The organism is Microbacterium sp. NPDC060117, from assembly GCF_042729315.1.
Lineage (GTDB): Bacteria > Actinomycetota > Actinomycetes > Actinomycetales > Microbacteriaceae > Microbacterium.
In genome coordinates, this window is the sequence record NZ_JBHWXR010000001.1 from 398,536 (window position 1) to 625,339 (window position 226,804).

Consider the following 226,804-nt stretch of genomic DNA (forward strand, 5'->3'; position numbering starts at 1 on the left):
TAGGCCAGCTGCGCGAGCCCGATCACGACCACGCCGAGCGCGTCGGCGCGCAGCGACTCGAACAGCGCCACGGTCTGGCCGCCGCGGATCAGAGCCGCCATCGCGACGGCGAGTCCGGCGGCGCCGACCACGCCGGTCACGGCGGCCGCCGCGCCGCGCACCACGTCGCCGGGCACGTGCGTCCATTCGGGCCAGCGGTCCAGAGCGTCCTGCACCCGGTCGACGGCGCCTCCGTCGCCCTCGCTCCATGCCGTCACGACGGCTCCGGCGAGAGCGCCGCACAGGAACACCAGCGGCGGGAACAGGATCGCGAGCCACAGCGGCGCCTTCAGCACCCCGAGGCCACCCGTCACCGCCGCGAACGCCGAGATCACGGCGAAGACCGCCGTGCCGCTCGTCACGCCGGTGATCCACGACCCGGCGAGCGCGGCCCTGCGGCCAGAGCGCGCCGCGAAGATCGCAGTGAAGCCGAGGAAGAGCAGCGGAGGCAGGGAGAGGGCGAAGGACGCCGCCGACGGATCCAGCCCGACCGACCGCACCAGCGCATCGGGCAGGGCGACGGCGAGGGGCACACCGTGGCCGAACTGCCAGAGCGTCGCGGCACTCGGCCAGAGCGCTCCCCAGTCGGCGTTCGGCCCGAATGCGATCGCCCAGATCACCGTGAGCGGCGCGAGCAGCACGACGAGGCCGATGGCCGCGGCGACGATCGCATCGACCGCCGCCAGGAGCACGATGAGGAGGCGTTGCATGACGCTTTCGAGCCTACGTGCTCCACCTCCGCCGCCCCGACGGGCGCGCGGACGGTGGCGCCGAGCGCATCCGGGGAACCGGCCGCGGGCGCCGGGACCGTCGGCCCGACACACGGAGGACATCCGCGACGCGATACGGTCTTGCGCGGAGGTCCCCCATGACAACAGTCCCCCCGCCCGTCTCCGAACCCACCGCGGCCGAGCCGAAGAACGCCGTCGATCGCTTCTTCGAGATCACCAAGCGCGGATCCACCCTCGGCACCGAGGTCCGCGGCGGCATCGTCACGTTCGTGACGATGGCCTACATCGTGATCCTCAATCCGATCATCCTGTCCACGCCGGATGTCGCCGGCCACACTCTGCCCGGCGCAGCCGTCGCCGCCGCCACGGCGCTGACCGCCGGCGTCATGACGATCCTGTTCGGACTGATCGCGCGACTGCCGTTCGCGTTCGCAGCCGGGCTCGGCATCAACGCCTTCCTCGCGTTCACGGTGGTCAAATCGATCACCTGGCCCGAGGCCATGGCGCTCGTCATGATCAACGGCCTCATCATCGTGGTCCTCGCCGCGACCGGCCTGCGCAAGCTCATCTTCGACGCCGTGCCCGTGCAGCTCAAGCTCGCCATCACGGTCGGCATCGGCCTGTTCATCGCCTTCATCGGGTTCGTGAACGCCGGATTCGTGACCTCGACGAAGCAGGCCTCTCCCCCCGTCGACCTCGGCGTCGGCGGATCCGTCGCCTCGATCCCGACCCTGCTGTTCGTACTCACCCTGCTGATCGGAGGGGTGCTCATCGCCCTGCGCGTCAAGGGAGCCATCCTCATCGCGCTCGTGGGCGGCACCGTGCTCGCCGCGATCCTGAACCTCATCTGGCCCTTCGGCCAGGACTTCGGCTTCACCGGCAGCATCGTGAGCATCCCCGACCTGAGCCTGATCGGCCGGGTCGACTTCGGCTTCGATCTCGCGAAGGTCGGCGGCGTCACCCTGGTGATGTTCGTCTTCACGCTGCTGTTCTCGAACTTCTTCGACGCCATGGGCACCATGACGGGGCTCGCCAAGGAGGCCGACCTCGCCGATCAGAAGGGCGACTTCCCGCGGATCAAGTCGGCTCTGGTGGTCGAGGGCGTCGGTGCGATCGTCGGCGGCGGCACGTCCTCCTCGTCCGCGACCGTGTTCGTCGAGTCCGGCGCGGGTATCGGCGAGGGCGCCCGCACGGGTTTCGCGACCACCATCACCGGCGTGCTGTTCCTGCTCGCGATGTTCTTCACGCCGTTGACCGCCCTGGTTCCGAGCGCCGTCGCCGCAGCGGCGCTCGTGCTCGTCGGCGCGATGATGCTGTCGCAGATCAAGAACATCGACCTCGGCGACTTCCGCGTGCTGCTGCCGGTGTTCCTGACGGTCACGGTCATGCCGATGACCTACTCGATCGCCAACGGCATCGGCGCCGGCTTCGTCAGCTGGATCGTCGTGAACGCCCTCACCGGCCGCGCCAAGACGATCCATCCGCTGCTCTGGGTGGTGGGCGTCGGGTTCGTGCTGTTCTTCGCACGCGGCCCGATCGAGGCGCTGCTCGGCGCCTGACCACCGCGGACCACGCGTCCGTCGAGGCCCTCTCGCCGCGTCCGATCCCCTGCAGGAGACGACGGGCGGCGGAGGGCCTCGACACGTCGGCGGAGGCGCGTCAGAGCGCGAGCGGAACGCCCGACTCCGGCACGCGCAACCGATCCGCCACTCCCGCGTACCCGAACTCGCGCACGAGCCGCTCGCGGGTCTCGGAGAAGTGGTGCCAGCCCTCGGCGTGCACGGGGACGATCACGGCGTCGCCCAGCTCGCGCGCGGCCTCGACCGCGGTGCGCGCATTGAGCGTGAGGTCGGCGTCGCCGAAGCGACCGACGTTGGCCGCCCCCGCGAACAGCACGGCGACGTCGATCCGGCCGATCCTCGCCACGATGTCCGCGACGACCTCGACCGAGGCGTTGTCGCCCGAGACGTAGACCACGGGCGCGCCCGGCGCGCTCAGCACGAAGCCGGTCACGGTGCCGGACAGCTCCTCGGCGCCCTCGGGACCGTGCAGCGCGGGCACCGCGGTCACCTCGACCTCGCCGAGGCGATGCGTCTGCCAGGCGGAGAGCCCCGTCACGCCCTCGACGCGTCCGGCCGCCTCCGGTGTGGACAGCACGGCACCGGCACGGGGCAGGAAGGCCCGCCCCTCCTCGTCGAGGTTGTCGGGGTGCTGATCATGCGAGAGCAGCACCGCGTCGATCGCGCCCACCTGGTCGGCGCCGAGCGCAGGCCCGCTCAGCTTGTGCAGAGGGATGCCTCCCGCGTAGGTGCGCGGCGCATCGAAGGTCGGATCAGTCAGCAGGCGCACGCCCGCGTACTCGATGATCGCGGTCGGTCCGCCGATGAGGGTCAGGGTCACGGAGTTCTCGGTCATGGATCCATCGTGGCGGCGTCCGCGCCGTCGCGGGAGTGGCCCTGATGACTCCTTTCGATAAGATCGGGCCATGCGCACCGCCGCCGTCCTCGCCTTCCCCGGGATCAGTCCCTTCCACCTGTCCGTGCCGCTCATGGTCTTCGGCGGCGTAGGCGTGCGCTCCGTCGAGGCCGCCTACCGCACGGTGACCGTCGCGGAGGCGCCCGGACCGGTGCGCACCGCGGCAGGGTTGGACCTCGTCGTGACGGAGGGGCTCGAGGTGCTCGCATCCGCAGACCTCGTCGTGATCCCGAGCTGGGACCCGGAGATCACGCCCAGTGCCGTGCTGCTCGATGCCGTCCGCACGGCGCACGCCCGCGGCGCGCGGATCCTGGGCCTGTGCCTCGGGGCGTTCGTCGTGGCCGCGAGCGGCATCGCCGACGGGCGAGAGGTCTCCACGCACTGGTCGGCGGGGCCGGAGCTGGCCGCGCGCCACCCCGAGCTCACCGTGCGCTGCGAGGCGCTGTGGACCGACCTCGGCGACGTCGTCACCTCCGCCGGTGTGGCGGCGGCTCTGGACTGCTGCCTGCACATGGTCCGCACGGAGCTGGGCAGCGCCGTGGCCGCCGATCTCGCGCGCTCCCTCGTGATGGCCCCGCACCGTGAGGGGTCGCAGGCGCAGTTCCTGTCCCGCCCCCTCGCCGCCGCCCCCGAGGGCGACGAGATCGACCGCGCCATCACCTGGGCTCTGGGACGCATCGCCGAGCCGCCGCCGATCGATGCCTGGGCCGGCGCGGTGCACCTCTCCCGGCGCACGTTCACCCGGCGCTTCCGCGACCGCACCGGCACCAGCCCCGGCGACTGGCTACTGCTGCGCCGTCTGGACGAGGCACGGAGGCTGCTCGAGACGTCCGGCCTGCCGATCGAGACGGTCGCCACACGAACGGGCTTCGGCGGCGCGGTGACCCTGCGCCATCACTTCCGGGCGCGCTTCGGCACGACCCCGGGCGCCCACCGCCGCGCCTTCGCGGATCCGGCCTGATCCCACGCCTTAGCAGGTCCGGCGCCTCCGCGGTTGACCGAGATCAGGGGACCTGACCGAGATCAGGCGGATCCGGCCCGAAACCTCCTGATCTCGGTAAGGTCTCCTGATCTCGGCACGGTGGCACCCTCAGATCCGCTTTCGCCCGCGCCGCGGTCGGTACGACGAAGGGCCCCCGGCGCGGAACCGGGAGCCCTCCGTGCAACCTCGCTTACAGCGCGGCGTAGACCTCGCGCAGCAGGGCGGCGGTCTCGGACGGCGTCTTGCCGACCTTGACACCGGCGGCCTCGAGGGCCTCCTTCTTCGCCTGCGCGGTGCCCGCGGAGCCGGAGACGATGGCGCCGGCGTGGCCCATCGTCTTGCCCTCGGGCGCGGTGAAGCCGGCGACGTAGCCGACGACCGGCTTCGTGACGTTGGCCTTGATGAAGTCGGCCGCGCGCTCCTCGGCGTCGCCGCCGATCTCGCCGATCATCACGATCGCCTTGGTCTCCGGGTCGGCCTCGAAGGCGGCGAGCGCATCGATATGCGTGGTGCCGATGATCGGGTCGCCGCCGATGCCGATCGCGGTGGAGAAGCCCAGGTCGCGCAGTTCGAACATCATCTGGTAGGTCAGCGTGCCCGACTTCGAAACGAGGCCGATCGGGCCCTTGCCGGTGATGTTCGCCGGGGTGATGCCGGCGAGCGCCTCGCCCGGGGTGATGATGCCGGGGCAGTTCGGGCCGATGATGCGGGTCTTGTTGCCCTTCTCGGTCGCGTACGCCCACGCCTCGGCGGAGTCGCCGACCGGCACGCCCTCGGTGATGACCACGAGCAGCGGGATCTCGCTGTCGATGGCCTCGACCATCGCGTCCTTGGTGAAAGCCGGGGGCACGAAGGCGACCGACACGTTGGCGCCCGTCTTCTCGATGGCCTCGGCGACGGAGGCGAACACCGGCAGCTCGACGGCGTTGCCGTCCTTGTCGGTGTGCGAGACCGTGGTGCCGGCCTTGCGCGCGTTCACGCCGCCGACGACGTTCGTACCCGCCTTGAGCATGAGGGCGGTGTGCTTGGTGCCCTCGCCGCCGGTGATGCCCTGGACGATGACCTTGGAGTCCTTGTTGAGGTAGATCGACATGTTCCTTGTCCTTGTCTCGTCAGAGGATCAGGCGTTCGCCAGCTCGGCGGCCTTGTCGGCGCCCTCGTCCATGGTGGCGGCGAGCGTGACGAGCGGGTGGTTGGCGGCGGCGAGGATCGCGCGGCCCTCGTCGACCTGGTTGCCGTCGAGGCGCACGACGAGCGGCTTGGTGGCCGCGTCGCCGAGGATCTCGAGCGCCTTGACGATGCCCTCCGCCACGGCCACGCAGCTGGTGATGCCGCCGAACACGTTGACGAACACGCTCTTGACCTGCTCGTCGTTGAGGATGACGTCCAGACCGCTGGCCATGACCTGCGCGTTCGCGCCGCCGCCGATGTCGAGGAAGTTCGCGGGCTTCACGCCGCCGTGGTTCTCGCCGGCGTAGGCGACGACGTCGAGGGTCGACATGACCAGACCCGCGCCGTTGCCGATGATGCCGACCTGGCCGTCGAGCTTGACGTAGTTCAGGCCCGACTCCTTGGCCTTGGCCTCGAGCGGGTTCTCGGTCGCCTTGTCGGCGAGCTCCTCGTGCTCGGGGTGGCGTACCTCGCTGGCGTTGTCATCGAGCGTGACCTTGCCGTCGAGGGCGATGATGTCGCCCTCCTCGGTCTGCACGAGGGGGTTGACCTCGACCAGCGTCGCGTCCTCGCCCTTGTAGACCTCGAACAGCTTCACGAAGACATCGGCGACCTTCTCGGCGAGACCGGGCTCGAAGCCTCCGGCCTGGGCGATCTCGAGGGCCTTGTCGAGGGTGATGCCCTCGAGCGGGTTGACCTCGACACGGGCGAGGGCCTCGGGCTTCTCGACCGCGAGCTGCTCGATCTCCATGCCGCCCTCGACCGAGGCGAGGCTCAGGTAGGAGCGGTTGGAGCGGTCCAGCAGCACGGAGAAGTAGAACTCGCGGGCGATGCGAGCCCCGGCGGCGACCATGACGCGCTTGACGATGTGGCCCTTGATGTCCAGACCCAGGATCGCCTTGGCGGCCTCGTACGCCTCGTCGGGGTTCTTGGCGACCTTGACGCCGCCGGCCTTGCCGCGGCCGCCGGTCTTGACCTGCGCCTTGACGACGACCACACCACCGAGCTTCTCCGCCGCTGCCTTCACCTCCTCGGGGGTGTCCGCGACGATGCCGGCGAGGACCGGCACTCCGTACTTCTCGAAAAGGTCTCGTGCCTGGTACTCGTAGAGGTCCACGTGCAGTCCTTCGCTGGTTGCGACGAATGGGACGCGACAGGAATTCTGTCGGGTGTCGATGTGAGTCGACCCGATAGGCCAGCCTACTACCGCGGAATCGCGCTTCCTGACCGCGTGCCCCGCCGCCCGTCCGGCCCCCGAGACGTCCGACGACTCAGCACCCCCGCCGCAGGATCCGGACAACTAGGCTCTCCTTCTATGACAGAGCACGCCGACGTGTCCCCCGCTCGCACCGCCGTGGTGCGCGCTGCGCTCGAGCTGTTCTCCGCCCAGGGCTTCGATTCGACCTCGGTCGAGCAGATCGCCAAGGCCGCAGGCATCTCCCGCTCCACGTTCTTCCGGCAGTTCGGAGGCAAGGACGACGTCGTCTTCGCGGATCACGAGGAGCTTCTCGACGGCCTGCGCCGGTACCTCGAGCGCCCGCACGCCAACCCGTGGACGGCCGTGTGCGACGCATCCCTGATGGTGTTCCGCGCCTTCGCCGCCGACCCCGAGGTGGCGCGGCTGCGCTACCAGGTGGTGCGCGACGTGCCGACACTGCGCGACCGCGAGATCGTGACCGTGTTCCGCTACGAGCGCCTGTTCGACGAGTACCTGCGCCGCTCCATGCCGGATCTGGATCCGCTCGACGCGGTCGGGTTCGCCGCGCTCGTCACGGCGGTGCACAACCACGTGCTGCGCCGGCTCCTGCGCGGATCCCGCACGTCGGCCGCCGCCCTGCGCCGCGCCCTCGATGACGTGCTGCGCCGCTACGGGGTGCACCCCGACGCCGCAGCGGATCCGGGCGAGGACGCCGTGGTCGTCGCCGTGTTCCCGCGCTCGATGCCGATGGCGGAGATCACCCGCCGCCTGCGCGACGAACTGGACTGAGTCCGCCGCCTGCCCGCCTGCCGCCCCGCGCAGCAGGGACCGTCGGCGTGCTCGAAAGCAGCCGATTGGCGGTACGCTGTCTCATGAAACTTGAGACTCAGTCTCACTCCCTGGATGGAGACCCCCATGAGCAACGATGCCCTCTTCCCCGGCGAAGCCGTCACCTCCTACGACGTAACGGGACGCTGCGGGACCGACTACTACGAGGTCTTCTCCGACATCCCCGCCGCCGACCGCGCGCACTGGGAGCGGGCGCAGGCCTACGTCGACGAGGTCGGCCCGCAGATGCGGGATGCGTGGGACCGCGCTGAGTACCCGCTCGCCGTCGCGCACCGCATGGGCGAGATGGACCTCGTCGTGGACGGGATCGTGCACCCCGCCCTCACCCGGATGAGCCCTCTCGCTGCCGGACTGGTGAACATGGAGATCTCCCGCGGCGACGGCTCCCTCGGCACCGTCCTCGCCGTACAGGGCGGACTCGCGCTGCGCACGCTCGCCCTGTTCGGCAGCCCCGCGCAGCAGGAGCGCTGGCTCGTCCCGCTCGCCGACGGATCCGTGCTCGGGTCCTTCGCGCTCACCGAGCCCGATCACGGATCCGATTCCGTCTCGCTCGAGACCGTCGCGCGGCGCGACGGCGAGGAGTGGGTGCTGCGCGGCGCGAAGAAGTGGATCGGCAACGGCGCCTCCGGCGGCATCACCTTCGTCTGGGCGCGTGTCGACGACGAGGGCGCGGCCGAGCACGGATCGGTGCGCTGCTTCCTCGTGGAGCAGGAGCGCCCCGGATACCTGGGCTCGGTCATCACGGGCAAGGTGTCGCTGCGCGGCATCCATCAGGCGCACATCCGCCTGGATGACGTGCGGGTGCCGCTCGACGCGGTGCTGCCGGGCACGCGCAGCTTCAAGGACGCCTCGACCGTGCTGTACGCCACGCGTTCCGGCGTCGCCTGGTCGGCTCTCGGCCACGCGACCGCCTGCTACGAGGCGGCCCTCGCATATGCGAAGACCCGCGTGCAGTTCGGCAAGCCGCTCGCGAAGTTCCAGATGGTCCAGGAGCGGCTCACGCACATGCTCGAGGAGCTCACCGCGATGCAGCTGTACTGCCGCCGCATGGCGGACATGGACGAGGCCGGCACGCTGCGCCCGACCCAGGCGTCACTGGCGAAGTTCCACAACACCCGCGCAGCGCGGCGGGTCGCGTCGACAGCGCGCGACCTGCTCGGCGGCAACGGGATCCTGCTCGAGAACGGCGTCATGCAGCACATGGCCGACATCGAGGCGATCCACACCTACGAGGGCACCGAGAGCGTGCAGGCCCTGCTGATCGGCCGCGACATCACCGGGATGAGCGCGTTCGCCTGAGACCTTCTCGCGGTCGGGGCCGCTCCGCGATCGGTCTCCCGGACGCCCAGTCCCCCGCGCGGCTCCGCCGCGCTCCCGCCAGACCCGATGCCTGTGCACCCGGGAGACCGATCACTGCGCTTCCGTTCGCTCACGCCCTGAGGCTCGCTTGCGCGTGGAGGGCTCAGTCGCAGCCGCAGCCGCCCGACGGGGTCTTCACCATGAAGCACACCTCGCAGATGCCGTAGTCGCGGTCCGCGACCGGGGTCGCCTTCGGGGCGCGCGGCTCGGGCTTCGGTTTCGCGGCAGCGTGGGTGCCCGCGGAGCGCGCCGGGCGCGAGACGCCGGCGGGTGCGCCGAGCAGCTCGCTGGGGTGGGTGACGTAGAAGTACGGCGCCCTGCCCTCGCTCGGAGCGAGCGGAAGCACACGCCCGGCCACGACGACCTGCTCGCCCTCGGCGAAGCCGTTGGTGTAGGTGCGCCCGATGTGCAGGGCCGCACCCTCGCCGAGGCGGATCGCCTCGATGTAACGGCCGCGATCGATGAGGCTGCTGATGCCGACCGCTTCCACGATCGCACGGATGAAGTCGTAGTTCGCGGAGTCCATGCGGTGCGCGCGCAGGGCGTCCGCGAGGGACTTGTAGGGACGGGAGGTGCCAGTAGGGGTGGGACCCTGGACTTCATTCATATTGCTCCAAGCATCCCACGTTCTGCTGGGCTCCCGCCGCATGCGTGAAAGACTGACGGCATGCCCCGCGCCACCGTCATCGGAAGCGGGCCGAACGGGCTCGCCGCGGCCGTCTCGCTCGCGCGAGCCGGCTACGCCGTCGAGGTGCTGGAGGCCGGTGCGACGATCGGCGGCGGCGTGCGCAGCGCCGAGGTCACCCTGCCCGGTTTCGTGCACGACGTGTGCTCGGCGGTGCACCCCGCCGCCTACTCCTCCCCGTTCCTGCGCGCCTTCGGCCGCGAGCGGATCGACTGGATCATTCCCGAAGCGGCATATGCGCATCCCCTCGACGGCGGAAGGGCGGGGATCGCCTGGCACGACCTGGAGCGCACCGCCGACGGGCTCGGCCCCGATGCCCGCGCCTGGCGCGCGCTGCTGCGGCCGCTGAGCGCGCACATCGAGGGAGTGCTGGACTTCACCGGCGGCTCGCTGCTGCGGATTCCCCGCGACCCCGTGACCGCGGTGCGCTACGGACTGCGGGCGCTCGAGCAGGGCTCGGCGATGGCGACGCGCACCTTCCGCACCGCGGAGGCGGCGGGACTCGTCGCGGGCGTGGTCGCGCACGCCAACACCGCGCTGCCCGCCGTGAGCGGCGCCGCCGCAGGTCTGCTGCTCATGGCCCAGGCGCACGCCGGCGGCTGGGCGTATCCGCGCGGCGGCGCCCAGCGGATCGCCGACGTGCTCGCCGAGGATCTGCGCACGCACGGCGGCACGATTCGCACCGCCACACGCGTGGTCGATCTCTCGGCACTGGACTGGGGGGATCCCCGCCGTGGCGACCTGCTGCTCCTGAACTCCTCCCCGCGTCTGGCGCTGACACTGCGCGACGTCCCCCCGCCCTATGCGAGGGCGGTCCGCGCCTACCGCTACGGGGCGGCGGCGGCGAAGGTGGACTTCGCCCTGGACGGGCCCGTACCGTGGACGAACCCGGAGGTCGCCCTCGCCCCGACCGTGCACGTCGGCGGCACGCGCGCCCAGGTGTGGGCCAGCGAGAACGCCGTCGCCCAGGGCCGGGTGTCCGAGCATCCGTACACGCTCGTCGCGCAGCCCTCCGTGCTGGACGGCACCCGGGCGCCCGCCGGAAAGCAGGTGCTCTGGGCCTACATCCACGCCCCCGCGAACTCCGACGTCGATGCGACCGAGCTCGTGACGCGGCAGATCGAGCGATACGCCCCCGGGTTCCGCGACCGCATCCTGGCCAGTCACGCCGTGACGCCGCACGAGCGTGCGCATCTCAACCCGGCCGAGATCGGCGGCGACATCTTCGGCGGCGCGTTCACGATGCGCCAGGCGGTGGTGCGGCCCGTGCTCTCGCCCGCGCCGTGGCGCACCCCGATGCCCGGCGTCTACCTCGCCTCGGCTGCGACGCCGCCGGGCCCCGGGGTGAACTTCATGGCCGGCTGGCACGCCGCACGGACCGCGCTGGCCGACGCCGGAGAGCGTGTCGACCTCGGAGGCCTGTTCGGATCCTGATGCGGACGGCAGGATGGGATCCATGCGCTACGAGATCCCCGCCCCGATGCTCGCGAAGGCCGCCGCCGCTGTGCCCGATGCGGCGAAGTTCGCCGGCGGTCTGCTGTACGAGCCGAAGTGGGACGGCTTCCGCGGGCTGGTGTCGTGGGACGGCGAGACCGTCGAGATCGGATCCCGCGGGGCGAAGCCGCTGACCCGGTACTTCCCCGAGCTCGTCGAGGCCGTCCCGCGGCTGCTCCCGGGCCCGTGCCTGCTCGACGGCGAGATCGTGGTCGCCACGGGGCCTGCGGGATCGCAGCGCCTGGACTGGGAATCGCTGAGCCAGCGCATCCACCCCGCCGCCTCGCGGGTCCAGAGACTGTCGGTGGAGACCCCTGCCATGTTCATCGCATTCGACCTGCTCGCGGAGGGGGACGACGACCTGCAGGGCCTGCCCTTCGGCGAGCGGCGCGCGCGGCTCGAACGGCTGTTCGCCGACGTCCCGCATCCCCTGCACCTCACCCGCACGACCACGCATCAGGACACCGCGCGGCGTTGGCTCGCCGAGTTCGAGGGGGCCGGCCTCGACGGCATCGTCGCCAAGCCGCTGGATCAGCCGTACGCACCCAACAAGCGCACCCTGATCAAGGTCAAGCACGCCCGCACCGCGGACGTCGTCGCGCTCGGCTACCGGATCCACAAGAGCGGATCCGGAGTCGGATCCCTGCTGGTGGGTCTGTACGGCGACGACGGCGTGCTGCGCCAGGTCGGCGGGGTCGCCGCATGGAGCGACGCCATGCGTCAGCAGCTCGTCGAGGACCTCGCTCCGTTCGTGGAGCGCGACGAGTCGGGCGCCGCGATGACGGGCGACGGCGAGCGCTCGCGATTCAGCGCGTCGAAGGACACCTCGTTCGTGCGACTGCGCCCCGAACGGGCGCTCGAGGTGCGCTACGACCAGCTCGAGGGCTGGCGCTTCCGGCACACCGTGCAGTTCGAGCGCTGGCGCGATGACCGGGATCCCCGCTCCTGCACCTACGAGCAGCTGGAGACGGTGGACGGCTACGACCTCGCCGACGTCATCGACTGAGGCCTCGGGTCACTCACCGACGCGCTCCCCGTTCTCGTCCCAGTTCGCGGCGACCTTCTTCGAGGGCTGCACCCGCGGGGGCTCGCCCGGCATCTTGGGGAACTCCGGCGGGAACGGCATCTCGCCGAGCCCGTTGTCCACGTCGCGCTCCCACCAGCTCAGCAGCGTGTCGATGCGTCCGGGGGTGTCCTGCATGTGCGCCCACGGATCGCCGAGGTCGGCGAGACGCTGCGGAACGGTGCGGACGGTGAACCGGGTCGGATCCACCTCATCCAGCTCGTCCCACTCCAGCGGGGTCGAGACCGTCGCGGCGGGCAGCGCGCGAGGGCTGTACGCGCCGGCCATCGTGCGGTCACGGTTGGCCTGGTTGAAGTCGACGAAGATCCGCTCCCCGCGCTCCTCCTTCCACCACGCCGTCGTGACGCGATCGGGCATCCGCCGCTCCAGCTCTCGGCCGGCGGCGATCACCGCGTGCCGCACGGTGAGGAACTCCCATTCGGGCACGATCGGGCAGAACACGTGCAGTCCGCGGTTGCCGCTGGTCTTGATGAACGCCTCCAGCCCCGCCTCGCGCAGCACCGCGCGCAGCTCGCGCGCTGCCGGCACGGCCTCGGCGATGCCGGTGCCCGGCTGCGGGTCGAGGTCGATGCGCAGCTCCACCGGGTTGTCGGTGTCCGCCGCGAGCGAGGCCCACGGATGGAAGACGACCGTGTTCATCTGCACGGCCCAGACGATCGCCGCGGTCTCGGTGAGCACGATCTGCGGATGCTTGCGGCCGCTGTTGTACGTGCACATCACGCTCTGCACGAAGTCGGGAGTGCCCTTGGGCGGGTTCTTCGAGAAGAAACTCTCGCCGTCGATGCCGTCGCGATAGCGCTCCAGCGAGACGGGCCTGTCCCCCGTCGAGGTGAGGAACGGCGTCGACACCGTCTGCACGTACTCGGCGAGTTCCGCCTTGGTGATCGGGCCGCCGTCCGCAGCAGGCCACACCGCACGGTTCGGACTCGAGATGTCCAGCGAACGGTCGCCGTCGGGCCCGGGGACGGTCAGCGTGATGCGCTCGGATGCCATGACTCGACCCTAGGGCGCGCCGCCGACGCCGCGCCAGCGCCTCGGCAGGCGGCGCGACGCCGCTCACGCCTGCGTCCACGGGCCGAGCCGCGCTCAGCGCAGCACGCGACCGGCTTCGGCGCGGATCTCCGCGGCGATCGCGTCCAGCAGCTCGGAGCGCAGGCTCCACTGCTGCCAGAACAGCGGCGAAGCCAGCTCCTCGTCGTCGAGGCGCACCAGACGCCCGTCGGCGAGGCCGGGCTCGGCATGCGGGACCGGCAGCAGCGCCCACCCCAGTCCCAGTTCCACGGCGACCGAGAAGTCCGCCGACGCCGGCACATGATGCCGCGGCACCGGCCACGGGTCCACCCCGCGCTCTCGCAGCCAGTCCTGCTGCAGCACGTCGCGCCGGTCGAAGTCGACGAACGGCGCGCGGGCGAGCGACCCGGCGGTCACCCCGTCGGCGAACCACCGCCGCGCGAACCCCGGAGACGCCGCGGCGACGTAGTGCAGCGCGCCGAGCGCCTCGACCCGGCAGCCTCCGACCGGCTCCGACTCGCTCGTCACCGCCGCCATCACGGTCCCCGACTCCAGAAGCCTCGCGGTGAAGTTCTGGTCGTCGCGGTGCAGGTCGAATTCCACGTCGTACTGCTCGGAGAGCCGGGCCAGGGGCGCCAGGAACCAGGTCGCCATCGAGTCGGCGTTCACCGCGAGCGGGATCCTGATCCGTGCCCCCTCGCCCTCTCCGGCCAGTCCGAATCCCGCGACCGCATCACGCTCCAGAAGGGCGATCTGGCGGCCGAAGCGCGCGACGGCCTCCCCCGCCTCCGTCGCCCTGACCGGCTTGCTGCGCACGAGCAGGATCCGGCCGAGCTGCTGCTCGAGGGTCTTGATCCGCTGGCTCACCGCCGATGGCGTCAGCAGCAGCCGGCGCGCGGCCGCCTCGAAGCTGCCCTCGTCGAGCGCCGCCGCCACCGTCCGCGCGGATTCCGGATCCACCTGCACATCAGAGATCCTAATCTTGGTTAAGGAATCTTCGCTGGTGCTGAATCACGACGCGACCGTATCCTCGATCCGTGCTCATCCTGCTGTCCGGACTCGGTCTCATGTTCTCGCTCATCATCGCGGTGGGCGCGCAGAACGTCTATGTGCTGCGTCAGGGGTTGCGCCGCGAGCACGTGCTCCCCGTGGTGCTCATCTGCGCCGCCTCCGATGCGGCGCTCGTGCTGGCGGGCACAGCGGGGCTCGGCTATCTGGTGAAGACGCTGCCCTGGCTCGTCATCGTGGCGCGCTGGGCCGGCGCGATCTCGCTCGTCGTGTACGGCGTGCTGGCGGCCCGGCGAGCGTGGAAGGCCGGCGGCGAGGCGCTGCTCGCCGACCCCGCCGCGGCGGACGGCCTCGCGTCCCCCGCGTCCTCGGGCGACGGATCGGGCAGCACCGCGACGCTGACCCGCACCGCGCCGCTCGCCCCCGTGATCCTGGCGACGCTCGCGTTCACCTGGCTGAACCCGAACGTCTACCTCGACACGGTGCTGCTCATCGGCGGCGTCGCGGCGACGCACGGTGAAGGGCGGTGGCTGTTCGCCGCCGGAGCGATCATCGCCAGCGTCGCATGGTTCTTCGCCCTGGGATTCGGCGCGCGCCACCTCGGCCGCTGGCTGCGCACGCCACGCGCCTGGCGGATCCTGGACACCGCCATCGCCGCCGTGCTGGTCGTGATGGGCGTCGCCCTGGTGCTGCCCGTGTTCCTCGGCTGACGCCCCCGGACTCCAGGACCGCCCCGTCGCGCTGGGTCGCCGTGCGCAGCCGCACCCTCACGACGAGAACAGCGCGACGATCGCCTCGAGACGCTCCGCCTCCAGCCCGGGGTCCAGCCGATCCGAGGCCGCCAGTCGCGCGACCCCGTGGAGCATGCTCCACAGCAGCTCCGCCCGCACGACCGCGGCCTGCTCATCGAGCGCGGCCGTGGACACGACCTGCAGAAACGGGCCGAATGCGGCGCGCAACGGCTCGGGCGTCCGCTCCGAGGCGAACACGATGCGCGTGCGCGCTTCGAACATCGCCTCGTACAGCGCAGGGTGGGCGCGAGCGAACCCGAGGTAGGCGCGGACGAGGTGCGCGAGCGGATCCCCGGCGGCCGGATCCGAGAGCTCCCCCGCCATCGCCCTGAACCCCTCGATCATCACCTGCTCGACGATCTCGTCGCGCCCGCCGGGGAAGGAGCGGTACAGGATCGGCTGGCTGAAGCCGATCTCCGCGGCCAGTCGGCGCACGGTGACCGCCGGCCACCCTTCCGCCTCGGCCACGCGACGCGCCGCCGCGACGATCGCGCGGGACCGGTCGCCGGAGTCGGGGCGTGAAGGCGTTGACGGGTTCATGAGGACGATGTTAGCATCGCTAACTGTTAGCGACGCTAACCTGGAAGAGGAGAAGCCATGTCCATCGCCATCATCGCCACCGCCATCGGCGCGATCACCGCCATCGCAGTCATCTTCGGCACCGACGTGGTCACCGCCGTGGTGCTGCGTTCCGTCTATGCCGAGGTCGACGAGCGCACGCTCGTGCAGGTGGTCGGCCGCGGCCACTACTACGGCGATCGCCGCCTGCCGATCGTCGGCATCGCAGGCGTCGTGCTCACCGCGGCCACGGCCGCGCTCTCGGCCTTCTGGGGAAGCGCGATCGCCGCGGCTCTCGCCGCGGCCGCACTCGCCGCCCTGCTGATCTGGCTGATCCTGTTCGGCCGCATCTCCAAGCCGATCAACACGGCTTTCACCGCCGCGGCGCTGTCGGGCCAGGTGCCCCGCGAGGCACGGTCGCTGCAGGACCGGTGGGAATCGATCCTCCCGCTGCGCGCGACGCTGCAGGGACTCGCACTGGTGCTGCTGTGCGTCGCACTGGTGATGCACTGAGCGGTGACCACGATCGATGAGGATCCCACTTCCGCTTCCGCATCCGTCGAGCTCGGCGGCGCGGAAACGCGGAAGACCCCCGCCCTAGGGGCGAGGGTCTTCCGGTGAGCGTCAGGCTCAGATGGCGTTGACGTCCAGCGGGATACCGGGGCCGAACGTGGTCGACACCGCACCCTTCTGGATGTAGCGGCCCTTCGAGCTGGACGGCTTGAGGCGCACGATCTCCTCGAGCGCAGCCTTCATGTTCTCGTCGAGCTGCTCGGCCGAGAACGAGGCCTTGCCGACGACGAAGTGCACGTTGGCGTGCTTGTCGACGCGGAACTCGATCTTTCCGCCCTTGATCTCCTCGACGGCCTTGGCCGGGTTCGGGGTCACGGTGCCGGTCTTCGGGTTCGGCATCAGGCCACGCGGACCCAGCACCTTGCCGAGACGGCCGACCTGGCCCATGAGCTCCGGGGTGGAGACGGCCGCGTCGAACGCGGTCCAGCCGCCGGCGACCTTCTCGATGAGCTCGGCGCCGCCGACCTCGTCCGCACCCGCGGCGATCGCGGCCTCAGCGGCCGGACCCGTCGCGAACACGATGACGCGGGCGGTCTTGCCGGTGCCATGCGGGAGGATGACGGTGCCGCGCACCATCTGGTCGGCCTTGCGCGGGTCGACGGAGAGCTTCAGCGCGACCTCGACGGTGGAGTCGAACTTCGCAGAGCCGGTCTCCTTCGCGAGGACCACGGCCTCGGTCGGGGTGTAGAAGCGGTCTGCCTCGATCTTCGCGGCAGCAGCGTTGTAAGCCTTGGACTTGGTAGCCATTGTTATCTCCCTCAGCCCTCGACCGTGATGCCCATGGAACGGGCGGTTCCGGCGATGATCTTGGACGCGGCGTCGATGTCGTTCGCGTTCAGGTCGGCCTGCTTCTGCTCGGCGATCTGACGGACCTGCTCGGCGGTGATCTTCGCGACCTTGACGGTGTGCGGAGTGGCGGAGCCCTTCTGCACACCCGCAGCCTTCTTGATCAGCTCGGCGGCCGGCGGGGTCTTCAGGATGAACGTGAAGCTGCGGTCCTCGTAGACGGTGATCTCCACGGGGATGACGTTGCCGCGCTGCGACTCGGTCGCGGCGTTGTACGCCTTGCAGAACTCCATGATGTTGACGCCATGCTGACCGAGCGCGGGGCCGATCGGCGGCGCCGGGTTGGCTGCACCGGCGTTGATCTGAAGCTTGATCAGGCCGGTCACCTTCTTCTTCGGTGCCATAGTGATTCCTTTCTCGAGCGGATGCCCGGGGCATCCCTCTCCCGCGGATCCGGCATCTCCGGAACGCGGTGGCGTTCGTGCGCACGACGAACGGGCGCACAAACCATAGGAGTCTACCCGATCCACGACTCCGACGCACATCGGTGATCGTTCCGGACGCGCGAGAACGGCCGCCCCGAAGGACGGCCGTTCTCGGTGCGCTTCCGGGGAAGCGTCAGATCATCTTGGTGACCTGGTCGAACGACAGCTCGACCGGGGTCTCGCGCTCGAAGAGCGACACGAGCACGGTGAGCTTGCCGCTCTCCGGCTTGATCTCGGAGATCGAACCGGGAAGACCCGCGAACGAGCCCTCCTTGATCGTGATGGTCTCGCCGATCTCGAAGTCGACCTCGGCCGCGAGCGGACGGGCCACGGCGGTGCCGCCCTTGGCCGCGACGGCCTTGGCGGTGGGGATGTCCTTGACCTCGACGAGCGACTTCAGCATGTTGAAGGCCTCTTCGAAGCGAAGCGGGGTCGGGTTGTGCGCGTTGCCGACGAACCCGGTGACGCCGGGCGTGTGCCGCACGACGGACCAGGTGTCCTCGTTCAGCTCCATGCGCACGAGCACGTAGCCGGGGATCCGGACGCGCGTGACCATCTTGCGCTGACCGTTCTTGATCTCGACGACGTCCTCCATCGGGACCTCGATCTGGTAGATGTCGTCCTCGACCTCGAGCGTCGACTTGCGCTGCTCGATGTTGGCCTTCACCTTGCGCTCGAAGCCGGCGTAGGAGTGGATGACGTACCACTTGCCGGGCAGCATGCGCAGGTCCATGCGGAAGGCCTCGTACGGGTCCTCCTCGGCGTCGGCATCGTCGAGGTCGCTCGGCGCGCTCGCGGCGTCCGCAGCGTCGAGGTCGGACTCGACCGCGTCGACGACACCGGCGGCCGCATCGATCTCGGCGACCTCCTCGGGATCGAGGACTGGAGCGTCCTCCTCGCCGTTCACGTCGGGGCCGTCATAGGGCGTGACCTCGTCGGCGGCGGCGGCCTTGCGGTCGGCGGCCTCCTCGGCCACGGAGTCGTTGAGGACCTCAGCGGCGGCTTCGGACTCAGCCGCCTGGTCCAGGTTGAGAGCGTCGTTCACGATCGCGTCTGCCTCCGGGTCTTCTTCGAATTCGATGTCTTCGTCGTCCGCGTCCGCGTCGTCGTCGCCCTCGATGTGCAGGGCGACCCGCTCGGCGGCCTCGACGGCGCGCTCCTCGGAGGCGAGGACATCGCCCTCCTGAGCCTCGTCGTCTTCGCTGGACTGCTCGGCGGCGGTCGCCCAGTCGACGTCGTCGCCAGAGTATCGTTCGGACACTTGCTCTTCTCTCCTTCAGGTTCGGCCCGGGGTCAGTTGCCACCGGGCCGCGGGATCACGCGGTTTTCCCGGGAACCCCGAAGACTTGCGTCGTCAGCCACGAGAAGGCCATGTCGAGCCCGTACACGAGGGCCATCATCACGATCACGAAGCCCAGCACGACCAGGGTGTACTTGACGAGCTCCTTGCGCGTGGGCGTGACCACCTTGCGAAGCTCGGCGATCACCTGACGGAAGAACAGCGCGATGCGACCGAAGAAGCCGAGCTTCTTGTCGCGGCTCGCGCCGCCGTTCGCTGTGGGAACCACAGCGCCCGATGCGTCCTGAACCATCCTGGAGTACCTTTCGTGTGCCGGCTGCGCGCCGACGCGCAGGGCGGACAGGAATCGAACCTGCAACCTGCGGTTTTGGAGACCGCTGCTCTGCCAATTGAGCTACCGCCCTAGAGATCCGGAGATCTCTGTCCGCACCTTCTCCACGTTCCGGGAGACCCGGGCATGGCGAAAGAATGCAGACAACAACTGCTCGTCCAGTGTACGGCATCCGCACCGGCCCTCCGAACCGGGGCCGCATCCCGGGCGCGGCACGCGCGCCCGGGATCCACCGCGCCGCTGCCGCGCAGCGGGCCCGAGCCGCGGTTGTTAGGCTCGGCGTGCGGCCGAGGAGACCTCGGGGATCCTGCGGTCGCGGAGGGAGAGTCGATGGCGGCGGAGGATCCAGCGCCCGCGGAGGCGCAGCAGTTCCAGGTGGACCTGCGCGGCGTCGTCGACCTGCTCAGCCGCCACATCTACTCCGGGCCCCGCGTCTACCTGCGCGAGCTGCTGCAGAACGCCCGCGACGCCCTCGCCGCTCGGCGTGAGGTCGACGGGCTCGGCGGCACCATCCGCATCCGCCCGCTCCCCGCCGAGGGCGGCGAGTTCGTGCTGAGCGACGACGGCGTGGGCCTGACGGCGGACGAGGTCGCCGAACTGCTCGCGACGGTCGGACGCAGTTCCAAGCGCGACATCTTCGACCTGCCCCGCAGCGACTACCTGGGCCAGTTCGGCATCGGGCTGCTCAGCTGCTTCATGGTGGCGGACGAGATCGTGATCCGCTCCCGCAGCGCCCGCGGCGGCCGTGCCGTCGAGTGGATCGGATCCGCCGACGGCACCTTCCGTGTGCGCGAGCTCGACGACGATCTGCCCATCGGCACGAGTGTTCACCTCGTGCCGCGCTTCGACGCCGGCGATCTGCTGCGCGCGGCGGCGGTGCGGGAGCTCGCCACGACCTTCGCCGAGTTCCTGCCCACGACCGTGCTGCTGGAGCTGCCCGGCGGCGACGTGCGGATCACGCATGAGCCGCCGTTCCTGGACCCGGGGCAGGACCCGGCCGCGACGGTCGGTTACGGCCGCGAGCTCATCGGATCCGCCCCGCTCGACGTCATCGAGCTCACCGAGCCCGCCACGGGCACGCGCGGAGTCGCCTACGTGCTGCCCTTCGCTCCCCCGCCCGGCGCACGGCAGGCGACGCGGATGTACCTGGGCCGGATGCTGCTGTCAGAGCGCGCGGACGACGTGCTCCCGGAGTGGGCGTTCTTCGTGCGCGCCGTGATCGACTCCACCGGCCTGAACCCGACCGCCAGCCGCGAATCGCTGGTCGACGACGAGGCGCTCGCACTTGTTCGACAGCAGCTCGGCGCGGCGCTGCGGCGCTGGGTCCTCGAGCTCGGGCTGCGTGAACCGCACCGGCTCGCGCAGTTCGTCGCGGTGCACGAGGTGGGGCTCAAGTCGCTCATCCGGCACGATGACGAGCTCGCCCGGTTCATCACGCGGTGGCTCACCGTGGAGACCACGCACGGCACGATGAGCGTCGGCGACCTCGTCGCACGCGACGAGCGCATCCGCTATGCCGAGACCGTGGACGAGTTCCGCCAGGTCGCCGGCATCAACCGCGCCGAGCAGATCCTGGTGAACGGCGGCTATCTGTACGACGCGGATCTGATCCGTCGCCTGCCCGAGCTGTATCCCGCGGTGACCGTCGAGCGCGTCGACGTCGTCGGCGAGCTGGACCGGCTGGACTCGCCTCCGCTCGACGACAGGGCCACGGCGGTCGCGCTCGAGGACCGTGCGGCCTCCGTGCTGGCCGACGTCGGCTGTGCGGTCGTGGTGCGCACGATCGACCAGCCGGAGCTGCCGTCCCTGTACGTCGCCGACCCCGCCGTGCTGCGGCGGATCGACCGCACCAGGACCAAGGGCATCTCGGGCGCCCTCTGGGGCGGCGTGCTGGACCGCATCGACGGTGCCGTGGGCGAGGAGCGGGACGACGACCTCGCGGCCCGGCTGTGCCTGAACTGGGGCAACCGCGTGGTGCGCGCCCTGAGCACGGTCGCCGATGATGCTGTGTTCGGGCGCACCGTGCAGCTGCTGTACATCCAGGCGCTCCTCGCCGGGCACCGTCCGCTCGGCGACGCCGATCGCACGCTGATGACCGGCGCCCTCTCGGACCTCGTCGCGCTCTCGGCCGGATTGACCGGTCTGGAGCCGCCCCCGCCGGCCGACGAACCGGATCCCCACTTCCCGTCCTGACGACGGGCCGCACTCCCCCGCGTGACGGCGGGGCCCAGTTCTCCCGCGCAGACCGCGGGCCGCACATCCGGAGGACGACATGGCAGAACTGAAGAAGCAGCTGGACCGTCTTTTCGAGGAGATCGACCGCACCCCCTGGGGACCGCAGGAACGCGCTCTCGTCGCCGAAGCCGTCGCACTCGCGCAGGAGATCGGCGACGAGCAGCTGGAGTACCACGCCCGCATGCGGCAGACGGCCTCGGCGAACATGGGCGGACTCACCGACCTGATGCTGAGCTCGTTCGCCTGGTGCCTCGCGCACCACGACGCGGATCCGGCCCGGTTCCCCGCCGACATCGACAACGGCGCGGCCGATCTGATGTGGCAGTTCAAGTGGATGGCGTCGTCGCTGCGCAGCTCTCCCGCGTTCGCGCCGGAGCAGGTCGCCGCGGTCCTGGACGACATGGAGGCGCACTATCGCGCGGCGGGCCTCGGTATGAGCGGCGTGCTGATGGCGCGGTTCGAGGACGCGCACGCCGCGGGACGGATGGACGAGGCAGAGCGGCTGCGCGTGCAGCTGGAGGCCACGCCGCGCGACTCGCACAGTCACTGCGACGCCTGCGGCCGGAGCCAGGTCGCCGGCTTCTTCGCCGACACGGACCGCGACGAGGATGCGATCCGCCTCGTCGAGGAGATGCTCGAGGGCGGCTTCTCGTGCGGCGAGGAGCCCGAGCACGCCCTGTCGGTGTCGCTGCTGCCGTACCTGCGCCTCGGCCGCGGGGAGCAGGCCCGTGCGGCGCATCTGCGCAGCTACCGGCTCGCGAAGGACAACCCGGATCTGCTCACCGCGATCGCGAACAGCATCCGCTTCTGCGGCGTGAGCGGCAACGAGGCCCGCGCACTCACCCTCATCGAACGGCACCTCCCCTGGCTCGCCCACGATGCTCTCAACGCCCAGGGTCACTTCCGCATGCTCACCGCGCTCGGCACGGCGCTCGACGCGGTCACGGCGGCGGGTCACGGCGCCACCCCGATCCGCGGGGCGGACTCCCCCGACCTGGAGCCCTTCTTCGGTGCACCCGGTGGCACGGACGGCGGGGCCTGGTCCGCCGCGGGGCTCGCGACCGCAGCCTGGGCCGCAGCCGAGCGGATCGGCATGCGGTTCGACGAGCGCGACGGCACCGACAACCACGCCCAGCGGCTGCGCCTCGCCCGACGGACCGCGGCGGAGCGCTACGACGTGCCGATCCGCAGCGACGTTTTCGCCGCGCCCCCGGTCGACGCCGTCCCGACCGACGACGAGGGCTGGTACCGTCGCGTGCTCGACCTCGCCGGCTACGGTGCGGCCGCGGACACGCTGGACGCACTGGCGCACGTGATCGACCGGGTGGATCCCGAGCGTCGCGCGGTGCTCACCGGTCAGCGGCTCGCGGCACTGGTGAACCTCGACCGCATCGACGAGGCGACGGCGCTGCTGCCGGACCGGCTCCGATCCCTGCGCGCCGCGGGGCTCGACGCGCAGGCCGGCGTCGAGGAGCGGTTCGGCCTGGCCTTGTTCGGCACGGCGACCGATGCGGACAACGCCGCCCTCGCCGACCTGTTCGCGGCCTCCGCGGATCCCGCCGGACCGCATGCGCTGCCGCCGGCCACTCGCGGAGACATCGCGCTGACGCTGGCGTTCGACCTCGGCGACGACCCGGCGGCGGCCCTCGCGCTCGCAGAGCAGGCGGCCGCGCTGTTCGCCGAGGCGGGCGACGCACGCCTCGGGCACGGCGCGGAGATCGCGGCGGCCATGGCACTGCTGCGTGCCGACCGCGGCGACGAGGCGCTCGCCCGGATCGACGCCCTGCTGGCCGATGCGGCGATCACCCGCGGCGTGCGCGCGCGGATGCTCGAGACGCGGGCGAGGGTGCAGGGCGGACGCGGCGCGTTCGCCGAGGGCGCGGCCGACGCCGACGAGGCCGGCCGGATCCTGGCGGAGCTCGGCAGCCTGACGCCCCTCGCCGGGGCGCAGATGCTCGCCGGCGCGCTGTGGGAGGACGCGGAGGAGCCGGAGCAGGCGCTTGCGCGCTACCGCGTCGGCGCCCGTCTGCTGGAGCAGCGCGGCGGCGATGTCGCCGGGGCGAAGTACCGGGTGGCGCGCAGCATGCTGAACTCCGGAGCCGTGGAGGAGGCCGCGGAGCTCTTCGGCGAGGTGCTGCAGCTCGAGGAGGCCGACGAGGTGCCTGCCGGCAGCCGGGCGATGACCGCCCTCATGCTGGCGCGCGCCCTCCGCGCGGCCGGCGAGGGCGGGCAGGCGTACGGCGCCTTCGGCTATGCGGCGGAGCTGTTCGGCGAAGCCGAGAACCCCGCCGACCAGGCGCTCGCCCTGATGAACCGCGCGCAGATCCTCGCTCAGTACGACGAGCGGGAGCAGGCCGTCGAGACTCTCGAGGAGGCCGCGGCGATCGTCCGCACGGCCGACGATGCCCCTGCCGCCGTGGTCGAGGTGCTGCACAACCTCGGCCAGTCGTACGGTGCGCAGCAGGATCCTCGCGCCTTCGCGCTGTTCGACGAGGTCGAGGCCGTCGCGCGGGCGAACGACGCGGACTGGGTCATCGCCGACGTCACGGACTCCCGGGCGCGGGCCCTGCTGTCCGCGGAGCGCGTGGACGAGGGCGTGGCCGCGGCGCTCACAGCCTCGGATGCGTTCGCCGCCGTCGGCGACGCGCAGTCCGCGGGCGGATCCGCGCTGCTCGCCGCCCGGGCGCTCACCGGCGGAGGACGCGCAGCGGACGCCGTCGCGGCCTATCGCGCCGTGCTCGACCAGGCCGCGGAGATCCCCCCACTGCGCCAGATCGCCGCGCTCGAACTCGGCGACGTGCTGCAGGGCCTCGGACGCGATGGCGAGGCCGCCGAGGTGCGCCGGCTCGCCGAGGAGTGAGAAGGACCCGGATCCGGTCCCGGCGGCAGCCGCGGAGCGGATCCGGATCCGCTCAGAACAGCTGGCGCCAGTTGGCCTTGGCCAGGTCGAGCAGCTCGTCGCCGCGCCCGGAGAGCACGGTGCGGATCGCGTACAGCGCGAACCCCTTGACCTGCTCGGCGTTCACGGCCGGGGGCATGGACAGCTCCTGCCGTTCGGTCACGACATCGAGCAGCGCCGGGCCGTCGTGCGCGAGCACCTCGGCCAGCGCCCCCGGAAGGTCCTCGCTGCGCTCCACGCGACGTCCGAAGATGCCCATCGCCTCCGCGACGGCGGCGAAGTCGGGGTTGCTCAGGTCGGTGCCGTAGTTCACGAAGCCGGCGGCCTTCATCTCCAGCTCGACGAAATTGAGCGAGGAGTTGTTCACCACGATCGTCTTCACCGGCAGCCGGTTCTGCGTGAGCGAGATGAGCTCGCCGAGCATCATCGTGAGCCCGCCGTCACCCGCGAGCGCGACGACCTGGCGGTCGGGCTCGGTCGCCTGCGCGCCGATGCCGTGCAGCAGGGCGTTCGCCATGGAACCGTGGTTGAAGGAGCCGATGAGCCGTCGCCTGCCGTTCATGTGCAGATAGCGCGCGGCCCAGACCGTGGGCGACCCCACGTCGGCAGTGAACACCGCGTCGTCCGCGGCGGCCTCGTCGAGCAGGCGGGCCAGGTACTGCGGGTGGATCGGCGCCGTGCCGCGCGAGGGCACCGCCAGTTCATCGAGCTTGGCCCTGGTCCTGCGGTAATGGGCGGTGGCGTCATCGAGGTGCGCGCGCCGGCGATCCGCCTTGAGGCGGGGCAGCAGCGCTGCGGCGGTCGCGCCGACGTCGCCTACGAGGCCCAGATCCAGAGGGTGGCGCCGCCCGAGATTCTCGCCGCGGATGTCGACCTGGATCGTCGTCGCATTCGCCGGGTAGAACTGCGGGTACGGGAAGTCGGATCCGAGGATCAGCAGGGCGTCGGCGCCGTCCATGGCCCGGTATCCGGACGCGAACCCGAGAAGACCGGTCATCCCCACGTCGAAGGGGTTGTCGTACTCCACGAACTCCTTGCCTCGGAGGGCGTGCACGACGGGCGCGGCGAGCCGGTCCGCGAGCGCCACGATCTCGTCGTGCGCCCCCTCCGCACCGGCGCCGGCGAGGATGGTCACCTTCGACGCGGCGTTCAGCAGGGTCGCCGCGCGCTCCAGCTCCTCGCCGCTCGGCACCACGACGGGCCGGCTGCGCTCGATCACCGTGACGCGGTCGTCCTCGGCCTGCGCGAGCGCGATGTCGCCCGGGATGACGAGCACCGCCACCCCGCGCTTCTCGATCGCCTGACGCATCGCGATCTGCAGGAGGCGCGGCATCTGGACCGGATCCGACACATACTCGACGTAGACGCTGCACTCGCGGAACAGCTCCTGCGGGTGCGTCTCCTGGAAGTACTGGGTGCCGATCTCGCTCGTCGGGATGTGCGCGGCGATCGCGAGCACCGGAACCCGCGAACGGTTCGCGTCGTAGAGGCCGTTGATCAGGTGCAGGTTGCCCGGCCCGCACGATCCGGCCGCGACCGCCAGCTCTCCCGTGAGCGCGGCCTCCGCGGCCGCGGCGAAGGCGGCGGTCTCCTCGTGGCGCACGTGCACCCAGCGGATCCCGCCGTCCTTGCGCAGCGCGTCGGTGAAGCCGTTCAAGGAGTCCCCCGGGATCCCGTACACGCGCTTCACCCCGTTCGCGCGGAGGGTGCTGACGATGTTCTCGGCGACGGTGGTCATGACGGCCTCTCGTGAAAGCGAACAGGACATCTCGAGGCTACGCCCGCCTGCCGCCACCGGGGCCGCTCGCTACTCCGTGATGTAGACGGCGTGCCGGATCCATTCCGGACGGGACAGCGCCTCGACCGCGGCACGTCCGACCGTGTCGAACCGCGTGCTGTAATGCCAGCGCACGGTGCGGTCGACGCCCACCCGGTAGCCGGCAGCGCCCGTGCCGGGGATGAGCCGGGAGGGACGCAGGCTCGTCCAGTCCGTGCCGCTGGCCGCGAGCGCCGCGTCCATGGCCCGGGTGTCGGCGTTGTTCGCTGCCAGCACGCGTTCGAGGATGGGCTTCGCCACGAAACGGGACAGTGGATCGTCGTGCGCCACGTGCGCCCCGGATGCGGAGACCGCGACCACGCGCGACACGTCCGCGGCGTCCATCGCGGCGAGGAGCGCCGTCATGCCCTCCTGCAACAGCACGACATCGCCGTCCGCGCGCACGTGCCCGATCGTGGAGATCACCGCATCGGCGCCGCGCAGGGCGGCGGTGAGCCCGGCGACGTCTCGGGCATCCGCGGTCGCGACGACCGTCCCCTCCGGCGCGGATTCGGGTCTGCGCACGACCGAGACGACCTCGAACCCTGCGGCGAGGGCGTGCGCGACCGCAGCCCTGCCCGATCGACCCGACGCTCCGACGATGGCGACACGCATGAGCTGCTCCTTGACCCGGGGTGAGTGATTACTCACTCACTATACTCGGATCATGTCCCCCGCCACGCCTCAGGCCTCATCCCGCGAGCGGATCCTCGACGCCGCGCTCCTCGTGATGCGCGAACGCGGGCTCGCGAACACCACGACGAAGCTCATCGCCGGGCAGGCGGGCCTGTCCGAGGCGATGCTGTACAAGCACTTCGCCGACAAGCAGCAGCTGTTCCTCAGCGTGCTGCGGGAGCGCACGCCGCGCGCACGCCTCGAAGCGGACTCCGGAGGCGAGAGCCTTGCCGCGGGGCTCGCCACGCTCGTCGCGGACCTCATGGCCTTCTTCACCCGCACGTTCCCGATCGCAGCCTCGATCTTCGGCTCGCCGACGCTGCTGACCGAGCACCGCGATGGGGTCGCTTCGCACGGCGGCGGTCCCGCGACCGTGATCGACGGCGTCCGCGCCCGCCTGGCCGCGGAGCAGGACGCCGGCCGGATCCACGCGGACGCCGATACGGAGTCGGCCGCGCGACTGCTGGTCGGCGCCGCGTTCCATCAGGGCTTCCTCGCGGCGTTCGAAGGCCTCGACGCCGTGCCCGACGCGGAGCACGTGGCCGCCGGGATCGTGGGCATGATGCTTCCGGGGCTGGCCCCCGCACCGAGCTGAACCTGCACCGAACCCGCCGCCGTCCTTGACGCGGTCGGGGGCTGCGAGCACTCTGAGGGCATGCGCTCCACGGTCCGCCTCCCTGGAAACCCCTGGCCGCACGACATGTCGATCCGTGTCGAGGACGAACCGCATGCGCTGCTCGAGCTGCTGTGGGTGCGCGACGTCCACGGGTTGCGGCCGCCCGGTGATGTGCCGCCACCGCTGACGGATCCGCCCACGGCACGCCGTTCCCCGGCGGACGCCACCGCATTGTCGAACGCGTGGTCTGAGCTGTGGCACGACGCCGTTGCCCACCTCGCGGAACTGGACCCCGTGCCGCTGATCGCAAGGATCGAACCGACCGCGCCGGGCTCGGACGAGCGGCGCGTGCTGCTCGAGCAGCTGAGGGGCCCGACGTGGCGCGACCGGTTCGGCGCAGAGGCTTTCGACGCCTCCTTCTCGGACTGGACCTCGCGCCGCGTGCGGGAGCATATCGCCGGACACCGCGCACCGTTGCATGAACACCCGGAGCGACGCGCTCTGGATGCCCTGATTCCGGCGTGGAGGGCCGGGCTCGTCCGGGTGATCGAGATCCCCTGCCGCGGCGAGTTCACGCGCATCGCCGGGCCCTCCGCGCTGCTCGTGACAGCCGAGACCCGGTCGGATCCGGAACGCTACGCCGAGGCGCTGACCGTGTTCGCCGCCCACAGGCGGGGCCGATCCTGACGATCACATCGCCGCGGCATCGATAGCGAGACCGAGACTCCGTCTCGAGACCGACGATCGTTTCGTCGGTCTCGAGACACAGGTTCGGTCTCGCGGTCAGCGGGATGCATAGCGGGCCGGGCATGACGAAGGGGCGGGCGCCGCAGGATGTGCGACGCCCGCCCCTTCTCTCCCGCTGAGTGCGGCGGGACGCTATCCGAGTTGCCGGGCTCAGGCCACGCGGACGAGCTTCTTGTTCACGAACTCGTCGGCCGCGAGCAGCCCCAGCTCGCGCGAGGTGCCGCTGCGCTTCACGCCGCCGAACGGCAGCTCCGGGCTGTCCGCCAGCACGACGTTGACGTAGACCATGCCGGCGTCGATGCCGTTCGCGACGCGCTCGGCCTGGGCGTCGTCGGTGGTGAACACGTAGGAGCCGAGACCGAACGAGGTGTCGTTCGCCAGGGCGACCGCCGCGTCCTCGTCCGCGACGCGGTAGACGACCGCGGCGGGGCCGAACAGCTCCTGGCGGTACACGTCCATCTCGGGCGTGACGTCGGCGAGCAGGGTCGGCGTGTAGAACGCGCCCTCGCGGGTGCCGCCGGTGAGCAGCGTCGCGCCCTGCGCGACGGCGGTGTCGACCTGGTTCTGCAGGTTGATCGCCGCCGCCTCCGACACGAGCGGGCCGAGCACGGTGTCCTCCTGCGTCGGGTCGCCCGGCGTGACCGCCGACAGCGCGGCGACGGCCTTCTCCACGAACGCGTCGTAGAGGCCGTCGACGACGATGAAGCGCTTGGCACCGTTGCAGGCCTGGCCGTTGTTGTCCAGACGCGCGTCGACGGCGGCCTGCACGGTCGCGTCGAGGTCGTCGGTCGACAGCAGGATGAACGGGTCGGATCCGCCGAGCTCGAGCGCGACCTTTTTCAGGTTGCGGCCGGCGTTCTCCGCGACGGCCGCACCGGCGCGCTCGGATCCGGTCACGGACACGCCCTGCACGCGCGGGTCGGCGACGATGGTGGCCGCCTGCTCGATCGACGCGTAGACGTTGACGTAGCCGCCGTCGGGGAGCCCGGCCTCCTCGTAGATCTTCTCGAGCAGGGCCGACGACTCCGGGCACTGCTCGGAGTGCTTCAACACGATCGTGTTGCCGACCGCGAGGTTCGGACCGGCGAACCGCGCGACCTGATAGGCCGGGAAGTTCCACGGCATGATGCCGAAGAGCACGCCGAGCGGGGCCTTGCGGATGACCGCCGTGCCGTCGCCCAGGATGTCCAGGGGCTGGTCGGCGTTGATCTTCTCGGCGTTGTCCGCGTAGAACTCGATGATGTCGGCGGCGAAGTCGACCTCGCCGACGGCGGCGGCGAGGGGCTTGCCCATCTCGCGCGTGATGATGGCGGCGAGCTCGTCGCGGTGGGCGCGGTGGCCCTCGGCGATGCGGCGGATCACGGCCGCGCGGTCGGCGACGGAGGTGCGCCCCCAGACCGCCGCGGCGCTGTGCGCACGCGCGACCGCGTCCTCGATCTGCGCGTCGGTGAAGGTCTCGTAGGTGGCGACGGTCTCTCCCGTTGCCGGGTTGACGACGGCGTAATCGGTCATGTCGATCCTTTCGGTGTCACATCATTGTGGAAGATTTCGGCGGGCTCGGGATCCGCTGCGGCGGCCCCGAGCCCGCCTCTGCCGGTGTTCAGTCGACGGGGATCAGCGTGTACTTGGTGGAGAGGTACTCGTGGATGCCCTCAAAGCCGCCCTCGCGGCCGACGCCGGACTGCTTGACGCCACCGAAGGGGGCGGCCGCGTTGGAGACGACGCCCACGTTCAGACCCATCATGCCCGTCTCGAGCGCGTCGATCATCCGGTGCCCGCGAGCCAGGTCCTGCGTGAACACGTAGGAGACCAGGCCGTACTCGGTGTCGTTCGCGAGGCGCACGGCCTCGGCCTCGTCGGCGAAGGTCGCGATCGCGAGCACCGGGCCGAAGATCTCCTCGCGGAGGATCTCGCTGCCGGCCTGCACGTTCGCGAGGACGGTGGGCTCGTAGAAGGATCCGACGCCCTCCAGCGCCTTGCCGCCCGAGAGCAGCGTCGCGCCGCGCTCGACGGCGTCGCCGACGAGCTCGATGGCCTTGGCGACCGCGTCGTGGTCGATCAGGGGGCCGATCGAGACGCCGTCCTCGGTGCCGCGGCCGATCTTCATCGCGTTCACGCGCTCGGTGATGCGGCGGGCGAACTCGTCCGCGACGTCCTGGTGCACGATGAACCGGTTCGCGGCGGTGCACGCCTGACCGATGTTGCGGAACTTCGCCGCGAGGGCGCCCTCGACGGCCTTGTCCAGATCCGCGTCCTCGAAGACGACGAACGGGGCGTTGCCGCCGAGCTCCATCGACACGCGCAGCACGCCCTCCGCCGCCTGGGCGATGAGCTTGCGGCCGACCTCGGTGGATCCGGTGAACGACAGCTTGCGCAGACGCGGGTCGGCGATGATCGGCGCCGACAGCGCGGACGAGCGCGAGGTCTGCACAACGTTCACGACGCCGGCGGGCAGGCCGGCCTCCTCGAGCAGCTTCACGAAGTACATCGTGGTGAGCGGGGTCAGTGCCGGCGGCTTGATGACCACGGTGCAGCCGGCGGCGAGCGCGGGCGCGATCTTGCGGGTGGCCATCGCGAACGGGAAGTTCCACGGCGTGACGAAGAACGACGGACCCACGGGGCGCTGGGAGACGACCATGCGGCCGGTGCCCTCGGGGTTCAGGCCGTATCGGCCGGAGATGCGCACCGCCTCCTCGCTGAACCAGCGCAGGAACTCGCCGCCATAGACGACCTCGCCACGGGCCTCGGCCAGCGGCTTGCCCATCTCGACGGTCATGAGCAGCGCCAGGTCCTCCTTGTGCGCCTGCACGAGGTCGAACGCGCGGCGCAGGATGTCGCTGCGCGTGCGCGGCGGGGTCGCGGCCCAGGAGTCCTGGGCGGCGACGGCGGCGTCCAGCGCCCGCATGCCGTCGGCGGGCGAGGCGTCGGCGATCGTGCGCACGACGTCGTTGGTGGCGGGGTCGTGCACGTCGAAGGTCTTATCGCCCTCGGCGGCGACCCACTCGCCTGCGATGTAGAGCCCGGTGGGCACGCTTTCCAGCAGGGTCTTCTCCAGATCGGTCATGCGATCCTCCTTCTCAGATGCTTCGATTCTCATGCAATCGTGTGGTGGGGGTCCGGTCAGGACCCAGAGTCTGCGCTGTCGTCCAGGCGTGTGCGCGGTACGACGATCATCGGCACGGGGATGACGTCGAGCATCTTCGCCGCGGTGGAGCCGAGGAACAGCCTCCTCGGCTGCGCGAGCCGACTGGATCCGACCAGGATCAGCTCCCCCGGCAGCCAGGCCAGCCGCGCCACGGCCTCCTCGACCGTGTCGCCCGGTGCACGCTCGAGCTCGGCGCGCACGCCCGTCGGCAGCTCCATCTCCGCACGGGCGAGCACATCGTCGCCGTGCGCCGTGCTCACCAGGCGGATGGTCTGCGGGTCGAACCCGCGCGGGACGTCGAAGGCGACCAGCGAGATGAGTCGCAGCGTCGCTCCGGTCTCACCGGAAAGAGCGACGGCGGCGTCCAGCAGCGCGTCCGCGCCCGGGCGGTTGCCGATGGCGGCGGTGATCCGCGAGATCGGCGCCTGCACGTCGACGCTGTGGGCGAAGCCGGCGGGAGCCAGCGCCACCGGGATCGGCGAGGAGTGCAGCAGTGCCTGCGCGACGCTGCCCATCCGGTGCAGACCGATGGTGGCGCCGTTCGCCGCGCCGACGACGATCAGAGCCGCCTCGAGCTGTTCGCCTGCGAGCACGAGCGCCTCTGCGAAGGAATCGTGCACGCGCACGTGCGCGGTGTGCGCGACCTCCGCGGGGATCATCTCCTCCGCGTCGGCGAGCCACTGGCTCGCCTGCCCGTGAGCCGGGCTGTCGCGCTCCGGCTCTGCGCCGGCCGGGTCGCCGTGACCGGGCAGGACGACGAGCACATGCAGGTGCCGACGCGTGGCGCGGGCGAGTCGCACGCCCAGCGCCAGCGCGTCGGAACCGGTCTCCGTCGCCGTGTAGCCGACGACGATGGAGGTGGTCATCAGACCTCGGCCGCCTCGGCCACGGCCAGCTCGGCCGCGTCGATGCCGGCCGCGTCCGCGTCGCCGCGGTCCGCGTCGAGGATCTGGGACGCGGCGAGGCGCCCCATGCGGATCGCGCCGTCGACGTGCTGGTATCCGGCGCCGGCGAGGTCGGAGCAGGCGAAGTGGATGGGGCCGACCGGCGTGCGCAGGTCCTTGCCGTAGCGGTGCAGGCCGCCCATGTCGAAGCTCGCCGCGTACGCGCCGCGGGTCCACTCCTCAGTGCCCCAGTCGCTCTCGTAGTACACGACCGTGTTCTTCGCCTCGGGGCCGTAGTAGTGCGCGAGGGAGTCCAGGATCCGCTCCTTGCGCTCCTCGGCACTCAGCTCGAACACGTCGTCGGCGTTCTGGTCGCTGACGAAGCCGACCAGCGTGCCGCGCTCGTCGCCGTGGTTGGTGTTGTCGTACGCCTCGTGCACGAGCTGGTACGGGCTGAACGCCGTGGCGGACAGGCCCTGCTCGCGCCAGAACGGGCGGTCGTACACGGCGTGCACCTTGATCACGAAGCCCATCGACAGGTGCTGGTGCATCTGGTGCTGGCGACGCGGGAGCGACGGCACGAAGGAGATCCGGTCGTAGAGCACCGGGGCGTGCGCGAGGATCGCGTAGCGGGCCCGCACCGTGAGGGAGTCGGTGGTCGCGGTGACGCCGTTCTCGCCCCACTCGAGGGTGCGCACGGGCTGATTCAGCAGCACGTCGTCGCCGAGGCGCTCGGCGAGCAGCTGAGGCACCTGCTGCAGTCCGCCCACCACGCGCTTGTCGAGGATGAAGTCGGCGTCGACGAGGTTCGAGTACGAGCCGGCGGACGCCGCCATCAGCAGCGACTGCAGCAGCGAGAACGCGTGCGTCGGCTTGGTGAGCATCGCGGATCCGGTCGCGAACGCGAGGTTGCGCACGGCCTCGTCGTCATCGCTCTGCTCGCGCAGCCACGCGTCCCAGGTGATCGAGTCCCACTCGGCAGCCTTCGGGTGCGCGTAGGGGCGGTCCGGGTCGATCTCGGCGACCATGGCGTCGAGGCGCTCGGTGATCTCGGCGATGACCTTCTCGGTCTCCGGGGCGACCGGGAACATCTCGCCCGTGAAACGGTGCAGCGTGCCGTCGGGACCGACGTAGACGCTGTCGCCCTCGCGGTAGCGGCTGAAGGTCTCAAGTCCCAGCTCGTCGATGGTCTCGATCAGCGCGTCCTGGTCGGGCGAGACCCACTGGCCGCCGATCTCGAGCATGGCGCCCTCGATGACGTCCGTCCAGAGCCGGCCGCCGACCCGGTCGCGGGCCTCCAGCACCACGACCGACAAACCCGCCTTGCGCAGTTCGTTCGCGGCGGTGGTGCCAGCGGCGCCCGCTCCCACGATGAGCACGTCACGGGTGATATCGGCCAATTTCGACTCCTTCATCGGTTCCGCACCGTCTGGTGCGCTATGCAGGTTCCCCTGCGGTTGTCGTACAGAAAAGTTGCCGGGCGCGATCCAGCATCCCCCGATCCCGATCGCGCCCGGACGTCTATCAGGCCCCTGCGGGGTAGGCTGCGAGTGCGGCGGCGATGACGTCGAGACCCTCGTTCAGGAGGTCGTCGCCGATCGTCAGCGGCGGGAGGAAGCGGATCACGTTGCCGAACGTGCCGCAGGTGAGGACGATGACGCCCTGAGCGATCGCGGCCTTGGCGACCGCGCCGGTGAGCGCGGCGTCCGGGGCGCCGGTGGCGGGGTCGACGAACTCGGCGGCGATCATCGCGCCGTGTCCGCGGATGTCACCCAGGCGCGGGTCGGCGGCCTGGATGGCGGCGAGGCGGTCCTTCAGCAGCGTGCCGATCTCGGCGGCGCGCTCCAGCAGGCCCTCGGTCTCGTAGGCGTCGATCGCGGCGAGCGCGGCGGCGCAGGCCACCGGGTTGCCGCCGTAGGTGCCGCCGAGGCCGCCGGAGTGCGAGGCGTCCATGATCTCGGCGCGGCCGGTGACGGCGGCCAGCGGCATGCCGCCGGCGATGCCCTTGGCCGTGGTGATGAGGTCGGGCTCGATGCCGAAGATCTCGCTGGCGAACATCGCGCCGGTGCGGCCGAAGCCGGTCTGCACCTCGTCGGCGATGAAGACGACGCCGTTCGCGCGGCACCACTCGACGATCGCGGGCAGGTAGCCGTCGGCGGGGACGATGAAGCCGCCCTCGCCCTGGATCGGCTCGATGATGACCGCGGCGAGGTTGTCGGCACCGATCTGCTTCTCGAGCTGCAGGATCGTGCGTGCCGCCGCCTCGGCGCCGGACAGGCCGTCGCGGAACGGGTAGGACGCCTGTGCGCGGTAGACCTCAGGGGCGAACGGGCCGAAGCCGCTCTTGTAGGGCATGGCCTTGGCCGTGAGCGCCATGGTCAGGTTGGTGCGGCCGTGGTAGCCGTGGTCGAAGGCGACGACGGCCTGACGACCGGTGTGCTTGCGGGCGATCTTGATCGCGTTCTCGACAGCCTCGGCGCCCGAGTTGAACAGCGCGGTCTTCTTGGCGAAGGCGCCCGGGGTGAGCCGGTTGAGGGCCTCGGCCACCTCCACGTAGGACTCGTACGGGGAGATCATGAAGCAGGTGTGGGTGAACTGCGCGGCCTGCGCGGCGATGGCTGCGGCGACCTTCGGGTGCGCGCTGCCGACCGTGGTCACGGCGATGCCGGAGCCCAGGTCGATGAGCGAGTTGCCGTCGGCGTCGACGACGACACCGCCGCCTGCGGCGACCGCGGCGACGGGCACGGTGTGGCCCACGCCGGCGGGCACGGCCGAAGCCTTGCGGGCGAGGATCTCGGCCGAGCGCGGGCCGGGGAGCTCCGTGACGAGGCGGCGCTCCTGGGGAAGGGAGGGTCCGCCGAGGGGAAGGGTGTCAGCCTGCGCGTCGATGGTGGTCATGGCGTCGAGACTACGGAGGCGACCGCTCGAGAGCATTCGCCGTGGCGTACAATCTGGATCACGATTTCGCCGATTCGGCCACACTTCGATCGACTCCCGAAGGAGCATCGCCCATGGACCAGCAGCCCACGCTGCGCACCCTGCTCGGCCGCCGCGACCTGCATCTGCGCCTGGTCGGATCCGAGACAGCACTGCCCGCCGGATCCCTCGACCGTCCCCTCCGCTGGGTGCACAACTCCGATTTGACCGACCCCACGCCCTTCCTCGCCGAAGACCTCGCCCTGCTCACCACGGGCACCCAGTTCGCCGACGACGACCCCGCCGGCACGCACGCCTACGTGCAGCGACTCGTCGATCGCGGCGTGGTGGCGCTGGGGTTCGGCACCGAGGTGCACCGCAGCGGCATACCGGCCGACCTGTCCGCCGCCTGCGCCGAGACGGGGCTGCCGCTGATCGAGGTGCCCTACGGCACGCCGTTCATCGCCGTCGCGAGGGCGCACTCCGAGGCGATCGCCGCACAGGCCTACGCCCGGCGCACCTGGGCGTTGGAGACCCAGCGCGCACTGTCGGTCGCGGCCCTCCGTCCGCACGGGCTGGAGTCGACGCTCACCGAGCTGTCGCGACGGCTCGGGTGCCGAGTGGGCATGTACGACGCGGCGGGGCAGCTCGTGCATGAGCATCCCGCGGGGGGCGCCTCCCCGGTCGTCGCCGACGCCGCGGCCGACCTCCTCGCCCGCGGCGGATCCGCGAACCGCGTGGTGCAGGACGGCGAGACCTCGCACACCCTGCTCACCGTCGGGCGCGCGGGACACCTGCGCGGGGTCGTCGCGATCGCGAGCGACACCCTGGATCCCGAGACGCGCACCGTGGTGACCTCGGTCATCGCGATGGCCGGGCTGTCGCTCGAACAGAGCGAGCAGCTCGCGCGCAGTCGCCGACGGCTGCACCGGCAGCTGCTCTCCTCCCTCCTCGCGGACGATCCGACCCTGGCCCGACGCGTGCTCGGCGCCCTGCCGCCGGCGCCCGTCGTGGTCGCCGTCGCCGCGGGGCAGCGTCAGGGCACGGTCATCGAGTGGTGGGAACGGCAGCGTGGCGACGCCGCCCCGTCCGCGTTCCTCGCCGAGTCCGACGACGGGCTCGTGATGTGCCTGAGCATCGCCGATGCGGGGGTGCTGGACGAGGTCGCCGCCCGCACGGAGGTGCGCATCGGCGTCTCGGCGCCCGAGGAGTACAGCGGATTCTCCCGCGCGCACGCACAGGCGCTCACCGCGCTGCGCCGGGGATCCGAGGGCGTGACCCACTATGCGGACAGTGCGGAGTCGAGCGTGCTCGCCGCGTTCGCGACGGACGAGGCGCGGCTGATCGCGGAGTCCCTGCTGGCTCCGCTCCGCCAGCACGACGCGCAGGAGGGGGCGGAGCTGGAGCGATCGCTGCGGGTGTGGCTCGAGCACGACACCCGGCTGGAGCCCGCCGCGGCCGCCCTGGGGGTGCACCGCCACACGCTGCGCACCCGGATCTCCCAGGCGGCGTCGATCCTCGGCGCGGACCTCGGATCCTTCCCTGCCCGCGCCGAACTCTGGGCCGCCCTGCGCACGGCCGGCGACTGACGCGAGCCGGATCCGCGCACGGCCGGATCCGCGCGGCCGGAACAGACGCGGCGGCGGCCTGCGCATCGCGACGGCGGCAGGCGTCCGCGGCGCGCCGCTCAGCGCGTGCGTGCCGCGATCATCTCGGCCGCGGTCCCATGGAACATCGGCCCGTGCCCGACCACGATCGTGCGCTCGGGCAGGGCGCTGAGGCGTTCGAGGCTCTCCGGCGTCTGCTCGGGCGCGTCACTGAACGGGCCGAGCTGCACGTCGGTGGATCCGTTCAGCACATGCCGGGTGGTGAGGGCGTCGCCGACGAAGATCGCGTCGACCGCGGGAATGCGAATGGCGACGGATCCGGGCGAGTGCCCCGGCAGGCCGATGATCTCGGGCGCCCCCGGCAGGTCCAGCACGTCGCCGTCCCGCATCGTGCGCACGGCGCCGAGGTGCTTCGTGCGCAGGCCGCCGCGGCGCAGCGCGGCGGCGAAGAACTGCAGGGCCGGTCCCAGCTTCATGGCACCGCCGGAAGCGCCGGGCGCCTTCTCCCCCTGCGCGCGACCCGCGTCGGCCTCGTGCACGTAGGTGGGCACGTCGTACTCCGTGCGGAGCCATTCCGCGATGCCGATGTGGTCGCTGTCGCCGTGGGTGAGCACGACGCCGCGGATGTCCTCGGGGCGGCGGCCCGCCGCGGCGAGCGCCTGCTGCAGGATCCGCCGGTCGCCCGGCAGGCCCGCGTCGATCAGCGTGATGCCCTCGTCTGTGACGACGGCATGCATGGCGACGATGTCGTCGCCGATCCGGATGAGCTCTGCGTTCATGATGGCTACGCTATATAGCTATCATGGCTACTGTCAATAGCCTTATGATCGAGAGGCGCCCCCGCCCGTGCGGGTCGGCGCAGAGGAGGACCCGATGCCCGCACCGCAGCGCGTCACCCGTGCGGCACTCACCGCCGCCGCGCGGGCCGTCGCCGAGGACGAGGGCGTCGACGCCGTGACGATCAGCGCGGTCGCCGCCGCCGTCGGGGTGCGCCCGCCCAGCCTGTACAAGCACGTCGCGCACCGGCACGATCTGCTGCGGCTGATCGCCGACGACGCCGCCCGCGAGCTCGACGAGGACGTCGCGGCCCTGACCGGATCCACGACCGATCCCGCGGCGTCGCTCGCCGCGATCGCCCGCGCCTTCCGCGCGTTCAGCATCCGCTCCCCCCGCGCCGCCTCCCTGCTGTTCGCGGGCGCCGCGCTCAGCGCCGAGCCGCAGTCCGACGGCATGATCGCACTCACCGGGACGCTGCTCGACGCGGTGCGCGCCGCGACGCCGGGCGACCCGCTCCCCGCGGCGCGCACGCTGACGGCGTGGGCGCACGGCTTCTGCACCATGGAACAGGCCGGGGCGTTCCAGCTCGGCGGCGACGTGGACGAGGCCTTCGAGTTCGGCCTGACCACGCTCGTGCACGCCCTCACCGCGCGCCGCTGAAGGCTGCCCCGCGACGGGGCCCGGCTCCGTCCGCGACCTCGGCCCGGCCTCCACCCAGTGACCTCTGCCCCACCCGCACGCACCGGCGTAGGGTGGCGGCATGGGACGCGTCGAGGAGCTGGAACAGACTGCGGCCGCCGCCTCGGAGTCCGTCGGCGGGACCGCCGCCGAGGCGCTCACGGCGCTCGACTGGCTCACCGCGGCGGTCGACGCGGACCGCACCGCCGGGCTCTTCGGCCGTTGGGGCCTGGCGACCGCGATCGACGCACGGACGGGCGAGGAACTCCTTGCGCAGTCGCTGTTCGACGCACTGCACGACCGGGCGGGACTGTCGGCGACCTGGCCGATCGGCAACGCCGGACTGCTGCAGACCTACGGGTCGTTGCTCGCCCCCGTGAGCGCCGAAGGCCGGAACCGGGAGCACTGGCTCGGCGACGGTCTGGCGACCGGGCTGGGTCTCGACCATGGGCACTTCACCCCGTGGGAGGGATCCGGCACTCTGCTCGCCCGAGCCACGGAGGCCGCGTCCGTGCTGATCGCCTCGGGCGGGGAATTCTCCTGGTACTCGCTCGCCGAGGGTAGGGCCACCCGCGCCGTGCTGAGCCACGAGCACGACGGATCCCGCGGGCTCGCCTACGCGGTGGCGCCGGCGCCGGGCACCTCCCCGCTCCTGGTCGCCCTGCTCCCCGTGGCGCAGGCCGAGCCGCTCCGCCGAGACCTCGACGATGCCGCGTCGCGTCTGCGCTGGAACGCCGCCTGACCCACCGGGGGCATCGTTCGATGAGATCGATCGAGGAGCGAGTCGCGGACGTCATGACCTCCACGCATCGGTGCCTTGCCTTGGCTAGTGATATCCAATCGGCACGGGACAAAGTCGACCTTCCCGCCTATGAGGCCATCCTCTACAACCTAATGGCCATTGGCGAGGCAGCGCGGCACATAGCGAGCGAGAAGGGGGGCGATTTTCCGATGATTCCTTGGTCCTCAGCAATCTCCCTCCGCAACGTCATCGCGCACGAGTACTTCCGAATCCGCCCGGAAAAGATCCTCAGGACGGTGCGCCAAGAGTTGGAACCCTTCGCGCACAAGGTCGCAGTCGCAGCGTGGATCGGGGCAACAGAGGGCACCCACGATCTCCGCGCATGGAATCGGGCCCTCTCCGTCACGCAGAGCTGGTACTGGGTTGAGACAGACCGATATCTCGCGTGGATCGACGAACACCTCGGTACACGATCGTGCGATCGCGAATCCGACCGGCTCTTGTCGGTGCTCTCTGACGATCTCGAAACGCTGACCAAGACGCCATGGGAAAAGATCTATGACGCTCCGGATTCTTGGCAGGATGAAGATAGCGACTATCACTACTTCAACCAGGCACCGATCTCGCTCGGATGGACCATCCGCTACGAGAAACTCTGGGATCAGTTCCTCCTCATCCGCCATAATCGTTCATCTCGCTGACCCGACTCGGCGGATTGCTGTCAAGACTTCTCTAACTGGGCCCCTGAACGCATCACGATCGGCTCCAGTTCGATGAGCGCACCACTCGGCCCGCCAGTCCCGTCGCAGAACATGCCGCTTCGGACTCAGGAGAGTTACATCTCAGCGACGGGAGCCACCTCGGCTCAAGCCGTACCGGCGAGGCCGTCCGGCCGGCTCGGCCTCGCCGCCCGCAAGCCTCAGGACGGGGCGTGCGCCTCCAGGAACTCGTACACGTCTGTCGTGTCGACGCCGGGGAACGCGCCCGTGGGCAGGGTCGCCAGCAAGGTGCGCGGGGTGCGCACATTCGGCCAGGACTGCTCGCGCCAGCGCGCCTCGAGATCGGCGGGCGCGCGCCGACAGCACACCTCGACCGAATGCTTCGAGACGCCGCGGTTGGGCGTCTCGCGCCCGATGAACCACTTCGTGTCATCGAAGCGCACGCCCACGCTCACCGAGTGCAGGCCCTCGCTCGACGGCTCCACGCGGGCGGTGCACCAGTACGTGCCGTTGCCGGTGTCGGTGTACTGGTAGTACGGGTTGAACCGGTCCTCCTCCTCGAACACGACCCGGCTGGTCCACCGCCGGCAGCACATCTGCCCCTCGATGGATCCGAGCCGGTCGGTCGGGAAGTTCACGTCGTCGTTCTCATAGGCCTTCGTGATGGTGCCCGACTCGTGCACCTTGAGGAAGTGCACCGGGATGTCCAGGTGCCGGGTGGCGAGGTTCGTGAACCGGTGCGCGGCGGTCTCGTACGACACCGAGTAGGCGTCGCGGAGATCCTCGATCGAGATCGCCCGGCGCTCCTTCGCGTCCTTCAGCACCGGCACCAGGTGCTCCTCCGGCATCAGCAGCGCGCCTGTGAGGTAGTTCGTCTCCACGCGCTGACGCAGGAACTCGGCGTAGCTGCGCGGCTCGGAGTGGCCGAGGATCCGGCTGGAGAGCGCCTGCAGCACCGCGGTGCGGGCATCGCCCTTCCCCGGCACGCGACTGGACAGGTAGAGCCGCCCATGCGCGAGGTCGGCCACGCTGCGCGTCGACTGCGGGAGATCGGGCGCGTAGTGCAGCGTGAACCCCAGGTGCGCGGCGATGTCGCTGGCGCTGCGCTGCGTCAGCGGCCCGCCCGGGTGGCGCACGGCGGCGAGGATCTCCGCGGCCTTCTTCTCCAGGTCGGCGAAGTGGTTGTCCTGACGGCGCATGAGGTGGCGCAGCTCGACGTTCGCGCGGCGGGCCTCCTCCGGCGTGGCCGCACGCTCGTCACGGAGCTTGTCGATCTCGCCGTGCAGGGCCAGCAGCGCCCGCAGCGCCTCGTCCGGCACGGTCTTCGAGATCCGGAACGGTGCGATCCCGAGGGCCTGGAACGTCTGCCCCTTCATGGCGCGCTCGACCGCGATCTCCATGGCGGCGCGCTCGTCGAGGGGCTGCTCGGCGAGGATCTGGTCGATCGTCGTGTCCAGCACCCGGGCGATCAGCTGCAGCTGGGTGAGCTTGGGCTCGCGCTTGCCGGTCTCGATCATGGACACCTGGCTCGGCGCCCTGTCGATCGCGGTCGCGAGCTGCTCGAGGGTCAGCCCGGCCGCCGTGCGGAGCTGACGGATGCGGCGCCCGATCGTGAGAGCGTCGACCTCTTCTGCCGTGTCTGCGGTGACCATGGCGCCGATTCTGTCACGAAAACAGAAATCTGACCAAACTTCTCCTCCGTTTTGGCCGGGTCGGATCCAGATCTTCACTCAGAGTGGTCTCAAGCCACCCCGGCACAGAAGCCGGACCGGATCCACTCACGGAGGAGACAGATCATGACCATTCCCACCGCGTCGCCGACCGCCCCGATCCGGACCGTCGGGGCGGCCGTCTCCGGCACCGAGGGCCCCGCGATCCGCATCACCGGGCCCCTGCACGAGCGCTTCGGCGAGATCCTCACCCCTGCGGCCGTGGCCTTCCTCACCGAGCTGCACCACCGCTTCGGCGGGCGCCGGCACGACCGTCTCGCCGACCGCATGCGCCGTCGCTTCGAGATCGGCAACGGTCACGACCCGCGCTTCCGCGACGACACCCGGCACATCCGCGAGGACGTCGACTGGCGCGTCGCCGGTGCCGGCCCCGGCCTCGAGGACCGCCGCGTCGAGATCACCGGCCCGACCGATCCGAAGATGACCATCAACGCGCTGAACTCCGGCGCGAAGGTGTGGCTGGCCGACCAGGAGGACGCCACGAGTCCCACCTGGCGCAACGTGATCGGCGGTCAGCTGTCGCTGCGCGACGCGATCCGCGGACGCCTGACCCACACCAGCGAGGACGGCAAGGAGTACCGCGTCACGGCGGAGCAGACCCCCACGATCGTGATGCGCCCGCGCGGCTGGCACCTCGTGGAGAAGCACCTCGAGTTCACCGATCGCACCGGACGCCGCATGGATGCCTCGGGCTCCCTGGTGGACTTCGGCCTCTACTTCTTCCACAACGCGCAGGCGCTCATCGAGGCCGGCCGCGGGCCCTACTTCTACATCGCCAAGCTCGAGTCGAGCGAGGAGGCGAAGCTGTGGAACGACGTGTTCACGTTCAGCGAGGAGTACTTCGGGATCCCGCGCGGCACGATCCGCGCGACCGTGCTGATCGAGACGCTGCCCGCCGCCTTCGAGATGGAGGAGATCCTGTTCGAGCTGCGCGAGCACTGCGCGGGCCTGAACGCCGGACGCTGGGACTACATCTTCTCGATCATCAAGAACTACCGCGGTCGGGGCGCCCGGTTCGTCCTGCCGGACCGCAGCGAGGTCACGATGACGGTGCCGTTCATGCGCGCCTACACCGAGCTGCTCGTGCAGACCTGCCACAAGCGGGGCGCCTTCGCGATCGGCGGCATGAGCGCCTTCATCCCCAACCGGCGCGACCCCGAGGTGACCGCCCGGGCCATCGAGAAGGTCGCTGCGGACAAGAAGCGCGAGGCCGGCGATGGTTTCGACGGCACGTGGGTGGCGCACCCCGACCTGATCCCCACCGCGCAGGCGGAGTTCGACGCCGTGCTCGGCGAGCGTCCCAACCAGCTCGACCGGCAGCGCGACGACGTGCAGGTGCGTGCGGAGCAGCTGCTCGACGTGCACATCGGCCGTCCGATCACGGCCTCCGGCGTGCGCGACAACGTCTCCGTGGCGATCCGCTACATCGAGGCGTGGCTGCGCGGCCTGGGCGCCGTCGCGATCGACAACCTCATGGAGGACGCGGCCACGGCCGAGATCAGCCGCTCGCAGGTGTGGCAGTGGATCCACCAGGGCCAGTCCACCCAGGACGGGACCCTCATCACGGCCGAGTACGTCGAGGGTCTGATCGCCGCGGTGCTCGCCGAGACGCCACGGCAGGAGAACGACCGGTTCGAGGACGCCGCCGCGGTGTTCCGCGAGGTGGCGCTGCAGCCCGAGTTCCCGGCGTTCCTGACGCTGCCCGCCTACTCCCGCTTCCTCGTCGAGACCGCCTGACCGCTCGACGCCCGACCCATCGCCCACGAACGAAGGACATCACCATGACTCGCTACCAGGACGACATCGACGCCATCCAGGCCCTGAAGGCGGCGGCCGGCTCCGGATGGAGCGCCATCGACCCCGAGTCCGCTGCCCGCATGCGCGCGCAGAACCGCTTCCGCACCGGACTCGAGATCGCGCAGTACACGGCCGACATCATGCGCCGCGACATGGCGGAGTACGACGCCGACTCGTCGCTGTACACCCAGTCGCTCGGCGTCTGGCACGGCTTCATCGGACAGCAGAAGCTCATCTCCATCAAGAAGCACCTGAAGTCCACGAACAAGCGCTACCTCTACCTCTCCGGCTGGATGGTCGCGGCGCTGCGCTCCAAGTTCGGCCCCCTCCCCGACCAGTCGATGCACGAGAAGACGGCGGTTCCGGCGCTGATCGAGGAGCTGTACACCTTCCTGCGTCAGGCGGACGCCCGCGAGCTCGACCTGCTCTTCACGCAGCTCGACGCGGCGCGCGCGGCCGGCGACGAGACCGCGGCGGAGTTCATCCAGTCGCAGATCGACGGCTACGAGACCCACGTCGTCCCGATCATCGCCGACATCGACGCCGGCTTCGGCAACCCCGAGGCGACGTACCTCCTCGCCAAGAAGATGATCGAGGCCGGCGCGTGCGCCATCCAGATCGAGAACCAGGTCTCGGACGAGAAGCAGTGCGGCCACCAGGACGGCAAGGTCACCGTGCCGCACGAGGATTTCATCGCCAAGCTCAACGCGGTCCGCTACGCCTTCCTCGAACTGGGCATCGACAACGGGATCATCGTCGCCCGCACCGACTCCCTGGGCGCGGGACTCACCCAGAAGCTCGCGGTCTCGCAGGAGCCGGGCGACCTCGGCGACCAGTACAACGCGTTCCTCGACGTCGAGGAGATTTCCGAGGCCGAGCTCGGCAACGGCGACGTCGTTATCAAGCGCGACGGCCGGCTGCTGCGCCCCCGCCGGCTCGCGAGCAACCTCTACCAGTTTCGTCCCGGCACCGGGGAGGAGCGGGTCGTGCTGGACTGCATCACGTCCCTGCGCAACGGCGCGGATCTGCTCTGGATCGAGACGGAGAAGCCGCACGTCGAGCAGATCGCCGGCATGGTCGACGCGATCCGAGCGGAGATCCCGAACGCGAAGCTCGTCTACAACAACAGCCCGTCGTTCAACTGGACGCTGAACTTCCGTCAGCAGGTGTACGACCTCCTGGCCGAGCAGGGCGAGGACGTCTCCGGCTACGACCGCGGCGCGCTCATGAGCGTCGAATACGACGACACCGAGCTGGCGCGTCTCGCCGACGAGAAGATCCGCACGTTCCAGCGCGACGGATCCGCCCGAGCCGGCATCTTCCACCACCTCATCACGCTGCCGACCTACCACACGGCCGCGCTGTCGACCGATGACCTCGCGAAGGGCTACTTCGGCGACGAGGGGATGCTCGCCTACGTCAAGGGCGTGCAGCGCCGCGAGATCCGCGGTGGCATCGCCACCGTCAAGCACCAGAACATGGCGGGCTCCGACCTCGGCGACAACCACAAGGAGTACTTCGCCGGCGACGCCGCCCTCAAGGCCGGTGGTCAGCACAACACGATGAACCAGTTCAGCTGACACTCCCCGCGAGGGGTCGTTGAGCGCGCAGCGACGAAACGGCAGCGAGACGAAACGCAGTGACCTGACAGCCTCGTCGGTCACCGCGTTTCGTCTCGGTCGTCGCTGACGCTCCGTCCTCGCTCAACGGCCCCGGAGAAACATGGAAGGATCCACCGCATGACCTCCACCGCCGACCTCTACGACGAGCACGGCGACGCCCTGCAGTCCCTCGCCCTGCAGCTGCGCGACTTCGGCGGACGCACCGCGTTCGAAGGCCCGATCCGCACGGTGCGCTGCTTCCAGGACAACCAGCTCGTGAAGGACCTCCTCGCCACCCCGGGCGACGGCGCCGTGCTCGTGATCGACGGATCCGGCTCCCTCGGCACCGCGCTCATGGGCGACATGATCGCCGCGAGCGCGGTCGCGAACGGCTGGGCGGGCGTGCTGATCCACGGCGCGATCCGCGACAGCGCTGCGATCGGCCGCCTCCCCCTGGGCGTCAAGGCGCTCGGCACCAACCCGCGCAAGAGCGGCAAGGCGGGCACAGGGCAGGTCGACGTGATGCTGCGGTTCGGCGACGTGGAGTTCTGCCCCGGCGCCCGGCTCTACGCCGACGAGGACGGCGTGCTCGTCGAGCGCTGACCCGTCCCGCGCGGGTCGGCGCCGCCGGCGCGGAAGTCGGGGCGGATGCCTCATGCGCCGCCGTCCCCGCCGCGCGAAGGTGGATCCATGTCCACCACCAGCACACCGCAGGCCGCCTCCGCCGAAGCGACCGAGCACCCTCGCCTCCCCGACGGCGCCGACGAGCGGTTCACCGGATTCGGCGTGCTCGGCCTGGCGTTCCGCGACGGTGACCGTCTCGCGCTGCGGGTGATGACCCGGACGAGCATCGGTCCCGGCTACCGCGCGATCTGGCACCGCACTCCGGAGGGCGCCTGGCACATGTTCGTCACCACGGATCCGGTGTACAGCTGCCCGCGCTACTTCAGCACCGCCGCGACGTTCGAGCGCGTGCCGGAGATCGATCTGAGCTGGACCGATCCGGCCCGACTGCGCGTGCGGATCCCCGGCGTGCTGGACTGGGACCTCCGGCTGCGGGCGACGCCGGCGACCCGGACGATGTCGGCGCTCGGCTCCTCCCTTCCTGCGGCCGCACGCCGCAGCGATCCGCTGCTCCGTGCGATGGGGCCGTTGGCACGGCCGATCCTGCGCACCGGACGGATGCGCATGGCCGGCGCCGCCCCCAACCGGCAGCGCTTCCAGGTCGTCCCCACGCAGCTCTGGCGAGTCGCGGCGAGCACGGCGTCGATCCACGGCAGGGATCTCGGCCCGATCGGGGCGCTGGATCGGCAAAGCAGGCTCGGCGACTTCTGGATGCCGCAGCACGGGCTGTTCTACATCGGGGACGCGCGGTTCAGCGCCTTCGATCCGGCGGAGCACGCCGCTGTCGTCGTACCCGCGGACGGCCGGCCCGAGGATGCGCGGCCCCGCTGATGTCTCTGGCCCTGCAGGAGCGCGTCGCCGACAATGGATCCGTGGGCGCGACAGCCGGTGCTCCGACCCGGGGCGAGATGATCGCGGCGGTCTCCGTCGCGATCGACCTGGGCCTGGGTCAGCCGGCGGAGCACATGATGCGCGCGGCGCTCCTCGCCGATCGCCTGGCCGCCCGACTGGGCCTGGACGATGCGCAGCGCGGTACCGCCTATCAGGCGACGCTGCTGATGTGGATCGGCTGCACGGCCGACTCGCAGGAGTATGCGCGCTGGTTCGGCGACGACATCGAGGTGCGCAGCGCCTCCTATCTCGTGGACTGGTCGGGGCTGCCGTTCCTGCGCTTCCTCGTCGAACACGTCGCGCAGGGGCGCCCCCTCCGTCAGCGTGCCGCAACCCTCGCCGCACTGATGATCGACGCGCGCGGCAGCCTCGGCACCCTGCTGCACTCGCACTGCCTCTCCGCCGCGCTGCTCGCCGAGCGACTGGGACTCCCCCGTGCGGTGCAGGACGCGGTGTCCGCCGCCTTCGAGCGATACGACGGCCGGGGACTCCCGCGTGCGCTGGCCGGCGAAACGATCCCGCTCGCGATGCGGATCGCCCAGCTCGCCGACACGGTCGAGGTGCATGACCGCCTCGGCGGTGCGGAGGCGGCGGTCCGCATGGCCCGCGAGCGCCGCGGCGGACAGTTCGATCCCGCGATCGTCGATGCGTTCGTCACCGACGCCGAAGGGCTGCTCGACATCCCGCACGGATCCGCCGCCTGGGCAGCCGCCCTGGACCGTGCGCCCGATCGGGACGACGTGCTTCTCGGCGATGAGCTCGATACGGCCGTCGCCGCGATCGGCGACTTCGCCGACCTGAAGTGCCCGTTCCTGCTGGGGCACTCGCGCGGGGTGGCCGAGATCGTGGCCGCGGCGGCTCGCGAGGTCGGCGTGCCCGTCGACGAGGTCACCGCCCTTCGGCGCGCCGCGCATCTGCACGACGTCGGCCGGCTGGGCGTGTCGAACCTGATCTGGTCCAAGCCGGACGCGCTCGACGACGGCGACTGGGAGCGGGTGCGCATGCATCCCTACCTCGGCGGCCGCGTGCTCGCGCGTATCCCCGGCCTCACCGCAGAGGCGGCCCTGGTGCGCGCGCATCACGAGCACCTGGATGGCAGCGGCTATCCGGCAGGCGCGCCCGGCACGAGCCTGACCCGGTCCGACCGCCTGCTCGCCGCGGCCGTCGCGTTCCGGGCGGCCACCGAGCCGCGTCCGTACCGCGCCGCGCTCGAGCCGGACGAGGCGATCGCGCGCCTGCACCGGCGCGTGGCCGCCGGGCACCTCGACGGGGAGGCGGTCGCCGCGGTCGCGTCCGCGGCGACCGGCGCCCGCCGCACGCGCACGCCGCGCACCGCCCTCCCCGCCGGACTCACCCCGCGCGAAGCCGAGATCCTCACGCTCGTCGCCCAGGGCCGGAGCAACCGCGAGATCGCCGCGGCTCTGACGCTCAGCGAGAAGACAGTGCGCAACCACGTCGAGCACACTTACGCGAAGATCGGCGTCACGAACCGGGTCGGGGCGAGCCTGTTCGCGATCGACCACGGCTTCGTCGGCCGCTCGGCGTGAGCGATCGCGGATCGGAGATGTCATGACGCGAGTGCTCAGCACGGCCTACGCGGTCGTCGCCTATCTGGCCTTCCTGGTCGTGATCGTCTGGGCGGTCGCGTTCCTCGCCGACGTCGGCCCCGCCACCACCGTCGATCGCGGGCCCGCCACGGCCTGGCTGGTCGCGGCTGCCGTCGACCTGCTGCTGGTGGCCGTGTTCGCGCTGCACCACTCGGTGTTCGCCCGCGCGTCGACCAAGCGGCGGTTCGCCCGGGCGCTCCCTGCGCGGGTCGAGCGTGCGACGTACGTGCTCGCGGCCAGCGCGCTGCTGGCGCTCGTGCTGTGGCAGTGGCGCCCGATCCCCGCGGTGATCTGGCACGTGGACGCCGAGCCCTGGCGCACGGCACTGTGGGCGGTCTGCGCACTCGGCTGGCTCATCGCGATCGGAGCCACGTTCATGATCGACCACCTGGGCTTCGTCGGGCTCCGTCAGGCCGTGTCCGGGCGTCCGCCCGCATCCGCCTTCCAGGCCCGCGGGCTCTACGCGCTCGTGCGGCATCCCCTCATGCTCGGCCTGCTCCTGGCGTTCTGGGTCACGCCGATCATGACCTGGGGGCATGCGCTGTTCGCGGCGGCGTTCAGCGGCTACATCGCGATCGGGATCCGGTTCGAGGAGCGCGCCCTGCGTGCGGAGCTGGGCGAGCCCTACGCGCGCTATGCCCGGCGCACGCCCGCGCTCGTGCCGGGGCTGCGTCCGGCCGCATGGCGGGGCAGCGCCTCAGGGATCACGCCGGAATGACCGCAGCGCCGGTGTGGTGCTCGAAGATGATCTGGGTCTGGGTCTGCCCCAGCGCGGGAACGGATCCGAGGTGCGTGCGCAGGAAGTCGCGGAGCCCCGGAACGCTCTCGCAGGCGACGTGGATGACGAGGTCGTGCACGCCGCCGATCAGATAGACCCGCTGTACGCCGGGGATCGTGCGCAGTCGTGCCGTGATGGCGGGCACCTGGTCGCGGGCGTCCTCCTTGACGGCCACCATGATGAGCGCCTCGACGCCCGCCCCGACCGCGACCGGGTCGAGTTCGGCGTGGTAGCCGCGGATCACGCCGGCCTCCTCGAGCGCGCGCACGCGGCCGTGGCAGGTCGAGCGCGGAAGGCCGACGCGTGCGGCGAGCTCCTTGTTCGACAGTCGCCCATCGCGGGTCAGCTCGTCCAGAATGCGACGATCCGTCGGCGAGAGTCGGATTCCGTCCGTCATACGTCCTCCTCGTCAGGCACTGTTCCGATGATCCATCGCAAAAGTACGGGCATCTCGGATATCTGACGGAATCCTAGGCGATTCACCGGATCCTCGTCATCATGGATGCTGACCCCGCATCCCGGCCGCGCGCCGGGTCCACGACCGTGAAGGATTCCCGATGACGGACGCCGTAGCCCCGTTCACCCGCGAGCAGTGCGAGGAAGCCGACCGGAACGACCCGCTGGCCGCCCTCCGCGAGCGCTTCGCCCTCCCCGAGGGCATCGTCTACCTCGACGGCAACTCGCTCGGCGCGCTTCCCCGCGACGCCGTCGCGCGCGCCGCCGACGTCGTCAGCCGCGAGTGGGGCGCCGACCTCATCGGCAGCTGGAACAAGAACCACTGGTTCGCCCTGCCCCTCCGGATCGGGGCGAAGATCGGCCGGCTCATCGGCGGCGGGGCCGGCGAGTGCGTCGCAACCGACACCACCTCGATCAACGTCTTCAAGGCGGTCTCGGCCGCGATCCGGCTCCAGCAGCAGGACGCCCCGGAGCGCCGGGTCATCGTGTCGGAGCGGGAGAACTTCCCGACCGACCTCTACATCGTCGAAGGCCTGATGGCCCTGCTCGACCGCGGATACTCGCTACGGCTGATCGACGCCCCCGAGGACCTCGAGGCGGCGCTCGACGACGACGTCGCCGTGGTGCTGCTCACCCAGGTCAACTACCGCACCGGCTACCTCTGGGACATGGCGGAGGCGACGGGGCGGATCCACGCCGCGGGCGCCCTGGCGGTCTGGGACCTCTGCCACTCGGTGGGCGCGGTGCCCGTGGCCGTCGCCGATGCCGGCGCGGACTTCGCAGTCGGCTGCACCTACAAGTACCTCAACGGCGGGCCCGGTTCGCCCGCGTTCTTCTGGGTCGCCGAACGGCACCTCGACCGGGTCGAGACGCCGCTCACCGGCTGGTGGGGGCACGACCGCCCGTTCGCGATGACCGACTCCTACGCCCCGGCGCAGGGCGGCCGGCGCTTCCTCGTTGGCACCCAGCCGATCCTGTCGATGGCGACCATGGAGGTCGGTCTCGACATGCACCTCGAAGTCGACCAGGAGGCGCTGCGCCGCAAGTCGCTCGCACTGACGTCACTGTTCATCCGGCTCGTCGAGACGCGGCTCGCGCACCATCCACTCACGTTGATCACGCCCCGCGACGACGCGCAGCGTGGCAGCCACGTGTCGTTCCGGCACCCCGAGGGCTACGCGGTGATGAAGGCGCTCATCGCGAACGGCGTGATCGGCGACTACCGCGAGCCCGAGGTGCTGCGGTTCGGAATCACCCCGATGTACCTCGGCCACGCCGACGTCTGGGACGCCGTGGAGATCCTCCGTCGCGTGCTCGACGAGGAGCTGTGGCGCGCCCCCGAGTTCCAGGAGCGCGACGCCGTCACATGACCCGCGGCACGGCCCTGCGTCGACCGTGCGACCACTGCCCCGGATCGACCGGGGACGCGCCTCCCTCGGTGCGCCCCCACCTACGCTGGGGGAATGACCGCTCCGATCGGCGCCCGCGCCCTCCTCGAGGATCTCGTGGACGAGTTCCTCCGCGACTACCCGCGCGGAGCGCGGCTGCTCGCGGTCGCCAGCCCCTCCGCGGAGCGCTCGGCCGCCTTCGCGGAAGGCCTCGCCGGCGTGCTGCACGCCCGGGGTCTCGAGGCGGCGGTCGTCGCGCAGGACGACCGGGACGTGCTCGCCCTGCGGTCCGACATCGTGGCGCCGTTCCGGGCCGCCGGGGCGGATGCGGTCGAGATCGTGTCCGGCACGAACGGTCTGCTCGCCGAGCGCGCCCGCGGGCTGTGGCACTTCTCGGTCTGGCTCATCGACGGCGACGAGGTCCCGCACACGGCGGCGACCGCGCTGGTCGATGTGACGGATCCGGCAGCGCCGACGCGGCGCCTGGCCGACTACTGCGCCGTCCCGCCGTCGTTCCTGACCTGAGCGGACCGAGTCCGCTCCCTCGGACGCTGACGAGCGCCGGAATCGGGATCCGGACCTGTTCGCCCTGACGGAGAACGACCCCGACCCTTTGTACGTCATGGCCATTTCTCCCCGCAGGCGCGCGAGTACGCTGGTGGCGTGACCGAACGCGCGCCTCTCTCCCGCAAACTCTCCGCCATCGCCGAGTCCGCCACGCTGAAGGTGGATGCCAAGGCCAAGGCCCTCAAGGCCGAGGGCAAGCCCGTCGTCTCGTACGCCGCGGGCGAGCCGGACTTCGCCACGCCGCAGTTCATCGTGGATGCGGCGGCAGAAGCACTCGCCAACCCCGCGAACTACCGCTACACCCCTGCCGCCGGCCTGCCCGAGCTGCGCGAGGCGATCGCCGCGAAGACGCTGCGCGACTCGGGCCTCGAAGTCTCGCCGAGCCAGGTCATCGTCACGAACGGCGGCAAGCAGTCCGTCTACCAGGCGTTCCAGGCCGTCGTGAACCCGGGCGATGAGGTGCTGCTGCCGGCGCCGTACTGGACGACCTACCCCGAGGCGATCCGCCTCGCCGACGGCGTGCCGGTCGAGGTCTTCGCCGGCGCGGACCAGGAGTACAAGGTCACCGTCGACCAGCTCGAGGCCGCGCGCACCGACCGCACGACCGTGCTGGTGTTCGTGTCGCCGTCCAACCCGACCGGATCCGTATACTCCCCCGAGGAGACCGCGGCGATCGCCGCCTGGGCGCTCGAGCACGGGATCTGGATCATCTCCGACGAGATCTACCAGAACCTCACCTACGAGGGCGTCAAGGCGACCTCCGTCGTCGAGGCGCTGCCCGAGGTCGCCGGTCAGACCATCCTGGTCAACGGCGTCGCGAAGACGTACGCCATGACCGGCTGGCGCGTGGGCTGGATGGTGGGTCCTGCCGACGCCATCAAGATCGCCGGAAACCTGCAGTCGCACCTCACCAGCAACGTGAACAACGTCGCGCAGCGTGCCGCGATCGCCGCCCTCAACGGCCCGCAGACCGAGGCCGAGCAGTTCCGCGAGGCGTTCGACCGCCGCCGCAAGCTGATCGTCTCGGAGCTGTCCAGGATCGACGGCCTCGTCGTGCCGAACCCGACCGGCGCCTTCTACGTGTACCCCGACGTGCAGGGCCTGCTCGGCCGCACCTGGGGCGGAGTGACTCCGACGACCTCGCTCGAGCTGGCCGACCTCATCCTCGACCAGGCCGAGGTCGCCGTTGTCCCCGGCGAGGCGTTCGGCCCCTCCGGCTACATCCGGATGTCGTACGCGCTCGGCGACGACCAGCTGCTCGAGGGCGTGCAGCGCCTGCAGCGGCTGTTCGCGTCCTGACCCGCGACGGACGTCCGCGGCGCCCGCGGTCAGCCCGATTCGCCTCCTCGCACCGTCCTCGCCCCCTCTGAGCAGCCGCCTCAGCGGGGGCGAAGACGTTCAGAAGGGGCGAAGACGCACGCGGGGCGCTCAGTCCTCGTAGCCGATGAGCCAGCGCACGCCGAAGCGATCCACGAGCGTGCCGTCGTGCGCACCCCATGGCCGCTCCTGCAACGGATCGATCACTCGACCGCCGTCGCCGAGCCGCGCGAACCAGCGCGTGAGCGTCTCGGGATCCGCCGTGCCGAGCAGGGAGAAGTACATCCCGTTCATGTGCACCGCGTCCTCGTCCGGCGCGGCGTCGGCGGCGGCGAGCTCGACCGGGCCACGGACCAGCATGCCGTGCGCGATGGCATCCCCCGGGCCGTCCGCACGCCCGAACTCGGCGTAGGTGTGCATCACCGCTTCACCGCCGAAGATCGCCTGGTAGAAGGGCAGCGCGTCGACGGCGGTGCCGGGGAACAGGATGTAGGGCACGAGTCCGGTCATCCTGCGAGCGTACGCCCCGGCGTCGACCTCAGCCGAGGAGCAGGACAGCACCGAGGAGCACAGGGACGCATCCGATCGTCGTGAGGAACACCGTGTCACGGGACGTCGCCTCGCCGACGCCGTAGCGCTGGGAGTAGTTGAACACGTTCTGCGCGGTCGGCAACGCCGCGAGCACGACCACGATCAGCACCGCGTGCGCCGACAGGCCGAACACGAACTGCGCCAGCAGCCAGGCGAGCGCCGGCATGACCAGCAGCTTCAGGGTGCTCGCCAGCAGCACGTCCCTGCGGTGTCCGGCGGCACCGAGCACGCGCTGCCCGTGCAGCGAGATGCCGTAACTGATCAGCAGCACCGGAACGCAGGCGTTCGCGAGCAGGGTGATGGGCTCGATGACGATCGGGGGCAGCTCGATCCCGAGCACGGAGACCAGCGTGCCGAGCGCGGATCCCAGGATGATGGGGTTCGTCGCGGTGCGCACCACCGTGCGCCACACCGACGTGCGACCGGCGGTGACGGTGTCGAGGATGGTCAGCGAGATCGGCGTGAACACCAGGAGCTGCATGAGGATCACCGGCGCCGGGTAGGCGGCGCTGCCGAGCAGGTAGAGGGACAGCGGGATCCCGATGTTGTTCGAGTTCACCTGCCCCGACGAGAGCGCACCGATCACGGTCTCGCCCACCGTGCGCTTCCAGACGACCCGTGCGATGAGCGCGTAGACCCCGATCACCACGGCGGCGGCGATCGCGGACACCGGCAGCAGGGCGGAGAAGAGCACGTGTGCATCGGCCTTGGCCAGCACGGAGAACAGCAGGAACGGCGACAGCACGAAGAACGTGAGCCGGCTCAGCACCTCGCGCGCATGCGCGCCGAGCAGGTCGATGCGACCGATCACGTACCCGACGAAGATCGCGAGGCCGACGACGGCGAAGCCGGTGAGGGTCGCGAGCACCCGTCGCGCCTAGAGTTCGACGTCGATGAGCACCGGCTCGGGCTGCAGCAGCAGACCGAACTCCGAATGCACGCGGTTCTGGATGAACCGGGCGAGCTCGGCGATCTCCCCCGCCGTCGCCCCGCCGCGGTTCGTGAGTGCGAGTGCGTGCTTGGTGGAGACCCCGGCGCGCGAACGCGGCAGCTTGAACCCCTTGCGGATGCCGGCGTGCTCGATGAGCCAGGCCGCGCTCACCTTCACGTCGCTCGGAGGCGCCTCGGGCTTGGGTGCCAGGCCGTAGTACGAGTCCAGCGGGATCACCGTGACCGTGTCGAGGTCGGGCGTCACCGGCCAGCGCGGGCACTCGGGCGGCAGCGTGCGTGCCGCAGCCTCGGAGACGATCGCGTTCTGGAAGAAGGATCCGGCGCCGTGCGTGTCCGGATCCGCCGGGTCGAAGAGCATGCCCTTGGCCGCGCGCGTGGAGAGGATCCGCTGCCGCAGCCAGGCCAGGGGCACCGGCTCGTCGGTCGTGAGCTGCAGTGCGCGGCGCAGCTGCTCACCGCGCACAACGCGCCCGGCGTCGCCCGTGACGGCGAGGTCGAGCGTGACGGAGAGGATCACGGCGCGGCGCTCGGCGACGGATCCGTAGTGGTGCTTCAGCACCGACGTGCGGAAGCCGAGGCCGAGTTCGGACGCCGGGGTGACGACGACCTCGCCGGAGTGCTCGTCGAGCAGCTCCACCTCGACCAGCGTCTCCTGGATCTCCTGGCCGTACGCGCCGATGTTCTGCACGGGGGCCGCGCCCACGGTGCCGGGGATCCCCGACATCGCCTCGATGCCCGCGTAGCCGCGCTCGACGGCGTAGGCGACCAGCGCGTCCCAGTCGTGCCCGGCCTGCGCCCGCAGGCGGATCCGGCCGGGGTGCGGGGACGGGAGCTCCTCGATGCCGCTCGTGCGGATCCGGATCACGGTGCCATCGAAGGGCGCGTCTCCCGCGAAGAGGTTCGACCCGCCGCCGAGCACGAACCATGCGTCACCGCTCGCCCAGACGTCGCGCAGGACCGCGACGAGCTCGTCCTCGGTGGCGGCATCGATCATCCGCGCCGGTGCCGCGCCGGTCTGCAGGGTGGTCAGCTCGGCGAGGCGCATCGGGTCGATCAGCGTCATCTTCAGAAGCCCGCCATGTCAGAGCGAGTCCGCCGCGACGCGCAGCTGTGCCTTGACGAGCACCGTGGTGTCGGCGAACTTGACCACGAGGTCGATCCGCACCGCGGTCTCGTCGATCGCGCCGACCTTGGCCGTGATCGCGACGTCGGCGCCGTGCTGCGGGTCGACCACGACCGGGCGGGCGAAGCGCACGCCGTAGTCCAGGACCCGCGCCGTGCCAGGGAGCGCGGCGACCGCGACGGACGAGGCGACGCCCATGGTGAGCATGCCGTGGGCGAGCACGCCGGGCAGGCCGACCTCGGCGGCGACGTCGTCGCGATAGTGGATCGGGTTGAAGTCTCCGGATGCGCCGGCGTAGCGCACGAGCGACTCGCGCGTGAGGTGCACGGTGCGCTCGGCGATGATGTCTCCGACGTTCACGCGGCGGCCTCCTCGTTCTCCGCAGGGGCGTCGCTCACGAGCAGCACCGACGTGGCGGTGACGACGTGCTCGCCCGCGGCGTCGCGGATCTCGGCGTCGCTGGTGATCATCGCGGCGGGACCCATCGCACGGATCCCGGTGACCGTCAGCTGCGCCGTGAGCTCGTCGCCGGCCACGATGGGGCGCGTGTAGGCGAAGCGCTGCTCGGCGTGGATCGTGCGGGACAGCACGATCCCGGAGTCCTCCAGCCCCAGCAGCTGCTGCAGCGTGAGGTCCTGGATGACCATCGCGAAAGTGGGCGGAGCGACGACGTCGGCGAACCCGAGCGCCTGAGCCGCCTCGACGTCGGTGTGCTGCGGGGCGTCGGCGAACACGGCACGCGCGAACTCGCGCACCTTCTCACGACCGACGAGGTACGGGGCCGTCGGCGGGAACTCCCGGCCGACCAGTTCAGGATTCACGGGCACCTCTCGATCCTACCGAGCGGGGCCGATCACTCGCCGAGCGGGGCTCTCAGGCGCTGCGGGGCGTGCGGCCGCGGATCGCCTTCATCGCCATCTGCACCGCGATGAAGGCCAGGTACACCGCGAAGAGGACGTTGCCCACGAACGGATCGATGAGCGTGGCGAGCCAGGCGCCGAGCGCCGTGGTCGTGCACGCCGAGAGGCCGACGAGGGCCGCGGCGAGCAGGTCCACATTGTGATTGCGCAGGTTGCCGATCGTGCCCGAGATGGCCGTCGGGATCATCATGAGCAGCGAGGTGCCCTTGGCGACGAGGTCACTGGTGCCGAACGCCAGCATGAGCGCCGGCACGACGACGATTCCTCCGCCGACCCCGATCAGCCCGGCGAGGATGCCGGTGAACAGGCCAAGGACGAGCAGCAGCGGGCCGGTCACCCAGGTCAGCTCGAGCACCGCGCCCCGCGACGGGATGACCAGGAACAGGCTGACGATCACGACGACCAGGAAGCCGACGAAGCACCAGCGCAGCGCGGTCTGCGAGATCCGCGGCAGCAGGCGGGTGCCGATCTGCGCGCCGACGACGGATCCGACGGCGAGGATCAGCGCCGGTATCCATGCCACCGAATCATGGACGGCGTACGAGACGACGCCCACGAGGGCGGTGGGCACGATCGCGGCGAGCGACGTGCCCGCGCCCAGCCGCTGGTCGAAGGCGAGCAGCAGCACGAGCAGCGGGACGATCACCGTGCCGCCGCCGACCCCGAAGAGGCCGGAGAGGAGGCCCGCGGCGAGCCCGATCCCGATGAAGGACGCGTAGGCACGAGGCCCTCGCATCCGCTCGACGGCGCCCTCGACCACACCCGCTCCTGTCCGCCGTTCCCGGCGGAGCAGCACGTCCAGCGTAGTCCGGCCGGCCGCGGCCCCCTCGAATCAGCCGTCACGATCTGCACAGGGTGCGACGATCAGCTCACGGATCCACGTCAACACATGTGCTGATCGTGACAGGGTGTGCGGATCGTCGCACGCCTGTGGCGACCGCAGAGGCTCAGTGCCCTTCGAAGAGCGGGGGCCGCTTCTCCTGGAACGCGGCGAAGCCCTCGCGGTAGTCGTCCGTGTCGCAGAGCGCCGCCTGAGCCGCGTTCTCCTGGCGCATGGACTGCCAGAGCCCCAGACGCTCGTCACGGAGAGCGGCGACAAGACGCTTGCTCGCCACGAACGCGGCCGTCGCGCCCTGCGCGGCACGGGCGGCCGCGGCGCGCGTCGCCTCGAGCACGTCGTCGGCGGGCAGCGCCTGCGAGAACAGCCCCGCGACGACCGCCTCGGATCCGCTCATCAGACGACCGGTGTAGATCAGGTCGAGGGTGCGGTGCGCGCCGAGCCGCTCCACGAACAGCGCGTGACCGCCGGAGTCGAGGGTCGCACCGAGGGCGGCGAACGGGGATCCGATCTTCGCCGTGTCGGCCACGTAGACGACATCCGTCGCGATGAGCAGGCCCAGGCCCACCCCGAGGCACGCGCCCTGCGCGGCCGCGAAGGTGGGTGCGGGGAACGTGGACATGCGCTGCAGCACGGGCGTGACGATGCCGTCGAGGTAGCCCATCACCTCGTCGTCGCGCGGATCGACGCCGGAGATGTCGCGCCCCGCGCAGAACGCCCTGCCCTCGCCGGCCAGCACGAGGGCGCGCACCCCGGCGCGCTCCGCCTCCGCGTACGCGTCGCCGAGATCGCGCACCGCCTGCTCGTCGAGCGCGTTGAGCTTGGCGGGATTGTTCAGCGTGATGTGCGCGACGGCGCCGTCGATCGCGAGGTCGATCATGGTTCCTCCTTGGTCCCTGAGCTTGTCGAAGTGGCTGGGCCGGACGGCGACGCTCAGACGTCGTAGTCGACGACGACGCGGTCCGTCGTGGGGTGGGACTGGCAGGTGAGCACGTAGCCGCGGTCGAGCTCGTCCTGCTCGAGCGCGTAGTTCTCCGTCATCGTGACGGATCCGTCGACGAGGCGTGCCCGGCACGTACCGCACACGCCGCCCGCGCACGCGAACGGCACGTCGGGACGCACGCGCAGCGCGGCGTTCAGGATCGACTCGTTCGCCGACTCCGGGGTGTCCACGGAGCCGGACTGGCCGTCGAGGGTGAACTCGATCGTGCGCACGGGCTCGTCCTCGCGGACCTCGATCGGGCGGCCGGCCTCGGGACGCTCCTGCCCCGGCTCCCCCGTCGTGAACAGCTCGTAGCGCACGTGCGCGGACTCGACACCGATGTCGGCGAGGGTGTCGCGGCAGAGCTGCACGAGATCGAACGGTCCGCACAGGAACCACTCGTCGACCGTCGCCGGCAGCACCAGCGCGTCGAGGATGCCGCGCAGGCGCTCCTCATCGATGCGCCCCGACAGCAGGGGCGCCGAGCGCTGCTCACGGGTGAGCACGTGGTGCACCGCGAAGCGGGCCGGGTAGCGGTCCTTGAGGTCGGCGAGGTCGTCCAGGAACATCACGTCGGTCGCCCGCCGGTTCGTGTAGACGAGGGTGAAGCGGCTGCTCTCGGACCGGGCCAGCACGGTCGCGGCGAGCGCCATGAGCGGCGTGATGCCCGATCCCGCGGCGATGCCGACGACGTGCGCCTCGTCGAGCGCGGCGAGCGCGGAGGTGAAGGTGCCCTGCGGGCTCATCACGTCGATCCGGTCGCCCACGTGCAGTTCGCTCTGGGCCCACGTGGAGAAGCGGCCCCCGCGATCGCGCTTGATCGCGACGCTGACGGATCCGGGTGCCGGCGGACGGCAGAGGGAGTAGGAGCGCCGCACCTCGTGACCGTCGAGCTCGGCGCGCAGCGCGACGTGCTGCCCGGCGAGATAGTCGAACTCCCCCGCGAGCTCGTCCGGCACCCCGAACGTGACCTCGATCGCCTCATCGGTGAGCGGGCGCACCTCCTGCACGGCCAGCGTGTGGAAGCGGGTGCGCCTGCGGGGCGATGCCGACGCTCCTCCGACCACGCTGTTGAGAAGCGCTCCGGCGACCCGCTCGGTGGCCGCCTCTTCGACGGCGGGCGATGGGGTGCCCAGATGCCACAGCCTCTGGCTGCCGACGGGATGCGTCATCAGATCACCTTGAAGTGGTCGAAGGGCTCGAGGCACGCGCGGCACTCGTAGAGCGCCTTGCACGACGTCGACCCGAAGCGGGAGATCTCACGGGTGTCCAGGGACCCGCAGCGCGGGCAGCGCACGCCGAGGGCGATGCGCACCGGCCCCTGGGCCTGCCGGAGCGCGGCATGGCCGTTGGGAGGCGCGATGCCGTACTCGGTCAGCTTCCGCTTGCCCTCGTCGCTCATCCAGTCCGTCGTCCAGGCGGGCGCGAGCACGAGGCGCACCTCGACGCGGTCGAAACCCGCGCGGACGAGGGCGAGTTCGACGTCGTCGCGGATCGCGTCCATCGCGGGGCAGCCGCTGTACGTGGGGGTGATGTCCACGCGGATCCGGTCGCCGTTGACGGCGACGTCGCGCAGCACCCCGAGGTCCTCGATCGTCAGCACCGGCACCTCCGGATCCTTCACCGCGGCGGCGGCCTCCCAGGCACGGAGCCGCGTGTCGTCCCGGTCGCCCGCGACCGGTCCCTGAGCCCGTCGAAGGGCGCTCAACGTCCCCGAGGGGACCGCTCCGGTCACCATGTCGCCCCCGGGTGCCGACGGGCGAGCACCTGCATCTCGGACAGCAGGTGCCCGAGCGGGGTGGCGTGGGAGCCGTGGCGGCCGCCGGCGGCCGAGTCGAACCCCGCGGGGATCTCCAGCTCGGCTTCGGCGAAGACGGCGTCGATCACGGCTTCGAACCCGGACCGCAGCGATGAGGGGCGCACTGCGGCGTCGCCGAGGCGGTCGATCAGTTCATCGTCGCGGAAGAGCTCGGCGGCGTAGGGCCAGACGTCCGCGACGGCGCGGATGATCCTGGCCCGCGATTCCTCGGTGCCGCCGGCCAGGCGCAGCACCCACTGCACGGCGTGGTCACGGTGGTAGTCGACCTCCTTGACGGCCTTCTCGGCGATCGCGGCGAACGTCGGGTCGGTGCTGCCCCGCAGCGCCGAGTACAGCTCGAGCATGTACGTGCTGATGAGGAGCTGCCGCGCGATCGTCTGCGCGAAGTCGCCGTTCGGCTGCTCGACGAGCCAGCAGCTGCGGAACTCCGCCTCGTCGCGGAAGTACGCGAGGTCGTCCTCGCTGCGCCCGTCCCAGGATCCGGCGTAGCGCAGGAAGGATCTGGCGTGGCCGAGCAGGTCGAGCGCGATGTTGCCGAGCGCGACGTCCTCCTCCAGCTCGGGAGCGTAGGTGATCCACGCGCCGAGCTGCTGCGAGAGGATCAGCGCGTCGTCGCCGAGCCACAGCGCATACTCCGCGATGTCTGCGGACGCGGCGCGCTCACCGGATCCGGCGAGCTCCTCGGCGAGCGCGAGCGCGTCCACCGAGACGTCGCCGTGCGGGTCGATCGCACCGTCCAGGTCGTGCGCGCTCACAGGTGCGGCACCCCCTCGGAGGCCGTGTAGTACACGGCGTGACGGTAGTTCTTGCCGGCGGGGCTCTCGAAGAACGCGCCCTTGTCGTCGGGGTCGCTCGTCGTGATCGCGTCGGCCGGGACGACCCACACCGACGTGCCCTCGTTACGACGGGTGTACAGGTCGCGGGCGTTGCGCAGAGCCATGTCGGCATCGGGCGCGTGCAGCGACCCGACATGCACATGGCTGAGCCCGCGGTTCGCGCGCACGAAGACCTCGAACATGGGCCAGGTCTCCTCAGGGGATGCGCCGGGGGTCGTCATGCGGCCACCTCCTGCCGCAGGGCCTGCTTGCGGGCGTACTCCGCGGCGGCCTCCCGCACCCACGCGCCCTCTTCGTGCGCGTCCCGGCGGCGCTGCAGCCGCTCGGCGTTGCACGGGCCGTTGCCGCGCACCACCTCGAAGAACTCATCCCAGTCGATCTCGCCCATCGCGTACCGGCCCGTCTCCTCGTCGTAGCGGAGCTCGGGATCCGGCAGCGTCACGCCGAGGATCTCGGCCTGCGGCACCAGCATGCCGACGAAACGCTGGCGCAGGTCGTCGTTCGAGAAGCGCTTGATCTTCCACTGCATGGACTGCGCCGAGTTCGGCGACTGGTCGTCGGGCGGGCCGAACATCGCGAGGGCCGGCCAGTACCAGCGGTTCACGGCGTCCTGCGCCATGGCGCGCTGCTCCTCGGAGCCCTGCATGAGGGTGAGCAGGATCTCGAAGCCCTGACGCTGGTGGAAGGACTCCTCCTTGCAGATCCGCACCATCGCGCGCCCGTAGGGACCGTACGACGCGCGGCACAGCGGCACCTGGTTGCAGATCGCGGCGCCGTCGACGAGCCAGCCGATGGCGCCCATGTCCGCCCAGGTCGGGGTCGGGTAGTTGAAGATCGAGGAGTACTTCGCCTTGCCGTCGATGAGCTGCTGCATCATCTGGTCACGCGTGATGCCGAGCGTCTGCGCGGCGGAGTAGAGGTAGAGCCCGTGCCCTGCCTCGTCCTGCACCTTGGCCATCAGGATCGCCTTGCGCTTGAGGCTCGGAGCGCGGGTGATCCAGTTTCCCTCCGGCTGCATCCCGATGATCTCGGAGTGCCCGTGCTGGGAGATCTGCCGGATGAGCGTCTTGCGATACGCATCCGGCATCCAGTCGCGCGGCTCGATGCGCTGCTCGTTCTCGACGAGCTCGTCGAAGAGGGCCTGCGCGTCGAGGTCCAGAGCCTCGGCCACCGGTGGAACAGTCATCGTCGACTCCCTGTGCTGGTTCAACAGCGTGTGAATTACCTACCGTTCGTACAGTAATTATGGCACACTCGTAACGTTCGCAGAAGAACGGCTCTTCGCGAACCGGATCCACGCCCGTCCGTTCGAAGGAGAACCGATGACAGAGCCCGTCGCCGCACTTCGCCCGATGATGCGCCGCGATCGCGCGTCGACCGCTCTCGGCATGCGCGTGGAGGTGGACGAGCCGGGCCGCGCCGTCGTCTCGATGACCGTGCGCGACGACATGCTGAACGGGTTCGACATCACGCACGGCGGGCTGGTGTTCGCGCTGGCCGACACGACTTTCGCGATCGTCTGCAACGAGGACGAGCAGGTGACCGTCGCCGCGGGCGCGGACATCACGTTCCTGAAGTCCACTCGTGAGGGGCAGGTGCTCACCGCGACCGGCGTGCGCCGTGCGCGCAACGGCCGTACCGGCCTGTACGACATCACCGTGACCGACGAGACCGGCGATGTCGTCGCCGAGTTCCGCGGCCGCTCGATCACCACGAACCGTCCTTTCCCGAAGGAGAACGCATGACCGAGATCGCGACGGATCGGACCTCGAACGCCGACGCCGTAATGCTGGATCCGGATCAGCTGCGCGCGCTGCAGCTCGAGCGCCTGCGGTGGTCCGTGCGCCACGCGTACGAGAACGTGCCGTTCTACCGGCTGGCATTCCAGAGGGCCGGGGTACACCCGGATGACGTCCGCAGCCTGGCCGACATCGCGCGCCTCCCGTTCACCACCAAGGACGACCTGCGCGAGTACTACCCGTTCGGGATGTTCGCCGTGCCGATGGCCGATGTGCGCCGCATCCATGCATCCTCCGGCACCACCGGCCGCCCGACCGTGGTCGGCTACACCCAGGCCGACCTGGACAACTGGGCCGACCTCATCGCCCGGTCGCTGAGCGCCGCCGGAGTGCAGCCCGGGTGGAAGGTGCACAATGCGTACGGCTACGGCCTGTTCACCGGCGGCCTGGGCGCGCACGCCGGCATCGAGCGTCTCGGTGCGACCGTGATCCCGATGTCGGGCGGGCAGACCGCCAAGCAGGTGCAGCTCATCCGCGACTTCGAGCCCGATGCGATCATGTGCACCCCGACCTACCTGCTCACGATCGCGGATGCGATGGAGGAGGTGGGGATCGATCCGCGCTCCACCTCGCTCAAGGTGGGAATCCTCGGTGCCGAGCCGTGGACCAACGAGATGCGCCACCAGATCGAGCAGCGCCTGAACATCGACGCGGTCGACATCTACGGTCTCAGCGAGGTCATGGGTCCCGGCGTCGCGATGGAGGCGGCCGCAACCAAGGACGGCCCGCACATCTGGGAGGACCACTTCCTGCCGGAGATCATCGATCCCTCCACCGGCGAGCCCGTGCCCGACGGCGAACCGGGCGAGCTCGTGTTCACGTCGCTCACGAAGCAGGCGTTCCCGGTGATCCGCTACCGCACCAGGGATCTGACCCGGCTGCTGCCCGGATCCGCCTATCCCGCGATGCGGCGGATGGAGAAGATCACCGGCCGCGACGACGACATGATCATCCTGCGCGGAGTGAACCTCTTCCCGACGCAGATCGAGGAGATCGCGCTCGGCATCGAGACCCTCACGCCGCACTTCATCCTGGAGCTCACCCGCCAGGGCCACCTCGATGCGCTGAAGGTGCGGATCGAGCGGCACCCGGACGTCGATCTCGCGACCTGCCTGGCCGCGGCCGAGGTGCTGAAGCTGCGCATCAAGACGTCGATCGGCACGTCGGTGGACGTGCAGGTCGAGGAGCCCGGATCCCTCCCCCGCAGCGAGGGCAAGTACAAGCGCCTCTACGACCTGCGCTGAGCCGGCGGCCCCTGGCCTGGGGACGAAGAACGCCGCTCCGGGGGATCCAGGAGCGGCGTTCTCCATCTCCGTCGAGGAGCGGCTGGATCAGGCGGGCGCGAGCGCCTTCTCCACGAGCGTCAGCACGTCGTAGGTCGCCACGATCTCGTCGCGCTGGTTGTGGATCACCGCGTCCCAGCGCACCTCGCCGTACTCGTCGGTCTCGCGCGGGGTGATCTGCTTCGCGGTGAGGGTGACCCGGATCGCATCGCCCGGCTTCACCGGGGTCACGAAGCGCAGGTTCTCCAGCCCGTAGTTGGCGAGCACGGGCCCCGGCTCGGGCGAGACGAACAACCCGGCCGCCCACGACACCAGGAGGTAGCCGTGCGCGACCCTGCCACCGAAGAACGGGTTCGCCTCGGCGGCCTCCTCGTCCATGTGCGCGTAGAAGGTGTCGCCGGTCGAGTACGCGAACGCCTCGATATCCTCGAGCGACAGCTCGCGCAGGCCCGATTCGACCTGATCCCCGAGGTGCAGCTCCGCCAGCGACTTGCGGAACGGGTGCACCGCGCGGTCGGTGCCGGCCCCGGTGTGCCAGACGCCCGTGATCGCGGTGAGGATCTCCGGCGTGCCCTGGATCGCGGTGCGCTGCATGAAGTGCATGACCGCACGCATCCCGCCGAGCTCTTCGCCGCCGCCGGCGCGCCCGGGGCCGCCGTGCACGAGGTGCGGCACCGGAGAGCCGTGGCCGGTCGAGGTGCGCGCGTCGTCGCGGTTCAGGAACAGCACGCGGCCGTTGTACGCCGCGATGCGCGTGAGCAGCTCGGTCGCGACCGCCGGGTCCTTCGTCGCGACGCTCGTCACCAGCGATCCCCCACCGCGCCCGACGAGCTCGGCTGCCTCGGCGACGGTCGAGTACCCCAGCACGCTCGAGACCGGGCCGAACGCCTCGATCTCGTGCACGGCGGGCTCCGTCGTGTCCGCGAAGCCGACGAGCATCGGCGCGACGAACGCGCCGTCCGGAGCAGGGCCGGTCGTGCCGTCGGCGCGGACGACGTCCGGCGCGTCGACGGATCCGAGGAGCAGCTCGCCGCCGGCCTCGCGCAGCGCGGCGACCTGGCGCAGCACCTCGTCGCGCTGCGAGGTCGAGACGAGCGGCCCCATCGTGACGGACTCGGCGTGCGGATCGCCGATCACGACGCGCTCGGCGATCTTCGCCTGCAGGGCGGCGACGAGCGGCTCCACGAGCGGCGCCGGCACGATCGCACGGCGGATCGCGGTGCACTTCTGCCCCGCCTTCGTGGTGAGCTCGATCATGAGCTGCTTCACGTAGGCGTCGAACTCCGGCGTGTCCGGAGTGGCGTCGGGGCCCAGCACCGAGGCGTTGATCGAGTCGGTCTCGCTCGTGAAGCGCACCCCATCGGCCGTCTGGGCACGCAGCCCCGCGGCGGTCGTGGCGCTGCCGGTGAACGCGACGAGATCGCCGAGGTGGAGCAGGTCGAAGATCCCCGGGAGGGATCCGCTGACCAGCTGCAGGGATCCGTCCGGCAGCAGTCCCGAATCGACGAGGATCCGCACCCACGCCTCCGCGACATAGCCCGTGGGAGTCGCAGGCTTCACGATCGAGGGCACGCCCGCGAGGAACGCCGGGGCGAACTTCTCCAGCGCACCCCACATCGGGAAGTTGAACGCGTTGATCTGCACGGCGACGCCGGGCAGGCGCGTGTAGACGTGGCGGCCGAGGAAGGATCCGTCCTTGGAGAGCGGCTCGACCGGGCCGTCCAGGAGGACAGTCGCGTTCGGCAGCTCGCGGCGGCCCTTCGACGAGTACGTGAACAGCACGCCGATGCCGCCGTCCACGTCCGCGTAGGAGTCGCGGACCGTGGATCCGCTGCGCTTGGAGAGCTCGTACAGCTCCTCCTTGTGCTCCGTGAGCACCACGGCCATCTGCTTGAGCAGCATCGCGCGCTGGTGGAAGGTGAGCGCGCCGAGGTTCCGCTGCCCCACCGTGCGCGCGTAGTCCACGGCACCGGCGAGATCGATGCCCGCGGAGTCGACCCGTACGATCTCGGCGCCGGTGGACGCGTCGCGGACGATCGTTCCTCTGTCCGAGTCGGACGTCCACCAGGCTCCCTGCAGATAGCTGGGCAGCAGCTCGGTCATGTCATTCGCTCCATTCGTAGAACCCGCGGCCGGTCTTGCGGCCCAGGTGTCCGTCGGCGACCAGGTCGCGCAGCAGCTGCGGCGGCGCGAACCGCGCGCCGAGCTCGGCCTCCAGCTCCTCGGCGATCCCGAGGCGCACATCGAGCCCGACGATGTCGGTGGTGCGCAGCGGCCCGGTGGGATGCCGGTAGCCGAGCTCCATCGCCGCGTCGATGTCGGCGGCGGTCGCCACGCCCTCCTCGAGCATCCGGATCGCCTCCAGCGCGAGGGCCACGCCGAGTCGGCTCGACGCGAAGCCGGGCGCATCCGCGACGACGACCGCGGTCTTGTCGAGCGCCGCGACCCAGCCGCGGGCCTCGTCGACGAGCTCCTGATCGGTGCTGCCGCCGACGACCACCTCGACGAGCGCCGAGGCGGGCACGGGGTTGAAGAAGTGCAGGCCCAGGAAGCGCTCGGGGTGCGCGAGCTCCGCGCCGAGATCGTCGATCGAGATCGAGGACGTGTTGGAGGCGATCGCGGTGCGCGGCTCGACCACCGCCTCGATCCGGCGCAGGCTCTCGACCTTGAGCAGCCGGTCCTCCGGCACCGCCTCGATGACGAGTCCCGCATCGGCGAACGCAGCAGCATCGGTGCTCGTCTCGAGCGCGCTCTCGAGCGCGGCGATCGTGCGGTCGGTGCTGCCGCGCTCGACGGAGCGCCGCAGGCTGGTGCGGACCCGCTCCCCCGCTGCGGCCGCCGCAGCCTCGTCCCGCTCGACCACGACGACCTGGGATCCGGCGAGCAGGAACGCGTGCGCGATACCGGCGCCCATCCGTCCGCCGCCCAGCACGCCGACCCGTTCGGGTGCTGCCGCCAGCTCGTGCGCGGGGAGTTCCTGACCGCTCATCGGCGGTTCCTCCGTTCCAGGAAGGCGGTCATCCGCCGATGCTTCTCGGGGCTCTCGAACAGCTCGGCCTGCAGCTCCAGCTCGATCTCCGGATGCCGGTCGGGCGGGGCGAGGAGCGCCGTCTTGGTGTGCCGCGTGGCGAGCGGATCGTTCGCAGCGATGCGGTCGGCGACCGCATGCGCCGCCACGAGCAGATCCTCCGACTCGTGCAGCGACGACAGCAGGCCCCAGGCGAGCGCTTCTTCCGCCGTGAGCTGACGCCCGGTGAACAGCAGTTCGGCGGCGCGTGCCTCGCCGACGATCTGCGGCAATCGCCAGGTCGCCCCGGCTGCGGCGATGATGCCGAGCCCGGTCTCCGGATTGCCGATGCGGGTGGACGGGGTGCCGAGGCGGATGTCCGCGGCGTATGCGAGCTCCGCGCCGCCGCCCAGCGCATAGCCGTCGACCGCGGCGATCACGGGCATCGGCAGCCGGCGGATGCGCTGGAATGCCGTCGTGTTGATGCCGGCTCGCGCGTCCTGCGCCCGGCGGTCGCGCAGCTGGGCGATATCGGCCCCGGAGGCGAAGACCCCACCGGATCCGATGAGGATCAGGATCCGCGGCTCCTGCTCGAGCTCGGCGCACAGGGCGTGCAGTTCGTCGATCATGGCCTGATCGATCGCGTTGCGGGTCTCGGGCCGGTCCAGGGTCGCCGTGACGCGGCTCTCGGAGCGCTCGATGCGCAGGCGCCGACCCGTCGGTGCGTCGGTCATCACACGCGCTCCACGATCATCGCCGTGCCCTGACCGACGCCGACGCACATCGTCGCCAGGCCGTACCGGGCACCCTCGCGTTCCATCCGGCCGAGCAGGGTGATCAGGATCCGGCTGCCGCTGGATCCCAGCGGGTGGCCGAGTGCGATGGCGCCGCCGTCCGCGTTCACGATCTCGGGGTCGAGCCCGAGCCGGCGCATCGAGGCGAGCGACTGCGTGGCGAACGCCTCGTTGAGCTCGACCGCACCGAGGTCCGCCGCGGTGAGCCCCGCCTTCGCCAGCGCCTTCTCGGTCGCGGGGACCGGCCCCAGCCCCATGATCTCCGGGGCGAGCGCGGCCGACGCCGAGGCCACGATGCGCGCCCTCGGCGTGAGACCGTGCCGATCCACCGCGGCGGATCCGGCGACGACGATCGCGGAGGCGCCGTCGTTGAGCGAGGAGGCGTTGCCCGCGGTCACCACGCTGCCGCCGGCGACCACGGGCCGCAGCCCCGCGAGCACCTCGAGCGTGGTGTCCCGGCGCGGGCCCTCGTCGGTGTCGACGAGTCCGCCGCGCGGCGTGGGCACCGCCACGATCTCGGGGGCGAGGCGGCCGGCGTCGATCGCGGCGATCGCGCGCTGGTGGCTGCGCAAGGCGAAGGCGTCCGCATCCTCCCGGGTGATGCCGTCGAGGCGCGCGACCTCCTCCGCGGTCTCGGGCATGGAGAACGTGGCCTTGTCGCGTGCGGCCAGGCGCGGGTTCGTGAATCGCCAGCCGATCGAGGTGTCGAAGGCCTCGCCGGGCTTCGCCCATGCTCGCTCCGGCTTGGACTGCACCCAGGGGGCGCGCGTCATCGACTCCACGCCGCCGGCGATCATCACGTCTGCGTCGCCCGCGCGGATCGCCTGCGCGGCCAGCGCGACGGCCGTCATCCCGGAGGCGCAGAGCCGGTTCACCGTGAAGGCCGGCAGCGCGTCGGGCAGGCCGGCGAGCAGCACCGCCATGCGCGCGACGTTGCGGTTGTCCTCCCCCGCCTGGTTCGCGGATCCGAGGATCACCTCGTCGAAGGCGTCGTCAGGAACGCCGGCGCGCTGCGCGGCCTCGCGGATCACGAGCGCGGCCAGGTCGTCGGGGCGAACACCGGCGAGAACGCCGCCATAGCGTCCGACCGGCGTGCGCGCACCGCCGATGAGGTAGGCCTCCGACATGCTCGTCCTCCCGGGGTCGTCGTCGACAGGGTGCGTCGGTCGGGATCCGAACTGTTTCCCGACCGATCGTTCAGTAAAAGGATGGCAGACGGATCCCGGGCGGGCAAGTCCGCCGGCGAGGCCGATGAGGGAGAATGATGCGAATGAGCACCGGATCCGCGCACGCCGCCGAGGAATCGGGCGTCGCCGACGCGTCCGACGGCGCCCTCGCCGAGCACGCCGCCCCCCGCGCGCGTCGCGGACGCCCCGGCTACGACCGCGCACAGGTGCTCGAGATCGCCGTGCGCCTCTTCAACGAGCAGGGGTACGACGCCACGAGCGTGTCGTCACTGGCGACCGCGCTCGGGCTCAGCAAGGCCGCGCTGTACCACCACTTCACCTCGAAGGAGCAGATCCTCGAGATCGCCCTCGACGACGCGCTCGGGGGGCTGGAGTCGGTACTCGACGGAGCCCTGGCCGACGAGGGCACGGCCGCGACGCGGCTGGTGACGGTGATCGCGGGCGCTGTGCGCGTGCTCACCAGCAGGCTGCCGCAGGTGACGCTTCTGCTGCGCGTGCACGGCAACAGCGAGATCGAGCGGGCCGCTCTCGAGCGCCGCCGCATCTTCGATCAGCGCGTCGCGCACCTCGTCGGACAGGCGCAGCAGGAGGGGGCGCTGCGTCGCGACATCCGCCCCTCGGTGACGACCCGGCTCATGTTCGGGATGATCAACTCGATCATCGAGTGGTACCGCCCCGCGCACACGCCGCTCACCCCCGAAGAACTCGTCGACGACGTCACCCGCGTGATCTTCGACGGCCTCCGCGCGCGCTGACGGCGACCCGCACACCGGCCCCGGACAGCAGAACGCCCCGCGCTCGACCGAGCACGGGGCGTTCCGGAAGGGCGCGTGTCAGGCAGCGGCCTTCTTGTCGTTGCTGCTGAGCACGCGGAACAGGACCGCGGCGATCGCGGCGCCGACCAGCGGCGCCACGATGTACAGCCACAGGTTGCTCCAGGCGAACTGGCCGCTGATGGAGAGGCCGAGCGCGACGGCCGGGTTGAAGCCGCCGCCCGAGATGCCGCCGACCGAGACGGCGCCGACGAAGACCGTGCCACCGATGGCCAGGCCGTAGAAGGAGTTGTTGTCGTTGTCCTTCGAGGTGGCGACGTTCAGCACGACCCAGACCAGGGCGAGGGTGAACAGCGCCTCGACCAGGAAGGCCGGGCCGACCTGGATCTCGGTCGCCTTGTCGGCGTGCGGCCAGACCGCGAAGCTCGCCAGAGCAGCGAGCGCGCCGCCGACGAACTGGGCGACGATGTACGCGACGAAGTCCGCGACGCCGATGGCGCCGCGGATGAGAGCGCCGAACGACACGGCGGGGTTGAGGTGGGCGCCGGAGATGTGACCCGCGGCGTAGACGAGAACAGTCAGCGCGAGGCCGATCGCCAGCGGCGTCAGCGGGCTCTTGCTGTTGACCGCGCCGATGATGCTGAACACGAAGAGGAACGTCGAGATCGCCTCAGCGAGCGCCTTTCCAGCAGTACCAGTCATTTCGAATGCCTTTTCTGTCAGGTCGAGGGTGAGGGCGGAATCTCCCGCACGCCGGCCGGCGCACCCCGGATTGCCGAGCCAGAATACCGGGTTCCTGTCAATCGGCTGGGAACCGACGCAACAATCGGTCGGATCCAGGAGGAAAACTCTTGACCCTCGAGCCGGATCATCCTATTCTTTCATTATTCGATAGATCAATTCCACTATTCGGAATACAGAGCGAGAGAAGAGGCGATGATGCCCCAGACCCCCGACACGCAGAACCACCGCCCCGAGCGCCAGGGCGACGTCGCACGACGCGCGGCGATCTACCCGCTCATCGACGTCGACCCCGACTTCCACATCCCGGCCCGCCGCGAGGGCGCACTCACCAAGATGCTCGTCGCGCTGCGGATCCTGCCGCAGGCCTCCTGACGCGGAAACGGTGCGCGACCGCGGGCCTCCGCGATCGCGCACCGTTCGACACCATCAGCCTCGCGCGTCCAGCACCTCGCGCAGACGGGCGGCGATCCCCGCCGGGTCGCTGGGGTACCCCGGCTGCTCGGTGAAACCACCGTGGTTGCTCGGGAAGGCGGTCGCCTCGATCCCGAGTGCCGCCGCGACCGACCGCGCCGCGCGGGCGGGCATCGTCTCGCCGGACTCGACGCCGAAGGCGATCACGAGGCGCTCACCGAGATCCTGCAGCGCGGCGATCTCCGGGAGGTAGGCGAGCGTCGCCGGCATATTGCGGAAGAGCGGATCCGTCCGGCTGCCGTCGTCCTCCGTCGGCAGTCCGAACATCGAAGGGTCGGGCGCAGGGCCGTCGAGGTAGCCATCGGGTACAGCGCCGTCGAGCATCACGAACTGGATGAACTTCGCCAGCGCCGGACCGCTCCCCTCCGCTGCGAAGGTGCGCTTCATGTCGGCCGTCACCGCGAGCACCGCGTCGCGGTCGGGCAGGAAGTCGGCCACGGGAGGCTCGTGCACGACGGCGACGCGGACATCGTCGGGGTTCAGGGCGAGCAGGGCGAGCAGGTTCACGCCGCCTCCACTGCTGCCGAACGCGTCGACCGGGCCGACGCGCAGCGCGTCGATCACGCGATGCAGGTCGGCGGCGTGCCGCTGCACCGTGATGTCCGAGGTGCCGACCGGGTTGCGCCCGGCGCCGCGCGGGTCGTAGGTGATCACGGGGCGGTCGTCGAAGTGCGAGGCGAGGATCTGGAATCCGGTCGCGTCCATCGGCGCGCCGAACAGGAACAGCGCCGGCCGTTCGACGGTCGCCGTGGCGAGATCGCCATGGATGTCGTACGTGATCGCGTCATCGCCCTCGCCGACCGTCCGGGTGACGACGGTCCGTGCTGCACTGCTGTCCGACATGCTGTCTCCTCCAGACTAAATACAACTGATTGGTTGTAGATTACGGTGCGGCGAGGAGATCCGCAAGAGCACATCGCCGCGCACGTATCGCCGGTCCCCTCGCCGCGGCGGCTCTCACGATCTAACGTGGATCCATGGCAGGCAGAGCCGAGACCTTCCTCGAGATCGACGGCGCCGAGGTGCGCGTGTCCCACCCCGACAAGATCGTCTTCCCGCGGGCGGGACTGACCAAGCTCGACCTCGTCGAGTACTACCTCGCGGTGGCGGACGGCGCGCTGCGCGGAGCCGGCGGGCGCCCCATGGTGCTGAAGCGGTTCGTGAAGGGCATCGACGCCGAGCCGTTCTTCCAGAAGCGGGTCCCCGAGCATCCCGGCTACATCGGCACGGCGGTGCTGCGCTACGCGTCCGGCAACTCCGCCGAGGAGGCGGTCCTCACCGATGCCGCGGGGCTCGCCTGGATCGTCAACCTCGGGTGCCTCGATCTCAACCCGCACGCCGTGCGCGCCGCCGACCTCGAGCACCCCGACGAACTGCGGGTGGATCTGGATCCGATGCCCGGCGTCGAATGGTCGCAGATCGTCGACACGGCCTTCGTCGTGCGCGAGGTGCTCGATGACTGCGGCCTGGTCGGCTGGCCGAAGACCAGCGGATCCCGCGGCATGCACATCCTGGTCCGGATCCGACCCGAATGGGATTTCGCCGCCGTGCGCCTCGCCGCCGAGGCGCTGGCACGCGAGGTGGAGGCCAGGGCGCCCGGGCTCGCGACCGCGCGCTGGTGGAAGGAGGAACGCGGCGAGAGCGTGTTCGTCGACTTCAACCAGAACGCGAAGGACCGCACCGTCGCCTCCGCGTACTCGATCCGACCGCTGCCGGACGCCCGCGTGTCGACACCGCTCGCCTGGGACGAGGTGCGCCTGCGCCGCCCCGACGAGTTCACGGTGCCGACCGTGCGCACCCGCTTCGCCGAGATCGGCGACCCGCATCGGGGCATCGACGACGCAGCGGGGTCGCTGTCGGCGCTGCTCGCCCTGGCCGAACAGCTGGGCCCGGCCGAGAAGCCACCGCGCGGATCCGACGGATCCGGCCGCCGCGCCTCGACGATGCCGCTCATCGAGATCGCGCGGACGAAGACGAAGCCGGAGGCGCTCGCGGCGCTCGAACAGTGGAGTGGGACGCATCCATCCGTCGCGGCGCTGCTGCATCCGGCCGACGTCCTCGTCGACGGGATGCGCGGGTCGAGCTCGCTCTGGTACCGCGTGCGCGTCAACCTGCAGCACGTGCCCGAGGACCAGCGCCCGGCACAGGGACCGCTGCTCGCCGACTACGACCCCTGGGCCGGGAAGAGCTGGCCGGGCTGACGGGCGCGGCCGTCTTCGCCGTTCCGGGGCCCTGACCGCACCCTCCGCGCCCTTCAGCGTGCTGGACAGCGTCGCACGAACCGGCGTAGAACGGTGCGCAGAGGAAGGGGCGGAGATGCCCGACGATGCGGCCGCGAAGCTGTTCCGGGGCGGGGTCCCCGACGCCTACGAGCAGCTCATGGTGCCCCTGATGTTCCAGCCCTATGCCGACGACATGGTCGCCCGGGCGGTGGCGCGCGCTCCGGCCGCAGTGCTCGAGCTCGCCGCGGGAACCGGCGCCGTGACGCGGGGCCTCGCGACCGCGCTACCGGCGGAAAGCACGCTGGTCGCCACCGATCTCAACGCCGGCATGCTCGCCGTCGCCGAGGCCCGCGGCGCGCCTCGCCCCGCGGGCGCCCCCGCGGTGGCCTGGCAGCCCGCCGACGCCCAGGCACTGCCCTTCGACGATGAGGCCTTCGACCTCGTCGTTTGCCAGTTCGGCATCATGTTCTTCCCGGATCGGCCGAATGCGCACTCTCAGGTGCGACGGGTGCTGCGCCCCGGCGGCACATACCTGTTCTCCGCCTGGGACTCGATCGACTCCAACGCCGTCGCCCTCGCGGTCGACGAGGCCTACCGCCGGGTGCTCCCTGACGCGCCGCCGAATGTGATCACCCGCGTCGCGCACGGCTACCACGTCCCTGAGACCATCCGCCGGGATGCCGAGGCGGGCGGTCTCATCGTCGATGCGGTGGAGGCGGTCGAGTTGATCGGGGCGGCGGAGTCGGCGGCAGCAGCGGCCGCCGCGATCCCGCGGGGCACGCCGATGCGGGCGGACCTCGAGCCGCTGGGCGACGAGGTGCGCGACCGCATCGAGGCGATGACGACCGAGCTTCTCGAGCGGCGATTCGGCACGGGCCCGATCCGCACGCCGATCCGCGCGTTCGTGGTCACCGCGCATCGCTGATCGTGCGCGATCCTTGCGGTCCAGCCCACGAGGTGCGATCCTTCAATTAATTCCTCACTTGATGAATTAGTGGAAGGATCGCCGGTGGACCGCGACGAAACCCAGCCGGGCGAAACTCTCATCCTCGATCTCGCGCAGCTCTCGGCCGCCGACCTCGTTGCGGTGGGCGGCAAGGCTGCCAATCTCGGTGAACTCGTCCGCGCAGGCTTCGACGTGCCCTCGGGGTTCTGCATCACCACCGAGGCGTATCGCCGCGCGGTGCACGGCACTGTCGTGGAGGACGGGACGATGACCGACGCCTCGGCCGCACGCGCCGCCGTCATGGCGGCACCGTTCCCGGCGGAAGTGGAGAGCGCCGTCCGCGCGGCGTACTCGCGGCTGGGCACCGGGCCTGTCGCGGTGCGCTCGTCCGCCACCGCCGAAGACCTCCCCGGCGCGAGCTTCGCCGGCCAGCAGGACACCTACCTCGGCGTCACGGGCATCCACGACACGCTCAGCGCCGTACAGCGCTGCTGGGCATCGCTGTGGACCGACCGCGCCGTGGCGTACCGCAAGGCGCACGACATCGATGGCGCGGGCGTCGCCCTCGCTGTCGTGGTGCAGACGATGGTCGACGCCGAGTCCGCCGGGGTGCTGTTCACCGCGGACCCCGTGACGGGCCGGCGGCGCCAGGCGGTGCTCGATGCGGCGCGCGGGCTCGGCGAGTCGGTCGTCTCGGGATCCGTGGATCCGGATCACTTCGTGATCGACACCGCGACCGGCCGTATCCTCGACCGCCGGCGCGGCAGCGGCGATGTCGTGAGCGTGACAGACGCGCAGGTCTTGGCGCTCGCGTCCCTCGGCGATCGCGTCGAGCGCGCGTTCGACGCCCCGCAGGACATCGAGTGGGCCATGGACGGCGACGGCAAGTTGTGGCTCACCCAGTCGCGGCCGATCACGACCCTGTTTCCGGTTCCGGTGCGCGATGCGCCCAAGGCGCCGGATGAGATCCGCGCGTTCTTCTGCATCAGCCTCGCCCAAGGACTGCACCGGCCGATCACGCCGATGGGGATCGCGGCGTTCCGCGTGATCGGTGCCGGCTTCCTGGACCTCATCGGCCGCCGTCCGGCACGGATCGCCGACGGCCCCGGAGGTCTCGCCGTGGGCGGAGATCGTCTGTTCGTCGACGCGACCCCGATCGTCCGCTCCGCGGCGGGACGCGCGATCTTCCCGCGGGCCCTCGACGTCATGGAGGCGCGGTCTGCGGTCGTGCTGCGCGGCCTGTTCGAGGACCCGCGATTCGCCGTCGTCCCCGGATCACGCCGGCGCTTCCTGCGCGCCTTCCTCCATGCCGCCGCCCGCATCCACGCTCCGTTCGTGGTCGCACAGGCGCTCGCCGAACCGCGCGCGGCGCAGCGTCGCGTGCGCCGTCTCGAGGCCGAGGTGCGCGCGTTCGACGCCCCATCGGGCACGATTGTGGACCGTACCGACGGCGTCGTCGACCTCATCTTCCGGGCGATGCCCTACGCACCGCGCAGTCTTCCCGGCGCCGCCGCGGGCTTCGCGATGCTGGGCCTCGCACAGCGCCTGCTGGGCCCGGCGATCCTGCCCGGCGACATTCAGGCGGTGCTGCGCAGTGCACCGGACAACGTGACGACGCAGATGGATCTCGACCTGTGGGAACTCGCCGTGCACGCGCGTGCCGACGCCGACTCGGCCGTCGCCCTGCAGACCCGTTCCGCGCGAGAACTCGCCGACGACTTCCGCGACGGCGTGCTGCCGCCCGTGCTGCAGCACGCGATGACCGCCTTCCTCGATCGTTACGGTCATCGCGCGGTCGCCGAGATCGATCTGGGGATGCCGCGTTGGGCTGACGATCCCGCGCACCTGTTCGGCGTGCTGTCCGGCTATCTCCGCCTCGGTCCGGACGCGGACACCCCGGCCCAGCACTTCGCCGAGGGCGCGGCCGAGGCCACAGCCATGATCGACACGCTGTACCGTCGTGCGCGCCAGCACCGGCGGATTCGCGCCCGCGTCGCGCGTGGCTGCCTGCGGCGGGCACGGGCACTCGTGGGGATGCGGGAAGCACCGAAGTATCTGGTGATCCTGGCGCTGCGGGCAGCGCGCGAGACGATGCTCGGGATCGGGCGCGAGCTCGCGGCGACGGGTGCGCTCGCGGACGCTCAGGACGTGTTCTTCCTCGATTTCGAGGAGACGAAGCGCGTCGCCGCAGGCGACGATCTGCGCACCGTGATCTACGAGCGTCGCGCCAGGTACGACACCGAACTGGAGCGCAGGCACGTGCCGCGCGTGCTGCTGTCGGATGGAACGGAGCCCGAAGCGGTCGGCACCGCCGCAACGGTCGCGGAGGGCGCACTGCGCGGCACACCCGCATCGGCAGGAACGGTCACGGGGATTGCCCGCGTCATCGTGGATCCGGTCGGCGCCGAGCTGCAGCCGGGAGAGATCCTCATCGCGCCGTCGACCGACCCCGGGTGGACACCGCTGTTCCTCACGGCCGGCGGCCTGGTCATGGAGATGGGCGGTGCGAACAGCCACGGCGCGGTCGTCGCGCGTGAGTACGGCATCCCCGCGGTCGTCGGCGTCGCCCGCGCGACCGAACTGATCTCGACCGGGGATGAGGTGACCGTCGACGGCGCGGCCGGCGTGGTCTCCCGTTAGCGCGATCGGCCATCCAGGCGCAGCCGGGCCGTGACGCTGGATACGAGAAAACCCCCGGAAATCCGGGGGTCTCATTCTGTAGCAGGAGCGGGGCTTGAACCCGCGACCTCACGATTGGAGGTCGAGTGATCCATGTCACCCGATACATCTCGACTTACCGCGTCTGACCTGGTGTTCCTTGTCACTTTGCACCTTCAATACTACGCCCAACCTCGCGTCAACCGGGCTGATCTCGACGGGATACTCGGTGAGTATGTGTGGAGTATCGGACGCCAGTGCCGAAAGGTCACCACGAATCCAGTGCTGGGGCGACGGCGGACAAGACTTCCTCGACGAGGAGTCCACTCCTCTCGCCTGCGGTAGTTGGGAGACACTTTCGCGCGCTCCATAACTGGCGGCGGAACAGGCCCCCGACCGTCCACGGAAGACGCCGAACTTCTAGCGACCGACGGCTACCCGCACACCGCCCCACAGCGCACGGACTCACAGGAACAACGCCCGAGAAGCCCCAATCAGGCAGCTACCGCGCCGATCCTTCCGAACCTTCCGACGCATGTCCGGAATCGCGAGCGTCGTTCAACGGAAATGGTGAAGGGACCACACCGTCGTACGGCGACTGCATGGTGCATCCGACCGTTCTCCATCAAAAGGATCTTGACCTTGGCGGATAGACCCGTGGTCTCTGGGATCGTGTCGGTCAGAAGACGAAGGAGATCCGATGGTTCGCGGCGTGTCACTCGACGGCGTGACTAGTAATAGGTCAATTCACGCTACTAGCGTACGAGGGTATGCTAGAAGCGCACGCTGCCTTGTCTTGCTTGCTTGCTTGCTTGCTTGACGGACTCGAACGGATGGCCTTGATGTCTGAACTGTCGCGCTTCCATGTTCGCCCCGCGGACGTACCCGGCTTCTCGCCAGCGAATCACCTCGGGACCGTCAATCGGCGCCTGATCGGAGCCGAGAATGTCGGCGCACAGCGCATGGAGGTACTCCTCGGCTCGCTGGAGCCTGACGGCAAGGCCCTGCCGCACGCCCATCCAGGTATGGAGCAGGCCTGTTATCTACTGAGTGGCACAGCCACCGTCGAGGTCGGTGACGATCGCTTCGACATGGTCGCCGGAGAGGCATGCTTCTTTCCCGCCGATGTGCCCCACGTGTTCACAGTGACGGGCACCGAGGCTGCATCGCTTCTGGTCATCTACAGCCCGCCCTATGGCGAAGACCCCCGCAAGACGATCCGCTTCGAACCCGGATCCCTGTGACAACGAACGACCACGTTGCCGGACCCGCTCGACAGCGCGACCCCATCGCCGCCCTCACGCGGCTACTCGATGTGCTGGCAGCGGACCCGTCAGGCGGGATGGGAGTCCGCGGGTTGGCGCAGCGACTTGGTGTCCCGCCGTCATCGATTCAGCGCACCCTGGATGCGGCAGAAGGCAGCGGCCTTGTCGCCAGGTCTCCTTCCGGCGCATGGCAACTCGGCTGGGAGTTCTTCCGATTGGGCGCACTCGCTCAGTCACGGCGACCGTATGCCGAGGCCCGCCCATTCCTCGAGCGCCTTCAGAAGGAAACTGGCGAGACGGCAGTCCTCACGGTGTTCGATCCCGCCCGCGGCGAGCGGATGTTCCTCGACAGCGTCGCCAGCGACTTCAGCATCCGCTTCGTCCCCCAGCTGCTGACTTGGCTCCCCGCACATGCCGGGGCGTCGTCGCACGCGATCCTCGCTTTCCGTCCGCGTGTCGACGCAGACCGCATGATCGCCCGTGGCTTGCCCCCGCTCACGCCGCGCACACCCAGCAACGCCAGCCGTCTCGACCGTACGCTCGAGGCCGTCCGACAGCGCGGCTACGCAATCAGCGACGACGAAGTGAACCTTGGGGCCGTGGGTATCGCCGCACCACTTCGCATCGGCGAAGACGTCTCTAGCAGCATCGGCATCATCCTCCCGCGTCAGAGATTCGAAGCTGCCGACGAGGGGCGCCTCAGTCGCCTGGTCATGCGCGCGGCGGACGCTCTGGCCGAGACGATCACGGGAGCATCTCTCGCCGCTCCATGATCGCCCGCGCCTGGCGAAGAATCGGCTCGTCAATCATGCGTCCATCAAGACGGAAGACACCCGCCGAGAACTCCTCGGCTGCGAGCACCGATTGGGCCCACGCAATCTCCTTCAGACTCGGCGAGTAGGCCGCTCTGATCACGGCCACGTGAGTCGGGTGGATACAGGCCGTCGCAGCGAACCCACTCGCAGCGGCGTCTTCGGCCTCTGATTCCAGTCCGTCAAGATCGCTGATGTCGAGATGCACCGCGTCGATCGCAGTCCGACCGGCTGCTCGCGCCGCGATCAGCACCTGCGCCCGAGCGAACCGAGCAACCTCGCGATAGTCGCCGTTCGCCCGACGGCTGGAGCGCCCGCCCAGGCCGGCCACGAGGTCCTCCGCACCCCACATGAGCGCGGTTACCGCGGGATGCTCGGCGATCGTCCAGGCGTTCCGCACGCCCCTCGGCGTCTCGCACAGTGCGACGACCCGGCAACCGAGGGCATGAAGCGTGTCGCATTCAGAAGGCGACTCAGTCTTCGCAAGCATCACCGTCCGATACGGCGTTCGCCTTAGAACGGCGACGTCTCGTTCATGATCCTCCGAGTCAACTGGATTCACGCGCACGATCACACGACGTGGATCAAGGTGTGAAGCCGCGACGGCTGCGCGAGCCTCCGCTTTTTCCTCAGGTGCGACGGCGTCCTCGAGGTCGAGGATGACCGAGTCAGCGGCTCTCAGAGCCTTCTCGAAGCGATCTGGCCTGTTCGCTGGACAGAACAGGAGTGCGGGACCGATCAACGAGACTCCTCCGGGTGTCGAAGAACAAGCGTGGAGCGGCTCGCGGTCGCCACCACGGCGCCCTCCTGGTTTCGCATCGTATGGCCGAGTACGACGATCCCCTGCTCGGGACGCGAGCGCGACAATCGCTTGTCTGCGACGACTGACTCTGCGTACAGAGTGTCACCGACTCGAACCGGCGCAGGAAACGCAACGTCCGTGAGCCCAAGGTTGGCGACGATCGTTCCTTGTGTCAGCTGGGCAACGGACAGCCCCACCAAGGTCGAGAGCGTGAACATGCTGTTCACGAGTCGTCCCCCGAACTCGCTCCTGCGCGACCACGCTTCGTCGAGATGCAGGGACTGCGTGTTCATCGTGAGCGTCGTGAAAAGGACATTGTCCGCGTCGGTGACGGTTCGCCCCGGCGCGTGAACATAGGTGGCTCCGACGATGAACTCTTCGAAAAAGAGCCCCCGCTGGATGACCCGCAGCTCAGAAGTCATGGCACGAGGTCCGCTCGGTGCTCTGCGAAGAAGTCGCGCGTTGAGCGCCCGAGGGGCTCGGCGAACTCGACGTCCGGCACAGGTGTGTCGTCGAAGAGGAACGGCGGCCGCGAGATGCGCAGTACGCCTTCCGTCGGGTGTTCCCGTGGGGCGAACAGCGCGACGGCACGGAGGTGCTCGTCATCGAAGAGATCGGGGATCGGATTGAGCCGCGCATGCGGAACGTCGATGTCCGTGAGGGCAGTCATCCACTGAGCAGTCGTTCGCCGGGTCATTTCTTGAGCCAAGAACGAATACACCTCGTCAACGTGCCGAGTGCGCCCATCGATGTGCGCGAAGCGCTCGTCCTCGATGAGGTCCGGCCGTCCGATCTCCATCAGAAAGGAGTGCCAGTGGCGGTCGGTGTAGACCATCACGCTGAGGTAGCCGTCTGCAGTCGGATACGGCCGACGATCGCGGGAAGCAGTCCGCGGGTACAGGGCGGGGCCGCGCGGCGGATCGAAGGTCGCACCGCCGAGCTGTTCGACCGTGGTGAATGCCGCAAGCGTCTCCAGCATCGGAATCTTGACGGCCCGAGCCCTCCGCCCTCTGCCTCTGCCTGCGAGCTCGGCGCAGACCGCCAGTGCCGCATACAGGCCTGCTGTCTTGTCCGCTATCGCCGTACGCACGTATTCGGGGCGGTCGCCGTTTCCCTGCACCCAGGCGAGTCCGGACGCCGCTTGAATTGTGTCGTCGTACGCAGGGTGGTCCTCGAAAGGCCCAGGCCCGTACCCGACGATCTCACACAAGATCGCCTGCGAGCCTGCCTCTACGAGCGATCCGGCCGTCAGCCCGAGACGTCGCGCTGCTTTACCCCGCATGTTGTGAACGATCACGTCGTAGCTCGCGAACGATCGCCGAAGCACTTCGCGATCGCCCGAGTCACGCAGATCGAGCCGCACGGAGCGCTTGCCTGCGTTGAATGCGAGGAAGAGAGGGGACATCCCGGGGCTGACGCCGCCCGGCACGTTCCGCAGGACATCGCCTGTAGGCGGCTCGATCTTGTCGATGGACGCGCCCAGTTGAGCGAGAAGCAAGGTGCAGAATGGCCCGGACATCGTGCTGGTGATGTCGAGTACGCGGAGGCCCTCGAGCGGTCCCCGCTCAGGCGCTGCTGGGGTATGCATATTCCCAGCCTGGTCGGTCACACTGATAACCGGAAATGCCAATCTCTTGTGAATTGATAACCATTCAGCATCACTAACTGCGGAGTCGTCGGGAGTTCTCTCACTGGCGAAGCGTGAGGGTGATGGAGAGCCCATCGGTGCCGCCGATGCAGACGGACGGGTGAGCGATGCGCCTGCGTACGGCGGTGAGCAGAGGATCGCCGAACCCCAGATTTCGGTCGTAGTACGGGTACGCGCCACTTGCCACTAGCACCGCTGGACGATGCCCCGCAAGGAACCGATGCGCGATCGGCCCGAGATCCAGCTCGACAACCACGCCGTTCGAGCTGCTCAGTTGAGGATCGGTCACTCGGCAGATGGCGTCGCACACGTTGGCGGCAACGCCATCTGCCGTGACATCGAGAAGACGCACGAAAAAGTCCGTGCTCGGCGCGTCGGAGCGCACCGTCGAGCGCACCCTGACTCGTCCGACGGCGTCGAGATCCTCGGCGAGGGGATCGGCGGTGAACACCACGGTGTCCGACCGGTCGAGGAGGGTCCGGTTGTCCTGCGGGCCCCCGACCTCCAGACCACCGAACGCCGTCAGGCCGACAGCGGGAGTCGGATCGTCAGGATCGTAGGCCCACCCGATGAACGTTGAGCCCTCAACTGGCTCGACGCTCAGCAGACGGTTCGGAGTGGCGTGGAACACCTGTTGAGGCGGGTTCGCCGGCCACCGATCAAACTCCACCCAGCCTCTCGCACCGGTGTCGTACAAGGAAGCCTCCGCAGGGGCAGTCCCCATACCCTTCGCGTGCAGATCGAACCAGGTCAGCGTTTCGTCGAGGTAGCGAGTCATCTCGATCGGGTTGTGGGTCCACGGCCCGAACACGAGTCGTCGTGGCGCGCCCATCCGCCCGAGGCGTTCAAAATCCTGGAAGAGCGGGATCCGCTGATAGTCGTACCAGCCGTCGAAGAGCAGCACGGGGATGCCTGCGTCCTCAGCGGTCGAGGAGTAGTCGAGCGGCGCCCAATGCGACGAATCGGCGCCATGCATCAGCCGTTCTCGAAAGAATGGCAACGGTCCGCCTGCCGCTGCTTCACCCGCATCGCCCAAAGGCAGGACGTCGAACGCGTCTGCTGGTGGATGTGGTTCAGAGCTATTCGCTTCATTCTGCAGGGACCACGACAGTGCCAGGTCGAGCGTGAGCGCACCGCCCGGGTACCAAGCCGAGACCCGGTCCGTGCTGTATTCAGCGATGCTCATCGCCCGCAGTGCAGGCGGGCGGGTAGATGCGGTCGCCCAAGCGGTAAAGCCAAGGTAACTGAACCCCGCCAGCAGCAGGGTGCCATCGCACCACGATTGCGAGGTTGCCCAGTCCGCGGTGGAGCGGCCGTCTCCCGCCTCAGAGAAGTACGACGTGGCCGATCGCGTGTCCTGGACCAGGACCGCGTAGCCGCGAGACGAGAGGTAGGCAGCAGCACCGTCCAGCTCCGAGCGCCCGTACGGCGTTCGGATCACGATCACTGGTCGAGGATTCACCTCCTGGGGGCGAGTCAACGTTCCATGGAGCACTGCCCCGTCTGCCGCTGTGACAGCCACATACTCACGCCCGACCCGGTCGGGGCCAAGGGCGCCAATATCGACCCGGATGAGCTCCAGCTCAGCGTCGGTGAGTTCCTGAAGCAATCGCAGACCTTTCGTGTCGAGTGATCCGCCGCGTCCCGCGGAGACCCATGCTCCACCTTGCCCGCAAGCACTGATCAACGGAAATGCCTCATCCTTGTAGATTGATACGCTGGCGGAATGAATATCCCGATCGAACATCTTCGGGTGGTCGTGACGGTCGCACGGTGTGCATCCTTCAGCGACGCGGCCAGAGACCTTCGCATTACTCAGCCAGCCGTGTCACGCACGATTCAGACCGTCGAAGCAACAGTCGGTACAGCCCTGTTCCACCGCACTACTCGCCGCGTAGAACTCACCGCGGACGGGGCGGAGTTCGTAGCAGTCGCCGTGGAGATCCTTGAGGGGTACGCGGCTGGCTTGAAACGATTCACGGCATTTCAGAGCGCCGATCAAGGATCGCTTCGCGTCGCCGCCCTCCCCGTGTTGGCAGGAGGCTGGTTGACGCCGGTCCTCGCCGGATTCCTCACGGCGCACCCTGCCGTGCAGCTTCATCTCTCCACGGGTTCGGCGACCCGAATCCTCGACAGTGTTCGGGCTGGTGACGCAGACGTCGCCGTCACCGAGTGGCCGACCGACATCACGGGGCTCTCAGCAACGCCGCTCGCGAAAGATCCGCTTCGCGCGGCGATCCGCTCGGACCACCCATTGGCCGGACGCGACCGAGTGACGTGGCACGACATTGCCGAGCATCCGTTCATTCAGCTGGCAGAAGGCACGAGCGTCCGGCGCCTGACGGATGACGGATTCCGCCGCGCCGGCGCGACCCCGCGCACCTCGATTACCGCCGATGCAACGATCGCCGTGATCGCGATGGTGTCTGCGGGCCTTGGCGTCACTGCCTTCCCGGAATCGAGCAAGCCCCTCCTGCACCCGTCCCAACATGTCAACTTCGTACCGCTAGACGGCCCCGAAATCTCTCGCCAATTGGCCGTGGTCACCGCGCAGTCACCAAAACCATCAGCCGTTGCGCGGAGCTTCGTTGCTGAGATTACGCACGCAAGCGCCTCGAACCGCCCCTGAAAAGGTCAGAACCGCTTGCCGCGAGCTCCCTCACCACCCCGGCGAATTGATGGCGCAGGAACCGTCCGGTCACGCACCCTCAGATTCGGCCCCGTCACCGGAGAGGATCTGGTGCGACACCCGTCGCCGATTGAGGCGGGGAGCCGCCCGCCTCACCCTGACAGCGACTCGTGGTCCGCCAACATCCGTCGATGCGCGCTCACAAGATGCTGCCGCAGCCGCTCGGAGGCCAACGTCGCGTCTCCAGCCTCGAACGCATCAGCGATCGCCCGTTGCGTAGACCTTGTCCACGAGGGGATCCTCGTCGATCGTTCACGAGAACTCATCGAGCACGTTCCTCCAGCGAAAGCGACGTGCCTCCCGGATCGGCTCCCCGGGCTTCGCTCATGTTGTGACAGGTTCCAGCCCGGATCGACGGAACGCCTCGAAGACCCTGGGCGAGAACAGGTACGCCCGGAAAGCGTCGAACTGCGCTGCGTTCCCACCGACACTCAGCCCCACTGCAAGTTCCAGATACTGCTGAGCCCCGTCGGGCAGGGGCCCGACCGTCTCGATACCGGTCACAGACGCGAGCTCGCTTAGCTGCTGGATCGCGATATCCGCGCGTCCGTCGAGAAGCGCTTCCGCCACGAAACCCCTCTCCGGGATGACGGCGCGCGCGTTGACCTCATCGGCGATGCCGAGTTTCTTGAGCAGACCCGCAAAGTAGATCCCGCTAGCTCCTTTGCGAGAGTAGGCAACCGCCCGGGCGCGGGTGAGCGCGTTGGTCAGCCCCCGGGTATCGCCAATGTTCGGATGTGATGCCCCGGCGGGAACGGCCACTCCGATGCCAGAGCGGACGAGCGCCGCCACCGATTGGGAGACCAGCAGATCGTCTTTTCCGAGCGCCTCGAGCGTGCTTCGAATGCCGATGACGGCGTCGGCACCCTCACCTGAGCGCAGCTTCGATTCGAGTACGGCGGTCGGCTCAAACGTCGCAATAACCTCGACGTTGTGTTCCGTCTCGAAGACAGGGATCACTTCTTCAAGCGCCCGCTGAACAGCGAGCGCGCTGAACAGATGCATCGTGCGTCGTGGCGCTGTCATGGCCTGCTTCCCCTCTGGCTTGTTGTCTCCGCTGAGCGCAAGGCACCGCGCGATCCGAACGGCACTACTTCGTATTGATGCGCGCCCAGCAGCAGGAAGACCTTCGCCGTTTCTTCGATCTCGTCGATCACGTCCAGCGCGGTCCCGACGTCCTCCGCTGCAGCGATCGGACCGTGGTTGCGGAGCAGCATTGCCCGATGAACTCCCGCGAGTCGCTCCGCCTCGTGCGCGAGGCCGACATCGCCAGGAGCGAAGAACGGTACCAACGGCAACTCCCCCACTCGCATCAGAAAGTACGCGGTGAGCGGCGGTATTGCGGAGATGGAACCCGACTCCGCAATGCAGGACACCGCAGCAGCGTGTGTCGAATGCGTGTGCACCACCGCGTTCGACTCCGGGCGTGCGCGAAGAATTGCAGCGTGCAGCGCTGCTTCCTTGGAGGGGCGCGGTCCGTCGACGTGCCTGCCGTCCAGATCGATCACGGACAGAGCATCAACGGTGACCTCCCCCAACCGCGTGCCCGTGGGTGTGACCAAGATCATGTCCGCCCACCGAACGGACACGTTGCCTGTGCTGCCGTGGCTCAGGCCCCGGTCCTGAATTCTGTGCGCGCAGGAGACCAGTTCCTTGCGGATCCGAAGCTCGCCGGGCTTCATACCGGTCCCCCCGTTTCATCGTTCGCCCCTTGGGCAGCGGCGATCATGAACCCGGCGTCACCGAAGTTGCCCGACTTCAAGAGCAGCGCGAGTTGCGGAGCGCCATCAACGTGGATCCACGGCACTCCCGTGGCGGCCTCCGGCCCAACGAGACCACCTCGCACGTCAAGCGCTTGAACAACTGCGCCAGACGTCTCCCCTCCGGCGACGATAAGCCGAGTGACCCCCCGTTGCCGGAGCCCGCGGGCGACGAGGCCCATCGCGTCTTCGAACAGAGTCGCCGAGGCGTCAACGCCTATGGAAGCTTGCACCCGCCGCAGCGCTTCCGGTTCCAGCGAGGAGTATATGAGCGGAGTGGATCCTTCCGGCTTCTGCTCGAACCAGTCGAGTGCGTCATCTGCCAGTCGACGAGCGTCACGTCCGTCCATCGCGTCCAGTCGATATCCCGGGTGCCCCTCGGTGAGATATGCCTCGATCTGTTCGAGCGTGCGGCGCGAGCAGCTGCCTGCGAGGATCGCTGTGGTGCCCGAACCGACCGGACTGAGGCCTCCTCGGGCAGGGCCCTCTACGGACGTCGATCGGGCAGCAGCGCGTACCTGCGCTAAGGCTCCACCGAGCCCCGCGGCTCCGGCCACGAGAGGCATGCCACCGATGGACTCCGCGACCGTCACGAGATGGGCCTGCTGCAGCCCGTCGGCGATCAGATAGCGAGCACCCGCCCCTTCCGCCTCCGCAACTGCGCAGCGGACGGCCTCGCCCCCTGCCTCCAGGCGCTCGTAGGGCAGCAGGCTGACGGCACGCGAGGTCTGGGCAGCGAGAAGCCGACATAGGGATGAGTCCGTCATCGGCGTCAGAGGGTGCCGGCTCATGGAAGATTCACCCAGCGGCGTGTCACCGATGAAGAGATGCCCTTGATAGACAGTCCGACCATGCTCTGGCGAGCTAGGGGTCGTGACGACCAGCCGCGCGTGAAACGCATCAGACAAGGTGTCCAAGACCGGACCGATGTTTCCCGCGGGAGTGGAATCGAAGGTCGAACAATACTTGAAGTACAGCTGGTCCGCGCCGCGCGTCTGCAGCCACTCACCCGCGGCGAGTGCTTCGCGCTGTGCGAGCTCAGCGGGCACGGTACGGGTCTTTAGACCGATCACGATCGCGTCGCACGCGATCGTGTGGCCGGCGTCAGGCTCCGGGACCCCGAAGTACAGAAGCGTCCGCAGGCCCGCACGTCGGAAAGCGACCGCGACATCTGTCGCGCCCGTGAAGTCGTCGGCGATCGCGCCGAGAAGCTGTTCGGTCATTGTTCCTCGATCAGCTGCCGGAGACGCGTGGCTGCCGTCTGCGGTCCTGAGATGACGGGGATTCCGAGCACACGTGAGAGGTCATCACGTGCCGGCGCCAAGGAGTACTGCGCGAGGAGCACGGCGTCGACCCCGGATTCCGCCTCGTGCACTGCTTCGATGAGCGCCTCACCGACGGCCTGCACATCGCCCTCCCGGGCCCTTTGCCCTGCCGCGGCGCTCACGGCACCAATGAGCAGTTGATCTGGCCCCAGCACCGCGGAGAGCCTCGACATGGAGTCGTCGAGCGCGCTTTTCAGCGACGACAGCACCAAGACACGTGCATACTGTCCGTCTTTGATGATGCGGAACGCCGCGCTATCGGGTGCGAGAACCGGAACTGGTGCGGACACGCGCTGCGCGATCGGACCATATTGCGAGCAGGTGAGGAGGACTCCCGAAGCGCCACCGTCCACCGCATGGTGGATCAGGCGCGTCATGCGTTGCATCAACGGCGGGGTCACGCCTCCTGCTTCCTCCGCATCAGACAACAGCCGGTCGTCCAGCAGATTCCAGACTTCCGCTGAGGGGTAGGCCACCCGCAGGCCGTCCACTGCCGGTGCGATAGCCGCCGAGGTTGCGCTGATCAGCGCAATGAGGGGTGGTTCCGATCGATTCGCGGTGGTCATGGCGTCAGCTCCTTCATCCAGGCGAGCCCAGGCGTCGTTCCGAGCGACGGCGCGTACTCGCACCCGATCCATCCGTCATAGGTCGAATCGGCGATGGCTTGGAACACGAATCGCCAGTTCAGCTCGCCTGTGCCGGGCTCATGGCGGGTCGGCGCATCGGCGATCTGAAGGTGAGCGACGAGTGGAAGCAGTTCTCGGAAGCGCCGCGTGACGTCTCCCTCCGAAATCTGAACATGGTAGAGATCCAGGAGCAGCCCCGCGCCGGTGGCGGCAGCGATGGCAGCTGCCTGCGCATGTGACTCAAGGACGAATCCCGGCGAGTCTCGGCGATTCTGCATCTCAATGACGATGCCCACCCCGCTTCCTTCAGCCTGGTCAACGGCCCATGCGACGCTTGCGATGTATTGCGCGATGGCTTGATCCCGTGATAGGTCCGATGGAACCGACCCTCCGACGACGTGAAGGAAGGTGCTCCCCAGAGCTGCGGCGTACTCGAGGCCTTGTGAGAAGCTCTCTCTGAACTCCCGCACGTGCTCCGGCAGACAGGCGAACCCGCGCTGGCCCACGCTGCCCGGCGCACCCATCGGCGTATTGATGAGGATGAGCTCCAGCCCCGCGTCTCGCAGCCGCCGGGAGACACCGGACGGCGTCAGCGAGTACGGCGCGGGGCACTCCACTGCTGCGAACCCCGCGGAGGAGGCGGCGTCGAAGCGCCGCTCAAACGGCAGCTCGGTGAACAGCCATTTCAGGTTCGCGTCGAAGCGCAAGGGCTTCGCATCCCGATCCAGCTCGCTCATGCGCTCTGCGGAAACAGCGCCGCTGAGGCGCTTGCTTCGTCAAGAAGGTTGACCTGCCCGGCGGGCCGGACGCCGTCGAAGAAGCCGATGATCTGCTCGGCCGCGGAGGACGCGGAACGGGATCGTGACTCAGTGGTGGCGCCGGCGATATGCGCGGTGATGGAGAGACCGTCGATGCCGCTCAGCTCGCTGCCTGCAGGGAGAGGCTCCTCTTCGAGGACATCGAGCGCCGCCCCTGAGAGCTGTCCCGAGCGCAACGCCGCGGCAAGCGCGACCTCATCGACGATTCCTCCTCGAGCTGTGTTGATGAGATACGCCGTCGACTTCATCAGCGAGAGCGCATACTCATCGATCAGGCCGCGGCTCTCCGCGGTCAACATGACATGCAGTGTGACGAAGTCCGATTCCCGCAGCAGCCGCTCCAGCGGCAGATACCGAACCCCGGTCCGCGTCGCGAACTCATGATCCTCGAATGGATCGGCAGCGACGACGACCATTCCCAAGGCGAGCGCCAGTTCCGCGACCGTCTTGCCGATCGAGCCGAGCCCCACGATTCCCAGCACTGATCCGGCAACTTCTCTGCCGCTGCGCCGCTCCCATCGCCCGGCGCGCACCTCGGCCACATTCTGCGCGATACGTCGTGCACCGTTGAATACCTGGCCGACGACAAGCTCGGCTACGGATCGGCGGTTGGCTCCAGGTGTCGTGCAGACGACAACTCCCTGCGCGGTCGCTGCGTCAACATCAACGCTGTCGTAGCCCACACCGGTACGGACGATGATTCGCAGCCGCGGCGCCAAGGCAAGCGCGTCGGCCGTCACGGGCTCGGTACCTGCGATGAGCGCATTGATCTGACCAACGTCGTCCGCGGCTTCCAACGCCGGCGCATACGACACGCTGAAGCCTGCCCGCTCCAACTCATGCTCAGTTTCGCATCCTGGCACCAGCCATGGCGTCGTGATAAGCGCCCTTCGTGTAGTCATCCTTTTCCTGTCTCTCGGCAGCTCAGCTGCTGTGTGTCGCTGCGGAGCGCGCAGCGCGCGATGTGATCATGCGAAGCGCACCGAATGATCGAGGCCCGGGCCTTCGGCCGCTTCGAAGAAGGTGAACTGCGCGTGTTGCGGCGCTATCCGATGGACTTGGCCCTCGTCCGCGACGAGAAGCACGTCATGTCCCGGCGCCAAGGCCGCGCCCGCTTGGTTCATCACCGAGCGCAACTTCTGCACGGTGCGCCGGCTCTCTGCCTCGTCGAGAGTCGAGTCGACGTCCCCTGTCGCGAGTTCATGGAGGTTCTTTACCGCGTCCCCCGCCAGGAGCAGAGGTGTCGCGGCGTCCTCGACGAGAAAAGCAAGATGTCCTGGGGTATGTCCAGGAGCCTTGAGCGCACGGATGCCCGGAAGGACCAGATCGTCGCCCTCGATCGTGCGGACCCTTCCTGTCCCGTCTGCCCAGCGGCGATGCAGCTCCTGCACGTGCACGTCGGAAAGAAAGTGCGCACCGACAGGCTGACGACTCGCCCATTCAAGTTCCGTGCTTCCCAGCCAGACTGTTGCCTGATCGAAGCTGGTGAAGTTCGAGACGTGGTCCCAGTGCGCATGAGTCAGCAGAACGTCCGTGATGTCTGCCGACATCAGCCCTCGTGCAGCCAGGGCATCGCGAAGAACGGACGCGTATGCGGGGCCGCCCGCATCGACGAGCACCTTGCGCTCGCCATCGTCGATCAGCCACACCGCACTCCATCCGAAGGCGCCGTGGCTGTCGGACTTCGCGGGGAAACCGGCCACCAGCGCGTCATAGGTATACAAGGGCCGCACCCTTCATCGAACCCGAGGGACCCAGGAGCCGCCCTCGTAGTTCGCACCTGCGTACTGCCCGCCCTGGTGGTAGTACTCGACGTCGGCGGTGCTGACCAGGCCCGCGTGATCCTCTGCGGAGTCTTGAGGCATGTACCCGAGTGCGGCCTCTCCCGCAGAGTTGTTCCAGTAGCCGGATGCGTTGGCTGACGCACCGTAAAGAGTGAGGTACCCGATTTCCGTGGCGAGAACAGCGCGTTCGAACAGCTGCGCGGCGTCTCGATGGCTGAGCCAGATTCTCAGCTGTCGCCGGTCTTCCGGCGCAGGCCGGCAGCTGCCGATCCTGAGGTTGATGATCTCAAGCCCCCACTTGTCGTGGTAAAGACGGCCCAGAGCCTCACCGAAGACCTTGCTGACTCCGTAATAGCTGTCCGGGCGCACCGGTTGGTCCGCGTCGATCCGCTCTGTCACCGGATAGAAGCCTGTGACGTGATTGGAACTGGCGAAAACCACTCGCCGAACCCCACCGAGTCGCGCGGCCTCCAGCACGTTGTAGGTGCCCTCGATGTTCGATGACAGGATCTCCGCGAAGGACGACTCATCAGCGATGCCACCGAGATGAATGATCACATCGACGTCATCGACGGCCCTCTGCAGCGCTGACAGATCCCTCAGATCCCCTGTCACCACAGTCTCACCGGGGAAAAGACGCGTCGGCGCCGTGCGGACGAACAGCACGACCTCGTCGAATTTCGCGCTGAGCGCTTCCCTGATCACAACAGCCATCCGGCCATTCGCGCCGGTGTACAAGATCTTCATCGAGACTCCTGTCGTTCTGAGTTGATTCGTTGTCTAGCAACCAAAGTCCGGTGGAGGGTGGTCGGCACTCGACAGGGCGCTTCTGCCTAGGACTTGACTATGTGGAATCGCGAGCCCAACCTCGCGAATGAAGGTCACCGCCGCCGACAGGATCACTCCGGTCAGGATGTGCACATTCCGGGTTCGCCGCGGTGCGGCTCAACATCGATACGGATTCGCGCAATCTCCTCTAAATACGTCATCCGACCGGCTCGCGCTGGCGCGAGATGAGCGTGAGCACCTGCGCGCGGAGAGAGGCGAACTGCGGAAGCGACTTCGTCGTGATCTGATCGCGCTCAGCGCCGAACGGTACGGCGATCGTCTGCGTGACTCGGCTTGGCGAGCCTGAGAGGACTACGACCTCGTCACCGAGGTAGACCGCCTCGTCAATGTCGTGCGTAACGAGAACGATCGTGACTCCGAACTCCTGCCGGATTCGCAGCACGAGATCTTCCAGGTCGGCGCGTGTCTGAGCATCGACTGACGCGAAAGGCTCGTCCATCAGCACGATGGAGGTCTCGCAAACGAGTGCGCGAGCGATGGCGACTCTTTGCTGCATTCCGCCTGAAAGCTGCCAGGGGTATTGATTGTGGGTTGCAGGAGCGAGCCCTACTGCCTCCAACATCGCGTCGGCACGCTTGCGGCGCTCCGGCTTCGCAACCCCTCGTGATCGCAGGGGCAACTCGACGTTGCTCCGCACCGACATCCACGGCATGAGCGAGCGGCTGTAGTCCTGGAAGACGACCGCGAGCTCTGCTGGTGGTGCGACCACGGGACGGCCTCCCAGAGAGATCTCACCCGATGTCGGTTCGGTCAGTCCCGCGAGGCATCGCAGCAAAGTCGTCTTGCCCGCGCCGGACGGACCGACCAGGCACACGAACTTGCCTGCCTCTACGCTCAGGTCAACCCGGTCAAGAACTAGTCGGCGACCGTCCTTGCCGACGACATACTCTTTGCGCAGGGCGCGCACGCTCATGAGCGGAGCAGATACTTCAGCGCGCTCGATGGGGCTGGTCGTCTCCACGATCATCCTTTCTTTCCTGAATTCATCTGTCGGTGCCAAGCGAGCAGAATCCGCTCACAGGCGCTGAACGCGAGATTGAGTGAGAAGCCCAGCATCCCGAGCAACACGATGGTTGACCACATGCCTGCCATGTCATAGGAGCGCTGCTGTGCCATCAGCGTGTAGCCCACGCCCTCGGTCGCTCCCTGCAGCTCGCTGGCAATGATCATTACGAGCGCGACCGTCACCGCGATGTTGATTCCCACCATGATCTGCGGGGACGCACCGGGAAGAATGATGCGGAACAGACGGTCCCCAGCCTTGAGGCGATAGCTCGTCATGACGTCGCGGGTCGTCGTGTCCAAGGACCGCACCCCATCGATCGTGTTCAGCAGAATGGGCCAGACCGTCGCGGCGGTGATCATCGCGATCTGAGTCAATGGCCCGATTCCGAGGATCAGGAGAACGATCGGGACCAGCGCAATCGCGGGTGTTGCGCGGATGAACTCCAATACCGGGCTGACGACGTCGAAGCCCCAGCGCCACACACCGAGGACTATTCCGCCGCCAACGCCGACCGCGATCCCTCCTGCGAGCCCGACGGCGAGGTGGGACATGCTGGCGCCCAGCTGAGCGAGCCCCGCTGGCGCCAGCCAGAACGTCGCCAGCGACTTCAGGATCTCCGAGAGCGGCGGAAAGTAGAGCGAGGTGCTCGTTCGGCTGACCAGCCACCAGACCGCGACGATCGCTACCGGAGCGATCGTCGAGATGGCTGTGAAGCCCCATCTCCTGCGGTTCATGAGTTGCCTCCTTTCCGATGTGCGGGGTGCCACGAGAGGATCTGCCGCTCAAGACGTCTGGTGCCAAGATTCGCGATGGTCCCGACGCACGCGATCACGACGACGAACGCATACATCTCAGGGATCTTCAGGTTCTGCTGCGCCAGCGCGACCTCATTCCCGAGCCCGGGCACTCCCGCGATCACCTCAGCGCTGACAGCAAGCAGCAGACCGACGGTCAACGAGATCCGGAGCCCGGTCGCGACAAAGGGTGCCGCCGTCGGCAGAATGATCCGAGTGAATCGGTCGCTCCGGCGAATGCGATAGCTCCGGGAGACGTCCCGCAGCGCCGCGTCGATCTGATGGAATCCGTACATGCTCTGCAGCAGGATCGGCCAGAGCGCACCGATGAAGACCAGGAGGATCGCCATCCGCGCCGTGACGCCGAGCAGCAGCAGCGCAAGCGGCATGATTGCGATCGCTGGGACCGTGCGCATGAACTCGATCGGCACCCGGAAGGCCGCATAGACGACTTCGTTCCCGCCGAGAGCCAACCCCAGGGGAATTCCGATGAGCGCCGCGAGCGCGACTCCGGTGAGCCAGTTGATCAATGTGAGACCGAGCCCGGTCCAGATCTGGCCATTGACGACGATGTTGCCGAGGGCAGCAATGACCGACGACGGGGCAGCAACCGCCAGCGGACTGAGGATCCTGACGGTGACCGCGAACTGCAGCGCCGCAAGAATCAGCAGGATGACAAGTATCCGGGCTGCGAGCAGGCCGCTCGCAGCCCGGAAGAAACGTACTCTCATCAGCCCGAGTACACCGCGGTGGACAGGTCGAGTTCCTTGTTTAGCGCACCGTACTTGATCATGCCCTGCTCGATCTCCTTGATCTTGGAGACATCGACGGCGTTCGGAACGTAGATCGGAAGCACCATCGACTTCGCCTCCTGATCGGACAGGTTTCCGAGCTTCGCCAGCGCGGCACGCGTCTGATCAGTGTTCGACGTGACCTTCTTGCTGGCCGTTCCGAGGTCTTTGATGAACGCATCGATGACGTCCTTGTGCCCCGCCACGTACTCTTTCGTGGCGATGTAGACATTGACGGGGGCACTTGCCGCGTTCGCCACGGCCGGCGCGAACAGCGATTTGAGGCCACTCTGCTTCGCCCTGGTCACAGCCGGCTCCTGAGTCACGGCCGCAGCGACGGTACCGTTCTGCACAGCGGGGATCAGATTCGCGGGCGGCAGCTCGACGAACTTCACCGACTTGGAGTCCCCGCCCATCTGGTCGATCCCCGCCTGCGCACCGATCTGCGCGCCACCGCCGAGCTTGGTCACGGCAATCGTCTGACCGCTCAGCGCCTTGACATCGGCCGGGCCCCCGTCCGCCTTGACGAGCAGCCCCGTAAGGTCGTCATCGGCGTTGGTGCCGCTGGTCATCGACGTTGCGACGATCTGAATCGGCACCCCCTTCGAGATGGCGATCAGTGCGCTCGCCGGATCCGTCGTTGCCAACTGAGCCTGGCCATTGAGGAGCAGTGCGGTCACGCCTCCGGGCGCAGAGACCTTCTGGATGATCTTGATCCTGTCGGAGGAGAAGGTTTCCTTCCCGAGGGGAAGCACCGCCATCTCGTTGCCGACGCCGACGGTGATCTCGACCGGACCTGATGCGGGGGTTGACGTCGTGGTGGTGTTGCTGCCTGCCGTGGAGCAGCCGCTCAACGCGACTGCTGCGATGGCCGCTGCCGCAAGTGCGGCGATCGATCGCCTGTTCATCGTGACTCTCCTTTGTGTCACACCGTGACGGGTGCTGGTTCGGGTCTGCGCGACCGGCCACGTAGGCCTCGTCGCGTTTGGCTAGAGCGTATATTCATAAAGAGACTTGGTCAACTGCTGACCCGTAGAATATCCTTGGCGAGTAGGTTGAACGGAAGATGCCGCAGCCTCTTATCGACGGGAGTCCACATGAGCCTTGGAAGCGCTTGGTCCGAAAGCGAACGTCTGAATGTGGCTGACCGCGTGGTCCGCGATCTGGAAGCGAACATCCTGTCGGGAGGACTTCCCCGCGGCTCCCGCCTCCCCACGGAGCGTGAGCTGGCCGCACACTACGGCGTGAGCGCTCCGACGATCCGCGAAGCAATCCGGGCACTGAGCGCCATGAAGCTCGTCGAGGTGAAGCACGGCTCCGGGACGACCGTGATCGTAGACGCCAACACGTTGATGGCGGCCGCAATGGGGTCGGTGGTGGAGCTCGAGGGTGTCGATCTTCCGAGCATCCTTCGCCTCTCCGAGACGCTCAACCTGCAGGCTGTCGAGCGGGCCATCGAGGTCGCCAGCGACGAAGAGGTCGCCGCTTTGCGCGAGGTCGCTGCGTCGTTCGACGAATCGATGCCCCCTGACACCTTCCTCGCAACGCTGCGTGCGTTCCTCGACGGACTGTTCGATCTTTCGCATGACCGCCTGCTGCAGGCCGTTGCCGCATACGTTGTGTCTACCCATCTCTCGCTCGCACAGCAGGCAAGAAGCACCCAGCTGTCGAGCTGGGCCCGTGATGTCGCCACGCTTCGGGAGCTGCGACTCAACATCGTCGACGGCATCGCCGCACGCGATCGGCACGCCGCGATCGACGCCGTCCGCGCGATGACGCAGCGAACCCTCGCGATCGACGCCGCCTCGGTCGCGCCGGCCATCAGCGGAGGCTGAGTAGCTGGCGTGACTCAGCTGGCCACGGCGCTCACAAGACATCGGAGAGAGCGAGCGTTCGTGCCGCGTAGTCCGAGATGAACGCATCGCCGTAGCCGAAGACGGCACTCCTGGAATGATCGTGGAGAGGCTCGACCAGATGACGGGGCAGTCCGGTTGCGCCTGCCCTCGCTCCCGCCCACGACCCTGCCGTGGCACCGATCGAGTCCGTGTCCAGCCCCGCCTGCACTGCAAGCCCAACGGTGGCGGCGAAGTCATCGCGTCCCCAGAGGATCGCGGCAGCGAGCGCCGCGGCGTTGTTGATCGTGTGAACCCAACTCATCCCCCGGCAGCGCTCGCCGATGCGATCCATCGCGACTTCCCAGCCCACGCCTTGTCCATGATCGTCGACGACCGCGCGGATCTGGGTCGCGAGCCGCGATGCCGCAGGCACCGCGGTCAGCGACTGAACAATTGACTCCTTCGGGCTCCCTGCAGTGAATGCGCTTGCGACCAGCGCTGCTACCCACATCGATCCATAGATTCCGTTGCCGCGATGGCTCAACGAAGCGTCCTCGTAGGCGAGCAGCGCGGCACGTCTCGGATCGCCTGCGGCAACGTATCCGAAGATGTCCGCACGGATGAGCGCGCCGATCCATTCGCGGTAGGGGTTGTGGAACTCCCCCACATGATCGAGTGGCACCTCGCGTATCAGGTTCTGATAGGTCGCGCGCTCCGCAGTGAAGAGCTGATAGGCGGGGAAACGGCGAAGCCACTCCTCAGCCACATTGCGCTTCGTATAGTTGGCTCCGTACGTCTCCAGAATGTGCAGACCAAGGATCGTGTAGTCGATGTCGTCATCTCTGACCTGGCCATCGATGTTCTCGCGCAAGGCATCTGGGTACCGGAAGTGTGGCGCCCGATGGCCCAGCACGTCCAGATCACCGGCTCCCGAGACGTAGCCTCGCAACGGGTACTCGCCTATCTGCTGCAGATACGTGCGGATAGTCTCGCGAGTGGGTCCAATCTCTACGGGCTTGCCCATCATGTTCCCGATCACGCGGCCGAGCCAAGCTCCTCGGACACGATCGGCCAGGTTTGCTACATCAACCGGCAACGGCGGATCCTCCAACTCAGCGGCGATGGATGCGAGGTCGGACCTCTCGAAATAGGGCCACGACACCGGCTCGGGAAGTGCGATGAGATCCCTGTAGAGGCAACGAAGCTCGGCATCATCGTCTTGCGTAAGCCCCGCAAGACGCTCGCGGAACACCGCGACTTCACGTCCGGTCTCTGCCGCTTGCTCAAGCTCGTTGCGGGCAAGGCCCCATGGCTCTTGGGTCATGCCCGCCGAGAGCTGCTCCTCCGAGATGTACTCGACCATCAGGCGCCGCCCGCTTCAGTCCTGCCCGGAGCCGTCGTGCTCCGGGAGTGGAAGCGCATCGATCATGCACCCGATCGTCAGCACGGGTTCCGTGCCGCGGTTGCTCCATCCATGGTTCGTGCCCTGGATGATGACCGAATCCGTCGCCTTCAGCAGGATCTCTTCCTCATCGAGGATCAGATACACCTCACCGCGCAGCACGGTGATGAAGTCGAGGGTGTCGGTACGGTGCATCGAAGGATTGCGCTTCTTCTCCTGCTCCGTGGCCTCCTGCTGATGCCCAACGAGCTTGTTCACGCGCGCGAAGTGTTCGCGCATGGTCTCCTCGTCCTGGTCCGGCCACAGTTCCAGCGAGCGGACCAGCATCCCGCCCGGGAATGGCGCGCGAGCCGCGCCTCCGTCGAGAGACCGATCGCCTCGGATGCTGTTGTCGACGGGAATCTCGCGCGTCTTCCACAGAGTCCCGCGCCACATGATGCCGGGGTCCTCCTGCTGATTGGTCACGCCCTCCATGAGTACCGAGGACTTGCCGTTCTCATCGCGCCCGATCACGTAACGCTTCAGATCTGCCACTGTTCTTTCCCTTCGTCAGACCCGCGCTCAGCGCGGGAAACCGCTCTTCTTCGCTGTCGGACGGCTCTTTCCTGGCGCGGCGGCAACCGCGCGGTTCACTGAGCCGACGATGTCTTCGCACATCAATCGGAACGACATGACGTCGATGCCGACGCACAGGATGGCGATCTCGTCCTGCATCGCACGCTGATAGTTCTCGACAGTCGTGTTGAACATGTCTCCGCCAATGACTGCGATGCCATGTGCGCGAGCAGCCGCGTGGACTTTCTCCTGCGCTTCACGAATGCGCGGGTTGAGCGGAGAGTATGGCCCCTCTCCCATCGCGAAGGACAACTCGCCCATTGCGAACACGGTCGCGCCGACCTGTTTGATGGCAAAGATCTCATCGACGTTCGCGAGCGCCTCGGCCGTCTCGATCATGGGGATGATGAGCAAGTTCTCATCGCTCTCGCGCATGTAGTCGTTGAACTCGGTGAGCGAGTATCCGGGGACCCTCAGCCCCGGGCAGAGACCGCGCGTCCCGTTCGGCGGATAGGTCAGCGCGCGTACCAATTCGCGAACGTCGGCCGCCGATCGGACCATCGGAGCGATGATGGCGTGCGCCCCCGCCTCGAGAGCACGGCGGGCGGCGGTGTGGTCGCCGGGCTCGGGAATTCGCACAAGTGGGAGCAGACCAGCGACTTCGCAAGCGCGCATCGTGTCTTCAAGTGAGCGGGGGTCGATGGGGCTGTGTTCGGTATCGAGCCAGACGTAGTCGAATCCTGCCGCACCCATGACTTCGACCAGGCCGGCGTTCGCGGTGAACGACTGCATCCCGATCGGGACGACGCCATCGCGGACCATCTCCAACAGCGTGGGACGGCGGTTCATGCTTTCTCCGTTTCCGGGCGGCTGTCCACCCCAGGGTCTGCGACCATGCCGGCCGCTGCAATGGCGTGAACCGCACAGTCCTCGTCATCGTCCGGCACTGCGCCGCTCACGCCGACGGAGCCGACGACAGCGCCCGAAGCGTCCCTGATGAGGACTCCGCCTGGTACTGGGATGAGTCCGCCATCCGCGACCTCTGCAACAGCAGTGATGAACGCGGGATGCTTCTCCGCACGCGCCTCAAGAGATCTGCTGCCGACGCCCATACCCAGTGCGCCGTGCGCCTTACCTCGGGCAATTCGCTCCCGATAGAGGCTCGATCCGTCCTCTCGGCCGAAGGCACACAGGTGACCTCCGGCATCCAGAACAGCGATCGTCATCGGCGGAAGGTCCAACGTTCGGGAACGCAACAATGCCTCATCAACGATCTTGCGCGCCGCCGCATAGCCGAAGCCTGCATGCGATGCTGCCCCGGCGAGGCTGTACAGACGAAGCGGTGTGCCATCCGGATCCGAAAGCCGAACCACCCGACCGATACGCCCACGCGAGATCGGCTCATGGTCGACACCGACGCGCTCGAGATGAGCAATCCAGCACTCCAGCGAAGAATCGTCCTCCACAGCAAAAGTGAGTGGATCATATCCGCGCACCGAGCTGTCGTCGCCTTGCGCCAGATGGAGCTTGACCGTGGAAGCGAGACCGGGCACCCGCAGCACGAGGGCGACCCGCAACCCTGAGGCGTCTCGATGATCGAGCTGCGGATCGTGGTGAGCTCCGAATGCTCGCGAGTACCACTCAGCGCTGCGCTCAAGGTCTGACACGGGGAGTGTCACGTGGTGCAGACCACGCAGTTCCGGCTCCAGCATCTGGCCTCTCCAAACCTCAGTATCGAACACTCGCAATCATAGTCACCAAGTCACCAAGTCACAAGTGATCCCAGCGCATACCTCTCACCGTGCCTCGCGCCCGTGTTTCGCATCGACAAGACGTCGCCCGTGGAGCCGCCTGCGACCGCTCCACGGCCGACTCTCTAGGCCTCGCGCTGCTTTGGTGACCGCTCCGCAGTAAGCGCGGGATTTCGTTCGATCACTGAGCTGAGCGCGACGTCAATGCGCTCGAGAAGCTCAGCCGGGATCTCCACGCCGGAGCCTTTGACGTTCTCAAGAACCTGCTCCGGGCGAGAGGCTCCGATGATCGCGGACGCCACGTTCTGGTTCTGCAGCACCCAGGCAACAGCAAGCTGAGGCAGCGACAAGTCGAGCTCCCTCGCAATGGGCAACAAGTCCTGGACGCGGCCGAGAACGTCAGCGGTGAGCCAGCGGGATACCGCCTGCGCCCCTCCACCTGCGTCGTCGGTCGCGCGGCTTCCGACAGGCAACGGCGCCCCCGGCAAGTACTTGCCACTGAGTGCACCCTGTGCGACGGGCGACCAAACGATCTGGGAGACTCCGAGTTCTCTCGAGGTGGGCACCACCTCGGCCTCGATGATTCGCCACAGTGCGGAGTACTCGGGCTGATTCGAGATCAACTGGATGTTGAGCTCCTTTGCCAACGCGACACCGTCACGCAACTGCTGAGGCGTCCACTCACTCACTCCGATGTAGAGGGCCTTTCCCTGCCGGACGACGTCGGCAAAAGCCTGCATCGTCTCCTCGAGCGGCGTGTGAAAGTCGAATCGATGCGCCTGATACAGGTCGACATAGTCTGTCTGAAGTCGAGTCAGCGACCCGTCGATCGACTCGAGGATGTGCTTGCGAGAGAGCCCGACGTCATTGTGTCCTTTCGGACCTGTGGGGCCGAAAACCTTTGTGAAGATCTCCACCGATTGACGGCGCTCGCCCTTCAGCGCAGCTCCGAGAACGCTCTCGGCCGCGGTGTTGGCATACACGTCCGCAGTGTCGAACGTAGTAATGCCCACATCAAGCGCAGCCCGGACACATGCGGTCGCCACGTCACTCTCGATCTGCGAGCCATGGGTGAGCCAGTTCCCGTAGGTGATCTCGGAGATCTTGAATCCGGAATTGCCTAGATATCTGAACTGCATGGTTTTCCTTCCAGTTGAATCGTGAAACCGACGACGCACGACGCACGACGCACCGACGTACTACTCGATGGCGGCAATGATCCCGAGGCCCACACTCAGCCGCGCTCGCTGCGTCTCGGCGCGCTGGCGTGCGGCCCCCAGAAGCGCCGTCGCCGTGTCCCCCGCCGACCGCACCGAATCGACGCCCAAAGACTCGATCCAGACGTCAGGCAGAGGCTCCTCGAGGGCACCGCACATCGCGCCGGCCATGCATGCGATCGTGTCGGCGTCGCGTCCGAAGTTGGCGCCGTACTCAACCGCCGTTCGTGCATCACCATCGGCCAAGATCGCCAACGCGAAAGCGGCCGGCACCGTCTCAAGCGCATCGCACATGATCGGTCGCTGGAATTGTCGGTTGAAGCCATCTCGAAAGGACACGTAGTCCTCAGACGCGTCGGCCAGGTCAACTGCTCGGAGCAGCGTCGAACGGAAAAGCTCTCCGCTCGCGGTCCGGAGTGTGGCCACTGCGACGTCGAGCGAACTTCGAATGGAGGCGCCCGGCAGAAACGCGGCCGATACGGCCGCCGCCACCGCAGCCGCGGCGTCCGTGCAGTGATCGGCCTCGCCCACATGAATCAAGCGGGCGAGTTCATAGGCCTCTACGGCCGCCTCGTGCGGCCGTCCCGCCAACAACAGCCCGATCGGCCAAATACACATCGCCGAACTGCTGGACGGCATGTTGCCGATCGCCGCCTCGGCTGGACGGTAGCCTGCACCCAGCTTCTGTGCCGTCTGCAGCAAAGAGACGAAGAACGAGTCCCTCTTCTCCCGAATATCCTGTCGATGGCGAACAATGTCGACCGCCCAGCTATCCGCATCCGGCCAACCCTGCGTGCGGATGATCGTCTCCGACAACACAGACGCCATCAGGCTGTCATCCGTTCCATCACCCTCGAAGGTCGACACCCACCCGAAGCGAGCCTCGATCTCTTCGACGGAGAGCCCTTCGGTCGGGGTGCCCATTGCATCCCCGGCGCGTGCCGCGATGACGACGTTCGCGAACCGCTGTTGCGCAATGGTGTTGTTGGTCATGAGCTTCCTCGTCCTGGTGCGTTGACTTCGAGATGTCCGGAGGGCGAGCACCTCGTTCCAAAAGCGCCGCACACGGCGTTCATGAATCCGTGCTCGAGGCTCACGAGTCACCTCTGGTGTTGGATTGCCAGGCACCCGTTCGGCTTCCCCTCGATCGGCGCCTCCGCGACATGGGGTCCCTGATCTGTGTGGTGCCTCGTCGGTGGGACGAAGAGAACGCCTGATCCCACCGACGAGGCACCCGGGTAGCTACTTCGTGGTCTTCACGTCGAGGAACGTGAACCCGTACCCCGCCAGGGTGACCGAATAGCTCGAGCCATCGATCTTGGCGCCCTTGCCACCGTTGTACAGATCCTTCGGATTCTGCTTCTGGTCGATCCCGGTGCCCGTGAGATCCACGGTCACGGTTGTCGGCGTCGGGTTGAAGTTGTACACCAGCAGGGCAGTCTGCTTGCCGTCTTCGCTGGTTCGTCGTTGGGCGAACACCTTTGTGTCCGAGCCAAGAGTCGCGACCCGGTCTCGGCTTGCTGCGGGCAGCAGCGCCTTGTTGTTGTTCACCGTGCTCAGCACACGATCCCAGTTGGCTCGCAGAGTCGGCGACCAGGTGAGGTACTGGTCATACATCGGCGAACCGTAGAGGACGCCCGACCCAGCAAGCAGCGCCGCCTCCTGTACGCGCATGACGTCGTCGTTCGCGTAGGTCGGATAGGTGTGGTTGGCGAAGTTTGCTTCGGGATCGTCGCCGCCGATGCTCCACGCATAGGTGGTCGCACCCACCGATCGCGCGTAGTCGGAGTTCTGCAACTCCGCTTCAAGACCGTTGACGTCGATGGTCCCGTTCACCAGGTTCGTGTAGTCGTTGGTCCAGTTGTCCTCGTCACGGTAGTTGAACCACGACGTCAGTCCGAACTCGGCGAAGGTCGGTGCATTGCTGCCGTTCGCCTTCTCAAAGGTGAGCCACTTGTCGTTGGAGGTGTAGGTCGTGGGCAAGGTGACGGCGAACTTCTGGAACGCCGGATCCGTGCTGCCCACGTCCCACATGAATCCATCGATTCCTGTGTCGAGCCAGAACTTCTCGATCCGCGTCAGTTCGGCCTGGCTGCCCGGAGAGTCGAAGTCGAAACCGGGTCCGAACCACAGCTTCCAGTAATAGGCATGCGCAGTCTCACTCCACTGCCACGTGCTCCACCTCGGGCTCGGCGGCATCTGCAGTCGCGGCTTCGGGCTGCTGGGGTCAGTCGTCCACACGAAGGACGACACCTCGCGCGACGTCCGATCGCCGGCGGCGTACTGCTGCTCGGCCTTCTGGAAGAACGGGGACTTCGCATCCATATAGATGTTGACGAAGTAGGACACAACCTTCATGCCGCGCTTGTGAGCCTGGGCGACCAGATTCTTCCAGTCCTCGATGGTGCCGTTCTGCGGCGAGACCGAGAAGAAGTCCAGCGGGTCGCACCCATCACACAACGTCTTGTCGCCGTTGTAGGGGCTGAAGAAGCCGAGGACGCGCGTGCCGTTCTTCTTCAAGGTGTCGAGGTTGTTGGTGATGTCCGTGTACTTGTAGTCGAAATAGGTGTTGTAGAACCACATGAATCCGTTGAGGTTCTGAAAGTCGGTGCTTTGGGGCTTGGACGATGCCGCCTTTGAGGCACTCGTCACAGACGCTGCCGTGGCGGGGTTCGCGATGGCGATGCCGCCGACTGTGAGGACGGACGCCACGATCCCCGCTGCTAGGGCGCGACGCAGTGTTCTGTGTTTCATGGTGATCTCACTTCATTGTTAGATTCGATTGCAGGATTTTCGCCGCGCACGTGGGCGTGCGTGGCGAAGCTTCTCGGGTGGGGATCTACTCGTGGGTGAGGAGACGCTCGGCGACCACGCGGAGCTGCATGCCTTTAGTCAGCGGCACGCCATAGCCTCGAAGGGTTTCGATGCGTTCGCGCCAGGTTGCAGGAATCGCAGTCGTACCCCCGGTAGCGCCAAGAAGCGCTCCCACCATCGCGGGCATCGTGTCTGCTTGCTTTGGAACCAAGTTGGCGATCCCGATCGCCTCCGCGAACGACCTCGACTCCCGAGCGATGATCAATGCCAGCGGCAAGGTCTCGGCCGCGACATTGCCGAAGTTGTACTCGAGGTTCGCCACCTCGTCGTTCCAACGCGGAATGGCGTCGATCAACGAGCCTGACTCGGTGTAGATGGTCTCAGCAAGCTGAAACTTGCGGCCGAGCCAGGAGTCCGAATGAATTTCATCGGCCCCGCGCGCCATACCCTCAGATGTTGTCCCGCCGCCCACGAGAACAGCGATCGCAGCGCCGAACGCGGCCGCGGCGTCCGCGCCTTCGGCGTCGTTTGTGATCGATGCGAGGTTCCGCGCGACCCGAACTGCGGCGCCCGGCTGTCCTGCATATCGGATCGCGACGGGCAGGCTTTTGGCGACCGCCGAGTCGTCGTAATAGTGCGGGTTGTCGGAGCCCGTAACAGGTGCCTCGAGTCCGCTTTGAGCGTTGAGGATAGCGGACCGGTCAGCGACCGAACCCCACAGCCTGTCGGCCTGCGGCATCACGATGTCTTTCCATGCGGCGAAGAGTTCGGCAGTGGTCGGCTCGGAGGAGCCGCCGCGGAGAGCCCGAAGCAGCACCTCGGCCGACAGCACGGCCTGCTCGGCATCATCCGTGGCACTGAAGTCCTCGCTGCTGAGCGGCACAGCGTGCGTGTATGGCAGCGGGAACTTGTTGATGCGTTGGCCATCGAGTTCCGCCGCCTGCGACCACAGGAGTCCGCGACGGGATCCGGCCCGGGCCATGCGGTGGTAGCGCGACGGGAATCCGGACGCATCTCCTGCGGCAAGCCCGAGAAGCGCGCCGTGGGCACGATCGAGGAGCTCGAGGTTCAGGGGCTCAGTCAACTGCGTTCTCCTTGCGCTGTTCGACCGCGTCAGCGATCTGGTCGGCGAGCTGGCGAAGGTCGACGCCCGCCATGGCCTCGATACAGCTGCCCCGAAGCGGACCCAGCCGATCACTCCACCTGGTCGGAATAGCCTGGATACCCCCGAGGCCGCCGGCCATCGCTCCCGCCATCGCCGCGATCGTGTCTGCGTCGCGACCGATGTTGACGCCGCCGAGCACGGAATCGACGTACTCGCCCTCGGCGATGGCGAAGACACCGAATGCCAGCGCTGTCGCCTCGGGTGCGACGTCCGCCCAGGGATAGTGGAAGATCGCGACCTGGCGCTCGAGCTCGTCAAGCTTGGCTTCAGCGTCTCCAGGCCCGCGAGCAACCACGAGTGCCTTCTGGATCATCCGCCGCGACCATGAGTCCGCAGGAGTCGCCTCGATTCCGGCCTGCACGACATCGCGCCAGTCGTCGGTGACGATCGCGGCGGCGGTGGCGGCGGCCACGGCCTGGCCGCACCAGATGCCGTCCCGCGCGTGGCTGACCTCGGCGTCGATCTGGGCGAGGCGCGCGGCTTCCGCGGGGTTCCCGGCGGCGTAGGCACCGATCGGGGCGACCCGCATCGCGGATCCGTCACTCCACAGCTCGTGGTTGTCCGATCCGCTCGCCGGGGGGTTCAGGCCCTTCGCGAGGTTGTGGATGGCATCCATCTCTGAGAAGCCACCTCCATCGAAGGGCGTCGTCTGGTCGATGAGCGCCGCACGCCATTCGCGCGCCACGTCCTCGGATGTCATCGCCGGCCCATACTTCAGCAGCGTCAGCGCGGTAAGCGCGGCGTACTCGGTGTCGTCGGTGCCTGCGGGGTCATCGGACAGGAAGTCAACGACTCGGCCGAAGTTGTCGCGGATGGCCTGACGTGTCATTCCTTCGGTGGGCGCGCCCAAGGCGTCGCCGATGGCTTGGCCGAGGACAGCGCCTCGGATCCTGTCGCGGATGCTGTTCACAAGTTCGATTTCATTTCTGTGCGGAGGACGTCATCGATGTCCTGACGTGTCGGGATGGAGGGCACCGCTCCCGGAATCTCGACCGACAACGACCCGGCGACGCCTGCCCGCTGCGCGGCCACCTCGATGTCGACTCCTGCGGCGATCTCAGCCGCGAGCACTCCGACGAAGGTGTCCCCGGCGCCGGTTGAGTCCACGGCCACGGTGCGGCGTGCGGGGATCTGCACCGACGGAACGCCACGGCGTGCGAGCCGAGCGCCCCAGGGGCCGAGTGTCGTCACAACCGCCGGAATGTCCAGCGTGTCCACCTGGAGCTGCTCGGCCTCGTGTTCGTTGACGACGAGCACGTCGACGGCACTGAGGATCTCGGGCGGAAGATCCCGGACGGGAGATGGGTTGAGGACGACTGTTGTGCCAGCGTCCGCGGCAGTGCGAATAGCGTCCGCCACCGCTGTCATCGGGATCTCGAGCTGGCAGACGAGCACCGCCGCCGCGCGCACGACGGCGCGATCCTGATCGCTGAGACTGGTGACCACACCATTGGCGCCGGGCACCACGACGATGTTGTTCTCACCGAGAATGTCGGTGGTCACCAGTGCCAGACCGGTCTGCTGATCGGTTCGTCTCACGCGGTCAGCGGGGATCCCCGTCTCAGCCAGGACCTGGAGCAGGAGGGCACCATGGTCGTCGTCACCGACGGCGCCGACGAAGGTCGTCGTCGCTCCGGATCGCCGGGCCGCCACAGCCTGGTTAAGTCCCTTTCCGCCTGGGTGGACAGCGAACGACGTCGCCGTCACGGTCTCCCCCGGTCCGGGGATGCGATCAACTCCGCTGACCATGTCAACATTCGCGCTGCCGACCACGACCACGCCGCCGGTCACCCCTTGACCCCTGACGCGGCGAGCCCGTTGATGAAGTTGCGCTGCATGAACAGGAACAGGACGATCACCGGGATGATCATGATGAGGCCGGCTGCGTCGGTGACCCCGTAGAGCCGCGTATACCCCTGCTGGAAGTTGAGGAACGCCGTCGAAAGCGGTAGAAGCTCGGGCGACGACAAGAAGATCGTCGCGAAGAAGAGCTCCCCGTACACGGTCAGACCCACCACAAGACCTGCGGTCAGGAAGCCGGGTCGCGCGAGCGGCAGCATGATTCGCGTAGCGACCTGCCATTCGTTGGCACCGTCCAGGCGGGCAGCTTCATCTAGCTCTCTCGGGATTCCCTCGAAGAACGTCCGCATCAGAAGCGTCGCAAAGGGCGTGTTCAGCGCAATGTAGATGAGGGTGAGTCCGAACAGATTGTCGTACAGGCCGATGTTGCTCCAGAGGAAGAACAATGGCACCAGGAACATCTGCGCGGGCAATGAGATGACGATCAGCAGATAGAAGGAGATCGTCCTTTTGAACGGCACATGGAGTCGCGCAAGAGCATAGGCCGCCATGCCTCCGCATATCCAGACGCCCACCACGGACCCGGCCACGAGGATCGCACTGTTGGCGAACCCCTGTCCGATTCCACCTAGCGTCCAAGCCTGGGCGAAGTTGGAGAAGTCCCAGCGTTCCGGGAGGCCGATGGGGTTCGTTGCAAGCTCAGAGTCCGACTTGAACGAGTTGAGGAAGAGAACAAGCACAGGCAGAAGCGCGAACATCGAGAGCAAGAACAACACGATGAACGAGATCGGGGCGCGCCGAAGGCCACCCGGACGAGAGTCTTCGGCCTCGGCGCGACGCCGGCGGCGCGGATGGCGCGTGGCCTCCTCGCCGTGAAGGACCAGAGTCGTTGTCGTTGTCATGATTCGTCCTCTTCCTTGCGCCGCAGCAGGCCGATCACGAGGAGCAGCACGCCACCGAGGATCGACGTGATCAGCCCCATGAATGCGGCGTAGCCTGCTTCGTTCGCACCGAAAGCGGTACGGTTCACGAGCAGTGCCACCAGGTCACTGGCTCCGGCCGGGCCTCCACCGGTAAGGGCGTACGAGTAGTCGAATGCCAGCAGCGACCACAGCGCGATGATGGTCAGTCCGAACACGAGCGTGGGTCGGATGCCGGGAAGGGTGACGTGCCAGAACTCCTGCCAGGCGTTGGCGCCATCGATTCGGGCGGCTTCATATCGCGCGCCGTCGATGCTCGTCGTCGCTGCGAGGAACAACACCACGAGGAATCCCCAGAAGTGCCAGTTATCCACGAACATGACGCTCCCGAGTGCCAGATGCGGGTCGCCAAGGAAGTAGACGTTGTCAAGCCAGTGGATGCCGATCTTGTTCAACGCTGCAGCGAGCCCGGCCTGAGGATCGAGGATGTTCTTCCAGATGGCCGCGTTGACGACACTGGCGATCAGGTACGGGATGAAGAAGGCGACCCGGAAGAAGGTGCGCCCGCGCCGAACCCGCGACAGCGCAAAAGCGCCGTAGAGGCCCATGATGATCGGAACAGTGAGGAAGAAGGCCATATAGATGAAGTTGTGGCCGAGCGCGTTCCAGAACGACTGGTCCTGGAACAGCCGCACGGCGTTGTCAAGCCCGTTGAAGTGCGCGTCTCCGATGCCAGACCAGTCAGTGAAGGCGTAGTACAGGTTCGATATCGCGGGTGCGCCGATGACGACGAGGTTGAGCACCAGGGCAGGCGCGATGAAGAGGAGTCCGATCCACGCCCGCCGGCCCGGGCGACGGACCCCCCGGACGCGCGCTGCTGTCGCGTCCGGGGAGTGCGCCGCGGTCGGTGCGGGCGTGGTTGTAGCAGTCATCAGGCCGCTGGCTTTCCGGTCGAATAGACGGTCGGCAGGTTGCCCTTGGAAACGTCCTGCTTGAACGCCGCATCGAGGGCCTTCAGGAACTCCGTCGTGGACAGGCTCCCGCTGACGACCTTGTCGATGTTGTCGACGATGTACTGATCGGACTGCCCGCCCCAGGACGTCCACGTGGTGTATCCCACCGCGCCACTCTGGCTCGCCTCGGCGAGCGCCGTGTACTGGCGAGCCAGCCGCGGGTCGACCGCAGACGGGATATCGGACGGGTTGAACTTCACCGGCAAGGCGTCCTGCCCGTTCGCGACGACGTTCGCCCACATCGTCGCCGTGTCTTTGATGTTCCAGTCGAGGTACTTGCTTCCCGCGAACTTGTTCTGCGACTTGCTGTTCACCGAGAGCGCGTTGCCGATGGAGAGGGGGTATGCCTCAGGCACGCCGTCCGCGAGGGGCGGCACCGGCGCCCAGTCGAAATCGCTTCCTGCGCTCTTAAAATAGGAAGGCATCGTGACGAACTCCCAGGTTCCGGAGATGTACATTCCTGCCTCGCCCTTGGCGAGCTGCGTGTACTTCTGCGGGTCGGTCGTCGCGAAGTACTTGGTCGCACCACCACCGAACCATCCCTGCTGGAAGTAGGTCTTCAGCAGGTCGATCGAATCCACGAACACCTGATCGGTGAACGCAACCTTCTGCGTGAGTGCGTCATGCACCTTCGCAGGGCCGGCAATGCTGTTGAAGAAGGAGCTCACGAGCCATTCGGTTCCGCCCTGGTAGTCCGAGTTGCCCGCCGCGAAGGGCGTGATCCCCTTGGCGACCATCTTGGCGGCGAGGTCCTCCAACTCCGCGCGGCTGCGGGGCGGCGTCCAGCCGTTCTCGGCAAAAAGGGTCTTGTTGTAAAAGAGGATGAGCGTCTCGTAGGCCTGAGGGATCATGACGAGCTTGCCGTCGACCTTGGATACTTCCAGCGCCCAAGGGAGGAGCGTGTCACTCCAACCGTTCTCCGACGCGAACGCGGTCAGATCAGCCAGGTAGCCAGCCTTCGCGTAGAGCACCTGGCTCGCGACGCCGAAGGCCGTGACGATATCTGGACCCTTGCCGGCGCTGAGCGCCACCTGAATCTGCTGGTTGATCGTGCTCGAGCTCTTCTGAACGGCTTGAAGGGTGACGTCCGGATACTTCTTCGTGAACGGAGTGATGTTGTACTTCTTGAAGGAGGCGACCCCTGCCGCGTCCGCGGTGGCGGGCGTGAACCAGTATGAGAGCGTCCCGTTCGGAGTTCCAGACGTGTTTGCGGCCTTGCCCGTGCCCGGAGTGCAGCCGGCGAGGACCACGGGCAAGGCCATGCTGAACAAGCCTGCAGCGAGCACGCTACGACGGGACATGTTCGCGGAGAGGATTCCTTTGGAAGGGGTGTGCTGAGGCATCTTCGTCTCGTTTCTTTCGGGTTGGGTGAGCGGAGCTCGGTACGAGTTAGCCGAGCCCGTTGATGGCGAGCTGGGCAGTCCGGTCCGCCAGCTCGGATATGGAGGAGTTGTCGAAGCCGAACAGAGCCGACCGGGTTCGGTTCTGCAATGGCGTGATGATGTGGTCAGGCAGTTGCGCCGTTCCGACGAGAGCGCCGAGAACGGAGCCGACAGTGGCCCCGTTTGAGTCGGTGTCCCAGCCGCTCATGACGACGCGGCCGACGCCTGTGGTGAAATCGTCGTTCGACCAGAGCAGGGCAGCAGCGACGGCAGCAGCATTGTTGATCGTGTGCACCCACGAGTAGTGCCCATAGGTCGCTTCGATCTCAGCGAGAGCTTCCTCCCAGGTGCGCCCGGCCTCCTTGATCGCAATCACATGCCGTAGCGCTTCCGCCAGGCGTGAACGAGGGGGCACGACGGTGAGCGACTTGGTGAGGGCTTCCGCAGCCGTTTCAGCGGTGAAGGCTGCTGAAACCAGGGCTGCCGCCCACATCTCGCCATAGATCCCGTTGCCGACGTGTGAGAGTGAGGCATCTTGATACGACAGGCGCGCAGCGGACCAAGGATCGCCCGCGTACACGTATCCGAACACGTCTCCGCGAATCTGGGCGCCGATCCACTCCCGGTACGGGTTGCGTCTGCGGGCTGCCTCGGACACGGGGTGTCCGTCGACGAGATTCACGTACGCTGCCCTCTCAGCAGTGAAGACCTGCTCAATCGGGAAGAGTCGAGTCCAGGCGGAAGCGACATCTGCAGGGCGAAGCGACGATCCATGCGTCTCCAGGAGGTGCAGAGCGAGGATCGCGTAGTCGATGTCATCGTCGCGTGCGGAACCGCTAACGTTGCCGCGTGTCGTCTCCGGCCAGCAGGCGGTGAGCTCGAATCCCTCAGGCATGGGATCGAGCACCGGGACGTAGTCGGTCAGCGGGTATGCATCGGCGAGAGTGAGGTAATCGTGGATGTGCTGCGAGGTCCAGTGCAGCCCCCATTCGACCGGCTTTCCGATATTGCACCCGGCAATACGACCGAGCCAGGCGGCGTGGATCTTGTCGCGCAGGATGGGCTCTGAGAGGGCGACAGCTTCGCGCCACGGTGTGACTGCAGCCTCGATTTCGGCGAGCGTGTCGGGCTCCTCGTACTTCCATCCTTCCGCTCGGGGGGCTGATTCCATCGAGTCGAGAACAGCAAAGACGGCGTCGCGATCGGTCGGGTCGATGCGGTTCGCTTCGAGCACGAACGCGTCAACGTCGAATCCAGACTCCCGTCGCTGCGTTACCTCGTCATGAAGCAAGTTGGTCGGGGATTGCGAGTTGAAATTGACGATGTCGAAGGCAGCACTGAGCTGAGTCGCGCCTGAGGTCTCGGCCATGGTCATGCGAAGGCTTCTCTCTTCGTGCTCACGCAGATGCGCGCACGACAAGGTGGGTGGGAAGAGCGGTGTGTTCGAACGGCAGATCGGGGCGCTCGATGCGGCGAAGAAGCGCGTCCGCGCAGGCAGCGCCGACCAGCGCCGCGGGGTTCAAGATTGTCGTCAACGGCGGGCTGACATGGCGCGCCGTGGGGATGTCATCGAACCCGATCACCCGCAAGTCGACAGGCACGTTGAGCTGATAGTCGCGGGCGGCTTCGAGAACACCGAGTGCGATCAGGTCGTTCGCGCAGGCGATCGCCGAAGGTCGAGAATTGGCCGAGAGCATCCGCTCGGCAGCCGCATACCCCGCCTCGACGGTGTAGCCAGCGGCGTACTCCGTTTGAATCGAGTCGATCGATGCCTGCAGCTCGTCGAGCGCGCTCGTGATGCAGTCCAGGCGCCCAGTACCGGGAATCGACCCCGCCGGACCGCTGATGAACCCAAGGCGATCGGCCCCGACCACACGCAGATGCTCGACGAGTTCCCGCATGCCGACAGAGTCGTCCGTGCCTACCTCGTCAGCTTTGAGAGTGCGCTCGCCGTGTTCGGGCGTGATGAGTGGTTCGCCCGTCAACAGGACTAGCGGGAACGTGGGTCCCAGGACGCTACGGATTCGCTCGGGCGATAGCGCCATCGTCCCCATGATGACCCCGTCAACGCCCCGTGCGCGCATCTCCTCAAGCATCCTCAGTTCGGCATCGGGATCACCATCGGTGTTCCCGATGAACGAGGCGTACCCTCGGCCACTGACCCTGTCGTGGATCCCTCGGGCGACTGACGGGTAGTACGGGTTGGATATGTCGGCCACGAGCAATGCGATCGTGTGGGTTTCCTGCCGCCGAAGCCCTCGTGCGACGAGGTTCGGCCGGTAGTTCATCTCTTCGGCCACCGCGAAAACCCGCTGCCGAGTCTTCTCGGCAACGTACCGGGCGCCCGACAAGGCGTTCGACGCTGTCGCGGGGCTCACGCCGGCCCGCAGAGCCACATCACGCAACGCGACATCGACCATCAGCGCCCTCTCAATCTGATCTTGAACCGATTTATATAAATCGATATTTCCGATTGGCGTGGCGATCATGGAGGACATCTACGCGAATGTCAATAGTCGGATGGAGACTCCGCGCGACTGTCTGAGTTCCCACCCGCCCTGCCGGTTGCCGGCAATAGTGCACCCCGAACCCTCTCGAGATGATGGCCCCTTGCTTCAAGCCCGGGAGGCCGAGGGAGTCATCGTCCCGGGGCGGGGTGATCGATCCGTCTCCCCTCAAGTGAGCTCGGGGGCTCAGCCTCCTGGCGAGGTGTTGAATCTGTGCAGCAGGTCGGTCAGTGACTTCAGGTCGGCATCGGCCCAGGTGTTCGTGCGCGCGAAGTAGCTGGTGCCGCGCACATCCAGCGCCTCCTCGACGCGCGATCGCCCCGCCGGCGTGAGGGCGACGATCGTCCCCCGGCGGTCTGCGGGGTCGGGCGCGCTCGTTACGAGGTCGAGGCGTTTCATCTTGCCGATGAGGTGGCTGGTGGAGCTACGGTCCATGGCCACGGCTTCGGCGAGGGCGCTGGGGTTCGCCGGCCCGTAGGCAAACAGCCAGCGCGCGAGGTGGAACGCGGCGGGCTGCAGGTCGGGGTGGAAGGCGGCCGCGGTCCGTTCCGTCAGAGCACGGGACGCGCTCAGCAGCGCGTTCAGCTCGACGCCGAGCGCCAGTTCGATATCCCGTCGGGCGTCACCGGATGAAGTAGTGGACATTTCCCCATCACATCCCATATAGTTGGTAAATCCCAACTATATCTCGGAGGCGATCCGTGTCCACCCTCACTCCCTCACCGCAACCGGTGCTGTCCGCTCGCGCGGGGTGGCTGTCGTTGATCGCGGTCACGCTCGGTGCGCTGATGCCGGGGCTCGCCACCACAATCCTCGCCGTTGCGAACGGCGCGATCGCCACCGACCTGAAGATCGGGCTGGGTGACCTGCAATGGATCACCAGCGCGTACCTGCTCGGCCTCACGGGCTCGCTCGTGCTCGCGGGCAAGCTCGGGGACAGGTTCGGGCGCAAGCGGATCTTCCTGATCGGCATCGCCGGGTTCGGCCTCACCTCCCTCCTGATCGGCTTCGCCACCCCGGTCGTGCTCATCGTCGTGCTCCGCGCAGTGCAGGGCGTCTTCGGCGGCTTCCTCACCACCAACGCCCTGTCGCTGCTGCGCGCGAACGTTCCCGAACGGCGGCTGCCCACCGCGATCGGCATCTTCAACTCGGTGCAGGGTCTGTCGATCGCAGCCGGTCCTATCCTCGGCGGGCTGATCGTGCAGTACCTCGGATGGCGGTGGACGATGTTCGTCAACGTGCCCATCGCCGTCGTGTGCCTCATCCTCGGGCTCGTCCTGCTGCGGGAGGTGAAGATCCCGACGACCGGGCGATTCGACTACGCCGGCACGGTCTTGTTGATCGTCGCGCTGACCGCCCTCGTGTACGCGCTCATCGACGCCCCGACGGGCGGATGGGGCGCGCCCAGCACCCTCGTCCTGTTCGCCGTCGCGGTCGTGTCGTTCGTCGGATTCCTCCTCGTTGAGCGGCGGGCCGCCGACCCGCTCGTCCCACTGGCCCTGTTCCGGGATCGCTCGTTCGCGGCCGGGTCTGTGCTCAGCGTCCTGGCATTCTTCGCCCTCAACGGCGGACTGTTCCTGATCTCCCTGTTCTGGCTGCAGATCCAACACGTCCCTGCGACCACCGTCGGCGTCTGGCTGCTGCCCCTCGGAATCGCGATGCTCGTCTCCGCCATCCTGTCCGGCCGTGTCATCGGACGCATCGGAGACCGCTGGGCGCTCATGATCGGCTCCTTGCTCCTCGCCGCCGGCCTCGCGTGCATGTCGTTCGCGCGTGTCGAAGGCGGGTACCTCCCCGTCGCCGCAGGTCTCGCGCTGGTCGGTCTCGGCCTCGGGCTCCTGGTCACCGCGACTGTGAACGCCACAGTCGGCAACGCGCCCGTCGAACTTGCCGGCCCCGCCGCCGGCGTGCAGCAGACCGCCAGCCGGTTCGGCGCAGCCCTCGGCGTCGCTGTCCTGGGCGGCATCATGGCCGCCAGCACCGCGGCGGCGTTCGGCGCGAAGCTCGACGCCTCCGGACTTCCCGATGCGCTCACCGCCCCAATGAAGAAGCTCGGCAGCACCGCCGTCGCCGGCGGAGTCGCCCCCATCCCGCCCGGATCGTCCCGTGTCGTCGCGGACCTGATCACGAACCTGACGGATGCTGCGTTCCTCGCCGGGATGAGCACGACGATGCTGATCGCCGCGGGAATCTGCATCGTCGGCGCGCTCGTCGGCCTCCTCGTCCGCCCACGCGCCATCCACGAAGAGGATGCCGAGCTCGTCGAAGCCGAACACCCCTTCATCACCGACTGAGCCCGAAGACCACGAAGGACCGCACATGCCCTCCCATCCCACGATCGTCATCACCGGCGCGACCAGCGGCCTCGGACGGCTCGCTGCGATCGACCTCGCTACCCAGGGCGCACACCTCGCGCTCACCGCCCGCAGTGCCGAGCGCGCCGCATCCACGGTCGCCGAGATCCAGGCAGCCGCACCCGGAACCGAGGTCGACGTGTTCCTCGCCGACTTCACCCGCATCGGAGACGTCCGCCGCGTCGGAGCCGAGATCGCCGCACGCTACGACCGTGTCGACGTGCTCATCAACAATGCGGGGCTGCACGCTTTCGAACAGCGGATCACCCCGGATGGGCTGCCCGAGATGATCGCCGTCAACTACCTCGCCCCCTGGATCCTGACCCGCACCCTCCTGCCCGCGCTCGGCCGCGCCGAACACGCCCGGGTCGTGAACGTGGCATCCGAAGCATCCCGTCGGCATGGCACCCTTGTCCTCCCCGACGACCTCACGGACACGAGCCCGTTCACCACCCGCGGATCCTCACTTCGATACGGGAAGAGCAAGCTGCTGGACATCATGTTCACCCTCGAACTCGCCCGCCGCATCGAAGACAGCGGCATCACCGCCAACTGCCTCGACCCCGGATTCAACGTCACCGGACTCGGCCGCGAACTCGGATTCGCCGCCCCCCTCGAGAAACTCCTCACCCGCCTGCACATCGGCGACCCCGCCCGAGGCTCCGGACTCATCGTCCGCCTCGCCACCGACCCCTCCCTCGAGTGCCAGAGCGGCGGCTACTACACCGTCAAGAACGCCGCACGCCTAACCCCCGTCCACCCCGGCAACGACACCGACACCCAACGACTCCTCTGGGAGTGCACGGAGGAGCTCCTCGACGAAGATCGCCTCACATTCGCGAGATGAGCGAGCACAGAGCCAACCTGAGACCTGGCGCGCGGGCTCGACATCGATGCCCAGAAACGCGGTCAACGTATCTGGCGTGCCCACCACACCCTGGCTATCGCATGCGGCACTGACAAGCGCGGCGGACAGCCCGCGTGAAGACGCCCGGATGGGGCGCACCCGTATCCGCTGAGTGACAGGGCGTTCCTCCGCGTGGCAGGTCGCCGTAGCGTGATCGTCATGGAGAAGCAGAACGAGTTCGGCGACTTCCTCCGCAGCCGTCGTGACAGGATCGGTCCGGAGCAGGCCGGTCTCATCGGCGGCGGTCGCCGGCGCGTGCCGGGTCTGCGGCGCGAGGAGGTCGCGCTGCTCGCCGGGGTGAGCGCGGACTACTACGCGAAGATGGAGCGCGGTGAGCTCGGCGTCGTCTCCGCAGAGGTCCTCGACGGCGTCTCGCGAGCCCTGTGCCTGAACGAGACGGAGACGGATCACCTGCACCAGCTTGCGGTGGCTCTTGTCCCTCAGCCGCTCCGGGCGCGTGAACGCCGGGTCGGCCCTGGCGTCCAGCCTGGCCTACAGCGTTTTCTCGACGCCATCACCGGCGCCCCGGTGTGGGTGCGCGATCAGCGCATGAACTTCGTCGCTGCGAACGATCTCGGTGCTGCGCTATACGCACCGATCCTGGAGGATCCGGAGTCCCGTCGCAACACGGCGCGATTCACGTTCCTGAACCCGTCGGCGAAGGTCTTCTACCTCGACTGGGAGCGCAGCGCGGACGCCGTGGTCGCGACATTGCGCGGCTACGCCGGCCGCAATCCGCGCGACCGACAGCTCACCGACCTGATCGGAGAACTCGCCACCCGGAGCGACACCTTCCGAGTGCGATGGGCATCGCACGACGTACGGGATTACCGCACGGGGACGAAGCGGATCCACCACCCCGAGGTCGGCGACCTGGAACTCCCGTACCAGGCGATGGAGCTGTCTGCGAATCCCGGATGGCAGATGTTCGCGTACACGGCTGAGCCGAACACTCCGACCGCCGAGCGGCTCGCGCTCCTCGGAAGCCTGGCGGTCAGCACACCCTCAGCGGGAACCGCGCCACAGACCCACGACCGCGCCGTGCCCTAGCTCGCTCCGCCCCCGTACCCTGCTCACCCTGCCCGCGCGAGTAGGCGGATCCGTCGCGCCCATAAGCGTCGCGTTCGTCTGCTCTCGTCGTGCTGTCCATGCAATCCCACCGACTCCTGAGGAAGGCCCTCATGTCCACCAGCTATTCGTCCCGCGCCGCGTTCTTCGCGATCGCGGTCGGCGTCGCCTCGTTCTCACTGCTGCAAAGCCTCGTCTACCCGGTGATCCCGCTGATCGCAGGCGACTTCCACGTCACCGCCGACGCCGCATCCTGGACGGTCACATCCTGGTTGATCGCGGCGGCCGTGCTCACTCCGCTGCTCGGCCGCATCGGAGATCTCCGCGGGCGTCGCAACACCTTCCTGATCGTCCTCATCGTCATCGCGATCGGCGACCTCGTCGCCGCCTTCGCACCGAACCTCCCTGTGCTGGTCTTCGGCCGGGTCCTGCAGGGAGTCGGCGGAGCCGTCATCCCGCTCGCCGCAGGACTGTTCCGCGACGTCATGCCCCGCGAGAAGCTCGTGGGGGCGCTGGGCGCGATGAGCGCCATCGTCGGTATCGGCTCGGCCGCAGGCAGCGCCCTCGCCGGCCCGATCGCCCAGGCATTCGGATGGCACGGGATCTTCGGAGCCGTCTTCCTCGTCGCGCTGGCCGGCATCCTCTTGACCGTCTTCCTCGTCCCTCGGGTCGGGCATCGAGTGCAGGGGCGGATCAACGTCTGGTCGGCGCTGCTCCTCTCGGCGTGGTTGGTCGCGCTGCTCGTGCCCCTCAGTTCCGGGGCTCGTTGGGGGTGGACGAGCCCGCTCACGATCTCCCTGTTCGTCGCCGCCGCAGTCCTCATCGCGCTGTGGGCCATCAGCGAGCTCCGAACGGATGACCCCCTGGTCGATCTGCGGCTGATGGCACAACGTTCGATCTGGCCGGTCAACGCCGCGACCCTTCTCGTCGGCGCGACGGCCTTCGGCTTCTGGGGCTACCTGCCGCAGTTCCTGGAGACACCGACCTCGTCCGGCTGGGGCATGGGCCTCGACGCGCAAGCCGCTGGCCTCGCCCTGCTCCCGCTGCTCATCGGGATGTCCGCGGTCGGATTCGCCATCGGACGGCTCGCACGAGTCATCCCCATCCGCCTGCTCCTCGCGATCGGCGCGCTGCTGATGGCAGGCGGCGTGACGTTCGCGATCCTCGCGCACACCGAGTACTGGATGCTCGCGACGGCCGGAGGCGTGTTCGGAGTCGGCATCGGTCTCGCCTACGCATCCGCGTCCAACGTCATCGTCCAGGGCGTGCCCATCGATCAGGTCGGCATCGCGACCGGTGTGAACGCGAACCTCCGCACCATCGGATCCGGCATCGGATCCGCCCTCACCGCCGCTCTCGTGTTCGGGACCGTCAAGGCCGGTGAGGCCCCGGCCATCAGTGGCTACCTCACCGCATGGATCACCCTCGCCGCCGCCGCGGTGCTCGCAGCGGCCATCGTCCTCCTCGTCCGCACCGGTGCCGCACCGGGCACAAACCACGCCGTCGACCCGACCGAATCCGTACCGGAATCGTCGAACGCCTGACCTCTGCGGCGGGGAGGGCCAGCAAGACCGGCCCTCCCTCCGCCGCATGGGCGTCGCCCGTCTCGGACGACTACGCAGTAAGCACGCGGTTCATTCAGCGAGGAGACCGCACCCAGCCGAACCCGATCACCATGGCGACGAGCGTCATCACCGCCGCAGCCATCATGGCGACGTTGTACCCGTTCCGAATCCACGAGCCGGACTCGCACATGGTGGTTTGGTCCGAACAGCGCCTGCTCGCCGACGAGGACGCTCAGCGGTTCGGGCGCCGGTGCTGCGCTGGCGGCGACCTCGATGATCCGGTCAGCGGTCGCGGCGGCGGTGAAGCTCGAGGCGAGGGCGAGGTGCACCGGCCATGCCCGGCGGCTGATCGTCGTGCCGATCTCGAGCGGATCGAACAGTGCGACAACGGCATAGCTCCTCATGAGCCGACCCTTTGGCAAGCGAAGCGTCCCGAACGCGGATCGGTTTGCGGGCGCCGCGGCGTCAACCCGTATCCTCTGAGACTATGGCGGACGAAGCAGCATCCTGTATTGAGTGCGGTGCCAGCGGATGCCTTGGCAATTGCGGTGACCTCTTCCACGCCCTCCTGGCTCTGGATCACCAACGCTTGCAGCCGTGGGGCCGGTTCCATGGACTCAACGTCGCCTGCTTTCTTCTTCAGCATCCATCACAAGCGCCTGCCGGCGCATCGGACGGCCTGTGGCAGATGGTCACAACGTTCCTGGCCGGTGGCTTGGACGCGGTAAATCAACTCGAATCCGATCGTGTGCGTTCGAACCGGCGCGGTCGTAAGCCCCCGCTCGTGGTCGAGTCGCCTCCTCCGCGCACCTCGGCACCCTCTGTCACGATCGAGGATGTCTCAGTCGATGGCTCCTTTCCAGCGTCCGGGTACGAGAGCCGAATGTTCGAGTGGGCATCCTCGATTGCAGAAGAGAGAATGCAGCGGATTGAGTAAACATCGTGAGCCCGCTGGGCGATCGGGTGCGCGCATCGTTCATGTCAGAACCATCGCGACGCAGTCCGCGGCCAGCCCCGGGCGCAGGCCGGCGGCCCCGGGATGCCCCCAGGGCGGCTGCAGGTTCCTCCTTCCCCCGGAACATCGACAGATCTGCAGATATCTTGCCGCGAAACCAAGCGCCGGGCGGCTGGTTAGTACTTCACACGGAAGTTGCCGACGATCTGGATGGCGTTTCCGTCAGGGTCGCTGAGCGGACAGAGGCGCACACCCTTGTTAGCCTCGATGATCTCTCCCGGCTCAAGGCCCATTTCTCGGAGTTCCCGCGCACCCTCCTGGATGTCGGAGACGGCCAGGTTGAGCATGCTGCTGCCGGCGCGATGCCGATCCTCGGTCACCTGTACCCATCCGTTGTCGGTGACGTGCCATTCGATCAGGTTCGGCATCGGGTTGTTGTCGGGCGCCCGGCCGAACAGTTTGCTGTACCAGTTGTTGGCCGTCTTGATGTCGCTGACGGCGAGGACGGAAAGGACGTGCTCCACATGCGCCATGATCAGATCTCCTGTTCCTTGGTGGCTGCGTGGAATTCCGCAGCCAAGGTGTCCAATTGCTGTGCCGTTCCTAGTTCACGCCACGTTGGTTGCTCCTGCCCGGGAAGATAGATTCCGTGCTCGGTCAGCACAACGCGGGTGCCGGAACCCTCTGCTTGGAACTCGACGCTGGTGGCCGAGACGGTCGACAGTCGATCTTCGGTATGCAGGGTCGAAGTCGTGAGGATGCGTTCGCCTGGCACGATCTCGACATAGCGTGCCTCATAAATCAGAATGCGCCCCTCTCCATCGACCCCCCTCACCGTCTCAACACCGCCAAGAACGAAGTCTTGAGAATGCTCCGCTCCTTGAGCCATCCAGCGTTTGCGTGCATCGGGGTTCGCCCAGGCGTCGAACACCCGCTCCACCGGTGCCGGATAGTGCCGTTCTAGCGTGAAGGTCGAATGCGTTACACCCATCAGTTGCTTCCTTTCAGATAGTTATCGAGTTGGTCAAGCCGCAGTTCCCAGTCGGTGCGTTGAACGCTTAGCCAGCGCTCCGCCTGGCGCAGCGTCTCCGGTTCGATCCGGCAGTTGCGCACCCGGCCGACCTTTTCGGTGACGATGAGACCCGCCTTCTCCAACACCTGAAGGTGCTGCATCACAGCCGACAGAGACATCGCCAACGGCTCGGCCAAAGTCGTTACCGCCGCCGGACCACGAACCAGCCGTTCGATGATCAACCGGCGGGTGTCATCGGCCAGCGCTTGAAAGACGCGACCGACGACATCGGACTCAGATTGATGAAGCACGTACTTAACTGTTCTCGCCCAGTCAGCAAAAGTCAAGTGCCTTCTTAACTAACGACAGAGCCTAGTCCGAGCCTGCAATCGATCTGGAGCTCCTGCCCCTTCGTCGAATGCTCCCCGGGGGAATGTTTCGTGTCAGACGGCGGCCTGTTCGACTAGTGCCCGAAGCCTGCTCTCTGTAACAGCATCGGCTCCGGGGGCTTCGCCACGGGGATCGCCTCCCGGAGGATCCATTTTCCTGGTTCTTCACCCTGGTCATCGAGGCGCGTCGCGGGTGTGCCTGCGCAGACAGTCCGAAGCATCGCGTCGCCACGGCACCCTCGTCCTCCCCGACGACCTCACTGACGCCAGCCCGTTCACCGCACACGGATCCTCACTGCGATACGGGAAGAACAAGCTGCTGGACATCATGTTCGCACTCGAACTCGCTTGCCGCATCGAGGGCAGCGGCATCAGCACAAACTGCCTCGACCCCGGCTTCAACGTCACCGGACTCGGCCGCGAACTCGGATTCGCCGCGCCGGTCGAGAAGCTCCTCACCCGCCTGCACATCGGCAACCCCGCCCGCGGCTCCGGGCTCATCGTCCGCCTCGCAACCGACCCCTCCCTCGAGGGCCAGAGCGGCGGTTACTACACCGTAAAGAACACGGCGCGCCTCATCTCCGTCCACCCCGGCAACGACACCGACGCTCAACGACTCCTCTGCGAATGCACGGAGGAGCTCCCCGACGGAGATCGCCTCACGCCCGCGAGATGAGCAAGCACAGAACCAACCTGACACCTGGCACAGCTCGACATCGATGTCGGGGTACGCAGGGCGTGCGGGCAACGTATTTGGCGCGCCCACCACGTCACGAACCCTATCGGCGGCTACCGCTGTGACGACCGGGCAGACCAAGCCTCGTCGCCGATGCGCACCCGCCCGGACTTGTCGAGCGTGGGTACAGGAGCTCAGTCGGCGACCTTGATGATGGTCTTGCCCGGTACCCGGACGGTGGAGTTGAAGGCGGCGGCGGCGTCGTCGAGAGCTGCGACCGTACCGATCGAGCTGACCAGGCGCCCGTCGCGGACACGCTGAGCGATCTCGCCGAGCTGACCACGGTCAGCTTCGACCACGAAGAACAGTGCTCTGCCGTTCTCCGGCTGGCGGGCCGGGGGCCCTGCGATTGTGACGAGCGTTCCACCGGGGCGGACCAGATCGATTGAGGCATCCCCGATCGTGCCGCCGATCACGTCGAACACAAGATCAACCTGCTCGCGGCTCGCCCATCCGTCCTGACCCAGATCGATAAACTCGTCTGCTCCCAGTGCGAGGGCGGCTTGCTCGTCGGTCGATCGCCCTGTGCCGATAACGTAGGCGCCAGCCTGGCGGGCGAGCTGTGTCGCGATTGATCCGACACCGCCGGCGGCGCCGTGGATCATGACGGTGTGCCCCGTCTGGAGTCCGCCGTGCACGAAGAGCGCCTGCCAGGCCGTCAGGCCGGAGACGGGCAGGCTCGCCGCCGTCACGAACCCGATGTTTGCTGGCAACGCCGCGAGGTTGCGCGCCTCAACGGAGACGAACTCGGCGAGCGAACCGTCACGGGTCCAGTCGGTGAGCCCGAAGACGCGCTGACCGACGGTGAGCCCGGTCGTGCCGTAGCCCAGGCTGCTGACGACGCCGGCGACCTCGTGCCCCGGCACGGACGGAGTGCGGTTCTTGCCGGCCCGATCTTCCCACGTTCCCGGCCAGGCAAGCTCACCCGGCGTGAACCCGGATGCGTGCACTCGCACCACGACGTCGTTCTCAGCCGTGTGCGGCTCCGGCCGCTCAACGAGCTGCATGCCGGCTGTGCCGGCGTTCTTGTCGGTGACGATGATCGCCTTCATGAGATCCCTTCGGATAGTGCCGTCGATAGATTGACGACACAGCCTCAGAAGATGTCAGGCGATGGCGCCCCACTGCGTGAGCTTGTGGGGATTCCATTGGATCCACACCTCGACGACCGAACCGCCTGCGACGCGTAGAGAGAGCACGCCGCTCACCCCACTCCGCTCGACCAGAAGGATCACGGACTCGTCCGTCGCCTGACCGGTGCGCAACCAGACGTCCGGTCGCCGCTGGCGGACGCCGAGCACGAAACGTGCGACCTTGTCTGCACTGTAAATCGGGTTACGGGCGGCCCGGGCGAAACCGCCACCGTCAGAGGTGAGCACCACGGATGGATCCAACAAGGACGTCAGCCGGACGACATCGCCGTCATCGCACGCCTCGAGGAACGCTTGGACGACTTGCGCATGCGCCCGCTGATCCACCTCAGAGCGCCTCTCGGCGCGCAACCGTCGTCGTCCTGAAGACGCGAGCTCGCGTACCGCGCCGGGACTGCGCTGCATGATTTCACCGATCTCCGAGAAGCTGTGGCCGAAGACATCGTGAAGCACGAACGCCACCCGCTCGGGAGGCGTCATGTGCTCCATGACCCGCAGCATGGCGACGCTCAATGTCTCGGAGAATGCCACGCGCTCTCCAGGATCCGTGTTCGTTGACAATGCCGCGCCATCGGGAATCGGCTCGGGTAGCCAGGGCCCGACGTAGTCTTCGTGGCGATACCTCGCGGAGCTCAGCAGGTCGAGACAGATTCGAGTGGTCGCGGTCGTGAGCCAAGCGGCGATACTTCGCACCTGGGCTCGTGCCGGCTCATCCAGCCGGAACCAGCGCACGTACGCTTCCTGCACGGCATCTTCAGCGTCCGCGAGCGTGCCCAGCATCCGAAACGCGACACCGATCAAGCGCCGACGCTCGTGCTCGACCGCGCTCTCCCATTGTGACTTGGTGTCGATACCAACTGACTCAGACATACCTTCCGACCCCTGGCTCCGGATGTGCTCCGCGCAATCTCGCTCCGAGAAGCGCATACTACCGAGGCCGCCCCGCTGAAGAACCAACAGAACGTCGCCGAACGCGGGCGCACTACCTCCCTGGATGCATCGGATCGCCCCCTACGCTCTACAACGCCGAGCGTCGTCCCCTGAGTTTGCGATCGAAGAGAGTCATCAGCAGTACCAGGACGCTGGTGCCGACCAGGACGACGGCGATCGTATGCAGCCCACCGTCCGTCACGTCGTTGCGGAACACGATGCCGGTGACGGCGGAGGAAGCGATCGAGCCGAGGTAGCTGAACGTACGGAACAGGCCCGCCGCTGTACCCAGGTGCTCAGGGGGAGCCTGCTCGTACAGCGCCGTCTGGTTGCCGACTGTCGTCGTGCCGAGGGTGATCGCGAACAGCAGGGTGACGGCGACGATCAGCAAGACCGACGTGCTCGAGTCGAAGAACAACACCGATGCTGTCGCGACGACGAGCACGGATGCGCCGAGGATGAGCGGGCCACGGATCAGGTTCTTCGCCGAGATCGGCTTGGAGATCATCGCGGCCAGAAGTCCCATGGGCAGCATGACCAGTCCGGCGGCCTGGGGTGTGAGCCCGTGGCCGGCCTCGAGCCACTGTGTCAGTCCGTACAGCACCGTGTAGAACGCCAGCAGTGTGAGCGCGCCGCGGAGATAGGTGCGGGTCAGTGCGAGGTTGCGAACCAGCAGCCGCATGTCGATGAACGGCGTCCTGGCCCGGAGCTCCCAGATGACCAGCGCGGCAGCGAGGACGACGAAGAGCCCGAGGGCCGGCCAGACGAGCCCCGGCAACGTGAGCAGGAAGACGAGGAGTGCGCTCATCATGCCTGCGAACAAGACGATGCCGACGATATCCATCAACGACGCCGAGTCGCGCAGCGACCTTCGCTCGATGGCGGAGTCCTTCGGGATCCAGAGCACGGCGAGTGTGAGCGCGATCAGTGTGACGGGTACGTTCGCCCAGAATGCGGCGCGCCAGCTGAACAGTGAGATGAGCAGGCCGCCGATCGGCGGGCCCACGGCGACCGTGACGGTGCCGGCGATGGACAACCCTCCCAGGACATTGCCGGGCGGCTCAGTCAATCCGGCCCAGGTCGCTCGGCGCCGGATGATCACCATCGCCGCCGGATAGCCGGCCGAGGTGCCGACGCCGATCAGCACTCGGGCGACGGTGAGCCAGGTGAGACTCCCACCGAGGCCCCCGACGACGCCGCCGAGCAGCACCAGCGCGATTCCGGTGATGAAGACCCGGCGGGGCCCGTAGAGCTCGGCAAGTTTGCCTGCTGTCGGCTGCGCGACGGCACTGGCCAGGTACAGCGCCGACACGAGAACCGCGGCTTGGCCGACAGGTACTCCGAGCGCCGCAGCGATGGGGACCATCCCCGTTGCGATCAGCGAGCTGTTGATTGGATTCAGCGCTGAGCTGATGTAGAGCGGAGTGACGAAGCGCCAGGAGAACGGGCGGAAGCCGGGCCGGGCTTCAGGTTCGACTCGAGTGGTCACGTGCGGACCAGGTCTTCCAGGTCGTCGACGGTGATGACCTCAGCCTGTCGCGGCATGACCTTATCGATGAGCACACGATGGACTTCGGCATCCTGATCTGCGGTCGCATCAGCCAGAACGAACATCCGGTAGTCCTTGTCTGCGGCCTCTCTCACGGTGGACAGCACGACACCGGCCGTCGAAACGCCGCCTAGGACGAGGGTGTCGACGTCGGCGTCGCCGAGCAGGGCATGCAGGTGTGTCGTGCTGAACGATCCATATCGCGTCTTGCGCACCGCGTGGTCGTCCGCTCGGACGTCCAGCGAGGGTTCGAGCTGCATGCGGGGGTCGTCCGCGGCGAGCAGCTGATCGCGCTTCGCCTGAGCGAACGACTTGTGGTGATGAGGGATCGCCGCGTAGTCCTCCGGCTTGAACCCGACTCGGACGAAGACGACGACGACGGAGTTCTCGCGTGCCCAGCGAATCGCAGCGTGCGCGGCCCTCATGAGAGCGTCGGGGTCGGGAACGTGTTCGAGTACAGCAGGTTGAAGATCCATCAGCACGAGAGCGGCGCGCGCAGGGTTGATCTTGTTGGACATTGAGAGCTCTCCTTCCAAGAACTAGACAGGCAACCTGTCTATTATTACACAGGTAACCTGTTTAATAGAGCCACTGGAACGAAAGTAGAGTGATCTGCATGGGTACTCCGGATTCCGCCGACCTGGCACACTCGCTCCCGCAGGCGATGGTTCGGCTGCGGGCGCGCCTGCGCGCCGAGTCGGCACCCGAGAATCGCTCCTGGTCCTGGCCGCAGGTGTCCACGTTGAACAGGCTGGTCACTGAGGGGCCGCAGTCAGTGAGCGCCCTGGCTACCGCTGAGCATGTGAGGCCGCAGTCGATGGCGGAGACGGTCGCGGGCCTGAAGGAGCAAGGATTCGTCTCGGGACGAAAGGATCCCGCCGATGGCCGCCGCGTTCTCTACTCGGCCACCGATACGGGGCGGGAACTGGTGTCGCGAATTCCCGAGGAGCGGGAGTCATGGCTCGAGGGCGCCATCTCGACCTCACTCTCTGCAACAGAGCGCCGCACGATCGCGGCTGCGGTCGCGATCATGGAGCGACTCGCCGAGCAATAGCGCGGCTCAGGCGCGTACATGCCCGACTTTGGCGCGGCGCCGGAAGTCACGAGGGGTCTCCCCCTGCTCCCGCTTGAACTGCCGGTTGAAGTTGGAGAGGTTTCCGAACCCGACGGCGTAGCAGACGTCCGCGATGGAGTCGTGGCCGTGCTCGAGCATTTGTCGCGCATGAGCGACGCGCACCTTCCGTAGGGTGTCGGAGAAGTTCTGTCCGGTCGCCCTCTTGAACTGCTTGGAGAAGGTCGGAGCCGCGAGCCCAGTGAGCTCCGCTGCATCCGCACTGGTGATCGCGCTCGCATGGTTCGCGAAGAGGAACTCGAGCGCAATCTCCGCCAGCGCCGCGGCTTCATCGTCTCCCGTTGGATTCACCCACGCCTCCGCCAGATACCGTCGCTCGCCCAGCGGCGCTCGGGTGAGCACAAGAAGGAGCTGAATCACATGAGAAAGACGCTCAAGTCCGGATGACACTCCGATGGCCTCTATGTGACGCGCGGCCTGGCGAGCAGATCCGTCGATGAACTCGATGCCACGATGAGATTCGTCGAGCAGCCGCTGAGTCTCCCCGAGCTCCGGGATCAGCGTGGTGCTATCTCGGAGCCACTGCCCGTCGAACTGCACGACCGCGCTCCGGTCGGTGATCACCTCACCCTCGACGAGATCGCTCACCCAGTCATGAGGCAGACCGGACCCGATCAACGCGACGTGTCCAGCTTCGAAGGAGCCGATGTGATCGCCGACGATGAACCGCCCTGTGCCCTTGCGGATCAGATGGATTTCGTACTCGGGGTGATAGTTCCATCGGGCGGTCAGACAGGGGTAGTCGTGCATGTGCCAGCGCACACAATGCTCGGGATCCGGCGGAATCACTTCACGCGCCGCCTTCATCCCGATCATCCGCTCGGCCAGACGAGCCGAACCTCGCCAGGTGGTTTGTTCCATCCTTGCCTCCCTGACAGAACTACGACCGGTGTCATTCGCTGACCATCGGAAATTTTGTATCAGAAATCCCTCGTCTTGACGCTAGCATCACCGCTCGCGCCTTTCTAGCGTGGGAGTCACATCACCGAAGAGCTCGCACAGCAGACTGCTCGCCTCTTCGGCGTCCACGCAGAAGAACAAGGGAGTCCTTTATGCATTCGAGGCGCTATCTGTCCATCGCGGCTGTCGGCGCGCTGTCCGGAGTCATCGTGCTCGCCGGCTGCAGCGGAGCGGGTGCTGGCGGCACCGGCGACCAGAACAGCATCAACGTGCTGATGGTGAACAACCCTCAAATGGTGGATCTGCAGAAGCTGACCGCCGACAACTTCACCAAGCAGACCGGCATCAAGGTGAACTTCACCGTCATGCCTGAGAACGATGTGCGCGGCAAGATCAGCCAGGAGTTCTCCAGCCAGGCCGGCCAGTACGACGTCGCGACGCTGTCCAACTACGAGATCCCCTTCTACTCCAAGAACGGATGGCTCGCGCCGCTCTCCGACTACGTCTCCAAGGACAAGACGTTCGATCAGAGCGACATCCTGCCGGCGTACACGGCATCGCTGACCGGTGAAGACGGGAAGCTCTACGGTGAGCCGTTCTACGGCGAATCATCGTTCCTGATGTACCGCAAGGACGTTTTTGAGAAGGCCGGTCTGAAGATCTCGGATCACCCGACGTGGACCGAGGTCGCCGACCTCGCGGCGAAGCTCGACGGCGCGGAACCCGGCATGAAGGGGATCTGCCTGCGCGGACAGCCCAGCTGGGGCCAGCTGGGCGGCGCGCTCACGACCGTGGTGAACACCTACGGCGGGACGTGGTTCGACAAGGACTGGAACGCCAAGGTCGACTCGCCAGAGTTCAAGGCCGCGACCGATTTCTACGTGAATCTGGTGCGCGAGCACGGCGAGGCCGGCGCCGCCCAGTCGGGCTACACCGAGTGCCTGAACAACCTCACCCAGGGCAAGGTCGCCATGTGGTACGACGCCACTGCGGCCGCAGGCACGATCGAAGCCGACGACTCCCCCATCAAGGGCAAGGTCGGGTATGTCGCAGCACCGGTGGAGAAGACCAAGGCGTCGGGATGGCTGTGGACGTGGTCCTGGGGCATGCAGGCCGCGTCGAAGAAGAAGGACGCCGCATGGAAGTTCATCTCCTGGTCGAGCTCGAAGGAGTATGAGCAGCTCGTCGCCGACAAGCTCGGGTGGGCTCGAGTTCCCTCCGGGAAGCGCGCATCGACCTTCGACAACCCTGACTTCCAGGCCGCGGCCCCGTTCTACGCCGCCGAGCGGTGGGCGATCGAGAACGCGGATCCGAAGAATCCGGGCCTGCAGCCGCGACCTGCCGTCGGGATCCAGTTCGTCGGCATTCCGGAGTACGCCGACCTGGGCACGTCCGTGACCCAGGACATCAGCGCCGCGATCGCGGGACAGACCACCGTCGCCGATGCGCTGGCCAAGGGTCAGATCGCAGCGCAAAAGGTCGGCGACAAGTACAAGGCCGCGAAGTAGCGGATGGCAGGGTGGGGCGCCTCGTGATGTCGAGGCGCCCCGCCGCAGGAGCGATGACATGACTGCTACACAAGAATTGATCCAGATCACGAGGAGTCGAGGCGTTCCTCGCACATCGATGTCCCGTAGAGAGCGCACCAAGGCCTGGGCCCGTCGGGCCCCGTTGCTGCCGGCGCTGGTGTTCCTGATCGTGGTCACCCAGTTGCCGTTCGTGGTGACGCTCGTCATCTCGTTCATGAGATGGAACGCGCTACGACCCGATCAGATCGGCTTCGCGGGGCTGGACAACTATGCCCAGGTGCTCGGCGACCCCGACCTCCGTCAGGCGATCGGGACGACGGTTGTGCTCACGGCATCCGTGGTGATCGTGAGCTTGGTTCTCGGACTGGGACTGGCGCTGCTGCTCGACAAGAAGTTTCTCGGCCGAGGCATCGTGCGGACGATGCTGATCGCGCCGTTCCTCGTCGTCCCGGTTGCCGCGGCGCTGATCTGGAAGCACGCGATCCTCAACCCGACCTTCGGCCTTATCAATGGCGTGCTCACCTGGATCTGGTCGTTGTTCGGCAGCGACGCGCCGCCTCAGCCGGATCTGCTCACCCAGACGCCGCTGCTCGCGGTCGTGATCACCCTGATCTGGCAGTGGACACCGTTCATGATGCTGATCCTGCTGGCTGGGCTGCAGTCACGCCCGATGGATGTGATCGAGGCGGCGCAGGTCGACGGCGCAACGCCGTTCGCGATCTTCCGGTACCTGACGTTGCCTCATCTTCGTCAATACCTCGAGCTGGGTGGACTGCTCGGTGCCATCTATGTCGTGCAGAACTTCGATGCGGTGTTCACCCTCACCTCCGGCGGCCTGGGCACCGCGAACCTTCCGTATGCGGTGTACCGGACGTTCTACCTCGCCAACGAGTACGGGATCTCCTCCGCCATGGGCGTGATCGTCGTGATCGGCACGATCGTCATCGCGACCTTCGCACTGCGGACCGTGTTCACGCTGTTCAAGAAGGAGACCGGACGATGAGTTCCCTCACCACCGCCCGCCGTTTCAGCCGTCGCACACCACAAGACGGCACGCGGAACAAGACCATCACGGGAATCGTCGCCTGGGTCGCCGCGCTCCTGTTCGCATCGCCAGTGCTGTGGATGATCCTTACCTCGTTCCACTCCGAGACTGATGCCGCGACCAACCCACCCTCGCTCTTCGCACCCCTGACCCTCGATTCGTACGCGAAGTTCTTCGGGCTAGGGTCCGGAGTCGATCCCTGGCCACCGCTGATCAATTCGGCGATGGCATCGGTCTTGTCCACGGTGCTGGTCCTCGTGCTCGCGATACCCGCCGCGTACGCCCTCTCGATCCGCCCCGTACGCAAATGGACCGACGTGATGTTCTTCTTCCTGTCGACGAAGATGATGCCCGTGGTTGCGGCGGTGCTGCCGTTGTTCCTCTTCGCCAAGACCGTGGGCGTGCTGGACAACATCTGGTTCCTGATCCTGATGTACACGTCGATGAACCTTCCCATCGCCGTGTGGATGATGCGCTCCTTCCTCGCGGAAGTCCCTGTCGAGATCCTCGAGGCGGCTGAGCTCGATGGTGCCGGCCTGCTCCGAGTCCTCCGCAACGTGGTCGCCCCCGTCGCGATGCCGGGTATCGCCGCAACCGCGCTGATCTGTTTCATCTTCAGCTGGAACGAGCTCCTGATCGCACGCGTCCTCACCGGTGTCGCCGCAAGCACGGCCCCAGTGTTCCTCACCGGCTTCGTCAGTAGCCAAGGGTTGTTCCTCGCCCAGGTGTGCGCTGCCGCAGTGGTCGTTTCACTTCCCGTCCTCATCGCCGGGTTCGCGGCCCAGGACAAGCTCGTTCAGGGCCTGTCGCTCGGCGCCGTCAAGTAGCCCCCGGCCATCTACGCCCTCGATAGGAGTCACATGACAACCCACCTTCCCGCAGTCCCCGCATCGCCGGTACCGACGCGGATGCGCGCAGCCGTTCTGCTCGCCCCGCACCGCATCGAGATCCAGGAGCGCCCGACGCCGGCGCCGGCGCCGGATGAGGTGCTGATCGAAGTCGCGGCCGTGGGAGTGTGCGGGAGCGACGTTCACTACTACGAGGCTGGCAGGATCGGCGACTTCGTCGTCGACGAGCCCCTGATCCTCGGCCATGAAGTCTCCGGACGAATCGTCGCGGTCGGCGCAGACGTGGATCCTGGCCGTGTCGGTGAGCGGGTGGCGATCGAGCCGCAGCGCCCGTGCAGGCGGTGCGATCAGTGCAAGCATGGCCGCTACAACCTGTGTCCCCACATGGATTTCTACGCCACGCCTCCGGTCGACGGCGCGTTCTGCGAGTACGTGACGATCCAAGCCGACTTCGCATTCCCGGTTCCGGCCGAGATCAGCGACGAGGCTGCCGCGCTCGTCGAGCCGCTGTCCGTCGGCGTGTGGGCGTGCACACGCGCAGAGGTGAAGCTCGGCAGTCGGGTCCTCATCGCCGGCGCTGGCCCCATTGGTGTTATCGCCGCCCAGGCCGCTCGTGCGTTCGGGGCCAGCGAGGTCATCGTGAGCGACATCGCCGATGACCGGTTGGAGTTCGTCCGGGCCCTGGGCGCGACACGCACAGTAAACCCAACCCGTGAGAGCCTCGACGGGCTGGACGTCGACGCGTTCATCGACGCCTCCGGATCTCCCGTCGCCGTGCGTTCCGGGATCCAGGCCGTCGGGCCCGCAGGACGGGTGATCCTCGTTGGGCTCGGAGCGGACGACGTCACGCTTCCCGTATCGCACATCCAGAATCGCGAGATCTGGGTCTCCGGGGTATTCCGCTATACGAACACATGGCCGACAGCGATCGAACTCGTCGCGAACGGGAAAGTCGATCTGGATTCCCTCGTCACTGGTCGTTTCGATCTCGCGCACACCGAAGACGCGCTGAACCTTGGCAAGCAGCCGGGTCAGCTCAAGGCCATCGTCTATCCGGGACGATGACGCGCCCCATCTCGTCGGCCCTACCAGCGATCCGGAATCGATGATCTGATGACACCGAGCGCCAGTCCGCCGCACGGCAGCCCTGCGGGCTATGACGCGGGATGCCGTTCCCACGGCGGATGCCAGCACCACAACTCCGCGGAGTTTCTGACGTGCGTAGCGGCGAAGACGGCCTCCCGGCGGGACTTCGGGCTGCACAACCTGCCAGCGGACCGTCCCCTCCCCCGGTCTGTGCCAGCGGTGCCGCGGGAAGATCAAGCTCCGTTGTCCCAACCGGTGCCCGAGGCAGTTGAGTCGGTTCATGGGACGATGAGGGGATATCGGCGCGGCTGTCGCAACGCCCAGCAGTGCCCCAATTGGCGACGAGGCAGGCTCACCTGCGCCGACGCGCGGCGGCAATACTTCCGTGAGTACAACCGAGCCCGCATCACCGGTGAAGGCACTCCGATTTGCCACGGCACCTCTGCCGGCTATCTCACCGGTTGCACCGACGCTGCGCTCTGCCCGGGAGATGATGACGGTCTGACGTGCTCATCGGCGCGGGCAGAATACCGCCGACGTCGCAGCCGCGCGGCAGGTGTTCCCGAACGCGAGGTGCCCGTCCCCGCGCGCGATGCTGCCCAGGCAATCGAGGTGCTCACCGGGCAAGGGCTGTCTCTGCGCGCCGTCGCAACGCAGGCGGGCGTAGGCCACTCCACCGTGAACCGCATCGCTACGCACTACCAGCAGCACTCGGGTTCACCCTTTGACCAAGGGGAAGTCCTGCTCATCTCCCGGCGGACCCACGACCGTCTCACGCAGTTGCTGTCGGCATAGCGATCCGCAGAGATCCGTTCAGCTAACAGCGCTACTTGCAAGCAACCACAGGGCGGCTGTCGTCGACAGCCGCCCTGTGGTTGCGAGGGAACATTCAGTTCGTGCGTGATGCCAGCTCTCGCTGAACATCGGTCAGCAGCTGCTCCCATGAGGCGACGAACTTCTCGAGGCCTTCCCGTTCGAGGGTGGCGACGATGTCGTCGTAGTCGACGCCCACGCCAGCCAGCGCAGCCATCTGAGCTTCCGCGGCAGCAATCTCGCCAGTGATGCTATCTCCGTGCACCTGTCCGTGGTCAGCGAATGCCTCCAGGGTTGCAGCAGGCATGGTGTTCACGATGTCCGCGGCCACGAGCTCCGTGACGTAGAGCGTGTCGGGCAGTTGCGGGTCCTTCACTCCCGTCGATGCCCACAGCGGCCGTTGTGGGCGTGCCCCAGCCGCGGCGAGAGCCACGAACCGGGGCGAGGAGAATGCGTTCTGATACTCGCGATACGCCAGCCGTGCGTTCGCGAGGCCCGCCTTCGAGCGGAGCGCTGCAGCCTCGTCGGTACCGATCTCATCGAGTCGACGATCGATCTCGGTGTCGACGCGCGAGACGAAGAACGACGCCACCGAATGAATCGCGGCGAGGTCGTGTCCAGCTGCGAGAGCATGCTCGAGACCGTCCAAGTACGCGTTGATCACTGCGCGGTAGCGTTCCAGCGAGAAGATCAGCGTGACGTTCACACTGATGCCGGCAGAGATCACTTCAGTGATGGCAGCGAGGCCTTCTACGGTCGCCGGGATCTTGATATGCACGTTCGGGCGATTCACCTGCGCATGCAGGCGATGCCCTTCGGCAATCGTTCCTGCCGTGTTCCACGCCAGTCGGGGATCGACCTCGATCGAAACGCGGCCATCGATGCCGTGGGAGTTCTCGGCGACGGCGGTGAACAGGTCGCACCCGTCGGTGACGTCGGCGGTCGTGATCTGGAACACCGCGGACTCCGCGTCTGCTCCCTCAGTTGCCAGCCGATCCAGCGTCGCGTCGTAGCCGTGCCCTCGAGTGATGGCCTGGTGGAAGATGGTCGGATTGGTCGTGACTCCGACGACGTTCTTCTCCGCGATGAGCGCGGCCAGAGATCCGTCGTCGAGGCGATCGCGGGACAGATCGTCGAGCCAGATCGATACTCCGGCACGCGATAGTTCTTCAGTCTGAGTGTTCATGAGTGCTCCAGGTGAGTGATCGGGGTCATGACGGTGATCTCCATCACGGCAAGGTCGTCGTCAGGTGGACGATGAGATCGGCATGGTCTCGGGTGGACTCGATGATCGCGGCGTTGGGCTCATCGACGGCATCGACCCACGCGGCCGCATCCTGAGCGGTGTCGCCGTACTGCTGTCGGCGAGAGATTAGTCGCTCGGATCGCAGATCTGCGGAGATATCGACGTACCACCCCTCGTCGAGGATGTCCCTGACGCGATCCCACCCGAGCTCGCGATACAGCAGATAGTTGCCCTCAGTGATGATCAGCGGAGTGCCTGCGGGAATGAGAACGGCGCTGCCGATCGATTCCTCGAGTGCGCGGTCGAAGCGTGGTGCGTAGATCGCATTCGACGGTTGCTCCCGGAGCCGGCGAAGCAGATTGGCGTAGCCGTCGACGTCGAAGGTGTCCGGGGCGCCCTTGCGCTCGCGCCGGCCCAGTCGCACGAGTTCGTTGTTCGCGAGATGGAAGCCATCCATCGGGACGACAGCCGCGTCTTCGCCGAGCGCTTCGCCCAGAGCCGTGCAGAGCGTTGACTTCCCGGCTCCCGGCGTGCCTGTGATGCCCAGGATTCGCCGCTCCCCTGGCCGGATGAGCGTCCGGGCCGAATCGACGAGGTCCTCGAGGAACAGGGTCTTCGTGGCGACGTTCATCACATGGCCCCAACAGCGGGCGCCGCGACGGCAAGCCGCTGCAGCACGATACGTGCGCCGTCTGCGTTGAGGGCGGTGCGGGTGTGGATGAAGGCGGTCCGGAATCCGGGATCCGTGCTGAGCCCGCCGAAGAGGTCCTGATCGAGGAAGACGCCGGGATCGTCAAGGTCGGCGCGCGCGGCCGCCTCGACCTTGGCCGCTCGTGGATCCTTGATGATGATCGCCGCGCCCTGCTCATCGGTGCCCTGCGCGTAGCGCGCCCAGCTGGCGATGATCGCAGCGCACACGCTCGTGTCGTGACCCATCGCGACGAGGTCGGTGACCACGGGCAGTACGAACTTCGGGATCCGGTCGCTCGTCTCAGCCGTGATGCGTGCGACCGGGTCTCCGAGTTGCGGGTTCCCGAAGCGAGAGATGACGGTGCGTCCCCATGCACGGAAGTCGACGCCGGGGATCGGCTCGAGGGACGGCACCGCCTGCTCGTCGACGTACCGGATGAGCAAGCGGTGGATGTCCGGGTCGGCGATCGCCTCGTGTACGTACTCATGGTTCAGAAGCCGGCCGAAGAAGCACAGCGCCTGGTGCACGCCGTTGGCCAGGCGCAGCTTCATGCGCTCGTACGGGGCGACATCGGAGACCATGTTCACGCCGGCTTTCTCCAGCGCCGGTCGACCGCCGGCGAATCGATCCTCGACGACCCACTGGGAAAACGGTTCAGCGGTGACGGCCCAGGAGTCTTCGAGATCGAAGGCGTCTCGAAGGTACTCACGGTCGGCATCTGTGGTGCCGGGGACGACGCGATCGACCATGGAGCCCGGGAACGTGACGTTCTCCTGGATCCACTCGAGCAGATCCGGCGCCACCCGGGTGGCGAACGAGAGCACGGCTTCACGGGTGACGGAGCCGTTGTCCTGGATGTTGTCGCAGGACAACACGGTGACGGGACCCGAGCCCTGATCCTTGCGCAGACGGAAGGCCGCGACCAGGAGCCCCAGCCAGGAGCGTGCGGATCCCGGCTGGGCGAGGTCGGCGGTGATCGCTGGATCGTCTACGCCGCTGAAGAGCCCTGTGGAGTGATCGATTCCGTAGCCGCCTTCGGTGACCGTCAGGGTGACGATGCGCGTACGCGTGTCGGCGAGTCGCTCGAGAACCGCGCTGGTGCCGTCGGCTGCGCTGTCGAACCCGATGATCGAACCGATGACTCGGGTCTGTTTCGTTCCATCCGGGTGCTTCTCGGTGAGCGTGTAGAGGTGATCCTGGGCAGCGAACGACTCCGTGGCGGCGTCGGCGCGCATGCTGACTCCCCAGATGGCCCAGTTACCGTCCCCCTCACGCAAGAGGTGGTCCAGGTACATGGCCTGGTGCGCACGGTGGAAGTGCCCTATGCCGATGTGCACGATCCCGGCGGTGACCGTGTCGCGGTCGTACGTCGGCGGTTCCAGCGCGGGCGGCAGCGTGTCCAGGAGAGAAGTGTTCAGGGCGCTCATGTTCGTGGAAGTCCTCAGTGCTTGCTGGTGGAGAGTGCGTGCATCGCCACGCCCGGTCCGAGAGAATGCAGCTTCGTGCGCGCCCTCGTATAGGCGTCGATCAGCAGCGGGTCGTCGCGCAGGTCGCCGAAGATGGCCATACTCAGCAGCTCTGCACCTCGGGGGTTCTCTGCATGCACGGCGGCGATCACCTCCTCGCGACGCGAGTCAGCCAAGGCCTCGGGGCCACCAGACGCGACCGTGGTGCGGACGTATTCGGCCCAGGCAGCGAGGATCAAGGCGATGTGCTCGATCGGCTGATGTGCGGCGAGGCGGTCGCGGAGGACTGGAACGAGGAATGTGCTGATCCGGTCGGTTCCATCGGTCACCAGGCGTGCGAGCGTGTCGGCGATCGCGGGGTTCGCGAACCGCTCGAGCAGCTCGTGGCGGTACCGCTCGAGATCGATGCCTGGCAGAGGCGGAAGCGTGGGCGAGGCCTCGTCGGTCATGTAGCCAAGCAGGAACTCTGCGATCACCGGGTCGTCAACGGCCTCATGGACGTACTGGTACCCCGACAGCAGACCGAGATAGCCCACGCCCTGATGGGACGCGTTGAGTAGCCGCAGTTTCATCGCCTCGTACGGTCGGACGTCGTCGACGAGCTGGACGCCGACGCGCTCCAGTGCCGGACGTCCGTCGACGAATGAGTCCTCGAGCACCCACTGGGTGAACGACTCGGAGATCACTGGCCAGCGGTCCTCGATGCCGAACTTCTCGGTCACGAACTGGCGTCCGCTGTCTGTGGTCGCAGGGGTGATGCGGTCCACCATCGAGTTCGGGAATGCGCCGTACTCCTCGATCCAGTCGCCGAGCTCCGGATTGCTGATGCGTGCCATGCCCACAACGGAGCGCCGAGCGATCTCGCCGTTGCCTTGGATGTTGTCGCAGGACATGACCGTGAAGGGGGCAAGGTCTTGCTCGCGGCGCAGGCGCAGGGCCTCCACGATCAGACCGAATGCGGTCTTCGGGGAGCCGTCCGTACGAGCGGCGTCTGCCCGGATCACGCTGGCCGCCGGATCGAACTCGCCAGTGTGCTGGTCGATCGGATACCCGCCCTCGGTGATCGTGAGGGAAACGATCTTCGTCGACGCGTTCACGAGGAGGCCGAGTGCCCCATCCGGGTCATCGGCCGCGAGAACGTATCGTGCGAGTGAGCCGATCACCCGGGCCGTGTCGGTGCCGGCCGGGGTGCGGGTGACCAGGGTGTAGAGCCCGTCCTGCTCGTCCAGCACTTCCTTCATCAGCCGGTCGCCTGGCAGCATCCCGATGCCCGCGATCGCCCAGTTCTGCTGCCCGGGAACGCCTAGCACCTGGTCGACGTATTGCGCCTCGTGAGCCCGGTGGAAGCCGCCGACACCGATGTGCACGATCCCGACGGCCACCTCATTCCGGTCGTACGCCGGCGTAGCAACGCCCGCCGACAGATGGGACAGCGTCTGATTGCTGAGCTTCGCACTGCTCATGCGGGGTCCGTCTTGAGCAGGCCCGTGATGGTGCCGAGCAGGCTTTCGGCGTTGAACTCGGAGGTGGGTGCGTCACGGACGATGCGTCCGAGCCGCAGCACGACGACCCGGTCGGTGACTTCGAGCACGTGCGGCAAGGTGTGCGAGATGAAGATGACGCCGAGGCCTCTCGTCTTCGCCTCACGGATCACGTCAAGGACTTCGTTCGACTGCCGAGCGCCGAGGTGGTTGGTGGGCTCGTCGAGGACGATGACCTTGCGAGCCCAGGTGACCGCGCGTCCGATGGCGACAGCTTGACGTTGGCCGCCGGAGAGTTCTGCGACGGTGCGTTCCGAGGCGGGGACACCAATGCCGACCTTCTCCAGCTCCGCGTGCGCGGCCTTGTCCATGCTGCGATTGGCGAGGAACCCCATCTTGCCGAGCAGCCCGCTCTTGACGATCTCGCGGCCGAGGAACATGTTGGCGCTGATGGTGAGGTTCGGGGCAAGACCGGAGTCCTGATACAGCGTCTCGATCCCGGACTGGAGGGCGTCATGCGGGGACTTCCAGCGCTTCTCTTCCCCGTCCAGCAGCAGCTCGCCACCGTCGGGCTGGTGTGCACCGGAGAGCACCTTCACGAAGGTCGACTTACCGGCTCCGTTGTCGCCAACCAGGCCGATCACCTCACCCGCTCGCAGGGTGAAGTTGACGTTGTCGAGCGCGACAACGCTTCCGTAGTTCTTCGAGATGCCGCGTGCCTCGTAGAGCACCGGTGCTTCCGTGTTCATGCTGTCCTCCGGTTCGACTTGCGCAGCATCTGCAGCGCGACCGCGATCGCGATGATGACGGCGACGACGACCTGGTTCCAGTTGGGGTCGATGTTGATGACGATCAGGCCGCTGGTGACGGTGGTGAGGATGAGGGAGCCCAGGACGGTTCCGCTCATGGTGCCGCTGCCACCGGACAGGCTCGCGCCGCCGATCACGACCGCGGCGATGGCGAGGAGCTCACGTCCTGCGCCGGAGCTCGGAGAGCCTGCCCCAAGGGTGAGGTAGACGACCATGCCGGCCAAGCCCGCGAGCATGCCGGAGAGCGTGTAGACGAACGTCAGCTGCTTCTTCACGCCGATACCCACGGCCTTCGCCGCGAACGCATTGCCGCCGATGGCGAAGACGTACCGTCCGAAGCGCGCCTTGTGCAGGAACAGACCCGCGATCACGATCACGAGGATCACCGTGATGCCCGGCCATGACAGCGGACCCAGCCACGGCACACTCAGCGCGATCGCCGAGGGCGGACCACCCGCGATCGGTGCGCCCTTGGAGAGAACGAGAGCCATGCCCGCGCCGGCCCCGAGGGTGACCAGCGTCGCGATGAATGGGACCAGGCCAGCGAGGTTGATCAGGGCGGCGTTGATGAGTCCGACGACTGCCCCGGTGGCGACGGCGACGACGACGCCGATGAGGATCGCTACCGGGTCGGAGACGCCCGACCCGGTAGCCCCCTGCATGGCGAACGCTGCCACGACGCCGGAGATTGTGAGGGTGGAACCGACGGACAAGTCGATGCCCCCGCTGACGATGACGAAGAGCTGGCCGACGGCGATCAGGGCGATCGGAGCCCAGTCCACGAGGATGTTGCCGAACACCCCGACGGAGAAGAACTTCGAGTTGAGAGCGCTGAAGAACGCGATCATCACCACCAGCACGATGCAGAGGATGAAGGTCTGATTCGTCAGCAGCCCGCTCAGGGGCCCTTTGGGTTTGGCGACTTTGGCGGCCTCTTCGTCGCGCGCTTTGATCACGCTCGTTTCGGTACTCATCTTGTGCTCCTGATCGATGCGGTTCTGAGTGGTCAGCCGGCCGACTCGACGTAGGTGTACTTCGCCAGGTCGTCAGCGCTCGTGTTCTTGTCGAGGATGATGTTCGGAAGGGTCTGCTGGTGCTTGACCTTGGCGTCGCTGTTCTTCAGCTTTTCCACGACCGCCTGGACGGCGAGTTTGCCCATCTGAGCGGGGTCCTGGGCGATGAGCGCGGTGAAGACACCCTGCTTGAGCAGATCGACATTCGCCTTGTACGCGTCATAGCCGACGAGGGCTACCTTGCCCACCAGGCCCTTGGCCTGCAGCGCGGCAGCAGCACCGGTCGCGTTTGTTCCGTCGATGGCGAAGATGCCTGCCAGGTCCGGGTAGGCGGTCAGCCAGTTGTTGACGTTCGTGTTGGCCTTAGCAGGGTTGGACTCGGAGTAGGCCGTCGCCACGACAGTGATGCCGGGGTACTTCTTCTTCAGCTGCGCCTCGAAGCCAGTCAGCCGTGCCACGTTGGTGGTGGACGTTGCGGAGCTGAGCCCGACCGCGACGGTGTAGCTCTTGCCGTCCTGGTATCCGATGCCCTTCGCGATGGCGTCAGCTGCCTTGGCGCCGCCGTCCTCGTTGTCACCGGTGATGAAGCTCAGCACCTTGTCGAGATTCCCCACGCTCGTGTCGACGTTGACGACCGGCATGGTCGCTGCGGCACGGTCGACGACCGGCTGCAGGGCAGTGGGATCGGTCGGGCCGATGATCAGGGCGTTGGGGGACGTCGCCAGTGCCTGGTTCACGATCGGGATCTGAGTGGAGGGCGAGTACGTGGTGGCGTCGCCCTGGAACTGGAGCTTGACTCCGAGGTCTTTGGCCTCCTTGTCGGCGCCGACCTTCATGGCTTGGAAGAACGGGTCAGAAGCAGCCCCGACGACGAACGCGACGTCGTACTGGGTGCCGGCGGTGCTGCCGCCGCCTGTACCGGAAGCGGAACAGCCGGTGGCGAAGGCCGCCACGGTGCCGAACGCGGCGACGAGGGCGAGGGCCCTGGACATCTTCTTCATGTGTGACTCTCCTTTGAGATCAACGCGCTGTGCGACGCGAAGTGTGACGATCTTCGATGACACCGGTATCATTTTCGGGAATACAACCGGTGTCATTGATTTGTATCACCGAGTATGGGAGACAATGAGACCGGTGTCAAGTAGTATCCGATCGAGCGAAGGAGGCGAGGCGACGTGGTCGACGAACAGCAGCAGATGGGTGCACGACGCGCGCCCCGCCTGGAGGATGTGGCGCGCATCGTCGGCGTGTCCAAGTCGACGGCGGCCAGAGCGCTACGCGACTCGCCGCTGGTGACGGAGGAGACCAAAGCTCGTGTTCGCCAAGCCGCCGCGGATCTCAACTACCGCGTGAACGCTCTCGCCCGGGCGATGTCGGCTGGCTCTACCCAGACGCTCGGGCTGGTTATCGCTGACATCAGCAACACCTTCTTCGACCAGGCCACCCGCGCGATCATCGATACCGCTGCCCGGCAGGGCTATCAGGTTCTGGTGCTCAACACGGGTGAGAGCCTGTCGGTCGAGCGTGACGCCATCCGGGTGCTGTGGGAGAAGCGCGTCGACGGCATCATCCTTGTTCCCTCCTCGCCGGATGAGTTCGCACATCTGCAGGGCGGATCCGGATCCGTGCCTCCCCTCGTTCTCTTGGACCGCTCGGTGCCGGAGCTGGGGGCCCCGACGGTTACCACCAACGACTTTCAGAGTTCGTACGAGGCGGTGTCGCTTCTTCTGGATCGCGGGCACCGCGAGATCGACATCATCGTCAACACCTCCGACCGCCGAACCGTCGTGGCAGGCAACCCCGGGTCCGCGATCTCCACGATCTTCAACCGCGTTAGCGGCGGTTGGGCCGCGCTCAGCGACAGAGGCATCGATCCCCAGGCGCGCCGTCCTCTGTATGTTCCGCCCGCGCATGACGAGGCGACCTCTGCGATCCAACACCTGCTGGAGAGCGCCGAGCGTCCGACGGCAGTGATGACAACGAACTCCGACGCCGCCCTCGCGGTCATGGACGCGGCGAGCAAGGTCGGGCTGAAGGTCGGATCCGATCTCTCGCTCATCAGCTTCGACGACACCCCTTGGGCGCCAGTGTTCAGCCCCGCACTTTCGGTCATCCGGCGGCCTATCGCGGACCTCGGGCGCACGGCGGTGGAGTTGCTCCTTGAGACCATGCATGGCGAGACGCTCACCCCCGGCACCATCGAGCTCGTCAGCACCGTCGTTGACCGCGGATCGGTCTCCTCCATCAGCGCAGCAGCCACGGCACGACACAGCTGAAAGGACTCGACATGACAGCAGACATGCACGGGCAGATCGCGATCGTCACCGGAACGACCAACGGGGTTGGAGCGGCAACGGCGCACGCACTCCTGGACGCGGGCGCCCACGTCATCGGAGTCGCCAGGAGAAGCCTGGAACAGGCAGGTCTGCCCGTCGACGAGTTCGACCGCGGACGCTATGTGCACATCACAGGCGACGCCGCAGACCCGGCCACCGCGGAGTCCGCTGCGGCCGCCGCACTGGCATCCGGGTCGCGAATCGACCTCCTCGTGAACAACGCTGGCATCGGGCGGTATGCAGACCTGGTCGAGACGAGTATCGACGACTACGACGAGATTATGAGCGCCAACGTTCGCAGCACATACGCCTTCACCCGAGCGGTCGTTGACACCATGATCGCTCAGCGCAGCGGAACCATCCTTCAGATCGTGTCGCAATCCGGCCTGAACGGCTATGCCGGCGAGGCGCTGTACTGCGCGTCCAAACACGCGCAGATGGGATTCACCCATGCGCTGCGCCAGGAGCTTCAGCCGTTCGGGATCAGGGTCGGCGCCATCTGCCCGGCGGGCATCCGCACGGAGTTCGCGATCGGGCACGGGCGCACAGCGGCATCCGCGCAGTCCGCGCGCTACCTGTCACCGGACGATGTCGCCCAGGCGGTGCTGTTCGCGGCAACACTGGAGGGGTCGGCAATGATGACCGACATCCAGCTGATGTCGGTCGCAGAGTACTAGGCATACGCCCCCTCCCCGCGCCTCGGGTGCTGCGCCACCCGCGTTCACTCCGGAGCGTGCGCGATCCCGAGCCCTGGCTCTCCGTATGTGGAGAGGACTTCGCCCAACACGACTCGGTAGGGGCCGATCCACCGGTCGTGGAGGCTCTTCGCCTCCCTGTGGACGGGCATGCCGATGAGCTGGTGCATGGCCTCCACGCTCTCCCAGTAGTAGACCTCGGAGTGCAGCCCGGTCAGCGGGTCAGTTCGCACGTGAGGGACGACGCTTTGCCATACTCTGTCCCATGTCTGGATTAGCGTGGGCCGTCGAGGTGGAGGAGGCTGCTCATGACCGCAAGCCATGACGCATCGGCAAGTGCGCTGGGCTACCTCTACCAGGTCGACTGGGCCCTCCTCGAGATCCTGCGCTCGGGGCCAGATCGGCCGGATCAAGCGCTCATGCTAGAGAAGCTTGACGACGTCTCGTGGCAGGTCGGAGATGCCCCAGAGGCATTGCTCCAGTTGAAGGACCATGGTGGGGGAGCTCCTGCGATCGGAAACATGAGCGACGACGTTTGGCGCACGCTCGGCGTATGGATGGACGACGCAAAGTTCGTCGACGACGAAGGACCATCATTCTGGTTGATCTCGACCGGCAGGTTCCAACCCGGCTCTGCCCTTAGCTTGCTCAGCACCGATACAAGAGACGAGCAGTCCGCGAAGAGCCAACTAGATGCGGCGGCGGAGGTCTCGACCGCGAGAACAACGGCCAAGCGAAGGAAGCAATGGCTAGCCCTCTCCGATGCAGAGCGGGTGAGCCTGATCGGCCGTATCACGGCCATCGACGCTGAAGTTCGGATCACCGCCATTGGCGACGAGATCAGACGCGTACTTTACTTCATCGCACCCGCAGAGGACTCTCGGTGGCAGGTCTTCGAGGAACGTCTCTTCGGATGGTGGCACGCGGTCTCCATCGACATGCTGTCGGGGTATCGCGGCCCCATAACGGCGCTCCAGGTGCGCAGCTTCATCGAGCGCCTAAGAGATGAGTTTTCGGCGGACAACCTGCCCACTTCCGTCGTGCTCGGGCCTGAGGAACGGGCAGCCGCCGTTAGCGATCACAAGGACCGAGTGTTCGTCCATCAGCTCGGCTGGGTGCGGGTTCACCCTCGCCAGATCGAGTTGGCAATTCTCGACTTTCATCGCGCTGTGGTTCAGACGACGGACTGGGCGGATAGGAGCTTGATCGAGATGACTGAGTTTGACAGCTTCAAGAGCAATCTTGCCGACGAGTGGGAGCAGGCGTATTATGCGATGCTTGCAGAGGTACCCGATGACGCATCGGAGGACGTCAAATCGGCCCTCGGACGCGGACTGTTCAACAAGCTCCGGGACGCAGTCGGCCCGTCGATTCGACGATCGTACAGCGAACCGTTCTACCGACGCGGAGTTCTGTACGAGCTGGCTGACGAAACAACCTGCGGTTGGCACCCGGATTTCGGCGAACTCATCAAGAGCCTGACGACGGGGGATCGATGATGATTTCCACCGACCATTTGATGGAGCTTCCGAACTGGTCCACGCGATCCAGCTCAGCCGCGTCGATGCTTAACCCCGCCCTAATATCACTGTGTATAGCGGCGGCAGCAATTCGATTCGAAGACGAGCGGGGCGAGCGCATGCCGTGGGAGCTCAGCTTCCTGGTCCCTCCGATGGCGCTCCATCGAGACACACGCGAGACGCTGCCCAACCGTATCGACTCGCACATGCCGCGATGGGTCGAGAGGAACCCAGTCCTGCACGCTGGCCTGTCTGCCCGAGCACAGAGCATGAGCCCATTTGTCAGAGAAGGCCTGCGCTTCGGGATTCGGGTAGAGGCGCTCAGGCTGCACGATGACGCCACGGTGTCCGGCCGCATCCTGGGCAAGGTGAATCGCGATGCGGATGCGGAGTTGAGTGCGATCATTAAGTCATCGGGCTTCCTCGGCCGGTGGTTCGGGCACATCGGCGATCAAGCAACGGTGTACGGCGTCTTGGGTGTGACACCATAACACCGTGCAGCTTCTGAGTATCGCGATCTATCACCCCGATGGACGGAACAGAACGGTCAACTTCCGTCCCGGCGCTCTGAACGTTGTCCTGGGGAACTCGCGTACCGGCAAGACGGCGCTACAGGACATCGTCGACTTCACACTCGGTCGGGACGACGTGAGGATGCCTCCTGGCATCATCGGACGCACGGTTTCCTGGTTCGGTACCTTGTGGTCTCTGACGCCCGGAGGCGCGCGTGTCTTCCTCGGCAGACCGGCCATTTCTCATGGGGCGAAAGAGACGTCCCAAGCATTCATCAGATTCGGGGGCACCGAGCTCGGCGTCCCCGACGCCGAGGACCTCGTGGTGAACACGGACTCGGAGTCACTTCGGGCACAGGTCGGAGCGCAGATCGGCCTCAGCGACGTGGAGATTGAACCCCGCGAGGGTTCGATACAGGGCTCGTTCTCGGTTGGTCTTGGAGCGAGCGCGTTCTACTGCTTCCAAGGCCAACACGAGGTGGCCAATCGAACGCTCCTGTTCCACCGTCAGGAGGATCCTGGTATTGCTCAGACGTTGCGCGACACCCTGCCGTTCTTCCTGGGCGCTATCGACGGAGATCAGGCGCGCAAGCGCTCGGAATTGCGGACAGCTAGCCGCGCACTCCGCGCGGTTGAGTCCCGCCTCTCGTCGACGCTGACAGAAGAGAGCGAGCGCGACGGTCAGCTCCGGTCACTACTGAAACAGGCGTATGCCGTTGGGCTCACGGATGTAGAAAGCGTCGAGTCTCGAGAGCTCCTAATCGGACTTCTGGGGAAGCTACGCTATGACGTCACACCACCGGGAGAACTGCAGGCGGCCGAAGAGGCCCAAGCGAGAGTGAAGGAGCTCCGTGACCGGCGCGCCGCGCTCCGCCAGGCGCTCGGGCAAGTGCTGGATAATCGCGCGTTCGTTCTGGACTCGGCCGCTGGGGCTTCCGGCTACGGCAAGGCCCTAAGTCAGCAGGCAGGCCGTCTTCGAAGCATCGGCCTAGTTGCAGAGGATCTAGACGGGATAGTTGCAGACGACCATTGCCCAGTTTGTAGCCAGGTGCTCCCCGGGAGTGATCCGACCCCCCGTCTACTCGCACAACGGCTGAGTTCGCTGCGGGACGAGATTGAGACACTCGCCCTCGCGCAGCCCGCACGCGAGGAAGCGCTACGAGACCTAAGCATCACCGCCGAAAATCTCCGTGGCCAGCTCCTTGAGGTCGAGTCAGCTCTGGCGGCAATGCAATCAGCGGGGGCCGGAGAAAGAAGCATTGACCCCGGACGGCGAGAGTTCGTACGTGGACGCATCGATGCGACCCTCGGGGACCACAACCCAAATGACACCGATGCGATCGACCGTCTGCGCACGTCAAGGGAAACACTTCGACTTCGTGTCGAGGCGCTGCAAAACGAGCTTGACGCGACATCGGCCGTCGACAGGCTCGGATCGCTTCTTGCGGCCGTCAATCGAAAGATCACGCTCTATGCGCAGCGACTCGAGCTCGAACACTCCGAGCGGAGCGTTTGGCTCGATAGCGCGCGCCTCACAATCATGGTTGATTCGGTTGAAGGTGCAGTCCCACTGGCGTCGATCGGCAGCGGCGCAAACTGGGTTGGTTACCATCTCGCGGCTCACCTTGGCTTACACGAGTTCTTCGTAGAGAACGAACGTCCCGTTCCCCGAGTGCTCATGATCGACCAACCCTCCCAGGTCTTCTTTGCCGCTAGCCGGGCGCGTGCGGAGGGCAGCGACGACGAGCGTGCGGTGCGTCAGATGTTTGAGTTGCTGTGGTCGTTCTGCGCCGAGTTGACGCCGAACTTCCAGATCATTCTGAGCGAGCATGCTGACGTCGACGAGCCGTGGTTCAGCGATTCCGTCGTCGAGGACTGGCGCGGAGATGATGGACTCGTACCGAGGGACTGGGCAGATGAGGCGACTTGGGCCGAACTCGAACGTGAAACGCCGCCGACAACGGCAAGCGAAGAAGGGCCGTAGCTGCCCGGACCGCCTGGCTCGGCAAGAGCCTCGCGTGATCGCGGTGGAGGACGAAAAGACATCGCGGGCGCTGCCCTCGCGCGGCGGCCGGCCCTCCAGTGCGATCATCAGACATGATCCCCGGTGCCAACGTGACAACGATGCCCCGGAGCGGAGCGGATTGGCAGTGCGCTTAGCGGCGTGGCGACCCGCAACGTCCGATCGAAAGCGACTATCGAGTCGCGGACGTTCGTATCCGTGCCGACACGGTCGACGTGCTTTTCAAACTACAAGATGGGCAGTGCGCGGATCGCCATCGTGTTGCCATCGGCCGGAGCGGCGCAGTCCGGGTTGTAGGCGGGAGCCCGAGATTCGGACGGCTGGATGCAGCAGTTCCAGATATGGAAGGACGAGGCGGTCCTGACCGGTGGCTGGCCGCAGCTCGTGCGAGAGAACTCGCGTACAGCGAGAGTTAGTGATCGTCGTCCCATACCATTCGCGGCCGAGCGGCCTCAGGGAGCACAGTCGCTTGATTGCCGCACTCGAAGGGATTGGCAGCCCAGCGCGTCCGTCACGTGCGCTAACGCCCCCACCCGGCATCTCGCACCGCACAATTTCCACGCCGCGGACAGATCGAGGTCAATGCGGTTGATCATGCTCCGTTGTGCGAGAGATACTGCGAGAGTGCTGCGTGCAGGAGCGGCGCCTCCTCGGCGTCAACGGCCTTGGCGGCTCGCTCAATGGTCGGAACGTCGTCAGGATGCAGCCGGAGCGCACCCGCGCCGATCTTCTCGACGCCGCGTAACAACGACAGAACGTACTCGAGGGCGGAAGCACCGCGCTCTTCGATGAACCAGGAACGCAATGCAGTCTCGATGACGGAGGCCATGTGTTGACTCTGCTGCTCTAGGTTGTCGAAGTGCAATTCCGTGCCTCGCGCGCCGCGCAGGATCGCGGCTTGAATGACAGGGTCATTGAATCGGTCGAAGTTGGCCGGCGACAGGACATGGCCGAACCCAGGCTGTTCAAACAGTGAGAACTTGGCATCCTTCGAGTGACGAGCGCGATGCAGCACCGACGAGATCGTGAAGTACACCTCCGCGTGGCTGGCGGTCGTCATGTCGCCGATCCCGGGATTCCAGAACGCGAAGTTCGGGTTGAGGGTCATCGGCAGCACCGAGCCCGAAGTCCCGTAGTTGCTCGGCAGGAACCCGGACCGGTCGCCAAGAGGCGCCTGCAGTTCGTCGATCCTCTCGTTCACGATCCGAACGACCTCGGTCGCATCGTCCATCTGTGCCTTGCCACCGAGCAACTTCAATACACGGAGCTCCAGTTCCCACGGGTTCGTCAGGAGCGTGTTCGACTCCATATCGATCCGCCACATTGATACGAGCGGGTATGGGCCACGCGTGTCGCCAGCCGTCTTCGATCGGAACGTGAGACTACTCTCAGTGGTACTCCACAGACCGGATCCTTCCGGGCGCACACACCCGATGACGTAGGCGATATCGCCGCCACCCTCGACGAGCGAGCGCAACTCTCGGCTGACGTTGAGCAGCTCATGGCCTGTGGCCGCGTACCCGGCGAAGATCACCGAAACTCCATCGGTCAGCGGCTTGGCATCGTGGAGGCTTGTCGCAGACATCACGTTGACGTGGTCAGGTCCCAAGCCTCGCATGGCGCAGAGCGCGCGCGCACGCTCCGCCAACGCTCGCGAGGTCGGATCGTCGAGGTGGATTAGGTACCGCGTGCGGAACGGAAGCTCATTCCCGAGACGCTCGTCAATGGTTCGTCCGACACCCGGGTCGTCGGCGATGAGATGGCCGAGGTGTAAGGACACGCCACGGACGGTCGACTCGGGCGCTGCATCATCGGTGGCGTTCAGGCGAATTACCCCTTTGCCGAAAACGGAACCGATGAAGGCCCGGTGTTCGGCATCGGCGTAGATCGACTTCAACACAATGGGTGTGGCGACGCCTGCGTCTGGAATGAAGGAGTCCCCTGCAAGCTGGATGACGTTCTGCCCGTTCTTGCATGGAACGCAATCGCTTTCCTTCCAAGAGTCGAACGGGTGCACGAGTTCGGGGTGACGGCCGTCTTCACGGTCCGTCATGTCGCACAGAATGCTGGCGTCGGCAGGATTCTTGCTGACGAAGAACAGCGTGCGTTGCCGGTCGAGAGGCAGGTTCTGACCTGCGATCTCCGCTGACAGTCCGCCGGAGGTTGTCGCCGAGATGAGTGCGACCGCGGGCGTGCTGAAGGATGCGCCCTTCAACCCGTCATACCCGCCGAAGCTGTCCACCGCAACGAGGGGTACGTCAAGGAGCCGATGTCGTAGTTCACTGAGTGCGTAGGCGACTCCGGCGATGGCGCCCGTGTCCACCCAAATCCGTTCGAATTCCACAGTGTCAGCCCAGCCCAGGAGCGCCGCAGCCACAAAATGCGCGTGCGGTGATCGTTGCACGGCAGGTCCGGCGCGGAGGAAGTGGCTGGAGTGCGATCCGCTCGGCTTCCGATAATGAAGTCCAGCATGGGCGGTATCCAGAGCCTTCCCATCCTTGAACAGACGTCGCATTCCGGCCTGCATGACAGCGGGCGCCGTCGCGGCCACTGGGAGGTCGCTGGGACGATCCGTCTGGACTTCTTCCCAAGTGCCGTGTCCGTCGAAGAGCACGACGCGGACGCACGAGAGCGCCGCAGACTGTCCCGCGCGTGCGCGGAGCTCAGGGTCCTGCCCAAGCGCCACCGCGTTCTCACGCAGGTTATGTGGGGCGACGATCCAGAGTTCCTCGGTCGTGGGTACCTTGGTGAACAGATCTCTCAGCCGGTCGGCGAGCTGGCGAGGTTTCGGGGCGAGGTTGGCGAAGAAGGCGACGGACACAGACCGCTGACGATGCTGGCCGTCACCGACATCTGCGGCGAAGACGAACGTGTCCTCGAAAGTCGAGGACGCGTTACTCATGGCGACCGCCCGTGACCGGGATCACCATCGTGACGGCGGTACCTCTGACACGGGGCTGAGGGCCCGGCAGTTGCACGCCGCCAAACCAATGCTCCTGAACGTCCTTGTCACCGGCGAACGGGAACCGGAGGAAATCGCGTGTCAGGCGATAACGCCCGCTGCGCACCATCGCGTAGCCGCCGACATTGGTAAGGTACCGCTGCACTCTGCTCAGGCCGAGCCCGCGCATGCCGCCTGCGTGCCCCGCATCGCTGCGCCGTAGAGTGTCCAGCATCGCTGGGAGTTCGATCTTCGCGGTCACGTCCCCGCGGTGGCCTTTGCCGTAGAGGTTCTTCGCGGCGATGCCCGGCCCACTGTCGAACACGGTGACGGCCACCAACCGCAGTCTGCTGGAGGGATCCCCAGTGCGGTATTCCTCGTCTGGCAGCGCCGCGAAGTACTCGGCCAAGTCGCGATGCGAGGTCGAGGCAATCCGAGATTCGCGAGTGCCGTTCAGCGCGCGCACATGCACACCGCGCACAGACACTTTCAACGGGTAGCCGGACGCGTCGGTGCGTGCGTGGTCATCGGTGTTTTGCATCAACTCGAACAGAGCATCCCCAAGCTCGGAGGCGCGCTTGTCGAAGCCCTCGACTTCGTTCTGTTTCCGCGTTTCGAACACCGGGCTCATGCCCAGCACGCGCCAACCGAGTGGCCACTGGTCACGTTGTTCGGGGTCCACCCCGTCGCGTGCGTACAGTTCATGCGCATCATCGTGCAGTGTGGGTTCCGCGCCCCCCGCCGGGTAATGGTAGAGACCGGCAGGGGCGCCGAACCCGTACACGTGATCTGCCGCGACGACTGTCCGTTCGGTACCCACCTCCACTCCGCTCGCCTGCGTCGGGATGTTCGCCGCTGTCCCCATCGCCCTTAGTGCCGCACGACGGGCGGCGGCCGTGACATCCACGGCGTTGTCTGTGATGACGGAGTTGGCGTAGAGGATAGCCGTCAGGAGAACGACGTTGCGGTTAAGTGAACGTGCCGCCGCGTCGATGTCGGCAAAGTCCATATACACGCGAATGACGTCGAAACGAGCACGCCAAGAGGTCAGCGCTAGAAGTGTTTGCGGGATCGTCAACGGGTCGTTGGCCACGATCTTCTCGGTTACCCAGAGCGGTTCCGCCTGCACGGTCAGCTCGTTCACTATCTTCGTCACGCCGTCCGGGGCGATGACCTTCGGGATGCGCAACGCGGCGGCCATGTTATGGAAGATAACAGAGGTATGCCCGGTGGTCCTCCGTAATGACGGCGCCCGCGGACCTTGCGACTACCGCTAGCTGAGCATGTCGAGCCAGGTCGCCACATGGGCGACGCCGCCTATCGCACCGCGAGGCGGTCCGCATCGAGATGAACAGGATCTGAATCATCCGTCCGATTCAGGATCCTCCTCGCGGGCCGGGGCGAGTTGTTCCAGCACGTGCGCGGAAGCCGCTTTGATCCGCCGATCCGGCTCGGCGTAGTGGGCACGCGTGGTGGCCGGCGTGGAGTGTCCGAGAACCTCGGCAGCCGTCTCGATGTTCACTTGGTGCGCAAGCAATGTCGCGCCGGTGCGGCGGAATGCGTGTGGCGAGATGTCGATCCCGTCCAGGCCGACGGACTTGAGCATCTCCCGGAGCGTGCGCCGCACGTTGTGGGGCGCCAGCGGCGTCGCGTTCCGGGTGAAGAAGATCAGGTGGTCGTCCGGTTGCTGCGCGAGCCTGACCAGCCGTCGCCGGAACACCGCTGCGGCGAACGGTGGAATCGCCACCACCCGCGACTCCCCCGTCTTCGTCTTGGGCTGTCGCAACACCCCGATTCCCTTTCGGACGACGATCGACCCGTTCACCGTGACGGTCGCCACGGCCGAGGTCACATCCACATCACACTTCCGAATTGCGAGCACCTCTCCGATCCGCGTGGCCGTGCCGAGCATCACCTCGATCACATCGCGCACCTGCCCATCCGGCCGCGGTCCGAGCGTGCCAGGCCCACTGCGCCACTCGCGCGCCGCCGTCCGGATAAGCGCGAGCTGCTCGGCCGTCAGCGCTCTCGGCACGTGCTTCGGCTTCTTCAGCCGCGACGTTTCGTTCACCGGGTTGCGTCCGACGATCTCACGACGCACCGCGAAGGCCAGCACCATGCTGAGGATGGTCCGCGAGTGTTTCGCACGCGCATACGAACGCGACCGCTGCTCCCTGAGGAATCGCTCGACCCGCCCGACCGTGACCTCACGAATGGTGAGGTTGCGGAAGGTCGGCAGCACGAGCGTTCGCAACTCGCGCTCGTACACCTCCTTCGTGCCGTCGGAACGGTCCGCATCCAGCCACAGGTCTTCCAACCACGCGTCGCTGAGATCCACGAAACACGAATCGGCGTTAAGGGCGCCGCTGGTGTCCCCCGCCCGCAACCGGTCGGCGATTCTCACTTTCAACGCGGACTTCGCCGCACTCGCCGACACCCCCGTCGCGGTGACCTGCCGTGTCTGCCCGTCCCAGTCTCGGAGTCGAGCCGACGCGCGGTACCGGCGCACGCTGATCTGGCGCGCCGCGATCTCCCCGAACGTGCCGATCGGCATCCGCGGCCGCCCGGGCATCAGAACTCACCCCCACGGGCGCCAGTAACGACACGGGAAGGCCGAACCGGCCAGAGCACGAGGCGAGCGTCTCTTCTCATGCCGGGTAGGTACGCCAGGCCAGCCGAGAGCAGTCGAGCCCGACCGAACGCCGGCTCCACAGGGTCCGCGCAAACACGCCAACCTGTGGATAACTCGCGAGTATGTGTTGAGCGCATCAGATTTCCGTCCCTTCATTCGGGACAAGAAAACCTGGTCAGACCATATTTCGAAGTAGCAGGAGCGGGGCTTGAACCCGCGACCTCACGATTATGAGTCGTGCGCTCTCACCAACTGAGCTACCCTGCCGCACGGCATCCGATGGATACTGCGAGCCCCGAGTCAGGATTGAACTGACGACCCCTTCCTTACCATGGAAGTGCTCTGCCACTGAGCTATCGGGGCGTGCCGCCCTCAGAGGGCAACCAGACGAGAATACCAAAGAATCGGCGCCTGGCCGAATCGAGGCGGCCCCGTCGTCACACGGGCGTGTCCGCGTCCGCCGACGCCGATCTCAGCGGGGTTCGAGGATCCGTCGCTGCAGCTCGGCGACGAGGTCCGCGCTGCCGGCGACGTTCAGCCGACGCGCGACGTCTCGCCCCTCGGGACGGACGAACACGCCACCCGCCTCCTGCACGAGCAGTGCCCCCGCGGCGAAGTCCCACGGGCTCAGGCCGCGCTCGAAGTAGCCGTCGAGGCGCCCCGCCGCCACGTACGCCAGGTCCGTCGCGGCGCTGCCTCCGCGGCGAAGATCACGCGCGATCGGCATGACCCTGCCCACGGTGGCGAGGTCGCCGGCGTGGGTGCCGGGGTCGTAGCCGAAGCCGGTGGCGAGCAGCGCACCGGCAAGCCCGGGCTCGGCGATGCGCAGGCGCTCGCCGTTCAGGAGTGCTCCCTCGCCGCGGGCCGCGGAGAACGTCTCCCCCACCACCGGCGACTGCACGACGCCGGCGAGCGCCGTCCAGCGGTCGGGGTCGCTGCCGCCCTCGACGACGGCGATGCTCACCGCGTACAAGGGGATCCCCGATGCGTAGTTGACCGTTCCGTCGATCGGGTCGACGACCCAGGTGATGCCCGTGGTCCCGTCACCGCCGCCGGTCTCCTCGCCGAGGAAACCGTCGCCCGGGCGCTCCGCGTCCAGGCGTGCACGGATCAGCGCCTCCACCTCGCGGTCCGCCTCGGTGACGATGTCAGCCAGCGACGACTTGCTCGCGGCGATCGACACGCCTTCCGCCCGTCGACGCCGGGCCAGCTCCCCGGCCTCGCGAGCGATGTCGATCGCGAGATCGCGGAGCTCGAGGGCGGTCACGAGGCGGCCGGCGGCGTCGCCCCCGCAGACGGAGCGGGCGGTGCGGGCGGGAACTCCGGAGTTGTCGACGGCGCCGACGGTTCGGCCTCGCCCACGGGCAGGTCCGAGTGCAGCGCTCCCGTCAGCCCATGACCGCCCGCAGTGCTGGTCGGCGCGATGGCGGACGGTTCGGCAGGGGGCGCCGCCGGAGCCATCTGCGGCGCCGAAGTCCCGGCACCGAACGGAGCTGCGGCGGCCTCGGCCGCGGACTGCGCAGGCAGCGCAGGCTGGACCGGAGTGGTCGCGGCCGGCCGGCCCGGGATCGTCGCCCCCGGCGAGGGCACGCCCGTGTAGTACGCGTTCCAGTCGGGGCTGCCGTCCGCGAAGATCGGCAGCGGCGTGCGGCCGTCGGCGTAGGTCGGCCACGGCTGCGGTTCGGCCGACGGATACGCGACCGCGGCCGGGGCGGCGTAGGCCACGAGTGCCGGCGCGCCGGGCGCGGGCCGCTTCGGGGCGAACAACGCGTTCAGCAGCGGGATCAGCATGGTGCCGACGGCGGTGAGGATCGTCAACGCGACCACGATCCGCCAGTACAGCTCCTGGTAGTCGAACGTGTGCGGGAAGGTCAGGTAGAACACCAGCATCGCGACCAGGCCCGCGAGGAACGCGTACGTCGCCCACACGATGCCCTGCGTGAACCCGGTGACGTGGCGCGCTGCGGCCTTCTGGAACAGCCGCACGTGCAACAGGGCGAGCTGCAGGATCCCGACGACGAGCACGAGCTGGAAGAAGCGCTCCACACCGCCGAAGTAACTGTCGTCGGGCAGCCAGATCTTCACGGCGCCGACCAGCAGCGCGAGGATCCAGGAGATCATGCTCAGCAGCGCCAACCAGTCCTCGCGGTTGGGTGCGAGGCTCGCCTCGAGGATCGCGATCGCCGCGAAGGCGGCGAGCAGCACGATCGTGAGGAACGCCCGACCGATCAGCCCCTGCTGGTCGCCGATGAGCACCCACACCACGCACACCAGGGCGGCGGCGATGAGGGCTCCGATCGCGATCCAGATCGCGCCGCGGATCAGCAGTGAGGTGTTCGGCCCGGACTTGGCCGGCGTCGTCGTGTTCGCCATGGGATCCCCCGTCTGTCGTGCTCTCATCCTCGCATGCGACGTCGCGCCTTCTGCGGGCGATGCACGATCAGGGGAGAACTCGTCGCGGCCAGTCCCTGTGCGGACGGATCTGACACAGTCGACCGGATCGCGCGGGGGAACGGGCGCCCGTCAGCGGCCGGACGACCGCTGCGCGAACGCCGCGATCAGGCCCTGCGCTTCGGATCCGCCGAACGCGGCGGCGATCGTGCGCGCCTCCTCGTCCAGCTGCTCCGGGAAGGTGCGTTCAGGGCGGGAGCGGATCAGGCGCTTCGCCTGGCCGTACGCGCCGAAGGCGCCCGCGAGCCAGAACCGCGCGACTTCCTCGGCCCGGCTGCGCGCGGCGGTCGCGACCGCCTCGGCGTCGCCCTCGCCGACGGCCTCAGCGGCGATGCCCCATTCGATCGCCTCCGTGGCCGAGAGCATGCGATCGGTGAGCAGGAGCTGCAGCGCGCGGCGCTGACCGACCGCGGCGGCCAGCTGTGCACTGACGGAGAGGTCGGGAGTGAGCCCGACATTGGCGTACAGGCTGCCGAAGCGCGAATCGGATCCGACGACCGCGTAGTCGCTCGCGAGCAGGATCCCCAGCCCTCCGCCGGCGGTGGTGCCGTGCGCCGCTGCGACGACGGGCACGGATGATGTCGTCAGGGAGGCGATGCCTGCGTGGATGACCTGCGCCAGCCGTTCGATCTCCTCGCGCCCGCCCATGCCCGTGGCCATATCGATGACGTCGCCGCCCGCGCAGAACGCACGCCCCTCGCCCTCGATCAGGATCGCACCCACCGCGCTGTCGCCGACGGCGGCCGCCGTCGCCTCCGCCCACGCGTGCGCGAGCTCGGCGTTGAAGGCGTTCAGCCGCTGCGGCCGGTTCAGAGTGATCCGGGCGAGGCCGTCTTCGACACGGTAGAGCAGGGGCTCGGACATGGTGCTCCTTCGGGATCAGCGGCGATCATGCGGCCGTGAGCCGCCCGTTCAGCCTACCCGCGCAAGGCATGTTCGTGACACGGAGTCTCAGCAGCGATGATCCTCAGGCTCACGGCCAACCCTCCGTCCGGGGACGTCAGGCGTCGCCGAGCACGGACGCGACGAAGGAGTAGACGCGACGATGGGTGCCGTCCAGGCGCCGGTCGGCGTGCTGGTCCGCACGGATCTCGTTGGGCGCGAGCGGGGGCACGATCCGCACGCTCTCATGGCAGGAGAGGTCGGCGCAGATGTAGGTGCCCACGACGGAGCCCTTGCGCCCCTCCGCGCCCGCACGGCGGGCGGCGAACAGCGCGACCTGGTTGCCGGGCTGCATCGTGTGGCAGAGGTTGCACATGCCGGAGCGCACCCGGGACGGATCCGCCGCACGCAGCACGATCCCGACGGGCTCGCCGTCCTGCTCGATGACGATGTAGCCGCTGCGTGAGGCGATCGGATCCCGCCATGCGAAGAAGTCGAGGTAGTCCCACTCGGCGAGCAGCAGGTCGTGCGGCATCGCGATCTCGGCGGCCTCGTCGGGCTCTGCGTTGCGGAACGACGCCCGGATCTGGTCTTCGGTGAGGGCACGCATGAGGACCAGTCTAGGAACGCCGCCGCTCGACGGACGGGCGATGTCGGTGGCCGCGTCCAGGATCGACACGTCGGGCCGCACCGGCCGACGGAAAGGACAGCATTGGACCTCGCATCCCTTCGGATCATCACCGACGACGTCGATCGTCTCGCCAGCTTCTACGAGAGGGTGACGGGGACGACGGCGGCCCGACCTGCCCCGGTGTTCGCCGAGCTGCGGACCTCGGCCGGAACTCTCGCGATCGGAAGCACCGCGACGGTCGCGATGCTCGGCGACCGCGCCCCGAGACCCGCGGCGAACGACTCCGTGATCATCGAGTTCCTCGTCGAGGATGTCGACGCGGAGTTCGCGCGACTCCGTGACGCGCTCGACGACGTCGTGCTCGAGCCGACCACAATGCCCTGGGGAAACCGGTCGGCCCTGTTCCGCGACCCCGACGGGAACCTCGTCAATCTCTTCGCCCGGCCCGCAGCGCGCTCCTGAAAGTCCCGCGAACGGCGGAAGGCCCCCGCATCGCGAGGGCCTTCCGTCTTGGGTGGCAAGTGAGGGATTCGAACCCCCGAAGCATGACGCGGCTGATTTACAGTCAGCTCCCTTTGGCCGCTCGGGCAACTTGCCAATGCACGCCCGTCCCGCTTTTCCAGCCGACCGGGGGCGCGGAGATCAAGCATACCCGGCGGATCCGATCACGAGAAATCGAGGCCGGCGAGGTCCCGTCCGCGCGTCGTTCAGACGCCGAGCGTCGACGCGCGCGCGACGAGTTCCGGCCGGTACAGGACCCGTTCGGCGGTCGCCGTGCCGCCATCGGACACCCCCAGCAGCAGGTCCACCGCCGTGGATCCGATGAGCCCGGCAGGCTGGCGGATCGAGCTCAGCGGGATCACCGCGGCTTCGGCGAAGTCGATGTCGTCGTATCCGATGAGTGCGATGTCCTGCGGCACGCGCGCATCGCCGGCCATCACCAGGCTCTGCAGCATTCCCAGCGCCAGCAGATCGTTCGCCGCGAACACCGCGTCCGGGCGCTCCGCGGCCGGACGCTCCATGAGGAGCCGGCCCGCACGACGCCCCTCCTCCACGCTGAGTGCACCCGTCGCCATGAATTCCAACCCCACCCCGGCCGCGGCGGCCACGGCCTGCGCTCCGCTCAGGCGGTCCGAGACCTGTCGCAGCGAGACCGGTCCACCGACGAAGGCGAGTCGGCGCCGTCCGCTCTCCAGCAGGTGTGCGGCGGCGATCCGCCCGCCCTCGACGTCGTCCACGGCGACGGAGGAGAACCCGGGATCGCGCGATTCGCGATCGACGAGGACACTGAGCGTGCCGCGATCGCGCATCTGCTGCAGCCGCGGCAGCGCGTCGGCGACCGGCGTGATGAGCACGCCCGCCACGCGCTGCTCCTCGAACAGGTCCAAGAGCATGCCCTCACGGTGTGCGCTCTCATCGCTGTTGGCGACCAGCACCGACATCCCGTGCTCGTCTGCGCGCTGCTCGGCGCCGCGCACGACCTCGGCGAAGAAGGGGTTGCGGATGTCGAGCACGACGAGCCCGATGGTGCGACTGCGGCCGGCGCGCAGCTGTCGGGCCGCATCGTTGCGCACGTACCCGAGGCGGGCGATCGAGGCCTGCACCCGGGTCACCGTCTCGGCGGAGACGCGCTCGGGACGGTTCAGGACATTCGACACCGTGCCCACAGACACGCCGGCGTCCTCGGCCACTTCCCGGACGCTCACGACCATCGCCGCCCCCTCTCCCGCACAGCGAGCCTAGGGCATGGGCAGGGCCACGCCCGGGAGCTCCGGGCGCGGCCGCCTCACGCGACGAAGCGGTGCTCGCCTCCGACGACCTCGTGCGTCACCCCGTCGGGCAGGACGATCTCCGCGGGGACGCCTTCGGGGATCCGGGCCTCGAGCACGAAGCCGTCGTCGCCGGTGCGCCAGTCGACGGCGATCTCGCCGGCGGCGGCGTCGTAGCGGGTGCGTGCCCAGGTGATGCCGGGGCCGGGAACCGGCTCGATGCGCAGCCTCGCGTAGCCGGGCTGGGCCGGACGGATGCCGCCCACCACCTGATGGATCCAGTCGACGACCGCACCGAGCGCGTAGTGGTTGAAGCTGGTCATCTCACCCGGATTGATGGATCCGTCCGGCAGCATCGAGTCCCATCGCTCCCACACCGTCGTCGCACCCATCGTCACCGGGTACAGCCAGGAGGGGTTCTCCTTCTCGAGCAGCAGCCGGTAGGCGTCATCGACATGCCCGGTCTCGGACAGCGCCCAGGTGACGAACGGGGTGCCGGCGAACCCTGTGGTGACGCGATAGCCGCCGGCGCGCACGAGCTCGGCCAACCGGTCGGCCGCCTTCGCGCGGTCGGCGTCCTCCAGCAGGCCGAAGCAGATGGCCAGCGCGTAGACCGTGACGCAGTCGGAGCGCACCCTGCCATCCGCGACGTAGTGCTCCTGGAACGCGGTGCGCGTGCGAGCTGCGAGCGCCTGCAAGCGCCCGGCATCCTCGGTGCGCCCCAGTATTCCCGCCGCCTCCGCGGCGAACGCGGCGGAGCGGTACAGGCACGCGGTGGCGACGACATGCGGATCCGCCTTCGCCGCGGCCGGATTCTCCGGCGGGGCGTCCGGGTCCAGCCAGTCGCCGAACTGGAAGCCCTGGTCCCACAGGCCGGTCGGCGAGAGCACCCGCTCGACCGACTCGAGATGCAGCACCATCGCCGGATAGTGCGCCGCGAGCCGCTCGCGGTCGCCGTAGGCGCGCCACAGCGCCTCCGGCACCCACACCGCCGCATCCCCCCAGATCGCTGTGGCACCGAGCTCCGGGAACGCGAAGTCCTCGTCGAAGTGCGCGTACTTCAGCACGTCGGGCACCACGATCGGGACGATCCCGGCGGCGGAGTTGCGCGTCTCTGCGTGCAGGTCCTCGAGCCAGTCGTGCAGGAAGTCGGAGGTGTCGAACTGGAACGATGCCGACGCCGCGTAGGCGGCGATGTCACCGGTCCAGCCGAGACGCTCGTCCCGCTGCGGGCAGTCCGTCGGGACGCTGAGGAAGTTGCCCTTCTGCCCCCACACGGAGTTCTGCACGAGCCGGTTCACGAGGGGCTCCGAGCACTCGAAGGATCCGGTGCGCCGCATGTCGGAGTGAACGACCACGGCCTCGAGGTCCTCGGCACGCAGCTCCCCCGGCCATCCCGCGACCTCGACGTAGCGGAAGCCGTGGAACGTCAGCGTCGGCTCGAACACGTCCCGTCCGCCGGACAGCACGAACACGTCGGTGGCCTGTGCGGCGCGCAGCGGACGCGTGCCCAGCTCGCCGTCCTCGAGCACCTCGGCATGCCGCAGCACGACCTCGGCCCCCTTCACACCCTGCACGCTCACCCGCACCCAGCCCACCAGGTTCTGACCGAAGTCGACGAGCGTGCGACCCGCCGGCGAGACCCAGATCCGCTGCGGTCGCAGCGTCTCCTGCCTCTTCACCGGCGGACCCGCCTGCGCGACGAGCCGGGATCGGTCCACCTCGACCGCCTGGACGGTCAGAGCCTCCCCCGGCATGCCGCGCAGGCGCGCGTCGATGGTCTCGCCGTTGTAGAGCGAATTGCGCAGCACCTCGGAGGTCTCCGCCGTCCATTGCTCGTCGGTCGCGATGGTCTGCACGACGCCGTCGGCGAACACGACCTCCAGGACCAGAGCTGCGGCGATCTGCTCGCCGTAGTTGGCGTTCGCGCCCTCGAATCCGAGGTCGCCGCGATACCAGCCGTTGCCGAGCAGGATGTCGAGGTCGAGGTCTCCGTCTCCCGCGCGCACCGCGTCCGTGACGTCCCAGCTCTGGAACGGAAGTCGCCATTCGTATGCGTTCCAGCCCGGGTCGAGCACGGACTCCGAGACCGCCGAGCCGTCGAGACGCGCTTCGTACACGCCCAGCGCCGTGGCGCTGAGCCGCGCGGAGGCGACCGCGCTGCGCGGCTGGGCGAGCGCAACCGTCCGTCGGAAGCGGATCGCGGCCTCGCGCGGAGCCGCTGCGGTGAGGAAGTCGGCGTGGTGGAGGGGGGAGGTCATCTCGGTCCTTCCGGATCGTGGGGTCTGCGTCTGGTCGGGGGTCAGGATTCGATCGGCGCCGCCGCCTCGGCATCCGCCTCGACGACGACGGTGCGCAGCGACTCCGTGACGAACTGGCTCTCGCCCGCATTGCGGAAGGCGAACCAGGCGACCACGAGGCCGACGGCGACGACCGCGCTGAGCACGCCGTACAGTCCCTGCGGGCTGACGGCGATGAGGGCGGGGGTGACGAAGGCGAGCAAAGCCGCGACGACACGGGCGATGGCGATGACGGCGCCCTGCGCGGTCGTGCGCAGCAGCGTCGGGAAGGACTCCTGCGTCCACACCTTCATGATCCCCTCGAAGGCGAAAGCACCGCCGACGCCCATGAACAGGTTCATGGCGATGATCGTGGGCAGGCTGAACCCGAGGACCGCGGGAGTCAGGTAGCCGAGGAGCAGCACGATCCCACCGAACACGAAGTAGGTCATCCGTCGCTTGCCGTCGACGATGCGCATGAACCAGAGGCCGGCCAGGAGTCCGATCGGGAACGATGCCAGACCGATCGCGGAGTTCAACTGGACCGGGATGCCCGCGACGTTGACCGCGAGGTAGGTGCCGAACTGGCCGCCGGTGTTCGCGCCGACGTTGGTCAGCGCGTAGAAGATCAGCAGCGCGGCGAACGGGGCCAGGTACGGCTTGCGCAGCAGGTCGCGCACCGAGGCGCGGTCGGCCCGCACGGTCACCACGCCGCGGCGGCGCTCGTCCCGGGCCGCCAGCCAGAACGGCGACTCCGGGATCGTGAGCCGTGCGACGAAGACGAGTGCGGCGACGATCCCGACCTGGCCGAACAGCAGCTGACCGCCGAGGCGCCCCAGACCGCCGGCGAACGTCGCGATGACGATCGTCCCGAGGATCCCGACCACCCACAGGATGTTGGAGAGCCCGATGATCGCACCACGATTCTTCTCCGACGCCGCCTCCGAGATCGTCGAGAGCGAGACGGGAAGGTCTGCGCCGGTGCCGAGTCCCGCCAGGACGACGCCGGCGAGCAGCACGGGGAACGACGCCCCGAACACGAGCAGGGCAATGCCGCCGATCACGATGAGCATGGTGACGAGGAACACGGTGCGGCGACCCAGCGCGTCGCCCAATCGGCCTCCGAAGATCGCGCCGACCGCGATCGAGAGCGTGAGCATCCCGGACAGGATGCCGATCTGGTCGGGCGTGATGCCGATCGTGTGCTGATAGATCACGAGGGCGATGCCGGTCGCGACGATCGTGGCGGCGTCGATGTACGACGCCATGCCGCACACGACGCCGACCCACCACGGGTTGGGGTGGCGGACGGAGGGAGCTTCGACGGTCATGGTTCTCCTTTGAACGTGAGCGATGCGGAGGGCGGCGGCCGGGGGCGCTGCGGATCCGGGGGTGCTTGCACGCTAGCAAGCTTTGAATCGATTCACAAGCGTTGTTCCGCGAAAGTAGTTGCTCGAGGTCGGCTACGTGGCTTAAGCCAGGGTTGACGACCACCCCGCAAGGCCGTATCGTCAATCACAGTTATTGAATCGATTCAGAGCGAAGGAGCCCCATCGATGCCTCTCGTCCTCTCCGACCTCCGCGCAGATCACCTCGAGAACCCGCTCGCGCTGCGCCGCGTCACCCCGCGGCTCACCTGGCGGGTGCGCGCTGAGGGAACGGCGACCGCGCCCCGCGCGCACCGGATCCGGATCACCTCCGCTGAGGGCCGGCACGCGCACGACTCGGGATGGATCGAATCGGACGAGACCTCCCTCGAACCCGACGGCTTCACGGGTGTGCCCGGCACGGACTACCGCTGGCAGCTCGACGTGCGCGATGCCGACGGCGGCGTGACCGAGGCGTCCGCCGGCTTCGGCATCGGGCTCGCCGACTGGGACGCGCCGTGGGTCGAGCCCGCGCAGGAGCGCGTGCTCGCCGAGGGTCCACTCGCGATCGGGCCCGAGACCTTCGCTCCCGCATCCGATGCCACGCCGCCCGGCGAGCGCCTGCACCCGCCACGGTATCTGCGGCAGGAGTTCGATCTGCCCGCGGCGCCTGTCTCGGCGCGACTGCGCATCAGCAGCCAGGGCGTGCACCAGCCGTCCCTCAACGGCGTCCCCGCGGGAGACGGCCTGCTGGCTCCCGGTTACGAGAGCTATCAGCACGAGATCTCCGTGATGACGCACGACGTGACCTCGCTGCTGCACGAGGGCGTCAACGTGCTCGGCGTGATCCTCGGCGACGGCTGGTACGCCGGCCGGATCTCCATCCTCGGTCGCAGCGCCCAGTACGGCGATGTCCTTCGTGCGACCTGGCGGCTGGAGGTGGACCTGTCCGACGGCAGCCGCACCGTGCTCCGCCCCGACGCGTCGGTGCGGAGCTCCCGCGGCCCGATCGACTGGTCCGACATCTTCATCGGCGAGCGCCACGACGCCCGCGCCGAGCGACCCGGCTGGGACGCCCCCTCCGCGGATGCCGAGCTCCTGGCCGGCTGGACGCCGTGCGCTCTCGTCCCCGTCGCCGTGCCTCTCGCGCCGTTCGTGGGAGAGCCGATCCGGCGGGTCCGCGAGCTCCCGGCGCAGCGCGTGCTGACCACGCCCGCCGGCGAGACCGTGATCGACTTCGGCCAGGTCATGGCCGGTCGGGTGCGGATGCGCGTCCGCGGCGAGCGCGGCACGGTCGTCCGCCTCGAACACGCGGAGGTCGTCGATGCGGAGGGCAACTTCCTCGACAACATCCTCGGCGTGAACAAGGACCAGGCCGACGAGTACGTGCTCGCCGGCCGTCCCGAAGGCGAGGAGTGGGAGCCGCTGTTCACCTTCCACGGGTTCCGCTACGTCAAGCTGATCGGATACCCCGGCGCGCCTCTGCCCGAGGACTTCACGGCCGTCGTCATAGCGAACGATCTCGAACAGACCGCCTCGTTCTCGTCGTCGCACCAGCGCCTGGATCGCCTGGTGGAGAACACCGTGTGGTCGCAGCGCTCCAATTTCCTCGCGGTGCCGACCGATTGCCCGCAGCGCGAGCGCGCCGGATGGACCGGCGACCTGCAGATCTTCGCGCCGACCGCCGCGACCCTGATGGGCGTGGCAGCGTTCCTCGACCGCTGGCTGCGCAACGTCCGCGTCGATCAAGCCGCCCACGACGGCATCGTGCCGATCATCGTGCCGATGCCGCCGGCCATGGACGATCCCGATCTGCCGAACGCGGGCCTCGGCGACATCCGCGACGCGGCCGGCTGGAGCGACGCCATCACGATCGCCCCGTGGGAGCTGTACCGCCACTACGGTGATCCGCGGTTCCTGCGCGACAACCTCGATGCGATGCGCACCTGGGTCGAGCATCAGACGGCCGATGCCGCCGCCACGCTGCCGGCTCGGCTGGATCCGACGACGCTCTCCCCGGAGCGCATGGCCAGGCAGCGCCTGCTCTGGAACGGGCGCATGAACTTCGGCGACTGGCTCGCGCCGTCGACGTTGGACGGGTCTCGACCTGAGGCCGAGGGCCTCGACGAGTTCGCGGCGATCATGCTCGCCCCGCAGCTGACCGCCGAGCTCACGGGACCCCTGTTCCAGATCCGCTCCCTCGACCTGTACGCCGCGTCGGCCGAAGCACTCGGCGATGCCGCAACGGCCGCGCAGGCTCGCGCCCAGGCGAGCGCGGTGCGCGCCGCCTTCGCCGCGGAATACGTGGGCGCCGACGGACGGATCGGCCCCGACATGCAGGGCATCGCCGTGCTCGCCCTCGCATTCGATGCCGTGCCCGACGAGGTCCGCCCGCAGGTCGTCGCCCGCCTCGTCGAACTCGTGCACGAGGCGGGGGTGCACCTGGACACCGGCTTCGTCTCCGTCCCCTTCCTCCTCGACGTGCTGTGGGACGAGGGTCACGCCGATCTCGCCCGCGCGCTCCTCGTGCAGGACACCGCGCCGTCCTGGCTCTACGAGGTCGATCACGGCGCCACCACGATCTGGGAGGCGTGGAAGGCGGTGCACGAGGACGGCACGGTCGAGCGGATGTCGATGAACCACTACGCCTTCGGCTGCGTCGTCGACTGGATGATGCGACGCCTCGCGGGGATCGAGCTCATCGAGCCCGGGTATCGCCGCACGCGCATCGCCCCCGACCTCGACGGCGTGCTCGATCACTGCCGGGCGCACGTGGATGTTCCGGCCGGACGGATCGCCGTGGACTGGCGGCGCGACGACCGCGGCGCGGATCTCACCGTGGAGGTCCCGCTCGGCGTCTCGGCGGACGTCGTCCTGGCCCCGGGCTGGGTCCTGGACGGATCCGCCGAGCTCGTCCCCGGCACGCACACTCTCCGCGCCACCCGCATCGAAGAAGGCAACGCATCATGACCACGCTCTCCCCCGAGATCCTCGCCGAGCTCGAGCAGCAGGCGATCGAGCTGCCCAGCTGGGCGTTCGGCAACTCCGGCACGCGCTTCCGCGTGTTCGGCACCCCGGGCACGCCCCGCGATCCGTTCGAGAAGATCGCCGACGCCGCCCAGGTGCAAGCGCACACGGCGCTCGCCCCGACCGTCGCACTGCACATCCCCTGGGATCTCGTCGACTCCTTCGAGGACCTGCGCCGGCACGCGGAGGACCTCGGCGTCACCCTGGGCACGGTCAACTCCAACACGTTCCAGGACGAGGACTACAAGTTCGGCGCTCTCGCGCACGAGGACGACCGGATCAGGCAGAAGGCGATCGACCACCACCTCGCCTGCATCGACGTGATGCACGCGACCGGATCCCGCGATCTGAAGATCTGGCTCGCGGAGGGATCCAACTACCCCGGTCAGAACGACATGCGCTCCCGGCAGGATCGCCTGCAGGACTCGCTGCAGCAGATCTACGCACGCCTCGGCGACGCGCAGCGCCTGGTGCTGGAGTACAAGTTCTTCGAGCCCGCGTTCTACCACACCGATGTCCCGGACTGGGGGACGAGCTATGCGCAGGTGTCGGCGCTCGGCGAGCGGGCGATGGTGTGCCTGGACACCGGCCACCACGCCCCCGGCACGAACATCGAGTTCATCGTGATGCAGCTGCTGCGCCTCGGCAAGCTCGGCTCGTTCGACTTCAACTCGCGCTTCTACGCCGACGACGACCTCATCGTGGGGGCGGCGGATCCGTTCCAGCTGTTCCGCATCCTCGCCGAGGTGATCCGCGGAGGCGGCCTGAACAACCCCGATGTCGCGTTCATGCTCGACCAGTGCCACAACATCGAGGCGAAGATCCCCGGACAGATCCGCTCGGTGCTCAACGTGCAGGAGATGACCGCGCGAGCACTGCTGATCGATCGGGAGGCCCTGGCCGCCGCGCAGCGCGCGAACGACGTGCTCGCCGCGAACGCGGTGCTCATGGACGCGTTCTACACCGACGTCCGTCCGGCGCTGGCCGCCTGGCGCTCCGAGCGCGGCCTGCCCGCCGATCCGATGGCGGCCTTCCTCGCGTCCGGCTACCTCGACAAGATCTCCGCTGAGCGCGTCGACGGCGCCCCGGCCGGCTGGGGCGCCTGACCACACCCCTCCCCCGCCGCTTTTCCGAACCCCCGCACGATCACCGCATCCTAGGAACCGACATGACCACCCCCACCGCCGCCGCCCTCATCGCGCGCAGCAACCGTCTGGGCGCCGACCCGGAGAACACGAACTACGCGGGCGGGAACACCTCCGCGAAGGGCACCGACGCGGATCCCGTCACGGGACAGCCCGTCGAGCTGCTCTGGGTGAAGGGCTCGGGCGGCGACCTGGGCACCCTCACCGAGCAGGGGCTGGCGGTGCTGCGCCTCGACCGTCTGCGCGCGCTCCGCAACGTGTACCCCGGCGTGGAGCGCGAGGACGAGATGGTCGCCGCGTTCGACTACTGCCTGCACGGCAAGGGTGGGGCGGCGCCGTCGATCGACACGGCGATGCACGGGCTCGTCGACGCGGCGCACGTGGATCACCTGCACCCGGACAGTGGCATCGCGATCGCGACGGCGGCGGATGGGGAGGCGCTGACGGCCGAGATCTTCGGCGGCAGGGTCGCGTGGGTGCCGTGGCGGCGCCCCGGCTTCCAGCTGGGCCTGGACATCGCCCGGATCAAGGCCGAGAACCCCGACGCGGTCGGGTGCATCCTCGGCGGGCACGGGATCACAGCCTGGGGCGACACGTCGGACGAGGCCGAAGCGAACTCCCGGTGGATCATCGAGACCGCTGCCGCCCACATCGCCGCGCACGGCAGGGCCACCCCGTTCGGAGGCGTGCGCGCCGGCTTCGAAGCGCTGCCCCCGGTCGAGCGCCGTGAGCGTGCCGCGGCCCTCGCCGGGACGATCCGCGGCATCGCATCGACTGACAAGCCCATGGTCGGCCACTTCACCGACGCCGACGCGGTGCTCGACTTCCTCGCCTCCGAGAAAGCGCCCGCCCTCGCCGCGCTCGGCACGAGCTGCCCCGACCACTTCCTGCGCACCAAGGTCAAGCCGCTCATCCTCGACCTGCCCGCGACCGCGACGGTCCAGGAGCAGATCGCGCGCCTGCACGAGCTGCACGCCGATTACCGCGCCGACTACCAGGCGTACTACGACGCCCACGCCGACGCCGCCTCCCCCGCGATCCGGGGAGCGGATCCGCTGATCGTGCTGGTCCCCGGGGTGGGCATGTTCTCCTACGGCGCCAACAAGCAGACCGCCCGCGTGGCCGGCGAGTTCTACGTCAACGCGATCAACGTGATGCGCGGCGCCGAGGCCCTCTCCACGTACACGCCCATCTCCGACGCGGAGAAGTTCCGCATCGAGTACTGGGCCCTCGAGGAGGCCAAACTGCAGCGGATGCCGAACCCGCGCTCCCACCAGGGACGGATCGCGTTCGTCACGGGAGCCGCATCCGGGATCGGCAAGGCCATCGCCACCCGCCTCGCGGCCGAGGGCGCCTGCGTGGTCGTCGCCGACCTCGACCTGGACAAGGCCCGCGCCGCAGCAGCCGAACTCGGCGGCACCGACGTCGCGATCGGCGTGGCCGCGAACGTCGCCGATGCCGATGCCGTGCAGGCCGCCCTCGACGACGCCATGCTGGCATTCGGCGGCGTCGACCTCGTCGTCAACAATGCGGGATTGTCGCTGTCCAAGCCGCTGCTGGAGACCACCGAGAAGGACTGGGATCTGCAGCACGACGTGATGGCGAAGGGATCCTTCCTCGTCTCGAAGGCCGCGGCGCGGATCCTCATCGACCAGAAGCTCGGCGGCGACATCGTCTACATCTCCTCGAAGAACAGCGTCTTCGCCGGCCCGAACAACATCGCCTACTCCGCCACGAAGGCCGACCAGGCCCACCAGGTGCGCCTGCTGGCCGTCGAGCTCGGCGAGCACGGCGTGCGCGTCAACGGCATCAACCCCGACGGCGTCGTGCGCGGATCCGGGATCTTCGCGTCCGGATGGGGCGCCAACCGGGCCGCCACCTACGGCGTCGCCGAGGAGGACCTCGGCCAGTTCTACGCGAACCGCACCATCCTCAAGCGCGAGGTCGTGCCGGAGAACGTCGCCGACGCCGTCTACGTACTCACCGGCCCCGAGCTCAGCCGCACCACCGGCCTGCACATCCCCGTCGACTCCGGCGTCGCCGCCGCCTTCCTGCGATGACCGCACCCCACCGGACGCGGCCGAGGCAGGCGCGCCGATGACCGCGCCGTCGCCGGCCCGCGCCTTCGCCGCGGTCGATCTCGGCGCCACCAGCGGACGCGTGATGATCGGCCGCGTCGGCACGGACGTGCTCGAACTCGAGCAGGTCGCGCGGTTCCCGAACGGACCCGTACGGCGCCCGGATGGTCTGCACTGGGACTTCGAGGAGCTCGTGGAGCACGTCGTCGCCGGTCTCGCCGAGGCGGTGCGCCGCGAGCCCGCGATCGAGAGCATCGGCATCGACACCTGGGCCGTCGACTACGGGCTGCTTCGCGACGACGCGCTGCGGGCGGAACCGTTCCACTATCGCGACGCCCGTGGAGCCCGCGGAGCCGACCTCGTGCATGCGCGAGTGCCGTTCGCCGAGCTGTACGCACGCAACGGCCTGCAGTTCCTGCCGTTCACGTCGCTGTACCAGCTCGCGACCGACGACAACGCAGCGAAGGCCGACACCATGCTGCTCATCCCCGACCTCGTCGCCCATCGCCTCACCGGTGCCCGCGTCGCCGAACGCACCAACGCCTCCACGACCGGACTGCTCGGCGTGCACGATCGGGAATGGGATCTCGCGCTCGCGGAGCGGATCGGCATCCATCCCACCCTCCTGCCGCCGCTGGTCGACCCCGGCGCGCGAATCGGACGACTGCTCCCCGAGTTCGCCGCGCGGATCGGCGCCGACCTGCCGGTCGTCGCGGTCGGCTCGCACGACACCGCCTCCGCGGTCGCCGCCGCCCCCCTCGCCTCCCCGAGCACGGCGTACATCTCCTGCGGCACCTGGGGATTGGTCGGGCTCGAGCTCACCGAGCCGGTGCTCACGGAGGCCGCCCGCACGGCCGGGTTCACCCACGAACTCGGCGTCGACGGGCGGATCCGATTCCTGCACAACGTGACCGGGCTGTGGCTGCTCAGCGAGACCGTGCGCGCCTGGGAGGGCGAGGACGGCACGCCGATCGACCTCTCGGAACTGCTCGACGACGCCGCCGCCGTCCCCCCGGACGTGGCGCTGTTCGACGCCGACGACCCGTCGCTGAGCAGCCCCGGCGACATGCCCGCGCGCATCGCGGCGGCCCTCCGGGCGACCGGGACCGAGCCGCCGTCCGCACGGGCGGCGTTCGTGCGCATGATCGTGGAGTCGATCGCGCAGGCGTTCGCGGATGCCGTGTCGACGGCGTCCGCACTCACCGGCATCGCGGTCGAGACGATCGACCTCATCGGCGGCGGATCCCTCAACCGTCTGCTCTGCCAGGCGACGGCCGACCGCACGGGCCTTCCGGTGCTGGCCGGCCCCGTCGAGGCCACCGCACTCGGGAACCTGCTCGTGCAGGCGCGAGCCGCGGGGGTGTTCGGCGACGATGCGACCCTCGAAGAGCTGCGGAGACTCGTGCGCCGCACGCACCCGCCGACGCGCTGGGCGCCGCACGGCTGACCGGGCGGCGGGCTCCGCGGCGCGCACGAGGTCACGCTCCGGACGTCACCGCACCTCGGGATCAGGTCGCGATGCGCGCGATCCATGCTTCGAGGCCGTGCCAGTCGGGCGCCGGTGCGTGCGCCGTGGGTGGTGCGGGCAGAAGCCGCACGGGAGTGTGCCGGTACGTCCCCGCGACGATCGGGGCGGGCAGGAGCAACGGGCGACCCGGAGCCTCGATGTTCGCCGGGGTCTCCGCCGGCGCGTCCGTGCGAGCCTCGCCGGAGCGGGCATCGACAGAGACCTCTCCGGCGGAGACCTCTCCGCCGGAGGCCGCTTCGACGTCCTGCGCCTCGGACGGCCGCGGCTGCCCGGAGGCCGGCGACTCCTCGATCGCGTCGCCCTCCCGCAGCACCGTGTCCGGCGGGGGCGCCGCCGACGCGCTCAGCCCGAGGGCTGCGAGCACCTCGTCGCGCGCCTCGGCGATCGTGGTGATCTCGCGATCGCGGAGGTCCACGATCACGTCGGCCTCGGCCTGCGCTGCCAGCGACCGGCGCGTGTCGGCGAAGGCGCTCCGGCTTCGACGCAGCTCGACCTCGACGCCTCCGCGGTCCCGCACGATCGAGCGGCGCAGGGTGCCCTCGGGCGCGGGCACCGCGACGAGGCGGATCCCGCGATCCTGCAGGGTGGTGCGGATCCGCTCCCCGTCGGCGTCCTCGGCCAGCGGCGCGACCACGGTTACGTCGAGATCGTGACCGCGCAGGGCGGTCGCGAGCTCCACGGCGTCGCCGGTCGCGCTCTCGCGCACCCCGCCCGGGTCGCGGATCTCGTCGACCCGCGCCTCACCCAGGATCACCACGCGATGCTCGGCCATGCCGCCCCCTTCCCTCCGGAGTCGCTCCGGAGGTCTCCCCAGGCTACTCCGGAGCGCCGCACCGACCCGCGAACCCCGGGCCCTATCCTGGCGCCATGAAGACACGCAGCGTCGCGGTCGCCCTCGCCACCATCGCCCTGGCCGGCGCACTGGCCGCATGCACCCCGACCGGCCCCGGCGCAGCCTCCGGCCCCTCCGCATCCGCCGGCGGCTCCGCGGCCGGATCCGATCCCGCGCACCCCACGAAGAGCCCGTCCCCGGGCACCAGCGCATCGCCGACGCCCAGCCCCACATCGACCCCGGTCGCGCTGCCGACCGACTGCAAGGCGATCCTGTCGGCGAACGTGCTGTCGCAGCTCGGCGACACCCCGCTGAACTCCCCCGTGTTCGGACCGAGCGGCGTGCAATCCGACGGCACCCTGATCTGCATCTGGGCGGATCCGAAGGCCGACACCACGAGCATCACGACCACGATCTCGCGCAGGTACCGCGGCGAGGCGCTGGACATGCTGAACGGTCTCGTCAAGACCGAGGGCTTCAGTTGCTACACGCCCGACAAGGGCACCCGCTGCGAGAAGGAATGGCCCGACGCCACGTATCCGGTCACGGACGGACGCACCCTGTTCTGGCGCGACGACGTGCTCATCGATACGAAGTACTCCAACCTCTCCCCGAACGGCTACACATCGAGCATCGTGGCGAGCATCTTCGGATCCTGACCTCCGGCGCATCTCGCGTTCGGGAGGAGAACTCGCGGATCGGCGGAGGAACGCGCGCGGATCCTCCTCCCGAACGCGAGTTCTCCTCCTCAGAAGGTGCGGGTTCGTGGATCCGGATACGCGAAGACCCCCGGATCCGTGTGGATCCGGGGGTCTTCGTCAGGCGATCAGTCCGTCACTCAGTTGTGTCGCGACTTCGTCGCTCGACAACGTCAATCGGCTCGGCCGATCGAGCAAGCTCGTCGGCTCTCGCCTCAATCAGTTGTAGGTGCCGGGCGTGATGTCGTCGGTCGAGAACGCGTCGAAGTCGACGTAGCCGAAGTCGCCCTCGGCGTACGCGCCGTCGGATGCGAAGATCCGGTTCGGGTAGCGCTCGCTCTTGGCCTCCTCGGTCGCCTCCACCGTGATGTCGCGGTAGCGGCGCAGGCCGGTCCCCGCGGGGATCAGCTTTCCGATGATGACGTTCTCCTTGAGGCCGACCAGCGGGTCGCTCTTGCCCTCCATGGCGGCCTGCGTGAGCACGCGGGTCGTCTCCTGGAAGGACGCGGCCGATAGCCACGACTCCGTCGCGAGCGACGCCTTCGTGATACCCATCAGCTCCGGGCGGCCGGACGCCGGGCGCTTGCCCGCCGCGACGGCCTCGCGGTTGACGTCCTGGTAGCGACGCGCGTCGAGCATCTCACCGGGCAGCAGGGTCGTGTCGCCGTGGTCGACGACGGTGACCTTGCGCAGCATCTGGCGCACGATGACCTCGATGTGCTTGTCGTGGATCGGCACACCCTGCGAGCGGTACACGTCCTGCACGCCGCTGACGAGGTAGCGCTGCACCTCGCGGGCGCCCATGACGCGCATGACCTCCTTGGGGTCGAGCGTGCCGACCTGCAGCGGGTCTCCGACCGAGACGTGCTGGCCGTCCTCGACGAGGAGCGTCGCACGCTTCAGCACCGGGTAGACCACTTCCTCGTCGCCGTTGTCGGGCGTGAGGATGACCTTCTTCGACTTGTCGGTCTCCTCGATCGTGATGCGGCCGTCGGCCTCGGCGATCGGGGTGGCGCCCTTCGGGGTACGGGCCTCGAAGAGCTCCTGCACACGGGGCAGACCCTGGGTGATGTCACCGGCCGACGCGAGGTGGAAGGTACGCATCGTCAGCTGGGTACCGGGCTCACCGATCGACTGCGCCGCGATGATGCCGACGGCCTCGCCGATGTCCACCGTCTTGCCGGTGGCCAGCGAGCGGCCGTAGCACTGCGCGCAGACGCCGACGGCCGAGTCGCAGGTCAGCACGGAGCGGACCTTGATCGACTCCACGCCCGCGGCGACGAGCTTGTCGATGAGCACGTCGCCGACGTCCTCACCGGCGGTCGCGACGACCTCACCGGCCGCGTTCACGACGTCGGAGGCGAGCGTACGGGCGAACACGGAGTTCTCCACGTTCGCGTCGCGCACCAGCTCGCCGGCGCTGTTCGGCGCGGCGATCGGCAGCTCCAGGCCCTTCGACGTGCCGCAGTCGTCCTCACGGATGATGACGTCCTGCGAGACATCGACCAGACGACGGGTCAGGTAGCCCGAGTCGGCCGTACGCAGAGCGGTGTCGGCCAGACCCTTACGGGTACCGTGCGTGGCGATGAAGTACTCCGCCACCGACAGCCCCTCGCGGTACGAGGAGATGATCGGACGCGGGATGAACTCACCCTTGGTGTTGTTCACCAGACCGCGCATACCGGCGATGTTACGGATCTGCAGCCAGTTACCACGGGCTCCCGACGACACCATGCGGTTGATGGTGTTGTCCTCCGGGAAGTTCGCCTGCATCTCGGCCTGGACCTCGTTGGTCGCCTTCGTCCAGAGCTCGACGAGCTCCTGACGACGCTCGGCGTCGGTGGTCAGACCCTTGTCGTACTGCGCCTGGATCTTCTCGGCCTGCTTCTCGTAGCCCGCGACGATCTCCGCCTTGTTCGGCGGGGTGATGACGTCGCTGAGCGCGACGGTCACACCGGAACGCGTGGCCCAGTAGAAGCCGGCGTCCTTGATGCGGTCCAGCGACGCGGCGGTCTCGACCTTCGGGTACTCCTCGGCGAGCTTGTTGACGATCTGCGAGAGCTTGCCCTTGTCGGCGACCTCGCGCACGAACGGGTAGCCCTTGGGCAGGGTGTCGTTGAAGATCGCCTGGCCGAGCGAGGCGTCCACGAGGCCGTGGCCCGCGTAGCCCTCGGGGGCCTCGCCCTCGAGGAAGGTCAGACCCGGGATGCGGATGCGGACCTTGGCCTGCAGGTCGAGGGTGCCCTCGTCCTTCGCCAGGATCGCCTCGCCCACGGAGCCGAACGCGCGGCCCTCGCCGAGCGCACCGTCCTTGACCGTGGTCAGGTGGTGCAGGCCGATGATCATGTCCTGCGAGGGCAGGGTGACCGGGCGGCCGTCGGACGGCTTGAGGATGTTGTTCGAGGCGAGCATCAGCACGCGGGCCTCGGCCTGAGCCTCGACCGACAGCGGCAGGTGCACGGCCATCTGGTCACCGTCGAAGTCGGCGTTGAACGCCGCGCAGACGAGCGGGTGCAGCTGGATGGCCTTGCCCTCGACGAGCTGCGGCTCGAAGGCCTGGATGCCCAGGCGGTGCAGGGTGGGGGCGCGGTTCAGCAGCACGGGGCGCTCGCGGATGATCTCCTCGAGCACGTCCCAGACCTCGGGGCGCATGCGCTCGACGGCGCGCTTGGCGGCCTTGATGTTCTGGGAGTGGCCCAGGTCGATCAGGCGCTTGATCACGAACGGCTTGAACAGCTCGATCGCCATCGTCTTCGGCAGACCGCACTGGTGCAGCTTGAGCTGCGGACCGACGATGATGACCGAACGGCCCGAGTAGTCCACGCGCTTGCCAAGCAGGTTCTGGCGGAAGCGACCCTGCTTGCCCTTCAGCATGTCGCTGAGGGACTTCAGGGCGCGGTTGCCGGTACCGGTGACGGGGCGGCCGCGGCGGCCGTTGTCGAACAGCGCGTCGACGGCCTCCTGCAGCATCCGCTTCTCGTTGTTGACGATGATCTCGGGCGCGCCGAGGTCGATCAGACGACGAAGACGGTTGTTGCGGTTGATCACGCGGCGGTACAGGTCGTTCAGGTCGCTGGTCGCGAAGCGGCCACCGTCCAGCTGCACCATCGGGCGCAGCTCCGGCGGGATCACCGGCACGACGTCCAGCACCATGGCGGCCGGGCTCATACCGGTCTCCAGGAACGAGTTGACGACCTTGAGGCGCTTGATCGCGCGGATCTTGCGCTGGCCCTTGCCCTCGGAGATCTGCAGGTGCAGCTTCTCCGACTCGGCGGCGAGGTCGAAGGCGGCGAGGCGACGCTGGATCGCCTCGGCGCCCATGTGCGCCTCGAAGTACTGGCCGAACCGGTCCTGCAGCTCGTGGAACACGTCGTCCTCGGGACGCAGGGCCCCGACCTCGAGGGTGCGGAAGTCCTCCCACACGCGCTCGAGCTTGACGATCGCCTCGTCGGCGCCCTTGCGGATCAGGGACATCTCCTTCTCGGCAGCGTCCTTGACCTTCTTCTTGGCGTCGGCCTTGGCGCCCTCGGCCTCGAGGGCCGCGAGCTCCTCCTCCAGCTTGGCGAGGCGCTCCGCGATCTTGGCGTCGCGGCGGTCGCCGAGCGTCTTCAGCTCGAGGCGGATGTTGTTCTCCTGGGTCGCCAGGTCGCGGTGACGCGCGTCCTCGTCGACCGAGATGACCATGTACGCGGCGAAGTAGATGACCTTCTCGAGGTCCTTCGGCGCCATGTCCAGCAGGTAGCCGAGGCGCGAGGGCACGCCCTTGAAGTACCAGATGTGGGTGACCGGGGCGGCGAGCTCGATGTGGCCCATGCGCTCACGGCGGACGGAGCTCTTGGTGACCTCCACGCCGCAGCGCTCGCAGACGATGCCCTTGAAGCGGACGCGCTTGTACTTGCCGCAGGCGCACTCCCAGTCACGGGAGGGGCCGAAGATCTGCTCGCCGAAGAGGCCGTCCTTCTCCGGCTTCAGCGTGCGGTAGTTGATGGTCTCGGGCTTCTTGACCTCACCGTACGACCACTTGCGGATGTCGTCTGCGGTGGCGAGGCCGATGCGAAGCTCATCGAAGGTTGTTGCGTCGAGCACTAGTTCTCCTGTGTCGAAATTCTCTTAAGAAAAGTGGGGAGTTCGAGGGATCCGGAGCGGATCCGGATCCCTCGAAGGCTCAGATCTCGTCGATGGATGCGGACTCGAAGCGGCTGGAGATGTTGATCCCCAGCTCCTCGGCGGCGCGGAAGGCCTCGTCGTCGGTGTCGCGGAGGTTGACCGCCGTGCCGTCGGCCGAGAGGACCTCGACGTTCAGGCAGAGCGACTGCATCTCCTTCATGAGCACCTTGAACGACTCCGGGATGCCCGGCTCCTGGATGTTCTCGCCCTTGACGATCGCCTCGTACACCTTGACGCGGCCGAGGATGTCGTCGGACTTGATCGTGAGGAGCTCCTGCAGCGCGTACGCGGCGCCGTAGGCCTCGAGCGCCCACACCTCCATCTCACCGAAGCGCTGGCCGCCGAACTGGGCCTTACCGCCGAGCGGCTGCTGGGTGATCATCGAGTAGGGGCCCGTCGAACGCGCGTGGATCTTGTCGTCGACGAGGTGGTGAAGCTTCAGGATGTACATGTAGCCCACGGAGATCTGCCCCGGGAACGGCTCGCCGGAGCGGCCGTCGAACAGGGTGGTCTTACCGGTCGAGTCGATCAGGCGCACGCCGTCACGGGTCGGCAGCGTCGAGTCGAGGAGACCCTCGATCTCCTCCTGGTGAGCGCCGTCGAACACCGGGGTCGCGACCTTGGTGCCGGGGGCGACGTCGAACGCCTCCTCAGGCAGCTGCGCGGCCCACTCCGGGTTGCCCTCGATCTTCCAGCCCTGCTTGGCGATCCACCCGAGGTGGGTCTCCAGCACCTGGCCGAAGTTCATGCGGCCCGGGATGCCGAGCGGGTTCAGGATGACGTCGACCGGCGTGCCGTCCGAGAGGAACGGCATGTCCTCGACGGGCAGGATCTTCGCGATGACACCCTTGTTGCCGTGGCGGCCGGCGAGCTTGTCGCCCTCGGTGATCTTGCGCTTCTGGGCGATGAAGACCACGACGCGGCGGTTGACGCCACTGCCGAGCTCGTCGTCGCCGTCCTCGGCGTTGAACTCCTTGACCGCGATGACGGTGCCCTGCTCGCCGTGCGGCACCTTCAGGGAGGTGTCGCGGACCTCGCGGCTCTTCTCGTTGAAGATCGCGCGGAGCAGGCGCTCCTCGGCCGACAGCTCGGTCTCGCCCTTCGGGGTGACCTTGCCGACGAGGATGTCGCCGGGGCGGACCTCGGCGCCGATGCGGATGATGCCGCGCTCGTCCAGGTCCTTCAGGAGCTCCGGGCTGACGTTGGGGAGGTCACGGGTGATCTCCTCCTTGCCGAGCTTCGTGTCGCGCGAGTCGACCTCGTACTCCTCGATGTGGATCGAGGAGAGGGTGTCGTCCTTCACCAGGTCCTGGCTGAGGATGATCGCGTCCTCGAAGTTGTGACCCTCCCACGTCATGAACGCGACGAGGAGGTTCTTGCCGAGCGCGAGCTCGCCGTTCTCCGTGGCGGGACCGTCGGCGATGACCTCGCCGACCTCGACCCGCTCACCGGCCGAGACGACGACCTTCTGGTTGTAGGAGGTGCCGTGGTTCGAGCGGTCGAACTTGCGCAGGTAGTACTCCTGGGTGCCGCCCTCGTCGAGCATGACCACGACGCGGTCGGCGGAGACCTCGGAGACCACACCGGCCTTCTCGGCGGTGATCACGTCACCCGCGTCGATGGCGGCGTAGCCCTCCATACCGGTGCCGACGAACGGCGACTCGGAACGGAGCAGCGGCACGGCCTGGCGCTGCATGTTGGCGCCCATGAGCGCGCGCTGCGCGTCGTCGTGCTCGAGGAACGGCACGAGCGAGGTCGCGACCGACACCATCTGGCGCGGCGAGACGTCGATGTAGCCGATCTCGGACGGGAGGAACATGTCGACCTCGCCGGATCCGCCCTTCGGACGCGCCAGCACGTGCGCCTCGGTGAAGCGACCCTCGGCATCGAGCGGGGCGTTCGCCTGCGCGATGTTGAAGTCGACCTCCTCGGCGGCGGTCAGGTAATCGATGTGCTCGGTGACCTTGCCGTCCTCGACCTTGCGGTACGGGGTCTCGATGAAACCGAACGAGTTGATCCGCGCGAACGTGGCGAGCGAGCCGATCAGGCCGATGTTCGGGCCTTCCGGGGTCTCGATCGGGCACATGCGGCCGTAGTGCGAGGGGTGCACGTCGCGCACCTCGACGCCGGCGCGGTCGCGGCTGAGGCCACCGGGGCCGAGGGCCGAGAGGCGGCGCTTGTGGGTCAGACCCGCGAGCGGGTTGTTCTGGTCCATGAACTGCGACAGCTGCGACGTGCCGAAGAACTCCTTGATCGCGGCCACGACGGGGCGCACGTTGATCAGGGTCTGCGGGGTGATCGCCTCGATGTCCTGCGTGGTCATGCGCTCGCGGACGACGCGCTCCATGCGGGACAGACCGGTGCGGACCTGGTTCTGGATGAGCTCGCCGACGGCGCGGATGCGACGGTTGCCGAAGTTGTCGATGTCGTCGGTCGCCAGACGGATCTCCGCCTTCTTGCCGCCGCGGATGCCCTCGAAGGTCTCGACGCCGGCGTGGATGCGCACCAGGTACTTGATGGTCTCGACGATGTCCTTGACCGTGAGCACCGACTCGTCCAGCGGCAGGTCGAGACCCAGCTTCTGGTTGATCTTGTACCGGCCGACCTTGGCGAGGTCGTAGCGCTTCGCGTTGAAGTAGAAGTTGTCCAGCAGCGCGCGGGCGGCCTCGGCGGCGACCTGCTCGCCCGGACGGAGCTTGCGGTAGATGTCGCGGAGCGCGTCCTCCTTGGTGAGGATCGTGTCCTTCGCGAGGGTCTCCTCGATCGAGGCGAAGCCGGCGAACTCGGCGAGGATCTCCTCGCTGGTCAGGCCCAGCGCCTTGAGGAAGACGGTGACGGACTGCTTGCGCTTGCGGTCGATGCGCACGCCGACCTGGTCGCGCTTGTCGATCTCGAACTCGAGCCAGGCGCCGCGCGACGGGATGACGCGGGCGGACACGATGTCCTTGTCGCTGGTCTTGTCGGCGGTCTTGTCGAAGTAGACGCCCGGGGAGCGGACCAGCTGCGAGACGACGACGCGCTCGGTGCCGTTGATGATGAACGTGCCCTTGGCGGTCTGCAGCGGGAAGTCGCCCATGAAGACCGTCTGGGTCTTGATCTCACCGGTCTGGTGGTTCATGAACTCGGCCTCGACGTAGAGCGGGGCCGCGTAGGTCTTGCCGCGCTCCTTGCACTCCTCGATGGAGTACTTCTCGGGCTCGAGGTACGGGTTCGTGAACGAGAGCTGCATGGTCTCGCTCAGGTCCTCGATCGGGGAGATCTCCTCGAAGATCTCCTCCAGGCCGCTGGCCTCGGCGAGATCCTTGCGGCCGGCCTTCTTGCCGTCGGCGACGCGCTTCTTCCAGGCCTCGTTGCCCACGAGCCAGTCGAAGGACTCGGTCTGCAGGGCGAGCAGGTCGGGGACCGTCAGCGTGTCGGAGATCTTGGCGAACGAGAGGCGGGAGTGGCCGCGTCCGTTCTTGTTGGTGGTGGGGGTGGATGCGTTGCGAGCAGCAGCCAAGGGAATAACCTCCGTGAGCCCCGAAGGGCGTCTCGATTCCTCGTCGTCAGGTGAGTGCGCCGCGTCACACGGCCGCACGCCGAAGGCGCTCTGTCGAGGAGCGAGGACGTACGGAAATCTGCCGACCACCATATGAGGGCAGGGAGGAGCGAGGCGCAAAGATCAACTATAGTTCCGAAATCGCGACATGGCAAGCGCGATTCTTGACCTTCTGCCCTGAGGGGGGTATAACCCCGGGCGCGGGACGCTTCTGCACCTCGGCCCGGCCCTTCTCGGCCCTCGCGACCGGCGGGGACGCCGCCACCATCCCCTGGATGCAAGTGCGGCACCGGGATCCGGTATCGTCGCGAGCGTGCCCGATTCACCGTTGATCGCCTGTTTCGGCGAAGGCCTGGTGGCGCTCGTACCCACGACGGCCGGTCCGTTGGAGAGCAGCCGCACGTTCCAGCGCTCCCTGGCCGGCGCGGAGTGGAACGTCGCACTCGCCGTGGCCTCGGCCGGCTCCCGCGCCGCCGTCGTCTCCCGTGTGGGCGATGACGGCTTCGGACGCTTCCTCCTCGGCGAGCTGGCCCAGCACGGCGTCGACGCGTCCGCCGTCGAGGTCGATCCCGCGGCCCCCACCGGGCTGTACGTGAAGGAGCTCTCCGCCGAGGGGCATGGCCCGGTGCAGGGCGTCATGCACTATTACCGGGCCGGATCCGCGGGCAGCAGGATCTCCCCCGCGACCCTGCACACGCCCGCCGCCGAGCGCGTGCTCGCCGAGGCGGCGCTCGTGCACACCACGGGGATCACTCCCGCGCTGTCCGACGGCGCCCGCGCCGCGCAGGACGAGCTGTTCGCGGACCGCGGCGGCCGGCTGATCGGCTTCGACGTGAACTGGCGCCCCGCGCTGTGGCAGGGCCGCCAGGACGAGGCGCGCGAGCTGCTCGGCGGATACCTCGCGGCGGCCGACGTGGCGCAGTGCAGCGCGCACGACGCCGAGGCCGTCTTCGGCACCGGGGATCCGGACCGGCTGCGCGCGATGTTCCCCGGCCCCCGCCACCTCGTCATCACGCGGGACGACGGCGCCACCGCGTTCGACGGCGCCGAGCGCGCCGACGCCCCCGCCGTGCCCTCGACCGTGGTCGAGACGATCGGCGCCGGGGACGCCTTCGCCGCGGGCTTCCTCGTGGGCGTGCTCAGCGGCCTGTCACTGAGTGGCTGCGTCGCCCGCGCCAATCGCATCGCCACCCGCGCCCTGGGCAGCACGCGAGACCACGTGGACTGAGCGCCCGGGAACAGGCGACGGGCGGCCTGAGCGGTCAGGCCCCGCGGACCGCACGGCGGGTCGTGCGCAACGGCTCGGTCACCGTCTCGCCCCGGTGCTGCACCACCCGCACGAAGAGCAGGTCGAGCACCGCCAGCTGCGCGATCCGGCTGGACATCGCGGCCATCCTCAGCGGCGATTCCTTGGCGCGGGTGCCGAGCACCAGATCCGCGACGGCGGTGAGCGGGGAACCCGGCACGTTGGTGAGTGCCACGGTGAAGGCCCCGGCCGCCCGTGCGACCTCGGCCGCACGGATCGTCTCGGCCGTCGCGCCCTCGTGCGACACCGCGAGCACCACATCCGCCGGCCCGAGCAGCGACGCCCCGGTGATCGCGACGTGCGGATCCGGAGAGTGCACGGCGACGCAGCCGATCCGGGCGAGTTTGAGCTGCATGTCCTGCGCGGTGAGCGACGAAGCGCCCTGCCCGAACAGGTGCACCTGCCTCGCCCCCGCGATCGCGACGGCGACGCGGTCGAGCGCGGCGAAGTCGAGACCTGCGACCGTGTGCTCGATCGCGCCGATCTCGCTCGCCGCGAGCTTGGCCGCGACCGTCTCGACCGGGTCGCCCGGGTCGATGGTCGCATCGTCGAAGCCGAACCGCTCCTGCTCGGCCTGTGCGCGCGCGACGGCGCCGGCGAAGGCGACGCGCAGCTCCCGGTAGCCGCTGAAGCCCAGCGTCTGGGCGAAGCGGGCGACGGTCGAGAGCGAGGTGTGACAGAGCCGGGCGAGGTCGGTGATCGCGAGGTCGACGACGAGGGTCGGATCCGCGAGCACCCGTTCGGCGACCCGCGCCTCGGCGGCGCTCAGCCGCGGCAGAGCGGCGCGCACGACGCCGAAGACATCCGCGTCCATCACACCCCCTCTGCCTCCCGAAGAGAGCGGATCATCGCCCGGCGCCGACGAGCCTCTCCCGGGCGAGCTCGGCGCCGATCCTGCTGGCGGAGCCCACCTCGATCACCGGCACGCCGACGCCCTCGGCGGGGAGGCCGACGTTCACGGCGACGACGTCGGCCGCGCGCGCGGCGACCTCGGCGACGACAGCGCGCTGCACCGGGTCCGTGTCGATCCGATCCACGAGCAGTGCGATCCGCCGGCCCCGGGCCTGCGCGACCGCGGCGTCGACCGCCGCGCTGCGCTGCACCTCGTCGAGGCGCGCCGTGTCGATGCGCACCGTCGCCCCGCCGCCGGCGAGCGCCTCGGACACGTAGCCGGCCGCGCTGTCGACGGCGAGCGTCGAACTGCGGCGGGCGTCGACCACGAACGGCGCGCCCGCGGTCGTGAGCTCCCCGCGCACGTGCAGTGCGCGGCGCACGATGCCGGTGCCGTCGTAGGACGCCGCGTCCGCCGGGGCGCCCGCCCGCGCCGAGGCGGCGAGCTTCGCCGCGAGCCGGGTCACTCGCGCGCCGGCCTCGACCACGCGGTCCCGGGACAGGGATCCGTCCCGCAACGCCGCGACGATCGCGTCCCGTGCGGTGCGGTAGTCGTGCTCGTCCTGATCCGGCAGCGCTGCCGCACCGGGGTTCGTGGGGTTGCCGATGCAGAGCAGGTCCGCCCCCGCGGCGAGCGCGCGGACCGCTCCCCCGCCGATTCCGACCGACTCGCGGATCGCGGCCATGTCCAGGGCGTCCGTGATGATGACGCCGTCGAAGCCCGCATCTCGCAGCATGCCCAGCACCCGCGGATTGAGCGTGGCGGGCTCCTCGCCCCACGCCGGCACCACGATGTGCGCCGTCATCACGGCGTCCACGCCCGCGGCGACCGCGGCGCGGAACGGTGCGAGGTGCACGCGCTCGATCTCGGCCGGGTCCACGCCGATGCGCGGCAGATCGTGGTGCGAGTCGACGTGCGTGTCGCCGTGTCCGGGGTAGTGCTTGACGCACGCGGCCACGCCCCCGGCCTGGATGCCCTCGACAGCGGCGACCACGTGACGCGACACCAGGTCCGCGTCGGCGCCGAAGGAGCGCACGCCGATGACCGGGTTGCGCGGATCCGTGTTCACGTCGGCCACCGGCCCGAGCACCACGTCCGCGCCCACGGCGCGCACGCGACGGGCGAGCTCCTCACCCGTCGCCGCGGTCGCGAGGACGTCGTCGAGTGCGCCGAGCTGCGCAGCCCCGGGCAGCGTGGATCCGGTCGCGGCCTCGAGGCGGGTGACGCTGCCGCCCTCCTCGTCGATGCCGATGAGCGCCTGCGGGCCCGCCGCGCGGATGGCCGCGCTCAGCGCGTCCAGGTCGGGGCCGATGTTCTGCGCGAAGTAGACCACGCCGGCGAGCCCGCGGCGCAGCGCCGCGTCCAGCCACGCGGGCACGGTGCGGCCGAGGAAGCCCGGCCACAGCACACTGTTCGCCAGCCTCTCGAACTCGACGTCGTCGTCGATCAGATCCGTCACGCTCATCCCTTCACCGCTCCGGCGACGAGTCCCGAGGACAGGCGCCGCTGCACGATCACGAAGAAGATCATGACAGGCAGAGTGATGAGGGTGGAAGCGGCCATGATGCTTCCCCAGTCGTTGGAGTACTGCCCGAAGAACGACTTCAGCCCGATCGAGACCGTGTACTGGTCGGTCGCGCCGCCCAGCATCGTCATCGCGAAGATGAACTCGTTCCACGCCGTGATGAAGCTGAACACGCTCGTGGCCACCAGGCCCGGCATCACCAGGGGCAGCAGCACCGACCGGAACATCCGCCACCAGCTGGCGCCGTCGATGTAGGCGGCCTCCTCGAGTTCGACGGGAACGGCCTGCACGAAACCGCGCAGCATCCAGATCCCGAACGCGAGCGAGAGGGCCACGTACACGACCATGAGGCCGAGGATGCTGTTCAGCAGTCCCAGGCTCTTCACCTGCAGGAACAGCGGGATCACCAGCGCCTCGAGCGGCACCATCTGCACGATGAGGATCATCAGCAGGATCGCGGTGCGGAACTTGAACCGGAAGCGCGCGACGGCGACCGCGGCGAGCAGGCATACGAAGCCGCTCACGAGCACCGTGACCAACGCCACGATCACGGAGTTGCGCAGGAAGGTGGCGAAACCGCCGTCGGTGAGGACGAAGGCGAAGTTGTCGAAGGTGAACTCCTTCGGCAGCAGCGACTGGCCGCCGCTGGACGCCTTCTTGTCGAAGGCGCTGGAGACCATCCAGTACACCGGGAACAGCGTGAACAGCAGCACGGCGGTGACCGCGATGGCGATGCCGATGCGGCCGAGAACGGGGTGACGCGATTTCACAGCTCGTCCTCCTTCATGAGGGAGCGGATGTACACGATCGTGATCCCGAGCAGGACCAGCGTGAGCAGCACCGCGAGCGCGGCGCCGAAGCCGTAGCGGTTCTGCCCGAACGACTCGACGTAGGACCACACGCCGAGGTTCAGCACGGTGCGGTTGCCGCCGTTGCCGCCCGGCATGAGATAGACCTGCGCGAAGACCTTGAAGTCCCAGATCGTCGACAGGATGATCACGACGGAGAACACCGGCTTGAGGGTCGGGAAGATGATCTTCCAGAACCGCCGCCAGGCGCCGGCGCCGTCCAGTGCTGCGGCCTCGAGCATCTCCCGGGAGACGCCGAGCAGACCGGCGAGCACGGTCACGGCGACGAACGGGAAGCCGTGGTGCACCACGTTCAGCAGCACGATCGCATAGAACGACCACTGGTTCGTGAACCAGTTCACCTGGCCGTCGATGAGCCCGAGGTCCTTCAGCACGGCGTTGAAGACGCCCTTGTCGGCGTCGAAGATCCACACCCACACATAGGTGCCGGTGACGGCGGGCATCGCCCAGGCGACCATGATGCAGCTGGCGACGATCGTGCGCCACACGTTCCCGAGCCGGGCCAGCAGCAGGGCGACCAGGGTGCCGACGGCGACGGTGGCGAACACGGACACGACGGCGAAGCCGACCGTGTTCGGCAGCACCACGGTCCACAGGGTCTTGTCGGTGAGGGCCTCGACGTAGTTGTCGAAGCCGATGAAGTTGGTCCGGCCCGTGTTGATCTCACGCAGGCCGTAGTCCTGCAGCGAGTAGATCACGACCTGGACGAGCGGCCACAGCATGAGTGTGGCCAGGATGAAGAGGCCGGGTGCGAGCAGCAGCCAGGGCCGTGCGGTCACCCAGCCGAGCTTCTTCTTCCGCGCCGGCGGGCCGCCGGCCGCGGCCCCGGAGCGAGACTCCGAGGACGCGGCCGACCGTGGTGCGTGCACCGTGGACATGGTGGATCCGGTTACTTCTTGTTCAGCAGATCGGTCATCTCGGCCGCGGCGTCCTTCGACGCCGTCGAGACGTCCTTCTGACCGCTGAGGATGGCCTGGATCATCGAGTTGGTCGTCTTCTTCGCCTGCACGGCGCCGAAGTTCGGGGTCACCGGCACCGAGGCGCCGCCTTCCACCATCTGCTTCGCGAACGGCGCGACCAGCGGATCCGTCGACTTCAGGGCTTCGGTCATGGCCGACTGCACACCCGGGAAGTACCCGGTCTCATCGGCCCACTGCGTGGCGAACTTGCCGGTCGTCATCAACTTGGTGAACGCCCAGGCCAGGTCGGGGTTCTTCGTGTTGTTGAAGATGGACAGGTGCGAGCCGCCGAGCACCGACGGGGCGATGCCGCCGTCCTTGCCCGGGATGACCGCCGCGCCGATCTTGCCCTTCAGCTCCGGGTTCTTCTCGATGAGCGACTTCGGCGTCCAGGATCCGGAGAGCATCATCGCGACGTTGCCCTGGCTGAACGCGTCGCGCAGGTCGGTCTCTTTCCAGGTGGTCGCACCCGCGGAGGAGAAGCCGTGCTTGAGCGCCAGGTCGGTGTAGAACTGGATGCCCTCCTGCGACTTCTTGCTGTCGAGCTGGCTCGCCCACTTCCCGCTCTTCTCGGTGGCGACCTCGCCGCCCGCGCCCCAGACCCACGGGTACACGAGGAATTCGGCATCGCCGGGAACCGGGAACGCCATCATCTCGGGGTGCGCGGCCTTGATCTTCTCCCCGGCGGCGACGATGTCGTCCCAGGAGGTCGGGGCCTTCAGACCGAGCTCGTCGAAGACGTCGGTGCGGTAGACGATCGAGCGCACGCCGGCGTACCAGGGCATGCCGTAGAGCTCCTTGTCGTAGGTGCCCGCGACCTTGAGGCCCTCGACGAGGTCCTTGGAGAGGCCCTTGTCGGCGTCGACGTACTTGTCGATCGGCAGCAGCGCGCCGGCGTCCGCGAACTCCGCGGTCCACGTCGTGCCGGTCTCGGCCACGTCGGGGGTGGTGCCGCCGGCGATCGAGGTCACGAAGCGGTCATGCGCGTCGGCCCACTGCACCTCTTCGAACTTCACCTCCGCACCGGTCTCCTTCTTGAACTCCGCGGAGACCGCGTCGTAGAACGCGGAGGAGTCGGGGTTGGTGCCCTTCATGATCCAGACGTTGAGCGTCTTGCCCTTGCCGTCGACGGGACCACTGGTGGCCGCGGGGGTGCTGCCGCCGGAGCAGGCTGCCAGGCCCAGCGTCGCCACGACACCGAGTGCCGCGACGGAGAGAATGCGCTTGTGCATCGGGGAATCTCCTCTTTGAAAATCCAGGGCGAACTCGCCAAGTAGGAAAAAGTATCCACGATGAACAAAACTCCTGCAAGTTTCTTCCAAAGCCGTGATCGAGCCGTGATCCGGGCCAGAGGGCGCCTCCTCTCACCGCATCCGTCCGTGGCGGCACGCCCGACGGCGCCGCCCTAGGCTCGTCCCATGGGCAGAGCACGCGCGAAGGACACCGAGCATCCGGCGGTGCGACTGGGATCCGGCGGGATCGCCCGCGTGGTCCCCGCGGAGTTCGGCGGCGGCTTCGAGCTGCTCATCGACGAGACCCCGCAGTCGCATGTGGACCTCGGGGACCCGACGCATCTGCACTTCGAGTACATCGTGCGCATGGGCGCCCTCATCGACCAGCTCGCCTCCCCCGGCGCGGCGATCACCGCGGTGCACCTGGGGGCAGGCGCTCTGACCGTCCCGCGCTACATCGCGGCCACCCGTCCCGGATCCCGGCAGCAGGTGATCGAATTGGAGGCGCCGCTGGTCGAGCTGGTGCGCGAGCACCTGCCACTGCCCCGCGGCGCCGCGATCCGGATCCGCATCGGCGACGCCCGCGAAGGCGTGCGCCGTCTTCCGCCGGCCCTGACCGGAGCCGTCGACCTCGTCGTCGCCGACGTCTACTCGGGCGCGCAGACCCCCGCGCACCTCACCAGCGTCGAGTTCTACACCGAGCTCGCACAGTTGCTCGGGCCCGCCGGCGTGCTGCTCGTGAACGTCGCGGACGGCCCGGGGCTCGCGTTCGCACGCCGTCAGGTCGCGACGATCCGCGCAGTGCTGCCGGAGGTCGCGATCCTCGCCGACGCCCAGATCCTGAAGGGTCGCCGGTTCGGCAACCTCGTGCTCGCGGCGTCGAATGCTCCGCTTCCGGCCGACGCCCTGCCCCGCATCCTCGCCGCCGGCCCGCATCCGGCCAAGCTCGCGAACGGCGCCGAGGTGATCGCGTTCGCGAAGGAGGCGGCGATCGTCACCGACGCGACCGCGGTGGCCTCGCCCCGACCGGACGCCGGGCTGTTCCTGCGCTGAGTCCCGGCGCTCACCGCGCCGACCTCCTGCGCCGAGCCACCCCCTCACACGCGAGCCACCCCTGTTCATGCGGCGCGCAAGCGGGTGGCTCGCACACAAAGGGGTGGCTCGCGCGGTTGGACCCGTCGTCGCACCACCCGGCCCGAGACGCCGGTTTCTCACGGCACGCCCTGGGGCCTTCCCGGATGCGCCGCAGACGCGGGCAGACTGGAGGACACGGCGAGGCAGTGCAGGAGGACGGGCGCGTGAGCTACATCAAGGGGTACGACCCGGACTCTCTGCGCGAGCTGGTCGATCCGGCCGAATGCGACGCGCGACTGGTCGAGATCTCCGACCTGCGCAGCCTGCCGTCGATGCTCGAGCGGGTGTGGCTGCTGAAGGTGCTCGGCCGCCTGGACGACGCGCTCGTGCTGGCCGACGAGGCCGTGCGCCAGGCCCGCATGGCCGGAACGCGCAAGGATCTGCTGCGCGCGCGCGTGCTGCGCGCCACCGTGCAGCAGTATCGCGGCGCGCACGCCGCCGCCGACCACGAGCTGGCGGCCTGCGTGGCGGAGGCCGAGGGCCAGGGCTGGGTGCCGATCGCCGCGTTCGCGCACCAGCACCGCGGCCGCAACGCCTTCGAAGCCGGCGAGTTCGACCAGGCCAGGGACAGCTTCAAGCGCACCGTGTTCCTGCGTCGCGAAGCCGGCGCCGACGACGCGACGCTGGAGGCGGCCCTGCTCGCGGTCGACACGGTCGAGCGCCGGCGCGACCCGGTCGCCGTCAACGGCTGATCCCGACCCCGGGGCTGCCGCAGAGACGCACCTGTCCGGCCATAGCGCGTCTTCGCGTGCTCCGCGCCGGAGTGTCCCCGGCATCGCCTAACGTGAGTGCATGGCCGAGTTGGAGCGAGTGCGGATCTGGGGCGAGGCCCTGATCCGGCTGCATCTGGATCCGACGTGGTCGTTCGGCTTCGACAACGCCAAACGCCGCGCCGGCGCCTGCAACTACCGCGACAAGCGGATCACCGTCTCCCGCTATCTCGCGGCCCGGTTCGACGACGACGAGATCCATCAGGTGCTCCTGCACGAGGTGGCGCACGCCGTCGCCGGCCACGACGCCGCGCACGGCGCCGCATGGAAGCGGACGGCCCGCGCGCTGGGCTACGTGGGCGGCACCACGCACCACGGCGAGACGGCGACCGACCTGGCGCCGTGGGTGGGCCGCTGCCCGACCGGCCACGTGACGTACCGGCACCGGCGCCCCACCAGGGCGTCCTCGTGCGCACGCTGCTCCCGGCGCTACGACGAGCGCTTCCTGCTGATCTGGACCCGCCGCGAGATCACGGCCGCAGACCGCAGGGCGGCGGTGCTGCCGCGATGACGACGACCACGCTGACGCTGCGGCATGTGCAGCTGAAGTTCCGGATCTCCGCGAGCGCGGACGACGCCTGGGCGGCCCTGCACTCACCCGCCGTGCTCACCGCGCTCTACGCCCCGGTGATCGTCGTCGAGCCGCTCACGCACGCCGACGAGGGCTCTCTGCTGCACAGCGCGGTGCGGCTGCGCCTGTTCGGCCTGATCACGGTCGGCACCCAGCTCATCGGCGCGTACGACGAGGTTCGCGAGCACAAGGGCGAGACCGTGCGGATCCTGCGCGACAGCGGGATCCCGCTCACCGGACCGCTCTCGTCGCTCGACGTCTGGGACCACCGCATGGCCGTCTCCGCCCTGCCGGACGGCCGGGCGCTCTGGCGCGACCGGCTCGTCTTCGGCGGTCCCGGATCGCTCGCCCTGCTGCCCGTGCTCTGGGCGGCGTGGCAATGGCGCGGATGGCGGATCCGCCGTCTCGCGCGCGGATGGGGCGGGGCCGCGGAGCACGCCCGCGGCCCCGCCTGACTCAGTCCGCGGCGAGCGCCTCGACCGGTGCGACACGGGTCGCGAGCCGGGTCGGAGTGGCGGATGCCACGAGCGTGAGCACGGCTGTGCACGCGACGATCGCGACCACCGGAACCCACGGCACCACCGGCGGGATGAGCCCCGCCGGCTGGAAGTCGGGCATCGACGGGACGGATCCGAGCAGCGACTGCGCGGCGATCCAGCCGTAGGCGACGCCCAGCACGAGCCCTGTCGCGGTGGCCGCGATCGTGACGTGCGCGGCTTCGAGCAGCACCATCCGACGCACCTGACGGCTGCTCAGTCCGATCGCGCGCAGCAGGCCCAGCTCGCGCCGCCGCTGCACGACGCCGATGGTGAGCAGGTTGACCAGCCCGACCGCGGCGATCACGGCCGACACCGCGACCAGCACCATCATCACGGTGCCGAAGGCATCGAACGGGGCGAAGAACCCGGGCGGCAGCTGCTCGGCGCTCGTACGCACCATGAGCGCCTTGGCCGACTCCAGCGCGACGGCGAACATCGTCACGAGCGTGACCCCCATCACCACGCCGATGGCCATCCGGCTGGACCGCTCGGGGTGGCGCAGCGCGTTCTCGGCGGCAAGCCGGGCGGTCGCGCCGCGGCCGAACAGGCGACCGACGAGCCGCAGCACGGGCGGCATCACCAGCACCGATCCGATCGCGAGCCCGCTGAACGAGAACACTCCGCCGAAGAAGGCCACCACCACGCCGAGCGGCGAGGACAGCCCGACCACGACACCGCCGGCCAGCAGCGCGCCACCGAGCACGAACATCGTGATCGCCCCGAGATGGCGCGAACCACGGGCTCCGGTCTCGGCGACCGTGCGCTCGGCGGACCCCGCCAGCGCCTGCAGCGGAGTGACCGTGAGCACCCGTCGCGACCCCGCCCAGGCGGCGAGCCACGTGGTCAGCGCCACGCCGACGGCGGGGATCAACACCCCGGGCTGCAGCGGCGAGAGACCCTGCGGCGGGTGCGCGAACGCGAGGGATCCGATCGCCATGCCGCCCCAGCTCAGCAGGACGCCTCCAGCAAGCCCCAGCACGGCGCCGATGATGCCGACGGCGAGGCCCTGCCCCGCGACCTCCGACCGCTGCGCTCTGGCGGAGGCGCCGATCAGCCGCATCAGCGCGATGCGACGGGTGCGGCCGGCCACGATGGTCGAGAACGTGTTGGCGGTGACGATCGCGGCGACGTACATCGCGACGGCGGTGAGCAGCACCGAGAGGATCTGCACGACGTACGCGAGGGTCTTGCTGTCGCCGAGGAACGGATCGTTCTGCAGCAGAGCGCCCAGATAGAGGGTGGTGTCGACGAGGATCACGCCGAACGCGGCGGTGAGAGCGGCGACGAAGACGCTCGAGCCCATGCCGCGCTCCCGGAGGAAGGCGAGTCGCGACGGGGTGAGCGGCGTCTCGAGCAGCGTCGGGGCGATGGCGGTCATGCCGGCACCCCTGCCGCGTCTGCCGCCACAGTGGCGGCGGGGGTGCCCCCGGAGAGCATGAGCCCGGCGATCTCGTCGGCGCTGCGGCGGGGGTGGTCGGCGACGATCCGGCCGTCGCCGAGGAACAGCACGCGATCGGCGTAGCTGGCCGCGACGGCGTCGTGCGTGACCATGGCGATCGACTGGCCCTGCTCGCGGCTCGCGGTGGACAGCAGCTGCAAGACCTCGCGGCCGGAGGCGGAATCGAGGTTGCCGGTGGGCTCGTCGGCGAAGACGAGATCTGGCGCGGTGGCCAGCGCGCGGGCGATCGCCACGCGCTGCTGCTGGCCGCCGGAGAGCTGGTGCGGGCGATGCCGCAGGCGCGGGCCGATCCCGAGGATGTCGACGAGGGAGTCGATGCGCGCCCGCTCGATCGCGGAGGGACGGCGTCCGTCGAGCTCGAACGGCAGCAGGATGTTGCCGAGCGCGTCGAGGGTCGGCACCAGGTTGAACGCCTGGAAGATGAAGCCCACGCGGCGACGGCGCAGGATCGTGAGGTCGAGATCGCCGAGCCCGGTGATCTCGGTGTCACCGATCCACGCTCGCCCCTGCGTAGGCGTGTCCAGCCCCGCCATGATGTGCATGAGCGTGGACTTGCCCGAACCGGAGGCGCCCATGATGGCCGTGAACTGGCCGCGGCGGATGCCGACGCTGACGTCGTCGAGGGCACGCACCGCGCCCTCGCCGGATCCGTAGGTCTTGGTGAGGTGCTGGACGCGGGCCGCAAGGCCCAGGTCGGTCGTGGTGATCTCCATGTCTCCGACGCTAAGGATCCGCCCCTGTCCTTCGCGTCGCTCTGTGGATCCATCCGCGTACATCGCAAGGATGATCCGCGACGCGCTTTCCTCAGCCGACGGCGGCGACCGCGACCCCGCGCCGGGTGAAGCGCGCCAGGAGCACGAGGGCCACGACGCCCGCGACCAGGGCGATCGCCCCGTCGCTGAGGCGCACGCCGACGCCGGCCACGGCGAGGCCTCGCACGAGGTCGAGGATGATCGAGAGCGCGCCCCAGCCGAACCCGACCAGGCCCACGCCGAGGAAGGCCACGGCGCTCGCGAGGAGCAGCATGCGCCGGTCCTCGCGAGCGATCGGCACGGCGCCGCGGAGGCGGCGCACCAGCAGCCAGACCGCGAGCAGAAGCACGCCGAGCACGCCGGCCGCCAGCCTCTCGGAGACGATCTCGTCGGAGTGGTGCATCGCCGCCGCCGCCGCGCAGCTGCCCGCCTGCGGGAAGAACCCCAGGAAGTCGGCGCACCGCGCCGTGGTGTAGGTCACGCCGTTCACGTCGCCCGCCAGGAAGGCCGGCCCCCAGATCGCCTCGAGCACCCAGGACACCAGCCCGCTGAGCCCGATCACGACGAGCCCCAGCGCGACGACGAGCCACCCGCCGCTGAGCAGACCCAGAACGCGACGCCGTGGAGAGCGCGTCCGGGCCACGGCGGCCGGGTCTCCGAACCGCTGCACCGCGACCTCTGCGGCCTCGGCGGGATCCATCCCCTGGGCCAGCAGGGCCGCCTCCGCATCGCGCAGGTGCCCGTCCGTCTCGGCCAGCAGGCGCCAGGTGTCCTCACCCGCGCCGAGGCGGTCGGCGAGCTGCGCCACGTAGCGATCGATCGCGTCGGTCATCTCACACCCCCTGCACGGCCGGACGGATCGAGGGTGCGGCGAGGGTCGACGCCACGCCGTCGGCGAAGCGCTGCCAGGCGCCGGTCTCCCGGGACAGCTGCGCCGCGCCCGCGGCCGTGATCGCGTAGACCCGGCGCCGGCGCCCGTCATGCACCCACTCGCTCGTGATCGCACCGGATCGCTCCAGCCGGTGCAGTGCCGGGTACAGCGAGCCCTCCGGCACATCGAACTCACCGCCGCTCGCGGTGCGCAGCGCCTCGGCGAGCGCGTAGCCGTGGGCGGCCCCGCGCGCGAGTGTCGCCAGGATCAGCATCTCGAGGTTGCCTCGGAGTCGGTCGTCTGCCATGAGGCGACTTTACCCAGACAATCGATGCATAGACAGCCTTTGTTGCTGTGAGTTCGCCGAGGCTGGATGTCCCTGGTCGGTGCCGGGGCGGCGCTCGTTCGCGGCATCGCCCCGGCTGACCGCTTACATCGATCCGGTCCAGGCGTGCGTGGAGACGCCGACCGCGTTCCACGCGTTGATCACGACGATGAGCGAGACCAGCGCACCGAGCTCCTCCGGCGAGAAGCGCGTGGCCGCGGCCGCCCAGTCCGCGTCCGGCACATGGGTCTCGGACAGACGGGTGATGCTCTCGGTGAGCGCGAACGCGGCGCGCTCGCGCGCAGTGAAGAACGGGGACTCCTGCCACACCGCGACGGCGGCGATCCGGGCCGCCGTGTCGCCGGCCTTGGCGGCGTCACCCGCGTGCAGGTCGACGCAGTAGCTGCAGCCGTTGATCTGCGAGGCTCGCAGGCGCACCAGCTCGCGCAGTCGGGCGTCGATGCCTGCGGCATCGAGCTCGCGCACCATCGCGGCATCGAGCCCGGCGAGCGCGCGGGAGAAGCGCGGCGCGACCGTGTCGATGTCGAGGCGGACGGGGATCGGGACGGTCTGCTCGGTCTGGGTCGAGGTCTCGGTGAGGGTCATGGTCTTCCTTTCGTCCCCTTCAGCCTGGGCGATCCGGATCCATCCGTCCAACAGCTGATCCCTATCGCTATCATCTGTCTCAGAGATGGAACTTCACCAGCTGCGCTACGTCCTCGCCGTCGTCGAGACGGGGTCCTTCACTGCGGCCGCGGCACGGGTGCGCGTCAGTCAATCCGGAGTGAGCACGCAGGTGCAGAAGCTCGAACGCGAGCTCGGCGTCGCCCTGTTCGACCGCACGTCGCGCCGCGTCGCCCTCACCCAGGAGGGCGAGCGTCTGCTGCCCGTGATCCGCACGGCACTCGAGGCGATCGGCGAGATCGGCGCCACGGCGGCCGACCTGCGCGGGCTGCTGCTCGGATCCCTCCGCGTCGGCACCGTGTTCGGCCTCACGTGGCCGCGGTTCTACGACGCGCTCGCCGAGCTCAGCGCCGCGCATCCCGGGCTCGAGCTGCGGCTGCGTGAGGACACCTCCGCACGACTGGTCGGCGCGGTCCGTCGTGGCGAGGTCGACCTCGCGCTCGTCGCCTGGGCCGAGCGCGCGCCGGACGACCTCGGGTCGGAGGTGGTGTTCGACGATCCGATGGTCGCCGTGGTGGCACCGTCGCACCCGTGGGCAGCGCGTCGCCGCATCCGCCCTGACGAGCTGATCGGCATGGACCTCATCGCACTCCCGGAGGGCACGGGCGACAGGGCGGCGCTGGACGCCCTGCTGGCCGGACGCCCCGGTGCGGGCGCCCCGCACTGGGAGGTGTCCACTCCCTCCGCCATCGAGAAGCTCGCGGTGCGCGGGCTCGGGGTCGGTGTCGTCAGCGCCGCGACCTGCCGGCGCTGGGAGGGCATCAGGGCGATCCCGATCGATGCACCGCACGTGCGCTCGCGACTGGGAGTGGTGTGGCGGGCGACGCCGACCCGCGCCGCACGCGCGCTCCTGGAGCTGCTGCGCGAGCAGGGCTGAGGCGAGGCGGCCCCGACACGGAGGCTCCGTGGGCGGGTCAGTTCAGGCCGTGCTCGAACGCGAACACGACCAGCTGCACGCGATCGCGCAGGGCGAGCTTGGCGAGGATGCGGCTGATGTGCGTCTTCACGGTGGCCTCGGAGAGGAACTCGCGGGCGGCGATCTCGGCGTTGGACAGGCCCCGCGCCGCCAGCGCGAAGATCTCCTTCTCGCGTTCGGTGAGGTCGTCGTAGCTCGGCGGCACCGGGGTCTGCACAGGCGCCGCGAAGTGCGCGAAGAGGTCGCGGGTGGCCGATGCCGCGATCACGCTGGATCCGGAATGCACCGTGCGGATCGCCGCGAGCAGGAACTCCGGATCCGCGTCCTTCAGCAGGAACCCGCTCGCCCCTTGACGGATCGCCCGCGCCGCCGCCTCGTCGAGGTCGAAGGTCGTGAGCATCACGATGCGGGGCGGATCCGCCTCCTCCAGGATGCGCGCGGTGGCGGTCAGCCCGTCCATGACGGGCATCCGGATGTCCATCATCACGACGTCGGGCCGCGTCGCGCGAACGACCTCGATGGCCTCCTGCCCGTCGCCCGCCTCGCCGACGACCTCGAGATCGGGCTGGGACGCGACGAGCATGCGTATCCCTGCGCGGAACAGCGCCTGATCGTCGACCAGCACGACCCGGATCATCCTGCCTCCTCGTTCCGCGCGATCGGATCCGCGCCTCGTGAAGAGTCTGTCATCCTCCGGATCGCGCCCGGGACGAGGATCAGACCACGCTCGGACCGATCGGCAGCACGGCGCGGACGATGAAGCCCTCCGCCTCGAGCTCCGCCGAGAGCGTCCCTCCGACCAGCTGCGCGCGCTCGCGCATGCCGATGAGGCCGTGTCCGCGCTCGGCATGCGCCTGTCGCGGTGTCGTCGGCACCGCGTTGCGGACCGTGATCTGCACGCTGTCGGCGTGCCACCCGAGCCAGACGTCGACGTCGCCGTCGCCGTGCCGGATCGCGTTGGTGAGCGCCTCCTGCAGGATGCGGTACACCGCCAGCTGGATGCCGGCGGGCGGCTCCCCCGGCGGCATCGGGTCGACGGTGACACGCGGCTCGATTCCGGCGGCTCGCACCTGGGCGTACAGCGTCTCGAGGTCGGCGAGCGTGGGCTGCGGCCCCTGCCCCTCGCTGTGCCGCAGCTGCGCGAGCAGCAGCCGCACATCGGAGAGGGCCGCCCGCGCGGTCTGCCCGATCGTGGTCAGCGCCGCGGTCGCCTGCGCCGGATCCGCGGCCGCGGCGTAGCGCGCGCCATCCGACTGCGCGATCACCACCGCGAGCGAGTGCGCGACCACGTCGTGCATGTCGCGGGCGATCCGCACCCGCTCCTGCTCCGCGACGGCGACCGCCTCGGCCCGCACCTGAGCGTCGCGCGTGCGGCGGCCGTGCAGCACGACCCGCCACAGCAGGCCGGCGCCCCAGGCCATCACGAGGGTGAGCACCGACACCGTGCCGAGGAGCACCGCGACCAGCGCCAGGCGCAGCCCGGTCTCGGTGTCCTGGATGAGGGCCCCCTCGTTGATCAGCGACATGTAGCCGCCCGCCAGGAGCCCGCCACCCAGGGCGGAGGCGCCGCCGATCCACAGGAGCCTCACCGATCCCCAGGCCGAGGTCGCGAACACCACGGCGAGGATCGCGAGGTTGTAGGCGCCCGGCGAGAAGCCGCACGCCATCTGCAGCAGCGCGCCGAACCACGCCACGATGAGGGCCAGCACCGGGGAGAGCCGACTGATCGCCGCCGCGCCCCACTGGATGACCGCGACCAGCAGCACGAGCACGATCGACACCGCGCCGTCCGGGATCCAGCGGCTCATCGTGCCCGCCTCGAACGTGTACGTGAGCGGCAGCGTGAGGAGCAGGCCGACGACGCTGCCCACGATGTCGAACACGAGCCAGAAGCGCGGGATGGGGCGGATCACCCCCTCACGGTACGCGACCGGATCCGGCGCGGTCATCCGCCGGGAGATGTATCCGCGGCACGCGCGTCCTCGGACCCCGCAGCGCTCGGCTCGCGGGCTCAGCGCCCTGCGGCGAGCGCGGCGATCGCGCGCCGGTCGGGCTTGCCCGACGCCAGCAGCGGGAGCTCGTCCAGCGGAATCAGCGTCGCGGGGCGCGCCGCCGGCCCGACCTCTGCGGCCACGCGTTCCCGCGCGGCGCTCAGCAGCCGCGCTCCGACCCCGGACGCCTCGAGCGGATCCGTCGACCCGGTCTCGCGCCGGCCGCCGACCACGATCGCGGATCCCTGACCCCAGCGATCGTCCGGGATCGCCACGACGACGGCGCCCTCGAGCCCGGGGACGGCGCGAACGGCGCGTTCGACCCGGTCCAGCGAGATGTTGATGCCGCCCGACACGATGACGTTGTCGACGCGGCCGGTCACCGCGATCCGGCCGCCGGAGACGTCACCGGCATCACCGGTCCGGTACCAGCGGGCGCCGGCCTCGTCCGCGACGAAGGTGCGCGCGGTCAGCCCGGGGTCGCCGAGATAGCCCTCGGCCAGGGTCGGACCGGCGATGCGCAGCTCGCCGTCGACGGACGAGACGCGCACCCCGTCCAGGGGGACCCCGTCGTAGACGCAGCCGCCCGCGGTCTCGCTGGATCCGTAGGTGCGCACGACGCGGGCGCCGAGATCCGCAGCGCGCTGACGCAGTGCCGGCGGCAGCGCCTGACCACCGAGGAGCAGCGCCTCGTACGAGGCGAGCGCGGCGCGCACGTCCCCGTCGCCCGCCGCGTCGAGGAGCGTCGCAAGCTGCGCGGGCACGAGCGAGGCGTACCTCGCCCCCGCCCGCATGCCGCGCGTCGCGGTCACGAACGCGGCCGGCGTGAACCGCCCCTCGATCAGTACGGGCGTCGTGCCCGCGAGATGCGAGCGCACGAGCACCTGCAGACCGGCGACGTAGCCGGCCGAGAGCGCGAGCATCCACTGCCCGGATCCGATCTGCCGCGCGGTCGCCTCCGCGCTCGCGCGCAGGGCTCCCGCGGAGAGCACGACCTTCTTCGGCACGCCCGTGGATCCGGACGTCGCGATGACGACCGCGGTGCCCTCGGCGACCTCGTCATCCGGACCCGGCGCGAATCCGAGCGCGAGCGGGGCAGCGCCGTCGAGCGCCGCCGGGACCGCCGCCCCGATCGCGCGCGGATCCGTCCCGTCAGCGGCCTGCAGTCTCACGGCCGGCCGGCCGTTCCACCCGGTTTCGAAGCGCGCAAATGACCCCATCCGCGGTGCGGATCGAGCCATTTGCGCGCTCTGAAACCGGAAGGCATGGTGCTCAGAAGTGCCAGGGGTACGGCGACCAGTCGGGTTCGCGCTTCTCGAGGAACGAGTCGCGACCCTCGACGGCCTCGTCCGTGCCGTACGCCAGGCGGGTGGCCTCGCCCGCGAACACCTGCTGCCCGACCAGCCCGTCGTCGACCGCGTTGAAGGCGAACTTCAGCATCCGGATCGCGGTGGGCGACTTGGTCAGGATCGTCCGCGCCATCGCGATCGCCTCGCGTTCGAGCTCGGCGTGCGGCACGATGCGGTTCACGGCGCCCGCCTGCATCGCGCGCTCGGCGGAGTACTCCTCGGCCAGGAAGAACACCTCGCGGGCGAACTTCTGCCCGGTCTGGCGGGCCATGTAGGCGGATCCGTAACCGGCGTCGAAGGATCCGACATCCGCGTCGGTCTGCTTGAACCGGCCGTGCTCAGCGCTCGCGATCGTCAGATCGCAGACCACGTGCAGCGAGTGCCCGCCGCCGGCAGCCCATCCCGGCACGACCGCGATGACGACCTTCGGCATGAACCGGATGAGCCGCTGCACCTCGAGGATGTGCAGCCGGCCGGACCTGGCCTGAGCCTCGGCCGGCACCGTCTCCTCGTCCTCGGAGTACTTGTAGCCGTCGCGACCGCGGATGCGCTGATCGCCGCCGGAGCAGAACGCCCACCCGCCGTCCTTCGGACTCGGGCCATTGCCGGTGAGCAGCACGACGCCGATCCGCGGGTTCTGACGCGCCTCATCGAGGGCCCGGTACAGTTCGTCGACCGTGTGCGGGCGGAAGGCGTTGCGCACCTCGGGGCGGTCGAACGCGATGCGGGCGATCCGCCCGTCGTTCGAGACGTGGGCCGTGATGTCGGTGTACTCCCCCGCGCCCGGAGCGAGCGTCCACTCAGCCGGATCGAACAGGTCGGAGACGAGCTTGTCAGTCACGGATCCAGCCTATTCCGGCTGACGTCCGCAGCCGACCCGCTCACGCCTGGCGAGAGAGGCCGAGCTTGCGGTAGGCGTCGAACAGCAGCCCGATGAGGATCCCGCCCAGCACGGCCGTGATCGAGATGTTCACGATCTGCACGATGTCCGCGGTGGGGGTGCTCGCCGCGCGCATCTGCGCCATCAGGCCGGGGTCGATCACGGCACCGCGCCAGATCAGCACGATCGCACCGAGCATCGCGACCAGGCTCGCCGCGATGCTCACGGCGGCGAGCAGCGCGTTCCACCGTCCGCGCACGGCGACCAGCGCCTCGACGACCAGCCCGATCACGAGCAGCCCGATCACGAGCAGCCCGAACCAGGCCAGCATGACCCAGGGCCAGAGACCGGGTGCCAGGACGTGGACGTGATCGTCGCCCCAGCCGATGGCGCGATCCCAGACCACGGAGCCGATCAGAGTCGCGGTCAGGACCGCCGTGCCGATCAGATCCGACATCCGCGCACCGAGGTTCACGGTGCGCGGCAGCTTGTCGGGAGTCCAGTCGAGCACCGTGTCCCCCGTGGATCCGAGGCGCTCCAGCGCGGCGAAGACGAGGGTCGTCCAGAACGCGACCTGGACGCCGGACATGAGGATCGCGGGGATCATCGCGCCGATCACGGCGCCGACGTCACCGCCGCCGAGCGCGCGGACCAGTCCGGCGATCACGGCGGCGACCGGTACGACGATCGCCAGCAGCAGGCGCAGCAGCCGCAGCCATGCGGCGTAGTAGCGGGGTCCGATCAGCACGAGCGGCCGCCCGGAGAGCGAGGCCGCGTAAGCGATCGGGTCGCCGAGTTCCGCGATCACGGCGTACTCCGCGGCCCCCGCTTCCTCGCCTGCGGCGATGCGGCCGTCGAGTTCGTCCGCGATCGACGCGCGCAGCTCGGCCGAGACCTCTGCACGATCGGCGGCGGGGACGGATCGCGCCACCGCGGTCACATACCGCTCGGCGAGAGTCGTGTCGGTGTCCATGATGTTCTCCTCCAGGAGGTCAGGGAAGATTCTTGGCGGCGGCGGCGATCGCCTGCACGTCGCGGGTGAGGGTGTCGGCCAGGCGGAGTCCGGCGTCCGAGGTGCGATAGAACTTGCGCGGCCGCGCTTCCTCGGTGTTCCACTCGCTGGTCAGGAAGCCCTGCTTCTCGAGGCGACGAAGCAGGGGGTAGAGCGTGTTGGAGTCGGTGGGGAAGCCCGCGGCGCTCAGCTGCTCGAGCAGACCGTAGCCGTACCCCGCCTCGCGCAGCAGGCGCAGGCTCGCGAGCACGACCGTGCCGCGCCGCAGCTCCTGCAGATGTCCGTCGAACTCATCTTCGCTCACGTCCATCACTATATTGTGCGCCGCACACTATTGTCAATGACACGATCCTGTTCATCGCACTCCCGTAGCGTGGAGGCATGACGATCGAGATCGGGCCCGTCGACCCCTTCGACGATGCGGCGGTGGACGCCTGGTGGACGGTCTACGCCGCCGCGCTGCGCGCCGATCGCGCCGACGACGCGGTGCTGTGGTCGCTCGAGGAGACCCGGCAGGAGCTGCAACAGGCTTCCGCCATGTTCGAACGGCACGTCTTCATCGCCCGGCTCGACGGCCGTCCCGTCGGCGCTGCCGGACTCGGTCTGCCGCTCAAGGACAACCTCCACCTCGCCGACATCGCGGTGTACGTCGCGCCCGAGGCGCGGAGGGCGGGCGTCGGATCCGCACTCCTCGCCGAGCTGGAGACACGTGCGATCGCGCGCTCCCGGCGGACGTTCCTGGCCGAGACGAGCTGGGCCGCCTCCGCACCCGCCGACGGAACCGGACATCCCGGCGTGGAGTTCGGCCGCAGGCACGGCTACGCGCTCGCCCTGGGCGACCGTGAGAGCGTGCTCGAACTGCCCGTCGCCGAGGACCTGCTCGATCGGCTGGCCGAGGGAGCACCCGACGACGGCTACGTGCTGCGCAGCTGGACCGGACCCGTGCCCGAGGACATCGTCACCGGATGGGCCGAGCTCTCCAGCTCGCTCGACACCGAGGCGCCCATGGGAGACCTCGACATCGAGGCCGCGACCCCCGATGTCGCGGAGATCCGTGAGAGCGAGGAGCTCGTGGCCGCGCAGGGCCGCACCTCGTTCTGCGTCGTGGCGCTCTCCTCCGAAGGAGAGGTCGCCGCCTACTCGCAGCTCGTCGTCTCGGGAGACGACAGCTCCGCGTACCAGTGGGGCACACTCGTGAGGCGGAAAGACCGCGGCCATCGCCTGGGCATGAGGGTGAAGCTGGAGAACCTGCGGCGGCTGCAGCAGGAGCTGCCGCGGACGCCGCGGGTCGTGACCTACAACGCCGAGTCGAACGAGCACATGCTGGCCGTCAACGTCGCCCTCGGGTTCCGCCCGTCCGGGCGCCTCGCCGAGCTGCAGAAGCGGATCGGCTGATCCGCTGCGACCCGTCGGCCGAGCCCGCCGCGGCGGAGTCGATCCGCGGGTGCATGATGGGGGCATGATCCCCGCCGCCGTGCCGCCGCTCGCCGAGATCCTCGATTCCGCGCGGGTGGTCGCGCTGCCGATGCATACGCGGTTCCGCGGGGTTGATGTCCGCGAGGCGCTGCTGTTCGAAGGTCCGGAGGGCTGGGCCGAGTTCTCGCCCTTCGTCGAGTACGGCGACGTCGAGGCATCCACCTGGCTCTCCGCCGCGATCGCGGACGCCTGGCATCCGCGTCCGGCCGCGGTGCGCCACGAGGTCCGGGTGAACGCGACGATCCCAGCCGTCCCGGCAGACCGGGTGGCCGACGTGCTCGCGCGCTTCGACGGCTGCCGCACGGCGAAGGTCAAGGTCGCCGAGACCGGGCAGAGCCTGGCCGACGACGTCGCACGGGTGCGTGCCGTGCGTGCGGAGATGGGGCCGGAGGGGCGGATCCGGATCGATGCGAACGCGGGCTGGAACGTCGACGAGGCCGAGCGCGCGATCCATGCCTTGGCCCCGTTCGACCTGGAGTATGCGGAGCAGCCCTGCGCGACCGTCGACGAGCTCGCCGAGCTGCGCGAGCGGATCCGCTACCTCGACATCCCGATCGCGGCGGACGAGAGCGTGCGCAGGGCGGAGGACCCGCTCGCGGTCGCCCGTGCGGGCGCGGCGGATCTGCTCGTCATCAAGGCGCAGCCGCTCGGCGGCATCGAACGCGCGCTGCGGATCGTCGCCGAGGCGGGGCTGCCCGTGGTCGTCTCGAGCGCACTGGACACCGCGGTCGGCCTGTCGCTCGGCGCCGCGCTGGCCGCAGCCCTGCCCACGCTCGAGCACGACTGCGGCCTCGGCACCGCGTCGCTGTTCGCGGACGACGTCGCGGACGCCCGCCCGCGGGGCGGCGTCGTCTCAGCCGCTCGGGTGACGCCGGATCCCGCCGCACTCGCACGCCTGGAGGCTCCCGCCGAGCGACGGGAGTGGTGGCTCGACCGGTTGACACGCTGCCACGGGCTGCTCGCCGCGGACGGTCGCTGAGGTCGGACGCGGTCCGGCCGGCGCAGTTCGGGGCGCACTCCGCCTGGTTTCAGGGCGCACTCGGCCGTTTTTGGGGCGCACTCTGCCGGTTTGGGGCGCGCCACGCCCGGAATCCGTGCTGTCACGCGCCCCAAAACGAGACCGCGCGCCCCAAAAACAAGAGCCCGCACCCCCAAAAGCCGCAGGCCCGCCGCCTCACCCGAGCAGCAGTGACACCATTCGGCCGAGCTCGACGCTGCCGGTGCGGCGGAGCTGGGCGTCGTCCTTGCCTGCCATCGCGCCGCGCACGGTCGTGCCCTCCCAGATGATCAACAGCATGCGCGCCGCGACCTCGGAGTCCACCCTCAGCGAGATCGTGCCGGTCGCGGCGATGTCGTCGATGATCCGGGCGATGCCGGCCACCATCTCCTGCTCCTGCTTGAGGTAGGCCTTGCCCCAGGCGTGATCCCGCAGGGCGCGGAGGCGGATCTCGCTGAGCAGCATGACGCCGAGGCGGTCGTCACTGCCAGTGTCCATGACCTGCTGCACGAGGGTGGTGGCGTCGCAGTCCTGGGCGAGCGCACCGGCCTCGTTCAGCTCCGTCACCCGCGCCCGAACGGCCGTCAGCCGTTCGGCCGAGACGGATCCGGCGAGCTCGAGGAACAGCTCGTCCTTCGACTCGAAGTTCGAGTAGAACGCCCCGCGCGTGAAGCCGGCGCGCTCGCACACGGCCTCGACGGTCGCACCGTCGAGGCCCTCTTCGGCGAACACCAGCGCCGCCGCCTCGAGCAGCCGCGCACGCGTGTTCTCCCGGCTCCTGGTCGCACTGCCGGTCATCCCGCACCTCCTGCGGACTCTGCGCCCGCGATTCACATCCCGCGCACAGACTATCCCGGCGCCGTCGTCCTACGATACAGAGACGTATCGAATACACGAGTGTATCGAACCCACCTGAACTCCCTCCGGAGGAAACCCGTGTCGACTCTCCTCTCCTCGCTCGGCCGCTGGTCGTTCCGGCACCCCTGGCGCGTGCTCGTGGCCTGGCTGCTGGTGCTGGGCATCGCCGGCGGCGCGGCGCTCGCCCTCGGCAAGGGCACGGACAACGCGTTCACGATCCCCGGCACCGAGTCGCAGGCGGGCCTGGAGCAGCTCGAGCGCACGTTCCCCCAGGTGAGCGGCACGAGCGCGCAGTTCATCGTCGTGGCGGCGGACGGGGACCACGTCACCGATGCGGACTACAAGGATCCGATCGAGCAGACCGTGCGCGACCTCGGGAAGGTCGACGGCGTGCTCGCCGCCACGAGCCCTTACGACGAGCATGTGACCGGCATGGTGTCAGACGACCGCTCCGCCGCGATCGTGCGCCTGCAATTCGACGGCCAGGCCTCCGACGTCTCGGCCGCCACCAAGGACACGCTGCGGACCGCCGTGAGCGACCTCGAGAAGGACCTGCCGCAGGGCTCGCACGCGGTGATCGGCGGCGACCTATTCTCGATGTCGATCCCCGCGATCTCGATCACCGAGGGCGTCGGGCTGGTGATCGCCCTGCTCGTGCTGATCGTGACGTTCCGCTCGTTCGTCGTCGCGGGCATGCCGCTGCTCACCGCCGTGCTGGGAGTGGGCGTCTCGATGGCCGCGATCTTCGCCGCCACCGCCTTCGCCTCGGTCTCCTCGACCACGCCGCTGCTCGCCCTCATGCTCGGACTCGCGGTCGGCATCGACTACGCGCTGTTCATCATGGCGCGACATCAGGATCAGGTGCGCGCGGGAGTGGACCCGGAGGAATCGGCGTCGCGGGCGACCGGCACGGCCGGATCCGCCGTCGTCTTCGCGGGCATCACCGTGCTGATCGCTCTCATCGGTCTCGGATTCGCCGGGATCCCGTTCCTCACCACGATGGGCATCGCGGCCGCGGTCGCGGTCATGATCGCCGTACTGATCGCCGTGACGCTGACGCCCGCCATCCTCGGCTTCCTCAAGGGCCGCGTGGCGGGCCGTCCCGCCAGGCCGCGTCGTGCCGAGAAGGGCGAGGGCGAGGCCGCCCCGCGCCGCCGGTTCTCGGAGCGCTGGGTGGGCGGCGTCACCCGGCACCCCGTGCTCGTGGCCGTCGCGATCGTCCTCGGGCTCGGCGTCGTCGCCGTCCCCGCCGCGAACCTCGCGCTCGCCCTGCCGAACTCCGGCGTGCAGCCGAAGGGATCCGAGGCCCGCGAGAACTACGACCTCACCGCCGAGCACTTCGGCCCCGGGTTCAACGGCCCGCTCATCCTCACCGGCACGATCGTGACCTCGACGGATCCGGTCGGACTCATGAAGGATCTGGGCGATGCGGTCGCGAAGCTCCCCGGCGTCGCCGAGATCGCCCTGGCGACTCCGAACCAGACTGCCGACACCGGCATCGTCCAAGTGATCCCCACCACCGCGCCGGACGCCCCCGCGACCGCCGATCTCGTGCGCGAGCTGCGCTCGCACCATGACGAGTGGCTCAAGAAGTTCGGCATCGACGTGAAGGTGACGGGCTTCACCGCCGTCGCGATCGACATCTCCGACCAGCTCGGCGCCGCGCTGCTGCCGTTCGGCATCTTCGTGATCGGCCTGTCGCTGGTGCTGCTGACGATCGTGTTCCGCTCGATCTGGGTGCCCATCACGGCGGCGCTCGGCTATCTGCTCTCGATCGTGGCCGCGTTCGGCGTGGTCTCCGCCGTCTTCGAATGGGGCTGGTTCGCCGACGCCCTGCACGTGGCGCGGGTCGGACCGATCATCAGCTTCATGCCGATCATCCTGATGGGCGTGCTGTTCGGCCTGGCCATGGACTACCAGGTTTTCCTCGTCTCCCGGATGCGCGAGGACTACGTGCACGATGCAGGCTCGCGCAGCGCCGATCGGGCCGAGCGCCGGGCCGCCGCACTGCGCGCGGTGCGCGGAGGCTTCGCCGGATCCGCGAAGGTCGTCACGGCCGCGGGCCTCATCATGTTCGCCGTGTTCGTGGCCTTCGTCCCGGAGGGCGACTCCTCGCTCAAGCCGATCGCCCTGGGCCTCGCCGCGGGCATCGCGATCGACGCCTTCCTCGTGCGGATGACCCTGATCCCCGCGCTCATGGCGATCCTCGGCGAGCGCGCGTGGGAGATCCCCGCCTGGCTCGAGCGGATCCTGCCGAGCGTCGACATCGAGGGCGAGGCCGTCGAGCGCGAGCGGCACCTGGCCGACTGGCCCGGAGACGACTCCGTGATCGCCGCAGACGGCGTGACCGTCGCGGGCGCGATCGACGGGCTCGACCTGCGTGTGCCCTCCGGATCCGCGCTCGTACTCACCGGCGCCGATGCGGCCGTGCGCCGCGCCACCGCGCTCGCCCTCTCCGCGCGCGTGCCTGCCGAGGGGCGCCTGCGCGTGGCGGGGCACCTGCTGCCGGGACGGGCCGCCTGGGTGCGCGCGCACGTCGGCTGCGTGATCGTGGAGGACGGCACCGCCGAGGGCGATCCGCTGCGCGAGCTGCGCGACGCCCTGCGCGGGCGCACCACGCTCGTCGTGATCGACGGCGCCGACCGCCTCACGCTCGCCCAGAGCGAGCAGGCCTCGGCCATGCTGCGCGACGCATCCCGCCGCGGCACCCTCGCCGTGCTCGCCACGGCCGACGACGCCTCCGCCGCCGCGCGGTTGCTGGCGGACGCCGGGTGGGCGGATCCGCAGACGAGGGACCTCGACCACCCGCCGGTTGCACCCGAACCGCCCGCCGACGCCGACGCGCCCACCACCGACCTCGACGAGGTGACCGCATGACCAACCGTCTGTCCGCACTGATCGAACGCGCCCGCTCGCACAAGCCGATCACCGCTCTCACGCTCATCGGCGTGCTGCTGCTGCCCGCCGTCCTCGGCGGCGTGCTCGTGGCCGCCCTCCAGGACCCCACGCAGCGCCTCGACACGATGACCGCCGCAATCGTGAACGACGACGAGCCGGTGACCGTGAACGGCCAGCTCGCCCCGCTCGGGCGTCAGCTCTCCGCCGGGCTCGTCGACGGCACCGGAAAGAAGGACGAGAACCTCACCTGGGTGATCTCCAACGAGAAGGACGCCGCCGCGGGCCTCAAGGACGGCACGTACCAGGCCGTCGTGCGGATCCCGAAGGACTTCTCCGCCGCCGCGGTCTCGGGCGGCAGCGCCGTGCAGGATCCGGCGAAGTCCGCCGAGAAGGCGACGATCTCCGTGACCACGGCCCCGCAGGCCCGCGCCGCGGACGGCCTCATCGCGAACCAGATCGCCGCGACCGCGGCGTCGACCATGGGCAGCGAGATCTCCAAGAACACCCTGCAGAACGTGCTCGTCGGCTTCGGCACGCTCGGCGATAAGATCGGCGAGGCGGCGGACGGCGCCGACAAGCTCGCCGCGGGTGCCTCGTCCGCCGCGACCGGGGCGGCTGCGCTCCCGGACGGCGCGACCAAGCTCGCCGACGGCGCAGGCCAGCTGGCCGATGGCGCATCGCAGCTGTCGAACGGCCTCGGCACGATCGCGAACGGCATCACCTCGGCCCAGACCGGCGCAAACCAGGCCGGGGCGGGACTCGCTCAGGGTGCGGATGCACTGCAGGCGCAGGGGCTCGTTCCGGGTGGGGTCAGTGGTCTCGCGAGCGCGACGGCGGCCAACGCAACGAAAGCCGCGGGCGACACACTAACGGTCGCGACGTCGCTGGGCGCACTTGTCGCAACCTGCTCGGATCCGGAGAAGGGTATACCGGCGGCGTTCTGCGATCAGGTCAAAGCCGCCGAAGGGCAGGCCGGTACCGCCGCGACGAGCGCCGGCACCGCCTCTGGTTATGCCGACGGAACCGTGACCGCCCTGAGCCAGTTCAATACCGCAGCCACTTCCACCCTCGCCAGCCAGTTCCGCGCCGCCGCGGACGGCGTCAATCAGCTCTCGGCGGGGCTCGGCCAGCTCGCCGACGGCACGTCGCAGAGCGCGACCGGCGCGGGCAACCTCGCCACCGGCGCCACCGGGCTGCAGACCGGGGCGACGCAGCTCGCCGACGGCGCATCCCAGCTCAGCACCGGCGTCGGATCCCTGGCGACCGGCACCTCGGGCCTCGCCTCGGGCCTGCATCAGGCAGCGAACTCGCTGCCGAAGCGCACCGACACCGAGGCGTCGTCGCTGGCGTCCGTCATCGCCGATCCGGTGAAGGCCGATACCTCGGGCGGGATGTTCGGTCCCACCGCGATCCCGCTGCTCGCGGCGGTCGTGCTGTGGTTCGGCAGCCTCGTGACGTTCCTCGTGATGCGGGCGTTCACCGCGCGCGCCCTCACCTCGCGCCGGGCCTCGGGCTCGCTCGCGCTGCGGGCGTTCGCCCCGGCGGCGGCGATCGGCGCCGCACAGGGCCTACTCGTGGCTCTCGTGGTCGAGATCGTCGCGAAGTATGACCCGTCGCGGTGGTGGGGCTTCGCGGGCGTCGCCGTGCTCGCCGGCATCGCGTTCGCCGCCGTGAACCAGGCGCTGGTCGCCGTGCTCGGCGGGATCGGGCGCTGGATCTCCGCGGTCGTCGGCGTGGCAGCGCTCGGCGCGGGGATCATCTCGACGCTGCCGGGGTGGCTCGCTACGATCGCCGGCTTCCTGCCGACGTCCTCCGCGGCGACCGCGCTACTGGGCGAGGACGGCGTCGGATCCGCGATCGCGGCGCTGCTGGTCTGGACCGTGCTCGCCCTGATCGCGACGACGCTGGCCGTCACGGCCCGACGCACGACCTCGGTCCGGGCGGTGCTGGCACCCGCGATCTGAGTTCGGAAGCGGCAGGCGCGACCCCACCTCGCCCGGGGTCGCGCCTGTCTTTCCGTTCAGGCGCTCACGCGGTGCGCGCGTCCTCCGGGGCGACGACCTTGGCGTCCTGCGCGGGGAAGAGCACCTTCTGGATGATGATGATCGCGCTCGCTGCGACCGGGATCGCCACCAGTGCACCGAGGATCCCGCCGAGCGCTCCGCCGCCGACGGCCGCGATCACGACCAGCGCACCGGGAACGGCCACGGCCTTGCTCATGATGCGCGGGCTGATGACGTAGGCCTCGATCTGCATGTAGACGAGGTAGTACGCGAAGGCGATCAACGCCGTCACGGGCGAGACGAACAGGCAGATGAGCGAGTTGATGATGGATCCGGACAGCGTGCCCACGAGCGGGATCAACGAGCCGATGAAGGCGATCAGCGCGAGCAGCGCGGGCAGCGGGGCTCCGATGATTGTGAGGAAGATCAGACTCAGCACGCCGTTGATGAGGGCCAGGCTGGCCTGGCCGATCACGTAGCGGCCGACCGCACCCGACACGTCCTCGACGATCTCCGTGAACCGCGGGCGGCGGTACGCGGGCACGAATCGGGCAGCGGTGCGCTTCATCGTGCGCAGCGATCCCATGAAGTAGAGCGTCAGGATCAGCACGATCGTGAAACCCGTGAACCCACCGGCGATGCCGGCGCCGACCGCGAGCACTCCGCCGCCGATCTTGGTGAGATTGCCCGGATCCTTGAAGAACGTGGCGATCCCGTCCACGGCCTGGCTGAACGAGTCGCCGTACTGGGCGGCGAGCTGCCGGTACCAGGCGCTGTGCAGCATGTCGTCGATCATCTTCGGCCCGGTCTCGACGAGATGGGCGATCTGCTGCACCACGATCGGCACGATCGCCAGCAGGATGCCGGCGAAGGCCAGCACCACGACGATCACGACGATCGCCACCGCCGCTCCCCGCGGCAGCTTCCGTTCGATCAGGCGCACGATCGGGTCGAGTCCGAGTGCGAGGAACAGCGCGATCCCGATGTAGACGAGCACCGTCGACAGCTGTCCGACGATCGCGCCGATGAGCAGCGCGACCAGAACGCCGAGCGCGCCGACCAGGCCGAACGTGAACGGCTCGATCCGCACGCCGCCGGCTGAGGGGCCGGGCTCCCCCGTGATGATCGTCACCTGGCGTCTGCGCATGATGCCCCCTCCGTCATGATCGTGCTTCTCGTCGAGCGTATGTCACCGGATCCCGAGAACGCGAAGACCACCGTCGGCGCGGATCCGTCAGGCGCTCGCGGTGCGGATCCTGACCTCGCGCTCCATGCGCTTCTCGTGCCTCTGCCGCCCCTTGATTGCCTCGGCCTCGCGGGTCTTCGGCGGGGCGTTGGTGACGAGCTGGTCGAGCATGCGGCGGGTCGCCAGCGCGATCTCGTCGATCGCCTGCTCGAAGGCGGGGGTGTTCGCGCGCGACGGATGCGTGGATCCGCTCACCTTGCGGACGAACTGGAGCGCCGCCTCACGGACCTCGTCATCGTTGGTCGGCGGCTCGAAGTTGTGGAGGCATCGAATGTTCCGGCACATGCCGTGACGATAACCCGGATCCGCGATTCAGGAAACGGCGGCGAGTGCGAGGACGGCCGCGCCCACCGTGGCCACGGCGGCGACGAGGCCCCAGAGCGCGAAGCGCCCCCACGAGATCGACACCCCGAGTGCGGTGACGCGGTGGTGCCACAACAGGATCGCGAGCGACGCCCACGGCGTCACCAGCGGACCGAGGTTGACGCCGATGAGAAGCGCCATCAGAGCGACCGGATCATGGGCGGCGATCGGCTCGAGCACGAGGTACGCGGGAAGGTTGTCGATGCCGTTGGCCGTGAGCGCCCCGATGCCCGAGACGCGCAGGAGCTCCAGGAGACCGTGTCCGCCCGCGGCGAGCGGCGAGAGGAGTGCGGCGAGCCCCCGCACATGGGCTGCTTCGACGATCACGAAGAGGGCCGCCGCGAGACCGAGCGCCTGCCACGGCACCAGCGAGAGGCGCAGCACGCGGCGCCGGCGGAACGCGAACAGCACGATCAGGATCAGGGCGGCGGCGGCAGCGGGGATCCACACGTCCCGCACGAGCGCGAGCAGCGGCAGCAGCGCGACGAGCACGACGGCCGCGACGAGGAACAGCACACGGTCGGAGGGCTCCGCCCGCACCGGTGACGAGTACCGCCCGAACAGCGTGCGCCGGTGTGCGAGGGTGAGGATCACGACGGGAACGAGCACACCCGCGAGTGCGGGCGCCCAGCTCAGCGCGAGGAAGGCGAGCGGATCCGAGCCCATGATCGGCGCGGCGAGCAGATTCGTCAGGTTCGACACCGGCAGCAGCAGCGACGCGGTGTTGGCGAGCCAGACCGTCGCGAGCGCGAAGGGCAGCGGAGAGACGCCCACGCCCTGTGCGAGGAGCACGACGACGGGTGTGACGATCACCGCGGTCGTGTCGAGCGACAGGAAGATCGTGCTGACCACGGCGAGGAGGATCACTGCGCCCCAGAGCGCGATCACCCTGCCACGCCCCCAGCGGGCCAGGTGCTGCGCGATCACGTCGAACACGGCCGCATCCCGCGCGAGTTCGGCGACGATCGTGATCGCGATCACGAAGCCGAGCACAGGAGCCGTGCGGCCGGCCAGCGCGCCCGCGTCGGCGAGCGGCAGGATTCCGCTGATCACCACGCCCGCGGCGACGAGTGCCAGAGCGATCACGGCGAGCGCGCCGGGGCGCCGCCAGGCCTGCCGCGCGCTCATCGCCGAGCGCCCGAGGTCGCGCCGATCAGCTCAGGCCCGAGTAGACGTGCAGGCCCTTGAAGAACAGGTTCACGATGGTGAAGTTGAACAGCACCGCGGCGAAGCCGACGATCGAGAGCCAAGCCGAGCGGGATCCGCGCCAGCCGCGCGTCGCGCGGGCGTGGATGTAGCCCGCGTAGAGCACCCAGATGATGAACGTCCAGGTCTCCTTGGTGTCGAAGCCCCAGTACCGGCCCCAGGCGTCGTTGGCCCAGATGGATCCGGCGATCAGCGTGAACGTCCACAGGATGAATCCGACGGTCGCGAACCGGTAGGCGAGGCTCTCGAGCCGATCGGCCGTCGGCAGCGTCGCCAGGAAGCGGGGGCCCGGCTTGGGCGCCTCGGCCACGATGCGGGACTCCCGGCGCGCCTGCATGAGCTGGAACACGCTGAGCGCGAAGGCCAGCGCGAAGAACGCCGTGCCGAGCGACGCCACGAACACGTGGATCACCAGCCAGACGCTCTTCAGCGGATCCGCCAGCGGCACGACCTCGACGTAGAAGCCCGTGGCGGCGCCGCCGAGCAGCACCACGACCAGGCCGACGATGAAGGTGCCGAGATACTTCAGGTCGAACCAGATGTTGACCGCGATGTACACCGCGATGATCAGCAGTGTTCCCGTCATTGAGAACTCGTACATGTTCGACCACGGCACCCGGCCCGCGGCGATGCCGCGCAGCACGACGCCGGCGAGGTGGAACAGGAAGCCGAGCGTGGTCAGCGCGGTGCCGATCCGCGCCATGACGAACCGCTGCGGGGCAGCTGACCCCGTCCCGGTCCCGGCGAGGTCCCCGGCGCCCCGCGACGACGATGCGCCCACGGTCGCGCCGACGAGTTCGCGCTCGGGCACGGCGGCCTTGGCGTCGGCGGCGACCTGCGAGCGCTTGGCGAGGTCGAACGCGTAGGCGATGAAGGCGGCGGCGTAGATCGCGACGGCGGTCCAGATCGTCAGGATCGACATCGAGTCGAAGTTCATGGCCTCCATCGTACGTGGCGCACCAATGACTCAGGTGAGACTCGGAGCCCGCCCCCAGGGCGCTCACGGCTCCGCCGCAGGTGCGTGCGGCAACGACTCCGTGCCGCTACTGCCCGTCGGCTCGCAGCATCACGGTGATCCGGCCGATTCCGCCGGCCGGCGCGTACCAGGCGTGCAGGTACCGCTGCGCTCCGAGGCGCCACAGGTCACCGTCCCTGGACTCCTTCTCCGGGGCGCCCAGCACGCCGCGCGCCTGATCGCGCGTGCTCGACGCGGTGAGCCCCGGCACCAGCCGCTCCGGATGCGGATACGGCGCCCAGCCGGTCTCGGGCTGCAGCCGCACCACGATCTTGCAGAGCTCGTCGTCGCCGAAGGACATCATCGCGCCGGCGTGCCAGTACTCGAGGGTCAGCCAGGCCTTCTTCAGAGCCCCACCCTTGGGAGCCAGTCGGCTCTCGCCGAGGTCGCCGAAGAGCGACTGCGCCGCGACGACCTCGGGTGCCTCGGGGCCGCCACCCAGAGCCGTGAAGAGCGTCTCGACGACCGCTCCGGGTTCGTCGTGCGAGCCGCCGACAGCGGGAAGCGATTCCGCGGAGTCATCGCCCCGGTCGGCCTCGATACGCGCGTCGAGTTCGGAGCGCAGCTCATCCGCCAGGCCCCGCGCCTTCTCCGCCTGCTGGGCGAAGAAGTCCGCCTCGGGATCCTGCTCGTCCTCGTCCCTGGGCTCGACGTCCGCGTACTCCAACGTGAACGAGCGCAGCACCCGCAGCACCGCGTCGCTGACCACGAGCTCCGTGCCGTCCTCGAGGGCGACGTCGTCGCCGGCCGTGACGGATCCGGTCGGGATCAGCCGCAACCAGGAGGACGGGAGCCGGTGCCGCGCGGCGAGCTCGTACTGCGGTCCCTCCGACACCCGGGCCGGGTCCAGCTCGAATCCGGTGGCGCCGGACTCGCGGAGTGCGTCAGCGAGTCGTTCGGTCACGAACCAGAACGGCACGGTGGTGACGATGTCGTCACCCATCCAGCCGTCGAAGACCAGGTGAGCGGGCCCGGCGTCGGCGGCCCTCCGGGCCGTGTCGCGGACGGTGTCGGGACCGAGGGATCCAGGGACCTCTGCGTCGACGTAGTAGTACATCTCTCACCTCACCGGCGGGTCGAAAAGGTCGCCGAAGGCGTCATCGATCAGGGTAGCGTAATCGAGCATCTCGGCCTTGGTCGGCGGGTGCCCCAACCGCTCGTAGTGCGCGTAGAACTGATTCCACATCTTCCGGATCGCGCTCAGGTGCACGTCGCGGTTGATGCCGTCGGGGATGCCGCGGAGGTTCTCGGGCGAGTTCATCTGACCCGGGGTGATGCCGGCCTCCGGATAGTTGCGCATCGTGTTCTGCTCGACCGCGTGATGCACCCAGTCGGAGGGATCCGCGGAGGGATTCTCGCCGAAGAAGTTCCCGCGGTAGTCGTTGCTGTCGGCGTGCCCGAAGCTCGCGGGCCGGCGGACGTCGACGTCCGGGGTGCGCACGCCGTCCGCGTCGACGTGCGCGTTCGGGCGGTCGACGTTCGGACGGTCGACGTGATGCCCGCGCTGCTGGTGGGCGAGCACTCGATCGCGCTCCCTCGTCTCCTGCACGATGTCCAGGAGTGTCTGCCGCTGCCGGCGGGACCGGGTGTGCATCGACGAGGCGAACCTGTCACCCGCTTCCTTGAGGGCCTCGACGACATCGTCGCCGAGCTTGCGCATCGCGTGGGACATGTCAGCCTGCCGTGAAGATGTCGAGCGCAGAGATCTGCGCGATGAAGTCGTGACCCAGCCGCTCCTGGTCGTTCGCGGTGCGGTTCAGATCGCCGGCGGTCCGCTCCAGGGCGTCGAGGTCGGCCTTGTACTCGGCGACGTCTCCCATCGCGCCTTCCACGAGCGGGGCGTCCAGGATCGCGGTGGCCAGCGAGGAGGCCACGTTCGTGAGCGGGTCGGTGACGAGCTCCAGGAGCTTGCCTGCCAGCTCTCCGACGGCCAGATCGGTCGCGATGTCGAGCGCCTTCTTGCGCAGGGCGATGATGCCGGCGTTCACGGCGGCGCTCGCGCCGAGCGTGACGACGGCGGTGGCGGCGGCCTCGGCGATCTGCGCCGCGGTGATGGTGAGTTCGGCGATCACCTTGATCTTCAGCGCGACGACCGCATCCGCGAAGATCTCGATCCCCTGCGCCGCCGGATCCAGCAGGCCCACGAGCTGGTTCATGTGCGACTCGCGGGTGGTGTTCCATGCGCTGACATAGCTCTGCGCGGTCTGGGCGGAGAGGGCACCGGTGACGTCATCGCTGATGTAGCGGTGCGCCTCCTCGATCGATCCCTCCAGATCGGTCTTGAACTGGCGCACGATCGCGGCGGCCCGCCGGATCTCGTCCTCGTCCAGCTGCGGCCACTCATAGCCGAGCATGTCGAGCACCCATGCGAGCTCGCCCGGAATGTTCATCGCCATGCGCGGACCCCCCTTCCGGTTCCACGCTAGGAGCGAGACCCGTGGGGGTCGATGGGGAGAACTCCCCATCGGGGGTCAGCGCTGCGGTTCCTCCGCCGCGTCTGCGGCCTCGTCGCCCGTGTCATCGGCGGCCGGTCGCGCCGCGGTGCCGCCGTCGGCGTCGAGCAGGCGGGCGTGCCCGTCGCGCAGGTCCTCGACGGCGGCGGCAAGGGTCGGATCCTCTCCGCGCGCGAGTCCCGCGTACTCCAGGCGCACGGTCGTCCCGCTGCCCGGGCCGTCGACCACGACGGCCTTGACCCACATCCGCCGGCGCGGCACGAACAGCGCGAGCACGAGGCCGACCAGCGCGAGCGCCGCGAACACCAGCACCCACTGCTCCGAGGGGTCGTGGTGGATCTGCAGCGAGACGTAGCGCTTGACCGACTGCGTGTAGTCCTTCGCGTCCTTCGGGGCCTCGTTGTCGAACGTGATGGTGCCCATGCCGTTGGGCAGCGCGGTCGTCTCGCCCGGGGCGAGCTCGATCGACTTCACCCCGGTCTTGCCGCCGGTGAGCTGGGTCATCGAGCCCGTGTCCAGCACGTACACCGAACGCGGGGTCCCGTCGTCGATGCCGAGATCGCCGGCGAACACGTTCAGCGTCAGGGTGGGGTTCACCAGGGCCGGGTAGACCGAGGTGAGCGCGCCGGTGGCCAGCTTCGCCGAGGTCGGGTAGAAGAAGCCCTGCAGGCCGAGCTGCTGGGGCAGGCCATCAGCGACCTTGACGATGCCGATCGACATCATCGTGCTGTTGTTCTGCGGCAGGAACGGCACCGAGTCGTGGAAGACCACGTCGCCCTTGGCGTTGTGGACCGTGATGGTCGGGGCGTACCCGTTGCCGAGCAGGTAGACCCTGTCCCCCGCGATACCGAGCGGGTGGTTCACCTTCACCTCGGCCTTGTGCGGATCCTGCCCCGGCTCCGAGACCGTGACGTTCGCGGCGAAGTCACCGGCCTGCCCCGAGGACGACTTGCCCTGCTCGAACGGCTGGTAGGTGACGTCGAAGGAATCCAGCGTCATCCGGTAGGGCGCGAGCGCATCGTCGGAGACGAAGCGGCCGCGATTCATCGACGAGTAGTCCAGCAGTGTGTTCACGAAGCTCGTGCCCTGCACGACCACGCGCTGACCGGTGTAGGCGAAGCTGCCTCCGACACCGACAGAGACCAGCACCCCGAGCAGGGCGAGGTGGAACAGCAGGTTCCCGGTCTCGCGGGCGTAGCCGCGCTCGGCGGAGACCGAGAAGCCGCGCTTGTCGTCATAGCGTTCGACGCGGTAGCGCAGCGCGCGCAGCTGCTTCTCCGCGATCGCGATGCTCTGCTCCGCCGCTGCCCGGGGGTCGTCCCCCACGACCGTGCGATCGAGGACGCGGTGGTCGTCGAGGCGAGACAGGCGCACCGGGGTGCGCGGCGGACGCGAGCGCAGCGCCTTGAGGTGATGCTTGATGCGCGGGATCACGCAGCCGACCAGCGAAAGGAACAGCAGCAGGTAGATCGCTGAGAACCAGGCCGACAGGTAGACGTCGAACAGCTGCATCGAGTCCATGATCGGGAACAGATCCGGATGGTCGACCTTGTACTGCGTGACGCCGTTCGGATCCGCCATCCGCTGCGGGAAGATCGATCCGGGGATCGCGGCGATCGCGAGGATGAGCAGCAGCACGAGGGCCGTGCGCATGCTGGTGAGCTGCCGCCAGCCCCAGCGCAGCCAGCCCACGACGTTCAGCTTCGGCGCGTCGACGCCGTCGCCACGGGAGTCCCCGTCGCCGTCGATGTGGTCGCTCGGGCGGAGCGGATCGGTCGAACGATCGGCGCCCGCCTTCTTCTTCGAGCTGTCCTTGTTCATTCTCGGTCCCTGAGGCTCTCGAAGGGTCGTGGTCGCGGATGCCTCGCGCTGGTCGCGGTCCTCGGCAGCCGGGGAGTCAGAGCGGGAGTTCGACACTGCCGACCACCGCCCCGATGCTCGACATGATCGCCTTCCAGACGCCGGTCACCATGAGCAGCCCCAGCACGATGAGCAGTGCACCTCCGACGATGTTCACGACCCGCACGTGCCGGCGCAGGAACGACAGCGAACGGGTCGCCCAGCCGAAGCCCAATGCCACGAGCAGGAAGGGGATCCCGAGGCCCAGCGAGTATGCGACTCCGAGCCAGACGGCACGGCTCACGTCGCCCACGTTGACCGACAGCGCGACGATCGCAGACAGCGTCGGGCTCAGGCACGGGCTCCAGCCGATGCCCAGCGCGACGCCCAGCAGCGGGGCGCCGACGAGGCCGGCACGGCCGGACACGTTCATCCGCACGGTGCGCTGCGCGAAGCCGAAGACACCGATGAAGACGAGGCCCATGACGATGATGACCGCGCCGAGGACGCGGGTGATCAGATCGCCCCAGCGCAGCAGGAACACGCCCGCCGTGCCGCCGACGACCGCCATGAGGATGAACACCAGCGTGAAGCCGAGGATGAACAGCAGCACCCCGAGCACCATCTGGCGTCGGGTGGGTGCCTTGGACGTGCCGTCCTGCGCGGGCGCGGATCCGCCGACCGCTCCCCCGACGAAGCCGAGGTAGCCGGGCACGAGCGGCAGCACGCAGGGCGAGAGGAACGACAGGAGACCTGCGAGCATGGCCACCGGAAGGGCCGCCCAGAGGGCGCCGGATCCGACGATCGCGTCGACGTTCACGCCCTCGCCCTCCGCGGGGCGGGAATCGCCGATACGTGTGTCGCCACGTCGGGAACCGCCGGGGCCGACATCGCCGCGTCGACCGGCGTGCGGGGTGTGCGCGCGCTCATGCCTTCTCGTCCAGCGCGTCCTGGACCAGGGTCTCCAGGATGGAGGCCGAGCCGATCGGTCCGATCACGCGCGCGGCCACGCGGCCCTGCTTGTCGAGGACGAGCGTGGTGGGCGTCGCCTGGATCGAGGTGACCTCCGCGAACGCGAGCTTCGCGTCACCGGTGTTCACGTCGATGATGCTGGGGTAGGTCACGCCGTACTTGTCGTTGAACGCCGTGGCGGTGCCGGCCTGGTCGTAGGTGTTGACGCCCACGAACGAGACGCCCTTGCCGTCGAACTTCTGCCAGACCGACTGGAGGTCGTCCGCCTCGACCCGGCAGGGCCCGCAGGCGGCGTACCAGAAGTTCACGACCGTGACATCGCCCGCGATCTGAGTGCTGCTGAACTTCTTGCCGCTCTCGAGCGTGCCGCCGAAGCTCACCGGCTTGCTGCGGTCGGCCGGCTTGATCTCCTCGACGCGCATGCCGTCGGAGCCGATGTACCCCTTGTTGTCGCCGTTGCGATACTGATCCGCCACGGGATCGCTCGAGCAGGCGGCGAGACCGCCGGCGAGCGCGACGCCGAGCACGGCGGCCGTGGTCCGGGTGAGGCGGGAGCGACGGGAGGAGCGTGCGGCCCGCCGGTCGCCGAGAGCGGCCTCACCGAGAGAGCCGGTGGACGCGGACGGGCGCGACGAACTCAGAGGCATGCTCCGAATCCTACGAAAAGACTCTATGCACACGGTGGGCGGGCGCCGGACGGTCATCGCGAGCTCGGACTCCGAACGCTCACACCGTGGGCGAGATGAACGCCCAGAACAGCGCCCCGGCGTACGCGAGCGTGCCGAGCGAGGTGAGCGCCAGCGCGACGACGAGCTCCTTCGGCTCCCGGTACGCCCACACGATCACGAGCGCCGGCAGGAACGCCAGCAGCGCGAGCAGCCCGACCCAGGCGACCGGGTAGAACAGGGCGAGCAGTACCAGGGCCAGGAACGGCAGGATCACGAACAGCGTGTACATGACCTGCGTGGCTCTCTTGCCGATCACGACGGTCAACGTGCGCTTGCCCACGACGCGGTCCTGGTCGATGTCGCGCAGGTTGTTGGCCAGCAGCACCGCGCACGCGAAGAGTCCGACCGCGATGGCGCCGATCCACGCCTCCTGCGGAAGCTTCAGCGACTGCACCCAGGTCGTGCCGAGAGTGGCGACCAGTCCGAAGAAGACGAAGACGAAGACCTCACCGAGTGCGTTGTAGCCGTAGGGGCGCTTCCCGCCGGTGTAGAACCAGGCGGCGACGATGCACACCACGCCGACCGCGATCAGCCACCATTGCTGGGTGCGGATCGTGATGCCGAGGCCCGCGATCGCGGCGAGCGCGAAGAAGGCGAGGCCCGTGTACAGCACGCTCTTGGCACTCACCCGGCCCGAGGCCGTGAGACGGGCCGGGCCGACCCGGTGCGCGTCGGTGCCGCGCACGCCGTCGCTGTAGTCGTTCGTGAAGTTCACCCCGATCTGCAGGCACACGGCGACAGCGAGGCACGCCAGCGCGATCACCCAGTGGAACTGCGGATCCCCCAGCCGCGCCGCACCGGTGCCGACCAGCACCGGGGCGATCGCGAGCGGCAGCGTGCGGGGGCGGGCGGCGCCGATCCAGTCGCCCAGGGTGACCGGCGGCAACTGCTCGATCGGACGCTTCGCGGGGTTGCCGGAGCGGGCGCGCGACACTGGGCGCGCGGACGCGGGTGCGGTCTTCTTGGTCTTGCGGTTCGCCACGCAGGAATCCTAGCGGCGACGGCTATCCGCACCCGCGCCGCAGCCGTGCCGTCGCCTCCCGTCTCATTTCCCGCGAGACTGCACTGACGTCGCGAGACGGCACGATTGTCGTGCAGTCTCGCGACGATCATGCAGTCTCGCGGTCGGGACCGCGCGGCGGCGCGGATCCTCTCAGCGCCGTCGGGCGTCGGCGATCGCGGCCCGGAGGTCGTCGGCGAGCATGCGCAGCTCGGCGTCGCCGAGGGTGTGCGCGGTGAGGCGGATCTGCGGCGAGGCCTCATCCGGCTCGAGCAGGAAACCGCCGCCCGTGCGCACCAGCCAGCCGCGTCGCATCATCGCCTCGGACACGGCGCGGCCGTCGGCCCCGCACTCCACCCACACGTTCAGTCCGTCGTCGCCGCGCACGGTGATGCCGCGCTCGCGCAGCAGCGCACGCAGAGCATCCCCGCGCTCGGCATAGTGCGCCCCGGCGCGCTCGAGCGCGGCGGGCGTGTCCGGATGGTCGAGCATGCCGACGGCGACACGCTGCAGGATCCGGCTCACCCAGGTCTTGCCGGGCGACAGACGGGTGCGCAGTTGGGCCGCGGTGTCCGGATCCGAGGCGAGCAGGGCGAGGCGCAGATCCGGACCGAGGAACTTCGACATCGACCGCACCAGCGCCCAGCGCGGATGCCCGTCGGGGATCACCGAGTGGTAGGGCCGTCGCGAGAGCAGCGAGTAGTGGTCGTCCTCGATGATGAGCACGTGCGGCGCCTCCGCGAACACCGCGCGCAACTCGGCCGCCCGCTCGGCACTCAGGCTGATGCCCGTGGGGTTGTGCGCCCGAGGAGTGCATACGACCGTGCGCGCACCTGCGTCGATCGCCGCCCGCAGGCCCGCGACGGTAATGCCCTCCTCGTCGAGGGGGATGCCGACCGGGCGGTATCCGCCGAGCCGGACCACGTTGATGCTGGACAGGAAGCACGGATCCTCGAGCCCGACCACGTCGCCATGGGCGAGCGAGGCCACGAGGAGCCGCTCCAGCGCGTCGACCGCGCCCGAGGTCACGGACAGTTCGAACGGACGCGGTTGGGCCGCGGCGAGCCATCCGGTGGCCCAGGTGCGCAGGCCCTCGTCGATGAGCGCGTCGCCGTAGAGCGCCGGCGTGCGCAGGTCGACCTCGGCGAGCACGGGCAGCGGCAGGAGGTCGGGATCCGGGTTGCCGCTGCCGAGGTCGCGCAGCACGGTCTCCGCCGCGAAGCCCTCCTCCTCGGTGCGCACGGGCCCCGCGACCACGGTGCCACCACGACCGCGGCTCTCCACGGCGCCGGCACGGGCGAGTGCCCGGTAGGCGGCGGCGACGGTGTTGCGGTTCACGCCGAGACGGTCCGCCAGGCCTCGCACGGTGGGCAGTCCCTCCCCCGCAGCGAGCGCGCCGGATCCGATCAGGGCGCGGATCGAGTCGGCGATCTCATGCGCCGTGCTGCCCTGGATCGCGGTGTCCGTCACGGATCCAGCCTAGGGTGCGCCTCGACGGCACGGGCGGAGAGGGATCCGTGGCGGTCTCGCGATGCACTGCTGCTGCGAACAGCGGCCTGAGGTCGCGTCGGATGTGCGGCCGCCGTCGATCGCCCGAATCGAAGAATGCTCTTGATCCACACGACTCGAACAACCGACGATGTGGAGATGGTCTACTCGATGATCGTGCGAAAGAAGGTGCGCGACACCTTCGATCAGATCAACGCGGGAAACTACGCACCCATGGTCGAAGGCCTCGCCTCCCCCTTCGAGTACGTCTTCCACGGCGTCCACGCGCTGGGCGGGCGTCGGGTCACGAAGGAGGCGATGAACCGGTGGTGGGAGCGAACACTCGCTCTTCTTCCCGGAGCCCGGTTCGATGTCCAGGACGTGCTGGTGCGCGGCGGACCCTGGAACACCCGGATAGCGGTTCGCTCGCGCGTGACCGGGCCGCTCCCCGGCGGCGAGGTGTACGAGAACATCGTCTTCCAGTTCATGACGCTGAAGTGGGGGAAGGTGACCTCGGTCGAGACGGTCGAAGACCTCCAGATCCTCGAACGTGCGCTGAAGATCGTGGCCGATGCGGGTAACGCCGAGGCCGCCGCGGCACCGATCGTCGGCTAGACGGAGGGGATGCTTCCTGCGGATGAAGACGACGAGACGGCCGGCTCGTGGGAAAGCTGGACCGCGGTTCTCGAAAGGACTGCTCACCCTCTTCGGGTTCCACAGTTCGCTGACTGGTCGGCTGATCCGGGAGTCGCGAACAGCAGCGCTGGTCCCTGGGACTACTTCTGGGGTTCGTCACGATCGCGCGTGTGTCCGCGATGCTGACAGGAATCATTGCCGCGACGGGGGCGTTCTTCGTAGCTTCGCTTGCACCCTGAGGGCAGGATCCGACTGCCAGAACAACCGTGACCTACTTGTAATTTTTTCTCGGTCTGATCTGGTTCTTTCAGGGTCGGGAATGTCGGTGGCCCCGGGTTGAATGGGGGTATGACGAGCTCGACCGGCACGGTGGTGGATCCTGGGGTGGACCCGGTGGATCCGGTCGTCGTGCTGGGCGCGTTGACGTCCATGGTGCAGGACACGGAAGCGACGATCATCCGACTGCAAGCGGTGCGGGAGGCACAGCTCGCGGTCGCGCAGCGCCTCGCCGAACACCTCGCGTCAGAGTCAGGGTCGGGTGTACGGGGCGAGGCGGTGGAGCTTGCGTCCCGGTCCGTCGCGGCGGAGTTGGCGGGGGTGCTGCACGTGTCGGACCGGGTCGTGCAGGCACGGATGGCCCGCGCCGCAGAACTCGTCACCCGGTACCCGGTCACGATGCAGGCGTTCACGGAGGCGCGGATCGGCCCGGCGCATGTGCGGCAGATCCAGGACGCCGGAGCCCGCCTGGACGACACTGCGCGAGGGGAGTTCGAGCAGGTCGCGGTCGCCGCATCCGTTGGTGAGACCCCGCACCGGGCGAAGCGGGTGATCGAGCGGATCGCGGAACGCCTCGCCCCGCGCAGTCTGACCGAACGGCACCGAGACGCGCAGGAGAACCGTCGGGTGTGGCGGGAGGACCTCGGCGATGGGCAGAAGATGCTCGGGCTGATCCATGCCGCCGCGATCGTCGACGGGATCTACGACCGACTCACCCAGCAAGCCCGGACGGTCCACATCGCGAACACCCGGGCGGGGAAAGACGACGCGGGACGCGACATCGACGCGGACGCGCTCGGGGGTCCGGCCGACGACCGCCTGATCGATCAGTTGCGCGCGGATCTCTGCGCGGACACCCTGCTCACGGGGGCGCCGTCCGGACACGACACGGCGGACGGGCTGCTCGGCGCGATCCAGGCGCGGGTCGAGATCACTGTGCCCGTACTCACCCTCATGACCGCCGGCACCGAGACGAACGGTTCACTAACGCACGCGACCCGATGGACAGCAGGTGCGAGCGGAGCGGCGGCTGGCGCGAGCCCCGCGCTCGGCGTCCACACCGAGCAGCCCCTCGAGCTCACTGGCACGACCGACGGCGTAAGCGGCTCGAGCACGAGCACGCCGTTCGGTGTCCGTGTCGAGCAGCCCGGGGAACTCGCCGGTGGGCAGCCCATCGACACCGACACGGCCCGGATCCTCGCCGGCGGAGCTACCGCCTGGGAACGGGTGCTCACCCACCCGGTCACGGGGGCGGTCCTCGCCGTGGATCATTACCGGCCCAACACCGACCTGCGGCGGCTGCTGCATGCGAGAGATTCCCGGTGTCGGTTCCCGACCTGCGGGCTCCCGCCCACAGCCCACGACCTCGACCACACCGTGGACGCCGCATGCGGAGGCCCGACTGAGGAAGGCAACCTCGGCGGGCTCTGCCGAAGGCACCACGTGTTGAAGCATCAAACGGCGTGGAAGTTGAAGCAACGCGGCGCCGGGGTCCTCGAGTGGACCAGCCCTACCGGAGCGACCTACATCGACCGGCCTCCCGCGCCCGTGACCTTCACCATCGACGAACCTGATCCACCACCGGCCCGAGAACCGGCGCCCTTCTGACCCACCGGACAGATCCGGACCGTCGCCGCCCTCGCGCGGGCATCGCTCGATCCCCGACCGCTTGCGCCTCGTCGTGAACCCGGCCGAGACCATCCGGCGGCCCCGTCCGCGACCTACCCTGGAGCCATGCCCGACATCCGCGATCGCGACGACATCCTCGTGCTGGTGCGCACCTTCTACGAGACCGCGTTCCAGGATCCGATGATCGGTCCGATCTTCACCGAGGTCGCGCACATGGACCTCGAGCACCACCTGCCGATCATGGGCGACTTCTGGGAGAGCGTGCTGTTCCAGTCCGGGGGTTACCGCCGCGACGCACTCGCGCTGCACTCCGCGGTGAACGCGAAGCAGCCCCTCACCGCGGAGCACTTCGACCGATGGCTGCAGTTGTGGACCGAGACCGTCGACCGACGGCACGAGGGACCCGTCGCCGACGCCGCCAAGACGCAGGCGGAGCGCATCGGGCTTTCCATGCAACGCCGGTTGCACGGGCTGTCCGGCAGCCTGCTGGACACGATCAGCATCCGCCCCGGCGCCGCGACCGCCTGACGCCGCCAGCGGTCGACGACCTCGCCTGCGCTCAACGATCGGCGAGCACGGTCAACGATCGGCGAGCACGGCCGGCGAGCGCGGCCGGCGATCGGCGCACACGGCCGGCCGATGGCGAGCACCGTCAGCGACCGGCGAGCACCGTCAGCTACCGGCGAGCACCGTCAGCTACCGGCGAGCACGGTCAGCCGATGGGCGAGCGCGATCAGCGATCGGCGAGTGCCGGCACGACCGGACGGTGCTCGTAGAACGTCTGCAGCACGACCGTCGTCCTCGTGCTGACGTTCGCAGCGAGGCGGATGTCACGGACCAGCTGCTCCAGATGCCGCGGCGACGCGACCCTCGCAAACAGCATGTAGCTCGCATCGCCCGCGATCGAATGGCACGCCTCGATCGCATCGAGGTGCTCGAGCAGCTCCGGTGCGTTGTCGGGCTGGGCGGGGTCGAGCGGGGTGATCTCGATGAACGCAGCCAGCGGCTTGCCCACCGCCTCGGCGTCGATGACGGGGCGGTAGCCCGAGATGACGCCGCGCGACTCGAGCCGGCGCAGCCGCGCCTGCACGGCCGACACCGACAGCCCCACGGTCTCGGAGAGCTGCGCGAGCGTGGCCCGCCCGTCCTGCGAGATGGCGGCCAGGATAGCGAGGTCGACAGGATCGTCCATGCATGGAATAATATCGGAGTCAGCGAATTTCTGCAGGAATATTTCCTGCGCAATCCACGATCGGAGGTCCCGATGTCCCTCATCACCACCCACAGCAACGCTCTCATCGGCGAACCCGAGGTCGTCGAGGACGCGTCCGTGGCCGAGACCAGCGCCGCGTGGACGCTCCTCAAGGATGCCGCGATCGCGCTGCGTCCGCTGCAGATCAAGGATGGATCCGTCCCGAACGCGGACGACCACGATGCCGCCCGCGCCCACGTCGCCGCGATCGTCGCCGGCATCCGCGCGCTCGCTCCTGCTTTCCCGCACGACGCCGAGTACCTCGCCGCGTCCGTCGTGGACTTCGAGCGCTGGGCCGGCGAAGGCTTCGGCGTGCCCGACTTCCTCGACTCGCTCATGGCCTTCCAGCCGCAGCAGCACCGCGTCGACGGCATCCGCCACCTCGTCGTGTTCCCCATGTACACGCAGAACGGCTCCAGCGACCGTCTCGTCGAGGCGCTCATCGTCGAGACGATCTGGCCGGAGTTCATCGCCGACCTCGAGGCCGGCGACTACGGCAACAAGCTGTTCGTCTCGCTGCGTCTGATCGACTTCACCCCCGGTTACGACACCAACTCGGCCGTGCTCTTCCCGGAGACCGTCGCGATGCGTGAGATCCCCTCCTTCACCTGGGGCGCGATCTTCCAGGACCGCGAGGCGGCGCGCTACCGCCGCGTCGTGCGCGCCGCGAGCGAGATCACGAACCTGGATCTTCCCGAGCGGGCCGCCGCGATGCTCGACGACCAGGAGCTCGCCGAGAAGACCTTCGTGATGTGGGACATCATCCACGACCGCACGCACATGCGCGGCGACCTGCCGTTCGATCCGTTCATGATCAAGCAGCGCATGCCCTTCTTCCTGTACTCGCTCGAGGAGATGCGCTGCGACATGACGGCGTTCCGCGAGTCGGTCAAGATCGAGCGCGCCTTCGACGCGCGCATCGCGGCCGGCGAGCAGCTCACCCCGAGCGAGCAGGAGATGCACGACTACGCACACCTCGTGCAGTACGCGGTGATCTTCGACCGCATCTTCCGCTTCGCCATCACCGGCAACCGCACGCGCAACTACGACGCCGTCGGCGGGCAGCTGCTGTTCGCCTGGCTGCACCAGCGCGGAGTGCTGCACTGGACCGACACCGCACTGGCCTTCGACTGGGACAACGTGCCCGATGCCGTGGTGGCCCTCGGCGACGCCATCGACGACCTGTACTGGCACTCGATCGACCGGCCCAAGACCGCCCACTGGCTCGCCGCGTACGAGCTGGTCCGCGGCACGCTCACCCCGCACCCCGCATCGCAGTGGGCCCGCGGCCTGTCCGACGAGATCCTCGCCGGCGCGCCCAAGGGCTACACCGATGCGGTGCTGGACGACGAGTTCCCGCTGTCGATGTTCTTCGAGACGCTCGACAAGAAGATGAAGCCGGTCATCGAGTCGACCGTGGGCATCCGCGGCACCGACGGCTGAGCCCCACCCACTCCTACCGAGCCACCCCTTTTCGCGCGAACCACCCCTGTGTGACCCGCGCGAAAAGGGGTGGCTCGCGCGGAAGAGGGTGGTTGGATGAGGGCACACGAGACTCAGGGAGACACCATGACCGCCGCAGGACGCACCGTCCTCCTGGCCGGGGCGACCAGTCCGTCCGGCCTCGCCATCGCACGAGCCCTGATCACCGCCGGGGCGCGGGTGATCGCGGTGGGGCGCGATCAGGGCAAGCTCGACGCGCTCGCGGCGGCGGCGCATCCGAGCGGGACGAGCGGCGCGGGATCGATCCGCACCGAGCGGTGTTCGCTCACGAACGAGGCCGAGGTCGCGGCGCTCGCCGCGCGCCTCGCCGATGACGGCGAGCATGTCGACGGACTGGTGCCACTGGTCGGAGGCTGGCGCGGCGGCGGCGGCCTCGCCGGGCAGACCGAGGAGGACTACCGCGCCCTCGAGCAGGCCTTCACGGCGGTGCGGGTGACGAGCCGCGCGTTCGACGCCGACCTCCGCGCCTCCGAGGCGGGCCGGTTCGCGATCGTCTCCTCCATCGCGGTGGCGCGGCCGCTCGCCGGCGGCGCGAACTACGCCGCCGTGAAGGCGGCCAGCGAGGCCTGGACGCGCGCCGTCGCGCAGGGCTTCGCCAAGGCCGCCCGCGATGCCGAGCAGCCGCTGCGCGCCGCCGCCGTGGTGCTGCGCGTGCGCGGCCTGGACGACGTCATCGATGCGGTCGCCGCGCGGATCGTCGCTCTGTGGGACGAGGATGCGTCCGAGCTGAACGACCGCGTCATCGACGTGGCCTGACCAGATCCGGCCACGCGGTCGCCCTGGTCGCGCGCGGCGCGGTTCAGCCGCGTTCGGCGCTGTCCTGTGCGGTACGGCCCTTCCGGCTGACCCTGCCACGGGCGAAGAGCGCCTGAACGGGCCCCGAGAGCACCAGCAGGAACATCGCCCCGTAGCCGATCGCCGGCACCAGCACGGCGATGAGGAGGGCGATCGCGAACATCGCGCTCGTCACGATCTCGGCGATGATGCCGCGGCGCAGCGATTCCGGGTCGATCCGGTGGAGCTCCGGGCGGCGGCGCAGATACAGCCGGGTCGCCAGCATGAACAGCGACGACGCCAGCAACGCCCCGATGTAGAGCAGCTTCTGGGCGGTGTCGGGATCCATCGCACCGAGCAGCGCCGTCGACACCGGCAGCCACACGATCGTGAGCATCCAGCCCACCTGAAGCCAGACGAGCGGGGAGGTGACCTTCTCGACGCGGTCGAAGACACGATGATGGGTCATCCAGAAGACGGCGATGATGAGGAAGCTCAATCCGAAGCTGAAGAGCTGGCTGTGCTCCTCCTGCACGAACTCGAGCGAGCTCTTGCCCTCGCGCGCGAACTCGGAAACGCTCTCCAGCAGCGGCAGGATCAACAGCGTCATCGCGATCGCGACGACCGCATCCTCGAAGGCCTTCAGCCGTTCGGCGGAGAGCAGAGGATGGCTCGGCTCTGGCGTCGGTGTCTCGGCATCCGCGGCGGGCTGGCTCACTCCCGCATGCTCCCGTACTCGCCGGATCCGGTCAAGGCGCCGCGCCCCGGCGACTCCGGGTCAGCCCCGGTCTTCGATGTCCGCGGGTGCGGGCGCATCCGCGGACGCATCCGCCGCAGAAGTCCGTTCCGGCCCGTCCCGACCGTCGGGCGCTGCGACCCGCTCCGCCGGGACGGCTGCGCCCCCGGTCGCGAGATCGTCCAGAGGGGTCTGCTCGGCGACGACCTGTTCGGGAGCGTGCGCGTAGAGCTCCGTGAGCCTGCGGTACGAGCGGGTGAAGAACGCAAGACCCCCGACGAGCACCATGATGAGCCCGGCCCACAGGCAGATCAGGGCGATACCGCGCGCCTCTCCCTCCCCGAGCAGCCACCCCCACTGCCGCTGCCCGGCGTCGCCCTTCATGTAGGGGATGATCAGGAACTCGGCGAGCGGGGCGATGAGGAACGCCGTGACGGGAGCAGCGGCCGCCTCCATCGCCGCCGCCACGCCGAACACACGCCCCTGCCGCGCGAACGGCACGACCTTCTGGATCACGGTCTGCTCTGCCGCCTCGACGGGCGGAACCAGGGCCATGTAGATCCACATGCCGACGACGTAGAGCGGCCACCACTCGCGCAGCATGAAGATCGCGCCGAGCAGCCCCATCGCCATCACGACCAGCAGCATGGTGCGCATCGGCTTCGCACCGAGCCCGTACTTCGCCACGACGGCGCCGCCGATCAGGAACCCCGTGGAGGAGAAGGCGAGCGCGAAACCCCAGGTCTGCGCGTCGAACAGGGTCAGCCCGTAGGGATCCATGAGCGCCAGGTAGACGCCCCCGATGAGGTTGTTGAACGTCGAGAACACGATCAGCGCGAACAGCCCGGGGGCCTGCCTGATCGCCCTCGCACTGCCGCGGAGGTCGAGCGCGCCGGGTGCGTCGGGATCCCGCTTCGGGCGCCCCTCGGGGATCCGCAGGAACAGCAGATGGAGCAGGGTGAGGATCATCGCCGCGATGGCGATCGCGAGGGTCCACCCCATGCCGAGGAAGCCGATCGACAGGCCGGAGAACACGCTCGTGACCAGGAAGGCGATGCCCTGCACGGTGCCGACCAGACCGTTGGCGTTGGCGTGCTTCTCCGTCGGCACGAGCAGCGTCACCGTGGTGGAGAGCGCGATGTTGCGCAGCTGCTCGATCACTCCCCCGAACAGGATCACCGCCGAGAACAGCCAGAACCAGGGTCCGCCGAGATCCAGCAGCGAGGCTTCCGGGCGCGCCAGGTAGATGCCGCCCGCGACGAGGAAGGCGGCGGCGGAGACCACGCTCGACAGCACCATCACCGTGTGCTTGCGGCGCCGGTCGACGATCGTGCCGAACACCATGGCGAAGAACGCGATGAAGAGCATGTAGGCGCCGCCGATGACACCCGTGGCGAGCACCGAATGCGTCTGGATGTAGACCCAGAACGTGAGCGCGAACCAGAGGAAGCTCGTCGTCACGTTGGCGATCAGCGTGTTGACGAGCACGCCGACGAATGCCCGCGAGGCGACGGTGCCCTTCATATCCTCGAGCGTAGGACGGGGTGGGGACATCCGGAACCCGGGCGGGGCTTCCGCGAACGCGCCCGGCGGCCCCGTGAGCGGACCGCCGCAGAATAGACTGGACCGGTGAGCGTTCTGCACGATACAGCCCTGCGCGGCTTCGCGTCCGACAACTATTCCGGCATCCACCCCGAGGTGCTCGCGGCGATCGTCGAGGCTAACGACGGCCACCAGATCGCCTACGGCGAAGACCAGTACACCGAGCGGCTGCAGGAGGTCTTCCGGCAGCACTTCGGCGAGGGCGTGGAGGCCTTCCCCGTCTTCAACGGCACCGGCGCCAACGTGACGGGTCTGCAGGCGATGCTGCCCCGCTGGGGCGCCGTGATCTCGGCCACGACCGCGCACATCAACGTCGACGAGGGCGGAGCGCCCGAGCGCATCGGCGGCTTCAAGATCCTGTCGGTGCCCACCGAGGACGGCAAGCTCACGCCCGAGCTCGTCGACCGGGAGGCGTGGGGGTGGGGCGACGAGCACCGCGCCCAGCCGCTGGTCGTCTCGATCACGCAGTCCACTGAGGTCGGCACGCTCTACACCGCGGACGAGATCCGAGCGCTGGCCGACAACGCGCATGAGCGCGGCATGAAGCTGCACCTCGACGGCGCCCGCCTCTCGAACGCCGCCGCCGCCCTCGACCTGCCCCTGCGCGCCTTCACGCGCGATGCCGGCGTGGATGTGCTGAGCTTCGGCGGCACCAAGAACGGCGCGATGCTCGGCGAGGCGATCGTCGTCCTGACCC

General features: G+C 68.6%; 207 protein-coding genes and 4 tRNA genes (2 of these 211 running past the window's edge). 74 read left to right on the top strand and 137 right to left on the bottom strand.

From position 1 onward, the window contains the following. On the bottom strand, positions 1-749 hold the 5' portion of the coding sequence (locus ACFWCK_RS01730; RefSeq protein ID WP_378804249.1) for a DUF6350 family protein. The gene continues 490 nt to the left of window position 1, outside the view; the window shows 749 of its 1,239 coding nt (coding positions 1-749); its start codon is at positions 747-749; the stop codon falls past the left edge of the window. 158 nt (positions 750-907) lie between these two features. On the opposite strand from ACFWCK_RS01730, the gene ACFWCK_RS01735 reads away from it, so the two are divergent. Next, a complete protein-coding gene (locus ACFWCK_RS01735) occupies positions 908-2,329 on the top strand; it encodes an NCS2 family permease (protein WP_233310419.1) in 1,422 nt (473 codons plus the stop codon). 100 nt (positions 2,330-2,429) lie between these two features. Here ACFWCK_RS01735 and ACFWCK_RS01740 read toward each other — a convergent pair whose 3' ends face one another. Further along, positions 2,430-3,185 (bottom strand): MBL fold metallo-hydrolase, encoded by a 756-nt coding sequence (locus ACFWCK_RS01740; RefSeq protein WP_378804250.1) that lies wholly within the window; start codon positions 3,183-3,185, stop codon positions 2,430-2,432. 70 nt (positions 3,186-3,255) lie between these two features. On the opposite strand from ACFWCK_RS01740, the gene ACFWCK_RS01745 reads away from it, so the two are divergent. Next, positions 3,256-4,206, top strand: a complete 951-nt coding sequence (locus tag ACFWCK_RS01745; protein WP_378804251.1) for a GlxA family transcriptional regulator — start codon at positions 3,256-3,258, stop codon at positions 4,204-4,206. 211 nt (positions 4,207-4,417) lie between these two features. Here ACFWCK_RS01745 and sucD read toward each other — a convergent pair whose 3' ends face one another. Together sucD and sucC are read right to left on the bottom strand one after the other, a co-directional pair. Continuing rightward, on the bottom strand, positions 4,418-5,320 hold the full coding sequence (gene sucD / locus ACFWCK_RS01750; RefSeq protein ID WP_233310416.1) for a succinate--CoA ligase subunit alpha: 903 nt from the start codon (positions 5,318-5,320) through the stop codon (positions 4,418-4,420). A 27-nt stretch (positions 5,321-5,347) separates the two neighbouring features. Next, complete coding sequence (gene sucC, locus ACFWCK_RS01755) at positions 5,348-6,514, bottom strand: ADP-forming succinate--CoA ligase subunit beta (RefSeq protein ID WP_233310415.1); 1,167 nt, start codon at positions 6,512-6,514, stop codon at positions 5,348-5,350. A gap of 198 nt (positions 6,515-6,712) precedes the next feature. Between sucC and ACFWCK_RS01760 the strand changes: the two genes are divergently transcribed. Further along, positions 6,713-7,384 carry a TetR family transcriptional regulator gene (locus ACFWCK_RS01760; protein WP_233310414.1) on the top strand — a complete coding sequence of 224 codons (672 nt, stop codon included), beginning with the start codon at positions 6,713-6,715 and terminating at the stop codon, positions 7,382-7,384. 126 nt (positions 7,385-7,510) lie between these two features. Beyond that, positions 7,511-8,743: an acyl-CoA dehydrogenase family protein gene (locus ACFWCK_RS01765; protein WP_378804252.1), complete on the top strand. Its 1,233-nt coding sequence runs from the start codon at positions 7,511-7,513 to the stop codon at positions 8,741-8,743. Positions 8,744-8,906: 163 nt separating this feature from the next. On the opposite strand, the gene ACFWCK_RS01770 is transcribed toward ACFWCK_RS01765, so the two are convergent. Next, positions 8,907-9,410 carry a hypothetical protein gene (locus ACFWCK_RS01770; protein WP_378804253.1) on the bottom strand — a complete coding sequence of 168 codons (504 nt, stop codon included), beginning with the start codon at positions 9,408-9,410 and terminating at the stop codon, positions 8,907-8,909. Between the two features lie 60 nt (positions 9,411-9,470). Here ACFWCK_RS01770 and ACFWCK_RS01775 point away from each other — a divergent pair, with 60 nt between their 5' ends. Beyond that, positions 9,471-10,922, top strand: coding sequence for a phytoene desaturase family protein (locus ACFWCK_RS01775; protein ID WP_378804254.1), 1,452 nt, complete (start codon positions 9,471-9,473; stop codon positions 10,920-10,922). A gap of 22 nt (positions 10,923-10,944) precedes the next feature. Further along, a complete protein-coding gene (locus ACFWCK_RS01780) occupies positions 10,945-11,988 on the top strand; it encodes an ATP-dependent DNA ligase (protein WP_378804255.1) in 1,044 nt (347 codons plus the stop codon). A gap of 9 nt (positions 11,989-11,997) precedes the next feature. On the opposite strand, the gene ligD is transcribed toward ACFWCK_RS01780, so the two are convergent. Together ligD and ACFWCK_RS01790 are read right to left on the bottom strand one after the other, a co-directional pair. Further along, complete coding sequence (ligD, locus tag ACFWCK_RS01785) at positions 11,998-13,059, bottom strand: non-homologous end-joining DNA ligase (protein WP_378804256.1); 1,062 nt, start codon at positions 13,057-13,059, stop codon at positions 11,998-12,000. Between the two features lie 93 nt (positions 13,060-13,152). Beyond that, positions 13,153-14,037 carry a LysR family transcriptional regulator ArgP gene (locus tag ACFWCK_RS01790; RefSeq protein WP_378804257.1) on the bottom strand — a complete coding sequence of 295 codons (885 nt, stop codon included), beginning with the start codon at positions 14,035-14,037 and terminating at the stop codon, positions 13,153-13,155. Positions 14,038-14,114: 77 nt separating this feature from the next. Between ACFWCK_RS01790 and ACFWCK_RS01795 the strand changes: the two genes are divergently transcribed. After that, on the top strand, positions 14,115-14,795 hold the full coding sequence (locus ACFWCK_RS01795) for a LysE/ArgO family amino acid transporter (protein WP_378804258.1): 681 nt from the start codon (positions 14,115-14,117) through the stop codon (positions 14,793-14,795). 57 nt (positions 14,796-14,852) lie between these two features. On the opposite strand, the gene ACFWCK_RS01800 is transcribed toward ACFWCK_RS01795, so the two are convergent. After that, the gene (locus tag ACFWCK_RS01800) at positions 14,853-15,416 is read right to left on the bottom strand and encodes a TetR-like C-terminal domain-containing protein (protein ID WP_378804259.1); all 564 of its coding nucleotides are present in this window, start codon (positions 15,414-15,416) and stop codon (positions 14,853-14,855) included. A 57-nt stretch (positions 15,417-15,473) separates the two neighbouring features. Here ACFWCK_RS01800 and ACFWCK_RS01805 point away from each other — a divergent pair, with 57 nt between their 5' ends. Then, entirely contained in the window at positions 15,474-15,947 is a 474-nt protein-coding gene (locus ACFWCK_RS01805) for a DUF1772 domain-containing protein (protein WP_378804260.1), read from the top strand. Between the two features lie 117 nt (positions 15,948-16,064). Here the strand turns inward: ACFWCK_RS01805 and rplA are convergent, their stop codons facing one another. The 5 genes from rplA to ACFWCK_RS01830 form a co-directional block, all read right to left on the bottom strand. Then, positions 16,065-16,754 carry a 50S ribosomal protein L1 gene (rplA, locus tag ACFWCK_RS01810; RefSeq protein WP_233310398.1) on the bottom strand — a complete coding sequence of 230 codons (690 nt, stop codon included), beginning with the start codon at positions 16,752-16,754 and terminating at the stop codon, positions 16,065-16,067. An 11-nt stretch (positions 16,755-16,765) separates the two neighbouring features. Next, on the bottom strand, positions 16,766-17,197 hold the full coding sequence (gene rplK, locus ACFWCK_RS01815) for a 50S ribosomal protein L11 (RefSeq protein ID WP_045250755.1): 432 nt from the start codon (positions 17,195-17,197) through the stop codon (positions 16,766-16,768). Positions 17,198-17,411: 214 nt separating this feature from the next. Then, positions 17,412-18,539: a transcription termination/antitermination protein NusG gene (gene nusG, locus ACFWCK_RS01820; protein ID WP_233310397.1), complete on the bottom strand. Its 1,128-nt coding sequence runs from the start codon at positions 18,537-18,539 to the stop codon at positions 17,412-17,414. Positions 18,540-18,594: 55 nt separating this feature from the next. Next, positions 18,595-18,870 carry a preprotein translocase subunit SecE gene (gene secE / locus ACFWCK_RS01825; protein ID WP_045250801.1) on the bottom strand — a complete coding sequence of 92 codons (276 nt, stop codon included), beginning with the start codon at positions 18,868-18,870 and terminating at the stop codon, positions 18,595-18,597. A 39-nt stretch (positions 18,871-18,909) separates the two neighbouring features. Further along, positions 18,910-18,982: transfer RNA gene (locus ACFWCK_RS01830), tRNA-Trp, on the bottom strand. A 257-nt stretch (positions 18,983-19,239) separates the two neighbouring features. On the opposite strand from ACFWCK_RS01830, the gene ACFWCK_RS01835 reads away from it, so the two are divergent. Both ACFWCK_RS01835 and ACFWCK_RS01840 read left to right on the top strand, forming a co-directional pair. Beyond that, on the top strand, positions 19,240-21,102 hold the full coding sequence (locus tag ACFWCK_RS01835) for an HSP90 family protein (RefSeq protein WP_378804261.1): 1,863 nt from the start codon (positions 19,240-19,242) through the stop codon (positions 21,100-21,102). A gap of 79 nt (positions 21,103-21,181) precedes the next feature. After that, complete coding sequence (locus ACFWCK_RS01840) at positions 21,182-24,004, top strand: hypothetical protein (RefSeq protein ID WP_378804262.1); 2,823 nt, start codon at positions 21,182-21,184, stop codon at positions 24,002-24,004. 52 nt (positions 24,005-24,056) lie between these two features. Here ACFWCK_RS01840 and poxB read toward each other — a convergent pair whose 3' ends face one another. Both poxB and ACFWCK_RS01850 read right to left on the bottom strand, forming a co-directional pair. Further along, a complete protein-coding gene (gene poxB, locus ACFWCK_RS01845; protein WP_378804263.1) occupies positions 24,057-25,781 on the bottom strand; it encodes a ubiquinone-dependent pyruvate dehydrogenase in 1,725 nt (574 codons plus the stop codon). Between the two features lie 69 nt (positions 25,782-25,850). Further along, the gene (locus tag ACFWCK_RS01850; protein ID WP_378804264.1) at positions 25,851-26,474 is read right to left on the bottom strand and encodes an NAD(P)-dependent oxidoreductase; all 624 of its coding nucleotides are present in this window, start codon (positions 26,472-26,474) and stop codon (positions 25,851-25,853) included. Positions 26,475-26,526: 52 nt separating this feature from the next. Here ACFWCK_RS01850 and ACFWCK_RS01855 point away from each other — a divergent pair, with 52 nt between their 5' ends. Together ACFWCK_RS01855 and ACFWCK_RS01860 are read left to right on the top strand one after the other, a co-directional pair. Further along, on the top strand, positions 26,527-27,129 hold the full coding sequence (locus tag ACFWCK_RS01855) for a TetR/AcrR family transcriptional regulator (RefSeq protein WP_378804265.1): 603 nt from the start codon (positions 26,527-26,529) through the stop codon (positions 27,127-27,129). Positions 27,130-27,234: 105 nt separating this feature from the next. Continuing rightward, the gene (locus tag ACFWCK_RS01860) at positions 27,235-27,837 is read left to right on the top strand and encodes a hypothetical protein (protein WP_378804266.1); all 603 of its coding nucleotides are present in this window, start codon (positions 27,235-27,237) and stop codon (positions 27,835-27,837) included. A gap of 210 nt (positions 27,838-28,047) precedes the next feature. On the opposite strand, the gene ACFWCK_RS01865 is transcribed toward ACFWCK_RS01860, so the two are convergent. The 5 genes from ACFWCK_RS01865 to gabT all read right to left on the bottom strand — a co-directional run bounded on the left by ACFWCK_RS01865 (position 28,048) and on the right by gabT (position 34,824). Next, the gene (locus tag ACFWCK_RS01865) at positions 28,048-29,409 is read right to left on the bottom strand and encodes an NAD-dependent succinate-semialdehyde dehydrogenase (protein WP_233310381.1); all 1,362 of its coding nucleotides are present in this window, start codon (positions 29,407-29,409) and stop codon (positions 28,048-28,050) included. Between the two features lie 88 nt (positions 29,410-29,497). Further along, on the bottom strand, positions 29,498-30,961 hold the full coding sequence (locus ACFWCK_RS01870; RefSeq protein ID WP_378804267.1) for an NAD-dependent succinate-semialdehyde dehydrogenase: 1,464 nt from the start codon (positions 30,959-30,961) through the stop codon (positions 29,498-29,500). A 56-nt stretch (positions 30,962-31,017) separates the two neighbouring features. Next, entirely contained in the window at positions 31,018-31,908 is an 891-nt protein-coding gene (locus ACFWCK_RS01875) for a universal stress protein (RefSeq protein ID WP_378804268.1), read from the bottom strand. Beyond that, positions 31,908-33,326 carry an NAD(P)/FAD-dependent oxidoreductase gene (locus ACFWCK_RS01880; protein WP_233310378.1) on the bottom strand — a complete coding sequence of 473 codons (1,419 nt, stop codon included), beginning with the start codon at positions 33,324-33,326 and terminating at the stop codon, positions 31,908-31,910. Before ACFWCK_RS01880 ends, ACFWCK_RS01875 begins: the two co-directional genes overlap by 1 nt. 124 nt (positions 33,327-33,450) lie before the next feature. Continuing rightward, on the bottom strand, positions 33,451-34,824 hold the full coding sequence (gabT, locus tag ACFWCK_RS01885; protein WP_378804269.1) for a 4-aminobutyrate--2-oxoglutarate transaminase: 1,374 nt from the start codon (positions 34,822-34,824) through the stop codon (positions 33,451-33,453). A gap of 113 nt (positions 34,825-34,937) precedes the next feature. Here gabT and ACFWCK_RS01890 point away from each other — a divergent pair, with 113 nt between their 5' ends. Further along, entirely contained in the window at positions 34,938-36,431 is a 1,494-nt protein-coding gene (locus tag ACFWCK_RS01890) for a PucR family transcriptional regulator (protein ID WP_233310376.1), read from the top strand. A gap of 98 nt (positions 36,432-36,529) precedes the next feature. Here the strand turns inward: ACFWCK_RS01890 and ACFWCK_RS01895 are convergent, their stop codons facing one another. After that, the gene (locus ACFWCK_RS01895) at positions 36,530-37,228 is read right to left on the bottom strand and encodes an MBL fold metallo-hydrolase (protein WP_378804270.1); all 699 of its coding nucleotides are present in this window, start codon (positions 37,226-37,228) and stop codon (positions 36,530-36,532) included. A gap of 94 nt (positions 37,229-37,322) precedes the next feature. Here ACFWCK_RS01895 and ACFWCK_RS01900 point away from each other — a divergent pair, with 94 nt between their 5' ends. From ACFWCK_RS01900 to ACFWCK_RS01910, 3 genes are all read left to right on the top strand, one after another. Further along, entirely contained in the window at positions 37,323-37,886 is a 564-nt protein-coding gene (locus ACFWCK_RS01900) for a TetR/AcrR family transcriptional regulator (RefSeq protein ID WP_378804271.1), read from the top strand. A gap of 100 nt (positions 37,887-37,986) precedes the next feature. Next, entirely contained in the window at positions 37,987-38,646 is a 660-nt protein-coding gene (locus ACFWCK_RS01905) for an amino acid deaminase (protein WP_378804272.1), read from the top strand. Positions 38,647-38,666: 20 nt separating this feature from the next. After that, positions 38,667-39,347 (top strand): DUF86 domain-containing protein, encoded by a 681-nt coding sequence (locus tag ACFWCK_RS01910; protein WP_378804273.1) that lies wholly within the window; start codon positions 38,667-38,669, stop codon positions 39,345-39,347. 218 nt (positions 39,348-39,565) lie between these two features. Here ACFWCK_RS01910 and ACFWCK_RS01915 read toward each other — a convergent pair whose 3' ends face one another. After that, a complete protein-coding gene (locus tag ACFWCK_RS01915; RefSeq protein ID WP_378804274.1) occupies positions 39,566-41,017 on the bottom strand; it encodes a helix-turn-helix domain-containing protein in 1,452 nt (483 codons plus the stop codon). A 144-nt stretch (positions 41,018-41,161) separates the two neighbouring features. On the opposite strand from ACFWCK_RS01915, the gene aceB reads away from it, so the two are divergent. The 6 genes from aceB to ACFWCK_RS01945 all read left to right on the top strand — a co-directional run bounded on the left by aceB (position 41,162) and on the right by ACFWCK_RS01945 (position 48,333). Beyond that, positions 41,162-42,832, top strand: a complete 1,671-nt coding sequence (gene aceB, locus ACFWCK_RS01920; protein WP_378804275.1) for a malate synthase A — start codon at positions 41,162-41,164, stop codon at positions 42,830-42,832. A gap of 44 nt (positions 42,833-42,876) precedes the next feature. Continuing rightward, a complete protein-coding gene (locus ACFWCK_RS01925; protein WP_378804276.1) occupies positions 42,877-44,472 on the top strand; it encodes an isocitrate lyase in 1,596 nt (531 codons plus the stop codon). Between the two features lie 159 nt (positions 44,473-44,631). Continuing rightward, complete coding sequence (gene rraA / locus ACFWCK_RS01930) at positions 44,632-45,096, top strand: ribonuclease E activity regulator RraA (RefSeq protein WP_233310368.1); 465 nt, start codon at positions 44,632-44,634, stop codon at positions 45,094-45,096. A gap of 87 nt (positions 45,097-45,183) precedes the next feature. Beyond that, a complete protein-coding gene (locus ACFWCK_RS01935; protein WP_378804277.1) occupies positions 45,184-45,948 on the top strand; it encodes a hypothetical protein in 765 nt (254 codons plus the stop codon). Continuing rightward, positions 45,948-47,555: an HD domain-containing phosphohydrolase gene (locus ACFWCK_RS01940; protein ID WP_378804278.1), complete on the top strand. Its 1,608-nt coding sequence runs from the start codon at positions 45,948-45,950 to the stop codon at positions 47,553-47,555. The genes ACFWCK_RS01935 and ACFWCK_RS01940 overlap by 1 nt, the downstream gene beginning before the upstream one ends. A 22-nt stretch (positions 47,556-47,577) precedes the next feature. Then, entirely contained in the window at positions 47,578-48,333 is a 756-nt protein-coding gene (locus ACFWCK_RS01945; protein WP_378804279.1) for a methyltransferase family protein, read from the top strand. On the opposite strand, the gene ACFWCK_RS01950 is transcribed toward ACFWCK_RS01945, so the two are convergent. Next, positions 48,320-48,790 (bottom strand): Lrp/AsnC family transcriptional regulator, encoded by a 471-nt coding sequence (locus ACFWCK_RS01950; RefSeq protein ID WP_233310364.1) that lies wholly within the window; start codon positions 48,788-48,790, stop codon positions 48,320-48,322. The two genes, ACFWCK_RS01945 and ACFWCK_RS01950, sit on opposite strands and share 14 nt — an antisense overlap. 160 nt (positions 48,791-48,950) lie before the next feature. Here ACFWCK_RS01950 and kynU point away from each other — a divergent pair, with 160 nt between their 5' ends. The 3 genes from kynU to ACFWCK_RS01965 all read left to right on the top strand — a co-directional run bounded on the left by kynU (position 48,951) and on the right by ACFWCK_RS01965 (position 52,103). Further along, the gene (gene kynU, locus ACFWCK_RS01955) at positions 48,951-50,219 is read left to right on the top strand and encodes a kynureninase (RefSeq protein WP_378804280.1); all 1,269 of its coding nucleotides are present in this window, start codon (positions 48,951-48,953) and stop codon (positions 50,217-50,219) included. 93 nt (positions 50,220-50,312) lie between these two features. Then, entirely contained in the window at positions 50,313-50,762 is a 450-nt protein-coding gene (locus ACFWCK_RS01960; RefSeq protein ID WP_233310362.1) for a hypothetical protein, read from the top strand. A gap of 138 nt (positions 50,763-50,900) precedes the next feature. Next, positions 50,901-52,103, top strand: coding sequence for a pyridoxal phosphate-dependent aminotransferase (locus ACFWCK_RS01965; protein ID WP_233310361.1), 1,203 nt, complete (start codon positions 50,901-50,903; stop codon positions 52,101-52,103). A gap of 129 nt (positions 52,104-52,232) precedes the next feature. Here the strand turns inward: ACFWCK_RS01965 and ACFWCK_RS01970 are convergent, their stop codons facing one another. The 12 genes from ACFWCK_RS01970 to paaA all read right to left on the bottom strand — a co-directional run bounded on the left by ACFWCK_RS01970 (position 52,233) and on the right by paaA (position 61,367). Further along, positions 52,233-52,631, bottom strand: a complete 399-nt coding sequence (locus tag ACFWCK_RS01970) for a VOC family protein (protein ID WP_378804281.1) — start codon at positions 52,629-52,631, stop codon at positions 52,233-52,235. A 28-nt stretch (positions 52,632-52,659) separates the two neighbouring features. Next, positions 52,660-53,580 carry an AEC family transporter gene (locus ACFWCK_RS01975; protein ID WP_378804282.1) on the bottom strand — a complete coding sequence of 307 codons (921 nt, stop codon included), beginning with the start codon at positions 53,578-53,580 and terminating at the stop codon, positions 52,660-52,662. A 9-nt stretch (positions 53,581-53,589) separates the two neighbouring features. Beyond that, a complete protein-coding gene (locus tag ACFWCK_RS01980) occupies positions 53,590-54,726 on the bottom strand; it encodes a UDP-N-acetylmuramate dehydrogenase (protein WP_378804283.1) in 1,137 nt (378 codons plus the stop codon). Between the two features lie 18 nt (positions 54,727-54,744). Continuing rightward, positions 54,745-55,146, bottom strand: a complete 402-nt coding sequence (locus tag ACFWCK_RS01985; protein ID WP_378804284.1) for a MaoC/PaaZ C-terminal domain-containing protein — start codon at positions 55,144-55,146, stop codon at positions 54,745-54,747. Next, on the bottom strand, positions 55,143-55,613 hold the full coding sequence (locus ACFWCK_RS01990) for a MaoC family dehydratase N-terminal domain-containing protein (protein ID WP_378804285.1): 471 nt from the start codon (positions 55,611-55,613) through the stop codon (positions 55,143-55,145). Before ACFWCK_RS01990 ends, ACFWCK_RS01985 begins: the two co-directional genes overlap by 4 nt. Before the next feature lie 46 nt (positions 55,614-55,659). Then, a complete protein-coding gene (locus ACFWCK_RS01995; RefSeq protein ID WP_233310443.1) occupies positions 55,660-56,442 on the bottom strand; it encodes a sulfite exporter TauE/SafE family protein in 783 nt (260 codons plus the stop codon). Positions 56,443-56,653: 211 nt separating this feature from the next. Beyond that, on the bottom strand, positions 56,654-57,424 hold the full coding sequence (locus ACFWCK_RS02000) for an enoyl-CoA hydratase/isomerase family protein (RefSeq protein ID WP_378804286.1): 771 nt from the start codon (positions 57,422-57,424) through the stop codon (positions 56,654-56,656). Between the two features lie 53 nt (positions 57,425-57,477). Next, positions 57,478-58,698 (bottom strand): 1,2-phenylacetyl-CoA epoxidase subunit PaaE, encoded by a 1,221-nt coding sequence (gene paaE / locus ACFWCK_RS02005; RefSeq protein WP_378804287.1) that lies wholly within the window; start codon positions 58,696-58,698, stop codon positions 57,478-57,480. Next, positions 58,698-59,264: a 1,2-phenylacetyl-CoA epoxidase subunit PaaD gene (gene paaD, locus ACFWCK_RS02010; RefSeq protein ID WP_378804288.1), complete on the bottom strand. Its 567-nt coding sequence runs from the start codon at positions 59,262-59,264 to the stop codon at positions 58,698-58,700. The genes paaE and paaD overlap by 1 nt, the downstream gene beginning before the upstream one ends. Further along, positions 59,258-60,100, bottom strand: coding sequence for a 1,2-phenylacetyl-CoA epoxidase subunit PaaC (gene paaC, locus ACFWCK_RS02015; RefSeq protein ID WP_378804289.1), 843 nt, complete (start codon positions 60,098-60,100; stop codon positions 59,258-59,260). Before paaC ends, paaD begins: the two co-directional genes overlap by 7 nt. Next, positions 60,097-60,402, bottom strand: a complete 306-nt coding sequence (paaB, locus tag ACFWCK_RS02020; RefSeq protein ID WP_233310351.1) for a 1,2-phenylacetyl-CoA epoxidase subunit PaaB — start codon at positions 60,400-60,402, stop codon at positions 60,097-60,099. Before paaB ends, paaC begins: the two co-directional genes overlap by 4 nt. After that, positions 60,399-61,367: a 1,2-phenylacetyl-CoA epoxidase subunit PaaA gene (paaA, locus tag ACFWCK_RS02025; protein WP_378804290.1), complete on the bottom strand. Its 969-nt coding sequence runs from the start codon at positions 61,365-61,367 to the stop codon at positions 60,399-60,401. Before paaA ends, paaB begins: the two co-directional genes overlap by 4 nt. Before the next feature lie 136 nt (positions 61,368-61,503). Here paaA and paaI point away from each other — a divergent pair, with 136 nt between their 5' ends. Then, positions 61,504-61,926, top strand: coding sequence for a hydroxyphenylacetyl-CoA thioesterase PaaI (gene paaI, locus ACFWCK_RS02030; RefSeq protein ID WP_233310349.1), 423 nt, complete (start codon positions 61,504-61,506; stop codon positions 61,924-61,926). Next, complete coding sequence (paaK, locus tag ACFWCK_RS02035) at positions 61,923-63,224, top strand: phenylacetate--CoA ligase PaaK (RefSeq protein ID WP_378804291.1); 1,302 nt, start codon at positions 61,923-61,925, stop codon at positions 63,222-63,224. Before paaI ends, paaK begins: the two co-directional genes overlap by 4 nt. Before the next feature lie 87 nt (positions 63,225-63,311). Here paaK and paaZ read toward each other — a convergent pair whose 3' ends face one another. Genes paaZ through ACFWCK_RS02055 form a run of 4 tightly spaced genes read right to left on the bottom strand, consistent with a single transcriptional unit; the run spans position 63,312 to position 68,191 of the window. Beyond that, positions 63,312-65,366 (bottom strand): phenylacetic acid degradation bifunctional protein PaaZ, encoded by a 2,055-nt coding sequence (gene paaZ / locus ACFWCK_RS02040; RefSeq protein WP_378804292.1) that lies wholly within the window; start codon positions 65,364-65,366, stop codon positions 63,312-63,314. A gap of 1 nt (position 65,367) precedes the next feature. After that, positions 65,368-66,252 carry a 3-hydroxyacyl-CoA dehydrogenase family protein gene (locus ACFWCK_RS02045; protein ID WP_378804293.1) on the bottom strand — a complete coding sequence of 295 codons (885 nt, stop codon included), beginning with the start codon at positions 66,250-66,252 and terminating at the stop codon, positions 65,368-65,370. After that, the gene (locus ACFWCK_RS02050; RefSeq protein WP_378804294.1) at positions 66,249-67,004 is read right to left on the bottom strand and encodes an enoyl-CoA hydratase/isomerase family protein; all 756 of its coding nucleotides are present in this window, start codon (positions 67,002-67,004) and stop codon (positions 66,249-66,251) included. The genes ACFWCK_RS02045 and ACFWCK_RS02050 overlap by 4 nt, the downstream gene beginning before the upstream one ends. Next, positions 67,004-68,191 carry a thiolase family protein gene (locus ACFWCK_RS02055; protein WP_378804295.1) on the bottom strand — a complete coding sequence of 396 codons (1,188 nt, stop codon included), beginning with the start codon at positions 68,189-68,191 and terminating at the stop codon, positions 67,004-67,006. The genes ACFWCK_RS02050 and ACFWCK_RS02055 overlap by 1 nt, the downstream gene beginning before the upstream one ends. Before the next feature lie 143 nt (positions 68,192-68,334). On the opposite strand from ACFWCK_RS02055, the gene ACFWCK_RS02060 reads away from it, so the two are divergent. After that, positions 68,335-69,006, top strand: coding sequence for a TetR/AcrR family transcriptional regulator (locus ACFWCK_RS02060; RefSeq protein ID WP_378804296.1), 672 nt, complete (start codon positions 68,335-68,337; stop codon positions 69,004-69,006). Between the two features lie 78 nt (positions 69,007-69,084). On the opposite strand, the gene ACFWCK_RS02065 is transcribed toward ACFWCK_RS02060, so the two are convergent. Next, complete coding sequence (locus tag ACFWCK_RS02065) at positions 69,085-69,726, bottom strand: MIP/aquaporin family protein (RefSeq protein WP_378804297.1); 642 nt, start codon at positions 69,724-69,726, stop codon at positions 69,085-69,087. A gap of 234 nt (positions 69,727-69,960) precedes the next feature. On the opposite strand from ACFWCK_RS02065, the gene ACFWCK_RS02070 reads away from it, so the two are divergent. Then, entirely contained in the window at positions 69,961-70,140 is a 180-nt protein-coding gene (locus ACFWCK_RS02070; protein ID WP_378804298.1) for a hypothetical protein, read from the top strand. Positions 70,141-70,194: 54 nt separating this feature from the next. On the opposite strand, the gene ACFWCK_RS02075 is transcribed toward ACFWCK_RS02070, so the two are convergent. Continuing rightward, positions 70,195-71,082, bottom strand: coding sequence for an alpha/beta hydrolase (locus ACFWCK_RS02075; protein WP_378804299.1), 888 nt, complete (start codon positions 71,080-71,082; stop codon positions 70,195-70,197). Between the two features lie 134 nt (positions 71,083-71,216). On the opposite strand from ACFWCK_RS02075, the gene ACFWCK_RS02080 reads away from it, so the two are divergent. The 5 genes from ACFWCK_RS02080 (at position 71,217) to ACFWCK_RS02100 (ending at position 78,103) form a co-directional block, all read left to right on the top strand. Next, entirely contained in the window at positions 71,217-72,440 is a 1,224-nt protein-coding gene (locus ACFWCK_RS02080) for a DNA polymerase domain-containing protein (RefSeq protein WP_378804300.1), read from the top strand. Positions 72,441-72,555: 115 nt separating this feature from the next. Beyond that, positions 72,556-73,386, top strand: a complete 831-nt coding sequence (locus ACFWCK_RS02085; RefSeq protein WP_378804301.1) for a class I SAM-dependent methyltransferase — start codon at positions 72,556-72,558, stop codon at positions 73,384-73,386. Positions 73,387-73,470: 84 nt separating this feature from the next. After that, positions 73,471-76,047: a PEP/pyruvate-binding domain-containing protein gene (locus ACFWCK_RS02090; RefSeq protein WP_378804302.1), complete on the top strand. Its 2,577-nt coding sequence runs from the start codon at positions 73,471-73,473 to the stop codon at positions 76,045-76,047. Between the two features lie 860 nt (positions 76,048-76,907). Further along, positions 76,908-77,309, top strand: coding sequence for a cupin domain-containing protein (locus ACFWCK_RS02095; RefSeq protein WP_378804303.1), 402 nt, complete (start codon positions 76,908-76,910; stop codon positions 77,307-77,309). Continuing rightward, on the top strand, positions 77,306-78,103 hold the full coding sequence (locus ACFWCK_RS02100; RefSeq protein ID WP_378804304.1) for an IclR family transcriptional regulator: 798 nt from the start codon (positions 77,306-77,308) through the stop codon (positions 78,101-78,103). The genes ACFWCK_RS02095 and ACFWCK_RS02100 overlap by 4 nt, the downstream gene beginning before the upstream one ends. Here the strand turns inward: ACFWCK_RS02100 and ACFWCK_RS02105 are convergent. The 4 genes from ACFWCK_RS02105 to ACFWCK_RS02120 form a co-directional block, all read right to left on the bottom strand. Further along, a complete protein-coding gene (locus ACFWCK_RS02105; protein ID WP_378804305.1) occupies positions 78,075-78,884 on the bottom strand; it encodes an HpcH/HpaI aldolase/citrate lyase family protein in 810 nt (269 codons plus the stop codon). The genes ACFWCK_RS02100 and ACFWCK_RS02105 overlap by 29 nt on opposite strands. Continuing rightward, positions 78,881-79,366: a MaoC family dehydratase gene (locus ACFWCK_RS02110; protein ID WP_378804306.1), complete on the bottom strand. Its 486-nt coding sequence runs from the start codon at positions 79,364-79,366 to the stop codon at positions 78,881-78,883. The genes ACFWCK_RS02105 and ACFWCK_RS02110 overlap by 4 nt, the downstream gene beginning before the upstream one ends. Continuing rightward, positions 79,363-80,532 (bottom strand): CaiB/BaiF CoA transferase family protein, encoded by a 1,170-nt coding sequence (locus ACFWCK_RS02115; RefSeq protein ID WP_378804307.1) that lies wholly within the window; start codon positions 80,530-80,532, stop codon positions 79,363-79,365. Before ACFWCK_RS02115 ends, ACFWCK_RS02110 begins: the two co-directional genes overlap by 4 nt. 100 nt (positions 80,533-80,632) lie before the next feature. Then, positions 80,633-82,339 (bottom strand): CocE/NonD family hydrolase, encoded by a 1,707-nt coding sequence (locus tag ACFWCK_RS02120; RefSeq protein ID WP_378804308.1) that lies wholly within the window; start codon positions 82,337-82,339, stop codon positions 80,633-80,635. Between ACFWCK_RS02120 and ACFWCK_RS02125 the strand changes: the two genes are divergently transcribed. Further along, entirely contained in the window at positions 82,319-83,221 is a 903-nt protein-coding gene (locus ACFWCK_RS02125; protein WP_378804309.1) for a LysR family transcriptional regulator, read from the top strand. The two genes, ACFWCK_RS02120 and ACFWCK_RS02125, sit on opposite strands and share 21 nt — an antisense overlap. Before the next feature lie 384 nt (positions 83,222-83,605). On the opposite strand, the gene ACFWCK_RS02130 is transcribed toward ACFWCK_RS02125, so the two are convergent. The 12 genes from ACFWCK_RS02130 to ACFWCK_RS02185 all read right to left on the bottom strand — a co-directional run bounded on the left by ACFWCK_RS02130 (position 83,606) and on the right by ACFWCK_RS02185 (position 93,942). After that, the gene (locus tag ACFWCK_RS02130; protein ID WP_378804310.1) at positions 83,606-84,286 is read right to left on the bottom strand and encodes a substrate-binding domain-containing protein; all 681 of its coding nucleotides are present in this window, start codon (positions 84,284-84,286) and stop codon (positions 83,606-83,608) included. Between the two features lie 17 nt (positions 84,287-84,303). Next, entirely contained in the window at positions 84,304-84,963 is a 660-nt protein-coding gene (locus ACFWCK_RS02135; protein WP_378804311.1) for a class II aldolase/adducin family protein, read from the bottom strand. Continuing rightward, entirely contained in the window at positions 84,960-86,264 is a 1,305-nt protein-coding gene (gene otnK, locus ACFWCK_RS02140; RefSeq protein ID WP_378804312.1) for a 3-oxo-tetronate kinase, read from the bottom strand. The genes ACFWCK_RS02135 and otnK overlap by 4 nt, the downstream gene beginning before the upstream one ends. After that, complete coding sequence (locus tag ACFWCK_RS02145; RefSeq protein WP_378804313.1) at positions 86,261-86,932, bottom strand: hypothetical protein; 672 nt, start codon at positions 86,930-86,932, stop codon at positions 86,261-86,263. Before ACFWCK_RS02145 ends, otnK begins: the two co-directional genes overlap by 4 nt. Further along, positions 86,929-87,729, bottom strand: coding sequence for a hydroxypyruvate isomerase family protein (locus tag ACFWCK_RS02150; RefSeq protein WP_378804314.1), 801 nt, complete (start codon positions 87,727-87,729; stop codon positions 86,929-86,931). The genes ACFWCK_RS02145 and ACFWCK_RS02150 overlap by 4 nt, the downstream gene beginning before the upstream one ends. After that, the gene (locus tag ACFWCK_RS02155; RefSeq protein ID WP_378804315.1) at positions 87,726-88,625 is read right to left on the bottom strand and encodes a phosphoglycerate dehydrogenase; all 900 of its coding nucleotides are present in this window, start codon (positions 88,623-88,625) and stop codon (positions 87,726-87,728) included. Before ACFWCK_RS02155 ends, ACFWCK_RS02150 begins: the two co-directional genes overlap by 4 nt. A gap of 153 nt (positions 88,626-88,778) precedes the next feature. Then, a complete protein-coding gene (locus ACFWCK_RS02160; RefSeq protein ID WP_378804316.1) occupies positions 88,779-89,534 on the bottom strand; it encodes an MBL fold metallo-hydrolase in 756 nt (251 codons plus the stop codon). 12 nt (positions 89,535-89,546) lie between these two features. Beyond that, positions 89,547-90,341 (bottom strand): NAD-dependent epimerase/dehydratase family protein, encoded by a 795-nt coding sequence (locus tag ACFWCK_RS02165; protein ID WP_378804317.1) that lies wholly within the window; start codon positions 90,339-90,341, stop codon positions 89,547-89,549. 238 nt (positions 90,342-90,579) lie between these two features. Then, positions 90,580-91,410, bottom strand: coding sequence for an ABC transporter ATP-binding protein (locus ACFWCK_RS02170; RefSeq protein WP_378804318.1), 831 nt, complete (start codon positions 91,408-91,410; stop codon positions 90,580-90,582). Beyond that, positions 91,407-92,183 (bottom strand): ABC transporter permease, encoded by a 777-nt coding sequence (locus ACFWCK_RS02175; RefSeq protein ID WP_378804319.1) that lies wholly within the window; start codon positions 92,181-92,183, stop codon positions 91,407-91,409. Before ACFWCK_RS02175 ends, ACFWCK_RS02170 begins: the two co-directional genes overlap by 4 nt. Continuing rightward, positions 92,180-92,974: an ABC transporter permease gene (locus ACFWCK_RS02180; protein WP_378804320.1), complete on the bottom strand. Its 795-nt coding sequence runs from the start codon at positions 92,972-92,974 to the stop codon at positions 92,180-92,182. Before ACFWCK_RS02180 ends, ACFWCK_RS02175 begins: the two co-directional genes overlap by 4 nt. Then, the gene (locus ACFWCK_RS02185; protein WP_378804321.1) at positions 92,974-93,942 is read right to left on the bottom strand and encodes an ABC transporter substrate-binding protein; all 969 of its coding nucleotides are present in this window, start codon (positions 93,940-93,942) and stop codon (positions 92,974-92,976) included. The genes ACFWCK_RS02180 and ACFWCK_RS02185 overlap by 1 nt, the downstream gene beginning before the upstream one ends. A 189-nt stretch (positions 93,943-94,131) precedes the next feature. Between ACFWCK_RS02185 and ACFWCK_RS02190 the strand changes: the two genes are divergently transcribed. After that, positions 94,132-94,869 carry a FadR/GntR family transcriptional regulator gene (locus ACFWCK_RS02190; RefSeq protein ID WP_378804322.1) on the top strand — a complete coding sequence of 246 codons (738 nt, stop codon included), beginning with the start codon at positions 94,132-94,134 and terminating at the stop codon, positions 94,867-94,869. A gap of 31 nt (positions 94,870-94,900) precedes the next feature. Here the strand turns inward: ACFWCK_RS02190 and ACFWCK_RS02195 are convergent, their stop codons facing one another. From ACFWCK_RS02195 to ACFWCK_RS02270, 16 genes are all read right to left on the bottom strand, one after another. Continuing rightward, positions 94,901-96,232, bottom strand: a complete 1,332-nt coding sequence (locus ACFWCK_RS02195) for an ADP-ribosylglycohydrolase family protein (RefSeq protein ID WP_378804323.1) — start codon at positions 96,230-96,232, stop codon at positions 94,901-94,903. 15 nt (positions 96,233-96,247) lie between these two features. Further along, the gene (locus ACFWCK_RS02200) at positions 96,248-96,805 is read right to left on the bottom strand and encodes a cupin domain-containing protein (RefSeq protein WP_378804324.1); all 558 of its coding nucleotides are present in this window, start codon (positions 96,803-96,805) and stop codon (positions 96,248-96,250) included. Positions 96,806-96,832: 27 nt separating this feature from the next. Next, positions 96,833-97,675: an HpcH/HpaI aldolase/citrate lyase family protein gene (locus ACFWCK_RS02205; RefSeq protein WP_378804325.1), complete on the bottom strand. Its 843-nt coding sequence runs from the start codon at positions 97,673-97,675 to the stop codon at positions 96,833-96,835. Then, a complete protein-coding gene (locus ACFWCK_RS02210) occupies positions 97,672-98,538 on the bottom strand; it encodes a heme-binding protein (RefSeq protein ID WP_378804326.1) in 867 nt (288 codons plus the stop codon). The genes ACFWCK_RS02205 and ACFWCK_RS02210 overlap by 4 nt, the downstream gene beginning before the upstream one ends. Positions 98,539-98,702: 164 nt before the next feature. After that, positions 98,703-99,716, bottom strand: a complete 1,014-nt coding sequence (locus ACFWCK_RS02215) for an aldo/keto reductase family protein (RefSeq protein ID WP_378804327.1) — start codon at positions 99,714-99,716, stop codon at positions 98,703-98,705. A gap of 60 nt (positions 99,717-99,776) precedes the next feature. Next, positions 99,777-100,787: an ADP-ribosylglycohydrolase family protein gene (locus tag ACFWCK_RS02220; RefSeq protein ID WP_378804328.1), complete on the bottom strand. Its 1,011-nt coding sequence runs from the start codon at positions 100,785-100,787 to the stop codon at positions 99,777-99,779. A gap of 249 nt (positions 100,788-101,036) precedes the next feature. After that, entirely contained in the window at positions 101,037-102,506 is a 1,470-nt protein-coding gene (locus ACFWCK_RS02225) for an alpha-amylase family glycosyl hydrolase (RefSeq protein WP_378804329.1), read from the bottom strand. A 127-nt stretch (positions 102,507-102,633) separates the two neighbouring features. After that, positions 102,634-103,692, bottom strand: a complete 1,059-nt coding sequence (locus ACFWCK_RS02230) for an ADP-ribosylglycohydrolase family protein (protein ID WP_378804330.1) — start codon at positions 103,690-103,692, stop codon at positions 102,634-102,636. Continuing rightward, entirely contained in the window at positions 103,685-104,683 is a 999-nt protein-coding gene (locus ACFWCK_RS02235) for an ADP-ribosylglycohydrolase family protein (RefSeq protein WP_378804331.1), read from the bottom strand. Before ACFWCK_RS02235 ends, ACFWCK_RS02230 begins: the two co-directional genes overlap by 8 nt. Then, positions 104,680-105,564 carry a ribokinase gene (locus ACFWCK_RS02240; protein WP_378804332.1) on the bottom strand — a complete coding sequence of 295 codons (885 nt, stop codon included), beginning with the start codon at positions 105,562-105,564 and terminating at the stop codon, positions 104,680-104,682. The genes ACFWCK_RS02235 and ACFWCK_RS02240 overlap by 4 nt, the downstream gene beginning before the upstream one ends. Then, on the bottom strand, positions 105,561-106,475 hold the full coding sequence (locus tag ACFWCK_RS02245; protein ID WP_378804333.1) for a carbohydrate ABC transporter permease: 915 nt from the start codon (positions 106,473-106,475) through the stop codon (positions 105,561-105,563). The genes ACFWCK_RS02240 and ACFWCK_RS02245 overlap by 4 nt, the downstream gene beginning before the upstream one ends. Beyond that, positions 106,472-107,296 (bottom strand): carbohydrate ABC transporter permease, encoded by an 825-nt coding sequence (locus tag ACFWCK_RS02250; protein ID WP_378804334.1) that lies wholly within the window; start codon positions 107,294-107,296, stop codon positions 106,472-106,474. The genes ACFWCK_RS02245 and ACFWCK_RS02250 overlap by 4 nt, the downstream gene beginning before the upstream one ends. A gap of 128 nt (positions 107,297-107,424) precedes the next feature. Continuing rightward, positions 107,425-108,768 (bottom strand): ABC transporter substrate-binding protein, encoded by a 1,344-nt coding sequence (locus ACFWCK_RS02255; protein WP_378804335.1) that lies wholly within the window; start codon positions 108,766-108,768, stop codon positions 107,425-107,427. A gap of 127 nt (positions 108,769-108,895) precedes the next feature. Further along, positions 108,896-110,263, bottom strand: coding sequence for an ADP-ribosylglycohydrolase family protein (locus ACFWCK_RS02260; RefSeq protein ID WP_378804336.1), 1,368 nt, complete (start codon positions 110,261-110,263; stop codon positions 108,896-108,898). Between the two features lie 22 nt (positions 110,264-110,285). After that, positions 110,286-111,386: a LacI family DNA-binding transcriptional regulator gene (locus ACFWCK_RS02265; RefSeq protein ID WP_378804337.1), complete on the bottom strand. Its 1,101-nt coding sequence runs from the start codon at positions 111,384-111,386 to the stop codon at positions 110,286-110,288. A 195-nt stretch (positions 111,387-111,581) separates the two neighbouring features. Then, positions 111,582-112,040 (bottom strand): MarR family winged helix-turn-helix transcriptional regulator, encoded by a 459-nt coding sequence (locus ACFWCK_RS02270; protein ID WP_378804338.1) that lies wholly within the window; start codon positions 112,038-112,040, stop codon positions 111,582-111,584. Positions 112,041-112,096: 56 nt separating this feature from the next. Between ACFWCK_RS02270 and ACFWCK_RS02275 the strand changes: the two genes are divergently transcribed. The 5 genes from ACFWCK_RS02275 to ACFWCK_RS02295 all read left to right on the top strand — a co-directional run bounded on the left by ACFWCK_RS02275 (position 112,097) and on the right by ACFWCK_RS02295 (position 118,226). Beyond that, complete coding sequence (locus ACFWCK_RS02275) at positions 112,097-113,689, top strand: MFS transporter (protein ID WP_378804339.1); 1,593 nt, start codon at positions 112,097-112,099, stop codon at positions 113,687-113,689. A 25-nt stretch (positions 113,690-113,714) separates the two neighbouring features. Beyond that, positions 113,715-114,596 (top strand): SDR family NAD(P)-dependent oxidoreductase, encoded by an 882-nt coding sequence (locus ACFWCK_RS02280; RefSeq protein ID WP_378804340.1) that lies wholly within the window; start codon positions 113,715-113,717, stop codon positions 114,594-114,596. A 219-nt stretch (positions 114,597-114,815) separates the two neighbouring features. Then, positions 114,816-115,706: a helix-turn-helix transcriptional regulator gene (locus tag ACFWCK_RS02285; RefSeq protein WP_378804341.1), complete on the top strand. Its 891-nt coding sequence runs from the start codon at positions 114,816-114,818 to the stop codon at positions 115,704-115,706. Between the two features lie 131 nt (positions 115,707-115,837). Then, entirely contained in the window at positions 115,838-117,268 is a 1,431-nt protein-coding gene (locus ACFWCK_RS02290) for an MFS transporter (protein WP_378804342.1), read from the top strand. Positions 117,269-117,776: 508 nt separating this feature from the next. Then, positions 117,777-118,226, top strand: coding sequence for a DUF5946 family protein (locus ACFWCK_RS02295; protein WP_378804343.1), 450 nt, complete (start codon positions 117,777-117,779; stop codon positions 118,224-118,226). A gap of 194 nt (positions 118,227-118,420) precedes the next feature. On the opposite strand, the gene ACFWCK_RS02300 is transcribed toward ACFWCK_RS02295, so the two are convergent. The 3 genes from ACFWCK_RS02300 to ACFWCK_RS02310 are packed head-to-tail and all read right to left on the bottom strand — an operon-like array spanning position 118,421 to position 119,603. Continuing rightward, entirely contained in the window at positions 118,421-118,777 is a 357-nt protein-coding gene (locus tag ACFWCK_RS02300; protein ID WP_378804344.1) for a VOC family protein, read from the bottom strand. Between the two features lie 2 nt (positions 118,778-118,779). Then, positions 118,780-119,235, bottom strand: coding sequence for an SRPBCC family protein (locus tag ACFWCK_RS02305; RefSeq protein ID WP_378804345.1), 456 nt, complete (start codon positions 119,233-119,235; stop codon positions 118,780-118,782). Next, a complete protein-coding gene (locus ACFWCK_RS02310; RefSeq protein ID WP_378804346.1) occupies positions 119,235-119,603 on the bottom strand; it encodes an ArsR/SmtB family transcription factor in 369 nt (122 codons plus the stop codon). Before ACFWCK_RS02310 ends, ACFWCK_RS02305 begins: the two co-directional genes overlap by 1 nt. Before the next feature lie 235 nt (positions 119,604-119,838). On the opposite strand from ACFWCK_RS02310, the gene ACFWCK_RS02315 reads away from it, so the two are divergent. Next, positions 119,839-120,321: a hypothetical protein gene (locus tag ACFWCK_RS02315; protein WP_378804347.1), complete on the top strand. Its 483-nt coding sequence runs from the start codon at positions 119,839-119,841 to the stop codon at positions 120,319-120,321. 194 nt (positions 120,322-120,515) lie between these two features. On the opposite strand, the gene ACFWCK_RS02320 is transcribed toward ACFWCK_RS02315, so the two are convergent. The 4 genes from ACFWCK_RS02320 to ACFWCK_RS02335 form a co-directional block, all read right to left on the bottom strand. Further along, positions 120,516-121,433 carry an NADP-dependent oxidoreductase gene (locus ACFWCK_RS02320; protein ID WP_378804348.1) on the bottom strand — a complete coding sequence of 306 codons (918 nt, stop codon included), beginning with the start codon at positions 121,431-121,433 and terminating at the stop codon, positions 120,516-120,518. A 54-nt stretch (positions 121,434-121,487) separates the two neighbouring features. After that, positions 121,488-122,402, bottom strand: coding sequence for an RNA polymerase sigma factor SigJ (gene sigJ, locus ACFWCK_RS02325; RefSeq protein ID WP_378804349.1), 915 nt, complete (start codon positions 122,400-122,402; stop codon positions 121,488-121,490). A 148-nt stretch (positions 122,403-122,550) separates the two neighbouring features. Continuing rightward, positions 122,551-123,951: an MFS transporter gene (locus tag ACFWCK_RS02330; RefSeq protein WP_378804350.1), complete on the bottom strand. Its 1,401-nt coding sequence runs from the start codon at positions 123,949-123,951 to the stop codon at positions 122,551-122,553. Then, positions 123,948-124,529 (bottom strand): cysteine hydrolase family protein, encoded by a 582-nt coding sequence (locus tag ACFWCK_RS02335; protein WP_378804351.1) that lies wholly within the window; start codon positions 124,527-124,529, stop codon positions 123,948-123,950. The genes ACFWCK_RS02330 and ACFWCK_RS02335 overlap by 4 nt, the downstream gene beginning before the upstream one ends. Before the next feature lie 98 nt (positions 124,530-124,627). On the opposite strand from ACFWCK_RS02335, the gene ACFWCK_RS02340 reads away from it, so the two are divergent. Beyond that, positions 124,628-125,065 carry a MarR family winged helix-turn-helix transcriptional regulator gene (locus ACFWCK_RS02340; protein WP_378804352.1) on the top strand — a complete coding sequence of 146 codons (438 nt, stop codon included), beginning with the start codon at positions 124,628-124,630 and terminating at the stop codon, positions 125,063-125,065. A gap of 6 nt (positions 125,066-125,071) precedes the next feature. Here the strand turns inward: ACFWCK_RS02340 and ACFWCK_RS02345 are convergent, their stop codons facing one another. Continuing rightward, positions 125,072-126,004: an AraC family transcriptional regulator gene (locus ACFWCK_RS02345; protein WP_378804353.1), complete on the bottom strand. Its 933-nt coding sequence runs from the start codon at positions 126,002-126,004 to the stop codon at positions 125,072-125,074. 314 nt (positions 126,005-126,318) lie between these two features. Between ACFWCK_RS02345 and ACFWCK_RS02350 the strand changes: the two genes are divergently transcribed. The 4 genes from ACFWCK_RS02350 (at position 126,319) to ACFWCK_RS02365 (ending at position 130,530) form a co-directional block, all read left to right on the top strand. Next, entirely contained in the window at positions 126,319-127,551 is a 1,233-nt protein-coding gene (locus ACFWCK_RS02350; protein WP_378805034.1) for an ABC transporter substrate-binding protein, read from the top strand. Between the two features lie 118 nt (positions 127,552-127,669). Then, positions 127,670-128,575: a carbohydrate ABC transporter permease gene (locus ACFWCK_RS02355; protein WP_378804354.1), complete on the top strand. Its 906-nt coding sequence runs from the start codon at positions 127,670-127,672 to the stop codon at positions 128,573-128,575. Then, positions 128,572-129,444: a carbohydrate ABC transporter permease gene (locus ACFWCK_RS02360; RefSeq protein WP_378804355.1), complete on the top strand. Its 873-nt coding sequence runs from the start codon at positions 128,572-128,574 to the stop codon at positions 129,442-129,444. Before ACFWCK_RS02355 ends, ACFWCK_RS02360 begins: the two co-directional genes overlap by 4 nt. Before the next feature lie 33 nt (positions 129,445-129,477). After that, complete coding sequence (locus ACFWCK_RS02365) at positions 129,478-130,530, top strand: NAD(P)-dependent alcohol dehydrogenase (RefSeq protein ID WP_378804356.1); 1,053 nt, start codon at positions 129,478-129,480, stop codon at positions 130,528-130,530. A 910-nt stretch (positions 130,531-131,440) separates the two neighbouring features. On the opposite strand, the gene tal is transcribed toward ACFWCK_RS02365, so the two are convergent. Genes tal through ACFWCK_RS02400 form a run of 7 tightly spaced genes read right to left on the bottom strand, consistent with a single transcriptional unit; the run spans position 131,441 to position 139,071 of the window. Beyond that, complete coding sequence (gene tal, locus ACFWCK_RS02370) at positions 131,441-132,550, bottom strand: transaldolase (protein ID WP_378804357.1); 1,110 nt, start codon at positions 132,548-132,550, stop codon at positions 131,441-131,443. A gap of 43 nt (positions 132,551-132,593) precedes the next feature. Next, positions 132,594-133,241: a nucleoside/nucleotide kinase family protein gene (locus ACFWCK_RS02375; RefSeq protein WP_378804358.1), complete on the bottom strand. Its 648-nt coding sequence runs from the start codon at positions 133,239-133,241 to the stop codon at positions 132,594-132,596. Then, positions 133,241-134,728: a mannitol dehydrogenase family protein gene (locus tag ACFWCK_RS02380; RefSeq protein WP_378804359.1), complete on the bottom strand. Its 1,488-nt coding sequence runs from the start codon at positions 134,726-134,728 to the stop codon at positions 133,241-133,243. The genes ACFWCK_RS02375 and ACFWCK_RS02380 overlap by 1 nt, the downstream gene beginning before the upstream one ends. 14 nt (positions 134,729-134,742) lie before the next feature. Then, positions 134,743-136,230, bottom strand: a complete 1,488-nt coding sequence (locus ACFWCK_RS02385) for a mannitol dehydrogenase family protein (RefSeq protein ID WP_378804360.1) — start codon at positions 136,228-136,230, stop codon at positions 134,743-134,745. After that, positions 136,227-136,997 carry an ATP-binding cassette domain-containing protein gene (locus ACFWCK_RS02390; protein WP_378804361.1) on the bottom strand — a complete coding sequence of 257 codons (771 nt, stop codon included), beginning with the start codon at positions 136,995-136,997 and terminating at the stop codon, positions 136,227-136,229. Before ACFWCK_RS02390 ends, ACFWCK_RS02385 begins: the two co-directional genes overlap by 4 nt. Continuing rightward, entirely contained in the window at positions 136,994-138,031 is a 1,038-nt protein-coding gene (locus tag ACFWCK_RS02395; protein ID WP_378804362.1) for an ABC transporter permease, read from the bottom strand. Before ACFWCK_RS02395 ends, ACFWCK_RS02390 begins: the two co-directional genes overlap by 4 nt. Positions 138,032-138,063: 32 nt before the next feature. After that, positions 138,064-139,071 carry a substrate-binding domain-containing protein gene (locus ACFWCK_RS02400; protein WP_378804364.1) on the bottom strand — a complete coding sequence of 336 codons (1,008 nt, stop codon included), beginning with the start codon at positions 139,069-139,071 and terminating at the stop codon, positions 138,064-138,066. Positions 139,072-139,245: 174 nt separating this feature from the next. Here ACFWCK_RS02400 and ACFWCK_RS02405 point away from each other — a divergent pair, with 174 nt between their 5' ends. After that, entirely contained in the window at positions 139,246-140,346 is a 1,101-nt protein-coding gene (locus ACFWCK_RS02405; RefSeq protein WP_378804365.1) for a LacI family DNA-binding transcriptional regulator, read from the top strand. Positions 140,347-140,357: 11 nt separating this feature from the next. Continuing rightward, a complete protein-coding gene (locus ACFWCK_RS02410; RefSeq protein WP_378804366.1) occupies positions 140,358-141,083 on the top strand; it encodes an SDR family oxidoreductase in 726 nt (241 codons plus the stop codon). A gap of 44 nt (positions 141,084-141,127) precedes the next feature. Here ACFWCK_RS02410 and ACFWCK_RS02415 read toward each other — a convergent pair whose 3' ends face one another. Continuing rightward, positions 141,128-141,334, bottom strand: coding sequence for a hypothetical protein (locus ACFWCK_RS02415; protein WP_378804367.1), 207 nt, complete (start codon positions 141,332-141,334; stop codon positions 141,128-141,130). A 75-nt stretch (positions 141,335-141,409) separates the two neighbouring features. Here ACFWCK_RS02415 and ACFWCK_RS02420 point away from each other — a divergent pair, with 75 nt between their 5' ends. The 3 genes from ACFWCK_RS02420 to ACFWCK_RS02430 are packed head-to-tail and all read left to right on the top strand — an operon-like array spanning position 141,410 to position 145,117. Continuing rightward, positions 141,410-142,600, top strand: coding sequence for an ABC-three component system protein (locus ACFWCK_RS02420; protein WP_378804369.1), 1,191 nt, complete (start codon positions 141,410-141,412; stop codon positions 142,598-142,600). Then, a complete protein-coding gene (locus tag ACFWCK_RS02425; protein ID WP_378804370.1) occupies positions 142,600-143,112 on the top strand; it encodes a three component ABC system middle component in 513 nt (170 codons plus the stop codon). The genes ACFWCK_RS02420 and ACFWCK_RS02425 overlap by 1 nt, the downstream gene beginning before the upstream one ends. 4 nt (positions 143,113-143,116) lie before the next feature. Continuing rightward, complete coding sequence (locus ACFWCK_RS02430; RefSeq protein WP_378804371.1) at positions 143,117-145,117, top strand: DUF3732 domain-containing protein; 2,001 nt, start codon at positions 143,117-143,119, stop codon at positions 145,115-145,117. A 631-nt stretch (positions 145,118-145,748) separates the two neighbouring features. On the opposite strand, the gene ACFWCK_RS02435 is transcribed toward ACFWCK_RS02430, so the two are convergent. The 9 genes from ACFWCK_RS02435 to ACFWCK_RS02475 form a co-directional block, all read right to left on the bottom strand. After that, positions 145,749-148,058 (bottom strand): hypothetical protein, encoded by a 2,310-nt coding sequence (locus ACFWCK_RS02435; protein ID WP_378804372.1) that lies wholly within the window; start codon positions 148,056-148,058, stop codon positions 145,749-145,751. Continuing rightward, positions 148,051-149,298, bottom strand: a complete 1,248-nt coding sequence (locus tag ACFWCK_RS02440) for a hypothetical protein (protein WP_378804373.1) — start codon at positions 149,296-149,298, stop codon at positions 148,051-148,053. The genes ACFWCK_RS02435 and ACFWCK_RS02440 overlap by 8 nt, the downstream gene beginning before the upstream one ends. Positions 149,299-149,460: 162 nt before the next feature. Next, complete coding sequence (locus tag ACFWCK_RS02445) at positions 149,461-150,651, bottom strand: tyrosine-type recombinase/integrase (protein WP_378804375.1); 1,191 nt, start codon at positions 150,649-150,651, stop codon at positions 149,461-149,463. 271 nt (positions 150,652-150,922) lie between these two features. Next, positions 150,923-150,996: transfer RNA gene (locus ACFWCK_RS02450), tRNA-Met, on the bottom strand. Positions 150,997-151,020: 24 nt separating this feature from the next. Continuing rightward, positions 151,021-151,092 (bottom strand) — tRNA-Thr (locus ACFWCK_RS02455). A gap of 109 nt (positions 151,093-151,201) precedes the next feature. Continuing rightward, entirely contained in the window at positions 151,202-151,996 is a 795-nt protein-coding gene (locus tag ACFWCK_RS02460) for an inositol monophosphatase family protein (RefSeq protein ID WP_378804376.1), read from the bottom strand. Continuing rightward, positions 151,993-153,129: a hypothetical protein gene (locus ACFWCK_RS02465; RefSeq protein ID WP_378804377.1), complete on the bottom strand. Its 1,137-nt coding sequence runs from the start codon at positions 153,127-153,129 to the stop codon at positions 151,993-151,995. The genes ACFWCK_RS02460 and ACFWCK_RS02465 overlap by 4 nt, the downstream gene beginning before the upstream one ends. Positions 153,130-153,252: 123 nt before the next feature. Next, complete coding sequence (locus ACFWCK_RS02470) at positions 153,253-154,044, bottom strand: enoyl-CoA hydratase/isomerase family protein (protein ID WP_378804378.1); 792 nt, start codon at positions 154,042-154,044, stop codon at positions 153,253-153,255. A 136-nt stretch (positions 154,045-154,180) separates the two neighbouring features. After that, the gene (locus tag ACFWCK_RS02475) at positions 154,181-154,672 is read right to left on the bottom strand and encodes an FBP domain-containing protein (protein WP_378804379.1); all 492 of its coding nucleotides are present in this window, start codon (positions 154,670-154,672) and stop codon (positions 154,181-154,183) included. Positions 154,673-154,774: 102 nt separating this feature from the next. Here ACFWCK_RS02475 and ACFWCK_RS02480 point away from each other — a divergent pair, with 102 nt between their 5' ends. Next, positions 154,775-155,155, top strand: coding sequence for a VOC family protein (locus ACFWCK_RS02480; RefSeq protein WP_378804381.1), 381 nt, complete (start codon positions 154,775-154,777; stop codon positions 155,153-155,155). 53 nt (positions 155,156-155,208) lie between these two features. On the opposite strand, the gene ACFWCK_RS02485 is transcribed toward ACFWCK_RS02480, so the two are convergent. The 4 genes from ACFWCK_RS02485 to ACFWCK_RS02500 all read right to left on the bottom strand — a co-directional run bounded on the left by ACFWCK_RS02485 (position 155,209) and on the right by ACFWCK_RS02500 (position 160,072). Further along, a tRNA-Tyr gene (locus ACFWCK_RS02485) sits at positions 155,209-155,290 on the bottom strand. Positions 155,291-155,400: 110 nt separating this feature from the next. After that, complete coding sequence (locus tag ACFWCK_RS02490) at positions 155,401-156,405, bottom strand: LacI family DNA-binding transcriptional regulator (protein WP_233310319.1); 1,005 nt, start codon at positions 156,403-156,405, stop codon at positions 155,401-155,403. Positions 156,406-156,479: 74 nt separating this feature from the next. After that, positions 156,480-158,723 (bottom strand): family 78 glycoside hydrolase catalytic domain, encoded by a 2,244-nt coding sequence (locus ACFWCK_RS02495; RefSeq protein WP_378804382.1) that lies wholly within the window; start codon positions 158,721-158,723, stop codon positions 156,480-156,482. Between the two features lie 41 nt (positions 158,724-158,764). Beyond that, entirely contained in the window at positions 158,765-160,072 is a 1,308-nt protein-coding gene (locus tag ACFWCK_RS02500; RefSeq protein WP_378804384.1) for an MFS transporter, read from the bottom strand. 225 nt (positions 160,073-160,297) lie between these two features. Between ACFWCK_RS02500 and ACFWCK_RS02505 the strand changes: the two genes are divergently transcribed. The 4 genes from ACFWCK_RS02505 to ACFWCK_RS02520 all read left to right on the top strand — a co-directional run bounded on the left by ACFWCK_RS02505 (position 160,298) and on the right by ACFWCK_RS02520 (position 167,805). Then, a complete protein-coding gene (locus ACFWCK_RS02505) occupies positions 160,298-163,078 on the top strand; it encodes a family 78 glycoside hydrolase catalytic domain (protein WP_378804385.1) in 2,781 nt (926 codons plus the stop codon). Then, positions 163,075-164,241, top strand: coding sequence for an L-rhamnose isomerase (gene rhaI / locus ACFWCK_RS02510; protein WP_378804386.1), 1,167 nt, complete (start codon positions 163,075-163,077; stop codon positions 164,239-164,241). The genes ACFWCK_RS02505 and rhaI overlap by 4 nt, the downstream gene beginning before the upstream one ends. A gap of 62 nt (positions 164,242-164,303) precedes the next feature. Beyond that, a complete protein-coding gene (locus tag ACFWCK_RS02515) occupies positions 164,304-166,340 on the top strand; it encodes a bifunctional aldolase/short-chain dehydrogenase (RefSeq protein ID WP_378804387.1) in 2,037 nt (678 codons plus the stop codon). A 37-nt stretch (positions 166,341-166,377) separates the two neighbouring features. After that, complete coding sequence (locus tag ACFWCK_RS02520; protein ID WP_378804388.1) at positions 166,378-167,805, top strand: rhamnulokinase family protein; 1,428 nt, start codon at positions 166,378-166,380, stop codon at positions 167,803-167,805. A 61-nt stretch (positions 167,806-167,866) separates the two neighbouring features. On the opposite strand, the gene ACFWCK_RS02525 is transcribed toward ACFWCK_RS02520, so the two are convergent. Then, complete coding sequence (locus tag ACFWCK_RS02525; protein WP_378804389.1) at positions 167,867-168,658, bottom strand: hypothetical protein; 792 nt, start codon at positions 168,656-168,658, stop codon at positions 167,867-167,869. 95 nt (positions 168,659-168,753) lie between these two features. Here ACFWCK_RS02525 and ACFWCK_RS02530 point away from each other — a divergent pair, with 95 nt between their 5' ends. After that, positions 168,754-169,377, top strand: a complete 624-nt coding sequence (locus tag ACFWCK_RS02530) for a hypothetical protein (protein WP_378804390.1) — start codon at positions 168,754-168,756, stop codon at positions 169,375-169,377. Positions 169,378-169,635: 258 nt separating this feature from the next. Here ACFWCK_RS02530 and rpoC read toward each other — a convergent pair whose 3' ends face one another. Next, a complete protein-coding gene (rpoC, locus tag ACFWCK_RS02535; RefSeq protein WP_378804392.1) occupies positions 169,636-173,502 on the bottom strand; it encodes a DNA-directed RNA polymerase subunit beta' in 3,867 nt (1,288 codons plus the stop codon). 79 nt (positions 173,503-173,581) lie between these two features. After that, the gene (locus tag ACFWCK_RS02540; RefSeq protein WP_233310309.1) at positions 173,582-177,082 is read right to left on the bottom strand and encodes a DNA-directed RNA polymerase subunit beta; all 3,501 of its coding nucleotides are present in this window, start codon (positions 177,080-177,082) and stop codon (positions 173,582-173,584) included. A gap of 352 nt (positions 177,083-177,434) precedes the next feature. Between ACFWCK_RS02540 and ACFWCK_RS02545 the strand changes: the two genes are divergently transcribed. Beyond that, on the top strand, positions 177,435-178,349 hold the full coding sequence (locus ACFWCK_RS02545; RefSeq protein WP_378804393.1) for a sugar kinase: 915 nt from the start codon (positions 177,435-177,437) through the stop codon (positions 178,347-178,349). A 34-nt stretch (positions 178,350-178,383) separates the two neighbouring features. Here the strand turns inward: ACFWCK_RS02545 and ACFWCK_RS02550 are convergent, their stop codons facing one another. The 5 genes from ACFWCK_RS02550 to ACFWCK_RS02570 are packed head-to-tail and all read right to left on the bottom strand — an operon-like array spanning position 178,384 to position 183,904. After that, positions 178,384-179,241 (bottom strand): MurR/RpiR family transcriptional regulator, encoded by an 858-nt coding sequence (locus tag ACFWCK_RS02550; protein ID WP_378804394.1) that lies wholly within the window; start codon positions 179,239-179,241, stop codon positions 178,384-178,386. A gap of 31 nt (positions 179,242-179,272) precedes the next feature. After that, positions 179,273-180,778, bottom strand: coding sequence for a glycoside hydrolase family 3 N-terminal domain-containing protein (locus tag ACFWCK_RS02555; RefSeq protein WP_378804395.1), 1,506 nt, complete (start codon positions 180,776-180,778; stop codon positions 179,273-179,275). A 2-nt stretch (positions 180,779-180,780) separates the two neighbouring features. Continuing rightward, positions 180,781-181,614 (bottom strand): carbohydrate ABC transporter permease, encoded by an 834-nt coding sequence (locus ACFWCK_RS02560; protein ID WP_378804396.1) that lies wholly within the window; start codon positions 181,612-181,614, stop codon positions 180,781-180,783. Continuing rightward, on the bottom strand, positions 181,611-182,591 hold the full coding sequence (locus ACFWCK_RS02565) for a carbohydrate ABC transporter permease (protein WP_378804397.1): 981 nt from the start codon (positions 182,589-182,591) through the stop codon (positions 181,611-181,613). Before ACFWCK_RS02565 ends, ACFWCK_RS02560 begins: the two co-directional genes overlap by 4 nt. 11 nt (positions 182,592-182,602) lie before the next feature. Beyond that, on the bottom strand, positions 182,603-183,904 hold the full coding sequence (locus tag ACFWCK_RS02570; protein ID WP_378804398.1) for a sugar ABC transporter substrate-binding protein: 1,302 nt from the start codon (positions 183,902-183,904) through the stop codon (positions 182,603-182,605). 186 nt (positions 183,905-184,090) lie between these two features. Between ACFWCK_RS02570 and ACFWCK_RS02575 the strand changes: the two genes are divergently transcribed. The 4 genes from ACFWCK_RS02575 to ACFWCK_RS02590 all read left to right on the top strand — a co-directional run bounded on the left by ACFWCK_RS02575 (position 184,091) and on the right by ACFWCK_RS02590 (position 186,834). After that, entirely contained in the window at positions 184,091-184,957 is an 867-nt protein-coding gene (locus ACFWCK_RS02575; RefSeq protein ID WP_378804399.1) for a spermidine synthase, read from the top strand. Positions 184,958-185,202: 245 nt separating this feature from the next. Then, complete coding sequence (locus ACFWCK_RS02580) at positions 185,203-185,730, top strand: hypothetical protein (protein WP_233310301.1); 528 nt, start codon at positions 185,203-185,205, stop codon at positions 185,728-185,730. A 100-nt stretch (positions 185,731-185,830) separates the two neighbouring features. Then, entirely contained in the window at positions 185,831-186,319 is a 489-nt protein-coding gene (locus ACFWCK_RS02585; RefSeq protein ID WP_233310300.1) for a SprT-like domain-containing protein, read from the top strand. After that, positions 186,316-186,834, top strand: coding sequence for a hypothetical protein (locus ACFWCK_RS02590; RefSeq protein WP_378804400.1), 519 nt, complete (start codon positions 186,316-186,318; stop codon positions 186,832-186,834). The genes ACFWCK_RS02585 and ACFWCK_RS02590 overlap by 4 nt, the downstream gene beginning before the upstream one ends. 1 nt (position 186,835) lies before the next feature. Here the strand turns inward: ACFWCK_RS02590 and ACFWCK_RS02595 are convergent, their stop codons facing one another. The 5 genes from ACFWCK_RS02595 to ACFWCK_RS02615 all read right to left on the bottom strand — a co-directional run bounded on the left by ACFWCK_RS02595 (position 186,836) and on the right by ACFWCK_RS02615 (position 190,931). Continuing rightward, complete coding sequence (locus tag ACFWCK_RS02595; protein WP_378804402.1) at positions 186,836-188,296, bottom strand: FtsX-like permease family protein; 1,461 nt, start codon at positions 188,294-188,296, stop codon at positions 186,836-186,838. Further along, positions 188,293-189,090 carry an ABC transporter ATP-binding protein gene (locus tag ACFWCK_RS02600; protein WP_233310297.1) on the bottom strand — a complete coding sequence of 266 codons (798 nt, stop codon included), beginning with the start codon at positions 189,088-189,090 and terminating at the stop codon, positions 188,293-188,295. Before ACFWCK_RS02600 ends, ACFWCK_RS02595 begins: the two co-directional genes overlap by 4 nt. 91 nt (positions 189,091-189,181) lie before the next feature. After that, a complete protein-coding gene (locus ACFWCK_RS02605; RefSeq protein WP_378804403.1) occupies positions 189,182-189,961 on the bottom strand; it encodes a permease prefix domain 1-containing protein in 780 nt (259 codons plus the stop codon). Between the two features lies 1 nt (position 189,962). Continuing rightward, positions 189,963-190,307, bottom strand: coding sequence for a PadR family transcriptional regulator (locus ACFWCK_RS02610; RefSeq protein WP_233310295.1), 345 nt, complete (start codon positions 190,305-190,307; stop codon positions 189,963-189,965). Between the two features lie 123 nt (positions 190,308-190,430). Further along, the gene (locus ACFWCK_RS02615) at positions 190,431-190,931 is read right to left on the bottom strand and encodes a carboxymuconolactone decarboxylase family protein (protein ID WP_233310294.1); all 501 of its coding nucleotides are present in this window, start codon (positions 190,929-190,931) and stop codon (positions 190,431-190,433) included. An 85-nt stretch (positions 190,932-191,016) separates the two neighbouring features. Between ACFWCK_RS02615 and ACFWCK_RS02620 the strand changes: the two genes are divergently transcribed. Continuing rightward, entirely contained in the window at positions 191,017-191,886 is an 870-nt protein-coding gene (locus ACFWCK_RS02620) for a LysR family transcriptional regulator (RefSeq protein WP_378804404.1), read from the top strand. A gap of 37 nt (positions 191,887-191,923) precedes the next feature. Here ACFWCK_RS02620 and ACFWCK_RS02625 read toward each other — a convergent pair whose 3' ends face one another. The 6 genes from ACFWCK_RS02625 to ACFWCK_RS02650 form a co-directional block, all read right to left on the bottom strand. After that, the gene (locus ACFWCK_RS02625; protein WP_233310292.1) at positions 191,924-192,562 is read right to left on the bottom strand and encodes a response regulator transcription factor; all 639 of its coding nucleotides are present in this window, start codon (positions 192,560-192,562) and stop codon (positions 191,924-191,926) included. 79 nt (positions 192,563-192,641) lie between these two features. After that, complete coding sequence (locus ACFWCK_RS02630; RefSeq protein ID WP_378804405.1) at positions 192,642-193,838, bottom strand: sensor histidine kinase; 1,197 nt, start codon at positions 193,836-193,838, stop codon at positions 192,642-192,644. A gap of 98 nt (positions 193,839-193,936) precedes the next feature. Beyond that, positions 193,937-195,088 carry an AMP-binding protein gene (locus ACFWCK_RS02635; protein ID WP_378804407.1) on the bottom strand — a complete coding sequence of 384 codons (1,152 nt, stop codon included), beginning with the start codon at positions 195,086-195,088 and terminating at the stop codon, positions 193,937-193,939. Positions 195,089-195,188: 100 nt separating this feature from the next. Then, positions 195,189-196,106 carry a 1,4-dihydroxy-2-naphthoyl-CoA synthase gene (locus tag ACFWCK_RS02640; RefSeq protein WP_378804408.1) on the bottom strand — a complete coding sequence of 306 codons (918 nt, stop codon included), beginning with the start codon at positions 196,104-196,106 and terminating at the stop codon, positions 195,189-195,191. Between the two features lie 40 nt (positions 196,107-196,146). Then, a complete protein-coding gene (locus ACFWCK_RS02645) occupies positions 196,147-197,118 on the bottom strand; it encodes a hypothetical protein (protein ID WP_378804409.1) in 972 nt (323 codons plus the stop codon). 19 nt (positions 197,119-197,137) lie between these two features. Then, positions 197,138-197,461, bottom strand: a complete 324-nt coding sequence (locus ACFWCK_RS02650; protein WP_378804411.1) for a PadR family transcriptional regulator — start codon at positions 197,459-197,461, stop codon at positions 197,138-197,140. A 77-nt stretch (positions 197,462-197,538) separates the two neighbouring features. Here ACFWCK_RS02650 and ACFWCK_RS02655 point away from each other — a divergent pair, with 77 nt between their 5' ends. Together ACFWCK_RS02655 and ACFWCK_RS02660 are read left to right on the top strand one after the other, a co-directional pair. Further along, entirely contained in the window at positions 197,539-198,552 is a 1,014-nt protein-coding gene (locus ACFWCK_RS02655; protein WP_378804412.1) for a GNAT family N-acetyltransferase, read from the top strand. A 64-nt stretch (positions 198,553-198,616) separates the two neighbouring features. Beyond that, complete coding sequence (locus ACFWCK_RS02660) at positions 198,617-199,612, top strand: o-succinylbenzoate synthase (RefSeq protein ID WP_378804413.1); 996 nt, start codon at positions 198,617-198,619, stop codon at positions 199,610-199,612. Between the two features lie 195 nt (positions 199,613-199,807). Here ACFWCK_RS02660 and ACFWCK_RS02665 read toward each other — a convergent pair whose 3' ends face one another. Beyond that, positions 199,808-200,428, bottom strand: coding sequence for a TetR/AcrR family transcriptional regulator (locus ACFWCK_RS02665; RefSeq protein WP_378804414.1), 621 nt, complete (start codon positions 200,426-200,428; stop codon positions 199,808-199,810). Positions 200,429-200,566: 138 nt separating this feature from the next. Between ACFWCK_RS02665 and ACFWCK_RS02670 the strand changes: the two genes are divergently transcribed. Together ACFWCK_RS02670 and ACFWCK_RS02675 are read left to right on the top strand one after the other, a co-directional pair. Further along, positions 200,567-203,365 (top strand): MMPL family transporter, encoded by a 2,799-nt coding sequence (locus tag ACFWCK_RS02670; RefSeq protein ID WP_378804415.1) that lies wholly within the window; start codon positions 200,567-200,569, stop codon positions 203,363-203,365. Continuing rightward, positions 203,362-205,350, top strand: coding sequence for a YhgE/Pip family protein (locus ACFWCK_RS02675; protein ID WP_378804416.1), 1,989 nt, complete (start codon positions 203,362-203,364; stop codon positions 205,348-205,350). The genes ACFWCK_RS02670 and ACFWCK_RS02675 overlap by 4 nt, the downstream gene beginning before the upstream one ends. A 64-nt stretch (positions 205,351-205,414) precedes the next feature. Here the strand turns inward: ACFWCK_RS02675 and ACFWCK_RS02680 are convergent, their stop codons facing one another. The 12 genes from ACFWCK_RS02680 to ACFWCK_RS02735 form a co-directional block, all read right to left on the bottom strand. Beyond that, complete coding sequence (locus ACFWCK_RS02680) at positions 205,415-206,536, bottom strand: AI-2E family transporter (protein ID WP_233310276.1); 1,122 nt, start codon at positions 206,534-206,536, stop codon at positions 205,415-205,417. An 87-nt stretch (positions 206,537-206,623) separates the two neighbouring features. Then, entirely contained in the window at positions 206,624-206,920 is a 297-nt protein-coding gene (locus ACFWCK_RS02685) for a DUF2277 domain-containing protein (RefSeq protein ID WP_233310275.1), read from the bottom strand. Positions 206,921-206,947: 27 nt separating this feature from the next. Continuing rightward, the gene (locus ACFWCK_RS02690) at positions 206,948-208,126 is read right to left on the bottom strand and encodes an SLC13 family permease (protein ID WP_378804418.1); all 1,179 of its coding nucleotides are present in this window, start codon (positions 208,124-208,126) and stop codon (positions 206,948-206,950) included. Positions 208,127-208,151: 25 nt separating this feature from the next. After that, the gene (gene ccsB / locus ACFWCK_RS02695; RefSeq protein WP_378804419.1) at positions 208,152-209,141 is read right to left on the bottom strand and encodes a c-type cytochrome biogenesis protein CcsB; all 990 of its coding nucleotides are present in this window, start codon (positions 209,139-209,141) and stop codon (positions 208,152-208,154) included. 106 nt (positions 209,142-209,247) lie between these two features. Continuing rightward, positions 209,248-210,276, bottom strand: coding sequence for a hypothetical protein (locus tag ACFWCK_RS02700; RefSeq protein ID WP_378804420.1), 1,029 nt, complete (start codon positions 210,274-210,276; stop codon positions 209,248-209,250). A 3-nt stretch (positions 210,277-210,279) separates the two neighbouring features. Further along, a complete protein-coding gene (locus ACFWCK_RS02705) occupies positions 210,280-210,891 on the bottom strand; it encodes a hypothetical protein (protein ID WP_233310269.1) in 612 nt (203 codons plus the stop codon). Between the two features lies 1 nt (position 210,892). Next, positions 210,893-211,615, bottom strand: a complete 723-nt coding sequence (locus ACFWCK_RS02710) for a hypothetical protein (RefSeq protein WP_233310268.1) — start codon at positions 211,613-211,615, stop codon at positions 210,893-210,895. A gap of 75 nt (positions 211,616-211,690) precedes the next feature. After that, positions 211,691-213,493, bottom strand: a complete 1,803-nt coding sequence (locus ACFWCK_RS02715) for a cytochrome c biogenesis protein ResB (RefSeq protein ID WP_378804421.1) — start codon at positions 213,491-213,493, stop codon at positions 211,691-211,693. 76 nt (positions 213,494-213,569) lie between these two features. Beyond that, positions 213,570-214,331, bottom strand: coding sequence for a cytochrome c biogenesis CcdA family protein (locus ACFWCK_RS02720; RefSeq protein WP_378804423.1), 762 nt, complete (start codon positions 214,329-214,331; stop codon positions 213,570-213,572). Positions 214,332-214,437: 106 nt separating this feature from the next. Beyond that, positions 214,438-215,130, bottom strand: coding sequence for a TlpA family protein disulfide reductase (locus ACFWCK_RS02725; RefSeq protein WP_378804424.1), 693 nt, complete (start codon positions 215,128-215,130; stop codon positions 214,438-214,440). A 79-nt stretch (positions 215,131-215,209) separates the two neighbouring features. Further along, entirely contained in the window at positions 215,210-216,193 is a 984-nt protein-coding gene (locus ACFWCK_RS02730; protein WP_378804425.1) for a 1,4-dihydroxy-2-naphthoate polyprenyltransferase, read from the bottom strand. Positions 216,194-216,364: 171 nt separating this feature from the next. Continuing rightward, complete coding sequence (locus ACFWCK_RS02735; RefSeq protein ID WP_378804426.1) at positions 216,365-217,681, bottom strand: aminotransferase class I/II-fold pyridoxal phosphate-dependent enzyme; 1,317 nt, start codon at positions 217,679-217,681, stop codon at positions 216,365-216,367. Positions 217,682-217,858: 177 nt separating this feature from the next. On the opposite strand from ACFWCK_RS02735, the gene ACFWCK_RS02740 reads away from it, so the two are divergent. From ACFWCK_RS02740 to ACFWCK_RS02750, 3 genes are all read left to right on the top strand, one after another. Then, positions 217,859-218,314 (top strand): nuclear transport factor 2 family protein, encoded by a 456-nt coding sequence (locus ACFWCK_RS02740; RefSeq protein ID WP_378804427.1) that lies wholly within the window; start codon positions 217,859-217,861, stop codon positions 218,312-218,314. Positions 218,315-218,683: 369 nt separating this feature from the next. Continuing rightward, positions 218,684-220,219: a DUF222 domain-containing protein gene (locus tag ACFWCK_RS02745; protein ID WP_378804428.1), complete on the top strand. Its 1,536-nt coding sequence runs from the start codon at positions 218,684-218,686 to the stop codon at positions 220,217-220,219. A 126-nt stretch (positions 220,220-220,345) separates the two neighbouring features. Next, positions 220,346-220,768: a group III truncated hemoglobin gene (locus ACFWCK_RS02750; protein ID WP_233310257.1), complete on the top strand. Its 423-nt coding sequence runs from the start codon at positions 220,346-220,348 to the stop codon at positions 220,766-220,768. Positions 220,769-220,973: 205 nt separating this feature from the next. Here ACFWCK_RS02750 and ACFWCK_RS02755 read toward each other — a convergent pair whose 3' ends face one another. Beyond that, the gene (locus ACFWCK_RS02755; protein WP_267920594.1) at positions 220,974-221,432 is read right to left on the bottom strand and encodes an Lrp/AsnC family transcriptional regulator; all 459 of its coding nucleotides are present in this window, start codon (positions 221,430-221,432) and stop codon (positions 220,974-220,976) included. Positions 221,433-221,504: 72 nt separating this feature from the next. Between ACFWCK_RS02755 and ACFWCK_RS02760 the strand changes: the two genes are divergently transcribed. Together ACFWCK_RS02760 and ACFWCK_RS02765 are read left to right on the top strand one after the other, a co-directional pair. Then, positions 221,505-222,935 carry a DUF6421 family protein gene (locus tag ACFWCK_RS02760; RefSeq protein ID WP_378804429.1) on the top strand — a complete coding sequence of 477 codons (1,431 nt, stop codon included), beginning with the start codon at positions 221,505-221,507 and terminating at the stop codon, positions 222,933-222,935. A gap of 126 nt (positions 222,936-223,061) precedes the next feature. Next, the gene (locus tag ACFWCK_RS02765) at positions 223,062-223,751 is read left to right on the top strand and encodes an SDR family oxidoreductase (protein ID WP_233310254.1); all 690 of its coding nucleotides are present in this window, start codon (positions 223,062-223,064) and stop codon (positions 223,749-223,751) included. Between the two features lie 43 nt (positions 223,752-223,794). Here the strand turns inward: ACFWCK_RS02765 and ACFWCK_RS02770 are convergent, their stop codons facing one another. Together ACFWCK_RS02770 and ACFWCK_RS02775 are read right to left on the bottom strand one after the other, a co-directional pair. Then, complete coding sequence (locus tag ACFWCK_RS02770; protein ID WP_378804430.1) at positions 223,795-224,487, bottom strand: TMEM175 family protein; 693 nt, start codon at positions 224,485-224,487, stop codon at positions 223,795-223,797. A gap of 60 nt (positions 224,488-224,547) precedes the next feature. Continuing rightward, the gene (locus tag ACFWCK_RS02775; protein ID WP_378804431.1) at positions 224,548-226,029 is read right to left on the bottom strand and encodes an MFS transporter; all 1,482 of its coding nucleotides are present in this window, start codon (positions 226,027-226,029) and stop codon (positions 224,548-224,550) included. Positions 226,030-226,134: 105 nt separating this feature from the next. On the opposite strand from ACFWCK_RS02775, the gene ACFWCK_RS02780 reads away from it, so the two are divergent. Then, a protein-coding gene (locus ACFWCK_RS02780; RefSeq protein ID WP_378804432.1) for a threonine aldolase family protein crosses the window boundary here: on the top strand, positions 226,135-226,804 show its 5' portion. 398 nt of this gene lie beyond the right edge of the window; the window shows 670 of its 1,068 coding nt (coding positions 1-670); the start codon lies at positions 226,135-226,137; its stop codon lies off the right edge, out of view.

Excerpts from the sequence above, each read along its gene's own strand:
- ACFWCK_RS01735 (WP_233310419.1), top strand. The coding sequence starts at position 908 with ATGACAACAGTCCCCCCGCCCGTCTCCGAACCCACCGCGGCCGAGCCG.
- ACFWCK_RS01740 (WP_378804250.1), bottom strand. The coding sequence starts at position 3,185 with ATGACCGAGAACTCCGTGACCCTGACCCTCATCGGCGGACCGACCGCG.
- ACFWCK_RS01745 (WP_378804251.1), top strand. The coding sequence starts at position 3,256 with ATGCGCACCGCCGCCGTCCTCGCCTTCCCCGGGATCAGTCCCTTCCAC.
- sucD (WP_233310416.1), bottom strand. The coding sequence starts at position 5,320 with ATGTCGATCTACCTCAACAAGGACTCCAAGGTCATCGTCCAGGGCATC.
- ACFWCK_RS01760 (WP_233310414.1), top strand. The coding sequence starts at position 6,713 with ATGACAGAGCACGCCGACGTGTCCCCCGCTCGCACCGCCGTGGTGCGC.
- ACFWCK_RS01765 (WP_378804252.1), top strand. The coding sequence starts at position 7,511 with ATGAGCAACGATGCCCTCTTCCCCGGCGAAGCCGTCACCTCCTACGAC.
- ACFWCK_RS01770 (WP_378804253.1), bottom strand. The coding sequence starts at position 9,410 with ATGAATGAAGTCCAGGGTCCCACCCCTACTGGCACCTCCCGTCCCTAC.
- ACFWCK_RS01775 (WP_378804254.1), top strand. The coding sequence starts at position 9,471 with ATGCCCCGCGCCACCGTCATCGGAAGCGGGCCGAACGGGCTCGCCGCG.
- ACFWCK_RS01780 (WP_378804255.1), top strand. The coding sequence starts at position 10,945 with ATGCGCTACGAGATCCCCGCCCCGATGCTCGCGAAGGCCGCCGCCGCT.
- ligD (WP_378804256.1), bottom strand. The coding sequence starts at position 13,059 with ATGGCATCCGAGCGCATCACGCTGACCGTCCCCGGGCCCGACGGCGAC.
- ACFWCK_RS01800 (WP_378804259.1), bottom strand. The coding sequence starts at position 15,416 with ATGAACCCGTCAACGCCTTCACGCCCCGACTCCGGCGACCGGTCCCGC.
- ACFWCK_RS01805 (WP_378804260.1), top strand. The coding sequence starts at position 15,474 with ATGTCCATCGCCATCATCGCCACCGCCATCGGCGCGATCACCGCCATC.
- rplA (WP_233310398.1), bottom strand. The coding sequence starts at position 16,754 with ATGGCTACCAAGTCCAAGGCTTACAACGCTGCTGCCGCGAAGATCGAG.
- rplK (WP_045250755.1), bottom strand. The coding sequence starts at position 17,197 with ATGGCACCGAAGAAGAAGGTGACCGGCCTGATCAAGCTTCAGATCAAC.
- secE (WP_045250801.1), bottom strand. The coding sequence starts at position 18,870 with ATGGTTCAGGACGCATCGGGCGCTGTGGTTCCCACAGCGAACGGCGGC.
- ACFWCK_RS01835 (WP_378804261.1), top strand. The coding sequence starts at position 19,240 with ATGGCGGCGGAGGATCCAGCGCCCGCGGAGGCGCAGCAGTTCCAGGTG.
- ACFWCK_RS01840 (WP_378804262.1), top strand. The coding sequence starts at position 21,182 with ATGGCAGAACTGAAGAAGCAGCTGGACCGTCTTTTCGAGGAGATCGAC.
- poxB (WP_378804263.1), bottom strand. The coding sequence starts at position 25,781 with ATGACCACCGTCGCCGAGAACATCGTCAGCACCCTCCGCGCGAACGGG.
- ACFWCK_RS01850 (WP_378804264.1), bottom strand. The coding sequence starts at position 26,474 with ATGCGTGTCGCCATCGTCGGAGCGTCGGGTCGATCGGGCAGGGCTGCG.
- ACFWCK_RS01855 (WP_378804265.1), top strand. The coding sequence starts at position 26,527 with ATGTCCCCCGCCACGCCTCAGGCCTCATCCCGCGAGCGGATCCTCGAC.
- ACFWCK_RS01860 (WP_378804266.1), top strand. The coding sequence starts at position 27,235 with ATGTCGATCCGTGTCGAGGACGAACCGCATGCGCTGCTCGAGCTGCTG.
- ACFWCK_RS01865 (WP_233310381.1), bottom strand. The coding sequence starts at position 29,409 with ATGACCGATTACGCCGTCGTCAACCCGGCAACGGGAGAGACCGTCGCC.
- ACFWCK_RS01870 (WP_378804267.1), bottom strand. The coding sequence starts at position 30,961 with ATGACCGATCTGGAGAAGACCCTGCTGGAAAGCGTGCCCACCGGGCTC.
- ACFWCK_RS01875 (WP_378804268.1), bottom strand. The coding sequence starts at position 31,908 with ATGACCACCTCCATCGTCGTCGGCTACACGGCGACGGAGACCGGTTCC.
- gabT (WP_378804269.1), bottom strand. The coding sequence starts at position 34,824 with ATGACCACCATCGACGCGCAGGCTGACACCCTTCCCCTCGGCGGACCC.
- ACFWCK_RS01890 (WP_233310376.1), top strand. The coding sequence starts at position 34,938 with ATGGACCAGCAGCCCACGCTGCGCACCCTGCTCGGCCGCCGCGACCTG.
- ACFWCK_RS01895 (WP_378804270.1), bottom strand. The coding sequence starts at position 37,228 with ATGAACGCAGAGCTCATCCGGATCGGCGACGACATCGTCGCCATGCAT.
- ACFWCK_RS01900 (WP_378804271.1), top strand. The coding sequence starts at position 37,323 with ATGCCCGCACCGCAGCGCGTCACCCGTGCGGCACTCACCGCCGCCGCG.
- ACFWCK_RS01905 (WP_378804272.1), top strand. The coding sequence starts at position 37,987 with ATGGGACGCGTCGAGGAGCTGGAACAGACTGCGGCCGCCGCCTCGGAG.
- ACFWCK_RS01910 (WP_378804273.1), top strand. The coding sequence starts at position 38,667 with ATGAGATCGATCGAGGAGCGAGTCGCGGACGTCATGACCTCCACGCAT.
- ACFWCK_RS01915 (WP_378804274.1), bottom strand. The coding sequence starts at position 41,017 with ATGGTCACCGCAGACACGGCAGAAGAGGTCGACGCTCTCACGATCGGG.
- aceB (WP_378804275.1), top strand. The coding sequence starts at position 41,162 with ATGACCATTCCCACCGCGTCGCCGACCGCCCCGATCCGGACCGTCGGG.
- ACFWCK_RS01925 (WP_378804276.1), top strand. The coding sequence starts at position 42,877 with ATGACTCGCTACCAGGACGACATCGACGCCATCCAGGCCCTGAAGGCG.
- rraA (WP_233310368.1), top strand. The coding sequence starts at position 44,632 with ATGACCTCCACCGCCGACCTCTACGACGAGCACGGCGACGCCCTGCAG.
- ACFWCK_RS01935 (WP_378804277.1), top strand. The coding sequence starts at position 45,184 with ATGTCCACCACCAGCACACCGCAGGCCGCCTCCGCCGAAGCGACCGAG.
- ACFWCK_RS01940 (WP_378804278.1), top strand. The coding sequence starts at position 45,948 with ATGTCTCTGGCCCTGCAGGAGCGCGTCGCCGACAATGGATCCGTGGGC.
- ACFWCK_RS01945 (WP_378804279.1), top strand. The coding sequence starts at position 47,578 with ATGACGCGAGTGCTCAGCACGGCCTACGCGGTCGTCGCCTATCTGGCC.
- ACFWCK_RS01950 (WP_233310364.1), bottom strand. The coding sequence starts at position 48,790 with ATGACGGACGGAATCCGACTCTCGCCGACGGATCGTCGCATTCTGGAC.
- kynU (WP_378804280.1), top strand. The coding sequence starts at position 48,951 with ATGACGGACGCCGTAGCCCCGTTCACCCGCGAGCAGTGCGAGGAAGCC.
- ACFWCK_RS01960 (WP_233310362.1), top strand. The coding sequence starts at position 50,313 with ATGACCGCTCCGATCGGCGCCCGCGCCCTCCTCGAGGATCTCGTGGAC.
- ACFWCK_RS01970 (WP_378804281.1), bottom strand. The coding sequence starts at position 52,631 with ATGACCGGACTCGTGCCCTACATCCTGTTCCCCGGCACCGCCGTCGAC.
- ACFWCK_RS01980 (WP_378804283.1), bottom strand. The coding sequence starts at position 54,726 with ATGACGCTGATCGACCCGATGCGCCTCGCCGAGCTGACCACCCTGCAG.
- ACFWCK_RS01995 (WP_233310443.1), bottom strand. The coding sequence starts at position 56,442 with ATGCGAGGGCCTCGTGCCTACGCGTCCTTCATCGGGATCGGGCTCGCC.
- ACFWCK_RS02000 (WP_378804286.1), bottom strand. The coding sequence starts at position 57,424 with ATGATCGACCTCGCGATCGACGGCGCCGTCGCGCACATCACGCTGAAC.
- paaE (WP_378804287.1), bottom strand. The coding sequence starts at position 58,698 with ATGACGCATCCCGTCGGCAGCCAGAGGCTGTGGCATCTGGGCACCCCA.
- paaD (WP_378804288.1), bottom strand. The coding sequence starts at position 59,264 with ATGGTGACCGGAGCGGTCCCCTCGGGGACGTTGAGCGCCCTTCGACGG.
- paaB (WP_233310351.1), bottom strand. The coding sequence starts at position 60,402 with ATGACGACCCCCGGCGCATCCCCTGAGGAGACCTGGCCCATGTTCGAG.
- paaA (WP_378804290.1), bottom strand. The coding sequence starts at position 61,367 with ATGACTGTTCCACCGGTGGCCGAGGCTCTGGACCTCGACGCGCAGGCC.
- paaI (WP_233310349.1), top strand. The coding sequence starts at position 61,504 with ATGACAGAGCCCGTCGCCGCACTTCGCCCGATGATGCGCCGCGATCGC.
- paaK (WP_378804291.1), top strand. The coding sequence starts at position 61,923 with ATGACCGAGATCGCGACGGATCGGACCTCGAACGCCGACGCCGTAATG.
- paaZ (WP_378804292.1), bottom strand. The coding sequence starts at position 65,366 with ATGACCGAGCTGCTGCCCAGCTATCTGCAGGGAGCCTGGTGGACGTCC.
- ACFWCK_RS02045 (WP_378804293.1), bottom strand. The coding sequence starts at position 66,252 with ATGAGCGGTCAGGAACTCCCCGCGCACGAGCTGGCGGCAGCACCCGAA.
- ACFWCK_RS02050 (WP_378804294.1), bottom strand. The coding sequence starts at position 67,004 with ATGACCGACGCACCGACGGGTCGGCGCCTGCGCATCGAGCGCTCCGAG.
- ACFWCK_RS02055 (WP_378804295.1), bottom strand. The coding sequence starts at position 68,191 with ATGTCGGAGGCCTACCTCATCGGCGGTGCGCGCACGCCGGTCGGACGC.
- ACFWCK_RS02060 (WP_378804296.1), top strand. The coding sequence starts at position 68,335 with ATGAGCACCGGATCCGCGCACGCCGCCGAGGAATCGGGCGTCGCCGAC.
- ACFWCK_RS02065 (WP_378804297.1), bottom strand. The coding sequence starts at position 69,726 with ATGACTGGTACTGCTGGAAAGGCGCTCGCTGAGGCGATCTCGACGTTC.
- ACFWCK_RS02070 (WP_378804298.1), top strand. The coding sequence starts at position 69,961 with ATGATGCCCCAGACCCCCGACACGCAGAACCACCGCCCCGAGCGCCAG.
- ACFWCK_RS02075 (WP_378804299.1), bottom strand. The coding sequence starts at position 71,082 with ATGTCGGACAGCAGTGCAGCACGGACCGTCGTCACCCGGACGGTCGGC.
- ACFWCK_RS02080 (WP_378804300.1), top strand. The coding sequence starts at position 71,217 with ATGGCAGGCAGAGCCGAGACCTTCCTCGAGATCGACGGCGCCGAGGTG.
- ACFWCK_RS02085 (WP_378804301.1), top strand. The coding sequence starts at position 72,556 with ATGCCCGACGATGCGGCCGCGAAGCTGTTCCGGGGCGGGGTCCCCGAC.
- ACFWCK_RS02095 (WP_378804303.1), top strand. The coding sequence starts at position 76,908 with ATGTCTGAACTGTCGCGCTTCCATGTTCGCCCCGCGGACGTACCCGGC.
- ACFWCK_RS02110 (WP_378804306.1), bottom strand. The coding sequence starts at position 79,366 with ATGACTTCTGAGCTGCGGGTCATCCAGCGGGGGCTCTTTTTCGAAGAG.
- ACFWCK_RS02115 (WP_378804307.1), bottom strand. The coding sequence starts at position 80,532 with ATGCATACCCCAGCAGCGCCTGAGCGGGGACCGCTCGAGGGCCTCCGC.
- ACFWCK_RS02125 (WP_378804309.1), top strand. The coding sequence starts at position 82,319 with ATGAATATCCCGATCGAACATCTTCGGGTGGTCGTGACGGTCGCACGG.
- ACFWCK_RS02120 (WP_378804308.1), bottom strand. The coding sequence starts at position 82,339 with ATGTTCGATCGGGATATTCATTCCGCCAGCGTATCAATCTACAAGGAT.
- ACFWCK_RS02130 (WP_378804310.1), bottom strand. The coding sequence starts at position 84,286 with ATGCATCTGTTCAGCGCGCTCGCTGTTCAGCGGGCGCTTGAAGAAGTG.
- ACFWCK_RS02135 (WP_378804311.1), bottom strand. The coding sequence starts at position 84,963 with ATGAAGCCCGGCGAGCTTCGGATCCGCAAGGAACTGGTCTCCTGCGCG.
- otnK (WP_378804312.1), bottom strand. The coding sequence starts at position 86,264 with ATGACCGAACAGCTTCTCGGCGCGATCGCCGACGACTTCACGGGCGCG.
- ACFWCK_RS02145 (WP_378804313.1), bottom strand. The coding sequence starts at position 86,932 with ATGACCACCGCGAATCGATCGGAACCACCCCTCATTGCGCTGATCAGC.
- ACFWCK_RS02150 (WP_378804314.1), bottom strand. The coding sequence starts at position 87,729 with ATGAGCGAGCTGGATCGGGATGCGAAGCCCTTGCGCTTCGACGCGAAC.
- ACFWCK_RS02165 (WP_378804317.1), bottom strand. The coding sequence starts at position 90,341 with ATGAAGATCTTGTACACCGGCGCGAATGGCCGGATGGCTGTTGTGATC.
- ACFWCK_RS02170 (WP_378804318.1), bottom strand. The coding sequence starts at position 91,410 with ATGATCGTGGAGACGACCAGCCCCATCGAGCGCGCTGAAGTATCTGCT.
- ACFWCK_RS02175 (WP_378804319.1), bottom strand. The coding sequence starts at position 92,183 with ATGAACCGCAGGAGATGGGGCTTCACAGCCATCTCGACGATCGCTCCG.
- ACFWCK_RS02180 (WP_378804320.1), bottom strand. The coding sequence starts at position 92,974 with ATGAGAGTACGTTTCTTCCGGGCTGCGAGCGGCCTGCTCGCAGCCCGG.
- ACFWCK_RS02185 (WP_378804321.1), bottom strand. The coding sequence starts at position 93,942 with ATGAACAGGCGATCGATCGCCGCACTTGCGGCAGCGGCCATCGCAGCA.
- ACFWCK_RS02190 (WP_378804322.1), top strand. The coding sequence starts at position 94,132 with ATGAGCCTTGGAAGCGCTTGGTCCGAAAGCGAACGTCTGAATGTGGCT.
- ACFWCK_RS02195 (WP_378804323.1), bottom strand. The coding sequence starts at position 96,232 with ATGGTCGAGTACATCTCGGAGGAGCAGCTCTCGGCGGGCATGACCCAA.
- ACFWCK_RS02205 (WP_378804325.1), bottom strand. The coding sequence starts at position 97,675 with ATGAACCGCCGTCCCACGCTGTTGGAGATGGTCCGCGATGGCGTCGTC.
- ACFWCK_RS02210 (WP_378804326.1), bottom strand. The coding sequence starts at position 98,538 with ATGCTGGAGCCGGAACTGCGTGGTCTGCACCACGTGACACTCCCCGTG.
- ACFWCK_RS02215 (WP_378804327.1), bottom strand. The coding sequence starts at position 99,716 with ATGCAGTTCAGATATCTAGGCAATTCCGGATTCAAGATCTCCGAGATC.
- ACFWCK_RS02220 (WP_378804328.1), bottom strand. The coding sequence starts at position 100,787 with ATGACCAACAACACCATTGCGCAACAGCGGTTCGCGAACGTCGTCATC.
- ACFWCK_RS02245 (WP_378804333.1), bottom strand. The coding sequence starts at position 106,475 with ATGACAACGACAACGACTCTGGTCCTTCACGGCGAGGAGGCCACGCGC.
- ACFWCK_RS02255 (WP_378804335.1), bottom strand. The coding sequence starts at position 108,768 with ATGGCCTTGCCCGTGGTCCTCGCCGGCTGCACTCCGGGCACGGGCAAG.
- ACFWCK_RS02260 (WP_378804336.1), bottom strand. The coding sequence starts at position 110,263 with ATGACCATGGCCGAGACCTCAGGCGCGACTCAGCTCAGTGCTGCCTTC.
- ACFWCK_RS02265 (WP_378804337.1), bottom strand. The coding sequence starts at position 111,386 with ATGTCCTCCATGATCGCCACGCCAATCGGAAATATCGATTTATATAAA.
- ACFWCK_RS02270 (WP_378804338.1), bottom strand. The coding sequence starts at position 112,040 with ATGTCCACTACTTCATCCGGTGACGCCCGACGGGATATCGAACTGGCG.
- ACFWCK_RS02280 (WP_378804340.1), top strand. The coding sequence starts at position 113,715 with ATGCCCTCCCATCCCACGATCGTCATCACCGGCGCGACCAGCGGCCTC.
- ACFWCK_RS02285 (WP_378804341.1), top strand. The coding sequence starts at position 114,816 with ATGGAGAAGCAGAACGAGTTCGGCGACTTCCTCCGCAGCCGTCGTGAC.
- ACFWCK_RS02290 (WP_378804342.1), top strand. The coding sequence starts at position 115,838 with ATGTCCACCAGCTATTCGTCCCGCGCCGCGTTCTTCGCGATCGCGGTC.
- ACFWCK_RS02295 (WP_378804343.1), top strand. The coding sequence starts at position 117,777 with ATGGCGGACGAAGCAGCATCCTGTATTGAGTGCGGTGCCAGCGGATGC.
- ACFWCK_RS02300 (WP_378804344.1), bottom strand. The coding sequence starts at position 118,777 with ATGGCGCATGTGGAGCACGTCCTTTCCGTCCTCGCCGTCAGCGACATC.
- ACFWCK_RS02305 (WP_378804345.1), bottom strand. The coding sequence starts at position 119,235 with ATGGGTGTAACGCATTCGACCTTCACGCTAGAACGGCACTATCCGGCA.
- ACFWCK_RS02320 (WP_378804348.1), bottom strand. The coding sequence starts at position 121,433 with ATGAAGGCGATCATCGTCACCGACAAGAACGCCGGCACAGCCGGCATG.
- sigJ (WP_378804349.1), bottom strand. The coding sequence starts at position 122,402 with ATGTCTGAGTCAGTTGGTATCGACACCAAGTCACAATGGGAGAGCGCG.
- ACFWCK_RS02335 (WP_378804351.1), bottom strand. The coding sequence starts at position 124,529 with ATGTCCAACAAGATCAACCCTGCGCGCGCCGCTCTCGTGCTGATGGAT.
- ACFWCK_RS02340 (WP_378804352.1), top strand. The coding sequence starts at position 124,628 with ATGGGTACTCCGGATTCCGCCGACCTGGCACACTCGCTCCCGCAGGCG.
- ACFWCK_RS02345 (WP_378804353.1), bottom strand. The coding sequence starts at position 126,004 with ATGGAACAAACCACCTGGCGAGGTTCGGCTCGTCTGGCCGAGCGGATG.
- ACFWCK_RS02350 (WP_378805034.1), top strand. The coding sequence starts at position 126,319 with ATGGTGAACAACCCTCAAATGGTGGATCTGCAGAAGCTGACCGCCGAC.
- ACFWCK_RS02355 (WP_378804354.1), top strand. The coding sequence starts at position 127,670 with ATGTCCCGTAGAGAGCGCACCAAGGCCTGGGCCCGTCGGGCCCCGTTG.
- ACFWCK_RS02360 (WP_378804355.1), top strand. The coding sequence starts at position 128,572 with ATGAGTTCCCTCACCACCGCCCGCCGTTTCAGCCGTCGCACACCACAA.
- ACFWCK_RS02365 (WP_378804356.1), top strand. The coding sequence starts at position 129,478 with ATGACAACCCACCTTCCCGCAGTCCCCGCATCGCCGGTACCGACGCGG.
- tal (WP_378804357.1), bottom strand. The coding sequence starts at position 132,550 with ATGAACACTCAGACTGAAGAACTATCGCGTGCCGGAGTATCGATCTGG.
- ACFWCK_RS02375 (WP_378804358.1), bottom strand. The coding sequence starts at position 133,241 with ATGAACGTCGCCACGAAGACCCTGTTCCTCGAGGACCTCGTCGATTCG.
- ACFWCK_RS02380 (WP_378804359.1), bottom strand. The coding sequence starts at position 134,728 with ATGAGCGCCCTGAACACTTCTCTCCTGGACACGCTGCCGCCCGCGCTG.
- ACFWCK_RS02385 (WP_378804360.1), bottom strand. The coding sequence starts at position 136,230 with ATGAGCAGTGCGAAGCTCAGCAATCAGACGCTGTCCCATCTGTCGGCG.
- ACFWCK_RS02390 (WP_378804361.1), bottom strand. The coding sequence starts at position 136,997 with ATGAACACGGAAGCACCGGTGCTCTACGAGGCACGCGGCATCTCGAAG.
- ACFWCK_RS02395 (WP_378804362.1), bottom strand. The coding sequence starts at position 138,031 with ATGAGTACCGAAACGAGCGTGATCAAAGCGCGCGACGAAGAGGCCGCC.
- ACFWCK_RS02400 (WP_378804364.1), bottom strand. The coding sequence starts at position 139,071 with ATGAAGAAGATGTCCAGGGCCCTCGCCCTCGTCGCCGCGTTCGGCACC.
- ACFWCK_RS02410 (WP_378804366.1), top strand. The coding sequence starts at position 140,358 with ATGACAGCAGACATGCACGGGCAGATCGCGATCGTCACCGGAACGACC.
- ACFWCK_RS02420 (WP_378804369.1), top strand. The coding sequence starts at position 141,410 with ATGACCGCAAGCCATGACGCATCGGCAAGTGCGCTGGGCTACCTCTAC.
- ACFWCK_RS02425 (WP_378804370.1), top strand. The coding sequence starts at position 142,600 with ATGATTTCCACCGACCATTTGATGGAGCTTCCGAACTGGTCCACGCGA.
- ACFWCK_RS02435 (WP_378804372.1), bottom strand. The coding sequence starts at position 148,058 with ATGAGTAACGCGTCCTCGACTTTCGAGGACACGTTCGTCTTCGCCGCA.
- ACFWCK_RS02440 (WP_378804373.1), bottom strand. The coding sequence starts at position 149,298 with ATGGCCGCCGCGTTGCGCATCCCGAAGGTCATCGCCCCGGACGGCGTG.
- ACFWCK_RS02445 (WP_378804375.1), bottom strand. The coding sequence starts at position 150,651 with ATGCCGATCGGCACGTTCGGGGAGATCGCGGCGCGCCAGATCAGCGTG.
- ACFWCK_RS02465 (WP_378804377.1), bottom strand. The coding sequence starts at position 153,129 with ATGAGAGCACGACAGACGGGGGATCCCATGGCGAACACGACGACGCCG.
- ACFWCK_RS02470 (WP_378804378.1), bottom strand. The coding sequence starts at position 154,044 with ATGTCCGAGCCCCTGCTCTACCGTGTCGAAGACGGCCTCGCCCGGATC.
- ACFWCK_RS02475 (WP_378804379.1), bottom strand. The coding sequence starts at position 154,672 with ATGCGTGCCCTCACCGAAGACCAGATCCGGGCGTCGTTCCGCAACGCA.
- ACFWCK_RS02490 (WP_233310319.1), bottom strand. The coding sequence starts at position 156,405 with ATGGTCGTGAGCGTCCGGGAAGTGGCCGAGGACGCCGGCGTGTCTGTG.
- ACFWCK_RS02495 (WP_378804382.1), bottom strand. The coding sequence starts at position 158,723 with ATGACCTCCCCCCTCCACCACGCCGACTTCCTCACCGCAGCGGCTCCG.
- ACFWCK_RS02500 (WP_378804384.1), bottom strand. The coding sequence starts at position 160,072 with ATGACCGTCGAAGCTCCCTCCGTCCGCCACCCCAACCCGTGGTGGGTC.
- ACFWCK_RS02505 (WP_378804385.1), top strand. The coding sequence starts at position 160,298 with ATGCCTCTCGTCCTCTCCGACCTCCGCGCAGATCACCTCGAGAACCCG.
- rhaI (WP_378804386.1), top strand. The coding sequence starts at position 163,075 with ATGACCACGCTCTCCCCCGAGATCCTCGCCGAGCTCGAGCAGCAGGCG.
- ACFWCK_RS02515 (WP_378804387.1), top strand. The coding sequence starts at position 164,304 with ATGACCACCCCCACCGCCGCCGCCCTCATCGCGCGCAGCAACCGTCTG.
- ACFWCK_RS02520 (WP_378804388.1), top strand. The coding sequence starts at position 166,378 with ATGACCGCGCCGTCGCCGGCCCGCGCCTTCGCCGCGGTCGATCTCGGC.
- ACFWCK_RS02525 (WP_378804389.1), bottom strand. The coding sequence starts at position 168,658 with ATGGCCGAGCATCGCGTGGTGATCCTGGGTGAGGCGCGGGTCGACGAG.
- ACFWCK_RS02530 (WP_378804390.1), top strand. The coding sequence starts at position 168,754 with ATGAAGACACGCAGCGTCGCGGTCGCCCTCGCCACCATCGCCCTGGCC.
- ACFWCK_RS02550 (WP_378804394.1), bottom strand. The coding sequence starts at position 179,241 with ATGGACGCGGATGTCTTCGGCGTCGTGCGCGCCGCTCTGCCGCGGCTG.
- ACFWCK_RS02565 (WP_378804397.1), bottom strand. The coding sequence starts at position 182,591 with ATGTCCACGGTGCACGCACCACGGTCGGCCGCGTCCTCGGAGTCTCGC.
- ACFWCK_RS02570 (WP_378804398.1), bottom strand. The coding sequence starts at position 183,904 with ATGCACAAGCGCATTCTCTCCGTCGCGGCACTCGGTGTCGTGGCGACG.
- ACFWCK_RS02575 (WP_378804399.1), top strand. The coding sequence starts at position 184,091 with ATGGGCAGAGCACGCGCGAAGGACACCGAGCATCCGGCGGTGCGACTG.
- ACFWCK_RS02585 (WP_233310300.1), top strand. The coding sequence starts at position 185,831 with ATGGCCGAGTTGGAGCGAGTGCGGATCTGGGGCGAGGCCCTGATCCGG.
- ACFWCK_RS02590 (WP_378804400.1), top strand. The coding sequence starts at position 186,316 with ATGACGACGACCACGCTGACGCTGCGGCATGTGCAGCTGAAGTTCCGG.
- ACFWCK_RS02595 (WP_378804402.1), bottom strand. The coding sequence starts at position 188,296 with ATGACCGCCATCGCCCCGACGCTGCTCGAGACGCCGCTCACCCCGTCG.
- ACFWCK_RS02600 (WP_233310297.1), bottom strand. The coding sequence starts at position 189,090 with ATGGAGATCACCACGACCGACCTGGGCCTTGCGGCCCGCGTCCAGCAC.
- ACFWCK_RS02605 (WP_378804403.1), bottom strand. The coding sequence starts at position 189,961 with ATGACCGACGCGATCGATCGCTACGTGGCGCAGCTCGCCGACCGCCTC.
- ACFWCK_RS02610 (WP_233310295.1), bottom strand. The coding sequence starts at position 190,307 with ATGGCAGACGACCGACTCCGAGGCAACCTCGAGATGCTGATCCTGGCG.
- ACFWCK_RS02615 (WP_233310294.1), bottom strand. The coding sequence starts at position 190,931 with ATGACCCTCACCGAGACCTCGACCCAGACCGAGCAGACCGTCCCGATC.
- ACFWCK_RS02620 (WP_378804404.1), top strand. The coding sequence starts at position 191,017 with ATGGAACTTCACCAGCTGCGCTACGTCCTCGCCGTCGTCGAGACGGGG.
- ACFWCK_RS02625 (WP_233310292.1), bottom strand. The coding sequence starts at position 192,562 with ATGATCCGGGTCGTGCTGGTCGACGATCAGGCGCTGTTCCGCGCAGGG.
- ACFWCK_RS02645 (WP_378804409.1), bottom strand. The coding sequence starts at position 197,118 with ATGGACACCGACACGACTCTCGCCGAGCGGTATGTGACCGCGGTGGCG.
- ACFWCK_RS02655 (WP_378804412.1), top strand. The coding sequence starts at position 197,539 with ATGACGATCGAGATCGGGCCCGTCGACCCCTTCGACGATGCGGCGGTG.
- ACFWCK_RS02660 (WP_378804413.1), top strand. The coding sequence starts at position 198,617 with ATGATCCCCGCCGCCGTGCCGCCGCTCGCCGAGATCCTCGATTCCGCG.
- ACFWCK_RS02665 (WP_378804414.1), bottom strand. The coding sequence starts at position 200,428 with ATGACCGGCAGTGCGACCAGGAGCCGGGAGAACACGCGTGCGCGGCTG.
- ACFWCK_RS02675 (WP_378804416.1), top strand. The coding sequence starts at position 203,362 with ATGACCAACCGTCTGTCCGCACTGATCGAACGCGCCCGCTCGCACAAG.
- ACFWCK_RS02680 (WP_233310276.1), bottom strand. The coding sequence starts at position 206,536 with ATGCGCAGACGCCAGGTGACGATCATCACGGGGGAGCCCGGCCCCTCA.
- ACFWCK_RS02685 (WP_233310275.1), bottom strand. The coding sequence starts at position 206,920 with ATGTGCCGGAACATTCGATGCCTCCACAACTTCGAGCCGCCGACCAAC.
- ACFWCK_RS02690 (WP_378804418.1), bottom strand. The coding sequence starts at position 208,126 with ATGAGCGCGCGGCAGGCCTGGCGGCGCCCCGGCGCGCTCGCCGTGATC.
- ccsB (WP_378804419.1), bottom strand. The coding sequence starts at position 209,141 with ATGAACTTCGACTCGATGTCGATCCTGACGATCTGGACCGCCGTCGCG.
- ACFWCK_RS02700 (WP_378804420.1), bottom strand. The coding sequence starts at position 210,276 with ATGTACTACTACGTCGACGCAGAGGTCCCTGGATCCCTCGGTCCCGAC.
- ACFWCK_RS02705 (WP_233310269.1), bottom strand. The coding sequence starts at position 210,891 with ATGTCCCACGCGATGCGCAAGCTCGGCGACGATGTCGTCGAGGCCCTC.
- ACFWCK_RS02710 (WP_233310268.1), bottom strand. The coding sequence starts at position 211,615 with ATGGCGATGAACATTCCGGGCGAGCTCGCATGGGTGCTCGACATGCTC.
- ACFWCK_RS02715 (WP_378804421.1), bottom strand. The coding sequence starts at position 213,493 with ATGAACAAGGACAGCTCGAAGAAGAAGGCGGGCGCCGATCGTTCGACC.
- ACFWCK_RS02725 (WP_378804424.1), bottom strand. The coding sequence starts at position 215,130 with ATGCCTCTGAGTTCGTCGCGCCCGTCCGCGTCCACCGGCTCTCTCGGT.
- ACFWCK_RS02740 (WP_378804427.1), top strand. The coding sequence starts at position 217,859 with ATGGTCTACTCGATGATCGTGCGAAAGAAGGTGCGCGACACCTTCGAT.
- ACFWCK_RS02745 (WP_378804428.1), top strand. The coding sequence starts at position 218,684 with ATGACGAGCTCGACCGGCACGGTGGTGGATCCTGGGGTGGACCCGGTG.
- ACFWCK_RS02750 (WP_233310257.1), top strand. The coding sequence starts at position 220,346 with ATGCCCGACATCCGCGATCGCGACGACATCCTCGTGCTGGTGCGCACC.
- ACFWCK_RS02755 (WP_267920594.1), bottom strand. The coding sequence starts at position 221,432 with ATGGACGATCCTGTCGACCTCGCTATCCTGGCCGCCATCTCGCAGGAC.
- ACFWCK_RS02760 (WP_378804429.1), top strand. The coding sequence starts at position 221,505 with ATGTCCCTCATCACCACCCACAGCAACGCTCTCATCGGCGAACCCGAG.
- ACFWCK_RS02765 (WP_233310254.1), top strand. The coding sequence starts at position 223,062 with ATGACCGCCGCAGGACGCACCGTCCTCCTGGCCGGGGCGACCAGTCCG.
- ACFWCK_RS02775 (WP_378804431.1), bottom strand. The coding sequence starts at position 226,029 with ATGAAGGGCACCGTCGCCTCGCGGGCATTCGTCGGCGTGCTCGTCAAC.